The 223,297-nt window shown below is 66.8% G+C and carries 207 protein-coding genes, 6 tRNA genes and 1 pseudogene; 100 read left to right on the top strand and 114 right to left on the bottom strand.

What is annotated here, in order from left to right; all coding sequences use genetic code 11:
- Positions 1 to 53 precede the first annotated feature (53 nt).
- Positions 54 to 130 (top strand) — tRNA-Pro (locus tag AC5P67_RS04450).
- A gap of 64 nt (positions 131 to 194) precedes the next feature.
- Here AC5P67_RS04450 and AC5P67_RS04445 read toward each other — a convergent pair.
- The 3 genes from AC5P67_RS04445 to AC5P67_RS04435 form a co-directional block, all read right to left on the bottom strand.
- Positions 195 to 635, bottom strand: coding sequence for a GNAT family N-acetyltransferase (locus AC5P67_RS04445; protein ID WP_012480872.1), 441 nt, complete (start codon positions 633 to 635; stop codon positions 195 to 197).
- Positions 632 to 985: a DUF6713 family protein gene (locus AC5P67_RS04440; protein WP_043035591.1), complete on the bottom strand. Its 354-nt coding sequence runs from the start codon at positions 983 to 985 to the stop codon at positions 632 to 634. The genes AC5P67_RS04445 and AC5P67_RS04440 overlap by 4 nt, the downstream gene beginning before the upstream one ends.
- Before the next feature lie 86 nt (positions 986 to 1,071).
- Complete coding sequence (locus tag AC5P67_RS04435) at positions 1,072 to 1,581, bottom strand: DUF3011 domain-containing protein (RefSeq protein ID WP_065183991.1); 510 nt, start codon at positions 1,579 to 1,581, stop codon at positions 1,072 to 1,074.
- A 243-nt stretch (positions 1,582 to 1,824) separates the two neighbouring features.
- Between AC5P67_RS04435 and AC5P67_RS04430 the strand changes: the two genes are divergently transcribed.
- Positions 1,825 to 2,220, top strand: coding sequence for a hypothetical protein (locus AC5P67_RS04430; protein ID WP_033833235.1), 396 nt, complete (start codon positions 1,825 to 1,827; stop codon positions 2,218 to 2,220).
- Between the two features lie 24 nt (positions 2,221 to 2,244).
- Here the strand turns inward: AC5P67_RS04430 and AC5P67_RS04425 are convergent, their stop codons facing one another.
- The gene (locus AC5P67_RS04425) at positions 2,245 to 2,937 is read right to left on the bottom strand and encodes an aspartate/glutamate racemase family protein (protein WP_005410426.1); all 693 of its coding nucleotides are present in this window, start codon (positions 2,935 to 2,937) and stop codon (positions 2,245 to 2,247) included.
- 156 nt (positions 2,938 to 3,093) lie between these two features.
- Between AC5P67_RS04425 and AC5P67_RS04420 the strand changes: the two genes are divergently transcribed.
- Positions 3,094 to 3,735 carry a LysE family translocator gene (locus AC5P67_RS04420; protein ID WP_005410425.1) on the top strand — a complete coding sequence of 214 codons (642 nt, stop codon included), beginning with the start codon at positions 3,094 to 3,096 and terminating at the stop codon, positions 3,733 to 3,735.
- A gap of 94 nt (positions 3,736 to 3,829) precedes the next feature.
- Positions 3,830 to 4,003 (top strand): DUF1328 domain-containing protein, encoded by a 174-nt coding sequence (locus AC5P67_RS04415; RefSeq protein WP_005410424.1) that lies wholly within the window; start codon positions 3,830 to 3,832, stop codon positions 4,001 to 4,003.
- Between the two features lie 22 nt (positions 4,004 to 4,025).
- On the opposite strand, the gene AC5P67_RS04410 is transcribed toward AC5P67_RS04415, so the two are convergent.
- The 4 genes from AC5P67_RS04410 to AC5P67_RS04395 form a co-directional block, all read right to left on the bottom strand.
- Complete coding sequence (locus AC5P67_RS04410; RefSeq protein WP_111687514.1) at positions 4,026 to 4,358, bottom strand: SMR family transporter; 333 nt, start codon at positions 4,356 to 4,358, stop codon at positions 4,026 to 4,028.
- 13 nt (positions 4,359 to 4,371) lie between these two features.
- Positions 4,372 to 4,944 carry a TetR/AcrR family transcriptional regulator gene (locus AC5P67_RS04405; RefSeq protein WP_495214330.1) on the bottom strand — a complete coding sequence of 191 codons (573 nt, stop codon included), beginning with the start codon at positions 4,942 to 4,944 and terminating at the stop codon, positions 4,372 to 4,374.
- Positions 4,945 to 5,032: 88 nt separating this feature from the next.
- The gene (locus AC5P67_RS04400) at positions 5,033 to 5,266 is read right to left on the bottom strand and encodes a DUF1653 domain-containing protein (RefSeq protein WP_049397301.1); all 234 of its coding nucleotides are present in this window, start codon (positions 5,264 to 5,266) and stop codon (positions 5,033 to 5,035) included.
- A 12-nt stretch (positions 5,267 to 5,278) separates the two neighbouring features.
- On the bottom strand, positions 5,279 to 5,563 hold the full coding sequence (locus AC5P67_RS04395; protein ID WP_005410420.1) for a hypothetical protein: 285 nt from the start codon (positions 5,561 to 5,563) through the stop codon (positions 5,279 to 5,281).
- Positions 5,564 to 5,966: 403 nt separating this feature from the next.
- Between AC5P67_RS04395 and AC5P67_RS04390 the strand changes: the two genes are divergently transcribed.
- From AC5P67_RS04390 to AC5P67_RS04380, 3 genes are all read left to right on the top strand, one after another.
- Positions 5,967 to 6,173, top strand: coding sequence for a hypothetical protein (locus AC5P67_RS04390; RefSeq protein WP_005410418.1), 207 nt, complete (start codon positions 5,967 to 5,969; stop codon positions 6,171 to 6,173).
- A gap of 131 nt (positions 6,174 to 6,304) precedes the next feature.
- Positions 6,305 to 6,862, top strand: coding sequence for a DUF3011 domain-containing protein (locus AC5P67_RS04385; RefSeq protein ID WP_099562039.1), 558 nt, complete (start codon positions 6,305 to 6,307; stop codon positions 6,860 to 6,862).
- A gap of 168 nt (positions 6,863 to 7,030) precedes the next feature.
- A complete protein-coding gene (locus tag AC5P67_RS04380) occupies positions 7,031 to 7,234 on the top strand; it encodes a hypothetical protein (RefSeq protein WP_005410416.1) in 204 nt (67 codons plus the stop codon).
- A gap of 80 nt (positions 7,235 to 7,314) precedes the next feature.
- Here AC5P67_RS04380 and dxs read toward each other — a convergent pair whose 3' ends face one another.
- From dxs to AC5P67_RS04345, 7 genes are all read right to left on the bottom strand, one after another.
- Entirely contained in the window at positions 7,315 to 9,222 is a 1,908-nt protein-coding gene (gene dxs, locus AC5P67_RS04375; protein WP_062606519.1) for a 1-deoxy-D-xylulose-5-phosphate synthase, read from the bottom strand.
- A gap of 105 nt (positions 9,223 to 9,327) precedes the next feature.
- Entirely contained in the window at positions 9,328 to 9,993 is a 666-nt protein-coding gene (locus AC5P67_RS04370; protein WP_005410414.1) for an HNH endonuclease, read from the bottom strand.
- A gap of 490 nt (positions 9,994 to 10,483) precedes the next feature.
- Positions 10,484 to 12,274, bottom strand: coding sequence for an acyl-CoA dehydrogenase C-terminal domain-containing protein (locus AC5P67_RS04365; protein ID WP_111117834.1), 1,791 nt, complete (start codon positions 12,272 to 12,274; stop codon positions 10,484 to 10,486).
- A gap of 65 nt (positions 12,275 to 12,339) precedes the next feature.
- Positions 12,340 to 12,816 carry an LEA/WHy family protein gene (locus AC5P67_RS04360; RefSeq protein WP_049395301.1) on the bottom strand — a complete coding sequence of 159 codons (477 nt, stop codon included), beginning with the start codon at positions 12,814 to 12,816 and terminating at the stop codon, positions 12,340 to 12,342.
- 169 nt (positions 12,817 to 12,985) lie between these two features.
- A complete protein-coding gene (locus AC5P67_RS04355) occupies positions 12,986 to 13,537 on the bottom strand; it encodes a lipocalin family protein (RefSeq protein WP_033833224.1) in 552 nt (183 codons plus the stop codon).
- Between the two features lie 193 nt (positions 13,538 to 13,730).
- A tRNA-Phe gene (locus AC5P67_RS04350) sits at positions 13,731 to 13,806 on the bottom strand.
- Positions 13,807 to 13,879: 73 nt separating this feature from the next.
- Positions 13,880 to 13,955 (bottom strand) — tRNA-Phe (locus AC5P67_RS04345).
- Between the two features lie 337 nt (positions 13,956 to 14,292).
- Between AC5P67_RS04345 and curA the strand changes: the two genes are divergently transcribed.
- Positions 14,293 to 15,318, top strand: coding sequence for an NADPH-dependent curcumin/dihydrocurcumin reductase (gene curA / locus AC5P67_RS04340; RefSeq protein ID WP_111117833.1), 1,026 nt, complete (start codon positions 14,293 to 14,295; stop codon positions 15,316 to 15,318).
- A gap of 73 nt (positions 15,319 to 15,391) precedes the next feature.
- Here curA and AC5P67_RS04335 read toward each other — a convergent pair whose 3' ends face one another.
- Positions 15,392 to 16,234 (bottom strand): bifunctional transcriptional activator/DNA repair enzyme AdaA, encoded by an 843-nt coding sequence (locus tag AC5P67_RS04335; protein WP_049395564.1) that lies wholly within the window; start codon positions 16,232 to 16,234, stop codon positions 15,392 to 15,394.
- A 132-nt stretch (positions 16,235 to 16,366) separates the two neighbouring features.
- Between AC5P67_RS04335 and AC5P67_RS04330 the strand changes: the two genes are divergently transcribed.
- Positions 16,367 to 17,128 carry an SDR family oxidoreductase gene (locus AC5P67_RS04330; RefSeq protein WP_049395563.1) on the top strand — a complete coding sequence of 254 codons (762 nt, stop codon included), beginning with the start codon at positions 16,367 to 16,369 and terminating at the stop codon, positions 17,126 to 17,128.
- A gap of 104 nt (positions 17,129 to 17,232) precedes the next feature.
- Positions 17,233 to 17,406, top strand: coding sequence for a hypothetical protein (locus AC5P67_RS04325; protein ID WP_005414043.1), 174 nt, complete (start codon positions 17,233 to 17,235; stop codon positions 17,404 to 17,406).
- A gap of 61 nt (positions 17,407 to 17,467) precedes the next feature.
- Here AC5P67_RS04325 and AC5P67_RS04320 read toward each other — a convergent pair.
- The 4 genes and pseudogenes from AC5P67_RS04320 to AC5P67_RS04305 form a co-directional block, all read right to left on the bottom strand.
- Positions 17,468 to 17,543 (bottom strand) — tRNA-Ala (locus AC5P67_RS04320).
- Positions 17,544 to 17,637: 94 nt separating this feature from the next.
- Entirely contained in the window at positions 17,638 to 18,564 is a 927-nt protein-coding gene (locus AC5P67_RS04315) for an alpha/beta hydrolase (protein ID WP_049395562.1), read from the bottom strand.
- Complete coding sequence (locus tag AC5P67_RS04310; RefSeq protein WP_049395561.1) at positions 18,554 to 19,447, bottom strand: alpha/beta fold hydrolase; 894 nt, start codon at positions 19,445 to 19,447, stop codon at positions 18,554 to 18,556. Before AC5P67_RS04310 ends, AC5P67_RS04315 begins: the two co-directional genes overlap by 11 nt.
- A 21-nt stretch (positions 19,448 to 19,468) precedes the next feature.
- A pseudogene (locus AC5P67_RS04305) lies at positions 19,469 to 20,525 on the bottom strand (sugar phosphate isomerase/epimerase family protein).
- Between the two features lie 101 nt (positions 20,526 to 20,626).
- Here AC5P67_RS04305 and AC5P67_RS04300 point away from each other — a divergent pair.
- Entirely contained in the window at positions 20,627 to 21,208 is a 582-nt protein-coding gene (locus tag AC5P67_RS04300) for a TetR/AcrR family transcriptional regulator (protein ID WP_049437387.1), read from the top strand.
- Between the two features lie 208 nt (positions 21,209 to 21,416).
- A complete protein-coding gene (locus AC5P67_RS04295) occupies positions 21,417 to 23,747 on the top strand; it encodes a TonB-dependent receptor (protein ID WP_111117831.1) in 2,331 nt (776 codons plus the stop codon).
- 88 nt (positions 23,748 to 23,835) lie between these two features.
- Here AC5P67_RS04295 and AC5P67_RS04290 read toward each other — a convergent pair whose 3' ends face one another.
- From AC5P67_RS04290 to rnd, 3 genes are all read right to left on the bottom strand, one after another.
- Positions 23,836 to 25,908, bottom strand: coding sequence for a DUF4034 domain-containing protein (locus tag AC5P67_RS04290; protein WP_111117830.1), 2,073 nt, complete (start codon positions 25,906 to 25,908; stop codon positions 23,836 to 23,838).
- Between the two features lie 118 nt (positions 25,909 to 26,026).
- Positions 26,027 to 26,383, bottom strand: a complete 357-nt coding sequence (locus tag AC5P67_RS04285; protein ID WP_227843311.1) for a hypothetical protein — start codon at positions 26,381 to 26,383, stop codon at positions 26,027 to 26,029.
- Between the two features lie 68 nt (positions 26,384 to 26,451).
- Positions 26,452 to 27,531, bottom strand: a complete 1,080-nt coding sequence (rnd, locus tag AC5P67_RS04280; RefSeq protein ID WP_024958088.1) for a ribonuclease D — start codon at positions 27,529 to 27,531, stop codon at positions 26,452 to 26,454.
- 84 nt (positions 27,532 to 27,615) lie between these two features.
- Here rnd and AC5P67_RS04275 point away from each other — a divergent pair, with 84 nt between their 5' ends.
- Both AC5P67_RS04275 and AC5P67_RS04270 read left to right on the top strand, forming a co-directional pair.
- On the top strand, positions 27,616 to 29,508 hold the full coding sequence (locus tag AC5P67_RS04275) for a formylglycine-generating enzyme family protein (protein WP_099527712.1): 1,893 nt from the start codon (positions 27,616 to 27,618) through the stop codon (positions 29,506 to 29,508).
- An 88-nt stretch (positions 29,509 to 29,596) separates the two neighbouring features.
- Positions 29,597 to 30,493 (top strand): M48 family metallopeptidase, encoded by an 897-nt coding sequence (locus AC5P67_RS04270; protein ID WP_049448381.1) that lies wholly within the window; start codon positions 29,597 to 29,599, stop codon positions 30,491 to 30,493.
- A gap of 612 nt (positions 30,494 to 31,105) precedes the next feature.
- Here AC5P67_RS04270 and xseA read toward each other — a convergent pair.
- Both xseA and queG read right to left on the bottom strand, forming a co-directional pair.
- Positions 31,106 to 32,437: an exodeoxyribonuclease VII large subunit gene (gene xseA, locus AC5P67_RS04265; RefSeq protein WP_099530658.1), complete on the bottom strand. Its 1,332-nt coding sequence runs from the start codon at positions 32,435 to 32,437 to the stop codon at positions 31,106 to 31,108.
- Positions 32,438 to 32,481: 44 nt separating this feature from the next.
- Complete coding sequence (gene queG, locus AC5P67_RS04260) at positions 32,482 to 33,552, bottom strand: tRNA epoxyqueuosine(34) reductase QueG (protein WP_005410398.1); 1,071 nt, start codon at positions 33,550 to 33,552, stop codon at positions 32,482 to 32,484.
- A 23-nt stretch (positions 33,553 to 33,575) separates the two neighbouring features.
- Here queG and AC5P67_RS04255 point away from each other — a divergent pair, with 23 nt between their 5' ends.
- The 6 genes from AC5P67_RS04255 (at position 33,576) to AC5P67_RS04230 (ending at position 41,153) form a co-directional block, all read left to right on the top strand.
- Positions 33,576 to 35,060 carry an NAD(P)H-hydrate dehydratase gene (locus tag AC5P67_RS04255; protein WP_495214324.1) on the top strand — a complete coding sequence of 495 codons (1,485 nt, stop codon included), beginning with the start codon at positions 33,576 to 33,578 and terminating at the stop codon, positions 35,058 to 35,060.
- Positions 35,057 to 35,539, top strand: a complete 483-nt coding sequence (gene tsaE, locus AC5P67_RS04250) for a tRNA (adenosine(37)-N6)-threonylcarbamoyltransferase complex ATPase subunit type 1 TsaE (protein ID WP_005410396.1) — start codon at positions 35,057 to 35,059, stop codon at positions 35,537 to 35,539. The genes AC5P67_RS04255 and tsaE overlap by 4 nt, the downstream gene beginning before the upstream one ends.
- Positions 35,540 to 35,621: 82 nt before the next feature.
- A complete protein-coding gene (locus AC5P67_RS04245) occupies positions 35,622 to 37,184 on the top strand; it encodes an N-acetylmuramoyl-L-alanine amidase (protein ID WP_099606064.1) in 1,563 nt (520 codons plus the stop codon).
- Between the two features lie 165 nt (positions 37,185 to 37,349).
- Positions 37,350 to 39,254 (top strand): DNA mismatch repair endonuclease MutL, encoded by a 1,905-nt coding sequence (mutL, locus tag AC5P67_RS04240; RefSeq protein ID WP_062606511.1) that lies wholly within the window; start codon positions 37,350 to 37,352, stop codon positions 39,252 to 39,254.
- Positions 39,255 to 39,265: 11 nt separating this feature from the next.
- Entirely contained in the window at positions 39,266 to 40,195 is a 930-nt protein-coding gene (locus AC5P67_RS04235) for a DUF1684 domain-containing protein (protein ID WP_065183457.1), read from the top strand.
- Position 40,196: 1 nt separating this feature from the next.
- Positions 40,197 to 41,153 (top strand): TraB/GumN family protein, encoded by a 957-nt coding sequence (locus AC5P67_RS04230; protein WP_005410392.1) that lies wholly within the window; start codon positions 40,197 to 40,199, stop codon positions 41,151 to 41,153.
- 73 nt (positions 41,154 to 41,226) lie between these two features.
- On the opposite strand, the gene phaR is transcribed toward AC5P67_RS04230, so the two are convergent.
- The 3 genes from phaR to gluQRS form a co-directional block, all read right to left on the bottom strand.
- On the bottom strand, positions 41,227 to 41,754 hold the full coding sequence (phaR, locus tag AC5P67_RS04225; RefSeq protein WP_005410391.1) for a polyhydroxyalkanoate synthesis repressor PhaR: 528 nt from the start codon (positions 41,752 to 41,754) through the stop codon (positions 41,227 to 41,229).
- Between the two features lie 194 nt (positions 41,755 to 41,948).
- The gene (phbB, locus tag AC5P67_RS04220; RefSeq protein WP_005410389.1) at positions 41,949 to 42,689 is read right to left on the bottom strand and encodes an acetoacetyl-CoA reductase; all 741 of its coding nucleotides are present in this window, start codon (positions 42,687 to 42,689) and stop codon (positions 41,949 to 41,951) included.
- Positions 42,686 to 43,627 carry a tRNA glutamyl-Q(34) synthetase GluQRS gene (gene gluQRS / locus AC5P67_RS04215; protein WP_065183458.1) on the bottom strand — a complete coding sequence of 314 codons (942 nt, stop codon included), beginning with the start codon at positions 43,625 to 43,627 and terminating at the stop codon, positions 42,686 to 42,688. The genes phbB and gluQRS overlap by 4 nt, the downstream gene beginning before the upstream one ends.
- Positions 43,628 to 43,720: 93 nt before the next feature.
- On the opposite strand from gluQRS, the gene htpX reads away from it, so the two are divergent.
- The gene (gene htpX / locus AC5P67_RS04210; protein WP_005410387.1) at positions 43,721 to 44,587 is read left to right on the top strand and encodes a protease HtpX; all 867 of its coding nucleotides are present in this window, start codon (positions 43,721 to 43,723) and stop codon (positions 44,585 to 44,587) included.
- Between the two features lie 670 nt (positions 44,588 to 45,257).
- On the opposite strand, the gene AC5P67_RS04205 is transcribed toward htpX, so the two are convergent.
- On the bottom strand, positions 45,258 to 46,085 hold the full coding sequence (locus tag AC5P67_RS04205; protein WP_005410386.1) for an inositol monophosphatase family protein: 828 nt from the start codon (positions 46,083 to 46,085) through the stop codon (positions 45,258 to 45,260).
- Positions 46,086 to 46,205: 120 nt separating this feature from the next.
- Between AC5P67_RS04205 and AC5P67_RS04200 the strand changes: the two genes are divergently transcribed.
- From AC5P67_RS04200 to AC5P67_RS04190, 3 genes are read left to right on the top strand one after another with little or no spacing between them, the layout of a single operon-like run.
- A complete protein-coding gene (locus AC5P67_RS04200) occupies positions 46,206 to 46,976 on the top strand; it encodes an RNA methyltransferase (protein WP_005414025.1) in 771 nt (256 codons plus the stop codon).
- 46 nt (positions 46,977 to 47,022) lie between these two features.
- Positions 47,023 to 47,955, top strand: a complete 933-nt coding sequence (locus AC5P67_RS04195; RefSeq protein ID WP_049404638.1) for a phosphate/phosphite/phosphonate ABC transporter substrate-binding protein — start codon at positions 47,023 to 47,025, stop codon at positions 47,953 to 47,955.
- The gene (locus tag AC5P67_RS04190) at positions 47,952 to 50,078 is read left to right on the top strand and encodes a putative bifunctional diguanylate cyclase/phosphodiesterase (protein WP_005410383.1); all 2,127 of its coding nucleotides are present in this window, start codon (positions 47,952 to 47,954) and stop codon (positions 50,076 to 50,078) included. The genes AC5P67_RS04195 and AC5P67_RS04190 overlap by 4 nt, the downstream gene beginning before the upstream one ends.
- Positions 50,079 to 50,144: 66 nt before the next feature.
- Here AC5P67_RS04190 and epmB read toward each other — a convergent pair whose 3' ends face one another.
- Positions 50,145 to 51,185: an EF-P beta-lysylation protein EpmB gene (gene epmB, locus AC5P67_RS04185; protein WP_099470238.1), complete on the bottom strand. Its 1,041-nt coding sequence runs from the start codon at positions 51,183 to 51,185 to the stop codon at positions 50,145 to 50,147.
- A 96-nt stretch (positions 51,186 to 51,281) separates the two neighbouring features.
- Between epmB and efp the strand changes: the two genes are divergently transcribed.
- From efp to AC5P67_RS04160, 5 genes are all read left to right on the top strand, one after another.
- Complete coding sequence (gene efp / locus AC5P67_RS04180; RefSeq protein ID WP_005410381.1) at positions 51,282 to 51,848, top strand: elongation factor P; 567 nt, start codon at positions 51,282 to 51,284, stop codon at positions 51,846 to 51,848.
- A 200-nt stretch (positions 51,849 to 52,048) separates the two neighbouring features.
- Positions 52,049 to 53,392 carry a TRZ/ATZ family hydrolase gene (locus AC5P67_RS04175; protein WP_062607452.1) on the top strand — a complete coding sequence of 448 codons (1,344 nt, stop codon included), beginning with the start codon at positions 52,049 to 52,051 and terminating at the stop codon, positions 53,390 to 53,392.
- A 25-nt stretch (positions 53,393 to 53,417) separates the two neighbouring features.
- Positions 53,418 to 54,134, top strand: a complete 717-nt coding sequence (ubiG, locus tag AC5P67_RS04170; protein WP_005410379.1) for a bifunctional 2-polyprenyl-6-hydroxyphenol methylase/3-demethylubiquinol 3-O-methyltransferase UbiG — start codon at positions 53,418 to 53,420, stop codon at positions 54,132 to 54,134.
- The gene (locus tag AC5P67_RS04165) at positions 54,131 to 54,826 is read left to right on the top strand and encodes a phosphoglycolate phosphatase (RefSeq protein WP_005410378.1); all 696 of its coding nucleotides are present in this window, start codon (positions 54,131 to 54,133) and stop codon (positions 54,824 to 54,826) included. The genes ubiG and AC5P67_RS04165 overlap by 4 nt, the downstream gene beginning before the upstream one ends.
- Positions 54,827 to 54,837: 11 nt before the next feature.
- Positions 54,838 to 55,542: an isoprenoid biosynthesis enzyme family protein gene (locus AC5P67_RS04160; protein WP_088428717.1), complete on the top strand. Its 705-nt coding sequence runs from the start codon at positions 54,838 to 54,840 to the stop codon at positions 55,540 to 55,542.
- Between the two features lie 105 nt (positions 55,543 to 55,647).
- Here the strand turns inward: AC5P67_RS04160 and AC5P67_RS04155 are convergent, their stop codons facing one another.
- Genes AC5P67_RS04155 through yidD form a run of 3 tightly spaced genes read right to left on the bottom strand, consistent with a single transcriptional unit; the run spans position 55,648 to position 58,098 of the window.
- Positions 55,648 to 56,496, bottom strand: a complete 849-nt coding sequence (locus tag AC5P67_RS04155) for a M23 family metallopeptidase (RefSeq protein WP_495214320.1) — start codon at positions 56,494 to 56,496, stop codon at positions 55,648 to 55,650.
- Positions 56,496 to 57,842: a dihydroorotase gene (locus AC5P67_RS04150; RefSeq protein WP_012480835.1), complete on the bottom strand. Its 1,347-nt coding sequence runs from the start codon at positions 57,840 to 57,842 to the stop codon at positions 56,496 to 56,498. Before AC5P67_RS04150 ends, AC5P67_RS04155 begins: the two co-directional genes overlap by 1 nt.
- A gap of 1 nt (position 57,843) precedes the next feature.
- Positions 57,844 to 58,098 carry a membrane protein insertion efficiency factor YidD gene (gene yidD, locus AC5P67_RS04145; RefSeq protein ID WP_005414016.1) on the bottom strand — a complete coding sequence of 85 codons (255 nt, stop codon included), beginning with the start codon at positions 58,096 to 58,098 and terminating at the stop codon, positions 57,844 to 57,846.
- Between the two features lie 272 nt (positions 58,099 to 58,370).
- Here yidD and dksA point away from each other — a divergent pair, with 272 nt between their 5' ends.
- A complete protein-coding gene (dksA, locus tag AC5P67_RS04140) occupies positions 58,371 to 59,600 on the top strand; it encodes an RNA polymerase-binding protein DksA (protein WP_495214318.1) in 1,230 nt (409 codons plus the stop codon).
- 371 nt (positions 59,601 to 59,971) lie between these two features.
- Here the strand turns inward: dksA and AC5P67_RS04135 are convergent, their stop codons facing one another.
- The 3 genes from AC5P67_RS04135 to cysS are packed head-to-tail and all read right to left on the bottom strand — an operon-like array spanning position 59,972 to position 63,099.
- On the bottom strand, positions 59,972 to 61,219 hold the full coding sequence (locus AC5P67_RS04135; RefSeq protein WP_005414014.1) for an MFS transporter: 1,248 nt from the start codon (positions 61,217 to 61,219) through the stop codon (positions 59,972 to 59,974).
- Positions 61,216 to 61,668 (bottom strand): SufE family protein, encoded by a 453-nt coding sequence (locus AC5P67_RS04130; RefSeq protein WP_005410372.1) that lies wholly within the window; start codon positions 61,666 to 61,668, stop codon positions 61,216 to 61,218. The genes AC5P67_RS04135 and AC5P67_RS04130 overlap by 4 nt, the downstream gene beginning before the upstream one ends.
- Positions 61,669 to 61,722: 54 nt before the next feature.
- Positions 61,723 to 63,099 (bottom strand): cysteine--tRNA ligase, encoded by a 1,377-nt coding sequence (cysS, locus tag AC5P67_RS04125; RefSeq protein ID WP_005414013.1) that lies wholly within the window; start codon positions 63,097 to 63,099, stop codon positions 61,723 to 61,725.
- Positions 63,100 to 63,286: 187 nt separating this feature from the next.
- Here cysS and AC5P67_RS04120 point away from each other — a divergent pair, with 187 nt between their 5' ends.
- The 11 genes from AC5P67_RS04120 to AC5P67_RS04070 all read left to right on the top strand — a co-directional run bounded on the left by AC5P67_RS04120 (position 63,287) and on the right by AC5P67_RS04070 (position 74,677).
- Positions 63,287 to 63,850 (top strand): glycine zipper 2TM domain-containing protein, encoded by a 564-nt coding sequence (locus AC5P67_RS04120; protein WP_024958440.1) that lies wholly within the window; start codon positions 63,287 to 63,289, stop codon positions 63,848 to 63,850.
- 334 nt (positions 63,851 to 64,184) lie between these two features.
- Positions 64,185 to 65,195: an N-acetylornithine carbamoyltransferase gene (locus AC5P67_RS04115; RefSeq protein WP_005410369.1), complete on the top strand. Its 1,011-nt coding sequence runs from the start codon at positions 64,185 to 64,187 to the stop codon at positions 65,193 to 65,195.
- A 119-nt stretch (positions 65,196 to 65,314) separates the two neighbouring features.
- Positions 65,315 to 66,511: an argininosuccinate synthase gene (locus AC5P67_RS04110; protein WP_005410368.1), complete on the top strand. Its 1,197-nt coding sequence runs from the start codon at positions 65,315 to 65,317 to the stop codon at positions 66,509 to 66,511.
- A 151-nt stretch (positions 66,512 to 66,662) separates the two neighbouring features.
- Positions 66,663 to 67,751 carry an acetylornithine deacetylase gene (locus AC5P67_RS04105; RefSeq protein ID WP_076739307.1) on the top strand — a complete coding sequence of 363 codons (1,089 nt, stop codon included), beginning with the start codon at positions 66,663 to 66,665 and terminating at the stop codon, positions 67,749 to 67,751.
- A 25-nt stretch (positions 67,752 to 67,776) separates the two neighbouring features.
- On the top strand, positions 67,777 to 69,105 hold the full coding sequence (locus AC5P67_RS04100; RefSeq protein ID WP_005410366.1) for an acetylglutamate kinase: 1,329 nt from the start codon (positions 67,777 to 67,779) through the stop codon (positions 69,103 to 69,105).
- 3 nt (positions 69,106 to 69,108) lie between these two features.
- Positions 69,109 to 69,711, top strand: a complete 603-nt coding sequence (locus tag AC5P67_RS04095; protein WP_049418141.1) for a GNAT family N-acetyltransferase — start codon at positions 69,109 to 69,111, stop codon at positions 69,709 to 69,711.
- Complete coding sequence (gene argC, locus AC5P67_RS04090) at positions 69,708 to 70,661, top strand: N-acetyl-gamma-glutamyl-phosphate reductase (protein WP_088430021.1); 954 nt, start codon at positions 69,708 to 69,710, stop codon at positions 70,659 to 70,661. The genes AC5P67_RS04095 and argC overlap by 4 nt, the downstream gene beginning before the upstream one ends.
- 20 nt (positions 70,662 to 70,681) lie before the next feature.
- A complete protein-coding gene (gene argH / locus AC5P67_RS04085) occupies positions 70,682 to 71,977 on the top strand; it encodes an argininosuccinate lyase (RefSeq protein WP_005414004.1) in 1,296 nt (431 codons plus the stop codon).
- Positions 71,977 to 72,240: a YciI family protein gene (locus AC5P67_RS04080; protein ID WP_005414003.1), complete on the top strand. Its 264-nt coding sequence runs from the start codon at positions 71,977 to 71,979 to the stop codon at positions 72,238 to 72,240. The genes argH and AC5P67_RS04080 overlap by 1 nt, the downstream gene beginning before the upstream one ends.
- Positions 72,241 to 72,251: 11 nt before the next feature.
- Positions 72,252 to 73,409, top strand: coding sequence for a glutamate 5-kinase (gene proB, locus AC5P67_RS04075; RefSeq protein ID WP_282255541.1), 1,158 nt, complete (start codon positions 72,252 to 72,254; stop codon positions 73,407 to 73,409).
- Positions 73,406 to 74,677 (top strand): glutamate-5-semialdehyde dehydrogenase, encoded by a 1,272-nt coding sequence (locus AC5P67_RS04070; RefSeq protein WP_005410360.1) that lies wholly within the window; start codon positions 73,406 to 73,408, stop codon positions 74,675 to 74,677. Before proB ends, AC5P67_RS04070 begins: the two co-directional genes overlap by 4 nt.
- 135 nt (positions 74,678 to 74,812) lie before the next feature.
- Here the strand turns inward: AC5P67_RS04070 and pgaD are convergent, their stop codons facing one another.
- The 10 genes from pgaD to AC5P67_RS04020 form a co-directional block, all read right to left on the bottom strand.
- A complete protein-coding gene (gene pgaD, locus AC5P67_RS04065) occupies positions 74,813 to 75,283 on the bottom strand; it encodes a poly-beta-1,6-N-acetyl-D-glucosamine biosynthesis protein PgaD (RefSeq protein WP_005410359.1) in 471 nt (156 codons plus the stop codon).
- A complete protein-coding gene (gene pgaC / locus AC5P67_RS04060) occupies positions 75,280 to 76,536 on the bottom strand; it encodes a poly-beta-1,6-N-acetyl-D-glucosamine synthase (protein WP_005414000.1) in 1,257 nt (418 codons plus the stop codon). Before pgaC ends, pgaD begins: the two co-directional genes overlap by 4 nt.
- A gap of 1 nt (position 76,537) precedes the next feature.
- Complete coding sequence (pgaB, locus tag AC5P67_RS04055; RefSeq protein WP_495214314.1) at positions 76,538 to 78,424, bottom strand: poly-beta-1,6-N-acetyl-D-glucosamine N-deacetylase PgaB; 1,887 nt, start codon at positions 78,422 to 78,424, stop codon at positions 76,538 to 76,540.
- Position 78,425: 1 nt separating this feature from the next.
- Complete coding sequence (pgaA, locus tag AC5P67_RS04050) at positions 78,426 to 80,453, bottom strand: poly-beta-1,6 N-acetyl-D-glucosamine export porin PgaA (RefSeq protein WP_099484814.1); 2,028 nt, start codon at positions 80,451 to 80,453, stop codon at positions 78,426 to 78,428.
- A gap of 344 nt (positions 80,454 to 80,797) precedes the next feature.
- Complete coding sequence (locus AC5P67_RS04045; protein ID WP_005413997.1) at positions 80,798 to 82,003, bottom strand: CynX/NimT family MFS transporter; 1,206 nt, start codon at positions 82,001 to 82,003, stop codon at positions 80,798 to 80,800.
- A gap of 223 nt (positions 82,004 to 82,226) precedes the next feature.
- Positions 82,227 to 82,303 (bottom strand) — tRNA-Pro (locus AC5P67_RS04040).
- A gap of 140 nt (positions 82,304 to 82,443) precedes the next feature.
- Positions 82,444 to 82,520, bottom strand: a tRNA-Pro gene (locus AC5P67_RS04035).
- Between the two features lie 55 nt (positions 82,521 to 82,575).
- Entirely contained in the window at positions 82,576 to 82,692 is a 117-nt protein-coding gene (gene cydX / locus AC5P67_RS04030) for a cytochrome bd-I oxidase subunit CydX (protein WP_005410354.1), read from the bottom strand.
- A gap of 58 nt (positions 82,693 to 82,750) precedes the next feature.
- Positions 82,751 to 83,902 carry a cytochrome d ubiquinol oxidase subunit II gene (gene cydB / locus AC5P67_RS04025; RefSeq protein WP_099484813.1) on the bottom strand — a complete coding sequence of 384 codons (1,152 nt, stop codon included), beginning with the start codon at positions 83,900 to 83,902 and terminating at the stop codon, positions 82,751 to 82,753.
- A 15-nt stretch (positions 83,903 to 83,917) separates the two neighbouring features.
- Entirely contained in the window at positions 83,918 to 85,507 is a 1,590-nt protein-coding gene (locus tag AC5P67_RS04020) for a cytochrome ubiquinol oxidase subunit I (RefSeq protein ID WP_005410352.1), read from the bottom strand.
- A gap of 228 nt (positions 85,508 to 85,735) precedes the next feature.
- On the opposite strand from AC5P67_RS04020, the gene cydD reads away from it, so the two are divergent.
- Both cydD and cydC read left to right on the top strand, forming a co-directional pair.
- Positions 85,736 to 87,481 (top strand): thiol reductant ABC exporter subunit CydD, encoded by a 1,746-nt coding sequence (cydD, locus tag AC5P67_RS04015; protein WP_049397940.1) that lies wholly within the window; start codon positions 85,736 to 85,738, stop codon positions 87,479 to 87,481.
- On the top strand, positions 87,478 to 89,151 hold the full coding sequence (gene cydC / locus AC5P67_RS04010) for a thiol reductant ABC exporter subunit CydC (protein ID WP_043035341.1): 1,674 nt from the start codon (positions 87,478 to 87,480) through the stop codon (positions 89,149 to 89,151). The genes cydD and cydC overlap by 4 nt, the downstream gene beginning before the upstream one ends.
- 92 nt (positions 89,152 to 89,243) lie before the next feature.
- Here cydC and AC5P67_RS04005 read toward each other — a convergent pair whose 3' ends face one another.
- The 11 genes from AC5P67_RS04005 to ccmA form a co-directional block, all read right to left on the bottom strand.
- Positions 89,244 to 89,588, bottom strand: coding sequence for a DUF1294 domain-containing protein (locus AC5P67_RS04005; protein WP_043035340.1), 345 nt, complete (start codon positions 89,586 to 89,588; stop codon positions 89,244 to 89,246).
- Entirely contained in the window at positions 89,589 to 90,701 is a 1,113-nt protein-coding gene (gene metX, locus AC5P67_RS04000; RefSeq protein ID WP_043035339.1) for a homoserine O-acetyltransferase MetX, read from the bottom strand.
- Between the two features lie 148 nt (positions 90,702 to 90,849).
- On the bottom strand, positions 90,850 to 91,839 hold the full coding sequence (locus AC5P67_RS03995) for a tetratricopeptide repeat protein (protein WP_049459788.1): 990 nt from the start codon (positions 91,837 to 91,839) through the stop codon (positions 90,850 to 90,852).
- On the bottom strand, positions 91,833 to 92,282 hold the full coding sequence (locus AC5P67_RS03990; protein ID WP_005413991.1) for a cytochrome c-type biogenesis protein: 450 nt from the start codon (positions 92,280 to 92,282) through the stop codon (positions 91,833 to 91,835). The genes AC5P67_RS03995 and AC5P67_RS03990 overlap by 7 nt, the downstream gene beginning before the upstream one ends.
- Before the next feature lie 4 nt (positions 92,283 to 92,286).
- Positions 92,287 to 92,904, bottom strand: coding sequence for a DsbE family thiol:disulfide interchange protein (locus AC5P67_RS03985; protein WP_005410345.1), 618 nt, complete (start codon positions 92,902 to 92,904; stop codon positions 92,287 to 92,289).
- An 8-nt stretch (positions 92,905 to 92,912) separates the two neighbouring features.
- On the bottom strand, positions 92,913 to 94,832 hold the full coding sequence (locus tag AC5P67_RS03980) for a heme lyase CcmF/NrfE family subunit (protein ID WP_241880187.1): 1,920 nt from the start codon (positions 94,830 to 94,832) through the stop codon (positions 92,913 to 92,915).
- The gene (ccmE, locus tag AC5P67_RS03975) at positions 94,833 to 95,294 is read right to left on the bottom strand and encodes a cytochrome c maturation protein CcmE (protein ID WP_005410343.1); all 462 of its coding nucleotides are present in this window, start codon (positions 95,292 to 95,294) and stop codon (positions 94,833 to 94,835) included.
- The gene (gene ccmD / locus AC5P67_RS03970) at positions 95,291 to 95,479 is read right to left on the bottom strand and encodes a heme exporter protein CcmD (protein ID WP_005413988.1); all 189 of its coding nucleotides are present in this window, start codon (positions 95,477 to 95,479) and stop codon (positions 95,291 to 95,293) included. Before ccmD ends, ccmE begins: the two co-directional genes overlap by 4 nt.
- Positions 95,476 to 96,246, bottom strand: a complete 771-nt coding sequence (gene ccmC, locus AC5P67_RS03965; protein ID WP_005410341.1) for a heme ABC transporter permease CcmC — start codon at positions 96,244 to 96,246, stop codon at positions 95,476 to 95,478. The genes ccmD and ccmC overlap by 4 nt, the downstream gene beginning before the upstream one ends.
- 43 nt (positions 96,247 to 96,289) lie before the next feature.
- Entirely contained in the window at positions 96,290 to 96,985 is a 696-nt protein-coding gene (gene ccmB / locus AC5P67_RS03960; RefSeq protein WP_099561747.1) for a heme exporter protein CcmB, read from the bottom strand.
- Positions 96,982 to 97,551 carry a heme ABC exporter ATP-binding protein CcmA gene (gene ccmA, locus AC5P67_RS03955; RefSeq protein WP_407625789.1) on the bottom strand — a complete coding sequence of 190 codons (570 nt, stop codon included), beginning with the start codon at positions 97,549 to 97,551 and terminating at the stop codon, positions 96,982 to 96,984. The genes ccmB and ccmA overlap by 4 nt, the downstream gene beginning before the upstream one ends.
- A 247-nt stretch (positions 97,552 to 97,798) precedes the next feature.
- On the opposite strand from ccmA, the gene AC5P67_RS03950 reads away from it, so the two are divergent.
- From AC5P67_RS03950 to AC5P67_RS03940, 3 genes are all read left to right on the top strand, one after another.
- On the top strand, positions 97,799 to 98,947 hold the full coding sequence (locus AC5P67_RS03950; protein WP_005410338.1) for a pyridoxal phosphate-dependent aminotransferase: 1,149 nt from the start codon (positions 97,799 to 97,801) through the stop codon (positions 98,945 to 98,947).
- Between the two features lie 13 nt (positions 98,948 to 98,960).
- The gene (locus AC5P67_RS03945) at positions 98,961 to 99,767 is read left to right on the top strand and encodes an amidohydrolase (RefSeq protein ID WP_012480813.1); all 807 of its coding nucleotides are present in this window, start codon (positions 98,961 to 98,963) and stop codon (positions 99,765 to 99,767) included.
- A gap of 103 nt (positions 99,768 to 99,870) precedes the next feature.
- On the top strand, positions 99,871 to 100,305 hold the full coding sequence (locus AC5P67_RS03940; RefSeq protein ID WP_005410336.1) for a hypothetical protein: 435 nt from the start codon (positions 99,871 to 99,873) through the stop codon (positions 100,303 to 100,305).
- Here AC5P67_RS03940 and AC5P67_RS03935 read toward each other — a convergent pair.
- On the bottom strand, positions 100,292 to 100,585 hold the full coding sequence (locus tag AC5P67_RS03935; protein WP_495214308.1) for a hypothetical protein: 294 nt from the start codon (positions 100,583 to 100,585) through the stop codon (positions 100,292 to 100,294). The genes AC5P67_RS03940 and AC5P67_RS03935 overlap by 14 nt on opposite strands.
- 95 nt (positions 100,586 to 100,680) lie before the next feature.
- On the bottom strand, positions 100,681 to 101,808 hold the full coding sequence (locus AC5P67_RS03930) for an MFS transporter (protein ID WP_062607427.1): 1,128 nt from the start codon (positions 101,806 to 101,808) through the stop codon (positions 100,681 to 100,683).
- Positions 101,809 to 101,898: 90 nt separating this feature from the next.
- On the opposite strand from AC5P67_RS03930, the gene AC5P67_RS03925 reads away from it, so the two are divergent.
- Positions 101,899 to 102,687, top strand: coding sequence for an AraC family transcriptional regulator (locus AC5P67_RS03925; protein WP_012480810.1), 789 nt, complete (start codon positions 101,899 to 101,901; stop codon positions 102,685 to 102,687).
- A gap of 116 nt (positions 102,688 to 102,803) precedes the next feature.
- Here AC5P67_RS03925 and AC5P67_RS03920 read toward each other — a convergent pair whose 3' ends face one another.
- Genes AC5P67_RS03920 through AC5P67_RS03910 form a run of 3 tightly spaced genes read right to left on the bottom strand, consistent with a single transcriptional unit; the run spans position 102,804 to position 106,219 of the window.
- A complete protein-coding gene (locus AC5P67_RS03920) occupies positions 102,804 to 104,432 on the bottom strand; it encodes a pseudouridine synthase (RefSeq protein ID WP_005413982.1) in 1,629 nt (542 codons plus the stop codon).
- Entirely contained in the window at positions 104,425 to 105,300 is an 876-nt protein-coding gene (scpB, locus tag AC5P67_RS03915) for an SMC-Scp complex subunit ScpB (RefSeq protein WP_495214306.1), read from the bottom strand. The genes AC5P67_RS03920 and scpB overlap by 8 nt, the downstream gene beginning before the upstream one ends.
- Positions 105,301 to 105,313: 13 nt before the next feature.
- A complete protein-coding gene (locus AC5P67_RS03910) occupies positions 105,314 to 106,219 on the bottom strand; it encodes a segregation and condensation protein A (protein ID WP_495214304.1) in 906 nt (301 codons plus the stop codon).
- A 374-nt stretch (positions 106,220 to 106,593) separates the two neighbouring features.
- Here AC5P67_RS03910 and AC5P67_RS03905 point away from each other — a divergent pair, with 374 nt between their 5' ends.
- The 10 genes from AC5P67_RS03905 (at position 106,594) to AC5P67_RS03860 (ending at position 120,468) form a co-directional block, all read left to right on the top strand.
- Positions 106,594 to 106,893, top strand: a complete 300-nt coding sequence (locus AC5P67_RS03905; RefSeq protein WP_495214303.1) for a YciI family protein — start codon at positions 106,594 to 106,596, stop codon at positions 106,891 to 106,893.
- A gap of 20 nt (positions 106,894 to 106,913) precedes the next feature.
- Positions 106,914 to 107,165, top strand: coding sequence for a BolA family protein (locus AC5P67_RS03900; protein WP_032963317.1), 252 nt, complete (start codon positions 106,914 to 106,916; stop codon positions 107,163 to 107,165).
- 149 nt (positions 107,166 to 107,314) lie between these two features.
- On the top strand, positions 107,315 to 108,352 hold the full coding sequence (locus AC5P67_RS03895) for a LacI family DNA-binding transcriptional regulator (protein ID WP_012480808.1): 1,038 nt from the start codon (positions 107,315 to 107,317) through the stop codon (positions 108,350 to 108,352).
- Positions 108,353 to 108,428: 76 nt separating this feature from the next.
- The gene (locus tag AC5P67_RS03890) at positions 108,429 to 111,509 is read left to right on the top strand and encodes a TonB-dependent receptor (RefSeq protein ID WP_024956628.1); all 3,081 of its coding nucleotides are present in this window, start codon (positions 108,429 to 108,431) and stop codon (positions 111,507 to 111,509) included.
- A gap of 247 nt (positions 111,510 to 111,756) precedes the next feature.
- Positions 111,757 to 113,361 carry a glucoamylase family protein gene (locus AC5P67_RS03885; protein WP_495214302.1) on the top strand — a complete coding sequence of 535 codons (1,605 nt, stop codon included), beginning with the start codon at positions 111,757 to 111,759 and terminating at the stop codon, positions 113,359 to 113,361.
- 4 nt (positions 113,362 to 113,365) lie between these two features.
- Positions 113,366 to 114,706 carry a sugar ABC transporter substrate-binding protein gene (locus tag AC5P67_RS03880; RefSeq protein ID WP_164225381.1) on the top strand — a complete coding sequence of 447 codons (1,341 nt, stop codon included), beginning with the start codon at positions 113,366 to 113,368 and terminating at the stop codon, positions 114,704 to 114,706.
- Positions 114,703 to 115,584 (top strand): carbohydrate ABC transporter permease, encoded by an 882-nt coding sequence (locus AC5P67_RS03875; RefSeq protein WP_005410323.1) that lies wholly within the window; start codon positions 114,703 to 114,705, stop codon positions 115,582 to 115,584. The genes AC5P67_RS03880 and AC5P67_RS03875 overlap by 4 nt, the downstream gene beginning before the upstream one ends.
- Positions 115,581 to 116,417, top strand: a complete 837-nt coding sequence (locus AC5P67_RS03870; RefSeq protein WP_005410322.1) for a carbohydrate ABC transporter permease — start codon at positions 115,581 to 115,583, stop codon at positions 116,415 to 116,417. Before AC5P67_RS03875 ends, AC5P67_RS03870 begins: the two co-directional genes overlap by 4 nt.
- Positions 116,414 to 119,581 (top strand): discoidin domain-containing protein, encoded by a 3,168-nt coding sequence (locus AC5P67_RS03865; protein ID WP_495214301.1) that lies wholly within the window; start codon positions 116,414 to 116,416, stop codon positions 119,579 to 119,581. Before AC5P67_RS03870 ends, AC5P67_RS03865 begins: the two co-directional genes overlap by 4 nt.
- Positions 119,582 to 119,583: 2 nt before the next feature.
- Positions 119,584 to 120,468, top strand: a complete 885-nt coding sequence (locus AC5P67_RS03860; RefSeq protein ID WP_012480805.1) for an endonuclease/exonuclease/phosphatase family protein — start codon at positions 119,584 to 119,586, stop codon at positions 120,466 to 120,468.
- A gap of 224 nt (positions 120,469 to 120,692) precedes the next feature.
- On the opposite strand, the gene AC5P67_RS03855 is transcribed toward AC5P67_RS03860, so the two are convergent.
- The gene (locus AC5P67_RS03855; RefSeq protein ID WP_062607423.1) at positions 120,693 to 123,974 is read right to left on the bottom strand and encodes an Rne/Rng family ribonuclease; all 3,282 of its coding nucleotides are present in this window, start codon (positions 123,972 to 123,974) and stop codon (positions 120,693 to 120,695) included.
- Positions 123,975 to 124,381: 407 nt separating this feature from the next.
- On the opposite strand from AC5P67_RS03855, the gene AC5P67_RS03850 reads away from it, so the two are divergent.
- Complete coding sequence (locus tag AC5P67_RS03850) at positions 124,382 to 125,356, top strand: RluA family pseudouridine synthase (protein WP_012480803.1); 975 nt, start codon at positions 124,382 to 124,384, stop codon at positions 125,354 to 125,356.
- 411 nt (positions 125,357 to 125,767) lie between these two features.
- Here AC5P67_RS03850 and zupT read toward each other — a convergent pair whose 3' ends face one another.
- The 3 genes from zupT to AC5P67_RS03835 all read right to left on the bottom strand — a co-directional run bounded on the left by zupT (position 125,768) and on the right by AC5P67_RS03835 (position 127,439).
- Positions 125,768 to 126,577: a zinc transporter ZupT gene (gene zupT, locus AC5P67_RS03845; protein ID WP_033832930.1), complete on the bottom strand. Its 810-nt coding sequence runs from the start codon at positions 126,575 to 126,577 to the stop codon at positions 125,768 to 125,770.
- 98 nt (positions 126,578 to 126,675) lie between these two features.
- On the bottom strand, positions 126,676 to 127,092 hold the full coding sequence (locus AC5P67_RS03840) for an energy transducer TonB (RefSeq protein ID WP_005410316.1): 417 nt from the start codon (positions 127,090 to 127,092) through the stop codon (positions 126,676 to 126,678).
- Complete coding sequence (locus AC5P67_RS03835; protein ID WP_111687485.1) at positions 127,089 to 127,439, bottom strand: 4a-hydroxytetrahydrobiopterin dehydratase; 351 nt, start codon at positions 127,437 to 127,439, stop codon at positions 127,089 to 127,091. Before AC5P67_RS03835 ends, AC5P67_RS03840 begins: the two co-directional genes overlap by 4 nt.
- 90 nt (positions 127,440 to 127,529) lie before the next feature.
- On the opposite strand from AC5P67_RS03835, the gene AC5P67_RS03830 reads away from it, so the two are divergent.
- Together AC5P67_RS03830 and AC5P67_RS03825 are read left to right on the top strand one after the other, a co-directional pair.
- On the top strand, positions 127,530 to 128,129 hold the full coding sequence (locus AC5P67_RS03830) for an NfuA family Fe-S biogenesis protein (RefSeq protein ID WP_005410314.1): 600 nt from the start codon (positions 127,530 to 127,532) through the stop codon (positions 128,127 to 128,129).
- 10 nt (positions 128,130 to 128,139) lie between these two features.
- Positions 128,140 to 129,906, top strand: a complete 1,767-nt coding sequence (locus AC5P67_RS03825) for a hypothetical protein (RefSeq protein WP_076739319.1) — start codon at positions 128,140 to 128,142, stop codon at positions 129,904 to 129,906.
- A 104-nt stretch (positions 129,907 to 130,010) separates the two neighbouring features.
- On the opposite strand, the gene AC5P67_RS03820 is transcribed toward AC5P67_RS03825, so the two are convergent.
- Positions 130,011 to 130,424 carry a barstar family protein gene (locus AC5P67_RS03820; protein ID WP_005410312.1) on the bottom strand — a complete coding sequence of 138 codons (414 nt, stop codon included), beginning with the start codon at positions 130,422 to 130,424 and terminating at the stop codon, positions 130,011 to 130,013.
- Complete coding sequence (locus tag AC5P67_RS03815) at positions 130,424 to 130,876, bottom strand: guanyl-specific ribonuclease (RefSeq protein ID WP_005410311.1); 453 nt, start codon at positions 130,874 to 130,876, stop codon at positions 130,424 to 130,426. The genes AC5P67_RS03820 and AC5P67_RS03815 overlap by 1 nt, the downstream gene beginning before the upstream one ends.
- A 221-nt stretch (positions 130,877 to 131,097) precedes the next feature.
- On the opposite strand from AC5P67_RS03815, the gene AC5P67_RS03810 reads away from it, so the two are divergent.
- A complete protein-coding gene (locus AC5P67_RS03810; protein WP_005410310.1) occupies positions 131,098 to 131,709 on the top strand; it encodes a superoxide dismutase in 612 nt (203 codons plus the stop codon).
- 118 nt (positions 131,710 to 131,827) lie between these two features.
- Here the strand turns inward: AC5P67_RS03810 and AC5P67_RS03805 are convergent, their stop codons facing one another.
- Positions 131,828 to 132,676: an endonuclease/exonuclease/phosphatase family protein gene (locus AC5P67_RS03805; protein WP_043034725.1), complete on the bottom strand. Its 849-nt coding sequence runs from the start codon at positions 132,674 to 132,676 to the stop codon at positions 131,828 to 131,830.
- 163 nt (positions 132,677 to 132,839) lie between these two features.
- Between AC5P67_RS03805 and AC5P67_RS03800 the strand changes: the two genes are divergently transcribed.
- Both AC5P67_RS03800 and AC5P67_RS03795 read left to right on the top strand, forming a co-directional pair.
- Positions 132,840 to 134,405 carry a POT-type proton-dependent oligopeptide transporter gene (locus AC5P67_RS03800; protein WP_005413967.1) on the top strand — a complete coding sequence of 522 codons (1,566 nt, stop codon included), beginning with the start codon at positions 132,840 to 132,842 and terminating at the stop codon, positions 134,403 to 134,405.
- A 7-nt stretch (positions 134,406 to 134,412) separates the two neighbouring features.
- Complete coding sequence (locus AC5P67_RS03795) at positions 134,413 to 135,039, top strand: rhomboid family intramembrane serine protease (protein ID WP_005410307.1); 627 nt, start codon at positions 134,413 to 134,415, stop codon at positions 135,037 to 135,039.
- 55 nt (positions 135,040 to 135,094) lie between these two features.
- Here the strand turns inward: AC5P67_RS03795 and AC5P67_RS03790 are convergent, their stop codons facing one another.
- A complete protein-coding gene (locus AC5P67_RS03790; RefSeq protein ID WP_005413966.1) occupies positions 135,095 to 135,256 on the bottom strand; it encodes a hypothetical protein in 162 nt (53 codons plus the stop codon).
- A gap of 209 nt (positions 135,257 to 135,465) precedes the next feature.
- Between AC5P67_RS03790 and AC5P67_RS03785 the strand changes: the two genes are divergently transcribed.
- From AC5P67_RS03785 to AC5P67_RS03770, 4 genes are all read left to right on the top strand, one after another.
- A complete protein-coding gene (locus AC5P67_RS03785; RefSeq protein ID WP_005410305.1) occupies positions 135,466 to 135,768 on the top strand; it encodes a GNAT family N-acetyltransferase in 303 nt (100 codons plus the stop codon).
- A gap of 37 nt (positions 135,769 to 135,805) precedes the next feature.
- Positions 135,806 to 136,687 carry a DUF3298 and DUF4163 domain-containing protein gene (locus tag AC5P67_RS03780; RefSeq protein WP_005410304.1) on the top strand — a complete coding sequence of 294 codons (882 nt, stop codon included), beginning with the start codon at positions 135,806 to 135,808 and terminating at the stop codon, positions 136,685 to 136,687.
- Between the two features lie 19 nt (positions 136,688 to 136,706).
- Positions 136,707 to 137,822, top strand: coding sequence for a cyclopropane fatty acyl phospholipid synthase (gene cfa, locus AC5P67_RS03775; protein WP_012480799.1), 1,116 nt, complete (start codon positions 136,707 to 136,709; stop codon positions 137,820 to 137,822).
- A 142-nt stretch (positions 137,823 to 137,964) separates the two neighbouring features.
- Positions 137,965 to 138,726 carry a hypothetical protein gene (locus tag AC5P67_RS03770; protein WP_012480798.1) on the top strand — a complete coding sequence of 254 codons (762 nt, stop codon included), beginning with the start codon at positions 137,965 to 137,967 and terminating at the stop codon, positions 138,724 to 138,726.
- Positions 138,727 to 138,928: 202 nt separating this feature from the next.
- On the opposite strand, the gene AC5P67_RS03765 is transcribed toward AC5P67_RS03770, so the two are convergent.
- Positions 138,929 to 141,097, bottom strand: coding sequence for a M3 family metallopeptidase (locus AC5P67_RS03765; RefSeq protein ID WP_005410302.1), 2,169 nt, complete (start codon positions 141,095 to 141,097; stop codon positions 138,929 to 138,931).
- Positions 141,098 to 141,227: 130 nt separating this feature from the next.
- Here AC5P67_RS03765 and AC5P67_RS03760 point away from each other — a divergent pair, with 130 nt between their 5' ends.
- Positions 141,228 to 141,707: a glutathione peroxidase gene (locus AC5P67_RS03760; protein WP_065183474.1), complete on the top strand. Its 480-nt coding sequence runs from the start codon at positions 141,228 to 141,230 to the stop codon at positions 141,705 to 141,707.
- A gap of 76 nt (positions 141,708 to 141,783) precedes the next feature.
- On the opposite strand, the gene AC5P67_RS03755 is transcribed toward AC5P67_RS03760, so the two are convergent.
- The 4 genes from AC5P67_RS03755 to AC5P67_RS03740 form a co-directional block, all read right to left on the bottom strand.
- A complete protein-coding gene (locus tag AC5P67_RS03755) occupies positions 141,784 to 142,563 on the bottom strand; it encodes a ferredoxin--NADP reductase (protein ID WP_005410300.1) in 780 nt (259 codons plus the stop codon).
- A gap of 80 nt (positions 142,564 to 142,643) precedes the next feature.
- A complete protein-coding gene (locus tag AC5P67_RS03750; protein ID WP_024956642.1) occupies positions 142,644 to 144,515 on the bottom strand; it encodes an ABC transporter ATP-binding protein in 1,872 nt (623 codons plus the stop codon).
- 239 nt (positions 144,516 to 144,754) lie between these two features.
- On the bottom strand, positions 144,755 to 145,207 hold the full coding sequence (locus AC5P67_RS03745) for a carboxymuconolactone decarboxylase family protein (protein ID WP_005413960.1): 453 nt from the start codon (positions 145,205 to 145,207) through the stop codon (positions 144,755 to 144,757).
- Positions 145,208 to 145,243: 36 nt separating this feature from the next.
- Entirely contained in the window at positions 145,244 to 146,140 is an 897-nt protein-coding gene (locus tag AC5P67_RS03740) for an RNA polymerase sigma-70 factor (RefSeq protein WP_012480795.1), read from the bottom strand.
- A 145-nt stretch (positions 146,141 to 146,285) separates the two neighbouring features.
- On the opposite strand from AC5P67_RS03740, the gene AC5P67_RS03735 reads away from it, so the two are divergent.
- The 3 genes from AC5P67_RS03735 (at position 146,286) to AC5P67_RS03725 (ending at position 148,962) form a co-directional block, all read left to right on the top strand.
- Positions 146,286 to 147,803, top strand: coding sequence for a fumarate hydratase (locus AC5P67_RS03735; protein WP_005410296.1), 1,518 nt, complete (start codon positions 146,286 to 146,288; stop codon positions 147,801 to 147,803).
- 126 nt (positions 147,804 to 147,929) lie between these two features.
- Positions 147,930 to 148,268: a hypothetical protein gene (locus AC5P67_RS03730; RefSeq protein ID WP_005410295.1), complete on the top strand. Its 339-nt coding sequence runs from the start codon at positions 147,930 to 147,932 to the stop codon at positions 148,266 to 148,268.
- A 58-nt stretch (positions 148,269 to 148,326) separates the two neighbouring features.
- Positions 148,327 to 148,962: a glutathione S-transferase family protein gene (locus AC5P67_RS03725; RefSeq protein ID WP_012480793.1), complete on the top strand. Its 636-nt coding sequence runs from the start codon at positions 148,327 to 148,329 to the stop codon at positions 148,960 to 148,962.
- A gap of 172 nt (positions 148,963 to 149,134) precedes the next feature.
- Here the strand turns inward: AC5P67_RS03725 and arsC are convergent, their stop codons facing one another.
- The 3 genes from arsC to AC5P67_RS03710 all read right to left on the bottom strand — a co-directional run bounded on the left by arsC (position 149,135) and on the right by AC5P67_RS03710 (position 151,235).
- Positions 149,135 to 149,476 (bottom strand): arsenate reductase (glutaredoxin), encoded by a 342-nt coding sequence (gene arsC / locus AC5P67_RS03720; RefSeq protein ID WP_024956646.1) that lies wholly within the window; start codon positions 149,474 to 149,476, stop codon positions 149,135 to 149,137.
- Positions 149,476 to 150,630 carry a phospholipase A gene (locus AC5P67_RS03715; RefSeq protein ID WP_005413953.1) on the bottom strand — a complete coding sequence of 385 codons (1,155 nt, stop codon included), beginning with the start codon at positions 150,628 to 150,630 and terminating at the stop codon, positions 149,476 to 149,478. The genes arsC and AC5P67_RS03715 overlap by 1 nt, the downstream gene beginning before the upstream one ends.
- Before the next feature lie 119 nt (positions 150,631 to 150,749).
- Complete coding sequence (locus tag AC5P67_RS03710) at positions 150,750 to 151,235, bottom strand: DUF456 domain-containing protein (RefSeq protein ID WP_043034719.1); 486 nt, start codon at positions 151,233 to 151,235, stop codon at positions 150,750 to 150,752.
- A 236-nt stretch (positions 151,236 to 151,471) separates the two neighbouring features.
- On the opposite strand from AC5P67_RS03710, the gene AC5P67_RS03705 reads away from it, so the two are divergent.
- Entirely contained in the window at positions 151,472 to 151,681 is a 210-nt protein-coding gene (locus tag AC5P67_RS03705; protein ID WP_005410290.1) for a cold-shock protein, read from the top strand.
- 73 nt (positions 151,682 to 151,754) lie between these two features.
- Here AC5P67_RS03705 and AC5P67_RS03700 read toward each other — a convergent pair whose 3' ends face one another.
- Together AC5P67_RS03700 and AC5P67_RS03695 are read right to left on the bottom strand one after the other, a co-directional pair.
- Complete coding sequence (locus tag AC5P67_RS03700; RefSeq protein WP_005410289.1) at positions 151,755 to 152,249, bottom strand: glycine zipper 2TM domain-containing protein; 495 nt, start codon at positions 152,247 to 152,249, stop codon at positions 151,755 to 151,757.
- A 134-nt stretch (positions 152,250 to 152,383) separates the two neighbouring features.
- Positions 152,384 to 152,818, bottom strand: a complete 435-nt coding sequence (locus AC5P67_RS03695) for a hypothetical protein (protein ID WP_005410288.1) — start codon at positions 152,816 to 152,818, stop codon at positions 152,384 to 152,386.
- 80 nt (positions 152,819 to 152,898) lie between these two features.
- Between AC5P67_RS03695 and AC5P67_RS03690 the strand changes: the two genes are divergently transcribed.
- Positions 152,899 to 153,723 carry a tRNA threonylcarbamoyladenosine dehydratase gene (locus AC5P67_RS03690; protein ID WP_005410287.1) on the top strand — a complete coding sequence of 275 codons (825 nt, stop codon included), beginning with the start codon at positions 152,899 to 152,901 and terminating at the stop codon, positions 153,721 to 153,723.
- A 34-nt stretch (positions 153,724 to 153,757) separates the two neighbouring features.
- Here AC5P67_RS03690 and AC5P67_RS03685 read toward each other — a convergent pair whose 3' ends face one another.
- Positions 153,758 to 154,531 carry a TatD family hydrolase gene (locus AC5P67_RS03685; RefSeq protein WP_005410286.1) on the bottom strand — a complete coding sequence of 258 codons (774 nt, stop codon included), beginning with the start codon at positions 154,529 to 154,531 and terminating at the stop codon, positions 153,758 to 153,760.
- Positions 154,528 to 154,746, bottom strand: coding sequence for a DUF6116 family protein (locus tag AC5P67_RS03680; RefSeq protein ID WP_005410285.1), 219 nt, complete (start codon positions 154,744 to 154,746; stop codon positions 154,528 to 154,530). Before AC5P67_RS03680 ends, AC5P67_RS03685 begins: the two co-directional genes overlap by 4 nt.
- A 163-nt stretch (positions 154,747 to 154,909) precedes the next feature.
- On the opposite strand from AC5P67_RS03680, the gene AC5P67_RS03675 reads away from it, so the two are divergent.
- The 11 genes from AC5P67_RS03675 (at position 154,910) to AC5P67_RS03625 (ending at position 168,547) form a co-directional block, all read left to right on the top strand.
- Positions 154,910 to 155,752 carry a glycine zipper 2TM domain-containing protein gene (locus tag AC5P67_RS03675; protein ID WP_005410284.1) on the top strand — a complete coding sequence of 281 codons (843 nt, stop codon included), beginning with the start codon at positions 154,910 to 154,912 and terminating at the stop codon, positions 155,750 to 155,752.
- Between the two features lie 123 nt (positions 155,753 to 155,875).
- Positions 155,876 to 156,418, top strand: coding sequence for a GNAT family N-acetyltransferase (locus tag AC5P67_RS03670; RefSeq protein ID WP_005410283.1), 543 nt, complete (start codon positions 155,876 to 155,878; stop codon positions 156,416 to 156,418).
- 176 nt (positions 156,419 to 156,594) lie between these two features.
- Positions 156,595 to 157,251, top strand: a complete 657-nt coding sequence (locus AC5P67_RS03665) for a glutathione S-transferase family protein (RefSeq protein WP_005410282.1) — start codon at positions 156,595 to 156,597, stop codon at positions 157,249 to 157,251.
- A gap of 62 nt (positions 157,252 to 157,313) precedes the next feature.
- Positions 157,314 to 159,593, top strand: coding sequence for a transketolase C-terminal domain-containing protein (locus AC5P67_RS03660; protein ID WP_495214300.1), 2,280 nt, complete (start codon positions 157,314 to 157,316; stop codon positions 159,591 to 159,593).
- A gap of 3 nt (positions 159,594 to 159,596) precedes the next feature.
- The gene (gene asnB, locus AC5P67_RS03655; protein WP_049432775.1) at positions 159,597 to 161,540 is read left to right on the top strand and encodes an asparagine synthase (glutamine-hydrolyzing); all 1,944 of its coding nucleotides are present in this window, start codon (positions 159,597 to 159,599) and stop codon (positions 161,538 to 161,540) included.
- 66 nt (positions 161,541 to 161,606) lie between these two features.
- The gene (locus tag AC5P67_RS03650) at positions 161,607 to 162,167 is read left to right on the top strand and encodes an NADPH-dependent FMN reductase (protein ID WP_005410279.1); all 561 of its coding nucleotides are present in this window, start codon (positions 161,607 to 161,609) and stop codon (positions 162,165 to 162,167) included.
- 317 nt (positions 162,168 to 162,484) lie between these two features.
- Positions 162,485 to 163,915, top strand: a complete 1,431-nt coding sequence (locus AC5P67_RS03645) for a replicative DNA helicase (protein ID WP_005410278.1) — start codon at positions 162,485 to 162,487, stop codon at positions 163,913 to 163,915.
- 173 nt (positions 163,916 to 164,088) lie between these two features.
- A complete protein-coding gene (locus AC5P67_RS03640; RefSeq protein ID WP_033835432.1) occupies positions 164,089 to 166,332 on the top strand; it encodes a TonB-dependent receptor family protein in 2,244 nt (747 codons plus the stop codon).
- Entirely contained in the window at positions 166,332 to 167,921 is a 1,590-nt protein-coding gene (locus AC5P67_RS03635; protein ID WP_495214299.1) for an alkaline phosphatase D family protein, read from the top strand. Before AC5P67_RS03640 ends, AC5P67_RS03635 begins: the two co-directional genes overlap by 1 nt.
- Before the next feature lie 168 nt (positions 167,922 to 168,089).
- Positions 168,090 to 168,302, top strand: a complete 213-nt coding sequence (locus tag AC5P67_RS03630; RefSeq protein WP_495214298.1) for a hypothetical protein — start codon at positions 168,090 to 168,092, stop codon at positions 168,300 to 168,302.
- Positions 168,299 to 168,547, top strand: coding sequence for a hypothetical protein (locus AC5P67_RS03625; RefSeq protein ID WP_241889188.1), 249 nt, complete (start codon positions 168,299 to 168,301; stop codon positions 168,545 to 168,547). The genes AC5P67_RS03630 and AC5P67_RS03625 overlap by 4 nt, the downstream gene beginning before the upstream one ends.
- 113 nt (positions 168,548 to 168,660) lie before the next feature.
- Here AC5P67_RS03625 and lpdA read toward each other — a convergent pair whose 3' ends face one another.
- The 6 genes from lpdA to purB form a co-directional block, all read right to left on the bottom strand.
- On the bottom strand, positions 168,661 to 170,097 hold the full coding sequence (gene lpdA, locus AC5P67_RS03620; protein WP_005410273.1) for a dihydrolipoyl dehydrogenase: 1,437 nt from the start codon (positions 170,095 to 170,097) through the stop codon (positions 168,661 to 168,663).
- A 63-nt stretch (positions 170,098 to 170,160) separates the two neighbouring features.
- Entirely contained in the window at positions 170,161 to 171,363 is a 1,203-nt protein-coding gene (sucB, locus tag AC5P67_RS03615; RefSeq protein WP_005410272.1) for a dihydrolipoyllysine-residue succinyltransferase, read from the bottom strand.
- Between the two features lie 40 nt (positions 171,364 to 171,403).
- Positions 171,404 to 174,235 (bottom strand): 2-oxoglutarate dehydrogenase E1 component, encoded by a 2,832-nt coding sequence (locus AC5P67_RS03610; protein ID WP_005410271.1) that lies wholly within the window; start codon positions 174,233 to 174,235, stop codon positions 171,404 to 171,406.
- Positions 174,236 to 174,421: 186 nt separating this feature from the next.
- On the bottom strand, positions 174,422 to 175,318 hold the full coding sequence (locus AC5P67_RS03605) for a GNAT family N-acetyltransferase (RefSeq protein ID WP_024956655.1): 897 nt from the start codon (positions 175,316 to 175,318) through the stop codon (positions 174,422 to 174,424).
- Between the two features lie 8 nt (positions 175,319 to 175,326).
- Positions 175,327 to 176,742 (bottom strand): ribosomal protein uL16 3-hydroxylase, encoded by a 1,416-nt coding sequence (locus tag AC5P67_RS03600; RefSeq protein WP_088431271.1) that lies wholly within the window; start codon positions 176,740 to 176,742, stop codon positions 175,327 to 175,329.
- Between the two features lie 685 nt (positions 176,743 to 177,427).
- Positions 177,428 to 178,795 carry an adenylosuccinate lyase gene (gene purB / locus AC5P67_RS03595; RefSeq protein ID WP_024958488.1) on the bottom strand — a complete coding sequence of 456 codons (1,368 nt, stop codon included), beginning with the start codon at positions 178,793 to 178,795 and terminating at the stop codon, positions 177,428 to 177,430.
- A gap of 293 nt (positions 178,796 to 179,088) precedes the next feature.
- Between purB and AC5P67_RS03590 the strand changes: the two genes are divergently transcribed.
- Positions 179,089 to 180,516, top strand: a complete 1,428-nt coding sequence (locus tag AC5P67_RS03590; protein ID WP_012480781.1) for a class II fumarate hydratase — start codon at positions 179,089 to 179,091, stop codon at positions 180,514 to 180,516.
- 73 nt (positions 180,517 to 180,589) lie between these two features.
- Here AC5P67_RS03590 and AC5P67_RS03585 read toward each other — a convergent pair whose 3' ends face one another.
- The 7 genes from AC5P67_RS03585 to AC5P67_RS03555 form a co-directional block, all read right to left on the bottom strand.
- Positions 180,590 to 181,015, bottom strand: a complete 426-nt coding sequence (locus tag AC5P67_RS03585; RefSeq protein WP_005413932.1) for a hypothetical protein — start codon at positions 181,013 to 181,015, stop codon at positions 180,590 to 180,592.
- Positions 181,016 to 181,115: 100 nt separating this feature from the next.
- On the bottom strand, positions 181,116 to 181,727 hold the full coding sequence (locus AC5P67_RS03580; RefSeq protein WP_005413931.1) for a YggN family protein: 612 nt from the start codon (positions 181,725 to 181,727) through the stop codon (positions 181,116 to 181,118).
- A 30-nt stretch (positions 181,728 to 181,757) separates the two neighbouring features.
- Positions 181,758 to 182,645: a GIN domain-containing protein gene (locus AC5P67_RS03575; protein ID WP_241889347.1), complete on the bottom strand. Its 888-nt coding sequence runs from the start codon at positions 182,643 to 182,645 to the stop codon at positions 181,758 to 181,760.
- A 25-nt stretch (positions 182,646 to 182,670) separates the two neighbouring features.
- A complete protein-coding gene (locus AC5P67_RS03570; protein WP_005410263.1) occupies positions 182,671 to 183,699 on the bottom strand; it encodes an ABC-2 transporter permease in 1,029 nt (342 codons plus the stop codon).
- The gene (locus tag AC5P67_RS03565; protein ID WP_062607394.1) at positions 183,696 to 184,571 is read right to left on the bottom strand and encodes an ABC transporter ATP-binding protein; all 876 of its coding nucleotides are present in this window, start codon (positions 184,569 to 184,571) and stop codon (positions 183,696 to 183,698) included. The genes AC5P67_RS03570 and AC5P67_RS03565 overlap by 4 nt, the downstream gene beginning before the upstream one ends.
- Positions 184,571 to 184,930 (bottom strand): GntR family transcriptional regulator, encoded by a 360-nt coding sequence (locus AC5P67_RS03560; protein WP_005410261.1) that lies wholly within the window; start codon positions 184,928 to 184,930, stop codon positions 184,571 to 184,573. The genes AC5P67_RS03565 and AC5P67_RS03560 overlap by 1 nt, the downstream gene beginning before the upstream one ends.
- Before the next feature lie 2 nt (positions 184,931 to 184,932).
- A complete protein-coding gene (locus AC5P67_RS03555; RefSeq protein ID WP_005410260.1) occupies positions 184,933 to 185,169 on the bottom strand; it encodes a hypothetical protein in 237 nt (78 codons plus the stop codon).
- 365 nt (positions 185,170 to 185,534) lie between these two features.
- Between AC5P67_RS03555 and AC5P67_RS03550 the strand changes: the two genes are divergently transcribed.
- The 5 genes from AC5P67_RS03550 (at position 185,535) to AC5P67_RS03530 (ending at position 189,495) form a co-directional block, all read left to right on the top strand.
- Positions 185,535 to 186,122, top strand: coding sequence for a glutathione peroxidase (locus AC5P67_RS03550; protein WP_005410259.1), 588 nt, complete (start codon positions 185,535 to 185,537; stop codon positions 186,120 to 186,122).
- A 96-nt stretch (positions 186,123 to 186,218) separates the two neighbouring features.
- Positions 186,219 to 187,196: an FKBP-type peptidyl-prolyl cis-trans isomerase gene (locus tag AC5P67_RS03545; RefSeq protein ID WP_005413927.1), complete on the top strand. Its 978-nt coding sequence runs from the start codon at positions 186,219 to 186,221 to the stop codon at positions 187,194 to 187,196.
- 23 nt (positions 187,197 to 187,219) lie between these two features.
- On the top strand, positions 187,220 to 188,569 hold the full coding sequence (locus tag AC5P67_RS03540) for a UDP-glucose dehydrogenase family protein (RefSeq protein WP_241889346.1): 1,350 nt from the start codon (positions 187,220 to 187,222) through the stop codon (positions 188,567 to 188,569).
- On the top strand, positions 188,562 to 188,804 hold the full coding sequence (locus tag AC5P67_RS03535; protein WP_005410256.1) for a SlyX family protein: 243 nt from the start codon (positions 188,562 to 188,564) through the stop codon (positions 188,802 to 188,804). The genes AC5P67_RS03540 and AC5P67_RS03535 overlap by 8 nt, the downstream gene beginning before the upstream one ends.
- Before the next feature lie 10 nt (positions 188,805 to 188,814).
- Positions 188,815 to 189,495, top strand: a complete 681-nt coding sequence (locus tag AC5P67_RS03530; RefSeq protein ID WP_005410255.1) for a DUF2058 domain-containing protein — start codon at positions 188,815 to 188,817, stop codon at positions 189,493 to 189,495.
- A 48-nt stretch (positions 189,496 to 189,543) separates the two neighbouring features.
- Here the strand turns inward: AC5P67_RS03530 and AC5P67_RS03525 are convergent, their stop codons facing one another.
- From AC5P67_RS03525 to AC5P67_RS03510, 4 genes are all read right to left on the bottom strand, one after another.
- Positions 189,544 to 190,731, bottom strand: a complete 1,188-nt coding sequence (locus AC5P67_RS03525) for an MFS transporter (protein WP_062607387.1) — start codon at positions 190,729 to 190,731, stop codon at positions 189,544 to 189,546.
- Between the two features lie 86 nt (positions 190,732 to 190,817).
- The gene (gene metH / locus AC5P67_RS03520; protein WP_495214297.1) at positions 190,818 to 193,502 is read right to left on the bottom strand and encodes a methionine synthase; all 2,685 of its coding nucleotides are present in this window, start codon (positions 193,500 to 193,502) and stop codon (positions 190,818 to 190,820) included.
- A 57-nt stretch (positions 193,503 to 193,559) separates the two neighbouring features.
- The gene (locus AC5P67_RS03515) at positions 193,560 to 194,651 is read right to left on the bottom strand and encodes a homocysteine S-methyltransferase family protein (protein WP_220084294.1); all 1,092 of its coding nucleotides are present in this window, start codon (positions 194,649 to 194,651) and stop codon (positions 193,560 to 193,562) included.
- A 12-nt stretch (positions 194,652 to 194,663) separates the two neighbouring features.
- On the bottom strand, positions 194,664 to 195,593 hold the full coding sequence (locus AC5P67_RS03510; RefSeq protein ID WP_005410251.1) for an ArsR/SmtB family transcription factor: 930 nt from the start codon (positions 195,591 to 195,593) through the stop codon (positions 194,664 to 194,666).
- A gap of 153 nt (positions 195,594 to 195,746) precedes the next feature.
- Here AC5P67_RS03510 and AC5P67_RS03505 point away from each other — a divergent pair, with 153 nt between their 5' ends.
- Positions 195,747 to 196,895, top strand: a complete 1,149-nt coding sequence (locus AC5P67_RS03505; protein WP_043034707.1) for an acyl-CoA dehydrogenase family protein — start codon at positions 195,747 to 195,749, stop codon at positions 196,893 to 196,895.
- A gap of 45 nt (positions 196,896 to 196,940) precedes the next feature.
- Here the strand turns inward: AC5P67_RS03505 and AC5P67_RS03500 are convergent, their stop codons facing one another.
- Positions 196,941 to 197,858, bottom strand: coding sequence for a hypothetical protein (locus AC5P67_RS03500; protein ID WP_005413923.1), 918 nt, complete (start codon positions 197,856 to 197,858; stop codon positions 196,941 to 196,943).
- 208 nt (positions 197,859 to 198,066) lie between these two features.
- On the opposite strand from AC5P67_RS03500, the gene AC5P67_RS03495 reads away from it, so the two are divergent.
- A complete protein-coding gene (locus AC5P67_RS03495; protein WP_224119239.1) occupies positions 198,067 to 198,429 on the top strand; it encodes a hypothetical protein in 363 nt (120 codons plus the stop codon).
- 152 nt (positions 198,430 to 198,581) lie between these two features.
- Here AC5P67_RS03495 and AC5P67_RS03490 read toward each other — a convergent pair whose 3' ends face one another.
- Genes AC5P67_RS03490 through AC5P67_RS03480 form a run of 3 tightly spaced genes read right to left on the bottom strand, consistent with a single transcriptional unit; the run spans position 198,582 to position 203,695 of the window.
- Positions 198,582 to 201,755, bottom strand: coding sequence for a multidrug efflux RND transporter permease subunit (locus AC5P67_RS03490; protein ID WP_099481432.1), 3,174 nt, complete (start codon positions 201,753 to 201,755; stop codon positions 198,582 to 198,584).
- Between the two features lie 15 nt (positions 201,756 to 201,770).
- A complete protein-coding gene (locus AC5P67_RS03485; protein WP_088431487.1) occupies positions 201,771 to 203,039 on the bottom strand; it encodes an efflux RND transporter periplasmic adaptor subunit in 1,269 nt (422 codons plus the stop codon).
- Entirely contained in the window at positions 203,039 to 203,695 is a 657-nt protein-coding gene (locus AC5P67_RS03480) for a TetR/AcrR family transcriptional regulator (protein ID WP_005410245.1), read from the bottom strand. The genes AC5P67_RS03485 and AC5P67_RS03480 overlap by 1 nt, the downstream gene beginning before the upstream one ends.
- 250 nt (positions 203,696 to 203,945) lie before the next feature.
- Between AC5P67_RS03480 and AC5P67_RS03475 the strand changes: the two genes are divergently transcribed.
- The 3 genes from AC5P67_RS03475 (at position 203,946) to AC5P67_RS03465 (ending at position 210,979) form a co-directional block, all read left to right on the top strand.
- Positions 203,946 to 208,922: an NAD-glutamate dehydrogenase gene (locus tag AC5P67_RS03475; protein WP_044570577.1), complete on the top strand. Its 4,977-nt coding sequence runs from the start codon at positions 203,946 to 203,948 to the stop codon at positions 208,920 to 208,922.
- A 291-nt stretch (positions 208,923 to 209,213) separates the two neighbouring features.
- On the top strand, positions 209,214 to 209,987 hold the full coding sequence (locus AC5P67_RS03470) for an NAD kinase (RefSeq protein ID WP_005410243.1): 774 nt from the start codon (positions 209,214 to 209,216) through the stop codon (positions 209,985 to 209,987).
- Between the two features lie 47 nt (positions 209,988 to 210,034).
- Positions 210,035 to 210,979: a 5'-nucleotidase gene (locus AC5P67_RS03465; protein WP_005410242.1), complete on the top strand. Its 945-nt coding sequence runs from the start codon at positions 210,035 to 210,037 to the stop codon at positions 210,977 to 210,979.
- A gap of 180 nt (positions 210,980 to 211,159) precedes the next feature.
- On the opposite strand, the gene AC5P67_RS03460 is transcribed toward AC5P67_RS03465, so the two are convergent.
- The 11 genes from AC5P67_RS03460 to asnS form a co-directional block, all read right to left on the bottom strand.
- Positions 211,160 to 211,711 (bottom strand): DUF2939 domain-containing protein, encoded by a 552-nt coding sequence (locus AC5P67_RS03460; RefSeq protein ID WP_049397589.1) that lies wholly within the window; start codon positions 211,709 to 211,711, stop codon positions 211,160 to 211,162.
- A 55-nt stretch (positions 211,712 to 211,766) separates the two neighbouring features.
- The gene (locus AC5P67_RS03455; protein ID WP_114619072.1) at positions 211,767 to 212,453 is read right to left on the bottom strand and encodes a DUF2461 domain-containing protein; all 687 of its coding nucleotides are present in this window, start codon (positions 212,451 to 212,453) and stop codon (positions 211,767 to 211,769) included.
- Complete coding sequence (gene sbcB / locus AC5P67_RS03450; RefSeq protein ID WP_109337273.1) at positions 212,450 to 213,889, bottom strand: exodeoxyribonuclease I; 1,440 nt, start codon at positions 213,887 to 213,889, stop codon at positions 212,450 to 212,452. Before sbcB ends, AC5P67_RS03455 begins: the two co-directional genes overlap by 4 nt.
- Positions 213,889 to 215,256, bottom strand: coding sequence for an FAD-dependent oxidoreductase (locus AC5P67_RS03445; protein ID WP_012480765.1), 1,368 nt, complete (start codon positions 215,254 to 215,256; stop codon positions 213,889 to 213,891). Before AC5P67_RS03445 ends, sbcB begins: the two co-directional genes overlap by 1 nt.
- Before the next feature lie 31 nt (positions 215,257 to 215,287).
- Positions 215,288 to 216,562 carry a kynureninase gene (kynU, locus tag AC5P67_RS03440; protein WP_005410237.1) on the bottom strand — a complete coding sequence of 425 codons (1,275 nt, stop codon included), beginning with the start codon at positions 216,560 to 216,562 and terminating at the stop codon, positions 215,288 to 215,290.
- 162 nt (positions 216,563 to 216,724) lie between these two features.
- Entirely contained in the window at positions 216,725 to 217,246 is a 522-nt protein-coding gene (locus AC5P67_RS03435) for a 3-hydroxyanthranilate 3,4-dioxygenase (RefSeq protein WP_005413911.1), read from the bottom strand.
- A 20-nt stretch (positions 217,247 to 217,266) separates the two neighbouring features.
- Positions 217,267 to 217,929 (bottom strand): carbonate dehydratase, encoded by a 663-nt coding sequence (gene can / locus AC5P67_RS03430; RefSeq protein WP_005413910.1) that lies wholly within the window; start codon positions 217,927 to 217,929, stop codon positions 217,267 to 217,269.
- Between the two features lie 74 nt (positions 217,930 to 218,003).
- A complete protein-coding gene (locus AC5P67_RS03425) occupies positions 218,004 to 218,642 on the bottom strand; it encodes an FMN-binding negative transcriptional regulator (RefSeq protein ID WP_201862246.1) in 639 nt (212 codons plus the stop codon).
- 7 nt (positions 218,643 to 218,649) lie between these two features.
- The gene (locus AC5P67_RS03420) at positions 218,650 to 218,964 is read right to left on the bottom strand and encodes a hypothetical protein (protein ID WP_005410233.1); all 315 of its coding nucleotides are present in this window, start codon (positions 218,962 to 218,964) and stop codon (positions 218,650 to 218,652) included.
- A 7-nt stretch (positions 218,965 to 218,971) separates the two neighbouring features.
- The gene (locus tag AC5P67_RS03415) at positions 218,972 to 219,271 is read right to left on the bottom strand and encodes a hypothetical protein (protein WP_005410232.1); all 300 of its coding nucleotides are present in this window, start codon (positions 219,269 to 219,271) and stop codon (positions 218,972 to 218,974) included.
- Positions 219,272 to 219,301: 30 nt separating this feature from the next.
- Positions 219,302 to 220,696, bottom strand: coding sequence for an asparagine--tRNA ligase (asnS, locus tag AC5P67_RS03410; RefSeq protein ID WP_005410231.1), 1,395 nt, complete (start codon positions 220,694 to 220,696; stop codon positions 219,302 to 219,304).
- A gap of 128 nt (positions 220,697 to 220,824) precedes the next feature.
- Here asnS and AC5P67_RS03405 point away from each other — a divergent pair, with 128 nt between their 5' ends.
- The 5 genes from AC5P67_RS03405 to rplI all read left to right on the top strand — a co-directional run bounded on the left by AC5P67_RS03405 (position 220,825) and on the right by rplI (position 223,236).
- Entirely contained in the window at positions 220,825 to 221,163 is a 339-nt protein-coding gene (locus AC5P67_RS03405; protein ID WP_049428383.1) for a HesB/IscA family protein, read from the top strand.
- Between the two features lie 66 nt (positions 221,164 to 221,229).
- Entirely contained in the window at positions 221,230 to 221,772 is a 543-nt protein-coding gene (locus AC5P67_RS03400) for a CbrC family protein (RefSeq protein ID WP_062607372.1), read from the top strand.
- 230 nt (positions 221,773 to 222,002) lie between these two features.
- The gene (gene rpsF, locus AC5P67_RS03395; protein WP_005410228.1) at positions 222,003 to 222,440 is read left to right on the top strand and encodes a 30S ribosomal protein S6; all 438 of its coding nucleotides are present in this window, start codon (positions 222,003 to 222,005) and stop codon (positions 222,438 to 222,440) included.
- A gap of 11 nt (positions 222,441 to 222,451) precedes the next feature.
- Positions 222,452 to 222,682 (top strand): 30S ribosomal protein S18, encoded by a 231-nt coding sequence (rpsR, locus tag AC5P67_RS03390; protein ID WP_002804494.1) that lies wholly within the window; start codon positions 222,452 to 222,454, stop codon positions 222,680 to 222,682.
- Positions 222,683 to 222,786: 104 nt separating this feature from the next.
- The gene (rplI, locus tag AC5P67_RS03385; protein WP_005410227.1) at positions 222,787 to 223,236 is read left to right on the top strand and encodes a 50S ribosomal protein L9; all 450 of its coding nucleotides are present in this window, start codon (positions 222,787 to 222,789) and stop codon (positions 223,234 to 223,236) included.
- Positions 223,237 to 223,297 lie beyond the last annotated feature (61 nt).

Genomic DNA, 223,297 nt, shown 5'->3' with positions numbered 1-223,297 from the left:
AATCCGCTATACTTCACGGCCCGCCGCACTGGCGGGCACATCGCAGCATCAGTCGGGGCGTAGCGCAGCCTGGTAGCGCATCTGCCTGGGGGGCAGAGGGTCGTCGGTTCGAATCCGGCCGTCCCGACCACTGTGATGAATCAAGGAGCCTGCGCAGCAATGCGCGGGCTTTTTTGTGCGTTCTGCAGATCTGATCAGTTTTCCGCGAAGCGGTAGATGAGTTCCGGATCGCCTTCATCCAGGCCATGCACGATGCCGCTGCCCACGAAGCCGGCGGCAGCGAGCAGGCGTTGCATGCCCGTGTTGGAGGCATTGGTCGAAGTGAACAGCTTGCCGCCACCGCGCCACCTGATCGCGTGCCGCAGCAGGATGGCGCCGATGCCCTGGCTGCGCTGTTCGCGCGCCACCATCAACATTTCAATGAAGGCTTCGCCAAAGAAGTGGTGATGGATGACCAGGTAGCCGACGATCTTGCCGTCCTGCTCGGCGACCTGCACGACGCCGTGCGCCAGCCAGTCGGCAATCTGCATGATCCGCCGTGGATCAGTGGCTGCCACGCTGTCGAGCGCGATCAAGGCATCTGCGTCCTGCGGAATGCCGTCGCGCAGGTGCGGAGAAGAGGACGCCCGGTTCATCGCGGGCGCAGCTTCAGCAACAGGCCGCCACCCGACACAAAGCAGGCGAGCAGGACGGCAATCGACAGCGGCAGGTGGAATTCACTGCGACCGAACAGGGCAAAGGCCAGATGGATCAGTGCCGTGCCAATGCCGAGTCCCCCGCAAGCCAGTGCATAGCTGCGCGCCGTGGATGTGCCCAGCACGATCTGGCGATAACCCCAAAGCACGGCGCCGACTGCGAACAGGTTGAACAGCAGGAAGCCCTGGATGCCACCGGGGACATGGAACATGGCCCATTCCTGCCAGAACGCAGCGTCGATCTGATGCAGGATCAACGCCAGCAGCGTCGCCAGATACCATCGTTCCATGTCGTGCTCCCTGCCGTGCAGGCCATAGTCTATCGACTCCGCCTGGCACGCACGCCTGCTCGATGCAGCCAGCGCGCGGCCGGCAGTCAATACACACGAAACTCGGCACGGCAGCCGTCGCTGACCCACACCCCACGGCGGTCCCAGCCCCAGTTGCGGTCCTCGATGCAGGCTGTCACCGATTTCTGCCTGACCAGCCGTACCTCATGGCGCACGCGAATCCGGCACTCCTTGTCCTTGTTCTCGTAGGACTCGCAGACCAGGCGTTCGCCCTCGTTGTCGCGATCACGGCTGCGGCCACGTCCCGGCCAGCGGCCGTGTTCGTCGGCGACGAACTCGGCGCGGCAGCCGTCGGTCACCCACAGCATGCGCCGGCTCTGGCCCCAGTTCTGGTCTTCCACGCAACGGGTCACCGACAGCTGCCTGGCCAGGCGCATCGGTCCCTCGATGGGGCATTGCTCGGTCTTGTTGAACTGGGATTCGCAGCGCAGCGCTGGAATGTGATCAGTGTCGTAGTCCTGGGCGGCCACGGCGGTGGCGGTCAGCAGCAGGGCAAGGGCGGCGCCGGTGATCGGCAGCAGCGGGCGAAGGGTCATGGGGGAGCCTCGGGCGGGTATTCGGGCGGCAAGAATGACCCAGCACGGGGCCGTCGGAACGCATCGTTCCGGAAGCGGCTCAGGAGGGATTTAGTAGTGCGCACCAGCCCATGCAGAGGCTTACATCCCGTATCATCGCTGCACATCCGATCGCATCGGTTTACACCTTCTTACATGTCTTCCACGCCTGTCGGCGCAGCCTGTGGCTGCCGTCACTGGTGTGCGGGCGGCCTGCGGGGGAGGATGCGCGGACCACGACGACCACAGGGGGTTGCGTTGATCAGCAGTACCGTCATTCATCGCTCGGCCGACGCAGGTGGCGCCGAGGTGCGGGTCCTGGACACTACGTTCAAGGGCAAGCATGTGTTCGTTGCCTGGGGGCTGCGCGGGCCGGAACTGACCCGCAGCGCGGACCCGGCTGCCACTGTGGCTGCGCGCAAGGCATTGCATGCTGTTGCCGGGCATAGTGAAGGGCCGCGCAGCCCGGAAGTGTTCATCGCCAACCAGTCGGCGGTGGCGATCACGATCTATCGGCTGCTTACCGAAGCACGCTCCGGTGACGCCATCTTCTTCCTGTGCGATTCACCGGCGGTGGTCGAGTGGCTGATCACCGCGCTGGAGGTGCAGGGCGCGGACTGATTCCGCGCTCCTGCGCGCATTGATTCAAGCCAGGGCCGTGTCCACGGCGGCCCGCGCATGCAGGGCGGTGGTATCGAACAGCGGCACTGCACTGTCCTCCGGGCGTACCAGCAGCATGATCTCGGTGCAGCCAAGAATGATTGCTTCGGCACCGCGCGCCACCAGTCGCGCGATCACGCCGGCATAGACCTGCCGTGAGTGCTCGCTGACCACACCAGCGATCAACTCCTGGTAGATGATGTCGTGCACGCTGCGACGATCATCGGCTTCGGGTACCAGCACCTCCAGCCCGAAGCGATCCTGCAGCCGGCCGCGGTAGAAGTCCTGTTCCATGGTGAAGGCGGTGCCGAGCAGGCCCACCTTGCGTGCGCCTGCCTGCACGATGGCCTGGGCGGTGGGGTCGGCGATATGCAGCAGCGGTAGCGTGCAGGCCGCCTCGATGCGATCGGTCAGCTTGTGCATGGTATTGGTGCAGATCAGCAGCAGGTCGGCGCCGCCCGCCTGCAGGCGCCGCGCGCCATCGACCATGTGGTCACCCAGGGTGTCCCAGTCGCCCTCGTGCTGCAGCTGCTTGATGCCGGCGAAATCCACCGACCACAGCAGCAGCTGTGCCGAGTGCGCACCGCCGAGCCGCCGCCGTACCTCCTCGTTGATGAGCCGGTAGTACTGGGCCGAGCTTTCCCAGCTCATGCCACCGATCAGGCCAAGGGTCTTCATGCGCCGCTCCGTGCCAGGAGCCCTCATTGCAGCACAGATGGTGCCCGGTTGCCGATGGCGGCGATCTGTAACCACCACATCCGTGCTGCGCTGTGTGTGCCGCGCCAGGCCCGGCGCACTCTATGCTGGTTGGATCTTCTGAAGTGGATGTGCGCTATGGCCCTGCATACCTGGTGGTGGTTCCTCGCCACGGTGTTCGTTCTGTGTGGTACGCCGGGGCCGAACATGCTGCATATCCTCGGTCGCAGCGTCGGACTGGGGTTCCGTGGCAGTGTGCCGGCGATGGCCGGCTGCCTGCTGGCGATGCTGCTGGTGCTGGCGGCCTCCGCAGCAGGCCTGAGTGCGCTGCTGCATTCCTCGCCGATGCTGTTCGAGGTGCTGCGCTATCTGGGCGTGGCCTATCTGGCCTGGCTGGGCCTGAAGGCATGGCGAGACAGTTGCCGGCCGGCACCGCCGGTGACGGTCGATGCTACGCCGCCGGTTGCGGCCTCGCTGGGCGCGTGGAAGGTGTTCCGTGGTGGCCTTCTGGTGGGCCTGAGCAATCCCAAGCTGCTGCTGTTCGCGGCGGCGTTCCTGCCGCAGTTCGTCGACCCGTCACGCGGCCAGGCGCTGCAGTACAGCGTGCTGGTGGCCACCTTCGCCGCGTGCGAACTGTTCTGGTACGTGATGTATGCGGCCGGTGGCCATGGCCTTCGCCGCTGGTTGGCCAAGCCGTTTGCGCGACGCTGGTTCGAGCGCCTGGTGGGCAGCGTGTTCCTGGCGTTTGCCGTCGCGCTGCTGCGCTTCCGTCCGCGCTGATTCACGCCGCGCACGCGGCCTGTTCACGATTGCCGCATCGGCCACGGCCTAGCCTGATCATCCAGTACGCAGTCCCCGCAGGGAAAGGTTTGACATGATCAAGTGGGCCATCATCTTCGCCGTCATCGGTGTGATCGCAGGCGTGCTCGGCTTCGGTGGCATTGCCGGTGCCGCGGTCGGTATCGCCAAGTTCCTGTTCTGGGCCGGCATCATCATCGCCGTGGTGCTGTTCCTGCTCGGCATGACCGTAGCGAAGAAGGTCAGCTAGCGTTGATCGCGCAGCAGCGTGCTCAGTGCGCGCTGCTGCGCGAGAACAGGTTGATCACCAGTACGCCGGCGCAGATCAGGCCGATGCCGATCAACGCCGGTGCATCCAGGCGCTGCTTGAACACCACCAGCCCGATCAGTGAGATCAGCACGATGCCGACGCCGGACCAGATTGCGTAGGCGATGCCGGTCGGGATCGACTTCATGGTCATCGACAGCAGGTAGAAGCACAGCCCGTAGCCGACCAGTGCGCCCAGTGTCGGCGCCAGCCGGCTCATGCCGTCGGATGCCTTCAGCAGTGATGTGGCAATCACTTCCAGCACGATGGCAGCGGCAAGGTAGAAGTAGGGATTCATCGAGCGCTCCAGCTCACTGCGGGTCGCACAGTTTCAGGGCCTGTTCGGCCATGGCCAATGCATTGGCACGTTCTTCCTCGTCCAGCGGACGCCCATAGGCCGTGGCCCAGTAGCCATCGGCAGCGCAGCGCGCCGCGTACAGCCGTGGGTCGCCGGCTTCGCCAGGGAACTCGGCCAGCATCGCGCGCTTCCAGTTGCGCCAGTGCGCAAGCAGGCCCGGTTCCATCAGGTTGCCCAAGGTCAGGCCGATGTCGTTGTCCTGCTCCTGCTGCAGCAGATGCTCGAAGTTGGCCTGCACATAGGCGCGGCTGAAACGGCCATGGCCTTCGGGGTTTTCCTGCAGCAGGGCGCGCACGCGCGCTTCGAATTCTCCAATCAGCGCTCCGATGGCTTCATCCACCAGCCCCTGCTTGCTGCTGAAATGATGGAACAACGCACCCTTGCTGACACCGGCGGCCTGCGCGACGTCCTGCACGGTCAGCGCGGCCAGGCCGTTACGGCCGATCACTTCCATGGTGGCCTGCAGCAGTGACTGGCGCACGCTGTCGGGCGCCTTGCGGCGCGAACGGGAGGGGGATGCGGACATGGCGGGAAGAAACCGACTGGACGGTACGATTGTAACGCAGGCCCGCCGCGTTACCGCGCGCTGCCGGCCATGGCCGGCAGCGGAACCCTCATGCGTCGACGCGGGCGAAACGCGGTTGCGGTCCGTGCTCGCCGGGCACCTGCTCGACGAACATGGCGTACGGGCGTACCCACAGGCCACCTCCGCCATACAGCGCGCGGTACAGCACCATCGGCTGCAGGGTCTCGCTGCTGCGGACGATGTCGAGCACTTCGTACTCGCCGCCCTTGAAGTGGCGGTAGCGGCCTGGGGCCAGGGTGGGGAGCGGACTCAGCTCAGCCATGGGCGGCCCGACTCACTTGCGCGCCGGGCTGGCCGGCTTCGCGCAGTAGGCATCGATGGCTTCGGCGGTGTTGGCCAGGCCCTGTGCCTGCGCCAGTTCCCACGGACGTTCGCAACGCTGGCTGTGCTCGCACCACTGGTAGCCGGCCGAACCGATGCAACCGTGGGCATCGCGGTCGCCACCGACCTTCGGCGTGGCGGGTGAAGTGGCCGCCGTATCGGCACGCGCAGCGGCCTGATGCTGGTTGGCACAGGCGGAGAGCACCAGCAGGGCTGGAATCAGAAGAAGCGCTTTCATCGGGCGGGCTCCATGCCTAAAGCGACAGTGTCTGTCGCAAATAGCCCTGCAGCAAGCGCTCAATGCATGGCGGCGCGGATCAGTTCCTCGATCAGCACGAGGTAGCTGGCCACGAAATAGAACTTCAGCAGCGTCCAACGCTGCTGCGAGAAGAAGGTGCGCATGTGGAAGGGGCCCCTGTTGATGACGGTAGTGTGAAGCCCGGCTGACTCCGTGACAAGAATCACGGAATGAACAGGCTAAATGGACTCAGGGATGTGAGGGCAGGCAAGGGCTGACCGGAGGGCGCGGCATTTTCGTACAAATCTGATGGGCCACCCCTGAGGTGATCGCTAGCCTGAAGGTGTACCGGCACGTGGACCGTCCGCCTGCCGTCGCATCCTTCCATCCGCAGGAGCCCCTCATGGTCATTACCGTTCAACGCAACGCCCGGCACTGGTCCGTGCTGGATCCGCAGGTGCATGACGCAACCCGATATGCGCGGGGCGCCGAGGCTTTCGATGTCGCCGCGGCGCGGGCCCTCGAGCACCACCGTCGCACCGGCCAGCGCAGCACGGTGCGGGTCGAGGCGCTCGGCAGCGCGGTGGATGCCCTGCACGTAGGAGACTGACGCCGGTCGTTGCGGTGCAGTCAGCTACGGTTGCGTTGTTTGAATGGGGAAAAACCGGCGTCACGCGCCCCCCTGTGCGCCGTGCCGCGAATCCCGGATGCTTGCGCCATCGTATTCATCTGGAGATCTCGATGGGCAAGGCACTCACCTGGCGTACCCTGGCCTGCACCCTGCTGCCGATGCTGGCGGCGGGTGGCGCCCAGGCGCAGAGCTATGGCTACGGCTATGACGACGACCGCTACGGTGGCCGCGAAGGCAGCGGCATCGTGCGCTGCGAGTCGATCAAGAACCGTAGCAACGAGTGCCGTCTGGAGGGCCGCGCGCGGATGATCCGCCAGTTGTCCGGCTCGCCGTGCGTGGAAGGTGAGACCTGGGGCCAGTCGCGCTATGGCGTCTGGGTGACCCAGGGCTGCCGCGCCGAGTTCGTCGGCGAGTACCGTCGTGGCGGTGGCTGGGGCAATGGGGGGGGCTGGGGCAACGGCAACGGCAACGGTTGGGGCGGCGGTGAGGTGATCACCTGTCATTCCAATGGGCATCGCCAGGAGTACTGCGACGCCCGCATCCGCCGCGGCGTGCGCCTGGTTCGCCAGGATTCGCGCAGTGCCTGCATCGAGGGCCAGACCTGGGGCTGGGATCGTCGTGGCATCTGGGTCAGCGACGGCTGCCGGGCACAGTTCCAGGTGAACTGAGCGTGCCCCTCTAAAATCAGAAAAATCTGATACAGCTCACATTTTGAATTGCCGTATCTTCTGCGATCAGGGCATCTCTGTGTGTCCCTGATCTGTTGCGACGATGCCTGCCGTGATCGGCAGGAATGTTCCGCTACCGTCGATACGCTGCCTCAAGGAGTGAGCCGCATGTTGATCCGCCTGCAATGCGAACAGCGCCAATGGCGCGTGCTGCATCCGGACCGGCCGGAGCCGATCGATTTCCGCGACGGTGCCCGCGCGTTCGACTTCGCTGAAACCCTGGCGCGCCTGCACTTTGTCGATACCGGGCAGCGCGCTGCCGTGCGCGTGGAAGCCAGCGGCGCCTTCGTGGAAGCGGTCAGCTACGGCTGAGGGCGGGGGTTTCCGGCCAGGTCCTGTTTCCTGGCCCCGCTATCCACGCCATGCGCGGATCCACTGGGTGGCAATCGGTCTCAGCCCGCCGCGCTCAGCGGCGGGGTACCTGTGGCCAGCTGCGGCCAACGCTTGAGCACGGCCGCACGGATGCCCGCGGCGTCGATACCTGCTTCGGCCAGCAGGTCCTCGCGGCTGGCATGGTGCTGGTAGCTGTCGGGCAGGCCCAGGTGCAGGATCGGGCGCAGCACGCCTTCGGCATTGAGCAGCTCGCCGACGCCTGAACCGGCGCCACCGGCCACCACGTTGTCTTCGATCGTCACCAGGCCCTCGTGCTGGGCGGCGACAGCCAGCACCAGCTCGCGGTCCAGCGGCTTGATGAAACGCATGTTGACCACGCTCAGGCCGAGTTCGCGGCCGACCTGCTCGGCGGCGGCCACGGTGCTGCCGAAGGCGAGCAGGGCAATGCGGCTGCCCTGCAGGCGCAGTTCGCCCTTGCCGATCGGCAGGGTGGACAGGTCGGTGCCGGCTGCAACGCCGGTGCCGGTGCCGCGCGGGTAGCGCACGGCGGCCGGGCCCGGGTGCTGCAGGCCGGTGCTGAGCATCTGCCGGCACTCGGCTTCGTTGGACGGTGCCATCACCACCAGGTTGGGCACGCAGCGCAGGAAGCTCAGGTCGAGGTTGCCGGCATGGGTCGCACCGTCCGGGCCGACCACGCCGGCGCGATCGATCGCGAACAGCACGTCCAGGTCCTGGATCGCCACGTCATGTACCAGCTGGTCGTACGCGCGCTGCAGGAAGGTCGAGTAGATCGCCACCACCGGCTTGCCACCCTGGGTGGCCATGCCGGCGGCGAGGGTGACCGCATGCTGTTCGGCAATCGCCACGTCGAAATAGCGCTGCGGGTATTCCTTGCTGAAACGCACCAGGCCGGAGCCTTCGCGCATCGCCGGGGTGATGCCGTACAGGCGGGGCTCGGCGGCGGCGGCATCGCACAGCCAGTCGCTGAACACATCGGTATAGGTCGGCTTCTTGGCACCGGCCTTGGCCACCAGGCCCTTGTCCGGATCGAACGGGCCCACGGCGTGGTAACCGATCTGGTCGCCTTCGGCCGGCTCGTAGCCCTTGCCCTTGGTGGTCATCACGTGCAGCAGCTTCGGGCCCTTGGAGGCGCGCAGCGTCTTCAGCGTGGACAGCAGGGCGGGCATGTCGTGGCCGTCGATCGGGCCGGTGTAGTGGAAGCCCATCTCCTCGAACATCGTGGACGGCACGAACATGCCCTTCCAGTGTTCTTCCCAGCGCTTCACGAAACGCGCCGGGTTGTTCTTCTTGTCACCGAGGATCTTCTTGCCGCCTTCGCGCAGCGCATTGAGCGTGCGGCTGCCGGTGGCACGGCCGAGCATCTTGGTCAGGCCGCCGACCGCCTCGGAGATCGACATGTTGTTGTCGTTGAGGACCACCAGCAGGTTCGGTTCCGGGTCCATGCCGCCGGCGTGCATCAGCGCTTCGAAGGCCATGCCGGCGGTCATCGCACCGTCACCGATCACCGCCACGATCTTGCGGTCGTCGCCTTCGGACTGGCGGGCAATGGCCATGCCGAGTGCCGCCGAGATCGAGGTGGAGGAGTGGCCGACGCCAAAGGTGTCGTATTCGCTCTCCTCGCGCTTCGGGAATGGCGCGACGCCGTCCTTCTGCTTGACGGTGTGGATCTGGTCGCGGCGCCCGGTCAGGATCTTGTGCGGGTAGGTCTGGTGACCGACGTCCCAGACCAGCTGGTCGACCGGAGTCTGGTACAGGTAGTGCAGGGCCACGGTGAGTTCGATCACGCCCAGGCCGGCGGCGAAGTGGCCACCGCTCTTGCCCACCGATTCGATGAGGTAGGCGCGCAGTTCGTCGGCAACCGCCCTCAGTTCGGATTCGTCGAACGTGCGCAGGTCATCCGGCGTTTGGATGCGCGCGAGGCGGGGATAGCGGGCAGAGTCGATCATCATGTTCGCACTTTTTCTGAATGCCCATTTTCGCCCTCAAACGGGGGTGGGGCAAGCAAACGCCGCCGTCCGTGACAGGACGGTGAGGGTTGCATTTTCAGGCGTTCAGGTGCTCAGTTTCGATCGCTTGGGCAATTGCGCCTTCAGGAAGGCCATCTGGTCGGCCAGGATGTTGCGGTTGGACAGGATCAGGTGCTCGATCCAGCTGGGCCGGTAGGGCACGGCCAGCAGCGGCATTCCGGCCTGCTGCGGGGTGCGGTCGCTCTTGCGCGAGTTGCAGTGGAAACAGGCGGTGACCACGTTTTCCCAGCAGTCCAGGCCGCCCTTGGACAGTGGCACGACGTGGTCGCGGGTGAGCGTGGGGCGGTTGAACTGCTGGCCGCAGTACATGCACAGGTGGGCGTCGCGGGCGAACAGGGCCGGGTTGGTCAGGTTCGGCGTGGGGTCGATCGCGCGGGAGCGGGCATGGCCACGCGCGGCGATGATCGGGTGCAGGTCCATGCCGCTCTGCAGGCCGCTGAAGCGATTGGTGCCGCCGTGGATGTGCAGGCAGGGATCGCCCAGCGTCCAGGCCACCGCTTCGCGGGCGTAGAGGCACGCCGCATCCTGCCAGGTGATCCAGTCCAGTACGCGTCCGTGGGCATCAAGCGAGAGCAGCCGGACCGAACCGGGGCGATGCAGCGTCGTGGCGTTGGGCGATGCTTCGGCGCCCGGAGCAGAAAACGGAGCTCCGGCTTCGATCAGACCCAAGCGTGTAGTGTCTGTCTCCATCGGGAGAACAGCTTATACCTGAATGTTGACGATTTGTGTATCGCCTGTCGGCGATACGCAAATCGTCAACATTCAGGTCCGCGCATTCCACCTATCCCCCGCACCTGTCGGTGCGCCCCCCTTAACAAAGGGGGGCTCTTCTCCAGAGGGATTTCGGGGGTTTCCATCCACGCATGGCGTGGATCTACGGTGTCGACCAAGGTCGACACCTGCCAGCAGCAGAAATCTGTCGAGGGCGGGGTGGGCCCGGTTGCGGGGGCGTGAGCGCCATGGATGGCGCGACCGAGGCTACAGGGGTGAGGGCGCTTTGCTTGCGAAGCACTGCTTCGCAAGCGCCCGAACGCACAGCCGCCAGCGGCTGGGCCGGGCCCCGGAGGGGGACTTGCGCCGCCCCCCGCAATTGGACCCATCCCGCCATCCCGCAGGAAGCCAGCTGTTGCGGTTGCCGGCCAGCGGCCGGCAGTACCGCGGGTGCCGGGCGCAGCCCGGCTCAGGCGCCGAAGCGCTCGTCGTCCATCGCCATCAGTGGGGCGGCGCCGGCCTGGATGGCGGCGGCGTGGCTGAGGGTGCGCGGCAGCACGCGGGCGAAGTAGAACCGTGCGGTCTCGCGCTTGCCCTGGGCGAAAGCGGCGCCGTGCGCGCTGGCATCGGCGGCGGCCACGCTGCGGGCCCACCAGTAAGCCAGCACCACGTAGCCCGAATAGAACAGGTAGTCGTAGCTGGCTGCGCCCAGTTCGTCCGGGTTGGCGGCCGCGCGCTGCAGCACGTCCAGGGTCAGCTTGCCCCACTCGGCGGCCTTGGCGCGCAGCGGGCCGATGAACTCGGCCAGCGCTTCGTTGCCCTCGTTGGCCTTGGCGAACGCTTCGATCTCGGCCAGCATCAGCTTCAGGCCGGCGCCCTGGCTGGAGGCGGTCTTGCGGCCGATCAGGTCCAGCGCCTGGATGCCGGTGGTGCCTTCATACAGCGTGGTGATGCGCGCATCGCGGGCCAGCTGCTCCATGCCGTGTTCGCGGATATAGCCGTGGCCACCGAAGCACTGCAGGGCGTTGTAGGTGTTCTCGATGCCCCATTCGGTCTGGCAGGCCTTGGAGATCGGGGTCAGGAAGCTCACCAGGGTGTCGGCGCGCTCGCGCTCGGCGGCGTCCTCGGCGTGATGGGCAACGTCGATCAGGGTGGCGGCGTGCAGGGCCAGCAGGCGGCTGCCCTCGACCAGCGACTTCACCGTCAGCAGCATGCGGCGCACATCCGGGTGGACCAGGATCGGGTCGGCCGGCTTGTCCGGGAATTTCGCACCGCTCAGGGCGCGCGACTGCAGGCGTTCACGGCTGTACTTCAGTGCGTTCTGGTAAGCGCGCTCGGACAGGCCGATGCCCTGAAGGCCGACGCCCAGGCGCGCGGTGTTCATCATGGTGAACATGGCCTGCAGGCCCTTGTGCGGCTGGCCGACCAGGTAACCCTGCGCACCGTCGAAGTTCATCACGCAGGTGACCGACCCCTTGATGCCCATCTTGTGCTCGATCGAGCCGCAGCGCAGTGCGTTGCGCTCGCCGACATTGCCCTCGCGGTCGACCTTGAACTTGGGCGTGACGAACAGCGAGATGCCCTTGGCGCCCGGAGGGGCGTCGGGCAGCTTGGCCAGCACCAGGTGCACGATGTTTTCGGTCAGGTCGTGCTCGCCGGCGGTAATGAAGATCTTGGTGCCGGTGATCGAGTAGCTGCCATCGGCGTTCGGCTCGGCCTTGGTCTTCAGCAGGCCCAGGTCGGTACCGCAGTGCGGCTCAGTCAGGCACATGGTGCCGGTCCAGCGGCCCTCGATCAGCGGCTTGAGGAAGGCCTCGTGCTGCCAGGCCTCGCCGTGCTGCTTCAGCGCTTCGATGGCGCCGTGCGAAAGCAGCGGGAAGTTGCCCCACGCCAGATTGGCAGCATTGATCATTTCGTTGAGCGGCACGCCAAGGGTGTGCGGCAGGCCCTGGCCGCCCAGCTCCGGCGAGGCGGTCAGGCCGGTCCAGCCGCCATCGACGAACTGGTCGTAGGCCTGCTTGAAGCCGGGCGGGGTGGTCACTTCACCGGTGGCCTGGTCGAGCACGCAGCCGATCTCGTCGCCGACGCTGTTGAGCGGGGCCAGCACGGTGGCGCTGAAACGGCCGGCTTCTTCCAGCACGGCATCGACCACGTCGGCGGTGGCGTCGGTGAAGCCCAGGCGGGCGAACAGGGGTTCGACCTTGAGCACGTCGTGCAGGGCGAAACGGAGGTCGGAAAGCGGGGCGGTGTAGCTGCTCATCGGTACGTCTCGATTTGATCAGGGCAGGGGAGAGCGGCGCCAGGCGCCGCGACGGAAGGTGGAAATCAGCGCAGCACGCCCGGCAGGCCCGGGGCCTGGTTGAGGGTGCTGCGGCTGCTGATATCGAAGCTGCGCTGCTTCTTTTCCTGCGGCGTGGCCGCGACCGTTCCCTTCAGGCCATAGGCCAGGGTGCGGTTGCCGGCCAGTGCATCGGCCACCACCAGGCGTGCGGCCGAACTGGGCACCAGGTCGACATTGATGACATCCGCGGAGGTGCCGCCGATGGAGATACCGGGCTTGGCCTGCAGGGTGCCGGCGTCGCTGTCGCCGACGGTCAGTGCCAGCGAGACGTCATCGAAGGTCATCGGCATGGAGCTGTAGTTCTGCAGGCGCAGCGCCACGGTCCAGTTGCCGTCGGCGCGCACGGTCAGCTGCTGCAGGCTGGCCGCCGGTTCCGAAACACGCTTGACGATGCCGTTGCCACAGGCGGCAAGGGCGAGGGTGCTCAGGACGATCAAGGCGATACGGAAACGGTGGAGCATGGGCGCAGGTCCTCTGGAGGCGGTGCGTTGGAATAAGCATACTACGGCGTATGGTCGTTTGGATCGCCTGTGGCGAGCCGTCGCAGAGGGTAGCGCGTGAAAATGGCGGCGGGGCGTGCGCAGCGCTGGATCTTCGGGCGCACGGTGCGCGTACGGATTGAACTGCGGCTCAATCGGCGGGCGTATCGCGAAGCGGGGCCATCAGGCGCAGCGGGCGCAGGTCGTAGCCCATGGCTTCGGCTTTTTCCTTCAACTGCTCGAACCGGGCGCGATCCATTTCCGGCAGGCGCGAGAGGATCCACAGGTACTTACGGTCCGGTTCACCGACCAGGGCCCACTGGTAGTCCGGGTCCAGCGCCAACACCCAGTAGTCGGCCCAGACCAGTGGCACCCAGCTCAGCCAGTCCGGAACGAAGCGCACCTGCAGTTGGCCGGGATGGCCAGCCACCGGGCGTGCAACGCCTTCGGCGATTACGCGTTCTCCGTCGGCGTTGCGGCAGGCATTGGTGACACTGATGCGGCCATCGCGGCGCAGCCCGTAGTTGGCGGTGATCTCGCCGACGCACTGCTTCTGGAATGACACCGGCAGGTGAGCGATCTCGTGCCATTGGCCTGCATAGCGGTCGATGTCCAGCGTGTCGACTGCACGCACCGGTTCGGCGGCGATCACCGGGGCGGCGGCCAGCAGCAGGCAGGCGAGCAGGGTGGGGCGCAATTGCATCGGCAGGCTCCGGCAGGAATCTGCAGCGTAGGTGCCGCGGCGGGTACCGGTGTAAATGTTTCGTCAACCAGACGGCGGTGGCCCGGCATGGATCGAGGCCATGGAAGGGGCCAGCGCCAGGTAGACCCACGCCATGCGTGGATGGCAGGCCGCACGCAAAAAAAAGACCTGCATTTCTGCAGGTCTCTGAAGATGGTGGCCGAAGACGGAATCGAACCGCCGACACGGGGATTTTCAATCCCCTGCTCTACCAACTGAGCTACTCGGCCAAATTGTGTGGCAACCGTGATCAAACCCGGTTTCCGGAAAAAAAAGACCCGCATTTCTGCAGGCCTTCGAAAGTGGTGGCCGAAGACGGAATCGAACCGCCGACACGGGGATTTTCAATCCCCTGCTCTACCAACTGAGCTACTCGGCCACATGTTTCGTTGCAGCGAGGTCGCTGCCAAGGACGCGTATATTACGGAGGTCGGCTGCCTTCGGCAAGCGTTTTGCCAAGATTTCTTCACATTGCCGTCTGCGGGCTCGCAAGTGCTTGATCCTCCGTTGTGGGACGGGGGCGTGGTCAGTCGATCATCGTCTGCGGTGGAAATCAGCAGATCGCCGCGATCGCCAAAGCTGCAAGGCCAAGGGCTGCGCCCGGACCCGCGCCGCGCTGGTCCATGGAACGCTGTTTTCATGGCCGTTGCCGGCGATCGTTGCAGCGTAGTGTCGGCATTCCTTTCCTGATGCTGGCAACAGCAGAGCCGGTCACCATGCCCGATTCCCTCGCTACCTCCCGTATCGTGCTGGCCTCGCGTCCGCAGGGCGCACCAAGCGCGGCCAACTTCCGCCTGGAACAGGCTGCGCTGCCGGCATTGGGGGATGGCGAAGTGCTGCTGCGCAACCGCTACCTGTCGCTGGACCCGTACATGCGTGGACGCATGGACGAGGGCCCGTCGTACGCCGCGCCGGTGGCGGTGGGCGCGGTGATGGAAGGGCAGACCGTGGCCGAGGTGCTGCAGTCGAACGCCGAGGGCGTAACCACAGGTGAGTTGGTGCTGGCGCCGGGTGGCTGGCAGACCCATGCGGTGCTGCCGGCCAAGGCGCTGGGGCGTCGGCTGGATCCGGCCGGCCTGCCGTTGAGTACCGCGCTGGGGGTATATGGCATGCCCGGCTTCACCGCCTATTCCAGCCTGCACGAAATCGCCCGTTTGAAGCCGGGTGAGACGCTGGTGGTGGCTGCCGCGACCGGGCCGGTGGGCGCGACCGTCGCCCAGCTGGCCAAGCTGCAGGGCGCGCGCGTGGTCGCCATCGCCGGTGGCGAAGCCAAGCGTGCCTACCTGCAGACGCTGGGCGTGGACGTGGCGCTGGATCATCGTGCGGCCGACTTTGCCGAACAGCTGCGCGCGGCGGTGCCCGCGGGCATCGACGTGTATTTCGAGAACGTGGGCGGGCACGTGCTGGATGCGGTGCTGCCGCTGCTCAACGACTTCGCCCGCATTCCAGTGTGCGGCACCATCGCCACCTACAACGAGCGGGGCATCGAGCAGCCCGGCCCGGACCGGTTGCCCGCACTGTTCAGCCAGATCCTGCGCCAGCGCCTGACCGTGCGTGGTTTCATCGTGCACGACTTCAACCACCTGTGGCCGGACTTCGAACGCGAGATGCGGCAGTGGCTGCGCGAAGGTCGCATCCAGTACCGCGAAGATGTGGTGGAAGGGCTGGAGAATGCGCCGGAGGCGTTCTTTGGGCTGTTGCAGGGGCGCAACTTCGGCAAGCTGGTGGTGAAGCTGGATTGAGGGCTTGGCGGCGTGCCGACCAAGGTCGGCACCTACCGGAAGCTGAGCGTGCCGATCAAGGTCGGCACCTGCTTCAGGCAGTCGAGGCCTTTTCCCGGCGCAGCAGTTCGCGCTTGCGCGCTACGCCCCACGCATAGCCGGACAGGTCGCCGTCGCGGCGCACCACGCGGTGGCAGGGCACCGCCACCGCCAGCGGGTTGCTCGCGCATGCGCGGGCCACCGCACGGCTCGAGCGCGGGGCGCCGATGCGCGCGGCGACATCCGCATATGAGGCGGTCTGCCCGCGCGGAATCTGCTGCAGTGCCTGCCACACCCGTTGCTGGAACGCGGTGCCGCGGATATCCAGCGGCAGCGTGGCGCCGCGCGAAGGATCCTCGACCAGGCCTACCACCTGTGCCACCAGTTGCTCATAGCCCTGGTCGGCACCGACCAGTTCGGCCTGGCGGAAGCGTTGCTGCAATGACTGCAGCAGTGTCTCCGGATCGTCGCCGAGCAGGATTGCAACCACGCCGGTGGCACTGCTGGCCACCAGCACGCTGCCCAGTGAGCTTTCGGCAAGCGCGAAGTGGATGACTTCGCCGCGACCACCTGCGCGCCATTGCTTGGGCGTCATGCCCAGCAACTTCGGTGCGTTCTCGTAGAAGCGCCCACTGGAACCGAAGCCGGCATCGTGGAAGGCATCGGTGATGCGCTCCTGTTGTTCCAGTCCGGTGCGCAGGCGGTCGGCGCGCAGCGCGGCGGCGTATTGCTTGGGGGTCAGCCCGGTGGCCTGCTTGAACATACGATGCAGGCGCGTCGGGCTGCAGCCGGCGATGTCGGCCAGCTCCTGCAGCGAAGGTTCGTCGAGGCTCGCCTGAAGGTGGCGGCAGACCCGTTCGACGCGGGCATCGAAGGCGGTGGTGGCGGTACTGTCCATGGCCGGATTCTGGCACGTGCCGGTTCTGCGGAAACTCCGTTTCCTGCACCGACGGGCCAGGCCCGGAAACGGAGTGTCGGCAGGGGAGAGGCGCGGCATCGTGGCGGCCACTTCACAACCGGTACTGCCACCATGCGCCTGAACAACAAGATCGCCCTCATCACCGGAGCCAGCGCCGGCATCGGCCGCGCCAGCGCGCTGCGCTTCGCCGCCGAAGGGGCGAAGCTGGTGCTCAACGCACGGCGGCCGGAGCCGCTGCAGGCGCTGGCCGAGCAGATCCGTGCCGCCGGCGGCGAGGTGGTGGTGCATGCCGCCGACGTGGCGGATCCGGCCACGGCCCCGGCACTGGTCGATCTGGCCCGGCAGTCATTTGGTGGCCTGGACATCGCGCTCAACAATGCCGGCATGCTCGGGCCGGGCGTGCCGGCAGCGGAGTTCCCGGTGGACGCCTGGCGCGAGGTGATGGCGACCAATCTGGATGCCGCGTTCCATGCCGCACGTGCGCAGTTGCCGGCACTGCTGGCGCGCGGCGGCGGCTCGCTGGTGTTTGTTGGCACTTTTGTCGGCCACACCGTGGGCTTCCCCGGCATGGCGGCCTATGCGTCGAGCAAGGCCGGGTTGATCGGCCTGAGCCAGGTGATCGCCGCCGAATACGGTGCGCGCGGCGTGCGCAGCAACGTGCTGCTGCCCGGTGGCACCGATACCGAGATGGGCCGGCAGGCGGCACCGACCGGCGATGCGCGCGACTTCGTGCGCTCGCTGCACGCACTGAAGCGCATGGCCGAGCCGGAGGAGATCGCCAACGCGGCGCTGTTCCTGGCCAGCGACGAAAGCAGTTTCGTTACCGGCACCGCGATGCGCGTGGAGGGCGGGGTGTCGATCACGCGGACCTGAGTGCGCGGCTGCACGCGGCGTTGGCGGCAGGTTGACCTGCGGCTTACCCGGCAGTCTCTAGCGTGGAGGCCAGCGCGGGCTTTCCGCCGGCGAGGGAGTGTTCGATGAACGTGCGCAGCAACCGCCAGAACGATCCGAAGCAGGGCGTGCAGGAAAGCCGCCAGGACAGGAAGCAGGACGATGTGGCCAGGCAGCGGCCGGGGCAGCGCGATCAAGAGGTGCGCGATACGCATTCGCGCAGCCCGCAGCGCAAGGATGGCGGCCAGGAGCCTGCCTGAGCCAGCACCCGGAAAAGAAAAAACCCGCAGATCGCGAGGATCTGCGGGTTCTTCTGAAAAGTGGTGGAGCCAAGGAGGATCGAACTCCTGACCTCGTCATTGCGAACGACGCGCTCTCCCAGCTGAGCTATGGCCCCACGGCAGGGTTTCAGTGTAGCGCTGCCTGCCGGGCTTGCCAAGCGCCGGGCCGGGACGGTGGTCGCGCCGCGTCGGCTACCGCCCCTGACTGGTTCAGGACAGGGCCCGGCGCAGCAGCGCGCCGGCACAATGTGCCGCCACGTCGGTGCTGGCACTGACCGCGTGCAGGTGGATGCAGGCATGGATCATCCCCGGCAGCCGCTCGAGCGTGCAGTCGACACCTGCCGCCTGCAGCCGCCGTGCGTACTGTTCGGCCTCATCACGCAGCGGGTCGTGCTCGCAGCTGAGTACCGAGGCTGGTGCCAGTCCATGCAGATCCGTTGCATGGGCAGGCGAGGCCAGTGCCGGCGGTGTGGCAGGATCACCGAGATAGGCCTGCCAGCAACGCTGCATCAGTTCGGCGCTGAGGTAGTAGCCACTGGCGTACTCGCGATAGGAGTCGCTGCCCATGCCGGCATCCAGTGCCGGGTACATCAGCAACTGGTGGCGTGGCTGCGGCAGGCCGAGATCGCGCAGCCGCAGGCAGCAGGCGGCTGCCAGATTGCCGCCGGCACTGTCGCCACCGATCGCCAGCCGCTGTGGGTCCAGCCCGAGGCGCCTGGCGTTGTCCTGCAACCAGTGCCAGGCGTCGGCGACGTCATGCAGTGGAACCGGGAACGGATGTTCCGGCGCCAGCCGGTAGCCCACGGCGACAATCACGCAGCCGCCGGCATTGGCCAAAGCGCGACAGGGACCGTCGTAGACCGCCAGCGAACACTGGAACCAGCCGCCGCCATGCGCGAACAGCAGGGCCGGCGCCGGTCCATCGGGCAGCCCTTCCGGTGTGTAAAGGCGGACTTCCAATGCATGCCCGTCGCGTGCGATCACCGCATGTTCGATCACATGCGCAACCGGCTGCGGCGCGCCCTGCAGCTGGGGCAGCGCGCTCTCGCTGATCGCACGCAGTTCCCGCAGGTCGTCGGGCAATGGCTGCGACGCCACGGCGTCGACGAACTGCTGCAGCGCCGGTTCAAGCTGCATGGTGTGCCTCCTGCAGGAACGGCAGCAGCTGTGCAAGGAATGCCTGCGGCGCTTCTTCCATGATGAAATGGCCGCAGCCCGGCACGATGCTGCCGCGCACGTCATCGGCATGTGGCTGCAGGGTGAGCATCGGCGCATCGGCGGTGGCGTGCTCGGCGCCGATGGCCAGCACCGGCATCGCCAGCCGGCGCTGCGCACGTTCCTTGTTCTGGCGGATGGTTTCCGGAATCGCGCGGTACCAGGCGAAGCCGGCCCGCAGTGCGCCGGGGCGGCTGTAGGCGGCGATGTAGGTATCGGCAGCCACCGCGTCGCGGCGGTACGACCAGCGGTCGAACATGAATTCCAGGTAGGCGCGCTCGCGACCGCTGATGAGTGCCTCGGGCAGGTCGGCCACCTGGTTGAACATGAAATGCCAGAGGAAGATGTTGTCGGCCGGTGCGGCGAAGATGCCCGGTTCCGGCGCCAGGCCGGGAATCACCGCTTCGGTGACCGCCAGTTGGCGCACCGCCTGCGGCTGGTCGCTGGCCAGTGCATAGGCGATCCACATGCCGATGTCATGGCCGACCACCTGGTAGCGCTCGTGGCCCAGCGCCCGCATGGTCTGGTGCAGGACGGCGGCGGCACTGCCGGTGTCGTAGCCGTGGGCAGGGCGGTCAGATTCGCCGATGCCCGGCGGATCAACCGCGATGGCTTCGAAACCGGCCTGGGCCAGGGCGTGCAGCACATGGCGCCAGGCATACCAGGTCTGCGGCCAGCCGGGAATCAACAGCACCGGTTCGCCGTGGCCGGCGGAGACGCAATGCACGCGCTGGCCATCGATGCGCAGGTAGTGGTGGCGCAGGGCGTCGTCGCCGGCAGCGCCAGCGGGAAGGGAAGGGGTCATGGGGGAGTGCTCCGTGGGGGCTCAGGCGATGCCGAGCATGTGCTGCATCTGCGCGGTGCTGATCGGAGCACCGGCGAAGTCGTCGAAGATCTTGTCGGTGACCGGAATGATGTGGTCGCGGATGAATGCAGCGCCTTCGCGTGCACCGGCTTCCTGGTCCTTCAGGCAGCACTCCCACTCCAGCGTCGCCCACCCCTGGTAGTCGTACTGGGCCAGCTTGGAGAAGATCGACTGTGAAGTCGACCTGGCCATCGCCCAGCGAGCGGAAGCGACCTGCACGTTCGGTCCAGTCGGCATACCCGCCATAGATGCCTTGGCGGCCGCTGGGGCGGAACTCCGCATCCTTGACGTGGAACATGCGGATCAGCGGGTGGTAGATGTCCAGGTACTCCAGGTAGTCCAGCTGCTGCAGCACGAAGTGGCTGGGATCGAACAGGATGCGGCAGCGCTGGTGCTGACCGACGCGCTCGAAGAAGCGCTCGAAGCTGGTGCCGTCATGCAGGTCTTCGCTGGGATGGATCTCGTAGCAGAGGTTGATGCCGTTGTCCTCGCAGGTATCGAGGATCGGCCGCCAGCGTCGTGCCAGCTCATCGAAGGCCGCGTCGATCAGGCCCGGCGGGCGCTGCGGGAACGGGAACAGATACGGCCAGGCGAATGAGCCGGAGAAGGTGCCCATGTCCTGCAGGCCCAGCCGGCGGGAGGCACGGGCGGCCAGGTGCAGTTGCTGCTGCGCCCAATCGCTGCGCGCCTTCGGGTTGCCGCGCAGTGCTTCCGGCGCGAAGCCATCGCAGAGTTCATCGTAGGCCGGATGCACGGCCACCAGCTGGCCGAGGATGTGGGTGGTGAGCTCGCTGACCTGCAGGCCGTGCTCAGCCAGGGTGCCGCGGATGTCGTCGCAGTAGTCCTGGCTGTCGGCGGCGGTGGCCAGGTCGAACAGGCGTGCATCCCAGGCCGGGATCTGCAGTGCCTTGAAACCGTGGCCAGCGGCCCACTCGGCAATGCTGGCAAGTGAGTTGAACGGGGCCTGGTCGCCGGCGAACTGCGCCAGGTGCAGGCTGGGGCCCTTGAGGGTCTGCATGTGTTGCTCCAATTGTTTGTCGGTCGACAAAGAATAGGCGCGACCCTCGCGATGGTCAACACCCGCGTTACACTGCGCGCCTCACTGGAGCAGGCAGGCAGATGGCAGGGCGACCGCGCGAATTCGACAGGGACCAGGCGTTGCGCAAGGCGATGCTGCTGTTCTGGCAGCACGGCTACGAAGGCACGTCGATGTCGGCACTGGTCGAAACGCTGGGCATTGCCTCTGCACGCATCTACGCCGCGTTCGGCAGCAAGGAGCAGCTGTTCCGCGAAGCCGTTGCGCTGTACGAAGAGGGCGAGGGTGGTTTCGCGCCGCGCGCGCTGGAGCAGGCCACGCTGCGCGAGGCGATCGGGTCCATGCTGCGCGAGGCGGTGCTGACCTACACCCGCCGTGGGCGTCCGCATGGCTGCCTGGTGGTGTCCTCGGCCAGCAGCGTTTCGCCTGATGGCGAGGGCGTGCGGGACTGGCTGGCCAGCCATCGTCGCCAGCGCACGGCGGCGATCATCGCGCGGCTGCAGCAGGCGCAGGCCGAGGGTGAGCTGGCCGACGACGCGGCGGTGCAGGCGCTGGGTGACCACTTCGCCACGGTGCTGCATGGCATCTCGGTGCAGGCGCGTGACGGCATCAGCCGCGAGCGCCTGCTGGCGATGGTCGATGTCGCGTTGACCCCGTTGCCCTGAGATCCGGGGTCAGATCCGTTCTCCCTTGGGAAACGGATCTGACCCCAGGCGGTGCTGGCTGACTGTGCCGAAACCGCTTGTTTCGCCGGGTTTGGGGGTCGCGCAACGAAATCGTAACAATTTGGGGGATAATGGCCGCTTGCGCAGTTTTCCCCCTTTTTGCCGCCCGGCCCGCGCAGGCCGCACGGACGCCTCCTCAGAGCATTGCATGCCCTCCCATACCGATTCCCGCCGCCTGTCGGGTCTGTCGTCTTCCCTTGTTTCCTTCCGCCGCCACCCGCTGGCCTTGGCCTGTGCCGGCCTGGCCCTGGTCGGCAGCTTCGGTGCCGCCGCGCAGGACAGCGCGCCGACCCCGACCGGGCTGGACACGATCACCGTGACCGCCGAACACCGCGAGCAGAACCTGCAGGAAGTGCCGGTCTCGGTCGGTGTGGTGCAGGGCGAGCGCATGCGCGACTTCACCGCCGGCGGCGACGACACCCTGCTGGCGCTGTCCGGCCGCGTGCCGAGCCTGTATGCGGAAACCACCACCGGCCGCATCTTCCCGCGCTTCTACATCCGTGGCCTGGGCAACATCGACTTCTACCTGGGTGCCTCGCAGCCGGTGTCGATCATCCAGGACGACGTGGTGCTGGAGCACGTGGTGCTGAAGTCCAACCCGGTCTATGACGTCGACCAGGTGGAAGTGCTGCGCGGCCCGCAGGGTTCGCTGTTCGGCCGCAACACCACCGCCGGCATCGTCAAGTTCGACACCCTGAAGCCGACCCAGGATTACACCGGCCGCGTCAGTGCCAGCTATGCGACCTATAACAGCGTGTCGATCGACGGCGGCTTCGGCGGCCCGATCAACGACATCGCCTCGTTCCGCGTGTCGGCCCTGTACCAGCACCGCGACGACTACGTCGACAACACCTACCGCGGCCCGAGCGCCGACGGCACGGTCAGCCCAAAGAAGAACGCCATGGGCGGCTTCGATGACCGCAACGTACGCGCGCAGCTGCTGCTGACCCCGAGCGACCAGTTCTCGATCCTGGCCTCGGCCCACGCCCGTGATTACGAGGGCACCTCGACCCTGTTCCTGCGCGGTGCGCTGACCAAGGGCTCGAACAAGACCGACGTGCCGCGTGACAAGGTCGCCTACGACGAAGCCGACAACAACCCGCAGGCCTACAAGACCTACGGCGGTTCGGTGAAGGCGCGTTATGACTTCGGCGCGATCGACTTCACCTCGATCACCGCCTACGAAACCACCTCCGGCTACAGCCGCGGCGACACCGACGGCGGCGCCGCGGTGAACTTCCCGGTCAACGGCGTGCCGAACGGCTACGGCCAGTCGATGGGCCGCATCCGTGACCTGGACCAGTGGACCCAGGAATTCCGCCTGGCCAGCCATGATGACAGCGCCCTGCAGTGGCAGGCCGGTGCGTTCTACTTCAACGGCAGCGACACCACCGACTTCTACCAGCGCGCGTGGTTCCTGCAGGGCGCGGCCCGCAATCCGAACAACTGGGTGCGCCTGCGCAACAAGAACACCTCGTGGGCCGGTTTCGGCCAGCTGAGCTACGCCTTCACCGACAAGTTCACTGTCACCGCCGGCCTGCGCCAGACCAAGGACGAAAAGCACACCCGCCTGCTGAAGACCGCTGACACTGCCGCTGGCGTGGTCACCTACAAGGGCCGCACCGACGTCAGGATGTCCGACACCACCCCGAGCTGGGATCTGAGCGCGATGTATCAGATCACGCCGGACGTGAGCGTCTACGCCAAGGTCGCGCGTGGCTTCCGCGGCCCGACCATCCAGGGGCGTTCGGCGGTGTTCAACGCCGATTTCACCACCGCCGATTCCGAGACCATCCTGTCCTGGGAAGCGGGTGTGAAGAGCAGCCTGTGGGACAACCGCCTGCGCCTGAACGCTACCGCGTTCACCTACACCGTCAACGACATCCAGCTCAACGGCAACGATTCGGACGGCAATGGCGTGCTGTTCAATGCCGACAAGGCCAAGGCCTACGGTTTCGAAGCGGACATGGAGCTGCGCCCGATCCCGAACCTGACCCTGAGCGCCGGCCTGAGCCTGCTGCACAGCGAGATCAAGGACAAGCGCGTGTATGCGCAGGTCTGCGGCCTCAACGGCCAGGTGGTCTGCACCGTCGGTGACCCGACCATCAAGGTCGGTGCCAACACCTTCGCCCAGATCGACGGCAACCCGCTGCCGAACGCGCCGAAGTACAACGTCAACCTGGCCGCCCGCTACGACTTCCCGGTCAGCGACGCGGGCACCATGTTCGTGTCCACCGACTGGAACAAGCAGGGTTACACCAGCTTCGTGCTGTACGACAGCAAGGAGTTCAACTCCAAGGGTGACTTCGAGGGTGGCCTGAAGATCGGCTACTCGGGCAACTACGGTGCCTACGAAGTGGCGCTGTTCGCGCGCAACATCACCAACGAGAAGAACCTCAAGGGTGTGATCGAGAACTACATGGCCGCGGTCTACAACGAACCACGTACCGTCGGTGTCTCGCTGAACATGAACTGGTAATGCGCTGTCGCGACGGCGGAGCATCCCGCCATCGCACTGCTGGAATGCAAAGGGCGGCCCGGATTACCGGGCCGCCCTTTTCGTTGCTTCAGACCGCAGTGAGGTTGCTGTCCTGGCTGCGCTGGCCGAAGGTCAGGGCCCAGGTGGCGCTGTCCACCTGCTGCCGGTCCTGTTCCTGCTGCTTGCGTGCGCGGCTGGCACCGAACCAGCGGCCTTCGCCGTTGATCAGCGGTGCCATGCGTACCACGTCCACATACTCCGGATCGATCTCGCTGGCACGCTGCAGCCAGGTCAGGGCGAGGAATGCATTGGCCGGGACGCCGTTACCGAAGTGGTAGATGTCGGCCAGATAGCCGGCAGCCCACAGCTTGTCGTCGTCGTCGCCGCGCCACCACAGCGGAATCAAGGCGCGTTCGACCGCTTCGCGCTTGTGCGCGTCGTTCCGGCCATCGAATGCCAGGCAGGCCAGGTTGCGGCAGGTTGGGCCCCACACGCGCTCGCCGGCCTCGGCCTCATCCAGGCAGCGCAGGTACAGCTCGCGCGCACGCGCTTCATTCTCCGCGCCGCCTGCGGCGACGAGGCGTACGGCCAGGTTGTAGGTGGCGATCAGGTCGCCGCCTTCCACCGCACGCTCCTGCCAGTAGGCGGCCTTTTCCGCATCGGCGAACTGCGGTTGGTCGCGGCCACCGAGGCGGCCCTTGTACAGGTCGCACAGCGCCGACATCGCGCCGGCGTCGCCATCGTCCGCCATGCGCTGCAGCAGCGACAGGCCTGCGGCTTGCGAAACATCACAGAACAGATTGGCGGCGAACGTCACCGCCGAGGTGTCGTCCTGCTGCGCAAGCTTCAACGCGCGCTGCAGCAGGACACTGGCGCGTGTCGGGTCGCTGGCCTGGCCGAGCAGGCCATGCTCGATGGCGGTGGCGGCCCAGAGCAGGCCGATCGCCGAATCGCCTTCGCGCGCGGCATAGTCCACCACCTGTGCGAACAGTGCTTCGGCACCGTCGACATGGGCGAACCAGGTGCAGGCCTCGAGGTTGCTGAGCCCCTCATGCAGGACCACATCGCGGTCCAATGTCCATGCCTGCTGCAGATCTTCAAGCACCGCCTGCATGTGGTCCGGATCCCACTGCACGACGCCTTCGCTGTCTTCAACGCGGCCAAGACGGTAGCGCAGCCCGGCGCGCTGGGCCAGCACCTGCGCGCGCAGGTGGCGGTCCAGGTGCCAGTCGAGGATCTGCGTGTAGGCGCGCTCGTGCGCGGCCACGGCCTCGGCATCCTCACGGTGGGGCAGATCGCCCATCCAGTCCTGCTCCTTGTGCCACCGCAGCGCGTTGCTCTGCGCCAGTTCCAGGCCACGGCACCAGCTACCCTCGATGAAGTTCTCCATCGCCTCATGGCTGCCGCCCCAGCGCGGGTACAGGAAGTACAGGGTGTCCTCCAGCGTGGCCAGATCGTCCGGGCGCTGCTCCAGTACCAGGCGCATCCAGTACGCCAGTGGTGCGTCGAAATCGTCCTGGCTGCGCTCGCGCAGCAACGGGGGCAGCGTATCCGGCAGCGTCTGCAACGGCGTGCCGAAGCGCGACAGCAGCTGCAATGCCTTTGGCCAGGCTTGAGGGTAGTGCTCGGCCAGCGTGGCGTCATCGGATGCGGCGGGTTCCCCGGCCTGCAGCGCACGCAGCCAGTTCGGTTCGCGCAGGTAGCTGGTGATGCGCTTGATGCCATCCAGCGCCAACGCAGGTCGTGGCGACAGCGGCATCGCCTGCAGGTAGGCGTGCACGGCATGGTCGCGGGCCAGCTGCGCCGCCAGCCACTGGCTGTCTTCGACCAGTGCTGCAACATCGGCGCTGCGCAGTTCGCCGGCAGCGTCCTGCCAGCAGACGCCCAGGCAAAGCCAGGCGTAGTAGCTGCCGGGGGCGGCCGAGGCCCACTGCTGGGCCTGTTGCAGGCGGGCTTCCAGCGTCAGCGTGGCGTCGTGCAGGTTGCGCAGCCGCCAGCGGATGCCGGGCAGCGCATTCTCTCCCTGCAGCCAGGCCAGCTCATGTGGAGCAAGCAACGCATCCAGTTCGGCATAGCGCCGTTCCTGCAGCGCAGTGCGCGCCTGCACGCGCCAGGCAAGGTCTTCGGGGGAAAGCCCGTCTTTTGCAAATCCGTTTGTCATTGCTGCAATCCAGCGAGTACGAGGCTGGACATTAGAAGCGCGGTCGTTAGCGGCGGCAAGCAGGACATGCGGCTGCCATGTCGGTGGCATTCAGCAGGAGGCTTGAAGGTGAATCCCGTCACCCGGAACAGGCGTTCGCGTTGCGGATCGTCCATGTGCAGCGGAAAGGCAAGCAGCAGCTCGGGCCGGTAGGCGAGTGTGCCCTGGCCCTGTCTCTACGCCTCGATTCCGGGAAATAGCCGTGCATCAGGGCGTACGGATGAAGCCAGGGTTCGAGCTTGTCCTGCTCGCTGGCAGCGGGGGCCTGTTCGATCAGGCGTGCCGCAAGCGCGAGGTAGTGAACCGAACGGGCCAGATCCAGCCCGCCCGTCAGTGCCGCGTAGGCGTTGAGCTGGCTGCTGCGATCCATGCAGGGGTGCTGCTGGCCAGCAGCAGCGAGCGGATCATCCATCGTGACATGCAGGAAGAGGGCCATGCAGGCACGCAGCAATGTCCTTGTCGAGCATTGGCAGGGCCGCCCCGTGAGGCGGCCGATGCGGGTTGCTAGTTCGCCGGCAGCAGCGCCTGCAGGCGCGACTCCAGTTCCTGCTGGCGCCAGCCGGCCAGTGCGGCGGGCCATTGGCGACGTTCCAGATAGCTTTCCAGGTGCTTGCGCGAGGCAAGGATGCCATCTGGCAGTCCCAGTTCGCGGCTGCGTTCGGCCACGGCATCCTGCAGCTTCTTCAGCGCCTGCTTGTTGCTGTCGTTGGCCGGCAGCGCCAGCGGCGCGTCGGCTTCGTCGGCCAGCGGCGTGGACAGCGCCTGCCACACGGCGCCGGCCAGTTTGCGCGGTGCCTTTGGGAACTGCTCGAACAGCTTGCCCAGCGCTGCCTCGTCGGCCGGAGGCGTGCGCGCCAGAGTGGCGGCCAGTTCGTTGTCCAGGATCCAGCTTCGCGGGCGGTCGCTGCTGCGTGCCTGCACATCACGCCAGCGCAGCAGGCGCAACAGGCGGTGCTGCGCGGCGTCATCAAGGAACTGTGCCGAGCGCATCGCCAGGTGCGGCCAGCGATCTTCATCGTTGGCGACACTGGCCAGCAGGCGCTCGCCATCGTCGTGCAACCACTGCTGGCGGCCGAGCGCCTGCAGCCTGGCATCAATGGCGTCGTGCAGTGCGAACAGGTGCTCGACATCGTCGGCGGCGTACTGCAGCTGCGACTCGGACAGCGGGCGGCGCATCCAGTCCGAGCGGGTCTCGCCCTTGGCCAGCGCCACTCCGGTGATCTCCGCCACCAGCTTCTGGTAGCCCATACCGCCGCCGATGCCGGCCAGCGATGCCCCGATCTGGGTGTCGAACAGCGGTCGCGGCAGCACGCCGCAGGCCCACTTGAAGGCAACCAGGTCTTCGCTGGCGCTGTGCATGACCTTGGTGATGGATTCATCGGCCAGCCAATGCGCAAGCGCCTCGGTCATGCCGGGAATCAGCGGGTCGATGAGCAGGATGTCCTGCCCGACCGCCATCTGCACCAGGGCCAGCTGCGGCCAGTAGGTGCGTTCACGGATGAATTCGGTGTCCAGGCCGATGCGGGTCGGGCGCTGCTGGAAGTACGCTTCCAGCTCGGCGGGGGTGGTGATCCAGGTTGCCACGGGTCAGGGCCTACTACTCGGGTTTGCTCAGGCAGGGGAGAATAGCCTAACGTCGGTCCGCGTCTGTGCCGAAGGAGGCTCTGCTTGCGTTTTCCGTTGTCGCCCGTGTTGTGCACCGCCCTGGCCGTGGCCCTGGCCGGCTGCACGCCGTCGCCGTCCGCGCCGGCGGAACGGGCCGCCAGCGAAGAGGCGCGCGCGGCCGAGGGCGCCGACACCGGCGCCAATGCCAGTTCGCAGGCCGGGCAGGGCAGCGTGACCATCGCCGGTGAAGATGCCGCCGAGGACGTACAGCAGTGGACGCCGCCACGGGTGGACCGCCAGGGCCGCAGCCTTGCCCAGTTGCGGCGCGCCGCCGAGCAGGCGTTCGCTGAAGGCCGGCTCTATGAAGATGCGGATGCCGCCATTCCGCTGTGGCTGGCGGTGCAGGAAGAAGACCCGGATGACCGCCAGGCCCGGCTGGGCCTGCAGCGTGCCCGCCAGCGACTGCAGCAGCTGGCCGATGCCCTGCTGGTGCGGCCGCTGAAGCAGCGCGAGGCGCTGGCCGAGGCCAGCCGCCAGGCACTGGTGTTGCTGACCCTGTCGCCGAAGGACGAGCAGGTGCGTGCGCTGCAGGCGCGGGCGGAGCTGGCGCAACGGGTGGTGGCCTACAACCGTGCTGGCGAGGAGGACCTGCGCTCGGACCGTATCGGTGAGGATGGCGACGGTGCCATCGGCAACTTCCGTGAAGCGCTGGCGCTGGATGAAGACAACAGCCGCGCACGGCAGGGCCTGGCCGCAGCCGAGAGCGGGTTGATCCGCCGTGCCGAACAGGCTGCTCGGGCGCGCGATTTTGCCAGTGCGGGTACCTGGCTGGCCGAAGCCAGCAAAGTGCGCGATTCGTCACCGACGATCGCCGATGCCTTCGAACGCATCGAGCAGATCCGCGCCGCCACGCTGCTGCAGCTGCGTGATGACGGACTGCGTGACCTTGCCACGCCACAAGGCCTGAAGCCGGCGCGCGAGAAGCTGGCCGAGGCGCTTCGCATCGCTCTGCCGGGTGATGCAGTGGTGGGACAGCTTCGCGAGCGCATCGACCTGGCCACCCATTACGGGAGCTTCCGGCCGGGACAGGTGTTCAGTGATGCGATGCGCGATGGGGGGCGCGGACCGCAGATGGTGGTGGTGCCCCACGGTGGCTTCCAGATGGGTGCAGGCGATGCCGAGCCGGGCTCGAGTGATGCCGAGCGTCCGTCGCACTACGTGCGCTTCGATCGCGGCTTTGCCATGGCGATCACCGAGATCACCGTCAGCGATTTCGAGCGCTACGTGAAAGCCTCCAATGCGCGCCCGCGCGCGACCCGGCGTGGCCATTCGGTGGTCTACGACGAACGCAGCGGCAATTTCATCCGCCGCAGCGGCGTGGACTGGCGTTCCGACTACGACGGCGGTCGCGCGCTGGGCAACTCGCCGGTGATGCACGTCAGTGTGCGTGATGCCGAGAATTATGCAGCGTGGCTGTCCGAGCAGACTGGCCGCAGCTACCGGCTGCCCAGCGAAGCCGAGTTCGAGTACGCGCTGCGCGCTGGCAGCAGTGGCCGCTATCCGTGGGGCGATGCCGGCGTGCCGCCGCCAGGCAGCGGCAACTTCACCGGCAGCAAGGACGTTTCGCCTTCGGGACGGCACTGGCACAACGCGTTTATCGGGTACGGCGATGGCTGGTGGGGGCCGGCGCCGGTGGCCAGCTTCCAGGCCAATGCCTTCGGTCTGCACGACATGGGCGGCAACCTCAGCGAATGGGTGGCCGACTGCTGGCATGCCAGCTACCGCCGCGCACCGTCCGATGGCGTCGCCTGGTTCAACCCGGGCTGCCGGTCGCGGGTGATCCGCGGTGGCAACTGGGCCAATGCCCCCGAGCAGACCCGCGCGGCCTGGCGGCAATCCCAGGATTCGGATACCACCAACGCCCGCATCGGCTTCCGCCTGGTGCGCGGCATCTGAGCGGCACCCGGCTTCACCCGCTGCGGGCAGCGGCGCACTAAGATTGCGCCGTGCCCGCCAGCCGGCGGGGCCAGCAGGAAGTCCCCCGATGCGCAACGATCCCTTCTCCCGCTCGTCGCAAGGCCCACAGCGGCGTGGCCTGTTCGGCAACATCCGCTGGTGGGTGCTGCTGCTGGCCGCCGGCTATGCGCTGTTCTACTGGTTCTCCAACCGCACGGTCGATCCGTACACCGGCGAGAAGGTGATGATCGACAGCAGCCTGGACGCGCGCCAGGAAACCGCGCTGGGGCTGCAGGCCTACCAGCAGATCCTGTCGCAGGAACGGCCGATGGACCCCAATGCACCGATCGCGCGCGACGTGCGCGATATCGCCCAGCGCCTGATTGCCAAGGTCGATGTGGTGGAGACCGCGCTGGCCCAGGAGCACGGCGTGCAGCCGGCGCATTTCGCGCGGGATTTCCAGTGGGAAGTGAATGTGATTCCGTCCGACCAGGCCAATGCGTTCTGCCTGCCGGGCGGCAAGATGGCGGTCTACACCGGGTTGGTGCCGGTAGCACGCACCCGCGATGCGATGGCGGTGGTGATGGGGCATGAGATCGCCCATGCGCTGCTGCGCCATGGTGCACAGCGCATGGCCCAGCAGAAGCTGACCCAGATCGGGCAGGTGGCCGGCGCCGCCAGCGGCATGGATGCGCAGCAGCAACAGATGATGATGTCGGCGATGGGCTATGGGTATCTGCTGCCGTATGCGCGCAGCCACGAGACACAGGCGGATGAAGTGGGGCTGATGCTGGCCGCAGCGGCGTGCTTCGATCCCCGCGAGGCGGTGCCGCTGTGGCAGCGCATGGGCCAGGCCAGCGGCGGCCAGTCGCCACCGGAGTTCGCCTCGACCCATCCGAATCCGGGCACCCGCATCCAGAACCTGCAGGCGCTGATGCCGAAGGCGCTCGAGTACCGGCAGAAGTTCTGCGAGCAGGCAAAGTAGGGGGTTGGTCGGCAGGGCTTGCAGCCCTGCACCTGCCGAAGCAACAGCAACAGCAACAGCAGCAGCGTGCATTCCGTGGGATGGCGGGGTGGGTCCGGTTGAGGGGGGCGCTGCAAGTACGTCCATGTAAGCTCGGTCGCCGCATCCATGCGGCTCACGCCCCCTCAACCGGACCCACCCCGCCTTCGACAGATTCTCGCGATCTGTCGGAATGGCGTGGGGTCAGATCCGTTTTCCTACGGAAAACGGATCTGACCCCGAATTGATTCGATATCTGACAGGGATTCATCCACGCATGGCGTGGATCTACCGACCGTCATCGGGAAACTGTCGAGGGTGGGGCGGTGTGGCTGTGCAGGACCGTTGGCGCCATGGATGGCGCCATCGAGCCCCCAGGGGTGAGGGCGCTTCGTTTGCGAAGCACTGCTTCGCAAGCGCCCGAACGCACAGCCGCCAGCGGCTGGGCCGGACCGCGGAGCGGGGTTTACGGCGTGTCCTGCACAGCCACACCGCCCCGCCAAACCATCAGCAATCCAGAGCCGCTTTGGCTGTTGCTTCGGCCGTTGCTTGAAGCCTCTGCAGGTGCAGGGCGCAGCCCTGCCGACCACCCCTTTACTTGACCTGCACGTCGATCACGCCGTCGCCAACGCGGGCCTGCAGCGCGTCACCGGGCTGCACCTGGTCGACCTTCCGTACCAGCGTGCCATCGTCAGTGCGGGTCAGGATGCTGTAGCCGCGGGCCACGGTGGCCAGCGGGCTGACCGCTTCCAGCGAGCGGGCCAGCCCGCGCAGTCGCAGTGCATCGCGCTCCAGCAGGCGCTGCATCGCTGCCTGCGGCCGCCCGCGCAGGGCGGCGAGGCGGCGCTGCATCGCGTCGAGCTGGCGTTGCGGATGGTGCCCGCGCAGTACCGCGGCCGCATGGCGCAGGCGTGCGGCACGGCGCTCCTGCTGCTGGTTGAAGACCGCATGCAGGCGCCGGCCCAGATCGAGCTGACGGCGGCGCAACAGGTCCAGCCGCGCCTGCGGGCTCTGTGCGTTCAGGCGCAGCAGGGCGCGGTCGGCACGCTGCATCGCCTGCTGCATCGCATGCCGTTGCAGCTGCACCATGCGCGCGGCCGTGCGGCGCAGGCGCAGGGCCAGTTCGCGCTGGTCCGGTACCAGCAGCTCGGCTGCCACCGACGGCGTTGGTGCGCGCAGGTCGGCGGCAAAATCGCTGAGGCTGAAGTCGGTTTCATGGCCCACCGCCGACACTACCGGGGTGTGGCTGGCGGCGATCGCGCGGGCCAGTGCTTCATCGTTGAAGGCCCACAGGTCTTCCAGTGAACCGCCGCCACGGGTCAGCAGGATCACGTCGTAGCGGCCACTGGCATCGGCGGCCTGCAGCAGCCGGGTGATCTGCGCCGCGGCGCTGCTGCCCTGCACCAGGGTCGGCAGCAGGTCGACCTCCAACAGCGGGAAGCGGCGGCCGAGCACGCTCAGCACGTCGCGCACGGCGGCGCCGGTGGGCGAGGTGATCACCGCCAGGCGCTGCACGTGCGTCGGCAGCGGCCGTTTGCGTGCCGGGTCGAACAGGCCTTCGGCCTCCAGGCGTGCCTTCAGCTCCTCGAAGGCGCGGCGCAGTGCGCCTTCGCCGGCTTCCTCCATATGGTCCAGCACCATCTGGTACTCGCCACGGGCGTCGTACAGGGTCACCTTGCCGCGCACCAGCACGCGCATGCCTTCGCGCGGCACGAACTTCAGGTACTGCGCCTTCATCCGGAACATTGCCGCGCGCAGCTGCGCACGCGCATCCTTCAGGGTGAAATACAGATGCCCGGAGGCGGGACGCGCCACGCTGCCCAGTTCGGCCTCGACCCAGATCGCCGGGAAGCTGCCTTCCAGCAGGTCGCGGGCCAGGGTGTTGAGCTGGCTGGGGGTGAGGATGTCGTTGTTGCGTGGCTGCATGGGAACGGCGTGCTGCGGGCGGAACGGGGGCTCAGGATCGCACGTCAGCGCACCGTGTGCTGGCCCAGCGCCCACTGCACGTGTTCACGCACCAGCGGCGAGGGATCATCGACGCGGGTATGCAACGCGGCCAACGCTTCGGCCGAGGACGGTGCATTGCCCAGTGCCACGGCGATGTTGCGCAGCCAGCGTTCATGGCCGCTGCGCCGGATCGGGCTGCCTTCGGTACGGCGCAGGAATTCAGCTTCGTCCCAGGCAAACAGCTGGTCCAGACGGGCAGTGTCGAGGTTGTTGCGCGCGCGGAAATCGGCTTCGTCGGTACGCTTGGCGAACTTGTTCCAGGGGCAGACCAGCTGGCAGTCGTCACAGCCGTAGATGCGGTTGCCGATCAACGGCCGCATGTCTTCGGGGATGGCACCGTCGTGCTCGATGGTCAGGTAGGAAATACAGCGCCGCGCGTCCAGCCGCTGCGGGCCGGTGATGGCCTGGGTCGGGCAGACATCGATGCAGCGCGTGCAGGTGCCGCAGTGTGCCGTGGCCGGTGCATCGATCGGCAGCGGGATATCGATGTAGATCTCGCCGATGAAGAACCAGGAGCCGCCATGGCGGTCGATCAGGCAGGTGTGCTTGCCGATCCAGCCCAGGCCGGCATTGCGCGCCAGTGCGCGTTCCAGCACGGGCGCCGAATCGACGAACACGCGGTAGCCCAGCGGTGCCACTTCATCGTTGATCTGCGTGGCCAGCTTCTGCAGGCGGTTGCGCATCAGCTTGTGGTAGTCGCGGCCCAAGGCGTAACGGGCCACGTAGGCGCGGCCCGGGTCGGCCAGGGTTGCCCAGGCTTCGGTGTCGTCCTTGTGGCTGTAGTCCATGCCCACCGAGATCACCCGTACGGTGCCGGGCAGCAGCTCGGCCGGGCGCGCACGCAGGGTGCCGTGGCGCGCCATCCAGTCCATCGTGCCGTACAGGCCCTGGCCCAGCCAGTCGGCCAGGTGCGCCTCGTCCTCGCCCAGCTCGATGCCGGCGATACCGCAGCGCTGGAAGCCATGCGCACGCGCCAGTTCGCGGATGCGCTGCACGGCCTGGGCCGGATCGACGGGGATGGGGGCGGGGGACATGTGCACCAGTATAAAATCCCTGCATGGCCAACCTTGCCGATCTTTTCGATTCCGCTGCCGCGCGTGCGCTTGATGCGCAGGCCTCTGCGCTGGCCGCCGAGGGTGGTTGGGGCCTGATGGCGCAGGCCGGCCAGGCCGCCTGGCAGTGCCTGCTGCAGCATTGGCCGCAGGCGCAGCGGATCGGCGTGGTGGTCGGAGCAGGCAACAACGGTGGCGACGGCCAGGTGCTGGCCCGCCATGCACGGAAGGCCGGGCGCGCGGTGACGGTGATCGCCTTGCCGGGCAAGCCACCGGCGACGTCGCTGGCACAGCGTGCAGCATCGGAATTCACGTCCGACGGCGGCACCATCACCGATTTCGACGGCGCGCTGCCCGAGGCCGATATCTGGGTTGATGCCCTGTTCGGTCTGGGCTTCGACCGTGCGCCGGAAGGCGCGGCGCAGGCGCTGATCGCCGCCCTCAACGCGCAGACGGCACCGGTTCTGGCGCTGGACGTCCCCAGTGGCGTCGATGCCGACCGGGGCGCCGTACCGGGCGAGGCGGTGAAGGCTGCTTTGACCCTGCAGTTCATCGTGCCGCATCGCGGGCTGTATACCGGCGATGCGCTGGATCATTGCGGGCGGAAGGTGTTGGCGCCGCTGCAGCTACCCACGGCCGCATGGCAGGGCGTGTCACCCGCCGCAGAGCACTGGACCCAGGCTCGCTTGCCGGCACTGCTGCCGCCGCGTCGTGCCAATACCCACAAGGGCGAATCCGGGCACGTGCTGTGCGTCGGCGGCAACCATGGCAGCGGTGGGGCCATCGCGATGGCGGCCGAAGCGGCACTGCGTGCCGGCGCGGGACTGTTGAGCCTGGCCACCCGGCGCGATCACGTCGGCCCGTTGCTGGCCCGGCTTCCCGAGGCGATGACCCATGCGCTTGAAGATGGCGATGTGCTGCCGGCACTGCTGGACAAGGCCAGGGTGGTGGCGATCGGCCCCGGCCTGGGCCAGGACGAATGGGCACGCGCAATGTTTGCGCAGGTGTTGGACAGCGACAAACCGCTGGTGGTTGATGCCGATGCGCTGAATCTGCTGGCGCAGGATCCGCGCGCGCTGCCGGAGGCGATCCTTACGCCACATCCGGGCGAGGCCGCGCGCCTGCTCGAGTGCAGTACCGCTGACATCCAGGCCGATCGCTACCGCTGTGCGCAGGCGTTGGCCGAGCGATTCCACGCCGTGGTGGTGCTGAAGGGCGCGGGCAGCATCGTGACGGCGCCCGGGCAGGTGCCACGGCTGATTGCTGCAGGCAACCCCGGCATGGCCGTGGGGGGCATGGGCGACCTGCTCACCGGCATCATTGCCAGCCTGCGCGCGCAGGGCCTGGCCGCCTTCGACGCTGCCGCCGCTGGCGCACTGCTGCACGCGCTCGCCGGCGACGCTGCGGCCGCCGACGGCGCGCGCGGCATGCTTCCCACTGATCTGCTGGTGCCGCTGCGGCAACTGGCCAACCCGGAACGCTCTTCATGACTGAATTCTTCCTTGCCGACAGCGATGCCACCGAACTGCTCGGGCAGTGGCTGGCGGCGACCCGACCGCCGCAGGCGCTGATCGAACTGCGCGGTGACCTCGGCGCCGGCAAATCCACCACCGCACGCGCGCTGCTGCGCGCACTGGGCGTGCAGGGCGCCATCCGCAGCCCCACTTACACCCTGGTCGAGCGCTATCCGCTTGCCAGCGGTGGCGAGGCCTGGCACCTGGACCTGTACCGGATCGGCCAGGCCGGCGAACTCGATTTCCTGGGCCTGGACGAGGGCAGCGCGGTGTTGTGGCTGGTGGAATGGCCGGAACGCGGCGCTGGCGCGCTGCCGCCGACCGACCTGGTGGTGGCGTTGGAGATCGAGGGGCAGGGGCGTCGCGCCCGTCTCACCGGAGCCAGCGACGTCGGACATGAGTGGCTGAAGCGGCTTCCCCAAGGGGGCGACTTGCAGGCCATTTCTGTCGGCTGACGAGAACAAAGACCGGCAGGTTACGGATTATTAAGGAAAAAGGTGTTGCATTCCGTTCAGCGCGGTGATTGAATCCTGAGCCATGCGCCCGGGGAACCGTCTCATCGCTATCTGTGCCGCCGTCGGACTGGGTCTGGCGAGCGTCAGTGCGTGGGCCGGTGAAGTCCGCCAGGTCCTGCTGAATACCGGCGCCACCGGCACCCGTGCCGAGATCTCGCTGGTCGGCAGTGGCGGCTACAAGACGCTTTCTCTGGCCGGTCCGAACCGTCTGGTGGTCGACTTCCCTGACTCCAGCGCCATACGCAACCTGAAGATGCCGGCTGCGCAGGGCGTGGTTACGGCGGTGCGTACCGGACAGCCGGTGCCGGGGACCTTCCGTGTCGTTTTCGACCTCGCTGAATCGGTGGCGCCGTTCCGCCCGCAGATGCAGCGGGAGGGCAATGAATCCAAGCTGGTGATCGAATGGCCGGGCGATGGCCCGGCCGTGGCCGCCAGCCGTCCGGCAGCGACACCGGCGGTGCAGCCGCAGGCACCGGTGGCGACGCCCGGGCCGACCCCGGCTGAAAGCGCACAGTCGCGTTCCGATGCCGCACGTGCGACCGCACTGCTGACCGCGCAGGTGCGGCAGCAGGCCAGTGCCACTGCCGCCACACCGGCCACGCCGACCCCGGCGCCGTCCACCGCGCCGGCCCAGGTTGCGGCGGCCGGTACCGTGGCCAGCAGCTCACCTTCTTCCTCGCCGGCCGCGATCCTGGCCGGCCAGCGCACCGCCGCCGTGGTGACCACGCCGCCGGCTACCGTGCCTGCACCGGCGCCGACGCCGGTGGAACCGCCGCGCCCGGCCATGCCCAGCGATGCCTCGCGCATCCGCATGCAGGCCGGCATGCGTCATCTGGTGGTCGCCATCGATCCCGGCCATGGTGGCCAGGATCCCGGCGCGATCGGCCCGACCGGCAAGCGCGAAAAGGATGTCACCCTGGCGGTGGCGCGTGAGCTGGCCCGCCAGGTCAACGCGACGCCGGGCCTGAAGGCCTATCTGACCCGCGACAGCGACGTGTTCATCCCGCTGCCGATGCGTGCGCAGAAGGCACGTGCAAACAAGGCCGACATCTTCATTTCGATCCATGCCGACGCGGCCGAAAACCGTTCGGCCACTGGTTCGTCGGTATACGTGCTGTCGACCAAGGGCGCCTCTTCGCAGCGCGCCCGCTGGCTGGCGGACAAGGAAAACGCGGCCGACCTGGTGGGTGGCGTGCGCCTGCAGCAGACCGAAGGCACGCTTGCCAACGTGCTGCTGGACCTTGCCCAGAGCGGTTACATGAAGGCGTCTGAAGATGCCGCCGGCCACGTGCTGGGCGGCCTGAAGCGGATCGGCAACAACCACAAGCCGAACATCGAACGTGCGAACTTCGCCGTGCTGCGCACCTCGGACATGCCGGCGATGCTGGTGGAAACCGCGTTCATCTCCAACCCGGACGAAGAGCGCCGCCTGATCGACCCGGCCTACCAGCGCAAGATCGCCGGCGCCGTGCTCGATGGCGTGCACACCTTCTTCAGCCGCCAGCCACCGCCGGGCACGCTGTACGCAGCCCGTGCCCAGGCCGAGATCGACGCTGCCGGGACCATGGCCGGCGGCAGCAAGTAACCCGCCGAAGGCAGGTTGCTGCTTTCTGTAGCGTCGACTGTCAGTCGACTACGCGCGCAGCGCGGGGTTTTCGCCGCCCGGCGGAGGGCAGTCGACTGACAGTCGACTCTACATGCGCAGCCTCCGCTATCATCAACCCATGAAGTCTGCTGCCCATCCTCTCCCATGAGCGCGCCCGGACCGCGCCCGATCCGGCCGTTGCCGGAAATCCTGATCAACCAGATCGCCGCCGGCGAAGTGGTCGAACGTCCTGCGTCGGTGGTCAAGGAGCTGGTCGAGAACGCGATCGATGCCGGTGCCAGCCGCGTTGATATCGATCTTGAAGAGGGTGGTGTCCGCCTGATCCGCATCCGCGACAATGGCAGTGGCATCGCGCCGGAACAGCTGCCGCTGGCGGTCTCGCGCCACGCCACCAGCAAGATCGCCGATCTGGACGACCTCGAATCGGTGGCCACGCTCGGTTTCCGTGGCGAAGCGCTGCCGTCGATCGCCTCGGTCAGCCGCTTTACCCTGTCCTCGCGTCGCGCACATGACGAACACGGTTCGGCACTGCAGATCGAAGGCGGCAAGATCGGCGAAGTGACGCCCCGTGCGCATGCACCCGGCACCACCGTGGAAGTGCGCGAGCTGTTCTACAACGTACCGGCGCGGCGCAAGTTCCTGCGCGCCGAGCGTACCGAACTGGGGCACATCGAAGAGTGGTTGCGTTCGCTGGCGCTTGCGCGACCGGATGTCGAGCTGCGCGTGTCGCACAACGGCAAGGCCTCGCGCCGCTACAAGCCGGGCGATCTGTATTCCGATGCGCGCCTGGCCGAAACGCTGGGCGAGGATTTCGCCAACCAGGCCGTGCGCGTCGACCACAGTGGTGCCGGCCTGCGCCTGCACGGCTGGATCGCGCAGCCGCATTATTCGCGCGCCAGCGCCGACCAGCAGTACCTGTACGTCAACGGCCGTTCGGTGCGCGACCGCAGCGTCGCCCATGCGGTGAAGATGGCTTACGGCGATGTGCTGTACCACGGCCGCCAGCCAGCCTATGTGCTGTTCCTCGAGCTCGACCCGACCCGCGTTGACGTCAACGTGCACCCGGCCAAGCACGAGGTTCGCTTCCGTGATTCGCGGCTGGTGCACGATTTCGTCTACCGCACGCTGAAGGACGCGCTGGCTGATACCCGCGCCGGCATGTCGGCGCAGGAGATCGGTGCGGGTCCGGTGCATCCGGTGGACGCCGCTGCTGCACCGATGACATCGAGCGCGGGCGCATCGGGTTTCGGGCTGGCGCGTGGACCTGCGCCCGGTGCCGGCTCGGGTGGCGGTGGTGGTGGTTTTTCCGGCTGGCGCCCGCAGCAGCCCCTTGGACTGCAGGTGGCCGATGCACCGGCGGCCTATGCCGCGCTGTATGCCGCGCCGGCCGGTGCCGAACGCGGTGCTGCGCTGCCGCCGATGCCGGCCGAGAACGGACTGCCGGTGACCAGTGCCGACGCCGGCGTACCGCCGCTGGGCTACGCGATCGCGCAGCTGCACGGCATCTACATCCTGGCCGAGAACGCAGAAGGCCTGATCGTGGTCGACATGCATGCCGCGCACGAGCGCATCGGCTACGAGCGCCTGAAGAACGCGCACGACGGTATCGGCCTGCAGTCGCAGCCGCTGCTGGTGCCGATCACACTCGCCGTGGGCGAGCGCGAAGCCGACACCGCCGAAAGTGAAGCCGAAACGTTGGCGGCGCTCGGCTTCGAGGTGACCCGTGCCGGTCCCGGATCGCTGCACGTGCGCAGTATTCCAGCGCTGTTGGCGCATGCCGAACCGGAGGGGCTGCTGCGCGATGTGCTGACCGACCTGCGCGAGCACGGCCAGAGCCGCCGCGTGGCCAGCGCACGTGACGAACTGCTGTCGACCATGGCCTGTCACGGTGCGGTGCGTGCCAACCGGCGCCTGACCGTGCCGGAAATGAACGCGCTGCTGCGCGACATGGAAATCACCGAACGGTCTGGCCAGTGCAACCACGGCCGGCCGACCTGGGCCCGTTTTTCGCTGGCGGAGATCGACCGCTGGTTCCTGCGCGGACGTTGAGGGGAGCATCGATGCGTTATCGGGGAATGGGCGGCCTGCTGGCCGCCTTGCTGTTGGCCGCGTGCAGTCCGGCAACACCGCCGGCGCCGAAGGTTACCGAAGATCCGGCCTATGCGGCCGCGCAGCAGCAATGGCGGGTGGCCCGCTACCAGGACCTGACCCGGCCCGATGGCTGGACGGCCCTGGTCGGCCTGCACTGGCTGCAGAACAAATCACACTTCGTCGGCAGTGGTGCCACCAACGGCATCCGCCTGACGGTTGGCCCGGACAAGCTGGGCCTGCTGCGTCGCGAGGGCAGCCAGTGGTGGTTCACGCCCGAAGCCGGTGTGGATGTCAGCCATGATGGCCAGCCGGTGCGCGGCCGCATCCGCATCGACACCGACAAGGATCCGCAGCCAACCCTGTTGGCCTTCGACGGTGGCAGGGGCCAGCTCAGCATCATCCGGCGCGGGCCGCGCGATGCGCTGCGGGTCAAGCATGCCGATGCGCCGGCGCGCCGTGATTTCGCCGGGCTGGAGTACTGGCCGGGTGGCCCGGACTGGCAGGTGCAGGCACGCTTCATCCCGCATCCGGTGGGCAAGACCCTGCCCATTGTCGACATCACCGGCCTGACCACCGAGATGCCCAATGCGGGCGCGGTCGAATTCGAACGCGACGGCCGCACATGGCGGCTGGAGGCGATCGGAGCCACCGGGCAGCCGCTGTTCCTGATCTTTGCCGACCGCACCAGTGGCCGCGGCAGTTATCCGGCCGGGCGCTACCTGGATACCGATGCGCCGGCAGCCGACGGCACGCTACGCATCGATTTCAATCATGCCTACAACCCGCCGTGTGCATTCACCGCCTATGCCACGTGCCCGCTGGCGCCGCCGGAAAACCGGCTGGACCTGCGCATGGAAGCGGGCGAGAAGGCCTACCACCTGTCTGAAGGAGAGGGCTGAGATGCCGTTGAAGGGACTGTTCCGTGCAACGCTGCTGATGGCAGCGTTTGCAATCGCACCGCTGGCACCGGCGCGCAATGCACCGGCCACCGACGCCGCGGCCACGGCGGCGGCCAAGCCGCCGGTGCCGCTGCTGTGGAAGGTGACCGGCCCGGGTGATTCACGCGTATACCTGCTTGGATCCTTCCACCTGTTGAAACCGCAGGACTACCCGCTGTCGCCCGATGTCGAGCAGGCCTTCGAGGCCTCGCAGCGGGTCGTGTTCGAACTGTCGCCGGAGGACATGCAGTCGCCGCAGCTGGCCAGCCGCATGGTGCAGGCTGCCGTGCGCACCGATGGCAGCGAGCTCAAGCGCGATCTCGACGCGGCCACCTGGCAGAAGCTGCAGGCGTTCGCATCCGAGAACAAGCTTCCGTTGGCACAGATGCAGGGCATGAAGCCCTGGTTCGTCGGCCTGAGCATTTCGGTCGGGCAGATGCAGAAGATGGGCCTGGACCCGGCGCTGGGCCTGGACCGTCATTTCATGGAGCGCGCGCAGAAGACCGGCCGCAGGACCGCTGGGTTGGAAGACATCGATACCCAGATCGGCATGCTCGACGGCATGACCGTGCAGGAGCAGCGACAGATGCTGTCCGAGGCGCTGGATCAGGCGGGCAAGGGCGATGAGCAGGCGCGCCAGCTGCATGATGCCTGGCGGCGAGGCGATGAGCGCGTGTTGTGGACGAAGATGGCCGCGGAAATGCGCCAGCAGTACCCGCAGCTTTACCAGCGCATCAACACCGGGCGCAACGATGCGTGGGTACCGAAGCTGCTGCCGTACCTGCAGGCCGGGCAGGGTGGCACGCTGGTGGTGGTCGGTACGCTGCACCTTCTGGGCGGTGACGGCGTGGTCGAGAAGCTGAAGGCGAAGGGCTACAAGGCCGAACGCGTATGCACGGGGTGCAAAGCGAAACGTTGATGCTCCGCCGGGGGCACAAAACAAAGCGGCGCGCCATTGGGCGCGCCGTTTTCGTATCCGCCGGTACATCGGCTCAGCGGCGGGTCTTGCCGCCGGTGCCGGTACCGGGTTCGTTGGGCTTGTTGCCGGTGCCGGTACCGGTGCCACCCGGTCGCGGACCACCGAAACCGGTGCCCATGCTGCGCTGGAATTCCTGCCACAGCTCCAGGTTGCGCTCGGTCAACTGGTTCATCATCGCCCACGGGGTCTGGCCCAGCAGGTTGCCCATCTGCTGGCGGAACTGCTGCTGCTGGTCGAGGAAGACCTGCATGCTGCGCTCCAGGTAGTTGCCCATGAAGCCCTGCAGGGAATCGCCGTAGAAGCGGATCAGCTGGCTCAGCAGCTGGGTGGACAGCATCGGTTCGCCGTCCTGTTCCTGGTCGGCGATGATCTGCAGCAGGACCGAACGGGTGAGGTCGTCGCCGCTCTTGGCGTCACGGACTTCGAAGTCTTCACCGTCCAGGATCAGCTGGCGCACGTCCTCGATGGTGATGTAGCTGGAGATCTCGGTGTCGTAGAGACGGCGGTTCGGATACTTCTTGATGATGCGGGTCGCAGCCATTGAAGCGGTCACTCGTCACAGTAGATGCGAAGCATGGCGCAGTGCAGCAGCCGTTGCAACCGCCTCAGCCCCCGCCAGGCTTGGCTTTCACAGGGGATCATGTTGCGCAACAAGGGTTTGCGTGCTGCGCAGCATGACCATCGGCAGGGGCGGCGGGCGTGCGCCGCCGAGGCCGCCACGGCCGCCGGCGCGGCTTACCAACCCATATGGTGGCCGCCATTGATGTCCAGGTTGCTGCCGGTGATCCACGAGGCTTCCTCCGCCACCAGGAAGGACACCCCGTAAGCGATTTCCTCCGGCTTGCCGAGGCGCCCGGTGGGAATGTCGGCGACGATCTTGGCGCGCACTTCTTCCGGCACCGCCATCACCATGTCGGTCGCGACGTAGCCGGGCGAAATGGTGTTGACGGTAATGCCGAAGCCGGCGTTCTCGCGTGCCAGCGAGATGGTGAAGCCGTGCATGCCGGCCTTGGCCGCCGCGTAGTTGGCCTGGCCGTACTGGCCCTTCAGGCCGTTGATCGAACTGATCTGGATGACCCGGCCCCAGCCGCGGCGGCGCATGCCCTCGATGACCGGGCGGGTGACGTTGAACACCGAATTGAGGTTGGTGTTGATCACATCGTGCCACTGGTCCGCGCGCATGCGATGGAACGTGGTGTCGCGGGTGATGCCCGCGTTGTTGACCAGGATCTCGACCGGGCCCAGCTCGGCCTCGACGGCGCGCACCAGCGCTTCGGCGCTGCCTGGATCGGAGACATCGCCCGGGAAGATCGACACGCTGTAGCCGCGTTCGGTCATTGCCTGCTGCCAGGCGCGGGCCTTGGCCTCGTCGCGGTAGTTGGTGGCGACCCGGTGGCCCTGGTCGGCCAGGCGTTGGCAGATGGCGGTGCCGATGCCGCCGGTTCCGCCGGTGACCAGTGCGACGCGAGATGTCATGGAGTGTTGTCCGGGTGTCGGGTGGGGGAAGGGGGATTCTGCAACATCGGCGCGGAAAGTGCGCCGGCTGGCAACAGGATGTCGGTCCGCGGCAGTCGTGCCGGGTCGAAGGCCTGCCGAGCGGTGGCCAGCAGCGTATCCAGGTCGTGCGCAGGTTCCAGCGCCCCAGGTGCCTGGCCGAGCAGCTTCCAGAGCTGGCGCAGCACGGGCAGCGGGTGCGAACTGTCCACCGGCAGCGCCGCCAGCGACTTGGACAGTTTGTGGCCCGGCGCATCCAGCAGCAGCGGCAGGTGCCAGTAGCGCGGCACCGCCAGCCCCAATGCCTGCTGCAGCAGGATCTGCCGCGCCGTGGAGTCGAGCAGGTCGGCGCCGCGCACCACTTCGGTCACTCCTTGCGCGGCGTCATCGACCACCACCGCCAACTGGTAGGCCCAGCAGCCATCGGCGCGGCGCAGCACGAAGTCGCCGACTTCGGCGTGCACGTCCTGCTGCTGCGGGCCGCGCAGGCCATCGTCGAAGTGCACGATGCTGCCCGGTGGCACGCGGAAGCGGACGGCAGGGTCCGGTCGAAGTTGCCGGGCGACGCAACGATGGTGGATGCCGCCGTTGGCGGCCAGGTCGCTGCGGCTGCAGTGGCAGACAAAGGCCTGGTCGCTGGCCAGCAGCACGTCCAGCGCGGCCTGGTAGGCCTCGCCGCGGGTGCTCTGCCAGAGGATCGGGCCATCGTGGACCAGGCCGAACGCTGCCAGCGCCCGCAGCTGTGACTCGGCGGCGCCGGGCACGGTGCGTGGTGGATCGACGTCTTCGATGCGCAGCCGCCACAGGCCGCCGTTATGTCGCGCGAGCAGCCAGCTGCCGAAGGCGGCGAGCAGGGATCCGGGATGGAGCAGGCCGGTCGGCGAGGGCGCGAAACGACCGCAGGGAATAGGGGAGGTCATGCTGGCTGAATCGTCGGTCAGGTTGGCGCTTGAATTCAAGCTGACCACACCGCAAATTGACCGGTATCGACCCCTTCCGAGCCGGATTTTCCCATGTTTACCCGCATTGCCCTGTTCCTGGCGACCAACTTCGCGGTCCTGATTCTCGCCAGCATCGTGATGTCGTTGCTCGGGGTCAATCCAAGCCAGATGAGCGGCCTGCTGGTCATGGCCGCGATCTTCGGCTTCGGTGGCTCCTTCATCTCGCTGCTGCTCTCCAAGTGGATGGCCAAGCGCTCCACCGGTGCGGTGGTGATCACCGAGCCGCGCAACCAGACCGAGCGCTGGCTGCTGGCCACCGTCGAGCGCCAGGCCAAGGCGGCCGGTATCGGCATGCCCGAAGTAGCGGTGTACGAAGGCCCGGAGATCAACGCCTTCGCCACTGGCGCCAACCGCAACAACGCGCTGGTGGCGGTGTCCACCGGCCTGCTGCACAACATGAGCGAAGACGAGGCCGAAGCGGTGCTGGGCCACGAGATCGCCCACGTCGCCAACGGTGACATGATCACCATGGCGCTGCTGCAGGGCGTGCTGAACACCTTCGTGATCGTGCTGGCCCGCGTGGTCGGCGGCATCATCGACAGCGCGCTGTCGGGTAACCGCGAAGGCGGCGGCCGTGGCTTCGCCTATTACATCATCGTGTTCGTGCTGGAGATGGTGTTCGGCCTGTTCGCCACCATGATCTCGATGTGGTTCTCGCGCCACCGCGAGTTCCGCGCCGACGCCGGCGGTGCCTCGCTGGCCGGCCGCCAGAAGATGATCGCCGCGTTGGAGCGGCTGCAGCTGAACCACGGCCAGAGCACGCTGCCGACCCAGATTGCCGCTTTCGGTATTGCTGGTTCGACGGCGAAGAAGCTGTTCATGAGCCATCCGCCGCTGGAAGAGCGCATCGCCGCGCTGCGGGCGTCGACGGTGGCGTAAGTCTCCGTACTTCTACGGTAGTGCAGGAACGCCTGGCCCCGCGCCGGGCGTTTTTGTTTGCGCGGTGCATTGCTGATGCCGGATCGTGCCCGGCGGATCGTTTCCGCGCCTGCGGGGAGGTGTCACTTTCTTTGCTCGTGCAAAGAAAGTAACCAAAGAAACACGCCGCCAGGGCGCGAGCCGACGTGCTGCGCACGCCGGTACCCTACGCTCCTCGGCCCGTCGAGGGACGGTGCGGGAACTCGCTGCGCTCAGACACCCGCACCTCTTCGCCCTCGCCGGACCTGCGGTGCTCGGCTCGCTTGAAGGCGGACTGGAAAATCAAGATCAAGGGCAACAGCATCCACGCATGGCGTGGATCTACTGGGTGCAGCTGTGGCATTTGACCTTGGGTCCGCCTTGAGCGAGCCGAGCATCGCAGGGGAATCAGGGGCGAAGAGGCGCCGGTGTCTGAGCGCAGCGAGTTCGGCGCCGTCCCCTGATTCACCGAGAAGCGCAGGGTACCGGCGCGTAGCGACGGCTCGCGGCTGGCGGAGCGTTTCTTTGGTTACTTTCTTTGCGCGCAAAGAAAGTGACACCCCTCCGCGGTCGCGGAAATGACTCTCCGTGCGCACAAACGAAAACGGCACCCTCGCAGGTGCCGTCTCCATGAACCGCATTACGCGAAACCTCAGAACTTCGCGTCGAACTCCGCCGCGTAGCCAGTGTTCACCAGCACCTTCTGCAGCGACTCGGCCACCTTCAGGTTGCCGGCAACGATCTGGTGGGTCTCCGGGCCACGGTTGTCCATCCGGCCCAGGGTCGCGCCCTTGAAGTCGCAGACCTTGCCACCCGCCTCGCGGACCAGCAGCAGGCCGGCAGCGATGTCCCACGCCTTCACGCCGGCTTCGAAATAGGCGTCGGCGCGGCCGCAGGCCACGTAGGCCAGGTCCAGCGCGGCCGAACCGGTGCGGCGGATGTCCTCAGCCTGGACCAGCAGGGTGTCGACCGACTTCAGCTGCGCGCTGGCGCGGCTGCGTTCGCGCGGGGCGAAGCCGGTGTGGATCATCGTGCCTTCCAGATCCTTGCGGTCGGCCACGCGGATGCGGCGGTCGTTCAGCACGGCGCCGGCGCCACGGCTGGCGGTGAACAGTTCATTGCGCAGCGGATCGAAGATGACGGCATCGGTCGGCTCGCCGTTCTCGACCAGGGCGATCGACACGCAGTAGTGCGGCACGCCGCGCAGGTAGTTGCTGGTGCCATCCAGCGGGTCGATGACCCACATCTGGCGGCGCTCGCCCTGCACGCCACCTTCTTCACCGAAGATGCCGTAATCCGGGTAGGCGCGCTTGAGTTCCTTGACGATGACCTTTTCCGCGTCCGCATCCACTTCGCTGGCGTAGTCCATCCGGCCCTTCTGCACCACGTTCAGTGCCTCGAGCTTGTTGATGTTGCGCAACAGGACGTTGCCGGCGAGGCGGGCGGCCTTGACCATGACGGTGACGGCGGGTTTCTGCATGGCGTGGGCTCCCGGAAAGGCAGAAGAGATGGACTGGCGGGGGAAAAGAGCGGGTCCGGCGCAGTGGCCGGCCGCACAGTTTACCATTGGTCATCGTCCAGCTCGACCTTTTCCCTGTTCATGTCCCAGTTTCCCGCCGCCACCCGCCTCCGATTCGTCCTGGTCGGTACCCAGCACCCCGGCAACATGGGGGCTGCCGCCCGCGCCCTGAAGACCATGGGCCTGGCCCGCCTGGTGCTGGTCGCCCCCGAAAAGCCGCTGGACGAGGAGGCCTTCCGCCGCTCGGCCGGTGCCGAAGACGTGCTGGGGGACGCTCCGGTGGTGGCTACCCTGGCCGAGGCCGTGGCGGATTGCCGCCTGGTACTGGGTTGCACGGCCCGTGCCCGCCGCGTCCAGCTGGAGGAGTACCTGCCGGCCGATGCCGCTGCCCGTGCGGTGGCCAAGGCGGGCGAAGGTGCCGAGGTCGCACTGGTATTCGGCCGCGAGCGCACCGGCCTGACCAACGAGGAGCTGCAGCTCTGCCACGCCGCAGTGCACATCCCGTCAGACCCGGAGTTCAGCTCGCTCAACCTGGCCGCCGCCGTGCAGGTGCTGGCGTACGAAACGCGCATGCAGCTGCTGGGCGCGCAGCCGGCCGCCGACGCCGAGCCGGGCTTCCGCGAACAGGCCGCCAGCCATGAGCAGATGGAGAGCTTCTTCGCCCAGCTCGGCGACACCCTGGACGAGATCGATTTCCACAAGGGCCGCGCGCCGGAATCGGCGATGCGCAAGCTGCGCCGCCTGTTCCTGCGCAGCGAGCCGAGCGAGCAGGAAGTGCGCCTGTTGCGCGGCATCCTCGCCGATACCCAGCGCATGGCGCGTCTGGCCCAGGCCGGCAGCAAGGACAGCTGACGACGTTCTCATTTTTTCGGGTAGTCTGTCTGGATACCCAGGGGGGATGACGTCTGTGTCGGGTCTGCGAAAGGCAATGCAGGGGGGACTGCTGAGCCTGGCCATGGTCCTGCTGGCCGGAGCCGTGCATGCGGCACCGGATCCGGTGCTGGTGCTGGGCCGGATCAGCGATGACCCCCAGGCTCACTACGAGCAGCTGCAACCCCTGCTGGACTACGTGGTGGCGCGCATGCATGACGTCGGCATCCAGGAGGGGCGGGTACTGATGGCCCGCGACCCGCAGCAGATGGCCAGCTATCTGCGGCGGGGACGGGTCGACTGGGTCACGGAAACCTCCGGTACGGCGGTGGCACTGGGCCAGCGCAGTGGTGCGCGGCCGCTGCTGTTGACCGAGCGCAACGGGGTGCGCGAATACCAGACGGTGTTCTTCGTGCGCAGCGACAGTCCCATCCAGCGGGTGCAGGATCTGCGCGGCCATCGCCTGGCCCTGCAGAACACGGCATCCACCAGCGCCTACCTGGTACCGGTGATGACTCTGCTGAACCATGGCCTGTCGCCGCAGATCCTGGCCGGGGTCTGGGACGTGCCAGGGCGTGACAGCGTGGGGTATGTGTTCGCGCGCAGCGAGTTGAACATCGCGACGTACGTGCACAAGGGGATGGCGGATGTGGGGGCGGTGAGCAGCGTGGACTGGAACGACGAGCGGCGGGTGCCGGCTGCATTCCGGCGCGATTTCCGCGAACTGCTGCGCACCGAACCCTATCCGCGTGCGGTGGAGATGGTCCGCGCCGACCTCGATGCCCGGGTGCGCGACCGCCTGCAGGAAGTCCTGCTGCAGGCCGCCAGCGACCCGCAGGCACAGGGCGCGTTGCATCGGTTTTTTGGCACTTCCGGTTTCCACCGTGTCGATGCGCATGCGCAGCAGCGGTTGGATGAATTGAAACAAGGATTGACGCGCGTGCGGATGGAAGTGGAATGAAGTGGCTCGGCTCGGGGATGCAGGCCCGGTTCCTGCTGGCGATGGGCGGAGCGATGGTCGTGGTGGTCGCCATCCTGGCGGTGCTGCTGGGGCGCCAGACGGCGATGCAGAGCGAGGTGCGCACCCTCAGCGGTGGCGTCATCCATGAATTGTTCGACCGCAGCGTGCGCAGCCGCGGCGAGGCGATGGCACGCGAGTTGTCCGATGCGCTGGCCAACCCGCTGTATTACCGCGACCTGGACCAGGTCGGCGTGCTGGTGCGCAGCACGGCGCGACAGCCGGTGGTGCGCTATGTACTGGTGTTCGACGAGCGTGGCCGGCTGGTGCACGACGGCTCGGTCGAGGTCCCGGGATTCGGCCAGCCGATGGCCGATCCCCTGGCGCCCAAGGCTGCGGCGGCGCAGGCCTTGCTGGTGCAGGAATCGCCGAAGGTGCTGGACAACACGATGCCGATCATGGTCGGCAACCAGCGCATCGGCGGCGTCCGCGTCGGCATGGCGCTGGACGAAGTACAGCAACGCGAGCAGGCGGCCAACGCCACCCTTGGCGAGCGCCTGCAACTGGTCGGCAGCCGCCACCTGGGTTGGTTGCTGCTGATGCTGGGGTTGCTGGTGGTGATCGGCGTGGTGGTGATCCTGTACGTGCAGCGCACGCTGGTCGCGCCGATCCGCGATCTGGCCGCGGCCGCGCGCCGCATCGAGGCCGGTGACTACCAGACGCCCCTGGCCGAGAACACCCGTGACGACGAAGTGGGTGAGCTGGTGCGCGGCTTCGCCCGCATGCGCGATGCGATCGCCCGCCATGACCGTGAAGTGCGGCGCATGGCCTATACCGACGCGCTGACCGGGCTGACCAACCGGCTGGCATTCCGCGAAGCGCTGGACCATCGGCTGATGGCCGCGCGTGCCGCCAATCACCGGTTGGGCCTGCTGTTCGCCGACATCGACGATTTCAAGCGGGTCAACGACACGCTTGGCCATGAGGCCGGTGACGAGGCGTTGCTGCAGTTCGCACAGCGCATCGGCCGCGCCGTTGCGGAGGCAGGCGGCGACGAGGCCCTGCTGGCCCGCTTCGGCGGTGACGAGTTCGTGATCCTGGTGGGCGACGGTGATGTGGCCGCCAACGCGCGGCTGCTGGCCGAAGTGCTGGTGCGCGAGCTGGGCAGGCCGCTGGTGGTGCAGGGCAGGGAGCTGTTCCTGGGCACCTCGATCGGCGTGACCCTGTTCCCCGACGATGCGGCCGATGCGACCACCCTGTTGAAAAACGGCGACATCGCCATGTACCAGGCGAAGATGGCCGGCAAGAACTGCTATCGCTACTACAGCCGGGCGATGGACCACGCGGTCGAACGTCGCGTGCATATGGAACAGGAGCTGCGCGGCGCCTGGGAGCGAGGCGAACTGCGCCTGGCCTACCAGCCGATCTTCCGCATGCGCGACCGCCGCATGGTCGGCGTCGAAGTGCTGCTGCGCTGGCAGCATCCGACCCTGGGCACGATACCGCCATCGGTGTTCATCGAGGTGGCCGAGCAGAGTGGTCTGATCGAGATCATCGGCCCGAAAGTACTGCGTGCGGCCTGCATGGAGGCCTCGCAGTGGCCGCGCGGGGCGGCCGGGGACGACCTGTTCGTGTCGGTGAACGTGTCACCGCGGCAGCTGCGCGGCGGCGAACTGCCGGCGCTGGTCGCGCAATGCCTGCATGAGTCCGGGCTGCCAGCGTCGCGCCTGCATCTGGAGCTGACCGAGACCGCGGTGATCGGTGACGAGATGGTCGCCGCGCAGCTGCTGGACAAGCTGCACCGCACCGGCGTGAAGGTATGGCTGGACGACTTCGGCACCGGCTTCTCCGGGCTCAGTCATCTGCGCCAGGTGCCGGTGGACGGCGTGAAGATCGACAAGAGCTTCGTGGCCGACATGCAGCGTGATCCCGACGACCTCGCATTGACCACGGCGATCATCGCCATGGCCCACGCGCTGGGCATCACGGTGGTGGCCGAGGGCATCGAGCAGCAGGCGCAGTTCGAACTGCTGGCGCAGCGCGGCTGCGATCTGGGGCAGGGCTACTGGCTGAGCCACCCGGTCACCGCCACCGAAGTGGTGCGGATGATCGAATCGGGCGTTTGACCGATTGACGTTGTGCCGGGGGTCATCCCTTTTCCGCAGGAAAAGGGATCTGACCCCGCTACGGAATTACACCGGGCGCTTGCTCGGGTCGCCGGGCAGTTCGCGCACCAGCTTCGGGACCAGATAGCCGGACAGGCGCGCGGTCAACCCGGCAATCAATGCCTTGGCCCGGGTGTCGTCCACTTCGAAGTGGGCCACGCCCTCGACCCGGTCCAGCTGGTGCAGGTAGTAGGGCAGCACGCCGGCGGCGAAGCTGCGCTCGCTCAGGTCCTGCAGGGCCTGCACGCTGTCGTTGACCCCGCGCAGCAGCACCGCCTGGTTCAGCAGCTGGGCGCCGATGCCGCGCAGGCGGGCCATCGCCGCGTCCACGCTGGCGTCGAATTCGTTGGCGTGGTTGGCGTGGACCACGATGGCCAGCGGCCACGGCAGGCCACCCAGCCAGGCCAGCAGTTCCTCGTCCACGCGCTCGGGCAGCACGATCGGCAGCCGGGTATGGATGCGCAGGCGGCGGATATGCGGGATCGCGCGCAGGGCGTCGGTCAGCTCGACCAGCTTGTGCGTGGCCAGCGACAGCGGGTCACCGCCGGACAGGATCACCTCGTCGATGTCCGGGTCGGCGGCGATGGCGGCTACGGCCTCCTGCCAGCCGCCCTTGGCAGCGTTTTCCGCGCCATAGTCGAAGTGGCGGCGGAAGCAGTAGCGGCAGTTGATCGCACAGCTGCCCGTCGCCACCAGCAGGGCGCGGCCACGGTACTTCTGGATGACGCCGGTGGCCTTCTTGGCCGCACCATCACCCACCGCATCGAAGCTGAACCCGGGCGCCGGGCGCATTTCCTCGTCGATCGGCAGCACCTGCCGCAGCAGCGGATCGGCCGGATCGCCCTTGCGCATGCGGGCCACGAACCCCTCCGGCACGCGCAGCGCGAACTGGGCCATGGCCGCTTCGGAGACGCCCAGTGCCGCCGGGTCCAGCTGCAGCCGGGCCAGCAGCGCCTGCGGGTCGCGCAGTGCCTGGCGCCAGAGCTGCTGCCAGCGCGCGGGCGCGCCTGGCGACTGGGGCCGGGGGAAGGCGGAAAGCTGCATGGAGAGGGGGCCTGCGGTTATCATGGGGGCAGAAAAACAGTCGCCCACCGGCATCCGGTGGGCTTTCCATTCTAACGGCTCGCCGCACCCGCGGCGTTTTTGCCACTCAGGAGTTTACGCATGGCCAGCTACGGCATGAACGACGTCAAGAACGGGATGAAGATCCTGGTCAACAACCAACCGGCCGTCATCATCGACACCGAATACGTCAAGCCGGGCAAGGGCCAGGCCTTCACCCGCGTGAAGTACCGCCTGATCAAGGACGGCCGTACCCAGGAAGTGACCATGAAGTCGACCGACTCGCTGGATGCAGCCGACGTCGTCGATACCGACATGAACTTCATGTACAGCGACGGCGAGTACTGGCACTTCATGGACCCGGAATCCTTCGAGCAGGTCCAGGCCACCAAGGCCGGCATGGGCGGCGCCGAGAAGTGGCTGAAGGGAGAGGAGTCCTGCGTGGTCACCCTGTGGAACGGTGAGCCGATCTTCGTGCAGCCGCCGAACTTCGTCGAGCTGAAGATCACCGAAACCGATCCGGGCGTCCGTGGCGACACCTCGGGCGGCGGCGGCAAGCCGGCCACGCTGGAAACCGGCGCCGTGGTCCGCGTGCCGCTGTTCGTGAACCAGGACGAAGTGATCCGCGTCGACACCCGTTCGGGCGAATACTCCGCACGCGTCAAGTAATCCGGCGCAGCCGGATTACGATAGTGCCGGCCGCTGGCCGGATACGCGCCATCGCGTTCGCGCTGGCGCTCCCATGATCTGCTTCGGCAGATCATGGGCCCCGCTTCACGGGTCTCCAGACCCCGCCGCTTCGCGGCAGCCCCTGACTCAGGGGCGTGTCCCCCAGAAGTATCTCGCCGCCCCCCAGCCAGTGAGCCCGCATGAGCGATAGCCCGCACCTCCCCGAAGCCTGCGACCTGCTCATCGAAGCCGGTTACGTCGTTCCGATCGAGCCGCATGCGGTGGTGCTGGAAGACCATGCCGTTGCCGTGCGTGGCAGCGAGATCGTGGCCATCCTGTCGCGTGCCGAGGCGCGCGCACGGTTCCGCGCCACCCAGGTGGTCAGCCGCCCCGAGGCGGCGCTGATGCCGGGCCTGGTCAATGCGCACACGCACAACCCGATGACCCTGCTGCGCGGCGTCGCCGACGACCTGCCGCTGATGACCTGGCTGCAGCAGCACATCTGGCCGGTGGAAGCGGCGGTGATCGGCCCCGAATTCGTCGCCGACGGCACCACCCTGGCCATCGCCGAGATGCTGCGCGGCGGCACCACCTGCGCCAACGAGAACTACTTCTTCGGCGATGTGCAGGCCGCCGTCTACAAGAAGCATGGTTTCCGCGCGCTGGTCGGCGCGGTCATCATCGATTTCCCCACCGCCTGGGCCAAGACCGACGACGAGTACTTCGCCAAGGCCGGTGAACTGCATGACCAGTGGCGCACCGATCCACTGATCGGCACCGCGTTCGCGCCGCATGCGCCGTATACGGTCAACGATGCCAACTTCGAGCGGGTGCGGATGCTGTCCGACCAGCTCGACATGCAGGTGCACCTGCACACCCACGAGACCGCGCAGGAGATCAACGATTCGATCAAGCTGCATGGCCAGCGCCCGCTGGCGCGGCTGGATCGCCTCGGCCTGGTCAATGACCGCCTGATCGCGGTGCACATGACCCAGCTGACCGATGCGGAAATCCACCTGTGCGCCGAGCGTGGCGTCAGCGTGGTGCACTGTCCGGAATCGAACCTGAAGCTCGCCTCCGGTTTCTGCCCGGCCTGCGCCCTGCAGCGTGCTGGCGTGAATCTGGCGATCGGCACCGACGGCTGCGCCAGCAACAACGACCTGGACATGTTCAGCGAGAACCGCACCGCGGCGATCCTGGCCAAGGCCGTGGCCGATGACGCCACCGCGCTGGACGCTGCGACCACGCTGCGCGCGTCCACCCTGGGCGGTGCCCGCGCGCTGGGCTTCGGCGAGCGCATCGGTTCGATCGAAGTCGGCAAGCAGGCCGACCTGGTCTGCGTCGACCTGTCCGCACTGGAAACCCAGCCGCTGCACAACGTGCTGTCGCAGCTGGTGTACGCCACCGGCCGCCAGCAGGTCAGCGACGTCTGGATCGCCGGCAAGCCGAAGCTGGTGCAGCGCGAGCTGGTCGGCATGGACCTGCCGGGCATCATCGCCAACGCGCGCCAGTGGCGCGAGCGCATCCGTCATATCCGCGCCTGAACCCCGGCGCCGCAAGGACTCCCTCATGACTGCCCCCCACGCTTCCTCCAATTTCGATCAGGCCGAGCTGGACAAGTTCGCCGCGCTGGCCAACCGCTGGTGGGACGCTGACGGCCCGCAGAAGCCGCTGCATGCGCTGAACCCGGTGCGCCTGAAATACGTGGCCGACCGCGTTCCGCTGCGCGGCGCACGCGTACTCGACATCGGTTGCGGTGGCGGCCTGTTGAGCGAAGCGCTGGCCCAGGCCGGCGCCGACGTCACCGCCATCGACCTGGCCCCGGAGCTGGTCAAGGTCGCGCGCCTGCATGCGCTGGAAAGCGGCGCCAAGGTCGATTACCGGGTGCAGGCCGCCGAGGACCTGGCCGCCGAGCAGCCGGGCAGCTTCGATGTGGTGACCTGCATGGAAATGCTGGAGCACGTGCCAGACCCGGGCGCGATCATCGAGGCCTGCAAGCGCCTGCTGAAGCCGGGCGGCCACCTGTTCCTGTCGACCATCAACCGCACCGCTGCCGCCTTCGCAGTGGCGATTGTCGGTGCCGAGTACGTGGCGCGGCTGCTGCCCAAGGGCACGCACCACTACCAGGAATTCATCAAGCCGGCCGAGCTGGCGCGCTGGCTGCGCGAGGCCGACATGCAGCTGGTGGACGTCAGCGGCATGGCCTACGAGCCGTGGCGCAACCACGCCCGCCTGAGCAGCCGCACCGACATCAACTACCTGGCCTACGCGGTCAAGCCGGCATGACCTCCGCCCGCTTCCCACGTGCGGTGCTGTTCGACCTGGATGGCACGTTGCTGGACAGCGCGCCGGACTTCGTCGCCACCTGCAACGCGATGCTGGCCGAACGTGGTCGTGCACCCATCGATCCGGCCGCACTGCGCCCGGTGGTGTCGAAGGGCTCGCGGGCGATGGTCTCGGCCGCGTTCCCGGACCTGGATGCCGCTGCGCGCGATGCACTGATCCCGGAATTCCTGCAGCGCTATGAAGCGTTGATCGGCCAGCACGCAGTGCTGTTCGACGGCGTGGCCGGCATGCTTGCCGCGCTGGATGAGGCCGGTACGGTGTGGGGCATTGTTACCAACAAGCCTGAATACCTGGCGCGCTTGATCCTGCCGCAGCACGGCTGGCAGCAGCGCTGTGCAGTACTGGTCGGTGGTGACAGCCTGGCCGAACGCAAGCCGCACCCGCTGCCGCTGCTGCACGCTGCGCAGGCCATTGGCATTGCCGCCGAAGACTGCGTGTACGTGGGTGACGACGAGCGCGACATCATCGCCGCACGCGCTGCCGCCATGCCGTCGGTGGCGGCGCTGTGGGGCTACCGCCTGCACAGCGACGACCCGCTGGCCTGGCAGGCCGACGTGCTGGTCGAGAACGCCGAACTTCTGCAACTGGCCAGTCTCTGGCCGACCCGGCCGGCAGCCCCGGCCCAGCCGTAAGGAATCACGTAGTGAGCAGTACCGCGCTGGACAGTTTCCTCGACAAGTGGCGCAGCCGTTGGCCGGAATGGTCGGTGGCCGCCCCGTTCGTGGCCGAATCGCAACGCGAGCTTGCCGTGGCGTGGTTCGCGCTGCTGCAGGAGTTCGACGACATGCTCAATACCGGCGGCGATCCGCTGCCGGCCGATGCCAAGCTGGCATGGTGGGGCGAGGAGCTGCGCAGCTGGGCCGGGCATCGTTCGCGCCATCCACTGGGCCGTCTGCTGGAGCCGGTGCGTGCGCCGTGGGCGCAGTTGGCCGAGGCGCTGCCGGATCTGGTTGAAGCACGCACCGTCGCGCTGGACGCCGCCAGTGCCGAGCGTGCGCTGGCCAACTACGCTGAAGCCGTGGCTGCGGTCGAGGCGGCCTTGTTCGCGGACAAGCCGCGCACCGGTGCCGGTCGCGCGGTGCAGTTGCAGACCCTGGCCCAGCGCCTGCAGGATGCCGGCGTGGCCGCTGTACCGCGCAGCCTGCTGGATGGTGATGCCAGCACGGCTGCACAGCGCTGGGCGCAGCATCTGTTGAAGGGCTGGGACACGCGCGTGCCCGGCCCGCGCCCGCGCCGTGTGTGGTCCAGCCTGGCGCGCGCCCGCGTTGCCGCGCAGGCCGCAGGCAAGCCGATTGAAGCGACCCCGGTGCGCACCTTGTTGCGCGTGTGGTGGGCCGCGCGCGGTTGATCGATCGGCGCTGTTGACTGCTTCTGGTGGCTGCGGACCTTGGTCCGCACGCTCTGTGAGGTTGTGCCGACCAAGGTTGGCACCCACCAAAGCGCATTGCGCGCGTTACTTGCGTTCCAGCACCAGCAGCGGATCGATACGGGTATCGAACCAGTTCATGCCCCAATGCAGGTGCTGGCCGGTGGCGCGGCCGGTGGCACCGACCGCGGCGATCACCTGGCCCTGCTCGACGCGGTCACCGACCTTCACGTCGATGCGCGACAGGTGCAGGAAGTTGGAGCTGACCCCGAAACCGTGGTCGAGCAGCAGCGTACCGCCGGTCAGGTACAGGTCCGGCCCGGCGAAGGTGACGATGCCGGCGGCCGGTGCCTTCACCGGGGTGCCGGTCGGTACCGCGATGTCCATGCCGGAATGACCGGCACCGGGCTGCCCGTTGTACACGCGCGCATTGCCGAAGCGACCGCTGATGCGGCCCTGCACCGGCCAGATGAAGGTCTGGGTGAAGTCGGTGCGGTCGTCATCGCGGGCACGCGCGGCGGTCACCTGCGCCTGTTCGCGCTTGATCCGCTCGGCAATCGCCGGCGGCGGATTGACCGTCTTCGGCGGCACGCCGTTGACCCGCTCGGTGGGCCAGTCGCGCGGCGTCACCGCAATGGTCGCGGTCTCGCTGCCACCATCGGGGCGCTGCACCTGCACGCGCAATGGTCCCTTCTCGTCGCGGCCGATGCCGAACACCACGCTGCCGTAGCCGCTCACCCGCAGCTGGCGACCGGCGTACTGCACGCGGCTGCCGGCGGGAACCTTGCCGATCACCAGTGCGCCCTGCGACGCACTGGCCGGGAACACCACGCGGCTGTCGATCAGGCTGCCGATGGCATCCTGCGCGTGAGCCGACGGTACGCTGAGCAGGGGTGCCGCCAGCAGCAGCGCCCCGGTAAATAGAGCCGCGCGCATCAGCGGTCGTAGGTCATGCGCTGGCCGGCGGGCTCGCCCACCAGTTTGCTGCCGTCCCACACCAGCTGGCCGTTCACCCAGGTGGAGGCCACGCGCGAACGGAAGGTCGTGCCTTCGAACGGCGACCAGCCGCACTTGGACAGCACGTCCTCGCGCTTGACGGTGAACGGCACGTCTTCCACAAGCACCAGGTCGGCGAAGTAGCCTTCGCGCAGGAAGCCGCGTTCTTCCACGTCGAACAACTGTGCCGGCGCGTGGGCGAATTTCTGCACCACCTGTTCGCGGGTCAGCTTGCCTTCGTGCACGCGCTCCAGCGCGGCCACCAGCGCGTACTGCACCAGCGGCAGGCCCGACGGTGCCTGCGCGTACGGCTTCTGCTTCTCTTCCCAGGTGTGCGGCGCGTGGTCGGTGGCCAGCACGTCCAGCACGTCGTCGGCCAGCGCAGCGGTGATCGCCTCGCGGTCGGACACTTCCTTGATGGCCGGGTTGCACTTGATCAGGTTGCCCTTGGTCGCATAGTCCGGGCGCGCAAAGTGCAGGAAGTGCACGCAGGTCTCGGCGGTGATCTGCTTGCGGCTGCCGTCGGCGCGGATCAGCGGGCCCTTCTCGAACAGCGCCAGCTCGTCGGCGGTGGAGATGTGCAGCACATGCAGGCGAGTGCCGTGCTTGCGCGCCAGCGACATCGCCAGCCGGGTCGACTTGATGCAGGCCTCGCGCGAACGGATGTCCGGATGCATGTCAGGGGTCAGCGCATCGCCGTACTTTTCCTGGAAGGCCTTCAGGTTGGCATCGATCATCGGCGTGTCTTCGCAGTGCGTGATGATCGGGGTCGGGCATTCGCGGAAGATCGCATCCAGCGTTTCCGGGTTGTCCACCAGCATGTTGCCGGTCGAAGCACCCATGAACACCTTCACGCCCGGGGCCTTCTTCGGATCCAGGGCACGGATCGCGTCGAGGTTGTCATTGCTGGCGCCGTGGTAGAAGCCATAGTTGGCCCAGGCGCGGCCGCGCGCGAGCTCGTACTTGGCTTCCAGGATGGTCGAATCCAGCGTCGGCGGGTTGGTGTTGGGCATGTCCATGAAGCTGGTCAGGCCACCGGCCACGGCCGCGGCCGATTCGCTGGCGATGTCGCCCTTGTGGGTCAGGCCCGGTTCGCGGAAGTGCACCTGGTCATCGATCATGCCGGGCAGCAGCCAGCGTCCGGCCGCATCCACCACCTGCTCGCCGTCGCGCGGCGCCAGCCCGCTGCCGATCTGCGCGATGCGGCCGTTCTCGATGCGCAGGTCGCCGTCGAAGGTGCGGCCTTCGTTGACCATCCGGGCGTTGGTGATGAGGGTGGAGGACATGTCAGTGTTTTCCTGTGCAACGGCAAGAGGGGGCGTTGGGAGACTCGGGCACGGGGTCGAAGCCGCCGGGATGGAACGGGTGGCAGCGACCGAGCCGGCGTGCAGCCAGCCAGCTGCCGCGCAGCGGGCCGTGCCGCGAGATGGCTTCCATCGCGTATTCAGAACAGCTCGGCACGAAACGGCAGCGTGGCCCCAGCAAGGGGCTGATGAAGCGCTTGTAGAAGCGCAGCAAGGCAATGAGCAGGCGCGAGATCACCCAGTCATCTTATGCCAGTTGGCATGAAGGCCGCATTTGTGCAGGATGGGCCGTTGGTCGCATGTCGCCGATGGCCTGCGACCGGTACCAGCACCTGCGGGTGCTGGCCAGGTTCCGTACCGCGCAAGGCGGTCCGTGTTCGTCGGACTGCCTCCAAGGGCGCCTTGACTCCAGGACTGAATGGAGCAGGGTGCCGAGGTTGCTGCTGCGGGTCGGGTAGGCTATAAAGGCCCGCTTTCCCGGGCCCCGGGGAATCCAAGGAAGAGCGTTTCGTGGCTGCTAAAAAAACTGCAAAGAAGGCCGCAACGGCCGCCAAGAAAACCGCCAAGCCTGTTGTGAAGAAGTTGGCGGCAAAGCCCGTTGCCAGGAAATCGGCCAGCAAGCCGGCGACCAAGGCAGCGTCCTCGCAACCGGCGGCCAGGAAGGCCACCGCAAAGAAAACGCCGGTCAAGGCAACCAAGCCGGTGGCCAAGAAGGCTGCTGCGCCCGCCAAGGCCAAGCCTGCCGCTGCCAGCAAGAAGGCGCCGGTGGTGAAGAAGGCCGCCAGCAAGGCCGCGCCGGTGAAGAAGGCTGCCGCCAAGCCAGTGGCGAAGAAGGCAGCAACCAAGCCGGCGCCGAAGGCGGTGGTGAAGAAGGCTGCAGCCAAGCCGGTCGCCAAGCCCGCAGCAAAGAAGGTCGCTGCGGCCAAGCCGGTCGCCACGCCTGCCGCTGTAAAGAAGGTTGCCAAGAATGTTGCCGCGCCGGCCGTAAAGCCGACCCCGGCCCCAGTAGTGAAGTCCGCACCGAAGCCTGCTGCCAAGCCGGCTCCGGCCAAGCCTGTCCCGGCCAAGACCGTGGCAGTGGCAGCAGCCCAACCGGCCTCCAAGCCGGCCCCGGCCGCCGCTCCTGCCGCCTCGAAGGCCCCGCAATCCAAGAATCCCGTGCCCGTTTCGAAATCGCCTGCCAAAACCGCCGTGAAATCCGATTCCGCCCCGAAGACCGTGTCGCGCCCTGTCGGCAAGGTTGCCGTGGCCGTCGCCGCCCGCTCGGCGGCACCGGCCCCGCGCAGCAAGTACAAGGTGGTCGAGTACAAGACCGACGAGGCCACTGGCCGCCCGATCCTGCCGGTTGGCTACAAGCCGTCCTCGGAAGAGGAATACATGAGCCCGCTGCAGCAGGAGTACTTCCGCCAGCGCCTGCAGAACTGGCGCGCGGACCTGGTGGAAGAGTCCAAGCAGACCATCGAGAACCTGCGCGAGGAAGTGCGTGATATCGGCGACGAAGCCGAGCGTGCGACCCGCGAGACCGAGAACTCGCTGGAACTGCGTACCCGCGACCGCTATCGCAAGCTGATCGGCAAGATCGACAGCACCCTGAAGCGCCTGGAAGCGGGCGACTACGGTTACTGCGTCGACACCGGCGAGGAAATCGGCCTGGAGCGCCTGGAAGCGCGCCTCACTGCCGAACGCACCATCGACGCCCAGGAGCGTTGGGAGCACCTGCAGAAGCAGCAGGGCGACTGATTCCAGATCGTTGTCTGGTCATGCGAAAAACCCGGCCTTGGCCGGGTTTTTTGTTGGGGGATCGTTGGTAAGCGACCGTGGCTGGCACGGGCAGTTGTGGCCGTTGACTTGGGTCCGCCTTGTAGCGAGCCGAGCACCGCAGGGGAATCGGGGGCGAAGAGGCGCCGCTGTTTGAGCGCAGCGAGTTCGGCGCCGTCCCCTGATTCACCGAGGAGCGCAGGGCACCGGTGCGCAGCACCGGCTCGCGGATGGCGGCGCGTTTCTTTGGTTACTTTCTTTGCGCGCGCAAAGAAAGTGACAAACCCATTCATCGAGGGAAAGTGACGTGGCCAGTCAAACGCCCGGCGCCGCCGAACGCGCTCTCCGCAGGGTCACTGCAGATCACGCAAATTCAGTTTCCGCAGCGTCGGGTTCTTCCACGCGGTGATCCCGGCCACGCTCAGCACCGCAAACCCACCCAGCACCACTGCAGGCACCAGCCCCAGCAGACGCGCCATCGTGCCGGCATAGAACGCGCCCAGCTCGTTGGACGAACTGATGAAGATGCCGTTGATCGACGACACCCGTCCGCGCATTTCTTCCGGCGTGGCCAACTGCAGGATGGTCGAGCGGATCACCACCGAAACGCCATCGAAGGCCCCATAGAACAGCAGGATCAGCGCCGACAGCCAGAAGTGCTGCGACAGGCCGAAGCCGATCACGCACAGGCCGAACCCCGCCACCGCGAACAGCAACACGCGGCCGGCATTGCGGTGCAGCGGGTGGCGGGCCAGCCACAGGCCCACGCACACCGAACCGAGCGCCGGCATCGCGCGCAGGATGCCCAGGCCTTCGGGGCCGTGGTGCAGGATTTCGTGCAGGAAGGCCGGCAGCATCGCCACCACGCCGCCCAGCAGCACCGAGAACATGTCCAGCGCCATCGCGCCGACCATGATCCGGTTGCCGACCACGAATCGCGCGCCTTCGGCGATGCTCTTGAAGATCGGCGCGGCCGGACCGGTGTGCACCGGCTCCTCCACTTTCAGCGTGGCCAGGCAGGCCATCGCCACCAGCGCAAAGGCCGTAGCCACCGCGTAGGACAGGCCCTTGCCGCCGAAGCCGACCAGCACGCCGCCCAGCGCCGGGCCGGCCACCATGCCGGCCTGGAACACCACGGCACCCAGTCCGGCGCCACGCGCGAACTGGTCGCGGGCCAGCACGCGGGCGAACAGCGCGTTGTAGATGGGCGAAAGAAACGCACGGACCATGCCGGTGAGGGCGATGGCCGCATAGATGGGCCACACGCCCTCAAACGGCAGCCAACCCGTCGCAACGCCGGTCAGCACCAGCGCCGTGGCGATCAGCCCGGAACAGGCGACCATGCCCAGCCGACGGCGCGGCAGGTGGTCGACCAGATAGCCGGCGAACGGCGCCACGCAGAAGAACGGCAGCACCTCGGCCAGGCCGACCAGGCCCAGCGAGAACGGATTGCGGGTGACTTCGTAGATGTGCCAGCCGACGGTGACCGCCACCACCTGGTAGGACAGCATCGCGAAGATGCGGTAGGCCAGCAGCTTGGCGAAACCGGGCCGGGACAGCAGGCCCAGCGCGGTGTCTTCGGCTGTGGCAGGCTCGCTCACGACGGGTCGCGCTGCAGCTGGGCCTGCGCGGTCTCGCGGATGAAGGCCAGCATCGCCGCCACGCCGTTGCTGCGGGTGGGGGAGAGGTGACGGGCCAGGCCGATGTCCTGGATGTAGCTGGGCTCGGTGTCCAGGATTTCCTGTGCCGAGCGCCCGGAGTACACGCGCAGGGCCAGGAAGATCAGTCCGGAAACGATGGCCGAATCACTGATGGCATGGAAGCGCAGCGACTGCGCGTTGCCTTCCGGCACGATCCAGACCATCGACTGGCAGCCGAGCAGGCGGTGCTCTTCGGTCTTCCATTCGTCCGGGAAGGCGGGCAGCTTGCGGCCGAGGTCGATCAGGTACTGGTAGCGCTCGGACCAGTCGCCGAAGAAGCCGAATTCCTCGGCGATGGCGGTCTGGGCCTCGGCGGCGGTAGGTTCAAGCGGGAACGGGGAGTCGGTCACAACAGTCTCTGCAGTGGGGGCGTGGCCGGCGGGCCGGCCACGGGGCAGGGCAGGTCAGCCGCGCTTGCGCGACCAGCGCACGCCCTGCGGGGTGTCTTCCAGCACGATGCCTTCGGCGGCCAGCTGGTCGCGGATGGCATCGGAACGGGCGAAATCACGCGCTTTCTTGGCCGCAGCACGCTCGTCGATCAGGCCCTGGATGCGGGCATCGTCGCCGCCGTCGCCCGCAGCGGTACCGAACCACTGCGCCGGATCGGCCTGCAGCAGGCCCAGCGCCAGGCCGGCGCCGAGCAGCTCGCCCTTCAGCCGTGCCTGTTCGGCCGGGTCGGTGGCGCGGCGTGCATCGGCGGCGATGCGGGCCACTTCGGCCAGCGCCTGCGGGGTGTTCAGGTCGTCATCCAGGGTCGCCTCGACGCTGGCCGGGATCACCGCGCTGGCTTCGATCGACGCCAGCTCGCGCAGCGTGCCGTACAGGCGGTCCAGGGTGCGCACCGACTGCTCGATCAGGCCATCGGACCAGTCCAGCGGCTGCCGGTAATGGGCCGACAGCAGGGCCAGACGCAGCGCTTCCGGCGGATGCTGGCGCACCAGGTCGTGTACGCGCTCGATGTTGCCCAGCGACTTGCTCATCTTGGCGCCGCCGAAGTTGAGCATGCCGTTGTGCAGCCAGTAGCGGGCAAAGATCCTGCCGCCATGCGCGCATTCGCTCTGCGCGATCTCGTTCTCGTGGTGCGGGAACTGCAGGTCGACACCGCCGGCATGGATGTCGATGGTCTCGCCCAGATGGGCGGCCGCCATCGCCGAGCATTCGATGTGCCAGCCCGGGCGGCCGCGGCCCCAGGGCGATTCCCAGCCGGGCAGGTCGTCGCTGGACGGCTTCCACAGCACGAAATCGCCCGGATCACGCTTGTAGGGGGCGACATCGACGCGGGCGCCGGCCAGCATCTCTTCCGGATCGCGTCGCGAGAGCTTGCCGTAGCCGTCGAAGCTGGCCACCGCGAACAGCACATGGCCTTCGGCGGCATAGGCATGACCATTGGCGATCAGCTGCTCGATCATGGTGATGATCTGCGGCATGTGCGCAGTCACTTCCGGCTCGATGTCCGGCGGCACCACGCCCAGCGCGGCCATGTCTTCACGGTAGGCGGCGGCGAACCTGTCGGTGATGGTGCTGATCGGCACCCCCTGCTCGCGTGCAGCGGTGTTGATCTTGTCGTCCACGTCGGTGATGTTGCGCGCGTAGCGCAGGCCACCGAAACGCCGCCGCAGCAGATCGGCCAGCACCCCGAACACCACCGGGCCACGGGCGTTGCCGATGTGCACGTAGTTGTAGACCGTGGGGCCGCACACATACAGGGTCGGACAGGCCGGATCGAGCGGGGTGAACGGTTCGAGCTGGCGAGTCAGGTTGTTGTGCAGGCGCAGGGTCATGGGGCTGTGGCTGGGGGACAAGCCTGTGATTTTAGAACGTGTCGGCCCGCTTTGGGGCGCCGATTGCCACCGGTGGACGCCGGCTCCACCCAAGGTGGGGTGGGCAGGAGCGGCGTGGACGGGTAATGTTCAGCCCCTTGCGCTCGTCACTGCCTACACTATTGCCGTGTCCTTGCTCCCGTCGCCACTGAAATCCACCGCGTTGCTGACCCTGGCCTGCCTGTCGGCGACGGCCGCCGTGGCCCAGGCGCAGGAGGCCGAGCCGCGCAACCGGGTGGTGATCGTCGAGAACGTGAAGTTCGACTATGCGCAGGTGCTGAACGTCGAGCCGGTGTTCCAGACCCTGCGCGCGACCCGCACCGAGGAGCATTGCGAGCCGATCTCGACCCGCACCCTGGCCCCGGTCAACGTCACCGGTGAAGAGCCGGTCGAGGACAAGGGCCGGATCAGCCGCTTCTGGGACTCGGTGCGCTCGATGTTCAAGCGCAGCGATGAAGAGGTCTCCGAGGAGACCGCCGCCGAGACGCCTGCCCCGGCACCGGCCAACAACGGCCCGATGCTGACCCGCGACTGCCGCATCGTGCCGGTCGGGCGTGAATTCCGCCGGCCGATCGCCTATGACGTGGATTACGTCTACAAGGGCACCAAGTACCGGTCGCGCCTGCCGGAAGACCCCGGCAACCGGCTGAAGATCCGGGTTTCGATCACCCCCTGGGTCGGCCCCGAGCAGGGCGCCGCCGGTAATCCCTGATTCTGCGACCCCGGCCCCTTGCGTCGGCCCCGGCCGCATGCAAAGATTGGCGGCCATGAAGCTCACCGACTTCCAGCACGACAGCAGCGCAGCCCGACAGGCGTCGGGCATGACCTCGCGTGCGCGTCGACCGGAACCCCACATCCTCGCTGGGTAACCGGAGCTTTCTGCTGTTCGTCCGAAAAAAACCCAGCCCGCCGGCTGGGTTTTTTCGTTTCCGCGCTTCAAAAATGCATGTGCTGAAAGCTGCAACTGCAACCTTTTCGATCCACCTTTGCTTCCTGCTTTTCCCTTCCACCGCGTCGAACCCGGCGCCGCCACGCAAGGAAAGATGATGTCCCCCAAGCACTTCCTGAACACCCAGGACTGGAGCCGCAGCGATCTTGACGCGCTGCTGACCCAGGCCGCGCTGTTCAAGCGCAACAAGCTCGGCGACCAGCTCAAGGGCAAGTCGATCGCGCTGGTGTTCTTCAACCCCTCCATGCGCACCCGCACCAGCTTCGAACTGGGCGCGTTCCAGCTCGGCGCCCACGCGGTGGTGCTGCAGCCGGGCAAGGATGCGTGGCCGATCGAGTTCAACCTCGGCACGGTGATGGACGGCGATACCGAGGAGCACATTGCGGAAGTGGCCAAGGTGCTGGGGCGTTACTGCGACATCATCGCCGTGCGTGCGTTCCCCAAGTTCATCGACTGGGCCTACGACCGCCAGGACATCGTCCTCAACAGCTTCGCCAAGTATTCGCCGGTGCCGGTCATCAACATGGAGACCATCACCCACCCGTGCCAGGAGCTGGCCCACGTCATGGCCCTGCAGGAGCACTTCGGCACCCAGGACCTGCGTGGCAAGAAGTACGTGCTGACCTGGACCTACCACCCCAAGCCGCTGAACACCGCCGTGGCCAACTCGGCACTGACCATCGCCACCCGCATGGGCATGGACGTGACCCTGCTGTGCCCGACCGCCGACTACATCCTCGACGATCGCTACATGGGCTGGGCCGAGCAGAACGTGGCCGAGAGCGGCGGTTCGCTGAAGATCAGCCATGACATCGACAGCGCCTACGCCGGCGCCGACGTGGTCTACGCCAAGAGCTGGGGCGCGCTGCCGTTCTTCGGCAACTGGGAGCCGGAGAAGCCGATCCGCGACCAGTTCAAGCACTTCATCGTGGACGAGCGGAAGATGGCACTGACCAACAACGGTGTGTTCAGCCACTGCCTGCCGCTGCGCCGGAACGTGAAGGCCACCGACGCGGTGATGGATTCGCCGCAGTGCATCGCCATCAACGAAGCCGAGAACCGCCTGCACGTACAGAAGGCGATCATGGCGGCGGTTGCCGGGCGCTAGATCGAGCAAGGGGTAGCGCCGACCGTTGGTCGGCTGCTCCCGCAGCGGCGCATCCAACATTCCAGCCGACCAACGGTCGGCTCTACCGAATTCCCATCCCCCAAGTGGACCTGACTCCCATGAGCAACAAAGACGTCGTTCTCGCCTTCTCCGGCGGCCTGGATACCAGCTTCTGCGTGCCGTACCTGCAGGAGCGCGGCTACAACGTGCACACCGTGTTCGCCGACACCGGCGGCGTGGATGATGAAGAGCGCGATTTCATCGAGAAGCGCGCCGCCGAACTGGGCGTGACCAGCCACGTCACCGTCAACGGTGGCCCGGCCATCTGGGAAGGCTTCGTCAAGCCGTTCGTGTGGGCCGGCGAAGGCTACCAGGGCCAGTACCCGCTGCTGGTCTCGGACCGCTACCTGATCGTCGATGCCGCGCTGAAGCGTGCCGCCGAACTGGGCACCAACATCATCGCCCACGGCTGCACCGGCATGGGCAACGACCAGGTCCGCTTCGACCTGGCCGTGAAGGCGCTGGGTGACTACCAGATCATCGCGCCGATCCGCGAGATCCAGAAGGAACACACCCAGACCCGCGCCTACGAGCAGAAGTACCTGGAAGAGCGCGGCTTCGGCGTGCGCGCCAAGCAGCAGGCCTACACCATCAACGAGAACCTGCTGGGCCTGACCATGTCCGGCGGCGAGATCGACCGTTGGGAAGCCCCGGGCGAGGGCGCTCGTGGCTGGTGCGCACCGCGCAGCGAGTGGCCGGAGCAGGCGCTGACCGTCACCCTGAAGTTCGTTGAAGGCGAAGCCGTTGAACTGAACGGCAAGGCGCTGCCGGGCGACCAGATCCTGGCCCAGCTCAACAAGCTGTTCGCCCCGTATGGTGTCGGTCGCGGCGTGTACACCGGCGACACCGTGATCGGCCTGAAGGGCCGCATCGTGTTCGAGGCCCCGGGCCTGGTCTCGCTGCTGGCCGCACACCGCGCGCTGGAAGATGCGGTGCTGACCAAGCAGCAGAACCGCTTCAAGCCGGACGTGGCGCGCAAGTGGGTGGAGCTGGTGTACGAAGGCTTCTACCACGACCCGCTGAAGACCGACATCGAAGCCTTCCTGAAGTCCTCGCAGGCCAAGGTCAACGGCGAAGTGGTGCTGGAAACCCGCGGTGGCCGCGTCGATGCAGTGGCGGTGAAGTCGCCGCACCTGCTCAACACCAAGGGCGCCACCTACGCGCAGTCGGCCGACTGGGGCGTGGAAGAGGCCGAAGGCTTCATCAAGCTGTTCGGGATGAGCTCCACTGTCTATGCGCAGGTCAATCGTGGTTGACCTGTGACGGGGTGCCGGCCGCTGGCCGGCGCCTCGCAACGTCGATGGAGGGTAGTGCCGGCCGCTGGCCGGCTCGTGGCACGGCTGGATCATTGCGGAGCCGGCCAGCGGCCGGCACTACCGATTTCGAACCCTACGGATATTCAGACACATGCTTGAACAGACGCTCGATCACCTGCAGGCCCTGGTGTCTTTCGACACCCGCAACCCGCCGCGTGCGATCACCACCGGTGGCATCTTCGATTACCTGCGCGCGAACCTGCCCGGCTTCAACGTCGAGGTGATCGACCATGGCGCGGGCGCGGTCAGCCTATACGCCGTGCGTGGTACGCCGAAGTACCTGTTCAACGTGCACCTGGATACGGTGCCGGACTCGCCGCACTGGAGTGCCGACCCGCATGTGATGCGGCGCCTGGACGACCGCGTGGTCGGCCTGGGCGTGTGTGACATCAAGGGCGCGGCCGCTGCACTGGTGGCTGCGGCCAATGCCAGCGATGGTGATGCCGCGTTCCTGTTCTCCAGCGATGAAGAAGCCAACGATCCGCGCTGCATCGCCGCGTTCCTGGCCCGTGGCCTGCCGTACGAAGCGGTGCTGGTGGCCGAGCCGACCATGAGCGAAGCGGTGCTGGCGCATCGCGGCATCAGCTCGGTGCTGATGCAGTTCACCGGTCGTGCAGGGCACGCCTCGGGCAAGCAGGATGCGGCTGCCAGCGCGCTGCACCAGGCGATGCGCTGGGGCAACCGCGCGCTGGACCATGTGGAATCGCTGGCATCGGCGCGCTTCGGTGGGCTGACGGGCCTGCGCTTCAACATCGGCCGCGTCGAAGGCGGGATCAAGGCCAACATGATCGCGCCCGCTGCCGAAGTGCGCTTCGGCTTCCGTCCGCTGCCGTCGATGAACATCGACGCGTTGCTGGCCACCTTCGCCGGTTTCGCCGAGCCGGAAGCGGCGGTATTCACCGAAACCTTCCGTGGCCCCAGCCTGCCGGCCGGCGACATCGCCGAAGCCGAGAACCGCCGCCTGCTGGCACGTGACGTGGCCGATGCGCTGGAACTGCCGATCGGCAACGCGGTGGACTTCTGGACCGAGGCCTCGCTGTTCTCGGCCGGTGGTTACACCACGCTGGTGTTCGGCCCGGGTGACATCGCCCAGGCCCACACCGCCGATGAGTTCGTGACGCTGGAGCAGTTGCAGCGCTACACCGACGCCGTGCACCGCATCATCGCCGCCGGCGCCTGATTCTTCCCTTTCCGACGAAACCGAAATGTCTCCTGCCCTCCAGCCCCATCGCCAGACCCGCCAGACCATCGTGCGCCTGCTTTCCAGCATGGCCAGCGCGAAGGAGATCAGCCAGTACCTCAAGCGCTTCTCGCAGCTGGATGCCAAGCGCTTCGCCGTGGTCAAGGTCGGCGGCGCGGTGCTGCGCGACGACCTCGACGCGCTGACCTCTTCGCTGTCGTTCCTGCAGGAAGTCGGGCTGACCCCGATCGTGCTGCACGGCGCCGGCCCGCAGCTGGATGCCGAACTGTCGGCCGCCGGCATCGAGAAGCAGACCGTGAACGGCCTGCGCGTGACCTCGCCGGAAGCGCTGGCGATCGTGCGCCGGGTGTTCCAGCAGTCCAACCTGCGGCTGGTCGAGGCGCTGCAGCAGAACGGCGCGCGCGCCACCTCGATCACCGGCGGCGTGTTCGAAGCCGAGTACCTGGATGTGGATACCTACGGCCTGGTCGGCGAGGTGAAGAAGGTCAACCTGGCACCGATCGAGGCCAGCCTGCGCGCCGGCTCGATCCCGGTCATCACCAGCCTGGGCGAGACCGCCGGCGGCCAGATCCTCAACGTCAACGCCGACTTCGCCGCCAACGAGCTGGTACAGGAACTGCAGCCGTACAAGATCATCTTCCTGACCGGCACGGGCGGCCTGCTGGACGAGGCGGGCAACGTGATCGATTCGATCAACCTGTCCACCGAGTACGACCACCTGATCGCGCAGCCGTGGATCCACGGCGGCATGAAGGTGAAGATCGAACAGATCAAGGATCTGCTCGACCGCCTGCCGCTGGAATCGTCGGTGTCGATCACGCGCCCGGCCGACCTGGCCAAGGAACTGTTCACCCACAAGGGTTCGGGCACGCTGGTGCGCAAGGGTGAAAAGGTGCTGCGCGCCACCGCCTGGAACGAACTGGACCTGCCGCGCCTGAAGGGCCTGATCGAATCCAGCTTCGGCCGCGCGCTGGTGCCGGACTATTTCGAGAAGACCAAGCTGTTGCGTGCCTACGTCAGCGAGAACTACCGCACCGCGGTCATCCTCACCGACGAGGCAGAGGGCGTGTACCTGGACAAGTTCGCCGTGCTCGACGACGCGCAGGGCGAGGGCCTGGGCCGTGCGGTCTGGAACGTGATGCTGGAGGAGACGCCGCAGCTGTTCTGGCGCTCGCGCCATGGCAACCCGATCAATCACTTCTACTACGCCGAATCCGACGGCTGCTACAAGCAGGACCACTGGAAGGTATTCTGGTTCGGTGCCGATGGCATCGACCGGATCAAGACCTATGTCGATCATTGCGCGCAGCGCACCCCGAGCCTGCAGGGCTGAGCAATGAGCAACCTCGATGCCTGGAACACGGTTCCCACCCTGCGCGGCCAGCACGTAACCCTGCAGCCGCTGCAGATGGAACACGTGCCCGGCCTGCGCGATGCGCTTGAAGGCAGCGGCCTGGACCAGCTCTGGTACACCCAGGTGCCGTCGCCGGAACAGGCCGAGACCTATGTGCGGGCCGCGCTGCAGGCGCAGAGCGAAGGCAAGGTGCTGCCGTTCGTGATCCGTGATGCGGCTGGCGGAATCGTTGGCAGTACCCGTTTCTATGACATGGATGCCGGTGTGCCGAAACTCAGCCTCGGCTACACCTGGTATGCGCCGCGCGTGCAGCGCACCGGTGCCAACACCGAAGCCAAGCTGTTGCTGCTGCAGCACGCCTTCGAAACGCTGGGCTGCATCAGCGTGGTGCTGGAAACCAGCTGGTTCAACGCCACCTCGCGCACTGCCATCGCCCGCCTCGGCGCCAAGCAGGATGGCGTGCTGCGCAACCACAAGCGGCATGCCGACGGCACGCCGCGCGACACCGTCATCTTCTCCATCATCGACGCGGAATGGCAGGGCGTGAAGCGCCACCTGCAGTACCGCCTGGACAGCCACGCATGAACGATTCGACCTTTACCCTTGGCATCGTCGGTGCCCGCGGCCATACCGGCGCCGAGCTGATCAAGCTGGTGGCCGCCCATCCGCGGCTGGAACTGGCTTTCGTCTCCTCGCGCGAGCGCGCCGGGCAGCGCCTGTCCGACCATCACCCGGAATTCCAGGGCGATCTGCAGTACGAGAACCTGGACGCCGACGCGGTGGCGGCCAAGGGTGTGGACGCAGTGATCCTGGCCCTGCCCAATGGCCTGGCCGCACCGTTCGTGGCTGCGCTGGAAGCGGCGAAGCCGGACACCGTCATCGTCGATCTCTCGGCCGACCATCGCTTCGACAACAGCTGGTACTACGGCCTGCCGGAGCTGACCCGCGGCCGCTACAACGGCCAGAAGCACATCAGCAACCCGGGCTGCTATGCCACGGCGATGCAGCTGGCGGTGCATCCGCTGCTGGACCTGCTGGCCGGTCCGCCGCAGTGCTTCGGTGTCTCCGGCTACTCCGGCGCCGGTACCACGCCGTCGGACAAGAACAACGTCGAACTGCTGGCCGACAACCTGATGCCCTACGCGCTGACCAACCACGTGCACGAGCGGGAGGTGTCGGTGCAGCTGGGCGTGGCTGTTGAATTCATGCCACATGTCGCGCCGCATTTCCGGGGCATCACGCTTACCGCCAACCTGTGGCTGAACCGCGTGCAGACCCGCGAACAGATCGTCGAGCGCTTCCAGCAGGCCTATGCCGGCGAACCCCTGATCGACGTGGTGGATGAAGCGCCGTGGGTCAGTCGCATCGCCGGCCGCCACGGTGCCCAGGTCGGTGGCTTCACCCTGGCCCCGGGCGGCAAGCGGGTCGTCGTGGTGGCGACCCTGGACAACCTGCTCAAGGGCGCGGCCACCCAGGCCATGCAGAACCTCAACCTCGCGCTGGGCATCGACGAACTGATGTCCATCCCGCACTGAACACGCCTTCCGGAGCCCCCATGGCAGACCTTCTTTGGCAGAAGCCCGGCGTCGCTGTCGACGCCCAGATCCAGACCTTCCTCGCCGGCGACGACGTGATCCTCGACCGCGAGTTCTTCCTGCATGACATCGCCGCCAGCGCCGCACATGCACAAGGCCTGCAGCACATCGGCATCCTCAGTGCCGACGAGCTGGACGGCCTGCTGCGCGAACTGGAGGTGCTGGCGCAGGACTTCCGCGAAGGCCGCTTCGTGCTCGATACCCAGTATGAGGATGGCCACTCGGCGATCGAAGCCCGCCTGACCGAACGCCTCGGCGATGCCGGCCGCAAGATCCACACCGGCCGCAGCCGCAACGACCAGATCCTGGTCGCCACCCGCCTGTGGCTGAAGGAGAAGCTGCAGCGCGTGGCACAGCTCAGCGCCGAAGTGGCCAAGGTCGCGCTGGACCGCGCACAGGCCGAGAAGGACCTGCCGATTCCCGGCTACACCCACATCCAGCGCGCCGTAGTGTCCTCGGCCGGCATGTGGTGGGCGGGCTGGGCCGAGGCCTTCATCGACAATGCCATCCGCGCGCGTGACACCCATGCGCTGGTCGATGCCAATCCGCTCGGCACGGCTGCCGGCTACGGCGTGAACCTGCCGCTGGACCGCGAACACACCACGGCCGCGCTCGGTTTCGCGCGCATGCAGATCTCGCCGATCTACGCACAGCTGTCGCGCGGCAAGTTCGAGCTGGCCGCGCTGGAAGCGCTCGGTGGTGCCACGCTGGACCTGCGCCGCATCGCCTGGGACCTGTCGCTGTTCACCAGCGCCGAGTTCGGCTTCGTCGCGCTGCCGGCGCAGTACACCACCGGCAGTTCGATCATGCCCAACAAGCGCAACCCGGACGTGATCGAGCTGATGCGTGCGACCCACGCCAGCGTCGCCGCAGCGCGCACCGAGATCGAGCAGCTGCTGTCGCTGCCGTCGGGCTACCACCGCGACCTGCAGTCGTCCAAGGGTGCCATCTTCCACGGCTTCGGCCGTGGCCTGGCCGCGCTGGAGCTGCTGCCGGCGCTGCTGGCCAACCTGGAATGGCGTGACGACAAGCTGCGTGCGGCCATCGATTCGGGCATGTATGCCACCGACGTGGCGGTGGAAGCGGCCGTGGCCGGCGTGCCGTTCCGTGAGGCCTACAAGGCCGCTGCGGCCGGTGCCGACAGTGCAGGGCAGGGGCGTACCCCGGAAGGCAGCCTCGCCGCGCGCGTGTCGCCGGGTTCGGCCGCCGACCTGCGCCTGGACGAACTGCGCGCGCGCTGGCAGGCGCTGTCCTGATGGCGGGCACTGTCTACCTGGTGATGGCGATGCGCCGGCCGGACTTCAACGATGCAGCGGTGCAGCCGCACCGCGATTTCCTCGATGCGTTGCAGGCGCAGGGCAAGCTGCAGCTGACCGGTGGTTTCGCCGACGGCAGTGGTGGCGCCTATGTGCTGTGCAACGTGGACAGCCTGGCGCAGGCGCAGGCCATCGTCGCCACCGATCCGCTGGTGACGATGCAGGCCTCCGAGCTGACCGTGCACGAATGGAACACCCGCTGAGACACTGACCGATGATCCCGCACGCTGCCAACGTCGCCTCGCCGTTCCCCGAACAAGCGCTGCCGCCATGGCGGCGTGCGGTGCTGAAGGTCGGCAGCAGCCTGCTGGCAGCCGATGGCGGCGGCCTGTCACCACGCCACGCGCTGGGCCTGGCGCAGTTCGTCTCGGCCAATGTCCTGGCCGGGCGCGAGGTGGTGATCGTGTCTTCCGGCGCGGTCGCTGCCGGGCGCGCGATCCTGCCGCGGGCCGATGAGCCTGGCGCGGCGATGGCGGCGCGGCAGGCGCTGGCTGCGCTCGGCCAGGCCCAGCTGATCGGGCTCTGGCAGCGCTTCTTCGAGCGCCCGGTGGCGCAGGTGCTGCTGACCCATGACGACCTGCGCAACCGCCGCCGCTACCTCAACGCCCGCGCCACGCTCAACGAACTGCTGCGGCTGGGAGCATTGCCGGTGGTCAACGAGAACGACACCGTGTCGGTGGACGAGCTCAAGCTTGGCGACAACGACAACCTGGCGGCGACGGTGGCGGCGCTGGTCGATGCCGATGCGCTGTTCATCGCCACCGATATCGATGGCCTGTACAGCGCCGACCCGCGCACCGTGGCCGACGCGCGGCCGCTGCACGACGTGCCGGAACTGAGTGACGAGGTGCTGGCGATGGCCGGCGGCGCCGGCTCGCGCGCCGGTACCGGCGGCATGCGGACCAAGCTGGAAGCGGCAGCGAAGGCGGGTCGTCTCGGCATCGAAACCTATCTGTTCAATGGCCGCAGCGGTGACGTGGTACGCGCGCTGGCCCAGGACCGCCTGTTCGGTACCCGTATCCACGCCGCGCGCAGCCGTGAGGCGGCCCGCAAGCATTGGCTGCGTCACGCGCCGCTGGTCGAGGGTGCGATCGTGGTCGATGCCGGCGCGGCGCAGGCGATGCGCGAGAAGGGCGCCTCGCTGCTGCCCGGCGGCATCACCGGCGCGGAGGGCATGTTCCGCCGTGGCGACATGGTGCAGGTGTGCTGGAACGCGCCACAGGGCCGCGTCTGCGTGGCGCGCGGCGTCAGCCAGTACGCGGCCGATGATGTGCGCCGGATCGCCGGCCGCCATTCGCGCGACATCGAGGCCGTGCTGGGCTACAACTACGGTGGCAGTGTCGTCCATCGCGACGATCTGGTGCTGCCATGACCGGTTTGAAGGACTCCCCGATGAGCGAAATCGAAGCGCAGGCGCGTGCCTGCCGTGACGCGGCCCAGATCGTTGCCGGCCTCGACAGTGCGGCGCGCCGCACGCTGCTGCTGGCAATGGCCCAGGCACTGGAAGTGAATGCCGGGCTGATCCTGGCCGGTAATGCGCGCGACCTTGCCGCTGCGCGCGAGAAAGGCATTGGCAGTGCCATGCTCGACCGCCTGGCGCTGGACCCGGCACGCCTGTTCGCGATGGCCGAAGCCGTGCGTGAGGTCGCCGCGCTGCCCGATCCCGTCGGCCAGATCACCCGCGACGATGTGCGTCCAAACGGCATCCGCGTGCAGAAGGTGCGCGTGCCGCTGGGCGTGATCGCGATGATCTACGAGGCGCGCCCGAACGTGACCGCCGAAGCGGCTGCGCTGTGCCTGAAGGCCGGCAATGGCGTGATCCTGCGCGGTGGTTCCGAAGCGGTCCACTCCAACACCGCCATCGCCCAGGCGCTGGCCGTCGCCCTGCAGGCCAATGGCGTACCGGCGGCGGCAGTGACCGTGCTGACCGACCTGCGCCGCGAAGCAATGCTGGAGCTGCTGCAGCTGCATGAACTGATCGATCTGGCGATTCCGCGCGGCGGCGAAGGCCTGATCCGCTTCGTTTCCGAGCATGCGCGGGTGCCGGTGATCAAGCACTACAAGGGTGTCTGCCACCTGTTCGTGGATGCCAGCGCCGACCTCGGCAAAGCCATCGACCTTCTGGTGGACGGCAAGTGCAGCCGTCCGTCGGCCTGCAACTCGCTGGAAACCCTGCTGGTGCATCGTGATGTGGCCGAAGCCTTCCTGCCGCGCGTGGCGCAGGCGCTCGGTGAGCGTGGCGTGGAGCTGCGCGCCGACACGAACGCGCAGCCGCTGCTGCCGGGCAGCACCGCCGCCAGCGAAGACGACTACGCTGCCGAGTTCCTCGACCTGGTGCTGGCCGTGCGGGTGGTCGACGACCTCGATGCGGCCATCGCGCATATCCGTGCCTATACCTCCGACCATACCGAAGTGATCGTCACCGAAGACGCCGGCCATGCCGAGCGCTTCGTCAACGCACTGCGCTCGGCGGTGGTGATGGTCAATGCCTCGTCGCGCTTCTCCGACGGTGGACAGCTGGGCCTGGGCAGCGAGATCGGCATTTCCACCACGCGCCTGCATGCGTACGGCCCAATGGGCCTGGAAGCACTCACCGTCGAACGATTCGTCGTGCGCGGTGAAGGGCAGACGCGCAAGTAGATCCACGCGATGCGCGGATGCCCTTCGCGGTAGACCCCGGTGCCGACCAAGGTCGGCGCCCACCAGGCCCAAGCGCCGACCAGGGTCGGCAGCTACCCAAGCAAGCGCCGACCCGGGTCGGCGACTACCGGGGCGTCACACCACCTCGCGGCGGATACCGATCGGCCGCGCGTGATCGTCCATGTGCAGCGTGGCGGCCTTGCAGCCCAGCAGGCGCTCGGCAAGGCCGGTGCTGGCACCCAGATCGGCCGCGACTTCATTGAGGCTGGCCAGCGGTCGCGGCAGGCGTCGCTCGTGGCCACGGAAGCGCGCGCGGTTGTACTCGGCCCAGCCGATCAGCAGCACGCTGGCACACAGCAGCATCAGCGGCAGTGCCACCAGCACATAGGGGTCGAACTGGCTTTGCCGTTCGTACAGCTGCTGCCAGGCCAGCTGGCCGCCGATCAGCCACGAGAACAGGGTCACCAACGGTGCCCACAGGTAGAAGTAGAACCCCCAGAACGCGAGGGTGACGAAGCCCCAGGCGGTGCGCTGGAAGCGTGGTTGGCGATGCGGCTTGCGGATCATCCGCGAGTCGAAGCGGTTGGACGGGCGTTGTGCGTTCATCGGATCCCCCGATCGGGACTGGTCCAGGTGGCGCGCTTGCTGCGACGGCGCAGCAGGGTCTTCGGCAACGCCACCAGGGTGGTGGAAAGACTGATCAGCCAGTACGCCATCGGGTACCAGATGACCCAGAAGTAGTTGCGTCCAATCTGTGTTTCGTAACGACGGTCGATGATCAGGCTGCTGGCGAACTGCATCAGGCAGACCAGGGCCAGGATCACGCCATGCCATTGCGGCAGCAGGCTGGCGATGTACAGCTGCGGCGGCATGTCGATGAGCTTGCCCAGCACCCACAGCACCACGATGAACAACATGGTGTAGGCCCAGATCACGCTCAGCACGTACTCCAGCAGTACGCCCCACATGCGCCGTTCCTTCCAGTGCAGCAGTGAACGCGCATGCCGCAGCATCACTTCCACGCCACCCTGCGCCCAGCGCAGCCGTTGCCGCCACAGACCCTTCAGCGTTTCCGGCATCAGGATGAAGCACAGCGCGTTGGGTTCGTAGCGGATGTCCCAATGCGCACGCTGCAGGCGCCAGCTGATGTCGATGTCTTCGGTCACCATGTCGTCCGACCACCAGCCGACCTGGTGCAGGGCGGTGCGGCGAAAGCCGGCGATCACTCCGGAGATGGTGAAGATGCGCCCGTACACGCGCTGCGCGCGCTTGATCATGCCGATGATCGAGGAGAATTCGGCCACCTGCAGGCGTCCAAGCAGGGTGGAACGGTTGCGGATGCGCGGGTTGCCGGTGACCGCACCGACGCGGTTGCCGCTGACCAGGTGCCAGACCATCCAGTGCAGGGCGTGTTCCTCCAGCATGGCATCGCCATCGATGCACACCAGGTACTCCGAGCGGGCCGCCAGCGCACCCATGCGCAGCGCGTTGGCCTTGCCGAGGTTGCGGTCCAGGTGCAGCACGCGCAGCCGCGGATGCTTCGCCGCCAGCACGTCGAGCCGGGCGCCGGTGTCATCACTGCTGCCATCGTCGATGGCGATCACCTCGTAGTCGGCCGGATAGCGCTGTGCCAGCGCCGCGCCGAGTGTGTCGTCGAGGTTCGCGGACTCGTTGTGGCAGGGAATCAACAGGCTCGCGAACGGTGGATCGACCATCAGCGGCGGGTCGTTGCGTGGGCGCGAATGGCGTTCGCGCCGGAAGTAGTAATACAGGCCGCCCGACATCCAGAAGAACGCCATCACCATCGGGTAGTAGAAGGCGAACTGGAACAGGACCTGCAGCAGCGGGTGCATGTCCATGTCACTTCTCCGGGTACGGGAAGTTGCCGGCGGACATCGCCGCGCGGGCATCATGGGTGGAAGGCTGGCTGGCGATGAAGTCGTCCGGGTACCAGGCGAAGTGGTGCACGCCCTGCGCCTGCAGCTGGCGGATCTGCGCGCGCAGCCGCTCGGCGGGAATCGGTTGCCCGCTGCGCCAATCGACGGTCTGCAGTTCGAACAGGGTGTGCTGCAACTGGGGATCGTGCGCACGCACCGCGGCCAGCAGCTGGTCGAGCCAGCGTTCCGGATGCCTGCTGCCTTCCATCCACGGCATCGCCATCAGTGCGGTCTGGTCGTAGGCCTTGTTGAACAGGTCCAGGCGCTGCGCGAACCAGGCTTCGCTCTGCGGACGCAGTACCGGCTCCGCGTACAGGTTGCGCACCGTGGCCAGCTTCGGCCGCCAACGCTGCGCACTGTCGCGCAGGGCCAGGGTGAAGTCGATCAGCGCCCGGGTGCGAGCGCTGCCATCGTCGCCGGCCGCCAGCGTCGGCAGTTCTGTGTCGCGCATGTAGCCATCATCATGGAAGAGCAGGCCTTCGAAGTACGAGTTGACGGCCAGATCCTCGTAGATGTCGAGCATGATCTGGCGTGCCTTCGGATTGGTGAAGTCCAGCCGGTACATGCCGTCGGCATCGCCGTTGTGGATCGCCAGTGCCTTGCGCTGCACGGGGTCGGGCAGCTCGAAGCCGAGCACCGGCAGCCATGCGTAGACCTTCACCCCCGCGCGCGACTTCAGCTGCCAGGCGACCCGGCTGAACAGGTCCGCGCGCATCGGCATGTGCCGGTTGGGGAAGTACAGTGCATCGGCGGTGTTGTTGCCGTCCGGATCGGCGAACGCCTGCAGGTAGACGTGGGTGGGCGAGATGCGTTTGACCCGCTCGATCAGCGCATCGAGGTTGCGCCCCTGCTGCGCCGGGTCCGGGTCGTACACATCATCCAGGTCGACCTGCAACGCGCGGATGCCGTCGAGCGCAACGTCGCGCCGCAGCTCGTAGGCCAGGCCCTCCACGGTCGGGTTGTCGCTGACCAGGAAGCGCGCCAGCCCATGCAGGTCGCTGGCCACTGGCGTGCTGCGGCCTTCCAGATCGAAGGACACCGGCATGCCCAGCTGTTCGGCGATGTCGTTGCTCAACTGGTTGTAGGCCGCGTACGGCCAGACGATGGCGCGCGGGCGCACGCCCAGATGCTGCTGGATGCGCTGCACGCTGCGGCCGAGATCGGCGCGCAGGCGCTGCTCGTACTGCGCCTCGCTCTCGTAGCTGCGCGTGGCCGGCCGGTAGATGCGGGTGACCACCGCTGGCGTCGAATTGCCCTGCGGATTGGCAAGCACTCCGTGGTGCAGGTCGTCTGTATGGCTGGCCACTTCGATCAGGCCGCTGTCGTGCATCTGCTTCAGCTGCGCCCAGGTAACGAAGTCATCGTGGCCGAACGGCCGGTAGCCATAGTCGATCGTGCGCCCGGGCGCCATGTCCACGTAATCGGTGATCACTGCCACCAGCGCCGGGTAGCGGTACGCCTGCAGCAGCGGGAACGCCTTGTCGTAGACGCTGCGCAGGCCATCATCGAAGGTCAGCAGTACCGGTTTCGGTGGCAGCGTGGCGCGTCCCTGGGAGGCGTCGATCACCTGCGACAGCGACACCGGGTGGTAGCCGTGTGCCCCCAGCCAATCCAGGTGCGCGGCGAAGTTCTGCGTGCTCACCGCGTAGGTGTCGGCGTCTCCCTTGGCCGCGACCCGGTCGCGGATGTCGTGGTAGCTGAGGATCAGCAGGCCGTTGTCAGTGGCATCGAGATGCAGGGCCTGCTGCGCGAATGCCGGCGGCGTGGCGGCCAGCAGCAGGAGCACGATCAGTCGCAGGATGCGGGCCATGTCACTCTCCCCAGCGCAGTGCGGCTTCGAAGCCGATATGACGCTCGCGGTGGCCGTCGTAGACCGGCCGCGACCAGCGCACGCCGTACTCGAACACGCGGCCCTGGCCCAGCTGCCATTCGTGCATGTAGGACACCGAAGGGACCAGAGCGCTGCCGAAGCCATCCTGCCAGTAGTCACCCAGCGAGACCGTCAGGCGGTGCCGGAAGTGGCGCTCGTAGTGCCGCCACAGCTGCTGGTCGATGCGCAGCCCGATCTCGACCATGCGGTCGCGCTTCGGGTTGAAGTAGGGCGCGTCGTCGCGGCTGCCCCGGCTGGTGTAGGCACTGGCCAGGCCGTCGATCAACCAGCGCGGGCGGGTCAGCAGGCGCTGTTCGATGCTGGTGCTGAACAGCTCGCGGTGGTTGCCGTCGTCGTAGCGGAAGCGGCTGGCGCCGAACATCCAGTGGGTCAGCTCGCTGCGCCGGTAGTCGACCTGCGCGCTCACGCTGTCAGCGGTGATGCCCGCCACGCGCGCCTGCATCGAGGCTTCCGGGTCATTGCGTGCGGCCACCAGCCCGGCATGCCAGTAATCGTTGAACTGCCAACCCACGCCGATGCGCAGGCCGGTATCGCCAATGTGGTCGTTGGCGCGCAGTACCGCCGCTTCCGCATCCAGCTGGCCAAAGCGGTAGCGTACGCCCGCGCCCAGCCACAGCGGGTCGATGCGCTGGTCCTGGAAGTCGACCGAGCGCCTGTCGGCGAAGGCGAACAACCGCCAGCGGTCGTCGAGCACCGGTGTCTGCACTTCCATGCCGTAGTGACGGTCGTTGTTGCCCAGCGGCGAGGTGCCGCCACCGCCGGAGCTGCGACCAATGTCGGTCCATGCCTTCAGCTGCCAACCGCGATGCGCGCGCCAGGCCTGGTCCATGCGTTCGACGGCGGGTTGGGTCGGGTAGCGTGCGACAAGATCGTCGTGCAGTGGCCTTGCCAGGTCATCGCGCTGCAGGGCGACGTAGGCCTCCTCCATGCCCAGCCGCGGCTCGATGTCGCGAGGGTCCAGCGCATGTGCCATCTGCTGGCGCTGCAGTGCCATGCGTGGCCATCCGCGCATCATGTACACGCTGCCCAGCGCGCTCTGCAGGCCGCCGTTGCCCGGTGCGATGTCGACCATCGATTCCAGGTCGTGCTGTGCGGTGCGCAGGTCGCCGCTGTAGGCGCGTACCATCGCCAGATTCAGGTCGGCCTCGTAACGTGACCAGTTCGCGTACGGTGACTTGCCGTTGCTCCAGCGCCACGCCGGCTCCTTGTCACGCCAGGCCTGCAGCAGGTCGATCGCCTTTTCCTGCTGCTCGCTCTCCAGGTAGGCATAGGCCAGTTCCGAATGCGAGGCATCGCGTGCCGGGTCGCCGGCCACTGCCGCCTGCAGCACCGGTATGGCTTCTTCCGGATGCAGGGTGCCCATCAGCGAATCGCCGACCGCAGGCAGCACATAGTCGGGCAGGGCATGGCCTTCGGCCTGCAGTGCGCGGGCTTCCTCGCGCACCTGCGCATGGCGGCCCAGCCGGTTGAGCAGGATCAGCCGGTCCATGCGGACGCGAAGCGGCGCCTGCGCGGGCGGGGTGCCTTCGCTGCCCAGGTAGCGCTGCATGCGCGCCAGGGTCGATTCGGCTTCTTCCAGGCGGCTGTCTTCGCTGCTGCTGTAGGCCAGGCTCCAGACCACCAGCTTGGCCAGGTAGTCGCCTTCGATGCGTTGCTTCTGTGCAGCGTCGAACAGCTGCGGGCGCTGCTGGTACAGCTCCCAAGCGCGCCAGGCGTTGCCGATGTCGCCCAGGGTCAGTACGCGCAGCTTGAACAGCAGGTCGTCGTTGGGTTGCTCTTGGCTGGCGCGCTCGATCGCGCCGAGGGCATCCAGCCAGCGGGCCTGGTCGCGGTAGCGGCCGATCTCGGCCAGGGCCGCCTCGCGGTCAGGCGGGGCAGCGCTGCTGGCCCAGGCCAGGGCGGTACAGGCAAGGCCGACGCAGAGCGCCAGCCGGCGGTGGACAACCATTGGGGACCCCCTTGGCTTCCGAACCAGACAACCTGAGAAATGTGACGCACATCACATGCCAGCTTTTGGCGTGGCCGTGGCCCGCGTCACTCCCTTCGTGCATTCCCGTCCAGCAAGGACGGATACAAACCCGGACAGCGACCTGCAATGTCTTGTCTGAAACGAGAGTCCCCCGCACACCGAATGGCGGCCTGGGCGGCGCTGCCGCCCCCATGCCCGATGCCGGCACGCGGCAAGGATGGGCATTCGTGGGCACTATCCGCCCGGAATTGTCAGCCCGGTGTCAAAATGCGCAGACGGGCTGACGAGCGGTAGGTAGGGCCGGTTGCGAGGCCCTGCGCGGCTTACCAGAGGTCTTCCAGCTTGCGCGGCTTGCAGGCCACCCAGGAGGCGCACAGCATCAGGGTGGCGCAGCCGAACAGGAAGCTGAACGGGAGCGTCCAGCCGTTGCTGACCGTATGCAGCCAGCCGACCAGGAACGGCCCCAGACAGCTGAAGCTGTAACCCACGCCCTGCATGAAGCCGGACAGTGCCGCCGAGCCGGTGGGGGTGCGCGTGCGCAGGTTGATCAGGGTCAGCGCCAGCGGGAAGGTGGATGGACCGACGCCGAGCAGGCACGCCCACAGCAGGGGGGCCTTCATCGGTGCCAGCAGCAGGCCGGTGAAGGCGATCACGAACGAGAAGAAGCCGATCAGCACCAGCGGGAACGGGTTCTGCATGCGAACTGCCATGGATGGAATGACCAGCGACGGCAGCAGCCCGAGCGCCGAGAACACCGCCACCATCACGCCACCAAAGGCCGGTGTGCCGCCGGCCTCGACCACGATGCGTGGCAGCCAGGTGAACATCGAATAGGTCATCAGCGAAGTCATGCCGAACATCAGCGTCATGCTCCAGCCCAGTGAGGTGCGCCAGACTTTCCCATGCGGCTGTGCGGCCGGGTCGGTGGCATCTGCCTGCGGCTTCGGTGCGCGCCTGGCCAGAACCAGCCACGGCAATGCTGCGGCCAGTGCCAGCAGTGCCCACATGCCCAGCGACACGCGCCAGCCAGCGGCGTTGGCCATCGGCACCGCGAGCAATGCGGGCAGCATGGTGCCCAGCTGCAGCACGCTGATGTAGAGCGTGCTCATGGTGCCGACCTTGTTGGCGAAATAGCGCTTCACCAGCGGCGGCACCACCACGTTGCCGATGCCCATGCCGGCCAGTGCCAGCACCGAACCCAACAGCAGCGTACCGACGTTGCCGGCGCTGGAACGCAGCAGCAGGCCGGCCATCGCCATCACCATCGCCAGCAGCGTGGTGCGCTCCAGGCCCAGGCGCCGCGCCAGCGCCGGCGTGGCCACGCCGAACAGCGCGAACGATGCGGTCGGCAGCATGCCCAGCACGCCGGTCATGGTGGTGCCGAAGCCGAACTGCTGGCCGAGCACGTCCAGCAGCGGGGTGATCGAGGTGACCGCAGTGCGCAGGTTGACCGCTGCCAGCAGGATCGCGGCAAACGCGAGGACACGACCGTGCAGCAGCGACGGCGAATCGGAAGTGGAGGAACTCATCGGTGGTCCTTGCAGGTGTCGCACGCCGGTGCAATGGCATGCAGCGCCGGCATCGGTCTACGCCGAAGCGGCAGGTGGGGGTGGGGGCTGCTGGCGGGCCGGCAGCGCGGCCATTGTACGTGCGGGCTCCGGCAAGGTCCCGTCATGCGGGCGGCCAGGTGCCCTGATACAAAAAAACCCGGAGGACAGTGATGTCTTCCAGGCTTCTTGGTGACCACCGAAGTGGTCGGGGAGACAGGATTCGAACCTGCGGCCTCTACGTCCCGAACGTAGCGCTCTACCAGACTGAGCTACACCCCGAAGGGAGCCGCCTATTCTAGCGATTCACCCCGATGGCGGCAAGGGGTGAATGCTGTTTTCTTCACACTGCCGAAGCAGTGCCACTTCAGGGAACAAAAAAGCCTGGACGACTTCACCAGGCTTCAATGCGACCACGTGAGTGGTCGGGGAGACAGGATTCGAACCTGCGACCTCTACGTCCCGAACGTAGCGCTCTACCAGACTGAGCTACACCCCGAAGGAGCCGCCTAAGATACCGTGTGAAGGCCAAGGCGGCAAGGCTTTTTTACAGCTCAGCGACGATTTTCCTTCTCGATGCGGTTCTGCTCGCGGGCTTCGAACCACATGCCGTTGAGGATGGCCACCGTCGAGGCGAGGCCGGCACCGAGAATCCAGGCGAAATACCACATGATCAGTCTCCTTCATTCCGGGTAGGTGCCGACCGTTGGTCGGCACACGTGCAAGCAATCAATACGCGTTCGGGTTGTTGCCCATCTCTTCGGTGGTGGTCTTGCCCTTCAGCACGCGGTACACCCAGGTGGTGTAGGCGAGGATGATCGGCAGGAACACCGCCGTGGCCAGCAGCATGATCCACAGGGTCAGGTGGCTGGACGAGGCGTCCCACACGGTCAGGCTGGAGGTGGGCTGGCTCGAGGACGGCAGCAGGAACGGGAAGATCGCAAAGCCGACGGTCAGGATGATGCCGGCGATGGCTGCCCCGGAGGCGATGAAGGCCAGGCCGCCGCGACGGGCCCGCAGCAGTACCGCACTGGCCAGCAGGCCGGCCAGGCCCAGCAGCGGCGCCAGGATCGTGGCCGGCATGGCGCTGTAGTTGCGCATCCAGCCACCGGCGGCGCCGAGTTCGGCGGTCTTCAGCAGCGGATTGGTGGCGCCGTCGGTGACCACCTGCGAGGTGACCTGGTAACCCGGCAGGCCGAAGGCCACCCAGGCACCGCCCACCGCGAACAGCACGAAGGCGATGATCGCGGCGATGCTGCCGAAACGGGCCGCACGTTCGGCCACCGGGCCGTCGGTCTTCAGCACCAGCATGGCGGCACCGTGGGCGACCAGCATCGACACGCTGAGCAGGCCGGCCAGCAGCGCGAAGGGCATCAGCAGGCCGAAGAACGAGCCGGTGTAGAAGATGCGCATGCTGTCATCGAAGTGGAACGGCACGCCCAGCACCACGTTGCCCACCGCCACGCCCATGATCAGCGCCGGGATGAAGCCACCGATGAACAGCGCCCAGTCCCAGGTGTTGCGCCAGCGCTCGCTGGGCATCTTGCTGCGGAACTTGAAGCCGACCGGTCGCAGGATCAGCGCGAACAGGATCACGAACATCGCCAGGTAGAACCCGGAGAAGCTGACCGCGTAGAGCGGCGGCCATGCGGCGAAGATCGCGCCGCCGCCCAGGATCAGCCACACCTGGTTGCCTTCCCATACCGGACCGATGGTATTGATCACCAGCCGGCGCTCAGCGTCGTTGCGGGCGACGAAGGGCAGCAGGGTGCCCACGCCCAGGTCGAAACCATCCATCACGGCGAAACCGATCAGCAGGATGCCGAGCAGCAGCCACCAGATCACGCGCAGCGTGGTGTAGTCCAGAAGAATGAAATCCATCTTGGTTCTCCTGCCTCAGGCCTGGCCGGCGGCCGGCGCCGAGGCATTGTGGGAAGCATGCGGCTGGGGCGACTGCAGTGACGGCAGCACCTCGTCCGGACCCTTGCGGATCGCCTTGAGCATCAGCTTGATCTCGACCACGATCAGCGCGGTGTAGATGGCAGTGAAGCCGGCCAGGGTCAGCACGATTTCATGCAGGGCCAGCCCCGATGCTGCATAGAAGGTCGGCAGCACGCCATCGACCGCCCACGGCTGGCGACCATACTCGGCCACGAACCAGCCGCACTCGATCGCGATCCACGGTGCCGGCAGCGTCCACAGGGCCAGCTTGAGGAACCAGCGCTTGTCCTGGAAATTGTTGCGGCAGGAGTAGTAGAAGGCCAGGGCGAAGAAAGCGATGAGGTAGAAGCCGAGGCCGGCCATCACGCGGAAGGTCCAGAACAACGGCATCACGCGCGGCACCGTGTCCATCGCCGCCTGCGAGATTTCCTGCGGGGTGGCGTTGAGGATGTCATCACGATAGCGCTTGAGCAGCAGGCCGTGGCCCAGGTCCTGCCAGTGACGGTCGAACATCTCGCGCGCTTCAACGTCGTTCTTGTTGGCGCGCAGGCGTTCCAATGCACCGTAGGCCAGCTGGCCGCCACGCACGCGGTGTTCGGCGCGCTCGACCAGTTCCAGGATGCCGGGAATCGGCTGGTTCAACGAGCGGGTGGCGATCAGGCCCATCAGGTAGGGGATCTTCACCGCGTAGTCGTTCTGGTGGGTCTCCTGGTTCGGGATGCCGAAGGCGGTGAAGTCGGCCGGCGCACGCTCGGTCTCCCACATCGCTTCGATCGCGGCCAGCTTCATCTTCTGGTGTTCGCTGGCGGCGTAACCGCTCTCGTCACCCAGCACGACCACCGACAGCGATGACAGCAGGCCGAACGCCGCGGCCACCGCAAACGAACGACGGGCCAGGTCCTTGTGCTTGTTGCGCAGCAGGAACAGCGCGCTGATCGCCATCACGAACACCGCACCGGTCACGTAGCCGGCGCTGACGGTGTGCACGAACTTGGCCTGCGCCACCGGGTTGAACACCACCGCCATGAAGTCGACCACTTCCATGCGCATGGTTTCCGGGTTGAACACCGCACCGGTCGGGTTCTGCATCCAGCCATTGGCCACCAGGATCCAGATCGCCGACAGGTTGGTCCCCAGCGCCATCAGCCAGGTCACCATCAGGTGCTTGACCTTGCTCAGGCGGTTCCAGCCGAAGAAGAACAGGCCGACGAAGGTCGCTTCCAGGAAGAACGCCATCAGGCCTTCGATGGCCAGTGGCGCACCGAAGATGTCACCCACGTAGTGGCTGTAGTAGGACCAGTTCATGCCGAACTGGAATTCCATGACGATGCCGGTGGCAACGCCCATGGCGAAGTTGATGCCGAACAGGACGCCCCAGAACAGGGTCATCCTGCGCCAGATCTCCTTGCCGGTCATCACATACACGCTCTCCATGATGGCCACCATGAAGGACAGGCCGAGGGTGAGCGGTACGAATAGGAAGTGGTACATCGCGGTCAGCGCGAATTGCAGCCGCGACAGTTCTACGACTGTCTGATCAATCATGGCCTGGCTACCTCGTTGGATAGTGCCGTTGCAGGTGGCGGGAAGGGTGGTCTACGACGTGAATGATGTGACCGACTACTTCAAACAGCCTTGATCCAGATCAATGTATGAACAGGTGCCCCGGTTGATCGTATGCCAACCTGATGAAGACTGCGACCGCCGGCCGCAGGGGCGGGCTATTGCCTGCGCCTACAATGCCGTGTCTCCCCCGTTGCCCGTGAAGACCTCTTGAGCGCTGCCGAAACGACCCCTGATGGCCTGTCCCCGGAAGCTGAAACCGCCCGCCAGCGGCGTGTGCGCACGGCCTGGCTGGCCGACCTGGCACGCTCCGCCCGGGGCCGCCAGCGCCTGGCCGCGCTGTGCATCAGCCTGTCCGGCGCACTGTTGATCGGCCAGGCTGCCGCCATCGCCTGGCTGGTGCAGCAGGTGCTGGTGGAGCGCGTGCCGCTGGCCTCTGGCCTGCCGGTGCTGGCGGGATTGGCGGTGATCCTGGTGCTGCGCACCCTGCTGGGCAGCGCCACCCAGGCCGCCGCCGGTGACGTGGCCGACGCCGCACGCCTGGCATTGCGCGAACGCGTGTTCGCACGCCTGCTGGGCCACGGCCCACTGTGGCTGCGGCAGCGCCGCACCGGCGAACTGGGCGAACTGATGCTGCATCACGGTGATGCGATCGAGAGCTATTACAGCGGCTTCCTGCCGGTGCGCACTGAAGTGGTGGTGGTGCCGCTGCTGATCCTGGCCGCGGTGGCCTGGGTGGACTGGGTGGTGGCGCTGATCCTGCTGTTCACCGCGCCACTGGTGCCGTTCTTCATGATGCTGGTGGGCTGGGGCGCCGAAGCGGCCGGCCGTGCGCAGCTGGGTGAGCTGGCACGCATGAGCGGCCATTTCGCCGACCGGATCAAGGGCCTGGGCCTGCTACGCCTGTATGGCCGCGGTGACGCCGAGCTGGAGGGTATCGAGGCCGCCGCTGAAGGCGTGCGCGTGCGCACGCTGAAGGTGCTGCGGATTGCCTTCCTGTCGTCCACGGTGCTGGAATTCTTCGCCTCGGTGAGCGTGGCGATGGTGGCGCTGTACCTGGGCCTGAGCTATCTGGGCATGATGTCGCTGCATGCAGCGGTGCCGACGCTGGGTGCGGGGCTGTTCTGCCTGCTGCTGGCACCGGAATTCTATGCGCCGCTGCGACGGCTGGCCGCGCACTACCATGATCGCGCCAATGCACTGGCCGCCGCCGCCGAAGTGGAGCGCCTGCTGCAGTCGCTGCCCGATGAGCAGGGCCTGGTCGAGAACGAGGTTGCACCGCTGGCGGTGGAGCCGGCCGAGGCCGCGTTGCCGCCGCTGCAGGCACAAGGGCTGGTGCTGCGCCCGCTGGGCGCGCCGCAGGATGTGCTGCAGGATCTGGACCTGCGGCTGGAGCCGGGCCAGCGCCTGGCCCTGGTTGGTCCCAGCGGCTCCGGTAAAAGCACCCTGCTGGAAGCGCTGGCCGGCTGGCTGCCGCCGCGCGCCGGCAAGCTGCAGCTGCGGCCTGGCGTGCAGGTGGCTTATGCCAGCCAGCGCCCCTACCTGTTCCACGGCAGCATCGCCGACAACCTGCGGCTGGCTGATCCCGGTGCCAGCGATGCGCGGCTGCGCGCGGTGGCCGAGGCCGCGCAGGTGCTGCAGTTCGCACAGCGCCTGCCACAGGGCCTGGACACGGTGATCGGCGAACGTGGCTTCGGCCTGTCCGGCGGCGAAGCCCGTCGTATCGGCCTGGCCCGGTTGTTGCTGCGCGACCCGCAGGTCCTGTTGCTGGACGAACCCACCGCGTTTCTCGACGCCGATACCGAGGCCGCACTGCTGCGCAGCCTGGCTGCCTATGCGCGGGGTCGCAGTGTGGTGGTCGCCACCCACAGCCCGGCGGTGATCGCCTGGGCCGACCGCTGCCTGCTGCTGCCGGAAGGGCGCCTGGTCGAACCGGCACAGGCGGTGCGCGCATGAGCCGTTCGCCTGATTCGCTGCGCGCGGTGTTTCTGCGCCATCGGCCGCGCCTGCTGCTGACCGTGCTGCTGCTGTGGACCACCATGCTGGCCGGCACCGCATTGCTCGGCCTGTCCGGTGGCTTTCTCACCGCCGCCGCGTTGGCTGGTGCGGCCGGCCTCGGCCAAGGCTTCAACTTCTTCTCACCGTCCGCGGGCATACGCGGGCTGACGATGGCGCGCATCGTGTCGCGCTATTTCGAGAAGCTGGTCGGCCACGACGCCACGCTGCGCATCGCCCGCGACCTGCGCGTGTGGTTCTTCCGCCGCGCGTTGCCGCTGGCACCCGCACGGTTGGGGGCTACGCGCACCGGCGACCTTCTGGCGCGCCTGCTCGGCGACATCGGTGAAGTGGACGGCCTGCTGGTGCGTGCGATCGGGCCGCTGCTGGCGTTGGGCGGATTGTCGCTGGTCGCGATCGTTTCGGCAGCACTGATCCTGCCGTCGGCTGCGGTGCTGCTGGCGGTGCTGGCGCTGCTGATCGCCTTCGGCGTGCCGTGGCTGGGCGTGCGTGGCCATGACGACGAAGAGGCCGACCGTGCCGCGCACCGTGCCGCATTGCGCACCGCGGCCTTTGAAGGGTTGGAAGGTGCGGGTGACCTGGCCGCGCTGCATGCCGATGCAGCGTGGCAGCTGAAGGTGCGCGTGGCAGCCAAGCAGCTGGCCTCGCGTGACCGCCGCCGCCGCTGGCGCCTGATCGCGGCCTCGACCCTGCACGGCCTGGTGGCGGGGCTGGGCCTGGTGGCGATGCTGGCGTTGGCCCTGCACGCGGCCGAGCAGCAGCGCATCGCACCGGAAATGGCCGCAGGTTTGGTGTTCCTCACCGTGGCGTTGGTCGAGCTGTGGGCCGGCATGGGCCTGGCCTGGCAGTCGCTGCAGTCCGGGCGCATTGCCGCCGATCGCCTGCAGGCGATCGTCGAGCAACCGCCGACGGTGGACGATCCGCAGGCGCCACAGGTGGTGCCGCCGGCTGCGCGCGTGCATTGGGATGACGTGCATTTCCAGTGGCCAGGCGGCGCGCGGCCGGTGTTGTCCGGCCTGCAGCTGACCCTGGCGCCAGGCGAACGCATCGCGATTCGCGGCGACAGCGGCAGTGGCAAGACCACGCTGTCGAGCCTGCTGCTGCGGCTGTGGGATCCGCAGCAGGGACGGCTGACCTACGGTGGCCGCGACCTGCGTGATTTCGCCCAGGCCGAATGGCACCGGCAACTGGCGTGGCTGCCGCAGAACGCGCCGGTGTTTGCCGGCAGCGTGGCCGAGAACCTGCGGTTGGGTGATCCCGATGCCAGCGACGCCGCCTTGTGGGCGGTGCTGCGCCGCGTGCGCCTGGGCGAATGGGCCGAGCGCAACGGCGGCCTGCAGGCCTGGGTGGGCGAGAACGGCGCGACGATGTCGGCCGGGCAGGCGCGGCGGTTGGCGTTGGCCCGTGCACTGCTGCGCAATGCGCCGATCCTGCTGCTGGACGAACCGACCGAAGGCCTCGACGTGGATACCGCACGCGCGCTGTTGCAGGACCTTTCCGGTTTGCTGGACGGGCGCAGCCTGTTGATGATCACCCACGACGACCTGCCCGAAGGCGTGGTCGATGCGCAGTACCGGTTGCGCGACGGGGCTCTGGTCCGCGAAGCGTGAACCGGTAGTGCCGGCCGCTGGCCGGCAACCTCATGGCGCCTGATACGGACACGGAATTGCCGGCCAGCGGCCGGCATTACCCATTCGAACGGTTACCGCGAGAACTCGCGCAGCATCACCGCGATCGAGGCCACGTTGGCCAGCACGCACAACCAGAACACCCACTGGAATGCGGCCTTGCGGTGCTTGTGTCGGAACAGCGCCTGGCCCAGCAGCGCGCCCGGCCAGCCACCGGCAAAGGCCAGCAGTTGCAGGGTGCGTTCGGGAATGCGCCATTGCTTTCGCTGCGCCGCGCGCTTGTCCTGGCCGTACAGCGCGAACGACACCGCGCTGGTCAGCATGCACCAGCCGCCCAGCCACAGCGGCAGCACACCGCTGACCATCAGCGCGATCAACGCGCCGAACGCGGCCAACGCGAGGTTACGCCGCCACGCCACTTACAGCGCGTCGAGGAAGCCGCGCACGGCGGGGCCGAAACGCTCGAAATCGACCAGGAAGGCGTCGTGACCCTGCGGTGACTCCAATCCGATGAAATGGGCGTCAGCGCCTCCGGCACGCAGGCCATCGGCGACCTGTTGCTGCTGCTGCACCGGGAACAGGATGTCGGTGTTGGCGCCGATGGCCAGCGCCTTCTCCACCCGGATCTTCGCCAGCCCGGCCAGCACATCGCCATCGGCATACTCGGCCAGGTCGAACCAGTCCATCGAGCGGCTCAGGTACAGATAGCAGTTGGGGTCGAAGAAACGCACGAAGCGCCGTGCGTGGCCTTCCAGGTAGCTTTCCACCTGGAATTCCAGACCGAACGGATCGTCGTCGGTCTGGTCCGAATCCAGCCGCACGCGGCCGAAGCGGCCATCCCATTCCAGTGCCGAGCGGTAGGTGATCACGCCCAGCTTGCGCGCCATGCGCATGCCGGACTCGGGATACGCGTCGTCGTCGTAGTGGCCACCATTCCAGCGTGGATCAAGGCGGATCGCTTCGCGCTGCAGCGAGCGGATCGCGATGGAGAACGGCAGCGCCTGCGCACTGCCGGAAATGTTGACGTGGCTGCGCGCGATGCCCGGGTGAAGCATCAGCACGGCCAGCGCGGTCATGCCGCCCATCGAATTGCCGACCACGCAGGCCAGCTGTTCGATGCCCAGGGCGCGCACGACTTCGATCGCGGCGCGCGCGCCGTCTTCGATCGACAGCTCGGGGAAGTCGAGACGATACGGTTGGCCGGTGGCCGGGTTGAGCGAGGCCGGACCGGTCGAGCCCTTGCAGCTGCCCAGCGAGTTCACGCAGACCACGAACCAGCGGTCGGTATCGATCGCCTTGCCGGGTCCGACCATGCCTTCCCACCAGCCCGCTGCCGGGTTGGCGTCGTTGGCTGCCGCATGTGCATCCGGCGAGAGGCCGGTCACGATCAGGATCGCGTTGCTGGCGTCGGCCGCCAGTGTTCCCCAGGTCTCATAGGCGACGCGCGCGCCGTGCAGGGCGCCGCCGCGCTTGAACGGGAAGGGCGAGGGCAGGGCGTGGAAGCGGGTGCCGGGCGGGATGAATTCGGTCATGCAGGCATTCTAGCGGGGCCGCATGTGGAGCTGGCGACACGCTGGTTTCCATCGGCGATGCAGGTAGTGCCGGCCGCTGGCCGGCAACCTCGCAGGCGCATCACGATTCATGAGGTTGCCGGCCAGCGGCCGGCACTACCGCGGCGCGTTACGGGAAGCGCAGCTCCACAACACCGTCGTGGGGCAGGCTCACCTTCACCGGCACGCTCTGCAGGTCATCTTCGCTGCGGTTGGCGCTGCCGGTGCGCGAGATGCGTGCCAGCACTTCCACTTCGCGATGGGCCGACAGCGGTGCGGTTGGCATCGGGCTGTCAGCGTCACCCAGCCCGACCGTGGCCGGGAATCCGGCCAAGGGCAGCTTGCGTGCGGCCACCGGCATCGGCGGTCCACCCACGGCGCGGGCCAGCACGAATACCTGGGTGCTGGCCGGCCACTCGGTGCCCTTCAACGCAGGCAACTGCACGCGCACCTGCAACAGCGCCGGTGGCGCCGCAACGGCTGCATCGGACGGCTGACCGGCGGCTTCACGGGCGATGGCGATCTGCGCCTGCAGCGCCTGCGCGGCGCCGGGCTCAAGCCGTGGCAGCAGGCCGCTCCACACATCTGCGGCCTCGGCATTCTTTCCGCGCTGGCGCAGGGCGATACCCAGCAGCCAGCTGGCACGCTCGGCATCGGGCGCCAGCGCACGCGCCTGCTGCAGCCAGGCCATCGCCGTGTCATCGAACTGCTTGCCGGCATCGGCCTGCGCACGTGCCTGCGCCGCCTCCACCAGCACGCCGGGGTCTTCCGGGGCGAGAGTGGCGGCCCGCGCGAACGCGTCCGCCGCGGCTGCGGCATTGCCCAGTTCGGCTTGCGACCGGCCCAGCAGCGCCCAGCCATCGGCCCGCTGTGGGTCACGCTTCAGTGCATCCTGCAGGGCCTGCACGCCATCGCGCAGGGTGGCTACCGAAGGCGTCGGTTGCACCTGTGCTGCACGCGGATCACCGACCAGCAGATACAGGCAGGCACCGGCCACGCCCAGTGCGAACACGCCGACCACGAAACCGCGGCGGCCAGAGTGGCGCAGCGGCCACAGCACCAGCGCTGCCATCAACGCAGCAACCAGACCGGCCAGCATCGGCAGCCAATGGCTCACCATCCGTCTCCTTCATCGGCCTTGCCGGCCGCTGCGGCGCCAACCGTACGGCCACGGCGGCGGACGATGCCCAGCACCACCAGAGCACCCGCACCGAGCATCAGCAGGGGACCGCCCCACAGCAGCCAGGTGCCCGGCTGCAACGGTGGCTGATAGAGCACGAACTCACCGTAGCGCGCGACCAGGAACTGCTTGATCTGCGCGTCGTCGTGGCCCTGCTGCATCAGCTGCAGCACCTCGCGGCGCAGGTCCTGCGCGATCTGCGCGTTGGAATCGGCCAGCGACTGGTTCTGGCACTGCACGCAGCGCAGCTGCGCGGCCAGGTCGTGGAAGCGGCGTTCTTCGGCGCCATCGCGGAACTGCAGCGGCTGCGGATCATGCAGCGGCTGCTGTGCCAGCGCGGCCAGCGGCAGCATCAGGAGCAGCAGCGCCAGCAGCCAGCGCATGGGCTCAGGGCGCCGTGTGCAACGTGCTGCCGGCATTGCCCTGGGCCTTCTCGATCTTCTCCAGCGCCGGGATCAGCTTCTCGTCGACCACGCGCTGGGTCATCGCACCGCTGTACTTCCAGCGCACGATGCCGCTGCCGTCGACAAGGAAGGTTTCCGGTGCGGCGGTCACGCCCCAGTCGATCGCGGTGCGGCCTTCCACGTCGCTGAGCACGACCATGAACGGGTTGCCCAGCTGTTCCAGCCAATGCAGGGCATCGGTCGGTTCATCCTTCCAGTTGTAGCCGATCACGCGCACGCGCTTGCTCTCGGCGAAACGGGTCAGCACCGGGTGTTCCTCGCGGCAGGCCGCGCACCAGCTGCCCCACACGTTCAACAGGTACGGCGCGCCACGCAGTTCGTCGCTGTGCACGATCATTTCCGGGTCGTGCAGCACCGGCAGCGCGAACGCTGGCGCCGGCTTGTCGATCAGCGCCGATGGCAGCACGTCGCGCTGCGGATCACCCGATTTCATAACCCCGTAGATCATCAGCCCGAGCAGGCCGAAGAAAAACAGCACGCCGATCACGATGGCTACCGGCGGCAGCGGGCGGGAGGGGCGCGGGGCGGGGGACTCGGACATGGAAACTCCTACGGACGACGGAAACGGCGGTCGGCGGCGGCGATGAATCCGCCCAGGGCCATCAGCAGCGCGCCCAGCCAGATCCAGCGCACGAACGGCTTGATGTGCACCCGTACCGCCCATGCATTGTTGCCCAGCGGCTCGCCCAATGCCACGTAGACATCGCCGTCGAAGCGTGCATCGATGCCGGCCTCGGTCATCACTTGGCCGCCGCTGGCGTACTGGCGCTTCTCCGGGTGCAGCAGGGCCAGTTCGCGGCCGTCGCGGAACACCCGCAGGTGACCGCGGTCGGCGATGAAATTGGGGCCTTCGCGATGGTCCACGCCCTCGAAGCGCACTTCGTAGCGACCGACCACCAGCTGCTGACCCGGGGCCAGCGCCACTTCGCGCTGCACGTTCAAGGCTTCCACCAGCAGCGCGCCGGCCAGGAACACGGCGATGCCGGCGTGGGCAACGATCATGCCGAGCATTTCGGCGGTGAAGCGGCCGTTGCCGCGCAGTCGCTGCCAGACGAAGCGTGCGGTACCGAGTGCGACCCAGGCCGCAGCGGCCACGCCGATGCCGGCCTTCCAGCCGTTCTGCGGCGCCTGCCACCAGGCCATCGCGCCCAGCAGCAGCGCCAGGCCCAGCCACGGTGCCAGCAGCGCGAAGGCGCGCGAGGGCTGGTCATGCTGCCATTTCACCAGTGGGCCGAACGGCAGCAGCAGGATCATTGGCGCCATCAGCAGCAGGAACAGGCTGCCGAAGTAGGGCGGGCCGACCGAGATCTTGCCCAGCGACAGCGCATCGGCCAGCAACGGATACAGCGTGCCGAGCAGCACCATCGCGCAGGCCGTGGCCAGCAGCAGGTTGTTGGCCAGCAGCAGGGTCTCGCGCGAGGTGGCGGTGAAACCACGGCGCGGGTCGTCGGCATCCACGCTCAGCTGGCTGGCGCGCAGCGCGTACAGCAGCAGGCTGCCGCCGACCAGCACCGACAGGAACACCAGGATGAACAGGCCGCGCGAGGGATCGGCAGCGAACGAATGCACGCTGGTCAGCACACCGGAGCGCACCAGGAAGGTGCCCAGCAGCGACAGCGCGAAGGCGGCGATCGCCAGCAGCAGGGTCCAGCTGCCGAAGGTGCCGCGCTTCTCAGTGACCGCCTGCGAATGGATCAGTGCCGCGCCGACCAGCCAGGGCATGAAGCTGGCATTTTCCACCGGGTCCCAGAACCACCAGCCACCCCAGCCCAGCTCGTAGTAGGCCCACCAGCTGCCCAGCGCGATGCCCAGGGTCAGGAAGCCCCACGCGACGTTCGTCCACGGCCGCGTCCAGCGCAGCCAGCGCGCATCCACGCGACCTTCCAGCAGCGCCGCCACCGCGAATGCGAACGGAACGGCGAAACCCACGTAACCGATGTACAGCATCGGTGGATGGATGATCAGCCCCGGGTCCTGCAGCAGTGGGTTGAGATCGCGTCCTTCCAGCGGCGCCGGGTTCAGGCGCAGGAACGGGTTGGAAGTGAAGATCAGGAAGGCGAGGAAGCCGACGCTGACGATGCCCATCACCGCCAGTACACGCGCCTGCACCGGTGCCGGCAGGTGCCGGGAGAACAGCGCCACCGCGCCGGTCCACAATGCCAGCACCAGCGCCCACATCAGCAGTGAGCCTTCATGCGCGCCCCAGACCGCCGAATAGCGGTAGATCATCGGCAGCAGCGAATTGGAGTTCTCGGCCACGTAGCGCACTGAGAAATCCTGCTGCACGAACGCGGCGGTCAGCACCGCGAACGCGCCGGCGAGCAGCAGCAGCTGCGCGAACGCGGCTGGCCGTGCGACCGCCATCCATGCCGTGTTGTTGCGATGTGCGCCGACCAGCGGCAGGCCGGCCTGCAGCAGCGAGGCCAGCAATGCGCACATCAGCAGGATCTGACCCAGTTCGGGCAGCACTCAGCGCACCTCGGGGGCCGTCACCGGCACATCGTGCTTGCGGTGGGCATCGCCCATCTTGTCGGCCACTTCCTTCGGCACGTACTTCTCATCGTGCTTGGCCAGCACTTCGTCGGCGACGAAGGTGCCGTCCTGCAGGCGGCCGCTAGCGACCACCGCCGTGCCTTCGGCGAACATGTCCGGCAGGATCCGCGAGGTGGTCACTGCCAGCTGCGCGTCGCCGTCGGTCACTTCGAAACGTGCTTCCAGCGAGCCGACCGGCCGATTGAAAGAGCCCTTCACCACCATGCCGCCCAAGCGGAAGCGCGACTGCGCATCGACATCACCGCGCAGCACTTCCGAAGGCGTGTACAGGTAGGCAATGTTGCGCTCCAGTGCCATCGCCACCAGCGCAGTGGCCAGGCCGGAGGCGAGCAGGGCCAGCAGCACCCATGCCAAGCGGCGACGCTGTACCGGGGTCATCGTTCCAGCTCCGTCGACAGCGGCACAGCTGCGTCCTGCCTGCCGGCGCGGGTCTGCTGACGCTGCTGGCGGGCCAGTGCCAGCCGGCGTGCCACGCGCAGGCGCAGCCACGAACCGATGGCGTCGGCGCCGAGCACCAGCACGAACACGGCGTAGGCGCCGATCACATAGGGAAGGTGGGTCATGGCTGGGCCTCCCGGACCGGGCGTTCGGCACCGACGCGTCCACCGACCCAGGCCTTGCCGGCCTCGCGGTCGAGATTGTCGGCGCGGGCCTTGGCCAGCACCGAACCGGCGAACCAGAACTTGGTGCCGATCACCATCCACCACAGCGGCGCGATCATCGCGCTGCTGATCGCCGATTCACCGAACACGTTGATCGACTGGCGCTGATGCAGGCCGCCCCACCAGTCCACCGAATAGCGGATCACCGGCAGCAGGCTGACGCCGACGATGGCCAGCAGTCCCGCCGCACGTGCGGCGCTGCGGCGGTCCTCGATGGCGTGGTAGAGGCCGATCACGCCCAGGTACAGGAACAGCAGCACCAGCTCGCTGGTCATGCGCGGGTCCCAGTCCCACCAGGTGCCCCAGGTGCCCTTGCCCCAGATGCTGCCGGTCAGCAGGGTGATCAGGGTGAAACCGGCGCCCATCGGCGCGCAGGCCATGGCCAGGATCTCGCAGACCTTGATCCGCCAGATCAGCGCGATGGCGGCATACAGCGCCATCAGCGCGAATACGAACAGGCTCATCCAGGCACTGGGCACGTGGATGTAAAGGATGCGGAAGCTGTCCAGCTGCTTGGCTTCCGGCGGCACCACCAGCAGCGCCTGCCACATGCCGACCAGCAGCACCGGCACCGCCGCGAGGTAGAACACCCGCGACCAGCGGGCAGCGAAACGGTCGAACGTGGGAGGCGAACCGAGTTGGTGGAACCAGCGGACAATCGGATTCATGCGTGGCGGCTATCCAGCAGGGGTGGATTGGCTCTCAGCTCGGTCAACTCAGAGAAATACGTATTGCAGCGGCAGTGGCCAGCGGAGCCAGCACCAGCGCGAGCAGCAGGCCGGCGCCCAGCATCAGCAGCGCACCGACCGGATCCTGCCCGCGTCCGGCTGCCGCCAGACTGCCGGCGCCGAACACAAGCACCGGCACGTACAGCGGCAGCGACAGCAGCGCCACGAGAATACCAGAGCGTCGGATGCCAACGGTCAGTGCGGCGACCACGCCACCGATCAGGCTCAGCAACGGCGTTCCCAGCAGCAACGATGCCAGCAACATCGGCAGCTGGTCATGCGGCAGATGCAGCATTTCGGCCAACAGCGGGCTGACAAAGATCAGCGGCAGCGCAGTGGTCGCCCAGTGCAGGAGCACGCGCACCAGCACCAGCCAGGCCAGCGGCACCGGCGCCAGTAGCCACTGTTCCAGCGAGCCATCTTCGGCGTCGGAACGGAACAGTGAATCCAGCGACAGCTGTCCCGCCAGCAGCACGGCCAGCCACAGCACCGCGCCGGCGGTGGCGGCCAGCAGCTGTGGTTCGCGGCCTTGGGCCAGCGCGAACAGCACCACTACCAGCACCGCGAACAGCAGTGGTTGCAGCGCATCGCCGCGGCGGCGCCAGAGCAGGCGCAGGTCGCGCTTGAGCAGGGCGCCTGCGGTCTGCCACAGGCCTGGTTCGGTACCCGGCGCGATCATGCGGCACCGCCGAGGTCGAGCTGGCGGGTACGCACCGGCGGTGCGGCGTAGGCGCCATGGGTGGTGACCAGCGCAGCGCCGCCGGCACGCAGGTGCGCCGAGATCATGCGGTTGACCAGGGTGATGCCCTCCAGGTCGAGGTTGGCATAGGGCTCGTCCAGCAGCCACAGCGGCGCCGGCGACAGCCAGATGCGTGCCAGTGCCAGCCGCCGCTTCTGCCCGGCGGACAGATGCCGAACGAGGGTGTCTTCATAACCGGCCAGGCCCACGATGGCCAGCGCGTTGCCGGGCATCTGCCGCGCACGCCGTCCATGCAGGCCGCACAGGAAGTGCAGGTTCTCCAGCGTGTCCAGGTCTGGCTTCAGGGCCGGCAGATGGCTGAGGTAGGCCACGTAGCGTGCACGTTCGGCATTGTTCGCCGGCTTGCCGTCGATCCGCACCTGGCCGGCGCCGGGCCGGGCCAGGCCGGCCAGCACGCGCAGCAGGGTGGTCTTGCCGGCGCCATTGCCGCCCTGCACCAGCAGGGCTTCGCCGGCGTCCACATGGAAGTCCAGCGGGCCGAACACCGGCTCGTCATTGCGGGAGAAGCTCAGGCCGCTGGCGGCCAGCAATGCAGGGGTGTTCAAGGGGCAGGGGTCTTCATGCCGGAGTGCGATGGCAATTGTAGCGGTGAATGCCGATGGTAGTGCCGGCCGCTGGCCGGCAGATGCGACCCGGCGCCGCAGATCGTCCCAGGGGTGCCGGCCAGCGGCCGGCACTACCGACGCGCGGATTGCGTAAACTCGCAGGCCTGTTCCCCCACAGCCCAGGCCGATGCAACCGAACACCAAGCTGCCCAAGGTCGGTACCACGATCTTCACCGTGATGTCCCAGCTCGCCGCCGAACACGGCGCAGTCAACCTGGGCCAGGGTTTTCCGGACTTTTCGGCGCCGCAGCGCCTGATCGACGAGACCGCCAGGGCGATGGCCGCCGGGCTGAACCAGTACCCGCCGATGACCGGCGTGGCGCCGCTGCGCCAGGCCATCGCGCAGAAGGCGCTGGACTGCTACGGCGCGCAGGTCGATGCGGACAGCGAGATCACCGTCACCAGTGGCGGTACCGAGGCCATCTTCAACGCCATCCACGCCGTGGTGCGTGCCGGCGAGGAAGTGATCGTGCTCGACCCGGCGTATGACTGCTATGAACCGGCGATCGACCTGGCCGGTGCCAAGGCCGTGCATGTGTCGCTGGATCCGCAGACCTTCGCGGTCGACTGGGACCGCGTGCGTGCGGCGATCACCCCGCGCACCCGCATGCTGATCGTCAACACCCCGCACAACCCGTCCGGCGCGATGCTGTCGGCGCAGGACATGCAGGCACTGGCCGAGCTGCTGCGTGGCACGCAGATCTACCTGATCTCCGATGAGGTGTACGAACACATCATCTACGACGGCCGCCGCCATGAATCGGCGCTGCGCTACCCGGAACTGCGCGAGCGCGCGTTCGTCATCTCCAGCTTCGGCAAGACCTATCACTGCACCGGCTGGAAGATCGGCTATGCGATCGCACCGCCGGCACTGACCGCCGAGTTCCGCAAGGTGCACCAGTACAACACCTTCACCAGCTTCGGCCCGGCGCAGTACGGCTTCGCCGCGATGATCCGCGACGAACCCGAACACCACCTGGAGCTGGGCGCGTTCTACCAGGCCAAGCGCGACCGTTTCCGCGAGCAGCTGGCCGGCACCCGCCTGAAGGCGCTGCCGGTCCCCGGCGGCTACTTCCAGCTGGTCGACTACTCGGCCATCAGCGACCTGCCGGACCATGAGTTCGTGAAGTGGCTGACCATCGAGAAGGGCGTGACCGCGATCCCGCTGTCGCCGTTCTACGAAAACCCGCCGGCCGGCCAGCGCCTGGTGCGCCTGTGCTTTGCCAAGAATGAAGCAACGATGGACGCGGCGATCGAACGCCTGCGCCTGCTCTGAGCGAGGCTTGAACATGCAGGACCTGCGCATTTCCCTCGTCCAGGGCGACACCCGCTGGCACGATCCGGCCGGCAACCGCGCCTACTACGGCGCGCTGCTCGCACCGCTGGCCGGCACCACTGACCTGGTGATCCTGCCGGAGACCTTCACCAGTGGTTTCTCCAACGACGCCATTGCCCAGGCCGAAGGCATGGACGGCCCGACCGTGGCCTGGGTGCGCGAACAGGCCAGGACCTTGAACGCGGCGGTGATCGGCAGCGTGCAGCTGCGCGACGGCGAGGGCGTCTACAACCGCCTGCTGTTCGCCACGCCCGATGGCGACCTGCAGTACTACGACAAGCGCCACCTGTTCCGTTACGGCGGCGAGCACGAGCGCTATGCCGCCGGTCGCGACCGCCTGAGCGTGGAATGGAAGGGCTGGCGGATCAATCCGCAGGTCTGCTACGACCTGCGTTTCCCGGTGTTCTGCCGCAACCGCTACAACGTGGAGCGTCCGCAGCAGCTGGATTTCGACCTGCAGATCTTCGTCGCCAACTGGCCGTCGGCACGCGCCTATGCGTGGAAGACGCTGCTGCGTGCGCGGGCGATCGAGAACCTGTGCTTCGTGGCAGCGGTGAACCGCGTCGGTGTCGATGGCAACGGGCTGCACTACGCAGGCGACAGCGCGGTGCTGGATTTCCTCGGCCAGCCGCAGGTGGAGATCCGCGAGCGCGAACAGGTGGTCACCACCACCATCTCGGCCGAGGCGCTGGCCGCACACCGCGCGCGTTTCCCGGCGATGCTCGATGCCGATGCCTTCCACCTGGACGAACAGGCCTGAGCACCGGCCTGAACACTGCTGCACCAGCGCGTGCGCCTGCATCCAGCGTGCACGCGCGCGCTGCTAGATTCGCCGGCAGTCCGACCGAACTGGAAGTCCTGCCATGAACAAGCCCTTCGCCCTGCTGCTTGCCCTGTCTGCCGCATCGCTGGCCCCGGCCGCGCACGCCGCTGGCAACCTCGACTGTGAGCTGCGCTACAACCTCTCTGGCTGGTCGCTGATCTACAAGACTGCATCCGGCAATGGCACGGTCACCTGCAGCAATGGCGCCAGCATGCCGGTGCGCATCCAGATGAAGGGCGGCGGCCTGACCGTGGGCAAGTCGAAGATCACCAACGGACGTGGCAGCTTCACCGGCGCAGTCAGCGTCAACGAGCTGCTGGGTACTTACGCCTCGGTGGGCGCGCATGCCGGTGCGGTGAAGTCCAGCAACGCGCAGGTGATGACCAAGGGCGACATCTCGCTGGCCCTGTCCGGTACCGGCAAGGGCTGGGATCTGGGCGTGGACGGCACCGCGTTCACCCTCAGCCGGCGCTGAGGCGCGACGGCGCGGCAGTTCCCCAGCTGATGCGGATGTAGTGCTGTTCGGAATCGCTCAACAACCGTTCGACACCGAAACCATTCTTCAGCAGCTGTGCGACCACGTCTTCGAAGAGCTGCTCGCTGGCCATCACCTGGCTGAAGCCGAACACGATGTAGCGGCGGCCATTTTCCGAGCCGATCTGGATGGCGTTGTCGAGATCGCGGTAGAACAGTTCGATCGGGCGCTTGGCGGCATCGACGTTGGCGCGGGCCTGTTCGGCGGTGATGGTGATCATGGGCATCTGCCTTGTGTGGGAGCGCGCGCACGATAGCCGGGGAATCAAAGCCGTTCCCGGAAGGCCAGCACAGTGCGCTGCTTTTGCAGCAATTCCTAGGCTGCAGCGGGACGCCGCCGTTGCAGCCACAAGGCCAGCAGGCCACACGCGATAACGGTCGGTGCCAGCATCTGCACTGCACCGACCAGCGCCATTGCCGCACCGATCAACAGGTAGTAGAGCAGGCCGAACAGCGCGCCTGCGCTGCCGAGACAGTGTGGATAGCCGCGCAGGGCCTGGCCGAGCACATTGGGAATGGCAAGGCCGAAGCCCGTCACCACCGGCACCATCGCCGCGATCAGGGCAGGGTGATCATGCAGCAGCGCGGCCAGCAGGCCTCCCGTCAGAACCAGTACTGCGGCGATGCGGATACGCGTGGTTGCGGCAACGCCTGCACGCAGCAGGCGGCCATTGCCCCACGCGCCCAGTGCCGAGCCCAGTGCCAGCACCGCGCCGCTGGCGCCGAACCAGGTGGCTGGCCAGTGCAGGCGCGCAAACACGAAGGGGCCGAGCACATACCAGCTGTACATCGCCACGTTGAAGGCCATCACCAGCAACGCGTGTGACCAGATCCAGCGATCGCGCAGCAGTTCCCGCAGCAGTGGCAGCATGGGCGCGTGCGGGATCTGTGCAGGGCGGCTTTCGCGCAGGCCCGCCAGGCATGCGACTGCCAGCAGGGCAGCGATCAGCAGCAGGCCGGACTGTACGCCGACATAGCCATGGGCGGCGACCAGCAGCGTGCCCAGTGCAAGGCCGATGGCCGGGCTCAGGGCCAGGGCCATGCCGATCCAGGAGAATGCCTGCGCCAACGCGGGTCCCTGCAGGTGGTCGCGTAGTACGGTCTGGGTTACCACCGAGGCCGCCGCCGCACCCAGCGCGGCCAGTGCCTGTGCCAGCAGGACCTGGCCGAAGGTGCTGGCCAGCAGGCCGCCGCAGGCGGCCAGTGCGAACACGGCCAGGCCGCATAGCAGGGCAGGGCGACGACCGATACGATCGGCCAGGCGCCCCCACAGCAGCACGCCTGCAGCGAAGCCGAACAGGTACAGGCTCATGGCCTGGCTGGCGGCACTCGGCGGCAGGGCGAAGCGTTCGGCCAGATCGGCCAGGGCCGGGCTGTACAGGGTCTGTGCCAACTGCGGGAACATCAGCAGTGCAATGGTGAGCAACAACAGGCGGCGCGACATGCGGGCGCTCCAGGAACAGGGCCCCGCATTGTGGTCGCGTCCGCAATGGCGCACTCTGTCTATCTTGTCATCGAATGTATGAAATCAGACATGGCCTGGTTGCAGCCGCACGCGCACTTCGACGCCGATGCCTGGAGCGCTCCGGTGCTGGGGATTGCAGCCTCACTGGCGGATCACGACTCGGGTTGGCACCAGCATGCACGCGCGCAGCTGCTGTACACCCGGCAGGGCTGCACGCGCCTGACCTACGGTGATCGCATCAGCCTGCTGCCGCCCGCGCGCGCCGCGTGGATTCCGGGTGGGCTGCGCCATCGCGCGCAGATGCGCCAGGCGGTCGACTACCGTTCGTTGTACTTCGACGCCACGCTGTCGGCCCAACTGCCCCGGCAGCCGGCGATCATCGGCGTGGGGCCGCTGCTGCAGGCCTTGCTGGAGCCGATCGCGCAGGCGCCGTTCGACCATGACTGGCAGTCGCCGCGCGCACGCCATCAACTGGCGTTGTGCGTGCTGGAGATCGCTGCTGCACCGGTGGCACCGATGGACCTGCCTCTGCCTCGTGATCCGCGGATCGCACGGTGCCTCCCGGTGGCCGAGCAGCTGCCGCCCGAACTGGGGGAGCTGGCCGCGCGCACGGGCCTGAGCGCGCGTACCGTCGGCCGGTTGATGCAGCGTGATACCGGCATGAGCTACCAGGCCTGGCGCCAGCAATGGCGACTGATGCGGGCCATGGAGTTGCTGCTGCTGGGCCAACGCGTGGCGCACGTGGCGCAGGACACCGGCTTCTCCGCCGAGAGCCCGTTCATCGCCTTCTTCCGCGGCATGACCGGCACCACACCCGCCGCGTTCCAGCGCCACGCAAAAGGGGACGGAGGGGATTAAGTCGCTTTCGCCCCTTTGATACAGGCCGTGGCAAAAACGACTTAATCCCCTCCGTCCCCTTTTCAACGAAAAACCCCGGCCTGCGCCGGGGTTTTTCATTTCAGGCGTGCCGGTGATCAGCCGCCGCGCGGGCCGCTGCGGCGCGGGCCGCCCGGACCGCGGTTGCCGCCGGGGCCACCCGGGCCACGGTTGCCACCCGGACCGCCGGGGCCGCGATTGCCGCCCGGACCACGGTTGCCACCACCCGGCCCGCGACCGCCCGGACGGGCGCCCTGCGCCGGCTTGGGGCTGCCATACGGGTTGAAGCCCGGCGTGGCGTGGTCGGACGGGAAGCTCGGGGCATTGCCCGGATGACCATACGGGTGCTTGTTGCCCTGGCCCTGCGAGCGGTTGCCGGCACCGGCCGGACGACCCTGGCCGCCTGCGCCGCCACGGCCTTCACCGCCGAAACCGCCACGGCCCTGTCCGCCACCGGCGCCCGGACCCTTCGGCTTGCCGTACGGACGGCCCTGGCCGCCTGCGCCCGGACCACGGGCACCCGGGCCGCGCGCGCCCGGACCGGCATTGCGATGGCCGCTCGGGCCCGTGCTCACGCCATCCGGCACGTACCAGGTGCGGAACGCGGCCGGGTTGCCTTCCGGCAGCGAACGGTCATTCTTCTGGGTGCGCTGCTTGAACGGCTTCTGCGACTGCTTGGCTGCTGCTTCACCGCTGACCGTCAGGCCACCCTTGAAACCGCCGCCCTTGCCGCCGCGGCCACGGCCGCGGTCTTCGCGGACGTTGTCGAAGCGACGCAGCTCGCGGCCTTCGTCTGCGGTGTTATGGCCGTTGACGTAGGCATTGCCACGGCCACCTTCGCGCACGCGCACGGTGGTCTTGGCGGCGCGGCGCTGGCCGATCACCGGCTGCAGGGTCAGAGCCGACGGCGCGCCTTCTTCCAGCTTCAGCTGCGCACGCAGGGCTTCAACCTGGGCGGTGCCCAGTTCCACCGAATGGCCACGGGCCAGTTCGCGCGGCAGGCTCACCTTGCCGTAGCGGGTGCGCTTCAGGCGGCTGACCTGGCAGCCCTGCGACTCCCACAGGCGGCGCACTTCGCGGTTGCGGCCTTCCTTCACCACGACGCGGAACCAGTCGTGCGAGTCGGTGCCGCCGATGCGTTCGATCTCGTCGAACTTGGCAGGGCCGTCCTCCAGTGCCACGCCGCGTGCGAGGCGGTCGACGATGGCGTCGGAGACCTTCTCCTCGCCTTCCGGGGCGCGCACGCGCACCACGTACTCGCGCTCGACCTCGAACGACGGGTGCATCATGGCGTTGGCCAGTTCACCGTCGGTGGTGGCCAGCAGCAGGCCGGTGGTGTTGATGTCCAGGCGGCCGATGGCGATCCAGCGCGCGCCCTTCAGCGGCGGCAGCGATTCGAACACGGTCGGGCGGCCTTCGGGGTCTTCGCGGGTGGTCACTTCGCCTTCCGGCTTGTTGTAGACCAGCACGCGCGACGGTTCGGCCAGGGCGGTGGCGACGAAGCCGCGGCCATCCAGCTCGATCTTGTCGCCGCTCTTGACCGACATGCCGGTCTGCGCGACTTCACCGTTGACCTTGACCAGGCCTTCGGCGATGCGCTGTTCCAGCGCGCGGCGCGAACCCAGGCCGGCCTGGGCCAGCACCTTGTGCAGGCGCTCTTCCAGCTTGAACTGTTCGGAGGTGGCTTCGCGCTTGAGCGAGAGCTTGTTACGGGGGGTGTCACTCATCAGTTTTGCTCCGGCCGACGGTTTCGGGGTCGGCCTCTGGTTCGGAATCGGCTTGGTCAACAGCCACGGTCGTCATCGCGACGGCGTTGTCTTCGCGTTCGTTCAGGGGCACCGCGCGCTCGCCCGGCGCGGAATCGGGGTGCCCATCATCAAGGGGCGAAGGTGCTTGCTCATCGGAAGCCGACGCAGACGCTGCGTCGGCGGAATCGGGGGGGGCGCTGCCGGCCAGGCCGGCGTTATCGTTGGCAGCAGCGCCATCGGCGCCAGCTGAAATGTCCGGACCCTCGGCACTGGCGGCGGCCGGTGCGTCGCGGTCCAGGGCCAGCTGGGGTTCCAGCTCGCCCAGGTCCTTCAGTTCCGACAGCGGCGGCAACTCGTCCAGGCGCTTCAGGCCGAAGTAGTCCAGGAAGCCCTTGGTGGTGCCGAACAGGGCAGGCTTGCCGGGCACGTCGCGGTGGCCGACCACGCGGATCCACTCGCGTTCCTCCAGCGCCTGGATGATGTTGCTGCTGACCGCCACGCCGCGCACCTGCTCGATCTCGCCACGGGTGATCGGCTGCCGGTAGGCGATCAGCGCCAGGGTTTCCAGGGTGGCACGGGTATAGCGGGTCTTGCGTTCGGTCCACAGCCGGCTGATCCAGCCATGCACTTCGCCGGTCACCTGGTAGCGGAAGCCGGAGGCGACCTCGACCAGTTCCACGCCACGGCCTTCGCAGGCTTCGCGCAGGCGCTCAAGCGCACGTTCGATGCTGCCCGGCGGTGCCGGCTCCTCTTCCGGGAACAGGTCTTTCAGCTGGGCCAGAGTGAGCGGCTGGCTGGAGGCCAGCAGGGCACCCTCGACAATGCGGTTGATCAGCGTTTGGTCCATCGGCAGTCAGCGCTCACTCGTTCTCGTTGGCGGCGTCGTTGTCGTCGAACTCGCTGCTGAACTGCAGCGGGGCATTGGTGTTGCCGGCGGCCAGGGACTTCACGTAGATCGGCGCCAGCGGCTCTTCCTGGACGATGTCCAGCAGCTGTTCCTTGGCCAGTTCCAGCACCGCCAGGAACGTGACCAGCACGCCCAGCTTGCCTTCTTCTGCGGTGAACAGCCCTTCAAAACGGTAGAACTTGCCATCTTCAAGCCGGCCCAGCACTTCGCCCATGCGTTGCCGCACGCTCAGCGCCTCGCGCTTGATGGCGTGGCCACTGAACAGCTCGGCGCGCTTGAGCACGTCGTGCAGGGCCAGCAGCATTTCCTTCAGGTCCACCGGCGGCGGCAGCTTCACCGCAGCACGTTCGGGCATGAAGGCGTGTACCACCGTGGTGTCGCGGTCCTGGCGGGGCAGGGCGTCGATGTCCTCGGCGGCCTGCTTGAAGCGTTCGTACTCCTGCAGGCGGCGCACCAGTTCGGCGCGCGGGTCGGCCTCATCGCCTTCCTCGCTGACCGGGCGCGGCAGCAGCATGCGCGACTTCACCTCGGCCAGGATCGCGGCCATGACCAGGTACTCGGCGGCCAGCTCGAAGCGCAGCTCGCGCATCACGGTGATGTATTCCACGTACTGCCGGGTGATCTCGGCCACGGGAATGTCCAGTACGTCCAGGTTCTGGCGGCGGATCAGGTACAACAGCAGGTCCAGCGGGCCTTCGAAGGCATCCAGGATGACTTCCAGCGCGTCCGGCGGGATGTACAGGTCCTGCGGAATCTGCAGGACCGGTTGCCCATGCACCACGGCCAGCGGCATTTCCTGCTGCTGGGGGGCGGGCGGCCGGGTTGGCGGGTTCGCGTCGAGCGCGAGTTCGGAAGTCATCTAATGGACATCAGGATTGCATCGGACCAGTCGCGGCAGCGGGTTCACCGGGCCAACGCCACGGCGCCCCACGGCACCAGACACGCCGGGATCGGCGCGATTCCACACATATCAAACAGCAGGACGCGCCGCAGGAAACGGCAGCGACGGAACTACGGGGAGGTCGTCTACGTGGCCCGGCCAGGTGGTCCGGTTCGAAGCAGCGGGACGGTCGTCGGGGGCTGCGTTGGCCACAGAAACCGACGGGCTGCTGCATCCAGCCACGTGCAATGGTGTCTAGGGTAAGCCTTTGTCGCGCCAGTGTCCAGCCGGGCTGGGGCGAGGGCGGCATTGGCTAGAATCTGCGCACCCGACAACGCAAGCGAGGAAATGCCGTGTGGTATGTGATGGAAGGCTATGACGGCCAGGACGTGCTGGCACAGCGACTGCAGGCACGTCCGGAACACCTGGCGCGCCTGTACGCGCTGCGCGACGAAGGCCGCCTGCTGCTGGCCGGACCGTGCCCGGCAGTAGACAGCGAGGACCCGGGCCCGGCCGGCTTCAGTGGTTCGGTGGTGATCGCGCAGTTCGAGTCGCTCGTGCAGGCCCAGGCCTGGGCTGATGCCGACCCTTACGTAGCCGCGGGCGTCTACACCCATGTACAGGTGCGTCCGTTCCGCAAGGTCCTGCCGTGAACGCGGAGCGGATCGAGCGGATGCGTGACGCACTGCAGCAGGCGCTGGCCCCGAGCGTGCTGGAAATCGAAGACGACAGTCATCGTCATGCAGGCCACGCCGGTGCGCGCGATGGCCGCGGTCATTTCAACGTGCATGTGGTCAGTGAACGCTTCGCCGGACTGGGTCCACTGGCCCGGCATCGCGCGGTCTATGCCGCGCTGGGCGCGATGATGGAGACCGACATCCACGCGCTGTCCATTCGTGCATTGACCCCGTCAGAACAGGGCTGAGCCCTTGTCCCACACTGTCCTGGCGGGTCCGTCAGCGGGCCCGCCACAGACAGATTTCCATGTCCATTTCAGGACATTCGCCTAACGGACTGTTTACAAGCCCAGATGGAAACGCTTACATTCCGCGCCAATGCTGGTAGGTCCAAGCCGTGGAGGGCGGCTTCGTGAACAAGGCAGCTATCACAATCAAAGACGTCGCTCGCGAAGCCCGGGTCTCCGTGGCCACGGTTTCCCGCGCGCTCAACGGGCATGAAAATGTCGCCGAACCGGTCCGCCAGCTTGTGCTGGAGGTGGCTGCACGGCTGCGTTACACCCCGCACGCCGCCGCCCGCAGCCTCAGCAGCCGTCGCACCAATACGGTGGGCGTGGTACTGCCTGACCTGTACGGCGAATTCTTCTCCGAGCTGATGCGCGGCATCGACAACGTCGCCCGCAACCGCCGCCAGCACCTGCTGGTGTCCAGTTACCACGGTGACCAGGAGCAGCAGGGCGCGGCCCTGCGCGCCATGCGCGGCCGCGTCGACGGCCTGCTGGTGCTCTCGCCCTACGCGGAGAGCCCGGGATTCCTGACCGACAACCTGCCGCAGTCGTTGCCAACGGTGTTGATCAACACCTATCTGCCCGGGCAGGACCACCCGGTGCTGAGCATCGATGACCATGCCGGTGCGATGGCGATGACCCGCCATCTGCTTGACGCGGGTCACCGCCGTATCGCTTTCATTTCTGGCCCGGACCTCAACTTCGACGCGCGCGAGCGCCTGCGTGGCTTCCGTGACGCGTTGGCGGCTTTCGGCAGTGACGCCGAAGGCATCGAGCTGCCCGGTGATTTCGACGAAGCTTCCGGCCATCGCGCCGGTCAGGAGTTGTTGGCAGCCGGAGCGCTGCCTGATGCCGTGTTCGCCGCCAACGACATGATGGCGCTGGGTTGCCTGTATGCGTTCACGCAGGCAGGTGTCCACGTTCCGTCCGACGTCGCCCTGGCCGGTTTCGATGACATTCCACTGGCGCGTTTCGTCCACCCGTCGCTGACCACCATGCAGGTCAGCATCGCCGAACTCGGCGATCGGGCCATGACGCGCCTGATGCAGTTGATGGACGGCACCTCCACGGATGGGACAGGGGACAAGCAGACCCTGGTTCCCCGCTTGATAGTTCGCGATTCCACCACTCCGCCATCCGGCCGTTGAAGCCGGAGGCGTTCCTTCTTTTTTGATTGATCGCAGGGACCGCGCAAGCGGTTACCGCCACCCGGAGATTGAGTTGATGATGCACACCACCTTCCGCACGCCGGCACGCCGGCTGCTGAGCACCGCACTGGTCAGCTGCCTGATGCTGGCTGCTGCTCCGAACGTCATGGCGCAGTCGGCCAATGCCAGCCTGCGCGGCCAGGTTTCCGGCGCGCAGGCCGGCGCCGAGGTGACCGCCACCAACGTGGCCACCGGCACCGTCCGTCGCGGTACCGTCCGTGCCGATGGAAGCTACTCGCTGATGGGCCTGGACCCGGGCACCTATGATGTGGTCGCCAACGGCCAGTCGCAGAAGGTCACCGTCACCGTGGCCTCGACCGCTACCCTGAACTTTGCCGGCGCTGCCAGCAGCACCCCGGGTACGACCGCAGCCACCAACCTGGACACTGTCAACGTCGTCGCGCCGACCCTGCTGCAGGAAGTGCGCACGTCCGAAGTCGGCAAGACCGTCAGCCTGCAGCAGATCCAGACCACCCCGCAGGTCTCGCGCAACTTCCTGGAGTTCGCCGACGCGGTGCCGGGCATGATCTTCACCCGCGACGCCAAGGGCAACACCTCGCTGCGCGGCGGCGCGACCAACGCTGACGGCACCAACGTCTACATCGACGGCGTGGGCCAGAAGAGCTACGTCAAGGGCGGCGGCGTGGCCGGCCAGTCCGGCAGTGCCGGTAACCCGTTCCCGCAGCTGGCCATCGGCGAGTACAAGGTCATCACCGGCAACTACAAGGCCGAGTACGGCCAGGTGTCCAGCGCCGCGATCACCGCCGCGACCAAGTCGGGTACAAACGAGTTCAAGGGCGAGACCTTCTATCGTTACACCAACGACAATATGCGTGCGATGACCCCGGCCGAACGCCAGCCGGGAAAGAGCAAGGAAGAATCGGCGGAGAAGGAATACGGCTTCGCGCTGGGCGGCCCGATCATCAAGGACAAGGCCCACTTCTTCGTGACCTACGAAGCCAAGCGTTTCGATCTGCCAGTGACCATTGCCCCGAATGGCGCGGTCACCAGCGCTGCCTCGCAGCTGCCGGCGGCGGCCGCCGCCGGCCTGGGCCCGGCCAGCCAGCCGTTCAAGCAGGACCTGATCTTCGCCAAGATCGACGTCGAGCCGACCGACAACGACCGCATCGAGTTCACAGTCCAGGATCGTGACGAGAACCAGCAGCAGTTCAGTGACCAGACCTCCAAGGAACATGGCAAGGTCACTGACAACACAGACCGTCGTTTCGCGCTGCGCTGGAATCACAGCGGTGAGCGCTTCTACAACGAGCTGATGGTCACCCACGAGAAGTCGTTCAACAACCCGCTGCCGCTGACTCTGGGCAACGGCTACGTGTACACCGCGCCGGACGGCCGTGACATCGACGGCAACACTCCGCAGGAACGCACCATTGTGGAAATCGGTGGTGCCAGCGCCTTCGCCTCGCAGGTGAAGGGCCAGAAGGGCTGGTCGATCGAAGACAACCTGACCCTGGACGGCTTGGAGTGGGCTGGCGACCACACCATCAAGATGGGCGCCAAGTACAAGAAGATCAATCTGTACGCCTCCGACGCGCAGCAGATCAACCCGCAGTTCTACTACACCGTGGGCAACCCGGAATTCGGCATTGATACGCCGTACAAGGCGCAATTCACCAAGCCGATTACTGGGGTCAGTGGCGTGTTGCCGGAAGTACGCTCGAAGACCACGCAGATCGGCTTGTTCATTCAGGACGACTGGCAGGTCAACGACCACCTGCAGTTGAACCTGGGCCTGCGTTGGGACTACGAGAAGAACCCGACCTACCTGGACTTCGTGACTCCGCCGGAAGTGGTCAGCGCGCTCAATGCGCAGGATCCGCATGGCCCGGCCGGGCAGAGCTACGCGCAGACGCTCGCGTTGAGCGGCCTGAACATCAACGACTACATCAGTAACGGCCACAACCGCAAGGCATTCAAGGATGCCTGGCAGCCGCGGCTGGGCTTCTCGTATGACATCAATGCCGACGAGCAGCATGTGATCCATGGTGGCGCCGGTCGTTCCTACGACCGTGATCTTTTCGATTACCTGGCGTTGGAAACCACCAAGCTGGCCCTGCCGCAGCCGACCGTGTACTTCCGCGACCCGCGCAGCGGAGCCTGCCTGTACGGGCAGAACCCGTGCTTCGACTGGAACCCGAACCTGCTTAATGGCATTGGCAACGTGCAGGCCCTGCTGGGCAGTACCAGCAACGAAGGCCTGGAAGTGGACCTGCTCAACAACAACTTGAAGGTGCCCTACGCGGACCAGTTCAGTCTGGGCATGAGCAACCAGATCGGGGAGTGGCTGACCGACGCCACCATCTCGCGCACGCTGACCTATGATGGCTTCGCCTACACTTTGGGCAATCGCTTCCGCAACGGCAACTTCTTCGACAACCAGATGCTGTGTGGTGCCGAAAAGCCAACCTACGGCCAACCGTGGGGTTGCAACATCCCCGGCTTCGGCAGCCTGATCATTGGCCAGCAGGGCATCAAGACCCGCGCTACCCAGATCCTGCTGTCGGCGCAGAAGCCGTACACCAAGGAAAGCGGCTGGGGTACCTCAATTGCCTATACCTGGACCACTGCGCGCCACAACCGCAACATTGACGAGCACTACTCGTTCGATCGCGGCACCATCGGCGAATACCCATACATCAAGTCCAACGGCGCGCCGCGCCACCGTCTGGTGGTCACGGGCTCCTACGATGGCTTTTGGGGCATCACCTTCGGTGGCAAGCTGACCTTGGCCACCCCGGTGGCGGGCAACGACTGGTCCTGCGTGGCACAGGCCGGCAACCCGAACTGCCTGCCGACCCCGGCCGCCGGCTACCCGGGGGGCAATGGCCGCTTCCTGCTCGGCGGCAAGATCTTCGGCTACCGGTCGCTTGACCTGCAGGCGACCAAGACCTTCAAGCTGGCCGGCGATACCGAGTTGTATGCGCGTATCGACATCATCAACGTGCTCAACTTTGACAACTTCTCCAACCTGAACTACGTGAAGAGCGACGGCAAGCTGCTGGTGAGCTACAACGAGACCGGCGACATCGTCGGTACGCCGCGCCAGGTCAAGGCCGAAGTGGGCTTCCGCTTCTAAGCCCGGATGGATGCATGGCCCCGATGCCGCCGCTCCGCCGGCGGCATCGGTCGCGTGAAAACGGCAATGGCCGGCCCTGTGCCGGTCCATTGCCCATGCCGCTGCCGGTCAGGGGGCATCGGCATGGGCAATGATCGCGGTGTCAAACCACGTTTTTCGTGGTTTTTTAAGAACGCACCTTGTAAACGATTTCAGATCATTGGACGGTATGCTTTCCCATCGATCAGACCACCGGAGAAATCGCGCCATGCAGGCACGTTATCTGTTGTCCGCCGCAGCGTTGAGCCTGGCCGTGGCCGCCTGCCAGCCGGCCCAGCAGGAGCCTGCCAAGCCGCGGCCGCCGGTGATCCTGATCGAGGCCGATGCACCGCCGCGGCCGATGAAACCTGAGCTGCCGCCGCTGTTCGATGACATCGAGCGCCGCACCTTCCAGTTCTTCTGGGATACCACCAACGAGATCAATGGCCTGACCCCGGACCGCTATCCGTCGCGGCCGTTCGCCAGCATCGCCTCGGTCGGCTTCGCACTGACCGCGTATCCGATCGGCATAGAGAACGGCTGGGTCAGCCGCAACCAGGCGATCGACCGCACCCTGACTACCCTGAAATTCTTCCGCGACGTGCCGATGGGCCCGCAGCGTACCGGCAAGGCGGGTTACAAGGGCTTCTATTACCACTTCCTGGACATGCAGGAAGGTCGTCGCTACGACAGCTGGGTCGAACTGTCCTCGGTGGATACCGCGCTGCTGATGATGGGGGTGCTGTTCGCGCAGTCGTACTACGACGGTGACGATCCGCGCGAGAAGGAAATCCGCCAGATCGCCGACACGTTGTACAAGAAGGTCGACTGGCCCTGGCTGCAGCAGCGTGCGCCGCTGATCTCGATGGGCTGGTTCCCCGAGAGCGGTTTCATCGACCACGACTGGATGGGCTACAACGAGGCCATGATGGTCTACATCCTTGCCCTGGGTTCGCCGACGCACCCGGTCAGCCCGGATGCGTGGACGGTGTGGACGCGCACCTATGACAACGACTGGGGGGTCTACCAGGGCCAGGAATACCTGTCCTTCGGCCCGCTGTTCGGCCACCAGTACAGCCACGTCTGGATCGACTTCCGCGACATCCAGGACGCCTACATGCGCGAGCGCGGCAGTACCTACTTCCTCAACAGCCGCTCGGCCGCACTGGCCCAGCGTGAGTACGCCATCGCCAACCCGATGCAGTGGAAGGATTACGGCGAGAACGTCTGGGGCCTGACCGCCAGCGATGGCCCGCAGAACACCACGCAGGAATACCGTGGCGAGCAGCGCCAGTTCCGCCATTACTCTTCGCGCGGCGCTGGCCTGCGCGAGAACTTCGATGACGGCACCATCGCTCCGACCGCCGCGATCGCGTCGGTGGTGTTCGCGCCGGAACAGGTGATCCCGGCCACGCTGGAGATGCACAAGCGCTACGGCGATTACATCTATTCCAGCTACGGCTTCCTGGATTCGTTCAATCCCAGCTTCAACTACGACATCCCGATCAAGACCGGCCGCGTGGTGCCGGATCGTGGCTGGGTCGCCAGCGACTACATCGCCATCGACCAGGGGCCGATCCTGACCATGATCGCCAACTATCGCAATGATTTCGTCTGGGAAGTGATGAAGAAGAACCCGTACATCCGCAAGGGCCTGGAGCGGGCGGGGTTCAGTGGTGGCTGGCTGGCGCCGGAAGGTTCGTTCCAGCCGCTGGAACTGCAGAAAGACGAAAAGGCCGCGGCGGCACGCGCGGTGGGTATCGCCGAATCACGCGCGGCTGCCGCGCAGGAACAGAAGAACAATGCCAACCGCAACACAGGCCAGGGCAAGTAACCCGATGCCGAACTGGATCGACCGTCTGCGCCGCTGGACACTGCCAGCCCTGGCCGCACTGGCCGTGGCCGGCTGCGCCCGCACCGAACCGGGCACCACCACTGTGCGCTTCTGGGCAATGGGCCGGGAAGCCGAGGTGGTCAGCGAACTGATCCATGAGTTCGAAGCCGAGAACCCGGGCATCAAGGTGGACGTGCAGAACATCCCGTGGACCGCTGCGCACGAAAAGCTGCTGACCGCGTTCGCCGCCGACGGCCTGCCGGACGTGTGCCAGCTCGGCAACACCTGGGTGCCGGAGTTCGCCGAGCTCGATGCGCTGACCCCGTTGCAGCCGTTCGTCGATCGCTCTGCCGTGGTCGATGAGAAGGATTATTTCCAGGGCATCTGGGACACCAACGTGATCCACGGCGAGCTGGTGGGCGTGCCGTGGTATGTCGATACGCGCCTGATCTACTACCGCAAGGACCTGCTGGCCAAGGCCGGCTACGACCACCCGCCGCGCACGTGGCAGGAGTGGGATGAGCAGATGGCAGCGATCAAGCGCATGCAGGGCCCGAACCGCTATGCGGTGCTGATGCCGATCAACGAGTTCGAGCAGCAGCTGTCGCTGGCACTGCAGCAGCCCGATCCGCTGCTGCGCGATGATGACACCCGCGGCAACTTCAGCAGCCCCGGCTTCCGCCGCACGCTGGCGTTCTACGCCAACATGTTCGAGCAGGGCTGGGCGCCGAAGATGTCCGAGACGCAGATCTCAAACGTCTGGGATGAGTTCTTCCGTGGCTTCAACGTCTTCTACATTTCCGGCCCATGGAACATCCGCGAGTTCAAGAAGCTGCAGCCGAAGGAACTGGAAGGGCAGTGGGGCACCGCAGCGCTGCCGGGGCCGGAGGGTCCGGGCGCGGGCATCGCCGGTGGCACCAGCCTGGTGATCTTCCGCAAGTCGCAACAGAAGGAGGCGTCATGGAAGCTGATCGAGTTCCTGTCGCGCCCGCAGATCCAGGCACGTTTCCATTCGATCATCGGCGACCTGCCGCCACGCCGCAGCACGTGGAGTGCGCCGTCGCTGGCCAACGATCCGCTGGCCGCAGCGTTCCGTGACCAGCTGGAGCGGGTCAAGCCGACGCCGAAGGTGCTCGAATGGGAGCGCATCGTGCAGGAAATGCGCATCGTCACCGAGAAGGTGGTGCGCGGTGGCCTGCCGCAGGGCAAGGCCGTCGAAGAACTCGACCAGCGCGTGGACAAGGTGCTGGCAAAGCGCCGCTGGATGCATGAACAACAACGCCTGCAGCAGCGCGTTCCGTCGCCGCAATCGAGCAGTGCCGTGGCCGCCGGGAGCGCGCAATGAAACGTACTTCGCTTGCCGGCTGGATTTTCGCCGGACCCTCGCTGATCGTGCTGGGCGTGTTCTTCGGCCTGCCGGTGGCTTCGGCGCTGGCGCTGAGCGTGACCGACTTCGACCTGTATGCCCTGGCTGACAGCAGCAACCTGCGCTTTGTCGGCCTCGGCAACTATATCGATCTGCTGCAGACACCGATGTTCTGGAAGTCGCTGTGGAATACCACTTACTTCGTGTTGATCGGCGTGCCCTTGTCGATCGGCGTGTCGCTGGGCGCGGCAATGTTGCTGAATGCGCCGGCCGCGCGCTTCAAGGCGCTGTTCCGCACCGCGCTGTTCGCGCCGGTGGTGACCACGCTGGTGGCGGTGGCGGTGATCTGGCGCTATCTGTTCCATACCAGCTACGGCCTGGTGAACTACGGCCTGGGCCATCTGGGCATCAGCCCGATCGACTGGCTGGGCGATCCCAACTGGGCGATGCCGACCATCATGCTGTTCGCGGTGTGGAAGAACTTCGGCTACAACATGGTGATCTTCCTGGCCGGCCTGCAGGCGATCCCGCATGACCTGTACGAGGCCGCGCGCATCGACGGTGCCTCGCGCTGGAAGCAGTTCCTGCACATCACCCTGCCGATGCTCGGCCCGGTGCTGCTGGTGGTCGGCGTGATTACCGTGTCCGGCTACTTCCAGCTGTTCGCCGAACCCTACGTGATGACCCGCGGCGACCCACTGCAGAGCACCGTCAGCGTGCTGTATTTCATGTTCGAGGAAGGCTTCAAGTGGTGGAACCTGGGACGCGCCTCCGCCGTGGCGTTCCTGCTGTTCCTGATCATCCTGGCGGTGACCACCGTGATGCTGCGTTTCGGCCGCAAGAGGCAGTTGGTATGAGTCGTGAAATCGGCCAGTCGCGCTGGTACCCGTGGTTGATCAATGGTGCGTTGCTGGTGCTGGCCCTGGTCAGCCTGGCACCGCTGTTGTGGATGCTCTCGGTCTCGTTCATGCCGCAGGGCGAGGCCAGCCATTTCCCGCCGCCGCTGCTGCCTTCCAGCATCACCACGCACAACTACCATGAGCTGTTCGCGCGCACTGGCATGGGTGGCAACTTCGCCAACAGCCTGCTGGTGTCGCTCGGCATCACGGTCGGTTCGCTGCTGCTCAACACCATGGCCGGCTACGCCTTCGCCAAGCTCAACTTCGTCGGCCGCGAGCGCCTGTTCCAGGTACTGATGGCGGCGCTGGTGATTCCGGCGCAGGTGGCGATGCTGCCGCTGTTCCTGCTGATGAAGCAGCTGGGCCTGGTCAACAGCTTCGGTGGCGTGATCGTGCCAGCGCTGGCCAGCGTGTTCGGCATCTTCCTGGTACGCCAGTACGCGCGTTCCATCCCGGACGAACTGCTGGAAGCGGCGCGCATCGACGGGGCAGGGGAGCTGCGCATCTTCTTCCAGATCGTGCTGCCGATGCTCAAGCCGGTGCTGGTGACCCTGGCGATCTTCACCTTCATGGGCGCATGGAACGATTTCATGTGGCCATTGATCGTGCTGACCGACCAGGAGCACTACACTTTGCCGGTGGCACTGGCCACCCTCTCGCGCGAGCACATCATGGACGTGGAAATGATGATGGCTGGCGCGGTGGTCACCGTGGTCCCGGTGCTGGCGCTGTTCCTGGTGCTGCAGCGGTACTACATCCAAGGTCTGTTGCTGGGGAGCGTCAAGGGATGAAGCGAGCGATCGCCGTTGGACTGGGCCTGTTGTGGACTTCCCTGGCGATCGCCGCACCACCGGCGCTGCCGGCACCGAAGGTGCTGGACGACTTCGACGACATCGCGGCCTGGACGCTGGTGCTGTCCGACCAGGTCAGCGGTTCGCTGCGTCCGGTCAGTGGTGCCGGTGGTGGCCGCGCGCTGTGCCTGGACTATGACTTCCACGATGTCTCCGGCTACGTCGGCATCCGCCGCGCGCTGAACATCGAATACCCGGTCAATTACCGCTTCGGATTCCAGCTGCGTGGCGAATCGCCGGGCAACGACCTGCAGTTCAAGTTGATCGATGCCAGCGGCGACAACGTCTGGTGGGTCAACCGGCCCGGCTACAGCTTCCCCAAGGCGTGGACGCCGGTCGAGTACCGCCGCCGCCAGATCGACAAGGCGTGGGGTCCGTCGCCCGAGAAGGAGATGGCACGAAGCGCCGCCGTCGAGTTCACGATCTACAGCAAGGTCGGTGGCCGCGGCGCGGTGTGCTTCGACAAGCTGACCCTGCAGGGCCTGCCGCCGCAGGATGATTCGGCGTTGGTGCCATCAGTGATTGCCGATACGGCCACCGCGCTGCAGGACCGCATGATCGACGGCAAGAGCGACACGTTCTGGATCAGCGGTGGCGTCAAGCAGCAGACCATCAGCCTGGACCTGCACAAGAGCCGCGAGATCGGCGGTGTAGTGATCGATTGGCTGCCGAACCTGGAAGCCAATCGCTACACCGTGCGGACGTCCGAGGATGGCCGGGACTGGCGCACTGTGCGCGAGGTGACCGGCGGTGCGGGGGGGCGCGATTGGCTGGCGCTGCCGGATACCGACGCGCGCTACGTGCGTTTCGATCTGCGCGATGGCCCGAACTGGCGCTATGGCATCCGTGACATCGCACTCAAGCCGCTGGCCTTCGCCGCCACGCCCAATGCCTTCTTGTCCTCGGTGGCCGCCGATCTGCCGCGCGGCTCGTTGCCGCGTGCCTATGTGGGCGAACAGCCGTACTGGACCCTGCTCGGCCTCGATGGTGGCCAGGAGCAGGCGCTGATCAGCGAGGATGGCGCGCTGGAGCCGGCCAAGGGCAGCTTCAGCATCGAGCCGTTCATCCGCCTGGATGGCAAGCTGCTGGACTGGTCGAAGGTCGCCATCACCCAGTCGCTGCAGGATCACTACCTGCCGATCGCCACCGTCGACTGGGTGCATGAGAAGGCCGGGCTTTCGGTGACCAGTTTCGTGCAGGGCACGCCCGAGCGCGCGCAGCTGATCGGCCGCTACCGGCTGAGCAATCCGGACAAGGTCGCCCACGAGTACACCCTGGCGTTGGCAATCCGTCCGTGGCAGGTCAACCCGCCCACCCAGTTCCTCAACACCGTCGGTGGCTTCAGCCGCATCGATGCACTGGATGTGGGCGAACAGCTGGTTCGGGTCAACGGTGAGCCGCGCATCTATCCGCTGCAGGTGCCGGATGCGCGCTTTGCCAGTACGTTCGATGGCAAGCTCGATGCGATGCATCTGGAAAGCGGCAAGTACCCGGCCACGACCGCAGTGAAGGACAGCACCGGCATGGCGTCGGGTGCGCTGATGTACACGATCAAGCTCGAGCCCGGGCAGAGCCGCGAAGTGGCGGTGGTGCTGCCGCAGACCGGTGGCTGGGCGCCGCAGGCGCTGGACGTGGCCAAGGCGCAGGCGCAGGTGGCCGATCAATGGCGGCAGAAGCTGGGCGTGGTCTCGCTGCAGGTGCCGGCTGCGGGCCAGGCACTGGTCGATACCCTGCGCACGGCCGTCGCGCACATGCTGATCTCGCGGGTTGGCCCACGCCTGCAGCCGGGCACGCGCTCGTACGCGCGCAGCTGGATCCGCGATGGCGCGATGATTTCCGAGGGCCTGCTGCGCATGGGGCGCAGCGATGCCGTGCGTGACTACATCAACTGGTATGCGCCGTACCAGTTCGAGAACGGCAAGGTGCCGTGCTGCGTCGACGCGCGCGGCAGCGACCCGGTACCGGAGAACGACAGCCATGGCGAACTGATCTACAGCATTGCCGAGTATGGACGCTACACCGGCGACAGCACGTTCACCGAGCTGATGTGGCCGCACGTGCAGGGCGCCTACAACTACATGGAGCAGCTGCGCGCCAGCGAGCGCACCGAGGAAAACCGCGCACGCAATCCTGCCTTCTACGGGATGATGCCGGCCTCGATCAGCCACGAAGGCTATTCGGCCAAGCCGATGCATTCGTACTGGGATAATTTCTGGGCGTTGCGCGGCTACAAGGACGCGGCATCGCTGGCGGCCCAGCTGGGCAAGGTCGAGGCGATGCAGATCGCCGGATCGCGTGACCAGTTCCGTGATGACCTGCAGGCCTCGCTGCTGTCGGCGATGCAGCAGCACGACATCGACTACCTGCCGGGCTCGGCCGAGCTGGGCGATTTCGATGCGACCTCGACCACCATCGCGCTGGCGCCGGGCGGCGAGCAGGGCCGACTGCCGCAGCAGGCACTGGAGGCGACCTTCGAGCGCTACTGGAAGGAGTTCGTGGCCCGCCGTGACGGCAAGCGTGAGTGGAAGGACTACACCCCGTACGAGTGGCGCAACGTGGCGGCGTTCGTACGCCTGGGCTGGCGTGACCGCGCCTGGCAGGCCACCGAGTTCTTCTTCAGGGACCGTGCGCCGCAGGCCTGGAACCAGTGGGCCGAGGTGGTCTCGCGCACGCCGCGCAAGCCGTTCTTCGTCGGTGACCTGCCGCACGCCTGGGTAGCCTCGGACTTCGTGCGCTCGGCCTTGGACATGTTCGCGTACAGCCGTGACATGGACGATGCGCTGGTGCTGGCCGCCGGCATTCCGAGCGCCTGGCTTCAGGGCGAGGGCATCGCCGTGCAGGGCCTGCGCACGCCGCAGGGCCAGCTCAACTACCGCCTGCAGCGCAGCGACAAGCAGCTGGTGCTGGAGGTGCAGCCGGGCCTGGTGCCACCGGTCGGTGGCGTGGTGTTGCCATGGCCGTACGCCGGTGATCCGGGCGAGGCGACCATCAACGGCGAAGCGGCCGAATGGGTCAACAAGGAACTGCACGTGCACCAGCTGCCGGCGCGGGTCGAGATCGATGTACCGAGCGCGGTGCGCCGCGCCGAGCGCAAGGGGCAGTAACGATGAAGCAGCAGGGGGCAAGAGTGCGCACGACCGTGCGTGCCTTGGGGCTGGCCATTGCATTGGCACTGCCGGGCGCCGTGATGGCGGCCGATCCAGCCGCCGGGGCAGCGGCTGATGTCGCCACCGCGCCAGGCATGAGCATGGTCACCTTCAATCTGCATCATGACCGCGAGGACTGGCCACGCCGGCGCCGCACCATCCTGGCCGAACTCAAGCGCCTGCAGCCGGATGCGGTTGCCCTGCAGGAGGTGATCCAACGCCGCAACGTGCGAAACCAGGCGCAATGGCTGGCCAGCCAACTTGGCTACAAGTACGTGTTCGTGTCCACCGATGCGGTCGGCGCGCCCAAGCGCTACGGCAATGCGCTTCTGACCCGGCGGCCGATCCTTGCCCAGGGGGATCATCTGCTGCAGCCCTTGGACGACTACCGCACCGTGGCCCACCTGCGCATCGACGTCGATGGTACGCCGGTAAACGTCTACGCCACGCATCTGAACGAGCGCAGTGATGAGAGCGGACAACGCATCCGTCGCAGCCAGGTCGAGGACCTGCTGCGCTTCATCAGCGCGACGTCGGCGGGCGCGCCGGTGGTGATCGCAGGTGACTTCAATGCACTGGTGGATGCCGGCGATCTGAGCGAGCTGCGCAGCCACTACGGCGACAGTTACGGCAGCGTGCACGTCAACACCGATCTGTCCGGGGTCAGTACGCTCAACCGCCACTATTACCAGGCGCCGTCGCGGATCGACCACATCTTCTTCCAGCAGGACGAGATGGTCGCGCGCGAGGCGAAGATCCTGTTCGACCAGCCCGACGACAGCGGTCGCTGGGCCTCGGACCACTACGGCGTGTGGACCCGCCTGCAGTTCGCGCCGAAACCCTGACGGGACACGCCTGGGTAGGTGCCAACCTTGGTTGGCACGGGCGTGTCCGCGTGCACTCGATCAACGGCGCCAACCAAGGTTGGCCTCTACCAAAGCGGTGACCGTGCGCGGGTTGTGCCCTGGTGGGTGCCAACCTTGGTTGGCACGGTTCGGCCCGAAGCACAAACAAAAACGGCGGGGATCATTGATCCCCGCCGGTTCGTTTTCACGCTATCAAGGAGCGATCAGTTCGCCGGCGGCGTGCGCTTGGCGGCCTCTTCGTCTTCTTCATCAGCCTTGGCTTCTGCAGCCTGGGCTGCAGCGTCGGCATGGCCATCGGCGACCGGATCGATCGACGGCGTCACCACCGCATCAGCGCTCGGGGCGGCGGCTTCGATCGGTGCGGCTTCGACCGCTACCGGAGCGACCGGCTGTTCCACGATCGGCGCAGTCTCGACGACCGGCGTGGCTTCAACGGCCGGGGCGGCCTCCACCACCGGGGCACTCTCACTGGCTACCGGCTTGGTTTCAACCACCGGGGTTGCTTCAACCACCTGCGGCTTCGATTCCACGACCGGCGCGGCCTCGACTGCGACCGGCTTCGCTTCGATCACCGGAGCGGCTTCAACCACCGCGGCCGCTTCAGCCACAACCGGCTTTGCTTCGATGGCCGACGCAGCAGCGTCCACCACCGGAGTGGCGTTGGCGACCGGTGCGGCAGCGGCGACCGGCTGGACCGGGGTCGCGGCGTCGATGGCATCGAGCATGCTGGTCTGCACCGGCGAGGACACCGCTTCGGTCTTCGCAGCTTCGACCGGTGCCTGCACTTCAGCCACGACCGGGGCGGCGGCTTCGACCACAGCGCTGCTCACCACGGCAACCGGCGCGGCGACAACAGCGGCGGCAGCACGGGCTGGCTTCTCGGCTTCGACAGCGACCGGCTCGGCTTCGTCATCGAAGTCGAACTCCGGCTGCGAACGCGTGGGCTGCACAGCCGCGACCGGCGCAGTGCCGGCAGTGCTGTCGATGTTCGGCTCGGCGCCGTCGGCGTCATCACCGTCATCACCCTCGTCCTGGTCATCACCCAGGGCGTCGCTGCCGGCGGCGTTTTCGGCGCCACCGCGGCGACGACGACGGCCACCACGACGGCCACGGCGACGGCGGGTTGCGCCTTCGCCAGCCTGCTCGCCATTGGCGTCGGTTGCAGCCTCTTCACCGGCAACTGCAACCACGTCGGTCGCACTGGCCGCATTGGCAGCGGTGTCGACCGGTGCGGCCGCTTCCACCGGGGCGACCGGGGCGACAGGCGCGGTGGCTTCCTGCGCGTTCACCCCATTGGCGGCGACGGCCGTAGCGGCTACGGCTGCAGTCACGGCTTCGGCAGGTGCTTCGGCGGCATTGCGCTGCGGCTTCTCGGCCGGCTTGTCACCGTCCTGCTGCTGCGGGCGCGGCTGCTTGGGCTGCTTCAGCTTCGGTTGCTGGTTCTGGTTCTGGCCCTGCTGCTCGTTGCGCGGCTTGTTCTGCTGCTGCGGCGGCTGCTGGCCATCCTTGTGCTGCGGCTCCTTCTGCTTGCCCTGCTGCGGCTGCTGCTGCGCATTGCCATTGTTGCCGTTGCGGCCGTCCTTGCGCTGCTCGCCGCGGTCCTTGCGGTTGCCGCCGTCCTTCTGCTGCTGCGCGTTGCCATTGCCACGATTGTCGTCGCGACGGTCCTTGCGGTCCTTGTTGCGATCCTTGTTGCGGTCCTTGCGACCGCCGTCCTGCTGCTGGCGTGCAGCCGGGGCGGCCGGTGCCGGCGCGGGCGCCGGTTCGCCACCGAACACGCGCTTGAGCCAACCGATCACGCCGCCCGCCGGGGCCGGCGCAACCGGCGCTGCAGCGACCGGGGCCGGAGCGGCCGCGGCCGGCTCCACTTCCTCGCGCACCGGGGCCGGGGAGGTGTGCTTGACCTGGGTCACCGCCGGCGGCGGGATGTTCAGCTGGCCCTTGGTCAGCGCGTGCACCGGCAGCTTGCGCGGGGTGCCGCGCTGGTAGCTGGGCTTGCTGCTTTCTTCACCCAGCTCGTTCTCGCGCAGGCGGGTCACGGTGTAGTGCGGGGTGTGCAGCTGCTCGTCGGCGACGATCACGATCGGCGCCTCGTGGCGCTGTTCGATCTCGCGCAGGGCGCTGCGCTTCTCGTTCAGCAGGTAATTGGCGATCTCCACCGGGGCCTGCACCAGCACCTGCCCGGTGTTCTCCTTCATCGCATGCTCTTCAGCCACGCGGATGATCGACAGCGACAGCGACTCGACGCTGCGCATGCGGCCGTGGCCGTCACAACGCGGGCAGACGATCTGGCTGGACTCGCCCAGGCTCGGGCGCAGGCGCTGGCGGCTCATTTCCAGCAGGCCGAAGCGCGAGATGCGGCCGACCTGCACGCGCGCGCGGTCGTACTTCAGCGCGTTGGCGAGGCGGTTCTCGACTTCGCGCTGGTGCTTGTTGGACGCCATGTCGATGAAGTCGATCACCACCAGGCCGCCCAGGTCACGCAGGCGCAGCTGGCGGGCCACTTCCTCGGCCGCTTCCAGGTTGGTCTGGAACGCGGTGTCCTCGATGTCGCTGCCCTTGGTGGCGCGCGAGGAGTTGACGTCGACGGCGGTCAGCGCTTCAGTCTGGTCGACCACGATCGAGCCGCCCGACGGCAGGCGCACGTTGCGCTCGTAGGCGCCTTCGATCTGCGATTCGATCTGGAAGCGGTTGAACAGCGGAATGTCGTCCTTGTAGTGCTTGAGCTTGCGCAGGGTCTGCGGCATCACCTGCTGCATGAATTCGCGGGCGTGCTCGTACATCTCCTCGGTGTCCACCAGGATCTCGCCGATGTCGGCGCGCAGGTAGTCACGCAGGGCGCGCACGATCAGGCGCGATTCCTGGTAGATCAGGAACGGGGCGGGCTTGCTCAGTGCCGCTTCGGCAATGGCGCGCCAGACATTGAGCAGGTAGTCCAGGTCCCACTGCAGCTCTTCCGCATCGCGGCCGACGCCGGCGGTACGGATGATCACGCCCATGTCGTCGGGGATGTTCAGCTTGTCCAGGGCGTCCTTCAGCGCGGCCCGGTCTTCGCCCTCGATGCGGCGCGACACGCCGCCGGCGCTGGGCGAGTTCGGCATCAGCACCATGTAGCGGCCGGCCAGCGAAATGAACGTGGTCAGGGCGGCGCCCTTGTTGCCACGCTCTTCCTTGTCGACCTGGACGACGATCTCCTGGCCTTCCTTCAGCAGCTCGCGGATGCCGGCCTTGTTGTGGTCGACACCGGCCTGGAAGTAGTCGCGGGAGATTTCCTTCAGCGGCAGGAAGCCATGGCGGCCACCGCCGTACTCGACGAAGGCCGCTTCCAGCGAGGGCTCGATGCGGAAGATCCGGCCCTTGTAGATGTTGGACTTCTTCTGTTCCTTCGACGGCTGTTCGATGTCGATGTCATACAACGACTGGCCATCCACGATGGCAACACGCAGCTCTTCAGCCTGCGTGGCGTTGATCAGCATTCGCTTCATTGTTGCGTTCCTCGCAAGCGGCTACCGCGCGGAACGCCATGGGGTTTCGCCTCTGGACACGGCTCGCCGCCCATTCGCGCAAGCGCGGGGAGGGCGGCTTGGGTTTCCAGCGCTACGACACCACGGCAGGCCGCGGGAGCGCTTCACTCTTATGGTTTTTGGGTGTTGCAGGGCCGCAGGCAGCTGTCAGCCAGGCTGGAGCGCCACGCGGGACATGTTCAGCACGGTTGCGTGTCAGGCATCCGGCGATGGCCGGGAAGGCCGGTGAGCCGCTAACATGGCCGCCCCGCGGGCGGTGGTCGCGCACTGTGCCGGATTCGTCGGAAGCTGGGCTTCTGGCCCTGAGTAACTTCCAACGAAATCAATCCCTTATCTCGCCCCCCGAGTGTAACAGAATAAACAGCCTGATGACCGCCCAAGACCCCACCAAGCCCGCTGGCGACAAGCCTTCCGTGCGCATGATCACCGTTCCCGCCGACCGCGCCGGCCAGCGCCTGGACAACTTCCTGCTCGGCCAGCTGAAGGGCGCCCCGCGCAGCCTGGTCTACAAGCTGGTGCGCAGTGGCCAGGTACGGGTGAACGGCGGCCGCGCCAAGGCCGAGCGCAAGCTGGAGGCGGGCGACGAAGTGCGCGTGCCGCCGGTTCGTCTCACCGAAGAGGGAGACAAGGTGGGTCCCCCGGAGGCATTCATGCGTCGGCTGGAGCAGGCCATCGTGTTCGAGGACGCGCGCCTGCTGGCCCTGAACAAGCCCACCGGCGTGGCCAGCCACGGCGGCAGCGGCATCAGCTTCGGCGCCATCGAGACCCTGCGCGCGCTGCGCCCGGGGCAGACCCTGGAGCTGGTCCACCGGCTGGATCGCGACACCTCGGGCCTGCTGATCGTGGCCAAGAAGCGCTCGGCGCTGAGCGAACTGCAGGCGCTGCTGCGTGAAGACCACGGTGCCGGCATCCGCAAGCGCTACCTGACCCTGCTGGCCGGACGCATGCCCGACGGGGTGATGACGGTCGATGCGCCGCTGCATGTCGGCCTGCGCCAGGGCGGCGAGCGCCATGTGCAGGTCAACGCGATCGGCAAGGAATCGATCAGCCACTTCCGGGTGCTGGAGCGCCGCGGCGGCCATTCCTATTGCGAGGTGCGCATCGAGACCGGCCGTACCCACCAGATCCGCGTGCATGCCCAGCACCTGGGGCATCCGGTGGCCGGCGACGACAAGTACGGCGATCCGGCGGTCAACAAGCGGCTTCGTGAGCAGATCGGGCTGAAGCGTCTGTTCCTGCACGCGGCCTCGCTTGAGTTCGCGCTGGACGATGGCAAGAGCCCGTATGTGCTGAACGCGCCGCTGGCCGATGAGCTGGTCGAGGCGCTGGATCGGCTGCGCTGACGGCAGTTCGGCGGCGCCGGGCGCTTGGTCGGCGCCATTCGCAGCGCTCAGACACCCGCGCCTCTTCGCCCTCGCCGGACCTGCGGTGCTCGGCTCGCTACAAGGCGGACCCGGACATCCGCAGCGTAGGCCCATACCCGCACGCAGCCTTTGTAGACTCGAGTCGTACTCGACTCACGCGCGCAGCGCGTGCTTCGCTCTTCAATCTTTTCATCGCGCGGCTGGCGTGCACGGAAGAATGACGGGGCACGGGCGGGGCCGGCTTGCAGGGGTGTCTGCGGCATGGATGCCGCGGACAAGCCCCCATGGGCGGGTTCACGGCGTCCCCTGCAAGCCGGCCCCGCCCGTGACCTCTCGATACTGCGGAACGTGCCAGCCGCGAGGGGGCTCAGCCCGTTGGCCGGGAACCCCTCACCACTTGAACAGCACCAGGCTGATCGCCAGGGTGCCCATGCCGGCCACCAGGCCATATACCGTCTCGTGGCCCTTGGCATAGCGCTTGGCCGCCGGCAGCAGCTCATCCAGCGCCAGGAACACCATCACGCCGGCGATCAGTCCGAACACCCAGCCAAACGTGGCGTGCGACAGCGATCCGGACAGCAGCCAGTAGCCCAGCGCCGCGCCCACCGGCTCAGCCAGGCCGGACAGCAGGCTGGCACTGAACGCGTAGAGCTTGTTCTGGGTGGCGAAGTACACCGGCACCGCGATCGCGATGCCCTCGGGAATGTTGTGGATGGCGATGGCGAAGGCCAGCGGCATGCCCACCGACGGGCTTTCCAGCGTAGCGAAGAAGGTCGCCAGGCCTTCCGGGAAATTGTGCGCGGTGATCGCCACCGAGGTCAGCAGCGCGACCCGCTTCAGGTACTCGCGGCTGTTCTCGCGGAACGCAGGGTCCTGTTTGTCCAGGCTGTCATGCGGATTGGGAATGAAGTGATCGATCAGCACGATCACGATCACGCCGGCCAGGAAGGCCAGCGTGCCGTAGGTGAAGCCGGTGCGCTCGCCATAGGCCAGGGCGAACGATGCGATGGATTTGTTGAGGATTTCCGATAGCGACACGTAGACCATCGCGCCGCCGGCGAAGGCCAGGCCGAACGCCAGCAGGCGCGGATTGGGGCGGCGCGAGAACAGCACCAGCAGGCTGCCGATGGCAGTGGCCAGGCCGGCCGCGAGGGTGACCGCCAGTGCGATCCAGACATTTTCGGGGGGAATCTGCAGCATGTACCGACGCGGTCCTGGTCAACAGACAGCCGCCCCGGATGAGCCCGGGGCGGGGAGGGCGAGGCGGGCGTCGGCTGGCCTCGTCGGGGCGCGCGCGATCAGCCGCCGCGGCGCAGGCGTTCTTCGATGGCGAAGCACTGATCGGGCTTCGGCTGCGGCGGGTTGAAGCTGACCGGTACCTGGATGGTGGCCGGCACGGCAGCGCCATTGCGGGTGGCGGCCTTGAACTGCCAGCCCTGAACGGCCGTTTTGGCCAGTTCGTCCAGTTGCGGGTTGCCGGCGCCGGTCAGCAGGGCGACCTCGCTTGGCTTGCCGTCGGTGCCGATGGTCACCTTGAAGGTGCTGGTGCCGCCTACGCCCATGCAGGCCAGTTCAAGCGGGTACTGCGGTGGCGGCGTCTTCACCGCGGCCACTTCGGTCGGCGGCGGCGGCGGTGGTGCCGGCGGTTCCGACGGGCCACAGCCGGCCAGGCCGGTCGCAGCAATCAGGGACAGGCTCAGCAAGCGTACGTTCATGGCAGTTGCTCCGTCAGGGCCGAAGTCTTCGCAGCGCAGATGAAGTCGTTCTCGCTCAGGCCGCCCACGTCGTGGGTGGAAAAGCGCACCACGACGCGGTCGTAGTGCACGCCCAGGTCCGGATGGTGGTCCTCGCGGTGGGCAATCCAGGCCAGCGCGTTCACGAAGGCCATGGTGGCGTAGTAATCCTTGAAGCGGAAGGTGCGCGTCAGGGCCTGTCCGCCCTCGCTCAGCTCCCAGCCGGGAATCTGCGGCAGCAGTTCGGCCAGGCGGGCTTCGCCGAGCTTGTGGTCGCTGCCTTTGCGCGGCACGCAACGGGCCTGGGCCAGTGGAATCAGGTCGGCCATGGGAATCTCCACCTCGTGTTGACTGAACAATGCGCCGGACGGTGTATAAATCGAATGAGCGGCTGACGCTTACTTGGCTAGAATAGCCTGATGATCCAGATCTCCGACACTGCCCAGACCCATTTCCGCAAGCTGATCGAACGCGAGGGCGTGCCCGGCATGGGTGTGCGCTTGAGCGCGGTCGATCCCGGCACCCCGCGCGCCGACGCCCGGCTGGAGTTCGCCGAACCGACCGACCTGCTCGGCGACGAGTGGGCGGTGGACTGCGATGGTTTCACGCTTTACGTTGATGCCGGCAGCGTCGGTTGGCTCGATGGCGCCGAGATCGACATCGTCGCCGGCAGTGCCGGTACCCAGCAGCTGACCATCAAGGCGCCGCGCATCAAGGGCGAAGCGCCCGGCGATGCCGCTTCGCTGGTCGAGCGCGTGCACTGGGTGGTGGAAAACGAAATCAATCCGCAGCTGGCCTCGCATGGCGGCAAGGTGGCCGTGCAGGAAGTTTCGGCCGAAGGCGTGGTGCTGCTGCGCTTCGGTGGCGGTTGCCAGGGCTGCGGCATGGCCGACGTGACCCTCAAGCAGGGCATTGAAAAGACCCTGATGGGCCGCGTGCCGGGCGTGACCGCCGTGCGCGACGCGACCGACCACGACAGTGGCCACGCGCCGTATATCCCTCGCGGCAACGCCGCCTGATCGCTGACGCGTGCCTCTGACCCGGGCCGAGCAGTTCATCGACCTGCTGCTGGCCCGCCAGCAGCCCAGGGCCGTCCTCGAGAAAACCACGCGCCTGCCGTATGGCTGGGCGCTGTGGCTGCGCTCGCTCGGTCCGTTGCCGCGGCCGCTGCACGCCAGCGAGTTGATCTCGGTGCTGCTGCCGCGTCCGCTGCCAGGGCCACCCGGGCAGTTGCCCCGGTTGTCACCCTGGCAAGCGATGCGCCGTCTGTTCTGGCAGGACTGGGATGCTGCGCCGCGCGACCAGCGCTGGATGCGTTGGGTCTCGGCCTTGGCCAGTGCGCTGCTGCATCTGCTGTTCTTCATGCTGCTGCTATGGGTGGCAGTGATCCGCACCTCGGCACCGGAAGAACAAGGCGCCGAGGGCGAGCGCGTGCAGGTGGAGTTCGTCGGTCGCGCTACCCGGGAGGGCGGCGGCGATCAGCCAGGTGCGGAAGCGGCGGCCGCTGCACCGCCGGGCCAGGTTGCAGCTGGCCAGAACGCAGGGGCCGCAACGGCACCTGAGCCGCGTCCGGCGTCCGCGTCGGCAGCTGCGTCCGCACCCGCTCCGGCTGCAGTGGCCAGCGTGCCGCCGCCGCCCGCCGAATCCGAGCCGGCGCCGGTCGCGGCACCGCCGCCGTCTCCGGTGCAGGCCACCGAAGTAGCCGAGGCCAGTACGGATTTCGTGGTGCCACCTGTCAGCGTGCCGCGCACGGAGATCAGCATCGTGCCGCGCGACACGGTACCGACGGTGCGCGAGCGCAGCGTGCAGCCGGTGCAGGCGCCGCCGGCCCCGGCCGCACTGCGTGCGCCGGAGATCGCGGTGCGGACGCCGCAGCTGCGTGACATCCCGGTGCAGGAGCGTGAAATCAGTACGGTCGATGCACCGGCGATATCGCAGCCGCTGCGCACGGCCGATGTACAGGTCCGTGTGCCGCAGCGCGATGTGCAGGTGCGCGAGCGCGAAGTGCAGGCCGTGGTCGATCCGCAGGTACGGATGGCTGCTGTGGCCGGGCGCGAGCCGACCGTGCGTGCGCCGGCAGGCCGTGACCTGCAGGTGCGCGAGCGCGAAGTTGCGTCGGCACCCGCGGCGGCGCCTTCAACGTCCAGTGGCAGCGCGCCAGCGGCAACGCCCGCGCCTGCGGCCAGGAGCACTGCAACCCAGGCCAACAGCAGCACGCCACGGCCATCCGCCTCCAGCACGACACCGGCCCAGGCCGGCGCGCGTCCGGCTCCCAACCCGGGCAACTGGGCTACGCCTGCCAAGGGCGACGACTGGGGCGCGTCGAGCCGCAACCACGACGGCGCCAGCAGGGGCGCAAGCCAGGCCAGTGCCGCCGGCAAGGGCAATGGCCTGTTCAATGCCGACGGCAGCGTGCGCGTGCCGGGGCAGGAAGGCGGCGGTCACGCCGAACGTGGTGCCCCAGGTGGCGCCAACGATGGCTGGAGCAAGGAGCGCATCGCGCAGTCTGGCACCTGGTTGAAGCGACCGCCGTACGATTACACGCCGACTTCGTTCGACAAGTATTGGGTGCCGCAGGAATCACTGCTGGCCGAATGGGTGCGCAAGGGCATCAAGTCGATGGAGATTCCGTTGCCGGGCACCGGTACGAAGATCTCCTGCGTGATCTCGATCCTGCAGGCGGGTGGCGGCTGCGGCCTCACCAATCCGAACATGCAGGACCAGCCGGCGGTGGCACGGCCGCCGCCGGACATTCCGTTCAAGAAAGAGCTGCAGGAAGATAACGGGAGCCGCTAGGCAAGGCGCGCGCGCCACACGCTGGCCGGCTCGCGCTTGGGTAGGTGCCAACCTTGGTTGGCACAGGAACGCCGACCAAGGTCGGCCTCTACCAGGGCATTGCCCTACGCGCTCTGCGACAGGAACACCCAGAACGGCACGTCGCGGCCGACCCAGTCGCGGCTGGCTTCGTCCATCACGTCCAGCAACGTGTCGAAATCCTTCTGTGTGGAGGCGCGCAACGTATCCACGTCGGCCAGGAACAGCGCGTAACCGTCGGCCGGCAGCCATTGCAGATCACGAAGGTTGTCCGACAGTGCATCCCAGTTGCCGCCGAAGCCAGCCGGGAAATCCAGCTGCGCCGCCAGCCGGGCGAGCAGGGTGCGTTTGTCGGCGACGCCTTCCAGGTCGATGCGGATCACCTTCAGGCCGGCATCGCGCATCGCTGCGGCCAGTGCGCCGATGTCGTCGCTGTCGATGGCGTAGACGCCGGCATTGTTGATGTCATGCAGGCCGAGGCCGAAATCATCGTGGCTCATCACTGCGCTCCCTGGGCCGGTACGGTGAAGCTGCGGAACGATTCGTAGTGGTCGTCGGTGTAGTACCACGCCTCCGGCGGATCGCCGCCGGTGACGATGCGGCGCGTGCCACGGGTGCGCGCGCCGGGGGTGTCCACGGTGTATTCGCGGTAGTAACCGCGCGGACGCTGCGGCAGCTGCTGTTCGCGGTTACCGAAGGTGCTGCCATCCTGGCGGTGCGGGAACGGCCCGCCGCGCTGGATCAGCGCGATCGTCTGCAGGGCTTCGGCGGGCAGGAAGGCGGGCAGACCGTTGCCCTTGCCGGGCGTGGCCGTGGCCGGTGCGCGCGCGGCAGTCGCACCCTGCAGGTCCGGCGCGAACTGCGGCGCCGGCGGGCGCTGCATGAAATGGTTGACGACCAGGCCGAGCAGCAGCAGGGCGATGGCGGTGATCAGCAGCCGGGGGTTGCGCATGGGCAAGGAAGCGGGCGAGGGTGGTGCTCGCACTGTAGCGCCTGCGCGCTGCACGGTGCATGAGGACGGCGCCGCGTCACCGCTGCGTAACAATTGCCGTCGTGCTCACCGGCAGGACGCAATTTCCTTTACATCCCCCTTGGTAATCTGGCGGTCTGTCCCCATCATTCACCGCGCAACGCCCGACACCGTCGGGTGCCCTCGCAATCAGGAGATGCATCATGGCCTATACCCTGCCCAAGCTGTCCTACGCCTACGACGCGCTGGAACCGCATATCGATGCGGCGACGATGGAAATCCATCACACCAAGCATCACCAGACCTACATCAACAACGTCAACGCGGCGCTGGAAGGCACCGAGTACGCTGACCTGCCGGTCGAAGAACTGGTGAAGAAGCTCAAGTCGCTGCCGGAGAACCTGCAGGGTCCGGTGCGCAACAACGGTGGCGGCCATGCCAACCACTCGCTGTTCTGGACCGTGATGGCACCGAACGCGGGCGGTAACCCGGTGGGCGACGTGGCCAAGGCCATCGACAAGGACCTGGGCGGCTTCGACAAGTTCAAGGACGCCTTCACCAAGGCAGCGCTGACCCGTTTCGGCAGCGGCTGGGCCTGGCTGAGCGTGACTCCGGACAAGAAGGTGGTGGTCGAGAGCACCGGCAACCAGGACAGCCCGCTGATGGAAGGCAACACCCCCATCCTCGGCCTGGACGTGTGGGAACACGCGTACTACCTGAAGTACCAGAACCGCCGCCCGGAATACATCGGCGCGTTCTTCAACGTCATCGACTGGAACGAAGTCGAGCGCCGTTACCAGGAAGCGATTGCCTGATCGTGGTAACAGGATGAACAGAAAAGGCCGGGGGAAACCCCGGCCTTTTTGTTTTCCGCATTGGTAGTGCCGGCCGCTGGCCGGCAGCCCTGGAATGCCGGCCAGCGGCCGGCACTACCTATTCGGCCGTGGCCGCATCGCCCTGCAGGCGCAGGGTGGCCATTACGCCCAGACGCAGGCCCGGCAGGTCGCCGTCGGCCGGCAGCAGGATCGGCTGCTGGCGGATGCCGCCGAAGTGCTTGACCTGGAACAGCACGTCCAGGCCATGACCACTGGCGCCACCGCCGCTGGCCGCCGGCGGCTCGGGGCGGCCACCCGGATTGCGCCGGGCCGGCTGGAACCCCGGGGTACTGCGCACGAGCTCGACGGTGGTTGCCGAGAAATCACCGGCGATCAGGCTGGGCATGCCCTCGGCGGTGGCGCCGATCCAGGTCATCAGGTCGCTGGTCTGGTGCTGGCGGGCAGTGGCCTCGTCCGGGTCCGGGCGCAGCCGTGCCACATAGATGTTTACCAGCGCCTGGCCCAGCTTCAGCCGCATCATGCCGGCGGCGCTGAAGGTGCCGGGTGGGTGCAGCAGGGTCACGCCATCCTCGCTGACCGGCAGCCGGGTCAGCATCGCGTTGCCGTGCCGCAACGGCTGGCTGGGCGGATCGGCGGTAACGAAGTCGCAGCTGTAGCGCAGCCGGCTGGCCAGCCAGCAGGCCGGATTGCGGCCCTGCTGCTGCAGCACCTGCTGTACGGAGATCACGTCCGGCTGCAGCTCGGTGAGCAGGTGCGCCACCTGTTCGCGGCGCTGCTTCCACTGCGCATCATCGCGGCTGGGCAATTCCAGCGCGGCCACGGTCAGCTGCCGGGGCTCGGCCTCACCGCTGGCGGCGGCCGGTGCCTGCGGCCGCGCCTGTGCCTGCAACGCCAGCAGCAGCACGAGACAGCTGAGCAGGAGACGGGCGTGGGCGAGGGGGCGCATAACGATAAGTTTACGCTTTTGTCGTGCAGGTGCCGTGACTTCCGGCATGTAGTGACGTTGCCTGCCACGGATTGGCACCGTTGTCATGCAGCCCTGCAGCGTGCTTCGCAAGCCCCGCTTCCGGTAACCTTGCGCCTTTCGCTTTGCAGGATTGCCTTACAGGATGAGCCACGACGCAGTTGCCCCCATCGCCGGCCAGGGAAAGATGCCGCGCCAGATCCCGTACATCATCGGCAATGAGGCCTGCGAGCGGTTCAGTTTCTACGGGATGCGCAACATCCTGGTGCAGTTCCTGATCACCTCGCTGCTGCTGCAGGAAATCACTGCGGAAGGCCGTGCCGGTGAAGCCAAGGACATCATGCACAGCTTCATGATCGGCGTGTATTTCTTCCCGCTGCTCGGAGGCTGGCTGGCCGACAGGTTCTTCGGCAAGTACCACACCATTCTCTGGTTCAGCCTGGTCTACTGTGCCGGCCATCTGTGCCTGGCGCTGTTCGAGAACAGCCGCGAGGGCTTCTTCCTCGGCCTGGGCCTGATCGCGCTGGGTGCCGGTGGCATCAAGCCGCTGGTGGCCTCGTTCATGGGCGACCAGTTCGACCAGAGCAACAAGCACCTGGCCAAGATCGTTTTCGACGCCTTCTACTGGATCATCAACTTCGGCTCGCTGTTCGCCTCGCTGCTGATCCCGCTGGTGCTGAAGAACTGGGGCCCGCAGTGGGCGTTCGGCATCCCGGGCATCCTGATGTTCATCGCCACTTTCGTGTTCTGGCTGGGTCGCAAGCGCTACGTGCTGGTACCGCTGCCGCCGAAGGACCCGCATTCGTTCGCCAACGTGGTGCGTACCGCACTGACCACGCGCGTGGCCGGCCAGGGCCGTCCGGGCCTGGTGATCGCCGTGCTCGGCCTGGTGCTGGCAGCGGCCTCGTTCGGCCTGGTCGGCTCGCTGGGCATCGTCATCTGCCTGTGCCTGGCGCTGGTGTCGATCCTGGCGGGCATCGGCGGTGGCACCTGGCTGCAGCTCGATCGCGCCCGTGGCCAGCATCCGGCCGAAGCGGTTGAAGGCGTGCGCTCGGTGCTGCGCGTGCTGGTGATCTTCGCGCTGACCACGCCGTTCTTCTCGCTGTTCGACCAGAAGGCCTCGACCTGGGTCCTGCAGGGCCAGCAGATGCAGATGCCGAGCTGGTTCACCGCCTCGCAGATGCAGGCGCTGAACCCGCTGCTGGTGATGATCCTGATTCCGTTCAACAACCTGGTGCTGTACCCGGCCCTGCGCCGCTTCGGCTTCGAGCCGACCGCGCTGCGCCGCATGACCGCCGGCATCGCCTTCAGCGGCCTGGCCTGGATCGTGGTCGGCGGCATCCAGGTGGTGATGGACGGTGGCAATGCCATGTCGATCTTCTGGCAGATGCTGCCGTATGCGCTGCTGACCTTCGGTGAGGTGCTGGTCTCGGCCACCGGCCTGGAGTTCGCCTACAGCCAGGCGCCGCAGGCGATGAAGGGCGTGGTGATGAGCTTCTGGAACCTGACCACCACCATCGGCAACCTGTGGGTGCTGCTGTCCAACGCTGCTGTGCGCAACGATGCGGTGACCCACAAGATCGCCAGTACGGGCCTGAGCGAGGCGGCATTCCTGATGTTCTTCTTCGCCGGTTTCGCCTTCGTCGCGGCGTTGGCCTTCGGTTGGTACGCGAAACGCTATCGTATGGTCGACAACTACCGTAGCGCCTGAGCCTGACATGACCCCCGTCAATCTGCTGTTGATCGCCATCACCGCCCTCCTGTCGTGGATGGCGTTCAACAACCGCAAGCTGGCCGACCGCCTGATCCTGTGGCCGCCGGCCATCGACCGTCACCGCCAGTACGACCGGCTGGTGACCTATGGCTTCATCCACGCCGACTGGTCGCACCTGATCTTCAACATGATCACCCTGTTCTTCTTCGGGGGATTCATCGAGAGCGTGATGGTGCAGCTGACCGGCAGCTACCTGACCTACCCGGCGTTCTACATCGGTGCGCTGCTGGTCTCGATCCTGCCCAGCTACCTGAAGAACCAGAAGAACCCGAACTACCTCAGCCTGGGCGCGTCCGGAGCGGTGTCGGCGGTGTTGTTCGCCTTCATCCTGATCAAGCCGTGGTCGATCATCCTGGTGTTCTTCATCCCGGCACCGGCCATTGTCTATGCCGCGTTCTACGTGGGCTACAGCATCTGGATGGACAAGCGCGGTGGTGATCGCATCAACCACAGCGCCCACCTGGCGGGCGCGGCGTTCGGTGTGATCTTCATGCTGGCCATGCAGCCGAGCATCTTCACCCACTTCCTGCGCGAGCTTTCCAACCCGACCTTCCGTCTCGGCGGCGGTTGAGGGGCTGGGGTCGGATCCACTGGATCCGACCCCGGGGGCAGGGACCCGCTCCTGGTCAGGCGCGGGTCTGCTGGCCGTAGGTGTCCAGCAGGCGGGCGAATACCTCTTCGCCGATGCGCTGGAAATCCTGATCTTCGGTCTGCCCTTCCACCGCCAGCTGCAGCAGGCCCTCCAGCAGGGCGCGGTCGGTGTCGGAATGGGAATCGCTGGGGTGCATCGGAGCCTCCGCGGTGGTGCGCATGATCAACGGTCGCAAGGGCCGTGCCAGCATGGCCGTACCCCTCCACAGGCGATAGCGGCCGTCCTCGCTCCAGCTTGAGGGTCGAAAACTGACGTGAATGGATTGGACTTGCCCCTGTTCAGGCTTCACGCGATCATGGCGCCCGGCTGCGCACCATCCACGCAGTCGCCGCAGGAGACAGTTCCATGGCTTCGGTCACGCCCCCCGGTCTGGCCTACGAGGTCGAACACGACCTGGCCAACCATCGCTTCACCGCCCGTGTGCGCGGACAGCTGGCGGTGCTCGATTACCAGATCAAACGCAGGCGCATGGTCATCACCCACACCGAGGTACCCGAGCCGATTGCCGGCCGTGGCATCGCAGGTGAGCTGACCCGCGTGGCACTGCGCTTTGCCCGCGAGCAGAAGTACAAGGTGGTGCCGGCATGTTCCTACGCCGAAGCCTTCCTGCAGCGGCACGAGGAGTACCACGACCTGCTCGCTGGCTGAATGCCAGCGGGCCACGCTTCAGCCATGGCAGGCGATGATGTACAAACATGAACAGGGGATCCCGATGAAGATTGGAAACAACCGGCCATTGCACGGCAGCGTGCTGGCCGGCGTGGTGGGCGTGCTGTTGCTGGCCGGTTGCCAGCGTGAAAGCGAGCCGGCACCGGCGACCGACGCGGCCCCCGCCGCCGAGGCCACTGCCGCAGGTGAAACGCCGGCCACGGAAGCGCCGCTGGACCTGCGCGACGTGATCGAGAACAACGAGCGCGAAGTGGTGGGCATCAGCTACCCGGCCGGCATCGATCGCTACCCGGGCCTGGCGCGCGCGCTGCAGAACTACGCAACCAGCGCACGCAGCGACCTGCAGCAGGCACTGGACGGGCTCGGCAATGACAAGCCGACCATGCCCTACGAACTGTCGCTGAGCTTCGAGAAGCTGCTGGAAACGCCGCAGCTGGTGGTGGTCAGTGCCGATGGCAGCCGCTATACCGGTGGCGCCCACGGCGAGCCGCTGGTGGCGCGTTTCGTGTGGCTGCCGGCGCAGCAGCAGATGCTCAGTGCCGACAAGCTGGTGGCCGATGCCAAGGGCTGGAAGGCGATCAGTGATTTCGTCGCCGACCAGCTGCGCGAACGCGTGGCCACCCGCCTCAGTGGCGAGGACATGGACCCGGCCCAGCTGCAGGAATCGCTGCGTAACGCATCGCGCATGATCGCCGACGGTACCGGCCCCCAGGCCGACAATTTCAGCCAGTTCCAGCCGCTGACCAACGACAAGGGGCAGATCACCGCGCTGCGCTTTGTTTTCCCGCCGTACCAGGTGGGTCCATACTCGGACGGCACCCAGACCGCCGACGTACCGGCGGCGGTGCTGTTGCCGCACGTGGCCAAGGACTACGTGGAGCTGTTCGCACGCGGTTGACCGCAGTCGAGGAGGTGGCGTGGATACAGGGTTGCAGGAGCGGGTCGCCGGCCTGCTGCAGGAAGCCGGGGTCCGCATCGGCGGCACCCAGCCACAGGACATCCAGGTGCATGACCCGCGCTTTTTCGCGCGGGTCATGGCGCACGGCTCGCTTGGCCTCGGCGAGAGCTACATGGACGGTTGGTGGGATGCCAACGTCCTCGATGAATTCCTCGTCCACCTGATGCAGGCACACCTGGATGAACGGGTGCACGGTTGGCGCGAAGTGGCCGATGCGCTGAAGGCGCGCCTGTTCAACCTGCAGGTCGGGCAGGGCAGCTACGAAGTGGGCCGCCGCCACTACGATCTTGGCAACGACCTCTACCAGGCCATGCTCGGCCAACGCCTGGTGTACAGCTGCGGCTACTGGCGCAATGCCGGTGATCTCGATGCCGCGCAGGAGGCCAAGCTGGACCTGGTCTGCCGCAAGCTGGGGCTGCGCCCCGGGCAGCGTGTGCTGGACATCGGCTGTGGCTGGGGTGAAGCCCTGAAGTTCGCAGCAGAGCGCTACGGCGTCACCGGCGTCGGCGTGACCATTTCGCAGGAACAGGCCGGGTTCGCACGCGAACTGTGCGCCGGCCTGCCGATCGAGATCCGCCTGCAGGACTATCGCGAACTGGATGAGCCGTTCGATGCGATCTTCTCGATCGGCATGTTCGAGCATGTCGGCGACAAGAACTACGCCAGTTTCTTCGAGGTGGCCAGGCGCTGCCTGTCTTCGCGCGGGTTGCTGCTGCTGCACACCATCGGCACCAACATCTCGCGGCATCGCACCGATCCGTGGATCGCGCGCTACATCTTCCCCAATTCAATGCTGCCGTCGGCGGTGCAGATCAGCAAGGCGTTCGAAGGGCGCTTCGTGCTGGAGGACTGGCACAACTTCGGCACCGACTACGACCTCACCCTGCAGGCTTGGCGACGCAACGTGGAAGCGGCGTGGCCGCAGCTGGACGCGCGCTACGACGAGCATTTCCGCCGCATGTGGCGGTTCTACCTGGCCGGATCGATGGCCACCTTCCGCTGCCGGCACGCGCAGCTGTGGCAGCTGGTGCTGTCGCCGGAAGGCGTACCGGGTGGGTACGTGGCGCCACGCTGAGGGTGCGCAGGGGTAGATCAGGCCGGATGCGATACTTACTGACGCCAAATCCGTGTGTTGCACGGTCAGCGCCGCGCGTGGGCGTCGTCGACGCTACGCTGTTGGGTCGGCGGGGTTACCGCATTCCTGAAGGCGTTGCAGCATGGGTTGGGACATCACCTACCATCCAGTCGCGGATTCGGAGATCCGTGACATCTATTTCCGTGCTCTGGAGGACGTGACGCTGGTCGAGGCGCTGCAACAGCGGTTCCGGATCGAGCCGTTCTACATGGAGCAGTTGCAGGAACGCATCGACGAGGCTCGCTCGATCAGCGCCGACGTGCCTTTCGAGAAGGGGCACGCTTTGTACCTGGCGATCGTGGCCGGCCACCTTCGGCGGTATCACTATCTCCGCGGGAGCGCCCTTTCGTTTTTCATCGACGATCCGGTGGTCGCCCGGTATTTCGCGGACTGGCGGCAACTGGTGCCGTTGCAGTGGGCGGATGCTGCCGCCGGCAACCATCTACGTGAAAACTATGGTGGTGGCGTGTTCATCACGCATGCCCGGCTGAAGCAATTACGCGCTGATTATGCAGTGGACAGCGCACTTGCTGCGCGCCTGGAGGAGCTGTTCTCCGATGGACGCCTGGTCGTTTTCTGGCGTGTTGTCGATGAAGCGATCGCCAGCGGATGCGGATTGCTGGAGGCCAGCGAGGTGGTCGAGCCGAACCCGATGGATCTCAATGCATCGACCAGCTTGAGCAATCTGCTGAACTGCGCGCCGGATGGCGCGATCCTTTATGCGGAAGCCGCGGCGGCCCAGCTGGCGGAGTTCGTGGCAGCGCACCCGGATATCGCATCGACTGCCGCTGCCGCGCCCGGTGCGCCGAAACGACGGTGGTGGGAGCGACTGTTTCGGCGCTGATCTGGAAGCGCATCCACGCATGGCGCGGATCTACTGGAGTGCGTCATGTGTGGATCGATGATGCCGGGGTTCGTGGCGCGAATGGATCGTGCCGACCAACGGTCGGCACCCACCAGTAGATCCACGCCATGCGTGGATGTCCCAACAAAAAAACCGCCCGGTTTCCCGGGCGGTTTTTCGTTTCAGGCTACTGCGCGGGCGATCAGTTGCCGGCGCCGGTCAGGCCACGCTTTTCCAGCAGCGGTTCGATCTGCGGCTCGTGGCCGGCGAAATCGCGGAACAGCTGCATCGCGTCGACGCTGCCGCCCTTGGACAGCAGGGTGGCGCGGAAGTGGTCGCCGTTCTTGCGGCTCAGGCCGCCGTTGTCCTTGAACCACTTCTGGGTGTTGGCGTCGAGCACTTCCGACCAGATGTAGGCGTAGTAACCGGCCGAATAGCCGCCCATGATGTGGCTGAAGTACGGGGTCTTGTAGCGCGGCGGCACCGGCGCGTAGTAGATGCCGTCCTTCTCCAGCGCGGCGCGCTCGAAGGCCATCACGTCCTTGGCGGCCGGCACCTGGTCGGCGCCGATCTGGTGCCAGCGCTGGTCCAGCATGGCCGCACCCAGGTACTCGGTGGTAGCGAAGCCCTGGTTGAACTTGGCTGCCGCCAGCACCTTGTCCAGCAGTGCCTGCGGCATCGCCGAACCATTCTGGTAGTGCTTGGCGTAGTTCTTCAGGATGACCGGGTTGTCGGCCCACATCTCGTTGACCTGCGAGGGGAACTCGACGAAGTCACGCGGCACCGAGGTGCCCGAGAAGTACGGGTACTTCACGTTGGAGAACATGCCGTGCAGGGCGTGGCCGAACTCGTGGAACGTGGTGTTCACCTCGTCCCAGGTCAGCAGGGTCGGCTGGCCGGCCGGCGGCTTCGGAATGTTCAGGTGATTGGCGACCACCGGCTTGAAGCCGGTCAGCTTGGACTGCGAGACGTAGGAGTTCATCCACGCGCCACCGCGCTTGGAGGCGCGTGCATACGGGTCGAAGATGAAGATCGCCAGCTGGCTGCCGTCGGCGTCGAACACGTCGTAGACGGTGACGTCATCGTGGTAGACCGGCAGGTCGGTGCGCTGCTTGAAGGTCAGGCCGAATTCCTGGCCCGCGGCGTAGAACACGCCGTTCTCCAGCACGTTCTTCATTTCGAAGTACGGCTTCAGCTGCGACTCGTCGAAGTTGTACTTGGCCTGGCGCACCTTCTCGCTGTAGAAGGCCCAGTCCCACGGTTCCAGCTTGAACGTCGGCTTGCCAGCGGCCTTCTGTTCCTGGTCGATCATCGCCTGCAGGTCGGCGGCTTCACGCTTGGCGTTGGCCACCGCGGCCGGGGCCAGCTTGCCCAGCATCGCGTTGACCGCTTCGGGGGTCTTGGCGGTCTGGTTGGTCAGGTTGTAGGCGGCGAAGTTCGGGAAGCCCATCAGCTTGGCCTTGTCGGCGCGCAGCTGCATGATGCGCGAGACCAGCGCGGTGTTGTCGAACTCACCGCCGCGGCTGCCGCGGCTCACCGATGCTTCGTAGATCTTCTGGCGCAGGGCGCGGTTGGCCAGGTTGGTCAGCGGCGGCTGGCCGGTGGTGTTGAGCAGGGTGATCACGTACTTGCCGTCCTGGCCGCGGGCCTTGGCGGCTTCGGCGGCGGCGGCGATCTGCTCCTTGGACAGGCCGTCCAGTTGCTTGACGTCGTCGACGGTGATCGCCGAAGCGTTCACCTCCGACTGCACGTTCTGGCTGAACTTGGTACCCAGGTTGGCCAGCTCGGCGTTCATCTCCTTCAGCTTGGCCTTGTCGGCGTCGGACAGCTTGGCGCCTGCGCGCACGTAGTTGTCGTAGTACTTCTCGACCAGGCGCACGCCTTCGGCGTCCAGGCCCAGCTGGCTGCGGGTGTCGTACAGCGCCTGGATGCGGGCGAACAGCTTGCCGTTCAGCGCGATCGCATCGCTGTGCGCGGCGAACTTCGCCGAGTAGTCGGCCTGCAGCTTCTTGCGGGTGTCGTTGGTGTCGGCACCGACCAGGCTGAAGAACACGGTGGTCGCGCGGTCGAGGATGTCACCGCTCTTTTCCAGGGCGATGATGGTGTTGTCGAAGGTCGGCTTGGCCTTGTTGTTGGCGATGGCCTCCACTTCCTTCAGCTGCTGCGCCATGCCGGCGTCGAAGGCCGGGGCGAAGTCGCTGTCCTTGATCTTGTCGAACTGCGGGAAGTGCAGCGGCAGCGGGCTTTCGGCGAAGAACGGATTGGCCTGCTGGGCGGTGCTGCTGGCGGCCGGGGTGGCGGCGCCGGCCGAGAAGGCGGGCAGGGCAAGGCCGAGGGACATGGCCACGGCAAGGGCAAGGCGGGTGGTCAAGGCAGGAACTCCGGTAAGGCAAACAAGGGCCCGAGGGTAACCCGGCCGGCGGCGCCCGCACTTGTGTCAAAAGGCATGTTGCCGCGGCCGGGCGCGGGTACCATGCATTCACCGCCCACGGTTCACCGCCATGACCACTGCCTACGATTTCAGCTTCCGCGACCTCGACGGCCAGCCACAGGCCCTCGCCGGGTACCGGGGTCACCCGCTGTTGCTGGTCAATGTCGCCAGCCGCTGTGGCTTCACCCCGCAGTACACCGGGCTGGAACAGCTGTGGCAGGAGTATCGCGAGCGTGGCCTGGTGGTGATCGGCTTCCCATGCAACCAGTTCGGCGCGCAGGAGCCGGGGGACGCCGCGCAGATCCGCCAGTTCTGTTCGCTGGATTATCCGGTCAGCTTCCCGCTTTCGGAGAAGATCGAGGTCAACGGCGAGGGGGCTGATCCGTTGTGGGTATGGCTGTCACGCGAGAAGCGCGGCCTGCTGGGTAGCGCCCGCATCAAGTGGAATTTCAGCAAGTTCCTGGTCGATCGCCAAGGGCGGGTGGCTGCGCGCTTTGCGCCAACCACCAGGCCGGAACAGCTGCGCAGCGCGATCGAAGCGCTGCTGTGAGGTAGTGCCGGTCGCTGGCCGGAAACCCCGTGGTGCCAGGAAGAGCCGGCCAGCGGCCGGCACTACCGTTACAGCATCATTTCTCGACGAACGCGCGCTCGAACACGTAGTGACCCGGCTGGCCGATGCGCGGCGAGACCTGGAAGCCGCGGGCATCGAGCACGCTGCGCAGATCAGCCAGCATCTGCGGGCTGCCGCAGATCATCGCGCGGTCGTTTTCCGGGCTCAGCTCCGGCAGGCCGAGGGTGCGCTGCATCTGGCCGCTTTCCATCAGCTGGGTCAGGCGGCCCTGGTTGGCGAACGGCTCGCGGGTGACGGCCGGGTAGTACAGCAGCTTGTCGCCGATCATCTCGCCCAGGAACTCGTGCTCACGCAGTTCCTTCTCGAAGTAATCGCGGTAGGCCAGATCCTTCTCGTAGCGCACGCCGTGGCAGAGGATCACCTTCTCGAAGCGCTCGTAGGTCTCCGGGTCCTTGATGACCGACAGCCACGGCGCCATGCCGGTGCCCGTGCCCAGCAGGTACAGGTTCCTGCCCGGGTGCAGGTCGCTGATCAGCAGGGTGCCGGTGGGCTTCTTGCCGACCAGCACCTTGTCGCCCGGCTTGATGTGCTGCAGGCGCGAGGTCAGCGGGCCGTCCTGCACCTTGATGCTGAAGAACTCCAGGTGCTCTTCCCAGTTGGCGCTGGCGATGGAATAGGCGCGCAGCAGCGGCCGTGCCTCGGTTTCCAGGCCGATCATCACGAACTGGCCGTTCTCGAAGCGGAAGCCGCTGTCGCGGGTAGTGGTGAAACTGAAGTAGGCATCGGTCCAGTGACGGACCTCAAGCACCGTTTCGGCGCCGAAAGCGGAGGACATGGGCGTATCTATCGAAAGTCGTCGGGGTTGATTCTATCTCAAATGAGATGGGTTCTCATTGGGCGGAACGAGAGGCGTTCTCAGCGGTAACCCGCCGCCTGCAGCTCGAACAGCTCGGCGTACCGTCCTCCCTGGGCCATCAGCTGCGCATGGGTGCCGCTGGCCTCGATGCGGCCATCGGCCAGCACCAGGATGCGATCGGCCATGCGTACCGAAGAGAAACGGTGGGAAATCAGCACTGCCGTACGATTATCCGCCAGCTCCCTGAACCGCTGGAACACTTCGAACTCACTGCGCGCGTCCAGCGCTGCCGTTGGCTCATCCAGGATCATCACCTGCGCATTGCGCATCCACGCGCGGGCAATGGCGATCTTCTGCCACTGGCCACCGGACAGGTCCACGCCCTGCTTGAAGCGGCGCCCGATCAGCTGGTCGTAGCCGCCGGGCAGGTCGTCGATCACTTCCTCGGCCATGCCTCGTCGCGCGGCATCGGCGATTCTTGCCTGGTCGTCCATCGCCTCGACCTGGCCGACGCCGATGTTCTCGCCGGCGCTGAGGTTGTAGCGCACGAAGTCCTGGAAGATCACCCCGAGGTTGGCGCGCAGGTCGTCCAGGTCGTAGTCGCGCAGGTCGCGGCCGTCGAGCAGGATGCGGCCTTCGTCCGGCTCGTACAGCCGTGCCAGCAGTTTCACCAGCGTGGTCTTGCCCGCGCCGTTCTCGCCGACCAGGGCCAGCACTTCGCCGGCCTGCAGCTGGAAATCGAGGTGGCGCACCGCCCACTGTTCGGCATCGGGATAGCGGAAGCCGACGTTCTCGAACACGAAGCCCTGGCGGATCGGCTGCGGCACGCGTATGGCGCCTTCACGCGAGTGGATTTCCGGCTCGATCTGGAAGAACGAGAACAGGTCGTCCAGGTACAGCGCCTGGCTGGCCACCTGCGAGAAGCCGATCAGCAGGCCTTCCAGCAGCTGGCGCAGGCGCAGGAAGCTGCCGGCAAGGAAGGTCAGGTCGCCGATCGAAAAGTCGCCGCGCACCGTGCGCCAGGCAATGTAGGCGTAGGCGGTGTAATACCCCAGCGTGCCCAGCGCAGCCAGCAGCGTGCCCCAGAACGCGCGGCGCCGGGCCAGTGCACGGTTGGCCTGGAACAGCGCCACCGACAGCCGCCGGTAGCGTTCCACCAGGAAGCGGTGCAGGTTGTAGATCTTCACTTCCTTGGCCGTTTCCACGCTGGCACCGAGCTGGCGCAGGTAGTCGAGCTGGCGGCGCTCGGGCGTCCACTGGAAGTTGAGGCTGTAACCGGCCGCATTGAAGTGCGATTCACCGATGAAGGCCGGCACCAGTGCCAGCACCAGCAGCAGGATCAGCCACGGTGCGTAGACCAGCAGGCCAACGGCGAGGCTGGCCACGGTGATCGCGTCCTGGACCTGGCCGAACAGCTGGCTCATCAGGTTCATCCGGCCCATGGTCTGGCGCCGCGCACGGTCCAGCTTGTCCTGCAGGTCCGGGTCCTCGAAGTCCTCCAGATCCAGCGTCGCCGCGTGTTCCATCAGCCGGATGCTGGTGACGTTGGCGAACAGCTCGGAGAGCAGGGCATCGGCGTAGCTGACCAGCCGGCCGAGCAGGTCCGAGGCGATGGCCAGGCCGAATTCCAGCGCCAGCAGGCCCAGCAGCGGATTCAGCACGCCGCTGGACAGCGCTTCGCCCAGCGGCGGGAAGCCCGCGTCGTGCTGGCTCAGGTGCAGGGCGCTGTCGATGATCAGCTTGCCGACGTACAGCATCGCCACCGGCAGCAGCGCGCGGATCAGGCGCAGCCCGAGGCTGGCCAGGGTGAGCGCGGGACTGGTCTTCCAGACCATGCGCAGGAACGGCGGCAGGTTGCGCATCGCCCTGAAGCGCTGGCGCAGGCTGGGTTTCTTCGCGGCGGCAGCGCCAGCGGTGGGGGTAGCAGGCATGCGCGTATTGTGCGCGCCTGATACGTGCAGAGGGGGTCAGTGCAGGCGTGTGGCCGGCACCGGGGTCAGATCCCTTTGCGCGGCAAAGGGCTCTGACCCCAGCGACCCACAGCGGGTCAGGGCCCTTCGCGAAGCGAAGGGATCCGACTCTCCCGCATCCACGCATGGCGTGGATCTACCGTGTCGACCAAGGTCGACACCTACCAGCAGCACCGATGAACTGTCGAAGGCGGGGTGGGTCAGGCCGGCAGCGGCGGCAGCAACCCCGCACCGAGGCGGTTCCAGGCATTGATCACGGCGATGCCCATGCTCAGGTCGCTGATGCCCTTCTCATCGAAGTGCGGCGCCAGTGCATCGAACGCCGCCTGCGACGGCGCGCCGTCGGTCAGCCGGGTCAGTGCCTCGGCCCAGCCCAGCGCCGCGCGCTCGCGTTCGTCGAAGAAGCGGCTCTCGTGCCATGCCGGCAGTGTGTCCAGCTTGCGCGGCTCGATGCCGCCCTTGCGCAGCGCCGTGCCGTGCATGTCCATGCAGTAGCCGCAGCCGTTGAGCTGCGACACGCGCAGGAACACCAGTTCCATCAGGGTCGGATCGATCGAGCTGTCATGCACCGCCTGGCTGGTGGCCAGCAGGCCCTTGAAGGCCTCGGCGGCCAGGCGGGTGTAGGGGACGCGGGGAGAAGTGTGATTGGACATCGGGGGCTCCACGGCGGCCACGATGGCCGCCTTTCACTACCAGGACGCCGCAGCGTCGCCGCGCGTGACAACCTTCGGCAACTTTTCCGGATTCAACACGCTGTACACGTTGGCGATGCGGCCATCGACCACCTCGATGGTGGTGACCGAGTGCAAGCGATCACCCACAAAGCGCAGGATCGCCGGCTCGCCGTTGACGTAGCCCAACTGCGCCGGATGCACCGCGCCGCGGCGGGCAATGGCCCAGAACAGGCGACCGATGCGCTCGGCGCCCAGCAGCGGGCGCACCGCTGCGGTGACCACGCCGCCGCCGTCGGACACCAGCAACGCGTTGGTGTGCAGCAGGGCCTGGATCGCCTCGCTGTCGCCGCGCTGCGAGGCATCCATGAAGCGCGCCAGCAGCTGCCGGTGCTGGCTGGCATCGGCGTTGAAGCGCGGCCGTCCGGCCTGCAGGCGCTGCCGGGCACGGTGCACCAGCTGCCGGCAGTTGGCCTCGCTGTGGCCGATCAGCTCGGCGATCTCGCGGTAGTCGTGGTCGAAGGCCTCCTTCAGCAGGAAAGCGGCGCGTTCCTCGGGGCCGAGCTGTTCAAGCAGGGTCAGGAAGGCGACCGAAACGTCGTCGGCCAGGGCATGCAGCTGGGCCGGGCCGGGCGCCGGGTCGGGCTCCAGGGTGACCGCCAGCGGCTCGGCCAGCCATGGGCCGACGTAGTGCACGCGCTCGCGCTTGGCCGCGCGCAGCCGGTCCAGGCCGAGCCGGGTGGTGGTGGTGACCAGCCAGGCTTCGGGGTCGCGGATGGCCGCCGGGTCGGCGCCGGACCAGCGCAGCCAGGCATCCTGGACCACGTCTTCGGCGTCGGCGCGGCTGCCAAGCAGGCGGTAGGCCAGGGCCATCAGGCGCGGGCGGTGGGTCTGGAAAGCGTTTTCGGCGTTCATGTGGGCAAGGACGCCGCAGTGGCGCGTGGCGTGACAGAGCGTCGGGGGAATCTTGCCGGCCAGCGGCCGGCACTACCACCCCGGGGCCGGGGGAGGGGGTAAAATGGGCGGATTACCCCGCCAGCCTCGAGCAAGCGAGCAAGACGTGACATCGATCAAGCAGGAAGACCTCATCCAGTCCATCGCCGACGCGCTGCAGTACATCTCGTACTACCACCCGGTCGACTACATCAAGAACCTCGCCGCCGCTTACGAGCGCGAGGAGTCGCCGGCCGCGAAGGAAGCGATGGCCCAGATCCTGATCAATTCGCGGATGTGCGCCGAAGGCCACCGTCCGATCTGCCAGGACACCGGCATCGTCACCGTGTTCCTGGAAATCGGCATGGACGTGCGCTGGGACGACGCCACCATGGGCGTGGAAGACATGGCCAATGAAGGCGTGCGCCGTGCCTACATGCACCCGGACAACAAGCTGCGCGCTTCGGTGCTGGCTGATCCGGCCGGCAAGCGCATCAACACCAAGGACAACACCCCGGGCGTGGTCAACGTCAAGGTGGTGCCGGGCAACAAGGTCGACGTGATCGTCGCCGCCAAGGGCGGTGGTTCGGAAGCGAAGACCAAGTTCGCCATGCTCAACCCGTCCGACTCGATCGTCGACTGGGTGCTGAAGACCGTGCCGACCATGGGCGCCGGCTGGTGCCCGCCGGGCATGCTCGGCATCGGCATCGGTGGCACCGCCGAGAAGGCGATGCTGCTGGCCAAGGAAGCGCTGATGGAGCCGATCGACATCACCGAGCTGCAGGCCCGTGGTGCGTCCAACCGCATCGAAGAGCTGCGCCTGGAGCTGTACGAGAAGGTCAACGCGCTGGGCATCGGTGCGCAGGGCCTGGGTGGCCTGACCACCGTGCTCGACATCAAGATCAACGACTACCCGACCCACGCGGCCAACCTGCCGGTGGCGATGATCCCGAACTGCGCGGCCACCCGCCATGCGCACTTCACCCTCGATGGCAGCGGCCCGGTGATGCTGGACCCGCCGTCGCTGGAAGACTGGCCGAAGCTGACCTACGACGCGTCCAAGGGCACCCGCGTGGACCTGGACACGATCACGCCGGAAGACGTGGCCAGCTGGAAGCCGGGCCAGACCCTGCTGCTCAACGGCAAGTTGCTGACCGGCCGCGATGCCGCGCACAAGCGCATGGTCGACATGCTCAACAAGGGCGAGCAACTGCCGGTCGATCTGAAGGGCCGCTTCATCTACTACGTCGGCCCGGTCGATCCGGTGCGCGACGAAGTGGTGGGCCCGGCCGGCCCGACCACCGCCACCCGCATGGACAAGTTCACCGAGCAGGTGCTGGCACAGACCGGCCTGCTGGGCATGGTCGGCAAGGCCGAGCGCGGCCCGGCCGCGATCGAGGCGATCAAGAAGCACAAGTCGGCCTACCTGATGGCCGTCGGTGGCTCGGCCTACCTGGTGTCCAAGGCGATCAAGGCCGCCAAGGTGGTTGGTTTCGCTGACCTGGGCATGGAGGCGATCTACGAGTTCACCGTGCAGGACATGCCGGTGACCGTGGCAGTCGACTCCACCGGTGAATCGGTGCACAAGACCGGCCCGCGCGAATGGCAGGCCCGCATCGGCAAGATTCCGGTGGTGGTGGAGTAACTCCCCGCACGCTTCGGTCCAGACAACGGCGCCCGTGTGGCGCCGTTGTTGTATCCGGGGGGGGGATTAACGCGCCTGTAGCCCTTGCTCTGCTACGGTCGGCACACCCTCGCACAGGACGTGTCCATGGCCCTGCATCGATTCATCGTGGTAGGCATGCTGCTGGCGCTGGCCGGCTGCAACACCCCAGCGTCGTACGAAGGCGCGGATTTCCCTGCATCGGCGCAGTGCCGCGTGCAGTGCCAGGCCGGCTATCGCAGCTGCATGGCGCAGAATGACTCTCTCGGCAGCCGCCAGAGCAATTGCGAGCAGCGGATGGTGCCGGCGCCGGACAAGCGCTGCAAGGACGTGGACAACCCGGACCTGCGCCATGCCTGCGAACTGAAGACGCATGACTGTACGATGCGCGCGCCGATGATGTCCTGTGGCGAACGCCGGGATTCCTGCATGAGCAGCTGCGGCTGAGCAACGATCGTGCGCGCGGGCGCATAATCGGCTGATCCACCTGTACAGGATCTTCTGCATGAGCACCACGCTGTATGGTTCGACCAGTACCGCCGCGCTGGTGGTGCACTGGCTGCTGATCGAGCTGGGCATCGAGCATGAACTGGTGCTGCTGGATTTCGACGCGCGCGAGCACAAGTCGGCGCAGTACCTGGCGCTGAATCCGGCCGGTGTGGTGCCGACACTGCTGATCGATGGCCTGGTACTGACCGAAGCGGCGGCCATTGCGTTGTACCTGGCTGATCGCCATCCGGACGCCAACCTGCTGCCCGCGCTGGGCACGCCGCAGCGCGCCGATGCCTACCGCTGGATGTTCTGGTGTGCCAATACGCTGCAGCCGGCCTATCGAGCCTGGTTCTATCCACACGAAATGGCGGGCGAGGCGAATATCGAGGCCAGCCGCGGCATGGCACGGCAGCGCCTGGAAGCGGCCTGGCAGCATGTGGCCGCGCACCTGCATGCACATGGCCCCTACCTGCTGGGCGCCACGCCCTGCGTGGTCGACTACATGCTGGTGATGCTGATGCGCTGGTCGCGCAACATGCCCAGGCCCACCGACACCTGGCCGGTACTGAAGGCGCACGCCACGTCGATGAAGGCGCGCCCGGCGTTCGCCGAGGTGTACCGCCGCGAAGGCATCACCGACTGGCTGTAAGCCAGCCGGGGGGGAGGGCATCCGGGTAGAAGAGGGCGCTGGGGTAGAGTCGACTGTCAGTCGACTATCGCACGCAGTGCGGGCTTTTCCGCGGATGCATATGAAGGGTGGGGAGGGAGTCGACTGACAGTCGACTCTACCAACACGCTCCGCTACGCGGCGGCGAGGCGGGTTACAGGATTTCCAGCACTGTTTCCGGTGGACGGCACAGGCGTGTGCCCTTGTCCGTGCGCACCACGGGGCGGTTGATCAGTCGCGGGTGTTCGGCCATCGCGGCCAGCAGCGTGGCCTCGTCCGCACCTTCCAGGCCCAGTTCGGCGAACTGCGCTTCCTTGCTGCGCACCAGATCACGTGCACTCAATCCTGATTCGGCCAGCACCTGGCGCAGTGTAGCCACATCGGGTGGATTGCCGAGATACTCGATCACCACTGGCTCGAAGCCGGCATCACGTATCAGCTTCAATGCGCCGCGCGAGTTGCTGCAGGCCGGGTTGTGCCAGATCGTCACGGGCATCAGAACCACTCCAGCAGCGACACGCCCACGCCCACGTAGGTGGCCTTGTGGTTGTAGTCGATCAGGCTTTCGCCATAACCGTCGAACACCTGCACATGCCCGCGCAGCAGGTTGCTGATCGGGAAACCGTAATCCAGCTGCAGGGCACCGTGCGAGCGGCTGCCGGTGCGCAGCGAATGGCGCGCCATCAGCGAGACTTCGTGGCCGTTGCGGTTCCAGGTCAGGGTCGCATCACCGCGGCCCATGTAATCCTCGATGTCCGGGTTGTTGTCGTCGCTGCGGGTCTCGGGAATGCGGTACCAGGGGCGCAGTACCAGCGCCCAGTTCTCGCGGTCCAGGCCGATGTTGAGCATCACCCGGTTCCAGCTGCGCGAAAGCGGGTCGGCGCGGCCGTTGGATTGGTGGTTCAGCGCGATGCCGGTCATGCGCCCGCGCCAGCCACCGATCGAGTAGCCGTTGCGGAACACCATCATCACTTCCGGCTCGTAATTGGTTTCGCGGAACGGGCGTGAATCCTCGCCGTTGTAGGCCTGCCAGCGCGAGCTCTGGGTGTAGCCGGCCCAGATGTCGCCGTTGTCGCCGAACAGGTTCTCGGCGATCTTGGTCTTGAAACTGATCTGGAACTTCAGCTCGGCACTGTCCAGCACCTGCGGCGTGGTGACCGTGTTGGCCGGGTTCGGCGAATGCGGCGTGGTGTTGCGATCGCTGGTCCAGAACGCCGGCAGCAGGTACACCGGCTTGTAGGCGCGCAGCTGGAACGGGCCCAGCTTGGAGTCCTCGGCCAGTTCCCAGCGGCTGTCCAGCAGCGAACCGCGGCCAGCATTGGCCAGTGCGCTGTCAGGGGCTGCTGGACGGAACAGATCGCTGACCCGCTCGCGCAGCTTCTCTTCGCCCTGGCTCACGCGTGCAGTCTGACGTTCTTCGCGACGGGCCTGCGCGGCCGCCTCGGCCGCAGCGTCGGCCTCGGCAGTGGCCTGCGGGGTACGGCCGAACTGGCGGTCATAACAGGCCAGGCGGGCAGCATCGGTGGTAATCGCCGCGCACGCGGCCGGCGAGGCTTCGGCGCTGGGCGCGAACTCCTGCGCGGCCAGCGGCGCACTGGCCAGGGCCAGCGCCAGCGGCGCGAGACGGGGAAGCAGCGGAGACAGGGTCATTGCAGCAGGCCCTTAGGTGAATACGGGAATCGCACAGTGTGGCGGCTGCACCGGTTCACGGCCAGCCCCCACGGTTTATGCACGGGCACCGCGTGCGCGCGGCGTGAAGGCAGCGCGGGTTACAGGAACCAGGCGAAGGCGAACAGGCCGAGCATCGCGATCACCACGGCCAGTTTCAGCGCCAGGCCGAGCAGGATACCGAGCCAGGTGGCCAGGCCTACCCTGGTCGAGCGCCCCAGTTCGCGGGTGTGCCAGTACTCGCCGGCCAGGGCGCCGATCAGGGGGCCTGCAAAGAGGCCGATCGGCATGAAGAACAGGCCGACGATGCTGCCGACGAACGTACCCCACAGTGCCTTGCGGCTGGCACCGACCCGCTGCGCACCCACCACCGTGGCCAGCACGTCCACCAGCAGCGAGAGGACGGTCAGTACGCCCAGCGCCACCAGGGTCGGCCAGCCGACGTGGGTGAAGCCGTCCGCCCAAGCCGCCAGCAGCAGTCCGATGAACACCAGCGGGATGCCGGGCAGGGCCGGCAGGATGATTCCGGCGATGCCGACAAGGACAAAAATGACCGCTAGCAGATATAAGATGAATGAGAGTCCCATGCTGTCCCGTATGGTCGCCGTTTTGGGGTTGACAGTGAAAGATTTTGCCAGTTGCTTTTTCGTTTTGGGCGGGTTAAGTTGCAGTCGCTGAGCTTGGCAAGGTCACCGTGGATCGTGGCCTGATGAAGCAAGATCTTCCCGATCCGCTGCATCGATGCACCTCGCTTCCCCCTTGCTTGTCAGCCGCCCACCAGGCGTTTCCAACAACAAGAGAGAGTCACCAGGGAGTTAGTGAGATGTCTGATCGCGAGACCGGTACCGTCAAGTGGTTCAACGATGCAAAGGGCTTCGGCTTCATCAGCCGTGAAAACGGCGAAGACGTGTTCGTGCACTTCCGTGCCATCCAGACCCAGGGCTTCAAGAGCCTGAAGGAAGGCCAGAAGGTCACCTTCACCGTCGTGCAGGGCCAGAAGGGCCTGCAGGCCGACGCCGTGCAGCCGACCTGATCGCGCTGCAAGCCGTCACATGAAAAAGGCCCGCGCAAGCGGGCCTTTTTCTTTGCCGCCGGCCCGGCGCAGGTCAGCGCAGGATGACCTTGCCGTTGACCACGCGCACGTAGGTGTTTTCGCGGATGCCGCCGAGGTCGCGCTGGTTGACCACGATGGTGCGGCCATCGTCCATGCGTACGCTGATGTCGTAGGTATCACTGGTCACGTTCTTCTGGATCTGGTTGCCGGCCAGCGCGCCACCGACCGCGCCTGCGGCCGCAGCGATGTTCTTGTTGCCACGGCTGCCACCGGTGTGATCGGAGATCTCATGGCCGGCCACGGCACCGACGATGCCGCCGAGGATGGCGCCGGTCGCGCTGGGCGCGGTGCGGCCCGACGGCACGGTGTTGATGCGGGTGACGATGCCACAGTCAGCGCAACGGCCCTGGTTGTAACCGCCGTTGTTGCCGTAGCCACCATTGTTGTAGCCGTTGTTGTAACCACCGCCACCGTAGCCGGGCGAGGTGGCACAGCCAGCCAGGGCGAGGGTAGCGATGGCGCTGGCGGCAATGAGCTGGATCTTCATGGAGCGTCTCCTGGCCGTGAAGGCGGGTGTTGGGTGGTACTGCGTCATGCAGCAGGGTGGACGAATCCTCTCCTTTCGAACGTGAACAAGGTGCCAACCAGGCGTGCCTTGCCCGGCTACAGGATGAATGCGCGTCAGCGGAAGTCCTGGTGGCAGGCGCGGCAGTCGGCCTGCACGGTTTCCACGACCTTGGCCAGGGCGGTGCAGTCACTGGGCGGAGCCGCCAATGCGGCGTTGAGGTTGCCGCGCAGCTGGCTGGCGTGCTGCTGGAACCGGCCGTTGTCCTTCAGCCCGGGAAAGGCCAGGTCGAGGTCGTTGGACAGAAGGCGCAGGGCCTGCAGCCGCGGCACGCTGTCGGCCAGGCTGCAGCGGTTCTGCTGCTGGGCCTGCTGCAGCAGCTGCGCTTGCCGCTGCATCACCTGCATCAGGCTGTCCGGGAACGGGTCGCGGCGGGCCTGCAGGGCGCGGCCGACCACGACCGTGGCGACCAGGCCGATCAGCAGGCCCAGGCACAGCACGAACAGGTACCGCTGGGCAGTGGACGGGCGGCGGGGCGGGCTGGCGTTCATGGCGGGCTCTCCTGGCGTGCAACGGTGGGTTCGATGCCGGCGCGCTGTAGGCGCTGGCGCCTGCACGTTAAAATAGCCGCATGAACGAACAGGTCAAACAACGCTTCGCCGGCATCGAACGGCTGTATGGCGTAGGTGCGCTCGAGCGCCTGCAGGGCAGCCGCGTGGCGGTGGTGGGCATGGGCGGGGTCGGCTCGTGGGTGGTGGAAGCGCTGGCGCGTTCGGCGGTCGGCCACCTGACCCTGATCGACGCCGATGACATCTGCGTGTCCAACACCAACCGGCAGCTGCCGGCGATGGAAGGCAACTACGGCCGCAACAAGGCCGAGGCGATGGCCGAGCGCTGCCGTGCGATCAACCCTGACATCGAGGTGGATGCCGTGCAGGCATTCCTGACCGTGTCGAACATGGCCGAGTTGCTGGACCGTGGCTTCGACCTGGTGATCGATGCCTGCGACAGCTTCCGGGTGAAGGTCGAGACGATCGCCTGGTGCCGTCGCCGCAAGCTGCCGCTGCTGACCGTGGGGGCTGCCGGTGGTCGCACCGATCCGACCCTGGTGCGCATCCGCGATGTCTCGCGCACCGAGCATGACGCCATGCTGGCGCTGATCCGCAAGAAGCTGCGCAGCGAGTTCAATTTCCCGAAGAATGCCAAGCGCTATTTTGGCGTACCGGCGGTGTACTCGTTGGAAAACGTGAAGTATCCGCAGGCCGATGGCAGCGTCTGCGGCATCCGCCCGAACCTCGGTGCGGATGCTGCATTGAAACTGGACTGTGGCGCAGGCCTCGGTGCGGCAACCCACATCACCGGTGCCTTCGCCTTTGCGGCGGTCGGCAAGGCGCTTGAAATGCTGCTGGAGCCGAAGAAGGTGAAGGCCGAAGTGGTCGAGTCCAGCGAGGTGTGATGGATCGTGCCGGCCAGCGGCCGGCACCTGCCCGTTACATTGCCGGCAGCGCGAACAGGCGCCGCGCATTCTCCGTCGTGGCCCGGGCCACCGCGTCCAGCTCCATCCCGCGCAGTGCAGCCACGTGGCGGGCGATGACTGCCAGTCGCGCTGGTTCGTTGCGCTGGCCGCGGATGCCGGCGTCAGGCTGGTCGGGCGCGTCGGTCTCCAGCAGCAGCTGTTCCAGCGGCATCCCGCGCACCAGGCGCTGCAGCCGTTGCGCGCGACCGTAGGTCAGCGGACCACCGAGACCGAGCAGGAAGCCTTGCCGGTGCAGTTGCGCGGCCTGTTCCGGGCTGCCGGAAAAGCTGTGCACCACGCCGCGCAGGCCGCCGACGCGACGGATCGCGGCAATGACCGCATCCACCGCGCGTCGCGCATGCACGATCACCGGCAGCTCGAACTCGCGGGCCAGTTGCAGCTGGCCGATGAAGTACGCCTGTTGCGCCTCTGCATCCAGTCCCTCGACGAAGAAGTCCAGCCCGCATTCGCCGATCGCGCACGGGCGTTCGCGAACGATCCATTCGCGCAGCAGCGGCAGATGGTCGGGCCGGTGCTCGGCCAGGAACATCGGATGCAGGCCGTAGGCCGGGTACAGCCCCGGTGCCTGCCGGCAGACCTCGCGCAGCTTCGGCCAGCTGGCGGCCGTGACGGCCGGTACCACCTGCTCGCGCACGCCCGCAGCGCCCGCGCGCTCGATCACCGCCGTGCGGTCAGCATCGAATTCACTGGCATCCAGATGGCAGTGGCTGTCGACCAGCGGGATCAACGCTGTTCCAGCGGCGGCGGGGCCGGGACCGTATTGCGGCTCTTCCAGTTGGCCAGCAGCAGGGTGCCGAAGCCCAGTACCAGCTCGTCGACGAACGGAATTGGGTCGGGAATGAACAGGGTCAGCACGAACAGGCCGGCGGTCAGCTTGAACAGGGTGGGGTAGCGCAGCCGGCGGGCCCATTGCAGTACCGGCAGCAGCATCGGGTTGGCCATGGCGTGGATCCTCGTGGGGAATATGCAAACGCTACCACGGGCCCAGCATTTCCCGATGCTGAATGGGTTACAGGAATGAGCAGGAAATGTGGAGATTCCGTTCAGGCAGTGCATGCTGCAATCTGGGCCGAGAACGTTGCGGATGGTCCGCAAGGAGCAGGTCATGAAAAGCACAACTACAACTGTCCTGGTCGCAGCGGGCGCGCTGCTGGTCGGTGGCATCGCCACCGCCGCCTTCATGAAGAGTGGCGACAAGTCGCCTGATTCCATCAGCGCCGGAACCCCCAACGGTGAATCGCGGCTGGTTGACGGCAATGCCGTTGACGATGGCGCGCGTGGTGACAAGCTCGACCCGTCTGCACCGCGCGGGCTGGAATACGCCGACGTGCTGAAGGTCGACCCGATCACCGAGAAGCAGAAGGCCTACGCCACCGTGATCGGCACCGATCCCGTGCGCGAGACCTCCACCACCCAGACCCCGCACGAGGTCTGCCAGGACGTAACCGTGCAGGAGCGACTGCCGGAGCGTGACGGCAACGTCGGCGGCACCGTGGTCGGCGCGGTGGTCGGCGGCCTGCTCGGCAACCAGGTCGGCGGTGGCAACGGCAAGAAGGCCGCGACCGCAGCCGGTGCCGTGGCCGGTGGCTTCATCGGCAACCAGATCGACAAGCGCCATGTGGGTGGCCGCGTGGTCAACCGCACCGAGCGCCAGTGCCACACCGAGACCGCCACCTCCGAGTCGAGCCGTGTTACCGGCTACAACGTGACCTACCGCAACGAGGACGGCACCACCGGCACCATGCGCATGGCCAGCAAGCCGGGCAACCGCATCGCCATGGGCACCAATGACGTGGTGAAGGGCTACAACGTGACCTACCGCTACGACGGCGCCGAGAAGACCGTGCGCATGGACAACAAGCCGGCCAGCGATCGCCTGCCGGTGGTCGATGGCCAGCTGGTCACGCAGACCGCTGCTGCCGGCGCCACTGCGGCCACGCGCCAGTAATCCAGAATACGTGCTGTACCCGACGGGCCGGCGCATGCCGGCCCGTTTCGTTGTGAGCGCGGGCATTCATCCGTGTGGAGGCGGAATCCACCATCATGGTGGCCCCTTCGACATGGAGTCGGCATGAGCATCTTCGACCTGCGCCTGGAAACCGAGCGCCTGATCCTGCGTCCGCTGCTGCGCGAGGACTACGAACCCTATCTGGCGTTCTGCGCCGACGAGGAAACGATGCGCACCCTCGGTGGCGTGCAGCCGCCTTCGGTAGCCTGGCGCGGCTTCTGCAGCCTGGCTGGCGCCTGGCAGCTGTTCGGCTTTTCGATGTTCAGCGTGATCGAAAAATCCAGCGGGGACTGGATCGGGCGGATGGGCCCCTGGCAACCGCAGGACTGGCCGGGTACCGAGGTCGGCTGGGGCATCCGCCGCGCCAGCTGGGGCCGGGGCTATGCGCCGGAAGCGGCGGTCGCGGCGATCGACTGGGCCTTCGACACGCTGGGTTGGCACGAGGTGATCCATACCATCGCCGAGAACAACGACAACTCGCGGGCGGTCGCGCGCAAGCTGGGCAGCACGTTGCTGCGGATGGGCGAACTGCCGCCGCCGTACAACGACAAACCGATGCAGATCTGGGGCCAGTCGCGCGAACAGTGGCGGCAGCGTGCACGCTGAACGTGGCCCGGTAGTGCCGGCCGCTGGCCGGCAATCGCTTGGTTCCAGCTGCATGGAGGATGCCGGCCAGCGGCCGGCACTACCGGGGTGCCATGCTGCATCCGCGCTTGGCATTCCCTGGCGCACTTGCCAGACTGCACGCAGCCGGCCGCCGGCCGGATCCGATGGAGCAGGCAATGGTGGAAGAGCGCGTCCCGCTGACGGTGCATGGCATGTCGGTCTCGGGCAATTGCCACAAGGTCCGGCTGCTGCTTGAGCAGCTCGGCAGCCGTTACCGCTGGGTGGAAGTGGACAGTGCCCATGGCCAGACCCACACGCCCGAATTCCTGGCGCTCAACCCGAATGCCAAGGTGCCGCTGATCGTCCGCGACGACGGCCGCGTGCTGACCGAGTCCAACGCGATCCTGTTCTGGCTGGCCGAAGGCACGCCCTACCTGCCCAGCGATGGATGGGAGCGTGCGCAGGCGTTGAGCTGGATGTTCTTCGAGCAGTACACGCACGAGCCGTGCGTGGCGGTAGCGCGCTTCATCCGGGGCTGGACGGCGCCCGACTCGCCACGCCGTGCCGAACTGCCACGCCTGCACGAGCGTGCCGCCACCGCGTTGGCGGTGATGGAGCAGCACCTGCGCGAAGCGCAGTGGTTCACCGGCAGCGGATACGGCATTGCCGATATCGCCCTGTTTGCCTATACCGATGTGGCGGGCGAGGGCGGCATCAGCCTGGAGCCGTTCCCGGAAGTTCGCGCCTGGCTGCAGCGCGTGCGTGCGCAGCCGCGCTTCCTGCCGATGCCGGCGGTGACCGCCGAGGTGCGCTCGCGTTTCGAGGCGGCCTGATGCCCACAGGGTAGCGCCCGGTATTGCCGGGCGGAACGCAACAACGACACGGAGGGTGTTCGATGTTCGCTGTGGTTCCGGATCCGATTCCCGCGCGCATGCGGGGGCTCAACCGCGCCGAGGTGTGCGACGTCAATTTCCTTGAGGCGGTGCGCGGGTGGCGCGGGACGCCGCGCCCGCGACCCGCGGCAGATGCTCCGATCCTGCCGGGCAGTACGCTCACCGCTGCCGCCTTCGATGAACTGTTCGACTCGCAGCTGGCCAGTCGCCAGCTGGACCTGATGGCGCGCGTGCTGCGCGTGCAGAACAAGGTCTTCTACACCATCGGTTCGTCCGGCCATGAAGGCAACGCGCTGCTGGCGCGGGCCTGCCGGCACACCGATCCTGCCTTCCTGCACTATCGTTCCGGCGCCTTCATGGCCGAGCGTTCGCGGCAGGTGCCGGGCATCGACCCGCTGCGCGATGCGGCACTGTCCTTCGCCGCCAGCGCGGATGATCCGGCCAGCGGTGGCCGCCACAAGGTGTGGGGCAGCAAGCCATTGTGGGTGCTGCCACAGACCTCGACGATTGCGTCGCACCTGCCCAAGGCGCTGGGTACCGCGCTGGCCATCGAGAGTGGCAAGCGGCTGGGGCAGGCGCTGCCCATTCCCACCGACAGCATCGTGCTGTGCTCGTTCGGCGATGCGTCAGCCAACCACGCCACCGCGCAGACCGCCTTCAATACCGCGATGTGGTCGGCCTACCAGAAACTGCCGGCGCCGATCCTGTTCGTCTGCGAGGACAACGGTCTGGGCATCTCGGTGAAGACCCCCGATGGCTGGATCGCCGAGCGCTTCAGCCACCAGCCGGGGCTGGACTATTTCTTTGCCGATGGCCTCGACCTGGCCACCGGGCACGCCCAAGTGCAGGCGGCGGTGGAACACTGCCGGCGCACGCGGCGGCCGACCTTCCTGCACCTGCGCACCACGCGCCTGATGGGCCATGCCGGCACCGACTTTGAAGTGGAATGGCGCGCGCTGCCGGAGCTGTGCGCGGCCGAGGCGCAGGATCCGCTGCTGCGCTCGGCGCAGATCGCGCTGGAATCAGGCTGGATGGATGCGGCCGCCATCGAAGTGGCCTACGAAACGATGCGCGCGCGCTGCATGGCCGCTGCCGCCGATGCCGAAGGCAGTGCGAAGCTGCAGTCGCTGCGGGAGGTGATGGCGCCGCTGGCACCGTACACCCCTGCAGCGGTGCAGGCCGAAGCGCAGCGCGAGGTCGCTGCCGAAGCACGCGAGGCACTCTATGGCGGTGCCGAGGTATTGCCGGAACGACAGGCGCCGCGGCATCTCGCAATCCAGATCAACCATGGTCTGCAGGAGCTGCTGGCCAAGTATCCGCAGAGCCTGCTGTTCGGCGAGGACGTGGCGCAGAAGGGCGGTGTCTACACTGTCACCAAGGATCTGCTGCGCCGCTTCGGGCCGCGCCGGGTGTTCAACACCCTGCTGGACGAGACCATGATCCTGGGCATGGCGCAGGGCCTGGCCAACATGGGCATGCTGCCGATCCCGGAGATCCAGTACCTGGCCTACCTGCACAACGCCATCGACCAGCTGCGTGGCGAAGCCTGTTCGCTGCAGTTCTTCTCCAACGACCAGTACCGCAACCCGATGCTGGTGCGGGTGGCCGGGCTGGGCTACCAGAAGGGTTTCGGCGGCCATTTCCACAACGACAACTCGGTCACCGCCCTGCGCGACATCCCCGGGCTGGTGGTCGGCTGCCCATCGCGCGGCGACGATGCGGTGATGATGCTGCGCACGCTGGCGGCGCTGGCCCGGGTGGATGGGCGCGTGGCCGTGTTCCTGGAGCCGATCGCGCTGTACATGAGCAAGGACCTGCATGAGCCGGGCGATGGCCAGTGGCTGTTCGACTACCCGGCCCAGGGCCGGGCACTGGTGCCGGGCGAAGGCCGTGTTTACGGGCCGGAGGCTGGCGACCTGGTGGTCTACACCTACGGCAATGGCGTGCCGATGGCGCTGCGCGCAGCGCGAGCCATCGAACAGCAGCTGGGCTGGCAGGTACGGGTGGTCGACCTGCGCTGGCTGGTGCCGCTGGATGCCGGCTTCATCGCCAGCCAGGCCGCCAGCGCACGGCGCGTGCTGGTGCTGGACGAGGACCGCCACAGTGGAGGGGTGGGCGAGGGTGTGGTCACCGCACTGGTCGAGGCCGGTTTCGGCCACCTGCCGCTGCGCCGGGTCTGCGGCGCCGATACCTATACCCCGCTGGCAGGGGCAGCAATGTTCGGGCTTCCAAGCGACAATGCGGTGATTGGCGCCGCCCTTGAACTGGCGCAGGAACCTTGATGCATGTGTGGATTGGCGGGAATGTTGTTGCCGGCGCCGGTGGCGTCGGCCGAGGTGCTGCAGGCGCAGGTCCTGGCCATGGGCGAGGCGCTGCACCACCGCGGGCCGGATGATGGCGGCAGCTGGGTCGATGCCGGGGCAGGCATCGCGCTGGCGCACCGTCGGCTGAGCATTCTCGATCTGTCGCCGCTGGGCCACCAGCCGATGGCCTCGTCCGATGGCCGCTACGTGATGGCCTACAACGGCGAGGTCTACAACTTCGCCGCCCTGCGTGCCGAACTGGAGCCGCTGGGGCATGCTTTCCGTGGCCATTCCGACACCGAAGTGCTGCTCGCGGCGATCCTGCAGTGGGGCATGGAAGAAACCCTGCAGCGTTGCAACGGCATGTTCGCCATCGCGCTGTGGGACCGCCAGGCGCAGTGCCTGTGGCTGGCACGCGACCGCGTTGGCAAGAAGCCGCTGTACTACGGCTGGGCCGGTGACACCCTGGTGTTCGGTTCCGAACTGAAAGCGCTGTGGCAGCACCCGGCGTTCGACAACGACATCGACCGCGACGCGCTGACCCTGTTGCTGCGGTTGGATTACATTCCGGCCCCGCACAGCATCCACCAGCGCTGCTACAAGCTGATGCCCGGCCGCATGCTGCGCCTGGACGCGGAAGCCGTAGCGGCGGGTGCATCGGCGCATCGCCCGGAGCAGGCGCAGCGCCCGTACTGGGATGCGCGTGCACGCATGCAGGCGGCACTGGCTGCGCCGTTCCAGGGCCGCATCGAGGAAGCAGAGGAGCAGCTGGACGGGCTGCTGCGCGACGCGGTGGCGCTGCGCATGGTGGCCGACGTGCCGGTGGGCGTGTTCCTGTCCGGCGGTACCGATTCGTCGCTGGTGGCGGCGCTGATGCAGGCGCAGAGCGGGCAGCCGGTGCACAGCTTCAGCATCGGCTTCACCGATTCGGGCCACGACGAGGCACCGCTGGCCAGGGAACTGGCCACGCATCTGGGCTGCGACCACACCGAGCTCTACGTCAGCGGCGCGGATGCACTGGCGGTCGTGCCGCAGCTGCCGGCAATGTTCGACGAACCCTTTGCCGATGCCTCGCAGGTGCCGACCGCGCTGGTCGCCCGGCTGGCGCGGCAGGGCGTGACCGTGGCGTTGTCTGGCGACGGCGGTGATGAGCTGTTCTTCGGCTATACCCGCTACGTGCGCGCGCTGCGCAACTGGCAGATGCTGGGCCGCGTGCCGGGCCCGCTGCGACGCTGGATGGGCGCGCGCGCGCAGCACCAGGGCGAGGCCTCGCGGACCGGCGGACTGGCCGCGCTGTTGGCCGAGTCCGGCGCGCGAGGCATTGGCGACGTGTACCGCAACCGCATCTCGCGCTGGCGCGACCCCGCCGCGGCAGTGCCCGGCGCACAGGCCGCCGGCAGCTTCTACGACCTGGCCGATCCGCTGCACGGTGCCGGCACGCCGGCCGACGCGATGATGCTGGCCGATTACGTGACCTACCTGCCGGATGACCTGCTCTGCAAGGTCGACCGCACCTCGATGGCGGTCAGCCTGGAGGCACGCGCGCCGCTGCTGGACTGGCGCGTGGCCGAGTTCGCCTGGTCGCTGCCGCTGGGCTTCAAGCGCAGCGAAACCACCAGCAAGGTGCTGCTCAAGCGCGTGCTTGGCCGCTACGTGCCGCAGTCGATGGTGCACCGGCCCAAGCGCGGGTTCGGCGCGCCGGTCAGCGACTGGCTGAAGGGCGACCTGCGGCCGTGGGCCGAAGATCTGTTGCAGCCGGCGCGCCTGGAGCGCGAAGGCGTGCTGTCGGCGGCGGCGGTGCAGCCGCTGTGGCAGCAGTTCCTGGGCGGCCAGCGCAAGTGGCATACCCACCTGTGGAACGTGCTGATGTTCCAGGCTTGGCAGGCGCATTGGCGCCAGGTGCGTACCCGCGTGACCGGGGGCTGATCTTCACCGGACGGCACGGGCCCGGCGTCTAGGCTGGGCCTCCCGCACCGTGAGGAGTATGTCCCTATGTCCGTCCCCACCATCGCCGTGTTCGTCGGCAGCCTGCGCAAGGATTCCTGCAACCGCAAGCTGGCCCATGCGCTGGAGAAGATCGCTGGCGACCGCGCGCGCTTCCAGTACGTGCAGATTGGTGATCTACCGCTGTACGACCAGGATTTCGATGGTCAGTACCCGCCTCAGGGCACCCGGCTGAAGGATCAGGTGCGCGCCGCCGACGCGGTGCTGTTCGTGACCCCCGAATACAACCGGTCGGTGCCGGGCGTGCTGAAGAACGCCATCGACATCGGCTCGCGCCCCTACGGTGACAGTGCGTTTGCCGGCAAGCCGGCGGCGGTGATCGGCGCCTCCATCGGCCAGATCGGCACCGCCGTGGCCCAGCAGCACCTGCGCAACAGCCTGGCCTTCCTGGACATGCACGTGCTCGGCCAGCCCGAGGCGTTCATCCATTTCAAGGACGGCCTGATCGACGCCGACGGCACGATCCACAACGAGGGCACGCAGAAATTCCTGCAGGGGTACGTGGACCGGTTCTTGGCACTGATCGCGGTGCACGTGAAGGGCGACTGAGACCGATGGGGTAGCAGCAGCCAGGCCGCGGGTCGGATCCCGGCGCGCAGCGGCGGGCCCTGGCCCTACGTTCCGCTGAGCACCGGAGTCCGTGCGCTGCACGGAATCCGACCCTGGCCGCCTGATCTGCGATAATGACCCACCCGGGCGCCGCAACGGCGCCCGTCGCAGGCACTGCGACGCCCCCGCGCCAGAGTGGCCAGGCACTGGCGGATATCCCCCGTTTCTCCACGGCTTATCCACAGGCTTGTCCATGGCTGCCGGGGTCGGCGCATGCCTACACTCGTCCGGCCCACTTTTGCAGGAAACACCGCAGCATGTCCGCTCGTTCCGGCTTCCGTTCCAACCGCAGAGAGCGCGGTGATGGCTTTGATCGTGATCGCGACGAATCGCGTATCGACCAGTTGCGCGTTCCGCCGCATTCGGTGGAAGCCGAGCAGGCGGTGCTGGGTGGCCTGATGCTGGCGCCGGAGGCCTACGACCGGGTCAACGACCAGCTGACCGAGGGCGATTTCTACCGCCGCGATCACCAGATGATCTACCGCGCGATCCGTGAGCTGTCCGAGCGCGAGCGGCCGTTCGACGCGGTGACCCTGGGCGAGTGGTTCGAATCACAGGGCAAGCTGGAGCTGGTGGGCGATGGTGCCTACCTGATCGAGCTGGCGAGCACCACGCCGTCGGCGGCCAACATCGTGGCCTATGCCGAGATCGTGCGTGACAAGGCCGTGCTGCGGCAGCTGATCCAGGTCGGCACCGACATCGTCAACGATGGCTTCCAGCCTGAGGGCCGTGACAGCAGTGAGCTGCTGGCCTCTGCGGAGAAGAGCGTGTTCGCCATCGCTGAACAGGGTGCACGCGGCCGTACCGACTTCGTGGCGATGCCTGGCGCGCTGAAGGATGCCTTCGAGGAACTGCGCAACCGCTTCGAGAACGGCGGCAACATCACCGGCCTGCCGACCGGCTACAACGACTTCGATGCGATGACTGCCGGCCTGCAGCCGACCGACCTGATCATCCTCGCCGCGCGCCCGGCCATGGGCAAGACGACTTTTGCACTGAACATCGCCGAGTACGCGGCGATCAAGTCGAAGAAGGGCGTGGCGGTGTTCTCGATGGAAATGTCGGCCTCGCAGCTGGCGATGCGCCTGATCTCCTCCAACGGCCGCATCAACGCGCAGCGCCTGCGTACCGGCCAGCTGGAAGATGAAGACTGGAGCCGTGTCACCAGCGCGATCAAGATGCTGAAGGAAACCAAGATCTTCATCGACGATACGCCGGGCGTGTCGCCGGAAGTGCTGCGTTCCAAGTGCCGCCGCCTCAAGCGCGAGCACGACCTGGGCCTGGTGGTGATCGACTACCTGCAGCTGATGAGCGTGCCGGGCAACAGCGAAAACCGCGCCACCGAAATCTCGGAGATCTCGCGTTCGCTGAAGGGCCTGGCCAAGGAACTGCACGTGCCGGTGATCGCGCTGTCGCAGCTCAACCGCTCGCTGGAAACACGTACCGACAAGCGCCCGGTGATGGCCGACCTTCGCGAATCGGGTGCAATCGAGCAGGACGCGGACATGATCGTGTTCATCTACCGCGACGATTACTACAACAAGGAAAATTCGCCGGACAAGGGCCTGGCCGAGATCATCATCGGCAAGCACCGTGGTGGCCCGACCGGATCGTGCAAGCTGAAGTTCTTCGGTGAGTACACCCGCTTCGACAACCTGGCCCACGACTCGGTCGGCTCATTCGAATAACCGTAGTGCCGGCCGCTGGCCGGCAACCACCCCACGGCTTGCAAACCATTCAGAACGCCAATCTTCCGTACGTGGCGTGTAAATGACATGTAACGCGAGGCTTCTACGATTCCGCCGCTGCTGCTCTTCGACGCCGCCCTTCGGCGTCCAGCGTGCCCAAGGAATCCGCCTCCATGCCGTCCCACGCTCCGCTTCGCCGCAATCTGCTGGCCCTGCTGGTCTGTGCTTCGCTGCCGTCGCTGGCTGTCGCTGAAACCGCCCCCGCGACCGACGCGCAGTCGGCCACGACCCTCGATTCGATCTCGGTGATCGGCCGCGGCGAAGCCCGCCAGGTGCAGCGCGTGACCGCCGAGGACATGAAGGTCCTGCCGCCCGGTGCCAACCCGCTGAAGCTGCTGGCGGCCAAGCCGGGCGTGCATTTCGAATCGGCCGATGCCACCGGCGCCTACGAATGGTCCACCAGCATCAGCCTGCGTGGCTTCAACCAGAATCGCCTGGGCTACACCCTCGATGGCATCCCGCTGGGCAACATGGCCTACGGCAACAGCAACGGCCTGCACATCAGCCGCGCGGTGATCAGCGAGAACCTGGGCGGTGCGGAGGTCTCCACCGGCATTGGTGCGCTGGGTACGCCGTCCACCAGCAACCTCGGCGGCGTGTTCCAGTTCTACTCGATCGATCCGTCCACCGAATATGGGGTCGTGCTGGCACAGAGCTTCGGCAGCGACAATGCGCGCCGCAGCTATGCGCGCCTCGATACCGGCGACCACCAGGGCTTTGCCGCTTACCTGTCCGGCGTGTATTCCGAAGGCGACAAGTGGAAGGGCAAGGGCTCGCAGGAACTGAAGCAGTTCAACGGCAAGGCCACCTACAACTTCGGCACGGACAGCCGGATCACCGCGCTGTTCAACGCTTCGCGCCGCGTCGAGGCCGACTACCAGGACCTGTCGCTGGAGATGATCGATCGCCTCGGCTGGGACTGGGACAACTACGCGCCGGACTGGGATCGCGCGGTGGCTGCTGCACGCGGAAAGTACAGTGGTGGCGTCAACAGCCCGTGGGACGCCTATTACTCCGGTCACGGCCTGCGCAATGACGATGTGTCCAGCATTGCCGGTGATTTCGGCCTGAACGAGTCGATGCGCCTGAAGGTCAACGTCTACAACCACAGCAACCGTGGCCAGGGCCATTGGTTCAGCCCGTCCAATCCGTCCAACCCGGGCACCAGCCGCGAGATTCCGATCTCGATCCGCACCACCGAGTATGCGATCGACCGCACCGGCGTGACCTCGGCGTTCACCTGGAACGTGGCGGGCCACGAACTGGAGGCGGGCCTGTGGTACGAAGACAACGGCCACAGCGTGCAGCGCAACTTCTACTACATCGACGGTCCGATCACCGACGACTTCTTCCTGCGCAATCCGGACCAGCGCGTGTGGCACCAGCGCTACACCACCATCACCCGCCAGTTCTACGTGCAGGACCGCTTCCGCCTGTTCGATGACCGCCTGACCATCGACATCGGCGCGAAGTCGCCGCACACCCGCACCCGCGTGCGCACGCCGCTGGGCAGCTATGCCAACAACAGCAGCCTGACCTCGAAGAAGGGCCTGCTCCCGCAGGCGGGCTTCAACTTCAAGCTCAACGAGGGCAACGAGATCTTCGGCTCGTTCGCCAAGAACGTGGCCGCCTACGCGCTGGGCGTGGGCAGCCCGTTCAACGTGCCGCAGGCCGCCTTCGATGCCAGCGCGAAGAACCTGAAACCGGAACAGTCGCGCACCATCGAGCTGGGCTGGCGCGGCTACGGCCAGGGCTATGAAGCCTCGGTAGCGGTGTACGACGTCAAGTTCGACAACCGTCTGCTGGCCATCGCGCAGTGCGTGGGCATCCTCGGTTGCCCGGCGCTGTTCTCCAACGTCGGTTCGGTAACCAGCCGCGGCGCCGAGGCGACCCTGCAGCTGAAGCCGATGCAGGACCTGACCTGGTCCAACGCGCTGTCGTGGAATGACAGCACCTACGACAACGACTACGTCAACAACGGCGTGGTGCCGACCCGCGGCAAGAAGACCGTCGACACCCCGGAATGGATGTTCGCCAGCACCCTGGCCTGGACCCCGGGCCCGTGGGACCTGCGCCTGGCCGCCAACCATGTCGGCAAGCGTTACGTGACCTATACCAACGACGTGTCGGTGCCCAGCTACTGGCTGGTCAACGCTTCGGTGGCCTATGACTTCGGCAAGCTCGGCCCGGCGCAGAACCTGACCGTGGCGCTGAACCTGACCAACCTGACCGACAAGCGCTACCTGTCCTCGATCAACACCAACGGCACCTACGCCGCCGACCCGACCCGCAGCCTGGCGACCATGCAGGTTGGCGCGCCGCGGCAGGTGATGGCCACCGCCACCGTGCACTTCTGATGCGCGGCCCCGTCGATCCGGAAAGCCGTCGTCGCCTGTTGCGCATGGCGTGGCAGGGCACGGGGGCGGCGATCGCACTGGCGGCGATGCCGGGGCTGGCCACGGCCGGCCCACGCCCGCGGTTGGGGCGTGATCCGTTCACCCTGGGCGTCGCCGCCGGCGATCCGGATCCGCAGGGAGCCGTACTGTGGACGCGTCTGGCGCCGGACCCGCTCAACGGCGGCGGCATGCCATCGCGGGCGGTGCCGGTGCGCTGGTTCGTGGCCGAAGACCCGGGCATGCGCCGGCTGGTGCAGCGTGGCGTCGCCGCGGCGGTGCCCGAGCTGGCCCATTCGGTGCACGTGGAGGTCAATGGCCTGCGCCCAGGCCGCGACTACTACTACCGTTTTGCCTGCGACGGTGACGAGGAAAGCGCGGTCGGCCACTTCCGCACCGCGCCGCTGCCCGACACGCAGCTGCAGCAGCTGCGGCTGGCCCTGTGCACCTGCCAGGCCTGGAACAGTGGCTACTACCCGGTGCTGCGCGATATCGCGAAGAGTGATGTCGACCTGGTGCTGCATGCCGGTGACTACCTGTACGAGTACAGCCCACTGCAGAACGCGCGTGGTCTCACGCTGGATGCGGAACGCTTCAGTGGCGAGACCGTCGGCCTGGAGCGCTACCGCGACCAGTACGCGCTGTACAAGCTCGATCCCGATCTGCAGGCCGCGCACGCCGCCCACGCGTTCGCGGTGATCTGGGACGACCACGAAGTGCAGAACGATTACTCGGGCATCCATCCGGAGAAGCCCGGCGTCTCGACGGAGGACTTCATCGTTCGCCGCGCGGCGGCCTACCGCGCGTTCTACGAACACCTGCCGATGCGTGGTACGCCTGCGGGCAATGGTGGCCTGCGCGTGCATCGGCGCCTGCGTTACGGCGATCTGGCACAGCTTGCGCTGCTCGACTGCCGCCAGTTCCGTCCGGCCAATCCCTGCGGGGTGGGCGAGTCGCCGCGCTGCGACGCTGCGTTGGATCCACGCATTAGCATGCTGGGCGTGGGCCAGGAAGCCTGGTTCGCGCAGTCGATGGCGGCCGCACGCGGCACGCGCTGGAACGTGGTGGTGCAACAGTTGCTGATGGCGCAGCTGCGGCTGGACGGTGGCACGCCGCGCGAGCGTTTCTGGAACGATGCCTGGGACGGCTATCCCGCCGCACGCAAGCGGTTGCTGCAGGCGATGCAGGCGGGCGGGCAGGGCAATGCCATCGTGCTCGGTGGTGACTGGCATTCCACTTTCGTCAATGACCTGAAGCTGGATTTCGACGCGGCCGATGCCCCGGTGGTGGCCACCGAGTTCATCGCGCCGGCAATCAGCAGTGGCGGCGACGATACGCCTTATGGCCCGTACTACGGTTCGTCGATTCCGCAGAACCCGCACATCCGCTATTTCGACGGTGACCGCCGCGGCTGGTGGAAGCTGCAGCTGAACCGGCAGACCGTGGATGCGGAACTGCGCTTCGCCGACAGCGTGCTGCGCGCGGATGCGCCGGTGCGCACTGCGGCGCGCTTCCAGGTCACCCACGGCCGCCCGGGCGCAGTGCCGGTGTGAATCCGTTCGGTCGTGCCGGCCGCTGGCCGGTAACCTGATCAATCTTCGGTTTCCCCACCACCGGTTTCATCGCCCCGAGCCCGGTTTCGTCGCAAACCGTTTGCGGGTGGCCAGAGCGGGGCGCCAAGGTGTCCGCAGGCGGCAAGGTGCCGCCACAAGGAGACCATGATGAAGACCCTGTTCGCGCTCGGCGTGTGGTGCCTGCTGTTCGTGCTGTGCTGGCCGCTGGCGATCCTCGCCCCGATCGCCTGGCCGTTCGTCTGGCTGCTGAGCCTGCCGTTCCGCCTGGTCGGCATCACCTTCTCGGCGCTGTTTGCGTTCCTGCGCGCGCTGTTCATGCTGCCCGCGCGCCTGCTCGGCGGCGGCCCGGTGGCGGCATGAGGGCTGTGTTGCCGGTCGGACTGGTCCTGTTGGCGGGCCCGGTACTGGCTGCACCTCCAGCACCGCCTTCGGTGTGGCTGGAACGCCAGCAGACCGCTGCGGCTGACGAGGCCAATGCTGCGGCGGTCTCTGCGCCGAAAGCCAAGGAGCGCTGCAGGGTCGCGAAGGAATGGAAGGTCGGCGATACGGTTGTGCAGCACAGGGTCTGCGAGGATCCACCGGAGAAGCCGGCTGGAAAGGTGTAGCGCCGAGCCCATGCTCGGCGCTACAGGGAAACGGGCAACAAAAAAACCCCGCCGAAGCGAGGTTTTTCGTATCCGGGTGATGCCGGCCAGCGGCCGGCACTACCAGCGAACGATCAGTTCGCCTTGTGGATGGCGCGCTTGCTGACCGCCATCGCCGCGTCGTGGATCACTTCCGACAGCGACGGGTGGGCGTGGCAGATGCGGGCCAGGTCATCGGCCGAGCCACTGAACTCCATGGTCAGCACGCCTTCGTGCACCAGCTCGGAGACGTTGGCGCCGACCAGGTGCATGCCGAGGATGCGATCGGTTTCGGCATGGGCCAGGATCTTCACGAAGCCCGCCGGCTCGATCATCGCCACGGCACGGCCGTTGGCGGCGAACGGGAAGCTGCCGGCCTTGTACGGGATGCCTTCGGCCTTCAGCTGGGCTTCGGTCTTGCCGACCCACGCCAGTTCCGGCTCGGTGTAGATGACCCACGGGATGGTGTCGAAGTTGACGTGACCCGGCAGGCCGGCGATCAGCTCAGCCACCGCGATGCCTTCCTCGAAGCCCTTGTGCGCCAGCATCGGGCCGCGCACGCAGTCGCCGACCGCCCACACGCCGTTGACGCCGGTGTGGCAGTGCGCGTCGACTTCGATCTGGCCGCGCTCGTTGATCTTGACGCCGGTGCCTTCGGCCAGCAGGCCCTTGGTGGCCGCGCGACGGCCAACGGCCACCAGCAGCTTGTCCACGGTCAGGGTCTTTTCGCCTTCAGCGTCGGTGTAGGTGACGATGACTTCCTTCTTCTTGCCCTTGCCGGTGATCTCGGTCTTGGAAACCTTGGCATTGAGCTTGATGTCCAGGCCCTGCTTCTTGAACTCCTTGGCAGCGGTCTTGGCCACTTCGGCGTCGGCAGCCGCCAGGAACTCCGGCATGGCTTCGAGGATGGTGACTTCCGCGCCCAGGCGCTTCCACACGCTGCCCAGTTCCAGGCCGATGACGCCGGCGCCGATCACCGCCAGGCGGTTCGGCACTTCGGTGAAGTCCAGGCCGCCGACGTTGTCGACGATGGTCTCGCCGTCGAACTTGGCGAACGGCAGTTCGATCGAATCCGAACCGGCCGCGATGATGACGTTGGTGCCCTTCAGCTCGACGATGGAACCGTCATGCTGGGTGACCTTGACCACGTTGCCTGGCTGCAGTTCGCCAAAACCATAATAGGCAGCGACCTTGTTGGCCTTGAACAGCATGCCGATGCCGCCGGTGAACTGCTTGACGATCTTGTCCTTGCGGCCAACCATCGCCTCGACGTCGATCTTGGCATCCTTGAAGCTGATGCCGTGGTCGCCAAAGATGTGGCCCATGTTCCAGAACTGGCGCGAGGAATCCAGCAGCGCCTTGGACGGGATGCAGCCCACGCGCAGGCAGGTGCCGCCGAGGGCCGGCTTGCCGTCCTTGCCCAGCGCCGCGTCGATGCAGGCGGTCTTCAGGCCCAGCTGGGCCGCGCGGATGGCAGCGTGGTAACCGGCCGGGCCGGCACCGATGACGACGACGTCGAATTGTTCAGCCATTGAATTATTCCTTGATGCATTACCAGAACCCCTCCGCGCAGGCGCGGAGGGGCGGGAGGTCTCTTACAGGCCGAACAGCATGCGGCCCGGGTTTTCCAGCTGGTTCTTGATGTCCACCAGGAACTGCACCGAATCCTTGCCGTCGATGATGCGGTGGTCGTACGACAGCGCCAGGTACATCATCGGCGCGATCACGACCTGGCCGTTCTGGGCGATCGGACGCTCCTTGATGGCGTGCATGCCCAGGATGGCGCTCTGCGGCGGGTTGATGATCGGGGTCGACAGCAGCGAACCGAAGGTGCCGCCGTTGGTCACGGTGAAGGTGCCGCCCTGCAGTTCATCCAGGCCCAGCTTGCCGTCACGCGCCTTCTTGGCGTAGTCGGCGATGGTCTTCTCGATGTCGGCGAACGACATGCGCTCGACATTGCGCAGGACCGGGGTGACCAGGCCCTTTTCGGTCGAGACGGCGATCGAGATGTCCGAGTAGCCGTGGTAGATGATGTCGTCGCCGTCGATCGAGGCGTTGACCAGCGGGAAGCGCTGCAGCGCGTTGGCGGCGGCCTTCACGAAGAAGCTCATGAAGCCCAGCTTGATGCCGTGGGCCTTGACGAACTCGTCCTGCAGTTCCTTGCGCGCCGCCGATACCTTGGACAGGTCGACTTCGTTGAAGGTGGTCAGCATGGCGGTGGAGTTCTTCGACTCCATCAGGCGCTCGGCAATGCGCTTGCGGATGCGGGTCATCGGCACGCGCTCTTCCGGACGTGCACCACCGGCCTTGCCGGCGCCGCCGTTGCGGGCGAAGTTGACGATGTCTTCCTTGGTCACCGCGCCGCGACGGCCGGTGCCGTCGACGTCGGCCGGGTTCACGCCTTCGGTGATGGCGGTGAAGCGGGCGCCCGGCGGCAGCGCATCGGCGGCCGACTTGGCGGCCGGGGCCGGAGCGGCGGCAGCGGCCGGAGCAGCAGCGGCCGGGGCAGCGGCTGCAGCCGGAGCGGCTTCGGCAGCCGGAGCCGGGGCAGCAGCCACGGCGCCTTCTTCGATGATCGCCACGACCTGGCTGGAGGTCACGGTCGAGCCTTCGGCGAACTTGATTTCCTTCAGCACGCCGTCGACCGGCGACGGCACTTCCAGGACGACCTTGTCGGTTTCCAGGTCAAGCAGGTTTTCGTCGCGCTTGACGGCGTCGCCCACCTTCTTGTGCCAGGTGGCGATGGTGCCGTCGGCGACGGATTCGGGCAGTACCGGGGCTTTGACTTCGGTGGCCATTGCGGGAGCTTCCTGGTTTGTCTTCTAAATAGGGGGAGGATTATTCAGCGAACGTGTCGTTGAACGGGTTGACCAGCGCGTCGGCGATCAGCTGCTGCTGTTCGCGGACGTGGTCAGCCATGTGACCGGCAGCCGGCGACGCCGAACGTGCGCGACCGGCGTAGTGCAGGTTCTGGCCATCGGCCAGGCAGAACTGCAGGTGGTGGCGGATCTGGTACCACGCACCCTGGTTCTGCGGTTCTTCCTGCGTCCACACCACGTCGGTGGCCTTGCCGTACTTCTTCAGCTCGGCAGCCAGCAGCGCACGCGGGAACGGATACAGCTGCTCCACGCGGATGATCGCCACGTCGTCCTGGCCACGCTTGGTCTGGTCTTCCAGCAGGTCGTAGTAGACCTTGCCCGAGCACAGCACCACGCGCTTGACCTTCTTGGCGTCCGCACTGGCGTCGCCGATCAGGTGCTGGAACTCGCCGTTGGCCAGTTCGTCCAGGGTCGACACGGCCAGCTTGTGGCGCAGCAGCGACTTCGGCGACATCACCACCAGCGGCTTGCGGGTGGTCAGGTGCAGCTGGCGGCGCAGCATGTGGAAGGCCTGTGCCGGGGTGGACGGAACCACCACCAGCATGTTCTCCAGTGCACACAGCTGCAGGAAGCGCTCCAGGCGCGCCGAGCTGTGCTCCGGACCTTGCCCTTCATAGCCATGCGGCAGCAGCAGGGTCAGGCCGGAAATGCGGCCCCACTTGGCTTCACCGGCGGCGATGAACTGGTCGATCACCACCTGGGCGCCGTTGGCGAAGTCGCCGAACTGGCCCTCCCAGATGCACAGCGTGTTCGGATCGGTGGTGGAGAAGCCGTACTCGTAGGCCATCACCGCTTCTTCGCTCAGCAGCGAATCGATGACGGTGGCCTTCTCCGGCGAATCCACCAGCTGCCGCAGCGGCATGTAGTAGTTGTCGGTCTTCTGGTCGTGCAGGATCGCGTGGCGGTGGGTGAACGTACCGCGACCGACGTCCTGGCCGACCAGGCGCAGTGCGTGGCCTTCGTCGAGCAGGGTGGCGTAGGCCAGGTTCTCGGCAAAGCCCCAGTCGCCCGGGATCTCGCCGGCGGCCATCTTGCGGCGGTCGTCATAGACCTTGGCCACGCGCGAGTGCAGCTGCACGTCTTCGGGAATGGTGTTGATCAGCTTGGCCAGTTCGACCAGCTTGTTCTTCTCGACCTTGGTCGAGACCGGGTCGGACAGCTTGCCTTCCAGCAGCTTCGGCCAATCGACGAACAGCGGGCTGGTCGGCGGGGTCTTCTCGACCTTGGCCAGCTCGGTGGTCACTTCACCGGCATCGAGCTTCTCGCGGTAGGCATCGACCATCGCCTTGCCGGCACCGGCAGCGATCACGCCTGCCTTTTCCAGCTGCTCGGCGTACATCTCGCGGGTGGTCGGGTGCTTGCGGATCACCTGGTACATCAGCGGCTGGGTGATCGCCGGCTCGTCGGCCTCGTTGTGGCCCCAACGGCGGTAGCACATCAGGTCGATGACCACGTCCTTGGCGAACTTCTGGCGGAACTCGAAGGCCAGCTGCGCGGCGAACACCACCGCTTCCGGATCATCGCCGTTCACGTGCAGCACCGGGGCGGCGATCATCTTCGCCACGTCGGTGGCGTAGCGCGTGGAGCGCGTGTCCAGCGGGTTGGAGGTGGTGAAGCCGACCTGGTTGTTGACCACGATGTGCACGGTGCCGCCGACGGCGAAGCCGCGGGCCTGCGACATCTGGAACAGCTCCATGACCACGCCCTGGCCCGAGAAGGCCGCATCGCCGTGGATCAGGATCGGCATGACCTGCTTGCGTGCGGTGTCCTTGCGGCGCTCCTGGCGCGAACGCACGGAACCGGCCACGACCGGGTCGGCGATTTCCAGGTGCGACGGGTTGAACGCCAGCGCCAGGTGCACCGGGCCGCCGTCGGTAGCCACGTCGGCCGAGAAGCCCATGTGGTACTTCACGTCGCCGGCAGAAGCGTGCTCGTCATGCTCGAACTTGCCTTCGAACTCGTCGAACAGCTTGCGCGGGTTCTTGCCGAGGGTGTTGACCAGCACGTTCAGGCGGCCGCGGTGGGCCATGCCGATCACCACGTCCTTGACGCCATCCTTGCCGGCGCTGCGGATGATGGTGTCCATCATCGGGATCAGCGAGTCGCCGCCTTCCAGCGAGAAGCGCTTCTGGCCGACGTACTTGGTGTGCAGGTAGCGCTCCAGGCCTTCGGCCGCGGTCAGGCGCTCCAGGGTGCGGCGCTGGGTGTCAGCGTCCAGCTGGTAGTTGCCACCGGCTGCTTCCAGCTTCTTGTAGATCCACTGGCGCTGCTCGACCTCGGAGATGTGCATGAACTCCGCACCGATCGAGCCGGTGTAGGTCGCCTTCAGGCGTGCCAGCAGGTCGCGCAGCTTCATGCGCGGCTGGCCACCGACGCCGCCGGTGCTGAACTCGCTGTTGAGGTCGGCATCGGACAGGCTGTGGAACGGCAGGCCCAGGTCCGGGGTGTTGACCGGCGCGGCCAGGCCCAGCGGATCGAGGCGGGCGTCCAGGTGGCCGCGCGAGCGGTAGGCGGTGATCAGACGACCGACATTGCGTTCACGCTCGTCGCCCGCACCGTTGCCGGTGCCGGCCTTCAGCGCTTCCTTGGCCGCGTCCGCAATGTGGGAGATGACGGCCGAGTGCGGAATGTCGCCTGCTTCGCGGCCCTTGAAGCCGTCGAAGTAGGTCTTCCATTTGGGATCGACACTGTCCGGGGAGACCAGGTACTGCTCGTACAGGTCCTCGACATAGGAGGCGTTGCCGCCGGCGAGCTGCGAAGATTGCGCAAACTGCTTCAGTTGATTGTCCACGATGGAGGGTGTTGATTCGCTTTGTGGGGTATGGCTTCAGAAGGACCCGGCAGGAAGATGAATAGCCCTGCGCGGGCGCGTTCAAACAGCCAAATTGTACCCCCATCCGGACAGGAAGGGGCACCAGAACGGGCATCCCGGGTCCCCCGGTGCCGCTTCCAGACAGGTTGAGTGGGCGGTACCCACTCAGATGCCGAGCGCACGCAGTTCGCTGCAATCGCGCGAACGGTCCCAGACCCGCTGCAATTGCTGCTCGAACGGCTGCGAACGTGCAGGCAGCGCGACGCCTGCCTCGCCGTCGAGGCGATGACCGATCAGACGAAAGTAGAAGTCGCCGGCGTCGTTGAGCAGGCAGGCCGAAGCCAACGCACGGTCGATCGGGTCGGTGACCTCGCGGAACTGGATCACGCTGGGCAGGCGCTGGGCCAAGGCCAGCAGCGGTGCCCCGGCAGACGCGATGGCGGCGGCGTCGTGCACGATCACCCGCAGCTGCTTGTCGTGGCGGGCGGTGACGAAGCGGCGCAGGGCGGCCTGTACCGGCGGCGCGTCGAGCAGTCCCGGGTCCAGCTGACGGCTGTGCAGCCACACTTGGCGGCGGGCGCGGTGGACGATGGCCGTGGTGATGGCCACCGCCTGCTCGCGGCTGTCGATGGCACTGGCCGCGCCCAACCGGCGGCGCATCTGCTGGTGGCCGATGCCGGCCTCCTCGAATACCTCGCCTTCCGGCAGGAAGCCCTGGCGGGCATAGAAATCGCGGGCGGGCAGCTGGGCGTGCAGGTGCAGCTCGGCCAGGCCGAGCCTGCGCCCGGCCTCGACCAGTGCCTCCAGCAGGGCCTCACCGACCCCGTGGCTGCGATGGCTGGCCAACACCGCCATGCGGCCGATGCGGCCGTCCGGGGCCAGCCGACCGGTGCCGACCGGCTGGTTGTCACTGTCCAGCGCCAGCACATGGGCGCTGAGCGGGTCCAGCGCATCGCGTTCCAGTTCGGCGGCGATGCCCTGTTCCTGCACGAACACGCGTTGGCGCACGTCGTGGATGGCAACGTGGGCGTCGGCGTGGCTGACCTGCTGGACCCGGACCATGGCAGGGCTCAGGCGCGACCGTCGTCGCTGTCGTCTTCGTCGTGATCCTCGAAGTTGACGATGACCTCGATGCCGTCGTCGTGCACGGTCACGGTGTGGACATCGTCGGACACCGCGTCGGCGTCGATCGCGTCGACACGGTCACGGCCTTCGACCACTTCGCCGAGCACCACGGCGTCTTCGCCGTCATCCTCATCTTCAGCGTCATACACCTCGTTCGGATCGATCAGCTGGAACACGCCACCGACCAACAGCTGCTGGACCACCGCGCGGCCCTTGTCGGACAGGCCGCGATAGGCGGCGGCATCGAGCTGCTCGGCGCCGGCCAGGCGCTGCGCGTCCTTCACCGGCAGCGCGAAGTCCTGGCCACTGACGTACAGGCTGGCGCCGCGCTTGGCCCGGCGCCAGGCCAGGCGTGCCCACGGATGACGCTGCAGCAGCAGGCCCGAGGCCAGGGCCTGGACCACTTCCTCCTGTGCCGGTGCGGCCTGGTGGGCCATCACTTCGCCGGCCGCGCGGTAGGTGGTGATGAAACGGCCGAACCAGTCACCCAGCTTGTCCGGATCGTTCATGCGGATGGCATTGAGCGCGGTGATCACCCGCGCCATCGCCACCGTGTCGATCTCGTTCGGGTCGGCCGGCACCTTCAGGTCGGCATCCTGGTAGCGGATGTTCTCGTCGGCATCGGCGATCAGGGTGTCCAGGTAGTCGCTGATCAGTTCGGCCGACGATGGCGCGCGCATGCCGAAGGAGAAGGTCAGGCAGGGGTCTTCAGCGACGCCGTGGTGCGGCACGTTCGGCGGCAGGTACAGCATGTCGCCCGGCGCCAGCACCCAGTCGTGGGTCGGCTTGAACACCTTCAGCAGCTTCAGTTCCACGTCCGGGCGGAAGCCCAGCGGCGGCTGCCTGCCCTTGATCGATTCGCTGGCATCGATCTGCCAGCGGCGGTGGCCGTGGGCCTGCAGCAGGAATACGTCGTACTGGTCGACGTGGGCGCCGACCGAGCCGCCGGTGGCGGCGAAGCTGATCATTACGTCATCCATGCGCCAGCGCGGCAGGAAGCTGAAGTGCTCGATCAGGGCGCGCACGTCCGGGTCCCACTTGTCCACGTCCTGCACCAGCAGGGTCCAGTCGTGGTCGGGCAGGGCGGGGAAAACGTCTTCCTGGAACGGGCCGGTACGCACGCGCCAGCCGTCCTGGGTCTTGTCGTGCTCGATCAGGCGCGCCAGCACGCCTTCTTCGCAGGCCAGCCCGGCCAGGTCTTCCGGCTGCACCGGGGTCTGGAAGTCGGGGAAGGCGTTGCGGATCAGCAGCGGGCGCTTCTGCCAGAAGTCGCGCAGGAAGGTGGCCGGCGCCATGCCCAGCGGTTGGCCGGGGCGGGCGGTGACTTCGATGAGGGGGGCGGAGGACTTGCGGGCGGCCATGGGGGAATCCTTGCAGCGGAAAGCGGGAGGGGCGGCGCAGCGGGCCGCCTGAGATCTCCATTGTCCGCCGTTCGCCGGGATTGCGCACGTGCGCGGGTTTGTCGCGGGCTGTCCGGCCAACGGCGGAGCCCCTCGTGGCGGGGTGGTTGGTCGCGCAAAGCGCTGGCTTCATGGGCTGGGCCGGGCGGGGTGGGTTCGCGGGACACGCCGTGAACCCGTCCCTGGGGGCTCGATGGCGCCATCCATGGCGCCAACGGTCCCGCGAACCCACCCCGCCCGGCCCCTGACAGTTTCCTGCGCGGCCCGCCACGGAATGGAAAGAAGAAGATCAAAGGCAACAGCGGGTCGCGCGCTGCGCTTGCTCATCCCAAAACAAAAGAGGGACGCGGCGAAGCCGCGTCCCTCTTTCAAATTCCGTTTCGACAACCTCCACGCTCTTCGATCCGTCACCGGAAATCTGTCAGAGGTGGGGCGGGAGGGGCCAGCGGGACCGTTGGCGCCATGGATGGCGCCATCGAGCCCCCATGGATGGGTTCACGGCGTGTCCCGCTGGCCCCTCCCGCCCCGCCCAGCTAGCAGCAATCCAGAGCCGCTCTGGACGTTGATGTTGCTGTCGCCGTTGCCGTTGCCGTTGCCGTTGCCTGTCGCAGGCAGCGCCCGCGGCCGCCGCCGCAAAGGAAACCCCTTAGATCTTCTTCGCCAGGGCCTCGGCCAGACCCGTGTAGCTGCCGGGGGTCATCTCCAGCAGGCGCTGCTTCGCATCCGCCGGCAGCTCCAGCCCCTGCACGAACGCACGCATCGACTCGGCGGTGATGCCCTGGCCACGGGTCAGCGCCTTCAGCTGCTCGTACGGGTTCGGCAGGCCATGGCGGCGCATCACCGTCTGCACGGCCTCGGCCAGCACTTCCCAGGCCGCGTCCAGATCGGCATCCAGGCGCTGCGGGTTCACTTCCAGCTTGCCCAGGCCCTTGGCCAGCGAATCCAGCGCCACCTGGCTGTGGCCGAACGCGGTGCCCAGTGCGCGCAGAACGGTGGAATCGGTCAGGTCACGCTGCCAGCGGCTGATCGGCAGCTTCGCGCTGAAGTGCTCGAACAGCGCGTTGGCGATACCGAAGTTGCCTTCCGCATTCTCGAAATCGATCGGATTGACCTTGTGCGGCATCGTCGACGAGCCGACTTCGCCTTCCTTCAGGCGCTGCTTGAAGTAGCCCAGCGAGATGTAGCCCCAGATGTCGCGGGCCAGGTCGATCAGGATGATGTTGGCACGGCGTGCGGCATCGCCGATCTCGGCAACATTGTCGTGCGGTTCGATCTGCGTGGTGTACGGGTTGAACACCAGGCCCAGGCCGGTCACGAAGCGCTCGGCGAAGGCCGGCCAGTCCACGTCCGGGTAGCTGGCCACGTGGGCGTTGTAGTTGCCGACCGCGCCGTTGATCTTGCCGGTCAGCTCGACCGCGGCGATCTGCCTGCGCTGGCGCTCCAGGCGCGCGACCACGTTGGCCAGCTCCTTGCCCAGCGTGGTCGGCGAGGCAGTCTGGCCATGGGTGCGCGACAGCATCGGCTGGCCGGCCTGGGCGTGGGCGAGGTTGCGCAGCGTGGTGGCGATGCCGTCCAGGGTCGGCAGCAGCACCTCGCGGCGGGCCTGTTCCAGCATCAGGCCGTAGCTGAGGTTGTTGATGTCTTCGCTGGTGCAGGCGAAATGCACGAATTCCAGCGCCGGAGCCAGCTCGGCGTCGTCCTTCAGCTGTTCCTTGATGAAGTACTCCACCGCCTTGACGTCATGGTTGGTGGTGCGCTCGATCTCCTTCACGCGCGCGGCCTGGGCCGGGCTGAAGCGGGCGGCCAACCCGCGCAGGCGGGCGACGGCGGCGTCGGAGAACGGCGCCAGTTCGACGATGCCCGGTTCGGCGGCCAGCGCCAGCAGCCATTCCACCTCGACCACGATGCGCGCCTTGATCAGGCCGTATTCGGAGAAGATCGGGCGCAGGGCGTCGACCTTGCCGGCGTAGCGGCCATCGAGCGGGGACAGGGCGAGCAGGGCGGAATCGGACATGTCGGCAGGGCTGGGACGAGCGGCGGGGGCCATATTCTACGACGTGCCGGTCAGCTAGTGCCGGCCGCGGGCCGGCAACCACGCCCGGCCCGCGATTCTATGGATTGCCGGCCAGCGGCCGGCACTACCCTTGCGCGCGCAGAACGGCCGTGCAGGTGGAACGATCTGGCCCGCCCTCGTCATCCCATGCGGCGGGCAAGGGAGTATTGTGGCCGCAGCCGCCAGCCCGGGAAGCGACACCCTGCCAGCCGCCGCTTCCCTTTCCCCAACTGAAGTAGTGCGGAGTTGATGCAATGAGCAAAGCTGCAAGCAAGGGTTTCAGAATCGAACACGACAGCATGGGCGAGCTGCAGGTGCCTGCCGATGCCCTGTGGGGCGCGCAGACCCAGCGCGCCGTGCAGAATTTCCCGGTGTCGGGCCAGCGCATGCCGCGCGGTTTCATCCGCGCCCTGGGCCTGGTCAAGGGCGCAGCCGCCGGCGTCAACGCCGAGCTGGGCCACCTGCCGAAGAATGTGGCCAAGGCCATCCAGACCGCTGCTGCCGAAGTGGCCGCCGGCAACTGGGACGCGCAGTTCCCGATCGACGTCTACCAGACGGGTTCGGGCACGTCGTCGAACATGAATGCCAATGAGGTCATCGCCACCCTGGCCAACCGTGCCGGCAAGGCGGGCAAGACCACCGTGCATCCCAATGACCACGTCAACCAGGGGCAGAGCTCCAATGACGTGATTCCGACTGCGCTGCGGGTGTCGGCGGTGCTGGCGACGCACGAGCAGCTGCTGCCGGCGCTGGTGCACCTGCGCAAGACCCTGGACAAGAAGGGCCGCAGCCTGCGCAAGGTGGTCAAGACCGGCCGTACCCACCTGATGGACGCGATGCCGCTCACCTTCGAGCAGGAATTCGGTGCGTGGTCGGCGCAGCTGGCCTCGGCGCAGGAGCGCATCGAAGACAGCCTCAAGCGCGTGCGCCGGTTGCCGCTGGGCGGCACCGCCATCGGTACCGGCATCAACGCCGACCCGCGCTTCGGCGCGCAGGTGGCCAAGGCGCTGAAGCAGCAGACCGGTTTCAAGTTCGACAGCGCCGAGAACAAGTTCGAAGGCCTGGCCGCGCAGGACGATGCGGTGGAACTGTCCGGCCAGCTCAATGCGCTGGCCGTGGCACTGATCAAGATCGCCAATGACCTGCGCTGGATGAACGCCGGTCCGCTGGCCGGGCTGGGCGAGATCGAACTGCCGGCACTGCAGCCGGGCAGCTCGATCATGCCGGGCAAGGTCAACCCGGTCATTCCGGAAGCCACGGTGATGGCCTGCGCGCAGGTGATCGGCCACCACACCGCGATCACCGTGGCCGGGCAGACCGGCAACTTCCAGCTCAACGTCACCCTGCCGTTGATCGCGGTGAACCTGCTCGATGGCATCGGCCTGCTGGCCAATGTGTCCAGGCTGCTGGCCGACAGCGCGATCGCCGGGCTGAAGGTGCGCGAGGACCGCGTGGCCGAGGCGCTGGCGCGCAACCCGATCCTGGTCACCGCGCTGAACCCGATCATCGGCTACGAGAAGGCAGCGGCGATTGCCAAGCGTGCCTACAAGGAACAGCGCCCGGTGCTGGACGTGGCGCTGGAAGACAGCGGGCTTGATGAGGCCGAGCTGCGTCGCCTGCTGGACCCGACTGCGCTGACTGCTGGTGGCATCCAGGCTGGCGGTGGTGGCGCCGGCGGTTGATCGGCCGGTTGTAGAGTCGAGCCACGCTCGACTCTACGGAAACGAGAACGCCGCCCTCGGGCGGCGTTTTTCTTCAGCGACGGTCGGCGACGATGTTGCCGAAGGTGTCGGTGTAATCCTTGAACTCGGGGATGCGCTGGATCAGGTCGGCCGGGATCACCTCCATGCCCTCCGGCGGCTGGATCTTCACCGGCTGCATGTTCGGATCGGCCGGTGCGGCCACCAGCGTGTTCTGGCGCAGCACCTGCAGCTTGCCGAACATCGTCTGCAGCATCTGCTTCTGCCCGTCGTCCAGTGGAATCTGGATCTCGTCCACCTTCATCGTGCCGTCGCCGAGGATGATGATGTTCGGTGCCGGCGGGCGGCGCACGGTCACCATGCCTTCGCTGACGGAAATCTTGGGCTTGCCGCGCTCGGCGCGGTGATTGCGGTAATCCTTGTCGCAGCCGACCAGGCCCAGGCAGAGCAGGGTGGCCAGCAGCAGGAACAACTTCTTCATGGCGTTCGGTTCGGGGGCATCCGGGGGGCCCATTGTAAGCCCGCCGACAGTGCCCGACCGGCAACGGAAGGCCGCAGCCGGTCGGGTGCGTCGATTTGTCTCAGTTGGAGAACGTGACCGAGTTGTCCTTGCCGCAGTCGTCCACGTCGCTCTGGTCCATCGTCGCGTAGGGCTTGAATGCCGGCAGCTCGCGCGCCAGTGCCTGCTGGCTGGCCAGCATCGCCGGCAGGCGATCGCAGATGCGCTTGGCCTGGGCCTCGATCTTGGCGGCTTCGGCGTTGATGCGCTTCTCCACCCCTTCGCTGTCGCCGCTGAAGATGCCCTTCAGCGCTTCACCGGCGGCGTTGGCGCCGAGTTTGGCGCCGGCCAGCCCGACATCCATGCCCGCCATCGCAACGGCGACCACGTGACCGCGGTACTCCTGCAGGTGGCGGCGCTGGACGTCGTTGGCGGCGACCTCCTTGCCGGCGATCAGCAGGCGGCCATCCGGCGTGATCTCCGCACGCGGCTGCTTGTCGGCCGAGATCTTGATGTTGCCCTGGGCGATGTCCTTGCGGGCATCGTCCATGGCTTCCTTGACGGTCTGGCCAACGCCGCTGGTGGCTTCGGCGACGCTCTTGCCGACGCTCTTGTCGGGGGCGGAGGACGTGCCACCACAGGCGATCAGCGGCAGGCACAGCAGGGTAGCGGGCAGCAGGCGCAACAGGTTCATGATGTTCCCCTGGACGTGTGTGGAAGAGGATTACTTGCTGCGCGGCAGGGTGACCCGGCCGCTGACGTTGCGGTGTTCGATATCGCCGCTGCCGCTGTGATCGACGGTCAGGCTGCCGCGTACGCCGTCCACCTGGATGTCGCCCGAGCCGTGGCTGCGCACATGCACGTTGCCGCCGATATCGGCCAGATCGATGCCACCGGAGCCGACCACGCCGACTTCGACGCTGCCCTGCACGCGCTTGAACTCGATGTCGCCGGAGCCGACCGTATCCAGGCGTGTGTTGCCACGCACATCGGTGATCTTCAGGTCACCCGAACCGACAGTGCCGGTGATGGCATCGCCGCCGATGTTGCGGGCATTGACGTCGCCCGAACCCAGCGACAGCAGATTCAGCGAACTGCCGCCATCGATGTTGAGGTCGCCGGAACCCACTGCAGCGTGGATGCTGCCACGGGTACCGCGGGCCACCGCGTCACCGGAGCCGACGTCCACGCTGAGCGACTGTGCGTTTTCCACGCTGGCGTCACCCGAGCCGACCTTGAACTGCAGCGGCAGGTTGTCCGGCACGCTGCCACGGATATCCAGCCAGGCGTAGCTGTTGCCCAGGCTGATGCCGCTTTGGCGGCCTTCGCGGCGCAGGCTCACCACCAGCTTGTCGCCCACCTTGCGCTGGTCCAGTACCAGTTGGTCCAGCCATTCCTGGCTGGACGCGCAGGCGCGGCCGTCCAGCTGGCCGCCGCCAGCGCTGGCGACCACCTTCAGGTCATGCTGGTTGACCTCGAACACCACCGTCTTGGCACCGGCCACGTCCAGCTTCAGCGCGCGGGCGGCAGTGAACTTGCAGTTCGGAGCATCGGCGGCCAGCGCCGACAACGGCAACAGCAACAACGCAGAACAGGCGAGCAAAGAACGCATGGGTGGTGCCTCCGGGTGGATGGAATCAGATCTCGCCGGCGCGCTTGCGCAGGCGGATGGCGAGGAAGATGAACAGTGCCCCGACGGCCGCACCGATCCACAGCTCCGGCATCGCCAGCGACTTCAGCTGAGAGGCGGGGGACATCAGGCTGACCACCGAATCCAGGTCGCGGCGCGAACCTTCACCTGCGCCGAGGCGGTACAGCAGGTCCATGCCGGGCACGCCGCCCAGCAGCAGGCGGCCGACGATGTTCTGCCAGAACCAGCCGGTGGTCAGGCCGAACAGCGGCATGATCTTGGTGGTGCTGACGATGACGCCGGCAAACAGTGGCAGCATCACCGCCCACAGGAACGGCTTGCTCTTGGCCCAGGCCGAGCACAGCAGCAGCCACCCTGCAGTGGGCAGGGCCCAAAGCGCGTAGACCGGAATCCAGCTCAGGTGGCCAGCGGCCAGGGTCAACGGGCTGGCGGGCCCCCAGATCAGCGCCATCGGGCTGCCACCGTGCATCAGCGCGACGATGCTGATGATCAGCATGAAGCCGAACATGGTGATGATGCCGGCAATCACCGCGATCAGCGGTGCCACGACCAGTGCGCTGATGACCTTGGACAGCACGGTCTGGGTATCCGACAGCGGCAACGACTTCCAGAACAGGATGCTGCGGTCGCGGCGGTCGTCGTACAGGGCGCCGAGGCAATAGAAGAACACCACGAAGGCCAGCACCAGGAACGGCCATGCCGAGCTGAGCACCAGGGTCAGGTCAAGGCCGTTACCGAGGTCGGCAAGGTCCTTGCCGTCGATGTTGCGGGTGAGCAGCGCCAGGTCCAGGCCATTGACGTTCACGCTCTCGCCATCGACATGCAGCGCACCGTTGCGCGCCGCGCGGTTCAGCGCGAACAGGCCGAAGGCGATGCCGACGGTGCTCATCACCAGCGAGATCAGGCCGGCGATCAGCGGGGCATACAGGAAACCGCCGCGGTTTTCCCAGTACTCGCGCTTGAGCAGCCAGCGCAGCGTGCCGAGGGGGCTGACGGGATGGTTGACGGCATTCATGCGTAGGTCCCCTTCATGACGGCGACGAACAGGTCGGCCAGGCCCGGGCTGCGGGTCTCGCCAAGGGTGGAAAGCTGGGCGCGCGGTACGCCGTCGAACAGCATCACGGTCTTGCCGAACGCCAGGCTGCGTTCGTCGATCGGCTTCAGGGCGCGTGCGGTCTCCAGCTGGTCGGCGTTGACCAGCAGTTCGGTGTAACGCTGGCCGACCTCGTCCATTTCCGCATCGAGCACGATGCGGCCATCACGGATGAACATGACGTCGCTGAGGATGTGCTCGATCTCTTCCACCTGGTGGGTGGTGACGATGATGGTCTTCTGCTCGTCGAAGTAGTCTTCCAGCAGGCGCTGGTAGAACTCCTTGCGGTACAGGATGTCCAGGCCCAGGGTGGGCTCGTCCAGTACCAGGATGCGGGCATCGATGGCCATCACCAGTGCCAGGTGCAGCTGCACGATCATGCCCTTGGACAGCTCGCGCACGCGCTGCTTCGGCTGCAGCTTGGTGTTGGCCAGGAAGCGCTCGCAGCGGGCGCGGTCGAAGCGCGGATGCACGCCGGCGACGAAATCGATGGCTTCGCGCACCTTCAGCCAGCGCGGCAGCACGGCGACGTCGGCGATGAAGCAGATGTCGTTCATCAGTTCGTCGCGGTGCAGCCGCGGGTCGCGCCCGAGCACACTCAACTCACCTTCCACCGAGGTGAGGCCAAGAATGGCCTTCAGCGCGGTGGTCTTGCCGGCGCCATTGGGACCGATCAGGCCGACGATGCGCCCGCCCGGAATGCTGAAGCTGGCACTGTCGAGGGCAACGGTGGACTTGTAGGCCTTGCGCAGGCCGCGGGCGGTGATGACCGGTTCGCTTGCGGTGCTATTCATCAGACTTTCCCCTGGGGCAGCAATTCGTCGAGGCTCAGGCCCAGGCGCTGGATGCGCTCCAGCACGGCCGGCCATTCTTCATTGAGGAAGCGCTCGCGCTCGCTGCTGCGCAGCTGCGTGGCGGCCTGCTCGGTCATGAACATGCCCAGCCCGCGGCGCTTTTCGACCAGGCCTTCGTCGGCCAGTTCCTGGTAAGCGCGCGAAACGGTGATGGGGTTCAGTTGGTAATCGGCGGCCACCTGGCGCACCGAAGGCAGGGCATCGCCCGGCTTGAGGATTCCGTCGAGCATCATGGCGATCACGCGCTCCTTCAACTGACGGTAGATGGGAGCGCCGTCGCTCCACTGGATGTCGCTCATATTCAGCTCCGTGGGGTCAGCGGCTGGGCGAACGAGAAATACGGCATGGACAGGGAGCTGTGCAGCCGACGCGGGGGAGGGGGGGAGGAATCGGCGTTCCCGGCCGGTGTAGCGATTGCATCCTGCGCACTGTCGGGCGAGGCGGGGGCGGTGGGCGTGGCCAGCCAGGCCAGCACGATCAGGGTCGAAACAGCAGCGGCCGCGGGTGCGGTGAGGTTGCGACGGATCCGGGCGTTCATGGCTTCCCCCTGTCTCAGGTGACTGGTGTTGTATGCAACTATAACACCGGCACGCCTACGTGCAACCCCTTGCCGTCCCCAACTGATGGCAGGGGTGGTCAAATCGCTGAAATATCCGTTTATCCGATTGATTCGGAAGGGAAATCAGGTTCTGGCGCGGGCCGACCCAGGCCCGCCTTCCATTCAGTGTTGTCCATGCTATGTCATTACTGCGCCGTTGCTGGCGGGTCGTGCAGGAAAGCGCCACGCCGCGCAAAGCCACAGGCGCCCCTTGCAACAAGGGGGAAGGGGGCCCGGTGCTATAGTTCGGCCGACTCCGGCCGCTACCGGCCGGCCCTGTGAATGGCCACCGCGGACTGCTCTCGATGCCCTTGCCGACCGTTATGCCGCGCCGCCTGCGCGGCCTGTCCCTGCTGACCCTGCTGGTAGCCGGCCTGGCCGGTTCCACCCAGGTGCTGGCGGCCGATCTTCTCGACCTCGACTACCGCCCGCTGGCCAGCAAGCAGCAGGTCAACCTGCAGCAGCGCTACCACGGACAGGTGCTGCTGGTGGTCAATACCGCAAGCAAGTGCGGCTATACCCCTCAGTACGAAGGCCTGGAGGCGCTGCAGAAGCGCTATGCCGGCCGAGGTTTTGCCGTGCTCGGCTTCCCGTCCAACGATTTCAAGGGCCAGGAGCCCGGTGACGAGAAGCAGATCCAGGATTTCTGCACGCTCACCTACGGGGTCAAGTTCCCGATGTTCGAGAAGGTGCACGTGGTCGGTGCGGAGGCGACGCCGCTCTATCAACGGTTGACCGCGGCCACCGGCGTGGCCCCGGGCTGGAATTTCCACAAGTACCTGGTCGGCCGCGATGGCAAGGTCATCGCCCAGTTCGCCAGCAAGGTGACGCCGGATGATCCGCAGCTGACTGCGGCCATCGACAAGGCGCTGGCCGCAGCGGCCGCACATTGATATCCGGCACGGATGCCTCGACATCGACGGCATGCGTGCGACAATGCTTCTTTTCGCGCCGACGTCGGCGCCCAGACACTTCCAGGAATGCAGCGAATGAAGATGGGAATGCGCGGCGCCGCGGCGTCGGTTCTGATTCTGGCGATGGGCACTTCAGGTGTCGCTCTGTCGCAACAATCGGCTGCCCCCGCAGCCGCCAAGGAGACCGCAACCTTGAATTCCCCCAAGCAGAAGCTCGGCTACGCCATCGGCCTGGACGTGGCCAAGTCGTTCACCCCGATCGCCGATGAGATCGACGTGGCCGCGCTGCGCACCGCCGTGGAGCGTTCGTTCGAAGGCCTGCAGCCGCAGATCACCCAGGAACAGGCCAAGGCCACCGACGCGGCCCTGCGCCAGGTCGTGATGGCCCGCAGCGGCCAGCAGGTGCCGGGCATGGCGCCGGGTTCGCAGCCGCCGAAGGTCGACCGCGTCAAGGTGTCGCAGATGATCGGTTCCTACTCTGTGGGCCCGTCGCTGGCGCAGCTGAAGGACGACATCGATGTTGCCTCGCTGTTTGACGCGATCAGCACCGGCCTGACCAAGGGCCAGCCGAAGATGACGGAAGCTGACGCGACCGCCACCATCCAGGCCTTCATGGGCAGCAAGCAGGCTGAAATGCAGGCCAAGGCTGCCGCTGCTGCGCAGACCAACCGCGAAGAAGGCAATGCCTTCCTGGCCAAGAACAAGACCCAGCCGGGCGTCGTGACGACGGCCTCGGGCCTGCAGTACCAGGTCATCCGCCCGGGTAGCGGCGAGCGCCCGCTGCCGAGCAGCAAGGTGCGCGTGAACTATGAAGGCAAGCTGCTCAACGGCACCGTGTTCGACAGCTCCTATGGTCGTCAGCCGGCCGAGTTCGGCCTGGACCAGGTGATCAAGGGCTGGACCGAGGGCGTTGCGCTGATGCCGGTCGGTTCGAAGTACCGCTTCTGGATCCCGGGCAATCTGGCTTATGGCGAGAACGGTACGCCGGGTGGCCCGATCGGCCCGAACGCGACTCTGACGTTCGACGTCGAGCTGCTGGGCGTCCTGCCGTAAGCCACCACGGAGCCTGCACGGACATGCGCGTTGCGATTTTCGGTACCGGTTATGTAGGTCTGGTGACCGGTACCTGCCTGGCCGATGTCGGTCATCAGGTGGTCTGCGTCGATATCGACCAGGCCAAGGTGGATGGCCTCAACCAGGGCATCATCCCGATCTATGAGCCCGGCCTGGAGCCGATGGTGAAGGCCAACCACGCCGCGTCGCGGCTGGCATTCACCACCGATGCCGCGTCCGCGATCGCGCATGGCCAGGTGGTGTTCATCGCCGTCGGCACGCCGCCGGACGAGGACGGCAGCGCTGACCTGCAGTACGTACTGGCCGTGGCCCGTACCATTGGCCGGCACATGAGCGTGCCGACCGTGGTGGTCAACAAGTCGACGGTGCCGGTCGGCACCGCCGACAAGGTGCGTGCGGCCATTGCTGAAGAACTTGCCGCGCGTGGCGCGGACATCACCTTTGACGTGGTGTCCAACCCGGAATTCCTGAAGGAAGGCGACGCGGTCGCCGACTGCATGCGCCCGGACCGCATCATCATTGGTGCGACCAGCGAGGAGTCGGTCGCGGTGATGCGTCGTCTGTATGCGCCGTTCAACCGCAACCACGACCGCGTGGTGGAAATGGACGTGCGCTCGGCCGAGCTGACCAAGTACGCGGCGAACGCGATGCTGGCGACCAAGATTTCGTTCATGAACGAAATCGCAAACATCGCCGAGCGCGTCGGTGCCGACGTCGAGCAGGTCCGCCAGGGTATCGGCTCGGACCCGCGCATCGGCTGGCACTTCATCTACCCGGGCGCCGGCTACGGTGGCTCCTGCTTCCCCAAGGACGTGCAGGCGCTGGCCCGCACCGCCCAGCAGCATGGTCTTGAGCCGAAGCTGCTGAACGCGGTGGAAGCGGTCAACGATGCGCAGAAGGGCCACCTGTTCGCCCTCATCCAGCGTCATTACGACAAGGGCGAGGACGAAGGCGTGCGTGGCAGGACCTTTGCCGTGTGGGGCCTGGCCTTCAAGCCGAATACCGACGACATGCGTGAAGCCTCCAGCCGTCGCCTGCTGGCGCAGCTGTGGGAAGGCGGTGCCACGGTGCGTGCCTATGATCCGGAAGCGATGCATGAATCGCAGCGCATCTTCGGCGAGCGCGATGACCTGGTGTTCTGCAGCAGTGCTGATGAGGCCCTCGAAGAGGCCGACGCGCTGGTGGTGGTCACCGAGTGGAAGCAGTTCCGCAGCCCCGACTTCCAGAAGCTGCGCGAGCAGCTGAAGGACGCGGCGGTGTTCGATGGGCGCAATCTGTACGATCCTGCCGAAGTGGAAGCTGCTGGCCTGGCGTACTACGGCATTGGCCGGGGGCGTTCGCTGCATGTCTGACCTGCTGCCGACCGAACGGGAGCAGGCGCTGGAAGCGCGCCTGGTCGAACTGGAAATGCGCGTGTCCTTCCAGGAACAGGCGCTTGCCGAATTGAGCGATGCGCTGGCCGATGCCCGCATGCAGGGCATGCGCAATGCCGACGTGTTGCGTGTGCTGCTGGAGGACCTGGGCAAGGTCCGCAACGCACTGAATTCTTCCGATCCGGCGAGCGAACCGCCGCCGCCGCACTACTGATCCGAATCCTATGAGCGATACCCTCCGCGACCAGCTGATGGGCCTGGGCTTCAAGCCCGCGCCCAAGCCCGAGCGCAAGAATGATGGCCCCCGCCGTGATGGCCGCCCGCAGGGCAAGGGTGGCAACGGCAATGGAAAGCCGCAGGGCGCTGGCAAGGGCGAGCACAAGCCCGGTGAGCGTCGCGGGCATGGCCACGGTGGCCCGGGCAGGCCCGGCCAGTCGCGTGGCCCGGGCCAGCAGGGCCCGCGCAAGCCGCGCAGCGCCGAAGAGATGGATCTAGCCAAGGCCTATGCCATCCGTGCGCAGCGTGAGAAGGAAGAGCGCATCGAGACCGAGCGCCTGAAGCAGGAAGAAGCACGCGTGCGCCGCGAGGCGAAGGCCAAGCTGGAAGAACTGCTGAAGGACAAGGGCCTGAACTCCGAGGCGGCTGATATCGCTCGCCACTTCCCGTATGGCGGCAAGATCAAGCGCATCTACGTGACCGCCGAACAGCTGACCGCGCTCAATGCCGGTGAGCTGGGCGTGGTCCAGCTCAATGGCCGTTACCTGCTGGTGACCGCCGAAGTGCTGGCACAGTCCGAAGCGGTGTTTGCCGCATCGGTGGCACTGAAGGTCGACCCGAACGCGCCGGCCGAGGAAGATCCCTACGCGGACCCGCAGTACCAGGTACCGGACGACCTGGTCTGGTAACTGCACCTGCTGCACGATGAAAACGCCGGGCATTGCCCGGCGTTTTCGTTACCGGACGCGCGCAGTGCTGTGGCGTGCACGGATCAACGGCAGGCTCAGCGCGAAGAAGCACAGCAGTGCGCCGACCAGAGCGAATCCGCTACCTGCGAGGAAGGCCGTGCGTCCCTCGTCGATCTTCCACAATTGGCCGGCGATGAGCGCGCCCAGCACGCCGCCGACACCGGACGAGAAACCGTACAGCAGGCCCTGGCCATGGCCATTGAGGCGTCCGGGGAAGTAGATCGCCAGCATCTGCATCGCCGCGGCGAAGAACGCGGCAAAGCCCAGCGCGTGCGCGGTCTGCGCCAGCAGCATCACCGGCAGGTTTTCCGGGAACAGCGCGGTCACCGCCCAGCGCAGGCAGGAGCTGACCAGGGCGATCAGCAGCATCCAGCTGGCGTCATAGCGGCGGAAGAAACGGCCGATGGTGAAGAACACGCCCACTTCGAACACCACGCCGATGGTCCAGAGCAGGCCGAGCGTGGATGTGCGATAGCCGTGGTGGTCCATGTAGACCGAGAAGAAGGTGTAGTACGGGCCGAACGAGAGCTGCTCCATGAAAGCGGCCAGGAAGAACGCCAGCACCGGCGGGCGGCGCACGATCTGCCAGAAGCCGCTGGCATCGCCGCCGGTCCTGCCGATGTCGCGTGCGTAGTGGTTGCTGAAGGCCGAGGCGACCAGCAGGACGAACAGCGGCAGCATCATCCAGGGCAGCAGCCCGGCGCGGCCGGCGGTGCCGTCACCTTCGATCAGCCAGCCGAACAGGGTGACGATGGCGATGAACCCAAGCGAACCCCAGACCCGGATCAGGCCGTAGCGGTGGCTGTCGCTGCCGAGATGGGTGAGGGTGATCGACTCGAACTGCGGCATCACCGCGTTGTAGAAGAAGCAGAACACGATCATCGCCGGATACATCCATGGCTGCGGCAGAGGCAGCAGGAATGCGGCGAAGCTGATCAGGGTCAGTACGCAGCCGATGCGCAACAGTCGGATCGGCCGCGGTGAGGTGGCTGCCAGCGAGGTCCAGGCACTGGGTGCAACCACGCGTGTGGCATACCACAGCCCCATCATCACGCTGATGGCGGTCACGCTCATCCCGCGTGCAGTGAGGAACAGGCTCCAGTACGGAGTGAACGCGCCCAGCGCCGCGTAATAGAACAGGTAGAAGCTGGAAAGACGGGCAACGGGAACGGTCATCGCGGAATGATGAAGCAAAAAGGGGACGGAGGGGATTAAGTCGTTTGAGGCACAAACGACTTAATCCCCTCCGTCCCCTTTTCGGGTCATTCGGGATCGTAGTCGAGGTTGGAGGCCAGCCAGCGCTCGGCCTGGGCGCGCTCCACGCCCTTGCGCCGGGCGTAGTCGGTGACCTGCTCGCGGCTGAGGCGCCCGACCACGAAGTACTGGCTTTGCGGATGACTGAAGTAGTAGCCCGACACTGCGGCGGTCGGAAGCATCGCAAAGCTCTCGGTCAGTTCCATGCCGGCGTTGGCCTCGGCCCGCAGCAGATCGAACAGGCGCCGCTTCTCGCTGTGCTCGGGGCACGCCGGATAGCCGGGGGCGGGGCGGATGCCACGGTACTGCTCATCGATCAGGGCGTCGTTGTCCAGCGTCTCGGCCTGGTCATAACCCCAGAATTCCGTGCGTACGCGCTGATGCAGGCGCTCGGCCAGGGCTTCGGCGAAGCGGTCGGCCAGCGCCTTCAGCAGGATCGCGTTGTAGTCGTCATGCTCGGCTTCGAAGCGCGCCACGTGGGCATCGATGCCGATGCCGGCGGTGACCGCGAACGCGCCGATCCAGTCCTGCCTGCCGCTGTCGGTCGGGGCGATGAAATCGGCCAGGCAGAAATCCGGGCGCTCGGCCGGCTTGTCCACCTGCTGGCGCAGGAAGTGCAGGGTGGTCTCGCCCTGTGGGTGCTGCACGCGCACGTCGTCGCCGACGCTGTTGGCCGGCCACAGGCCGAACACGGCCTTGGCGGTCAGCCACTTCTCGCCGACGATGCGGTCGAGCATCGCGCGGGCATCGCGGTAAAGCTCGCTGGCCTGGCTGCCGACGATCTCGTCGGTGAGGATCGCCGGGAACTTGCCGGCAAGCTCCCAGGCCTGGAAGAACGGCGTCCAGTCGATGTACTCGACCAGCTCGGCCAGCGGATAGTCATCGAAGACGTGCAGGCCCGGCTGCTTCGGTGCGGGCGGCGTGTAGTTCCCCCAGTCGCCCTGGAACTTCTGCCCGCGTGCATGTTCCAGCGACACCAGGCGCTTGGCATCGCCACGATTGCGGTGCCGTGCCCGGATCTCGGCATAGTCGGCCTCGTTGGCGGCAACGAAGGCTTCGCGCAGGTCGCGCGAGATCAGCGACTGGGCCACGCCGACCGCGCGCGAGGCGTCCTTCACCCACACCGTAGGCGCTTTGTAGTGCGGGTCGATCTTCAACGCGGTGTGCGCGCGCGAGGTGGTGGCGCCGCCGATCAGCAGCGGCAGATTGAAACCCTGGCGCTCCATCTCGCGGGCGACGTGGCTCATCTCCTCCAGCGAGGGAGTGATCAGACCGGACAGGCCGATCAGGTCGGCGTTGTGCTCGCGCGCGGCATCGAGGATCTTCTGCGCCGGCACCATCACGCCAAGGTCGACCACCTCGAAGTTGTTGCAGGCCAGGACCACGCCGACGATGTTCTTGCCGATGTCATGCACATCGCCCTTCACCGTGGCCATGATGATCTTGCCGTTGCTCTTGGCAGTGTCGCCGCTGCGCGCCTTCTCCGCCTCGATGTACGGCAGCAGGTAGGCCACGGCCTTCTTCATCACACGCGCGGATTTCACCACCTGCGGCAGGAACATCTTGCCGGCGCCGAACAGGTCACCGACGATGTTCATGCCGTCCATCAGCGGGCCTTCGATCACGTCCAGCGGGCGGCTGGAGGCCTGCCGGGCCAGCTCGGTGTCTTCCTCGACAAAGGCATCCAGGCCGTGCACCAGTGCATGCGCCAGGCGCTGCGCCACCGGCTTGTCGCGCCAGGCCAGGTCTTCGGTCTTCGCCGCACCCTTCCTGCCCTTGTAGCGCTCGGCGATCTCCAGCAGGCGTTCGGTGGCATCGCTGCGGCGGTTGAGGATCACATCCTCCACGCGCTCACGCAGCTCCGGCTCCAGCTCATCGTAGATCGGCATGGCACCGGCATTGACGATGCCCATGTCCATGCCGGCGGCGATGGCGTAGTACAGGAACACCGAATGGATGGCCTGGCGCACCGTTTCGTTGCCGCGGAACGAGAACGAGACGTTGGAGACGCCACCGGAGACGTGGCAGTGCGGCAGCGTCTGCTTGATGATGCGGGTGGCTTCGATGAAGTCCACCGCATAGTTGTCATGTTCTTCGATGCCGGTGGCGACGGCGAAGATGTTCGGATCGAAGATGATGTCCTGCGGCGGGAAGCCGATCTCGTCGACCAGGATGCGGTAGGCGCGGGTGCAGATCTCGACCTTGCGCGCGCAGGTATCGGCCTGCCCGCTTTCATCGAAGGCCATCACCACCGCGGCAGCACCGTAGCGCAGGACCTTGCGCGCGTGCTCGCGGAACAGTGCCTCGCCTTCCTTCAGCGAGATCGAGTTGACCACGCTCTTGCCCTGCAGGCACTTCAGGCCGGCCTCGATCACGCTCCACTTGGAGGAGTCGACCATCACCGGGATGCGGGCGATGTCCGGCTCGGACATGATCAGGTTGAGGTAGCGGGTCATCGCCGCTTCCGAATCGATCAGGCCCTCGTCCATGTTGACGTCGAGGATCTGCGCGCCGCTTGCCACCTGCTGGCGGGCCACGTCCACCGCTTCTTCGTAGCGGCCTTCCTTGATCAGCTTGCGGAACTGCGCGCTGCCGGTCACGTTGGTGCGTTCGCCGACGTTGATGAACAGCAGGTCCGGGGTGATGACCAGGGGTTCCAGGCCGGACAGGCGGGTAGGGCGGACAGGCGTCATGGCAGGCGTCGGCTCAGCAGCAATAGGGCGGGAAGTGCGGAACGGTGGCGGCGACATTCATGCGGCCTGCTCCCGGGTGCCGGGCAGTGCGCGCGGCGGCAGCCCGGTCACAGCCGCGGCAATGGCGCGGATATGGTCGGGCGTGGAGCCGCAGCAGCCGCCGACCAGGTTCAGCAGGCCATCTTCGGCGAAGCCTCGCAGGGTGCTGGCCATGTCCTCCGGCGTCTCGTCATACTCGCCGAAGGCATTGGGCAGACCGGCATTGGGGTGTGCGCTGACGTAGCAGTCGGCGACCTGCGCAAGGGTTTCCACGTGCGGTCGCATCGCATCGGCGCCCAGCGCGCAGTTCAGCCCGATCGACAGCGGCCGAGCATGCGCCAGCGAGGCATGGAAGGCTTCCGCAGTCTGCCCGGACAGGGTGCGTCCGGACGCGTCGGTGATGGTGCCGGAGATCATCACCGGCAAGCGCGCGCCACGCGCATCAAAAGCCTCTTCCAGCGCATACAGCGCCGCCTTGGCGTTGAGCGTGTCGAAGATGGTCTCGACCATGAGGGTGTCGGCACCGCCGTCGATCAGGCCCTCGATCGCTTCGCGGTAGGTGTCGCGCAGCTCGTCGAAGCTGGTGTTGCGGAAGCCCGGATCATTGACGTCGGGACTGATCGAGGCGGTGCGGCTGGTGGGGCCGATCACCCCGATCACGAAGCGGGGCTTGCCCGGCGTGGTCGCAGCCACTGCATCACAGCAGGTTCGCGCAACTGCGGCACCGGCCTTGTTCAATTCGTACACCAGGTGTTCGAGGTGGTAGTCGGCCTGGCTGACCGACGTGGCGTTGAAGGTGTTGGTCTCGACCAGATCCGCGCCCGCTTCCAGGTAGGCGGTGTGGATGTCGGCGATGATCTGCGGCCGGGTCAGCAGCAGCAGGTCGTTGTTGCCCTTCAGGTCATGGCCTTCCGGTGTTGCGTGATCGCAGCCGGGGCCATGCAGATGGTCGTAGCCATCGGCGAAGCGCTCGCCACGGTAATCGTCTTCCTGCAGGCCATGGCGCTGGATCATCGTACCCATCGCGCCGTCGATGATCAGGATCCGCTCGCGCAGGGCGTCGAGCAGGGCGTTGGCACGATCAGGATGCAACCAGGGCAGGGCAGGCATGGCGGTCTCGGCTCAGGGCTTGTGGGCGATCAGTGAAATCACTTCAAAGTGCGGCGGACGCTTTTCGCGGGTAACCGTCTCCAGGCTGGACACCTGCAGGCCGGCCTTGTCGACGAACCTGCGCAGTTCCTTGTCACTGAAACCGAGGTTGACGTGGCCGTAAGCCTCCACTGCTGCCTTGTGCTCGTGGCGGGCGAGGCTGCACAGCAGCAGGCGGCCACCGGGGCGCAGCACGCGCGCGCCTTCGGTCACCGCCTGCGCCGGCTTGCTGGCGTAGGTCAGCGCGTGCATCAGCACTACCAGATCGAAACTGTTGTCCTTGAAGGGCAGCGCATGCATGTCGCCCTCGCGCACTTCCACGTTGGGCAGACGGCGTAGGCGCTCGCTGGCGGCGGCGACCACGCGCGCGCTGGTGTCGATGCAGATGTAGCGCTTGGCATGCGGGGCCACCAGTTCGGCCAGCACGCCGTCACCAGAGGCGATGTCCAGCACGTCGCCGGTCTCCAGCAGCGGCAGCGCGGTGCGGGCGAGGGCTTCCCAGGTGCGCCCCGGGGAGTAGTGGCGTTCCATGTCGCCGGCCACGCTGTCGGCCCAGTTCTGGTCGGAGGCGCGATGGGCCAGCACGGCAGCGACGCGTTCAGCGTCCTGGCGCAGCAGCGGGTCATCGCTTCCGTTGCTCAAGGCATGCCACAATGCACGCTGCGCCGGGTCCAGCTGGGCCTCGTCGAAGCGGTAATAGGCCGATACGCCCGCACGGCGGTCGCGGACCAGGCCGGCTTCCTTCAGGCGCGCCAGGTGGGTGGACACGCGTGGCTGTGCCAGCCGGGTGATCGCCGACAGTTCGGCCACGGTCAGTTCCTCCTGCTCCAGCAGCGCCAGCAGGCGCACGCGGGTCGCATCGGCGAACACCTTCAGGCGGGTCGACCAGTCTTCAAGATCCATAAATATCTACCTATCGCGATATAGAGATATATTCGCTGAAAGGGCCCGTCGCGGTCAAGTCGCCAGCGTACGGAAACAGCCGGGCCCCGGTACAATCGGGGCACCTGGGCGCGCCGTATGTAGCCCATAACTTCATGTACCCGGGAGGGTGTTGTGGATTTCAGCTTTACCGAAGAGCAGTTGATGCTGCAGGACGTTGCGCGGCGCATCGCGCAGGAGAAGATCGCCCCGAGCGCGGAGCACCATGACCGTACCGGCGAGTTCCCGCTCGACAACATCCGCCTGCTGGGCGAGAACGGCCTGATGGGCATCGAAGTGCCGACCGAATACGGTGGCGCGGGCATGGACCCGGTTGCGTACGTGCTGGCGATGGTGGAGGTCGCCGCCGCCGACGCAGCCCATTCGACCATCATGTCGGTCAACAACTCGCTGTTCTGCAACGGCATCCTCACCCACGGTACCGAGCAGCAGAAGCAGACCTACGTGCGTGCCATCGCCGAGGGCGAGGCCATTGGCGCGTTCGCGCTGACCGAGCCGCAGTCCGGCTCCGATGCCACCGCCATGCGCTGCCGCGCGGTGAAGCAGGCCGACGGCACCTTCGTCATCAACGGCAAGAAGAGCTGGATCACCTCCGGCCCGGTGGCCAGGTACATCGTGCTGTTCGCGATGAGCGAGCCGGACAAGGGCGCGCGCGGCATCACCGCCTTCCTCATCGATACCGACAAGGCGGGCTTCGGTCGCGGCAAGACCGAGCCGAAGCTGGGCATCCGCGCTTCGGCCACCTGCGAGATCGAGTTCAGCGATTACGTGGCGCAGGCCGAAGACGTGCTGGGCCAGGAAGGCGAGGGCTTCAAGATCGCCATGAGCGTGCTCGATGCTGGCCGCATCGGCATCGCCTCGCAGGCCATCGGCATCGCCCGCGCCGCCTATGAGGCGACCCTGGAATACGTGAAGGAGCGCAAGGCCTTCGGCGCGGCCATCGGCACCTTCCAGATGACCCAGGCCAAGATCGCCGACATGAAGTGCAAGCTGGACGCAGCGCTGCTGCTGACCCTGCGTGCCGCGTGGGTGAAGGGTCAGGGCAAGCGTTTCAGCACCGAAGCAGCGGTGGCCAAACTGACCGCTTCGGAAGCAGCGATGTGGATCACGCACCAGGCGGTGCAGATCCACGGCGGCATGGGGTACTCGAAGGAGATGCCGCTGGAGCGTTACTTCCGTGATGCCAAGATCACCGAGATCTACGAGGGCACCTCGGAGATCCAGCGCCTGGTGATCGCGCGCAACGAGACCGGGTTGCGCTGATGGACGCGACGGGGCGGCGATTGCCGCCCCGTTTCCTTTGTGCGATCAACGTGGCAATCGGCAAACGATATCCGTTCCGTTCCATTCACAGACGATCTGCAGCGACTCAGGTGGAGCACCGGGGAACATGTTCACCCCATAGAGGCGACCGGAGTCGATCCATCGATCCAGATCGTCCCGGCTGTTGAAGTTGTAGGTGCCGGCGAAGTGTTGGGCCAGGCCGGGGCTGGTTGCCGCGCCGTCGGGAATCATGTTGCCATTGGCGTCCTTGCTCTGGCCTTGCACGTATCTGGCGGTGTCCACTGACGAAGAGACGATGGCCAGCGTAGTCTTCGAGCCATCGCGCCAGGTGATCCTGTAGATTGCACCGTCGATTCCGAGGGCCTTGCTGACGAAGCTCAGGCCGATCGAGGACAGGAATGTCGCCATGCTGTTCCAAGCCCTCGACGATGTCGTGGCGCCTGTGAATGCCTTGCCCATGGCGCTCTCCAGCCTGAATCGCTCGGTTGCCATCTGCACGACATCGTAGGCGTTGAGGTTCTTGTGCTCTTCCGGGAAGCCTATGCCGTTGGCGTATTGCGGGTCATCAGGATGAACCTCGTACTGGACTCCTCTTCCGGCCCACTGCCGCGGCGCGAACTGTACGGTTGGCACGTTGTTGTCGAGCATCCCCATGATCCGATTGAAGGATGCGTTGATTGGCTCGGGAATCTGCGCCCTGGTGGCGCGATACCGACGCAGCTCGCGATCGTATTCCACATCGAAGCCATGGAGCCGGCGCTGCTGGAAGTCGACGACGATGGTGGGCCCCGTGCCCGAGTAAAGCGCCAGTGCGCGTGGATCGCGACAGTTGTCGCAGACGAGGACGCCTGCCGCATGTGCGTCCTGGACGCTGCTGGCCGCGAAGAGCGCGCCAAGCAGAAGGGCGGGGCGGCTGAAGCGTCGTAGTGGTGCTCTTTCCATGAACTGTCTCCTGGGCGGCATCGGATCGATTGCCGTGGAGGCATCTGGATAGCAACGATCCGGGCGTGCCGCACTTCTGCGCGCCCAGGAATCCAAAGCGGGGGCCTTATGCGAAACCGGTAGACGCCTTGAGCGCCTCGTTGTCGGCGCAGCAGTGGAAGGGACTTTTCAGTACAGGCCGTATGCGACCGGTCTCCGGGCAGGCGACATGCCAACGATCCATTGGCATTCCCGCTCCTTGGTCGCAGAATGCTCCACCGTTCATGGACGCCACCACATGCTCATCTATCGAGGCGCAGGGCTGCTGACCCTGCTCACACCGATCGCTGCCGTGCTGCTCATCCTCATCCTGTTCCCGGATCCAGCGGTGGGTCGCGGCAATACTTCACTCAGCCAGGTCCTGCTGGCGTTCGGCCTTGGCTCGGCAATCAACACGGTGCTGGGTTTCGTGCTCAATCGAAAGCCGCGTGCACCTGGGCAGCATGCTCCGCATCACTTCTTCTTCCTGCCGATGCAATGGCCTGCGCTGGCGATTGTGGCGGCATGCGTGGTGATTGCAGTGTTGCGCTGAGACGCTGCCCGGACAGCGCCCACCAAGGTTGGCGACTACCGGGTATGCGTCGCTCCGGTAGATGCCGACCTGGGGCGGCATGGGTCCAGAAGCGGCAACAAAAAAGGCCCCGGATCGCACCGGGGCCTTTCTCGTTTCAGTTCACCGCTGGATCAACGATCCGGACGGTGTGCTGCATCCGCGTCGCGCTGGCGTTCCATGAACTCCTTGGACGGTTCATCCAGCTTGTCGCCCAGCATGCGGCGCACGACCACGAAGAACACCGGGATCATCAACAGGCCGAGCAGGGTGGCGAACAGCATGCCGCCGATCACGCCGGTACCGATGGCGTGGCGGGAATTGGCGCCCGCGCCGGTGGAGATCGCCATCGGGATCACGCCCATGATGAACGCGAACGAGGTCATCAGGATCGGGCGGAAACGCAGGCGGGCCGCTTCGATGGTGGCATCGCGCAGGTTCTTGCCGGCGGCGCGCTGCTCCACCGCGAACTCCACGATCAGGATCGCGTTCTTCGCCGCCAGGCCGATCACGGTGATCAGGCCGATCTTGAAGAACAGATCGTTGGGCAGGCCGCGCAGCATCGACAGGCCGAGGGCACCGAGCACACCCAGCGGCACCACCAGCAGCACCGCCACCGGGATCGACCAGCTCTCATACAGCGCGGCCAGGCACAGGAACACCACTACGATCGACAGCACCAGCAGCAGCGTCGCCGCGTTGCCAGCCAGGATTTCCTGGTAGGACATGCCCGACCAGTCGTAGCCGAAGCCGGCCGGCAGGTCGTCGTTGACGATGCTCTCCATGGTCTGCATCGCCTCGCCCGAGCTGGTACCCGGGGCCTGCGAGCCGACGATGTTGATCGCCGAGTAGCCGTTGTAGCGGCTCAGCGACGGCGGTGCCGACACCCACTCGGACTTGACCACCGTGTTCAGCGGGATCATCGAATTGGTGCCATCGGCGTTCTTGGTCAGGCTGGACGGGCTGTAGAAGCTCTTCAGCGACTCCTGGCCGGTGCGGTACGGACCATCGGCCTGCATGGTCACGCGCTTGATGCGGCCTTCGTAGAAGAAGTCGTTGACGTACACCGGGGCCAGCATCAGCTGGATGGTGCTGTACACGTCCGACACCGACATGCCCATCGACTGCGCCTGCACGCGGTCTACATGCAGCTGCAGCTGCGGCGCGTTTTCCAGGCCGTTCGGGCGCACGCCGACCAGGTGGTCCGGCTTCTGCGCGGCCTGGCCGAGCAGGATGTTGCGGGCCTGCGTCAGCTGCTCGTAACCGGCACCGCTGCGGTCCTGCAGCCACATGTCGAAGCCGCCGAACTGGCCAAGGCCCTGCACGGTGGGTAGGTTGACCACGAAGATCTGCGCTTCCTTGATGCCGTAGAACGCGCCGTTCATGTTCTGGATGAACTCGGGCGCGGTGAACTTGCGTTCCTCCCACGGCTTCAGGCGGATGAAGCCCATGCCGACGTTCTCGCCGGAACCGACGAAGCTGAAGCCGGCCACCTGCAGCATGCCTTCATAGCCATCCTGCTTTTCCAGGATGCCACGCATCTGCGCGAACACTTCGTTGGTCTGGCCCTTGGTCGAGCCCGGCGGCAGCTGCACGATCGCCAGCGCATAGCCCTGGTCTTCTTCCGGCAGGAAGCTGCCCGGCATGCGGGTGAACAGGAAGCCGCACAGTGCGGTGAGCACCACGAACAGGATCATCCAGCGCGGCGCATGGCGCACCGCCGAGGTGATGTGGCCGACATAGGTGTGGCTGATCTTGTCGTAGTACTTGTTGAAGGTGCGGTAGACGATGTTCGGATTGTCGTTGTGCGTCGGCTTCAGGAAGGTCGCGCACAGCGCCGGGGTGAAGCCCAGCGCCAGGAACGCCGAGAACGCCATCGAAATGGCGATGGTCAGGGCGAACTGCTTGTAGATCTCACCGGCGGCGCCGCCCTGCAGGGCGGACGGGATGAACACCGCAGCCAGCACGACGGTGATCGCCACCACCGCGCCGGTGATCTGGGTCATCGCCTTCTGCGTGGCCGGCTTCGGCGCCAGGCCTTCCTCGGTCATGATGCGTTCGACGTTCTCGATCACCACGATCGCGTCATCGACCACGATGCCGATTGCCAGCACCATCGCGAACAGGGTCAGCTGGTTGATCGTGAAGCCGATCATCCACATGCCCAGGAAGGTACCGAGCAGCGCCACCGGGATGACCAGGGTCGGGATCAGCGTGGCGCGGAAGTTCTGCAGGAAGATCAGCATCACCAGGAACACCAGGAACACTGCTTCAAACAGCGTCTTGACCACTTCCTGGATCGAGATCTTGACGAAGGTGGTGCTGTCGTACGGCGAGAACCAGGTCACCCCGGACGGGAAGCTGGGCTGCAGCTCGTCCATCTTGGCGCGCACCGCCTCGGCCACGTTCAGGGCGTTGGCGCCCGGCAGCAGCTGGATGGCGAAGGCACCGGTCGGCTTGCCGTTGTACTGGGTGTCGAAACCGTAGTTGTTGGCACCGAAGGCAACGCGGGCGATGTCCTTCAACAGCACCCGCGAGCCGTCAGCGTTGGCGCGCAGGATGATGTTCTCGAACTCCTGCGGCGAACTGAAGCGGCCTTCGGCCGAGACCGTGGCGGTGAAGTGCTGGCCTTCCGGCGACGGATCCGAGCCAAGCGCACCGGCGGCGAACTGCACGTTCTGCGCGCGCACCGCAGCCAGCACCTGGCTGGCCGACAGGCCATAACCCTGCATCTTTTCCGGGTTCAGCCAGATGTTCATCGCGTACTCGGAACCGAACTGCTGGGTGCTGCCGACGCCGGGGATACGCGAGACCTGGTCGAGCACGCGCGAACCAACGATGTCGTTCAGCGCATCACGGTTGATGGTCGGGGTATCGGACTGCAGCGCCACCACCATCAGGAAGCCGGCGTTGGCCTTGGCCACCACCACGCCCTGCTGGGTCACTTCCGAAGGCAGTCGTGGCGTGGCCAGCGAGACCTTGTTCTGCACCTGCACCTGGGCGATGTCCGGATCGGTACCCGTCTCGAAGGTCAGGGTGATCTGCGCACGGCCGTTGGACGACGAGGAAGAGCTGAAGTACAGCAGGTGATCGATACCGGTCAGCTGCTGCTCGATCACCTGGGTGACCGATTTTTCCGTGGTGTCGGCACTGGCGCCCGGGTAGGTGGCCGAGACGGTGACCTGCGGTGGGGCGATGTTGGGATAGGACTCCACGCCCAGGTTGAGGATCGCGATCACGCCGCTGAGCGAGATCAGGATCGCCACCACCCAGGCGAAGACTGGATGTTCGATGAAAAATTTAGGCATGACGGAAGGTTCCCGTTACTGCTTGTTCGAATCGGTGGCGGCCGGCTTGGCCGCATCGGCCTGCTCGGGCTTGGCCGCGTCGGCCGGTGCCTTGCCAGCAGCCGGTGCGGTGCCCGCCGGAGCGGCGCCGCCTGCGGCCGGCTTGCCGTTGGCGTCCTGCCCCGGGGTCCACGGCTTGGCCACCGCCGGTGCACCTTCCTTGACCTTCTGCACGCCGGCCACGATCACCTTGTCGCCGGCGGCCAGGCCGTCGCTGACCAGCCAGTTGCCGTTCTGCGCGCCATCGGTCTTCACGTTCTTGCGCGCGACCTTGCCGTCGGCGCCGACCACCATCACGTAGCCGCCCGTGGTGTCGCGCAGCAGGGCCTGCTGCGGTACCAGGAAGGCATTGTTGCGTTCGCCCAGGTTGGCCTGGAAGCTGACGAAGGCGCCCGGCAGCAGGATCTGCTGCGGGTTCGGCAGCAACGCACGCAACGACACCGCACCGGTGGCCGGGTCGACCGTGGTCGAGGAGAAGTCCAGGGTGCCCGGCTCGCTGTAGGTGCTGCCATCGGCCAGCTTGACGTTCACCGTGGCCTTGCCGTCGCCCGACAGCGCCAGCGCGCCCTTGGCCTGTTGCGCGCGCAGCTGGGTCAGCTCGTCCACGCTCAGCGAGAAGTTCACGTACAGCGGGTCGAGCTGGTCGACGGTGGTCAGCAGGGTCACATCGCCCTGGCCGACCAGCGCGCCTTCGGTGACCTGCTGCTTGTTGGCCACGCCGCTGATCGGTGCGGTTACTTCGGTGTAGCCCAGGCTGATGCGCGAGGAAGTCACCGCTGCTTCGGCCTGCTTGACCGCCGCCAGCGCGGTACGCTCGGCCGATTCAGCGTTGTCCAGGTCGGACTTGGAGACGAACTGCTGCGGCGCCAGCGAACGTGCACGGTCGGCGGCCACCTTGGCGTTGGCGTAGGTCGCGCGGGCCGAGGCCAGCTGTGCTTCGGAGGCGTTGAGCGAGGCACGCAGCGGCGCCGGGTCGATCAGGAACAGGGTCTGGCCCTGCTTGACCTGCGAGCCTTCCTGGTAGACGCGCTTGAGCAGCACGCCCGGCACGCGCGCACGCACGTCGGCGCTGCGGAACGGCGACAGGCGACCGACCAGCTCGCGCTGCAGCGGCAGGGTCTGCGGCTTGGCGTCGATCACGCCCACCTCCGGCGGCGGGGGCGTCTGCTGTTCCGGCTTCTTGCAGGCAGCCAGCGCGACAGCAACGGCGCACGTCAAGGCAAGGGTGCGGAGTGGGGCGGTCATCAGGAGGAACTCCGGGGTTGGTTTGAAGACGGGGCCGGCGACGGCTGAGGCGCGAAGGCGCGCAGGAAGCTGTCGACGGAGAACTCTGCCCAGCGCCGACGCAGCCGCGCGTCATCACGATGGGGGGTATGGAAACGCTGTTTGTCGAAATCCTGACCGGCAATCATGCTCAGCAGCAGTTCGGCCATGAAGTGCGGGTCGTCATGCCGGAGCTGGCCACGCATGCAAACGGTTTCAATCCATTCAGCAAGATGAAGCGTCAGTGCGCCGGCTCCGTGCCGGTACAGCGTACGCGCCTCTTCGGGAAACTGGGCCGCGTCGGCGGCGATCAGCCGGCAAGCCTGGCCCACGTGCGGTTGGTTGAAGTGCTCCAGGAAGTCGGTGGCGAACTGGAGCAGGCTGGCACGCAGGTCGTCAGTGCGGAGTGCACGAACCATGGCGCCGGTAGCGTGGCCGACGTGGCGCTGCATCACCCGGCGCAGCAGTTCCTGCTTGCTGCCGTAGCGCGAGTACAGGGTCTGCTTGGAGCAGCCGGCGTGCTGGGCCACCGCCTCCATGCTCATCTGCATGCCCTGCTGGGCCAGCAGTTCGCGTACGGCGTCGAACACACGCTCATCGCGTGCATCGAGGGCAACGGGGAGGTAGGCCGGGTTCACGCGGTGGACTATACCGTCCAGTTCAGGATTGTGGAATCGCATCGGCGTCGCCGCGTGTGTCTTCCCGTAACACGTTTTGCCGATCCTGTCGGCAGTGCTGAAACAGGCGCCAGCACCATACCGGTGCGAACTGAATAGGCGTTTGAACCGCAGCAAACCCGAATCTGCTTATTCCGTCCTGCAGCAAGGCCTTTTCGCGCGGTAGGGCTACAATTTCATTTTCCCAACTGAGCAAGCGCATCGCTCTGCCATGAAACCGCAAAAAACCGCAGCCAAGACCGTGAAGAACAAGACGAAACCAGCAGAGTCGGAGGTCGCAGTGACCGCTGGTTTCTCCCTGGAGCCGGTGTACACGGCCTTGCGCAAGCGCTACCCCGCGGCCGCACAGGCCGAAGCAGTGGCCTTTGCCACTGACTTCTACAAGCGCATGGAATCGGACGAGTTCCCGCACCACAGCGCTGAAGAGTGGGCCGCTCTCGCGGCTGAGACGCTGGAATTCGCGCGTGCCCGCAAGGCCGGCAAGGCCAACGTCCGCGTGTTCAATCCGACCGCGAAGGCCAACGGTTGGGAATCGCCGCACACCGTGCTGCAGATCGTCAACGATGACATGCCGTTCCTCGTCGATACGGTCACCATGTCGCTGGCCGAGCAGGGCGTGGGCGTCCACGTGCTGGGCCACCCGGTGCTGCGCTTCACCCGCGACAAGGCCGGCAAGCTGGTCAAGGTCGGCGAGGGTGATGCCGAGTCGGTGATGCTGCTGGAGATCGACCGCCAGCCGGCCGAAGCCATGGCCGCCATCGAACAGGCCATCAACAAGGCGCTGGACGAAGTACGCGCGATCGTGCGCGACTGGCAGCCGATGAAGGACAAGGCACTGGCACTGGCCGACGACCTGGGCAAGCGCCAGCTGCCGGTCGACGATGCATCGCGCAAGGAAGCACAGGAGTTCCTGCGCTGGGCCGCCGACAACCACTTCACCTTCTTCGGCTACCGCGAGTACCGCGTCGAGAAGCAGGGCAAGGAAGACGTACTGGCGCCGCTGAACGACACCGGCCTGGGCCTGATGCGCGGCAAGGACAAGTCCGCGGCCCGCCCGGTCAAGACCCTGGCCGCGCAGGGCCTGAACGCCACGTCCGGCCTGAAGGACGCGCTGATCCTGACCAAGACCAATGCCCGTTCGCGCGTGCACCGCGCCGGCTACATGGACTACATCGGCGTGCTGGAATTCGACGCCAAGGGCAAGATCATCGGCGAGCAGCGCTTCCTCGGCCTGTTCACCTCCAGCGCCTACAACCGCCGCCCATGGGAGATCCCGCTGGTGCGCCAGCGCCACGAGCACGTGATGAAGCAGTCCGGCCTGGCCCCGGCCAGCCACAGTGGCAAGGCCCTGCGCCACATCTTGGAAACCCTGCCGCGCGAAGAACTGTTCCAGTCCAGCGAGGACGAACTGTTCCGCACCGCGATGGGCGTGCTGGGCCTGCAGGAACGCGTGCGCAGCCGCCTGTTCCTGCGCCGCGACAAGTACAGCCGTTTCATTTCCGCGCTGGTCTACCTGCCGCGCGAGCGCTTCAACACCGACGTGCGCCTGCGCATCGAGGCGATGCTGAAGGACGCGCTGCACGGTGAGTACGTCGACAGCTCGGTGGTGCTGGGCGAATCGCCGCTGGCCCAGGTGCACCTGATCGTGCGCCCGAAGCCGGGTGAAATGCTCGACGTTGATACCGCCGAACTGGAGCAGAAGCTGGCCCAGGTGCTGCGCAACTGGCAGGACGACCTGCGCGAAGCGCTGGTGGCCCGCCACGGCGAGACCGAAGGCCTGCGCATCGCCGCGCGTATCGGCAAGGCGCTGCCGGCCGGCTACATCGAAGACAACAGCACCGCGGTTGCAGCCAACGATGTCAGCCAGCTTGATGCCCTGACCGGCCCGGACGACCTGCGCCTGAGCCTGCAGGCCGTGCCGCGCGAAAGCGGTGATGGCCTGCGCCTGAAGCTGTATCGCCAGCTGGACGACATCCCGCTGTCGGACGCGCTGCCGATGATGGAAAACATGGGCCTGCGCGTGATCGCCGAGCGTCCGTACCGCCTGTCGGTCGACAACGCCCCGGTGTACGTGCAGGACTTCGAGGTCGAATCGACCGCCGGCGCGATCGATGCCGCCAGCGTCGATGAAGCCTTCGGCGAGACCTTTGCCCGCGTCTGGCACGGCGATGCCGAGAACGACGGCTTCAACCGCCTGGTGCTGGCTGCCGGCCTGCACTGGCGCCAGGTCGCCATGCTGCGTGGCTACTGCAAGTACCTGCTGCAAACCGGCGTGCCGTTCTCGCAGGCCTACGTGGAAGGCACCTTCGCGCGCTACCCGCTGCTGGCCCGACTGCTGGTCGAGCTGTTCGAAGCGCGCTTCGATCCGGCTACCGGCCACGAGAGCAAGGATGACATCGCCGCCGGCCAGGCCCAGCTGAAGGCCCACTTCGATGTGCTGGCTGCTGGCGACGACGCCACCCTGAAGGTGCTCAAGACCGTGGTCGACGCCCGCAAGGGTGACCGCGACGCGCAGATGCAGGCCGCGCGCGATGCGCTGCTGAAGCTGATGGACCGTGTGTCCAGCCTGGACGAGGACCGCATCCTGCGCTCGTTCATGGGCGTGATCGACGCGACCCTGCGCACCAGCTACTACCAGACCGATGCCAACGGCCAGCACGGCCATGTCATCAGCTTCAAGTTTGATTCGGCGCTGGTGCCGGACCTGCCGAAGCCGCGCCCGTACCGCGAGATCTTCGTCTACGGCCCGCGCGTGGAAGGTACCCACCTGCGCTTCGGCGCGGTCGCCCGTGGTGGCCTGCGCTGGTCGGACCGTCGCGAAGACTTCCGTACCGAAGTGCTGGGCCTGGTCAAGGCACAGATGGTCAAGAACACCGTGATCGTGCCGGTCGGCGCGAAGGGCGGCTTCTTCGCCAAGACCCCGCCGGTGAACGGCGACCGCGACGCGATCTTCGCCAACGGCGTGGCCTGCTACAAGCTGTTCATCCAGGGCCTGCTGGACATCACCGACAACATCGTCAACAACAAGATCGTGCCGCCGGTGGATGTCGTGCGCCACGACATGGACGATCCGTACCTGGTGGTGGCCGCCGACAAGGGCACCGCGACCTTCTCCGACATCGCCAACGGCCTGGCCATCGCGCACGGCTTCTGGATGGGCGATGCGTTCGCCTCCGGTGGTTCGGTTGGCTATGACCACAAGGGCATGGGCATCACCGCACGCGGTGCGTGGGAATCGGTCAAGCGCCACTTCCGCGCGCTGGGCCGTGACAGCCAGACCCAGGACTTCACTGCGGTCGGCGTCGGCGACATGTCCGGCGACGTGTTCGGCAACGGCATGCTGCTGTCGCGCCACATCCGCCTGGTCGCTGCCTTCGACCACCGCCACATCTTCCTGGACCCGAACCCGGATGCGGCCACCACGTTCGTCGAACGTGAGCGCCTGTTCACCGTGCCACGTTCGAGCTGGGCGGACTACGACGCCAAGCTGATCAGCAAGGGCGGCGGCGTGTACCCGCGCAGCCTGAAGTCGATCGAGATCACCCCGCAGGTGCGTGAAGCGCTGGGCCTGGATGACAACGTCAAGGCGCTGTCGCCGAACGATCTGATGAGCGCGATCCTGAAGGCACCGGTCGACCTGCTGTGGAACGGCGGCATCGGTACCTACGTGAAGGCTGCCAGCGAGCAGCACAGCGATGTCGGCGACCGCGCCAACAACGCCCTGCGCGTGAACGGTGGCGAGCTGCGCTGCAAGGTGGTGGGCGAGGGCGGCAACCTGGGCATGACCCAGCTGGGCCGCATCGAAGCCGCCCAGGCCGGCGTGCTGCTCAACACCGACTTCATCGACAACTCGGCCGGTGTGGACACCTCCGACCACGAAGTCAACATCAAGATCCTGCTCAACGATGTAGTGCGGGCCAAGAAGCTGACCGTCGAGCAGCGCAACAAGCTGCTGGCCTCGATGACCGATGAAGTCGCCGAGCTGGTGCTCAACGACAACTACCGCCAGAACCAGGCGCTGAGCCTGATGGAGCGGATGGCGGTCAAGCGCCTGGGTTCCAAGCAGCACTTCATCCGTACCCTGGAACAGCAGGGCCTGCTGGATCGCCAGATCGAGTTCCTGCCGTCCGACGCCGAGCTGTCCCAGCGCAAGGCACGCGGCCAGGGCCTGACCCGCCCGGAACTGTCGGTGCTGCTGTCCTACTCGAAGCTGGTGGCGTTCGCCCAGCTGCTGGAATCGGACATCCCGGAAGATCCGTACCTGTCCAAGGAACTGCAGCGTTACTTCCCGACCCCGCTGCAGAAGAAGTACGCCGACGCGATGGAGCGTCACCGCCTGAAGCGCGAAATCATCGCCACGGCCGTGACCAACCAGACCATCAACCGCATGGGCGCCACCTTCCTGATGCGCATGCAGGAAGACACCGGCCGTTCCATCGCCGAGGTCGCCAAGGCCTACACCATCAGCCGCGAAACGCTGGATGCGCGCGCGCTGTGGGCGCAGATCGATGCACTCGACGGCAAGGTGCCGGAGTCGGTGCAGATCGACGCACTAGAAGTGATCTGGAAGCTGCAGCGTTCGTTCGTGCGTTGGCTGCTGTCGCGCCCGGGCGCGATGCCGGGCATCACTGAAGCGGTCAACCGCTACCAGGGTCCGTTCAACGACATCCGCGTTGCCTCGGGTGTGCTGCCGGATTCGCAGCGTCCGACCTACGAAGCCCTGGTGGCCGAGTGGAAGGAAAAGGGCCTGCCGTCCGCGCTGGCGCAGCAGCTGGCCGAACTGCACTTCCTGGAGCCGGCGTTCGACATCATCGAACTGGCCCGCACCCGCAAGCTGAAGCCGGTGGACGTGTCCAAGGTCCACTTCCGCCTGGGCGATGCCCTGCAGCTGCCGTGGCTGTTCGAGCAGGTCGATGCGCTGGAGGTCAACGGTCGTTGGCACGCCGTGGCACGTGGCGTGCTGCGTGACGAGCTGGCCGCCAACCACCGCAACCTGGCCGGCCAGGTGCTGGGCACCAAGGGCAGCAGCGCGGAGGCCAAGGTCGCAGCCTGGATGGGCCGCGACGACAACAGCCTGCGCTTCACCCTGGCGATGCTGGCCGAACTGGCCGAGCAGAAGACCCTGGACTACCCGACCGTTTCGGTCGCGGTGCAGCGCCTGGGCCAGCTGGCGGCACACGGCGCGTAAGTGAAGTAGTGCCAGGCCATGCCTGGCATGCGTGAACCGGAACGGCCCCGCGAAAGCGGGGCCGTTCTGTTTTTGCTTTCTCTTCTACGATCACTGACCCGACGCCGGCCGTGAACCTGCCAGGTGGATGACCGGCATATCCGCCGGGACCGTGAGCGCCATGGACGGCGCGATCGAGCCCCCAGGGATGGGTTTACGGCGTGTCCCGGCGGATATGCCGGTCATCCGCCCCACGGGGTCCAGCCCCCGGCGCTCGGTTATGCTCTCCATCAAACCCACCCGGATCCACCGATGAGCGACACCCCCCGCATCGCTTTCCTGGCCAGCACCGCCGAGCCCGCGCAGATGGCCCGCGCGGCGATGATCTCGCGTTATGGCGATCACGCGCCGGAGCAGGCCGACGTGCTGTGCCCGCTGGGGGGCGACGGCTTCATGCTGCAGACCCTGCATCGGCATGGGCACCTGGGCAAGCCGGTGTTCGGCATGAAGCTGGGCACGGTCGGCTTCCTGATGAACCAGTACCGTGGAGACGACGATGTGCAGGCCCGCATCGCACGCGCAGAACCGGCCAACCTGCGCCCGCTGGAAATGGTGGCGCTGACCGAGTCCGGCACCAGTACCGGTTCGCTGGCCTACAACGATGTTTCGCTGCTGCGCCAGACCCGGCAGGCCGCGCATATCGGTATCGATCTGAACGGCCAGGAGCGCGTGGCCGAACTGATCGGCGACGGCGTGCTGGTGGCCACCCCGGCCGGCAGCACCGCCTACAACTATTCCGCGCATGGTCCGGTGCTGCCGCTGGGCTCGCACACCATCGCGCTGACGCCGTTGGCCCCGTACCGGCCGCGGCGCTGGCGCGGCGCGATCCTGAAGGCCGATACCGAAGTGCGCTTCCGCGTGCTCGATCCGTACAAGCGCCCGGTCAGCGTGACTGCCGATTCGCACGAGACCCGCGACGTGGTCGAGGTGACCATCCGTGAGTCGAAGGACCGCCGCGTGACCCTGCTGTTCGACCCGGAGCACAACCTGGAAGACCGGATCCTGAGCGAACAGTTCGTTTTTTGAGGACAATGGGCAGCCGGCCGTGCCGACCGCTTGAAGGACCCCCACCGATGGGCGACAACTCCCCCCGTTTGCTGACCGTCGCGGTGACCTCGCGCGCGCTGTTCGACCTCGAGGAAAGCCACGCGCTGTTCGAGAGCGACGGCGTGGCGGCCTATGCCGAATTCCAGCGCCAGCACGAGGACGATATCCTCGGCCCCGGCGTGGCCTTCCCGGTGGTGCGCAAGCTGCTGGCTTTGAACCAGGGGGCCAGCCCGGAGAATCCTCGCGTCGAGGTGATCCTGCTGTCGCGCAACTCGGCCGATACCGGCCTGCGCATCTTCAATTCGATCCAGCACTACGGCCTGGGCATCATCCGCGCGACGTTCACCGCCGGCGAGCCGACCTGGCCGTACGTGAAGCCGTTCGGCACCGACCTGTTCCTGTCGGCCAACCCGGAATCGGTGCGCAGCGCGCTGCGCCATGGCATCGCCGCGGCAACCATCCTGCCCAAGCCGCCCGGCGAGACCGCCGCCGCGGCGGCCGACCAGATCGATACCGGTCGCCCGGCCGGCCAGTTGCGCATCGCCTTCGACGGTGACGCAGTGATCTTCGGTGACGAGAGCGAGCGCATCTCACGCGAGCAGGGCGTGGAGGCGTTTGGCCGGCACGAGCGTGAACGGGCCCGCGAACCCCTCAGCGGCGGCCCGTTCCGCGGTTTCCTGTCGGCCCTGCATACGCTGCAGGAAGTGTTCCCGGCCGGCGAGAGCGCGCCGATCCGCACTGCGCTGGTGACCGCACGCTCGGCACCGGCGCATGAGCGCGTAATCCGCACCCTGCGCGAGTGGGGAGTGCGCCTCGACGAAGCGCTGTTCCTCGGCGGCCGCCACAAGGGGCCCTTCCTGCAGGCGTTCGGTGCCGACATCTTCTTCGATGATTCGCAGCACAACATCGACAGTGCGCGCGAACACGTGGCCGCCGGCCACGTACCGCACGGTGTCGCCAACGAGGGGTGAGACCATGCCGGGTGGGTGCCAACCGTTGGTTGGCACAGCCATGCATCGGCGCCCACCAAGCTGGGCATCTACCAGAGCGCTGTACCGCGGTAGTCGCCAACCTTGGTTGGCGCCATCCTGGGTCCATGCCCACCAAGGTGGGCACCTACCGAAAGCAGCACCGTCGAAGGGCATGACCCGTCACGGGGTGGCCGACATCTCCAACCGCAGATCCACCACCTTCCAGCGCAGGCCCTGCGGTTCCAGCACCACCTTCATCGGCGGCTGGTCGGGGCCGCGATCGACGTCGATCACGAAGCGGTCCAGCGCTTCGAAGTGATGCTCGGCGTTCTTCAATGGCCGTGCCGGCTCGGTCGCGCCGAAGGCATCACCGCCCTGCAGTTCATTGCGGCCGCGCTTCCACAGCACGTGGCCCTGCAGCATTGCGCCGATCCCGGTCGGGGTCACCATGGTTTCCACCGCTGCACCGCCGAGCTGGTCGCCGAGGCCGTAGAGCAGGGCGCCGAACGGGCTGGCCGCTACATCCGGGCCGGCCTGGCGTACCAGATAGTCGTTGAGCTGGGCGCGCAGGCTGCTGCGCACGCGAGGGAAATCGACATAGCGTTCCAGTCGCGCCGTGTCGCGTTCTTCGATGGCCTTGGACAGGCCATGCACGGCCATGTACGGGCCGCCGAACCACCACGCAGCCAAGGCCAGGACCAGCAGCACAGCCAGTGCAGTGAGCTTCTTCATGCTGTCCAGACTGCCGCAAGTGAGGCAGCCAGTGGTGAACGGCAGGTGATGCGGCTCAGAACTCCAGGTCCAGCGCCGCGCAGAGGTAGTCAACGAACGGGCCGAGCCCAGCCAGGTCCTTGCCCAGCGTGGACAGCAGGCGCGGGCCGGTCATGGTGGCATCGTCCAGCGAGCGCCACATCACCCAGTTGCGGTGCTTGAGGTCGTCGATGAACTCGAAGTCGGCCGGGAAGCCACGCGGGGGCCGCACCAGCTTTTCGCTCTCCTCGAAATCGAAGCGTTTGCGCAGGGTCGGTGCATACGCGGCGGCCTTCCAGCTGCCCGGATTGTCGAGGATGAAGTGGCGTACGCGGCGCTGGGTTTCCGGTTCCGGATGCCACAGGCCGGCGCCGACGAAGCTCTCGCCCGGCTGCAGGTGCACGTAGAACGAGGGCGCGGCCACTTCGCGGCGGCGCTCATGGAACAGGCGTGCACCCTGCCAGGTCTTGTAGGGCGACTTGTCGTTGGAAAAACGCGCGTCACGATGGATGCGGAACAGCGAGCCACCGACGCCACGGGTATCGGCGCGGAAGTGCTCGCTGACCTCGGCCAGCGCCGGCTGCAGGTCGCCCAGCAGGCGCAGGAACGGCTGCCGCACGTGGTCTTCGTACTGCTGGCGGTGATCGTTGAACCAGGCCTTGTCGTTGTGCCGCGCAAGGCTGCGCAGGAACTTGAAGCTGGCGTCCGAGAAATAAGTGCTCACAGCGTCTCCTGCAGGTGCTGGCCCCAGTCGCGCAGCGATTGCAGCAGGGCCTGGCGCCGGGTGTCATCGGGCGCTTCGGCGGCCAGTGCATCCAGCTGCTGCTGGTACTGGGGCAGGTTGAGTTCGCCCAGGCCGCCGTCTCCGAGCAGGCGCTGGCGGCGGTAATCCTGCCAGCGCTGGCGTTCAGGCGGTGCGAGGCTGTCGGGATGATTGCGCGCGCGGTAGCGGAACAGCAGTTCCGGCAGGCGCGGGTCGCGGAAGCGACCTTCCAGCGCGCCCAGCTGCTCGGGCGCGGTGGTGCGTGCGAGCGCAAGCAGCGGCTTGTCACCGTTGCCGAGGAAGCCGTCGTACAGCGAGGCATCGACGTCGGCCACGGTGGCGGCGCGGGGCTGGTTGTAGACCTGCCGGGCCTTCTCGGCCAGCTGCGGGGCGAACGCGCGCAGGCGCTTCACCTTGGCTTCGATCGCAGCCACATCCAGGCCGAGGCGCGCGTGATCATCGGCACGCAGGTGGTTCCAGGCGATCAGCGCCGGCACCTTGTTCAGATGCACTTCCTTCAGCGGTACCCGTGCCGCGCCTTCGGGCAGCTCGCTGGCGCGCATGTACAGGCGCTGTGCGATCACCTCGGCCGGCAGTTCCAGCAGGTCGTCGATCTCGCCTTCCAGGTCGAACACGATCACCCGGTTGTTGATGGTCGGGTGCACGGCCAACGGCAGCACCGGTGCCGCGCACAGGCGGCTGGCCGGGTAGCGCATGGAAATGTGCAGCACCGGCTTCATCGCGGCCACGTCCAGCAGGCCGCCGACGAAGCGCTTGTCGCGCAGCTTCAGGGCGTAGTCCCACAGGCGTGGTTGCGACTGCTTGAACAGCCGCGCCATGCCGATGGTGGCGCGCACGTCGGACAGTGCTTCGTGTGCATCGCCTTCGCGCACGTGGTTGGCTTCGGCCAGATGTTCGAGCTTGAACGAGGTGGCGCCATCCTCGCGCAGCGGCCACTGTATGCCGTCCGGGCGCATCGCGCGCATCAGCCGCAGCATGTCCAGCAGGTCCCAGCGCGAATTACCGTTGCGCCACTCGCGTTCGTACGGATCGTGGAAGTTGCGGAACAGCCCGTAGCGGACGAACTCATCGTCGAAGCGCAGCGTGTTGTAGCCCAGCGCGCAGGTGCCGGGGCGCGACAGCTGCTCGTTGATGCGGTCGAAGGCCTCGGCCTCGCTGATGCCCTCGGCCAGTGCCTGCTGAGGGGTGATGCCGGTAACCAGGGTGGCCATCGGCGAGGGCAGCAGGTCATCGGCCGGGCGCACGAAGAAGCTGACCGGGGTGTCGATTTCGTTGAGATCGGCGTCGGTGCGGATGGCGGCGAACTGCGAGATGCGCGTGCGCCGCGGGTCCTGGCCGAAGGTTTCCAGATCGTAGAACAGGAAGCTGTCAGCCATCAGTGCGCGCCCTCCAGGACCGGCAGCTGCGCATGGATCTGCGCTTCCAGCGCGGCCCAGTCGATGTTGTCCAGTGAATCATGGCCGGTGGTGGCGGCCACCAGCATGTCGCGTTGCAGTTCGGTGCGGCGTAGCGCCTCGGCGTACGGCGTGTGCAGGAAGGTGACCATGGTGTAGTGCGGCACGAAGCGGGTCGGCCAGCGCCGCTGCAGTTCCTGTTCCAGTTCGCGCTGCAGCAGGAATGCAGGGTCGGCGACGCGATCGCGCATTTCCAGGTAGTTCTCCAGCGCCATCTGCTGGATGGCACGTGCATTCGGCTTGCGCTCGGCTTCGAACGCGGCGAACGCACCTTCCAGATCATCGGCCTCCATCAGGTGGCGGGCCAGCGCAACGCAGTCCTCGAACGCGCAGTTCATGCCCTGGCCGTGGAACGGCACCATCGCATGCGCGGCGTCGCCGATCAGCACGGCACGGCCCTGCTGGTGCCAGCGATCGAGCGTCAGCGTGCCAAGCAGGCCCGGCGGGTGCTGTTCCCAATCTGCGCGCAGGTTCGGGATCAGCGGCAGGGTGTCGGCGAACTCGCGCGCGAACAGCGCCTCGGCCTGCGCGCCGGTATTGATCGTGGCGAAGCTGGGATCGCCCTGGTTGGGCAGGAACAAAGTGACGGTGAAGGTGCCTTCGTGATTGGGCAGGGCGATGCACATGTAATGGCCGCGCGGCCAGATATGCAGCGCGTTGCGCTCGATGCGGAAGCTGCCATCGTCGGCCGGCGGAATTTCCAGCTCCTTGTAGGAGTGATCGAGGAACGCGATGTCCTCGCCCAGCGGCGCCCGCCGGTTCATCGCCGCGCGCAGGGCCGAGCCTGCACCATCGGCACCGATCAGGGTGTCGAAGCGGATGTCATGCGGGCTGTCGTCGCGGTCGTCGATGAAGCGTGCGTAGCCGGCGTCGAAATCGACGGTATGCAGGCGGCGATGGAAGTGCACGGTGGCGCCGGCCTGTTCGGCCAGTTCCAGCAGCGTGGTGTTGAGGTCGCTGCGATGGATCGACCAGATCACTTCGCTGTCGTCGCGGCCATAGCGCTGCAGCTGCGGTTCGCCTTCGCGCGGATGCACCATGCGTCCGCGCATCATCACCGCGCGCGCCATGACCTCGTCTTCCACACCGGCCTGGCGCAGCGCATTGCGCCCACGCTCGGCCAGCGCCAGGTTGATCGAGCGGCCGCTCTCATAGTCGGCCACGCGTGGATCGCCACGGCGTTCGTACAGGGTGATGCGCCAGCCCTGGCGTGACAGCAGGATGGCCAGCAGCGACCCGGCGAGGCCGGCACCGATAATGCTCAACGAGCGGGAAGCATGTGCGATCAACGAACTGTCCAGCAGTAGGGGAGGGACCGGCTCAGAGGCCGGCCCAGGCTTCCACTTCCTCGACGAAGTGGTGCACGTCCAGGTAGCGGTTGTAGAGCGGGGTGGGCGAGATGCGGATCACGTCCGGCTCGCGCCAGTCGCCGAGCACGCCGATGCCGCGCAGGTGCTCGAACAGCGCACGGCCGCGCTCGCGCCCACCGATCACGCGCAATGACAGCTGGCAGCCACGGCGCTGTGGCTCGGCCGGGGTGATGATGTCGAGCACGCCGGAAAGGCGTGCACGTACAAGCGCTTCGAGCATGCCGGTCAACGCCAGTGACTTGTTGCGCAGTGCCTCCATGCCGGCGCGCTCGAACAGGTCCAGCGACGCGCGCAGCGGCGCCAGGCCGAGGATCGGCGGATTGCTGAGCTGCCAGCCTTCGGCACCGATGGCGGGGGTGAACTGCGGTGCCATCTGGAAGCGGGTGGCTTCCTCATGGCCCCACCAGCCGGCAAAGCGCGGCAGCGTGGTGTCGCGGTGATGGCGCTCGTGCACGAACGCGCCGGCCACCGCGCCGGGGCCGCTGTTGAGGTATTTGTAGTGGCACCACACGGCGAAATCGGGTGCGACGTCATGCAGGCGCAGCGGCAGGTTGCCGACCGAGTGCGCCAGGTCGAAGCCGATGCGCGCGCCCTGCAGGCGGGCAGCACGGGTGATTGCATCAAGGTCGAAGGCCTGGCCGGTGCGGTACTGCACGCCAGGCCACAGCACCAGGGCCAGGCGCGGGCCGTGTTCGGCGATGGCGCGCTCGATCGCGGTGAGCGAGATCGTTCCGTTGGCTTCGTCCGGTTGCACTTCCACCAGGCACTCGGCCGGGTCGAACCCGTGGAAACGGATCTGCGCTTCGACCGCGTGTCGGTCGGTCGGGAACGCACCGGCTTCCATCAGGATCACCGGGCGCTGCGCGGTCGGTCGGTAGAAGCTGACCATCATCAGGTGCAGGTTCACGCTCAGCGTGTTCATCGCCACCACTTCGCTGGGCAGTGCACCGACCACGCGGGCCAGCTGCGCGCTCACCAGGCGGTGGTAGGACAGCCACTGCGTCGGGCCGGTGAAGTGGCCTTCCACCGCCAGCTCGCCCCATTGCTTCATCACTTCCTGCACCGCGGCCTGGGCGCCACGCGGCTGCAGGCCCAGCGAGTTGCCGACGAAGTAGGTCTGCTCGCCACCGCCATGGCGCGGAATCAGGAATTCGTTACGCAGCGGGCGCAGCGGATCGGCGGCGTCCAGGGCAATGGCGTGGGTGCGGCTGAGCAGGTCGGACATGGTCGGGCAACAGGCTGCAACGGGACCGCCAGTGTAGCGCCTGGGGCATGGCCCGGTAGACGCGGCCACGCTTCGAGCGCCGCGTTTTCTGGTAGTGGCCAACCTTGGCTGGCGCGCGTGGATCCATGCGCCCACCAGGGTGGGCGCCTACCGGTGTGGGCGTCAGCCCGCCGCCGGCACCGGCAGCGGATCCACGTGCCCGCACTGGCTGCAGGTACGCAGCTCCAGGCTGGCGTGATAGCGCGCAAACACCTTGGGCAGGTCGGTCTCGATGTTCTGCAGCGGGAAGAACTCTTCGTGCAGCTTGTGGTTGCAGCGTTCGCAGTGCCAGATCACGCCGTCCTTCTCGTGCGGCAGGCGCTTGCGCTCGACCACCAGGCCGATGCCGCCGGGCGGGCGCCGCGGCGAGTGCGGCACCCTGGCCGGCAGCAGGAAGATCTCGCCGGCGCGGATCGGGATGTCGCGCACCGCGCCGTCCTCCTGCACCTTCAGCACCATCTCGCCCTCGAGCTGGTAGAACCACTCCGGGCCTTCGTCGTAGTGATAGTCGGTGCGCGAATTCGGCCCGCCCACGACCATCACGATGAAGTCGCCGTTGTCGATCATCTTGTTGCCCACCGGCGGCTTCAGCAGGTGGCGGTTTTCTTCGATCCAGGCGTGCAGGTTGATCGGCGAGGCGAGCATGGTCGTGGTCCGTAGTGAGGTCAGTCGCGCCGGCCCTGGCGGGGCACGTAGGACAGTGCCTTTTCATAGGCTGGCTTCAGCTCTTCCGGTCCACCGACATCGATGCCCATTTCGCTGACCCGGCCGTTCTTCAGACTGTAGACCCAGCCGTGCACCATCAGCTTCTGCCCGCGCGCCCAGGCGTCCTCGACGATGGTCGAACGGCACAGGTTGGCGACCTGCTCGATCACGTTCAGTTCGCACAGGCGCGCGTGCTTCAGCTCGTCATCCTCGATCGCATCGAGGATGCCCTGGTGCTTCTGCACCACGTCGCCGACATGGCGCAGCCAGTTGTCGGCCAGGCCGACGCGGGTATTGTGCAGGCAGGCGTGCACGCCGCCGCAGCCGTAGTGGCCGACAATCAGGATGTGCTTCACCTTCAACTGGTCCACCGCGTACTGCACCACGCTCAGGCAGTTCAGGTCGGTGTGCGCGACCACGTTGGCGACGTTGCGGTGCACGAACACTTCACCCGGGGCCATGCCGATGATCTGGTTGGCCGGCACCCGCGAGTCGGAGCAGCCGATCCACAGGTATTCCGGATGCTGCTGCTTGGACAGCTGCTGGAAGAACTCAGGGTCTTCCTTGGCGATGCGGTCGGCCCAGTCGCGGTTGTTCTGCAGCAGGCGGTGGATGTCTTTCATGTGCGGTATCCCTGGCGTCGGGTGGGGGCAAGGCGCGGCCGTTCTGGTCGCGCCGTCGCGGGAAGCTGGGGCGATCAGCCGCTGGAGGCGGACTGTTCACGGTGCCAGCGCATCCACTGCGCCAGCTCATGGGAGGACGGGGAGGCGAGCGCTTCCAGTGCGGCGATCACGGCCTGCTGGTTGGCGTCGGGATGGTTCTGGCTGAGTTTCAGCTTCAGCTGCACGTGTTCCACCAGGAAGCGGAAGCCGACGATGGCGCGCAGCTCCGGGCCGTGTTCGGCGCGCGCGGCATCGAACTGCCAGGCCTGGCCGACACTGGCTTCGAAGCGGTCGCTGATCGCGCCGACCAGTTCGGCCAGGGCATCAGCCTCGTCGAAGGTCTGCAGCTGGCCACGCAGCTCGGCAGCGGCGTAGTTCCAAGTGGGTACCCGCGCGGCGGGCTCCTTGTCCGGATACCAGCTGGCCGAGACGTAGCCGTGTGGGCCATCGACCAGTACCTTGGCCGCGCCGCTGTGGCGCGACTGCGGGTTGGCGCGGGCCCAGTGGCCGCGCAGTTCGATCTGGTCGCCGTCACGCCGGTACAGCACCGGCATCCGGGTCAGCTCCGGCAGGCCATCGCTGCCGGGGGTGAGCACGGTGACGAACGGGTCGCGCGCCAGCAGGCGGTCCAGCCAGAGCAGGTCGGTCTCGGCGAAGGCGCGCGGGGTGAACATGCAGGGGTCAGGCGCGCCCGCCCAGCGACTGGACCATGCGGCCACGCAGACCCTCGTCGCTGTCGGCCTGCGGCGGCTGCACTTCGTGCAGGCTGAAGCCGCGCACCAGTGCGTCCTCCTCGTCCAGGCCGTCGTACTCGACGAACTCGGCGTCGAACAACTGCGAACGGGCGGTGTCTTCGCTGTCGTAGCTCAGCGTGTTGCCATCGCTGTCGAGCACTTCGGCGGTGCCGGCCGGGCGAACGCGCAGGCGCGCCCAGATCAGGGTGTTGCCGAGGCTGGCCAGCCACCAGCTGTCGCGCGAGGCGGTGATGTCATTCATGGGTGTGTTACCAGAGCGAGGCCAGCCAGAGCAGGGCGGCCATGCCCAGTCCGGCCAGCAGGGTCAGCAGCGATACCCAGGCCGGTGTCGCCAGCCCGGACAGCGAGCGGTCCGGTTGCTGCCGATAGTCGCGGCGCAGCAGCCAGGCCAGGGCATCGGGCTTGAGGAAGGCGCCGCTGCCGAAGCGCGCGGCGAGCGCCGGATGGCGGTCGCGCACGTGCACCAGGGTCAGCGGCCAGAAGATCACGAAGGCACTGAACCCGGCCACTGCAACGCCGACGAAACAGAGGGCGAAGAACAGGGTCATGGGGGCAGTACCTCCGTGGTCGTATGGGGCTTAGAAGTCCGCGCTGCCCGGGGCGCGCGGGTAGGGGATCGCATCGCGGATGTTGGACAGCCCGCAGACGTAAACCACCAGGCGCTCGAAGCCCAGGCCGAAGCCGGCGTGCGGCACCGAGCCATAGCGGCGGAAATCGCGGTACCAGCTGTAGTGTTCGCGATCCAGGCCGAACTGGGCCATGCGCGCGTCCAGCACGTCCAGGCGCTCTTCGCGCTGGCTGCCGCCGATGATCTCGCCGATGCCCGGGGCCAGCACGTCCATCGCGGCAACGGTCTTGCCGTCGTCGTTCAGGCGCATGTAGAAGGCCTTGATGTGCTCCGGATAGTTGGTCACCACCACCGGGCGGCCGACGTGTTCCTCGGTCAGCCAGCGCTCGTGCTCGGTCTGCAGGTCCAGGCCCCATTCGACCGGGAAGTCGAACTTCCTGCCGGACTTCTGCAGCAGGCTGACCGCGTCGGTGTAGTCGATGCGCTCGAACGGTGCGTTGATGAAGTCTTCCAGCTTGGTGATCGCGTTCTTGTCCACGCGCTCGGCGATGAAGGCCAGGTCGTCGCTGCGCTCGTTCAGCACCGCACGGAACAGGTACTTCAGGAACTCTTCGGCCAGGCGTGCGTCTTCGGCCAGGTCGGCGAAGGCGATTTCCGGCTCGATCATCCAGAACTCCGCCAGGTGGCGGGTGGTGTGGCTATTCTCGGCGCGGAAGGTCGGGCCGAAGGTGTAGACCTTGCTCAGCGCCAGGCAGTAGGCCTCGACGTTCAGCTGGCCGGACACGGTCAGGAAGGTTTCCTTGCCGAAGAAGTCGCGGCTGAAATCGATCGCGCCCTTCTCATCGCGCGGCAGGTTCACCATGTCCAGGGTGGACACGCGGAACATCTGGCCGGCGCCTTCGGCGTCGGAGGTGGTGATGATCGGGGTGCTGATCCAGTTGAAGCCGTTCTCGTGGAAGAAACGGTGCACGGCCTGGGCCAGGCAGTTGCGGATGCGGGTGACCGCGCCGAACAGGTTGGTGCGCGGGCGCAGGTGCGCCACTTCGCGCAGGAACTCCGGCGACATCGGCTTGGGCTGGATCGGGTAGGTGAGCGGGTCTTCGACCCAGCCGACCACTTCCACTGCACTGGCCTGGATCTCGAACGACTGGCCCTTGCCCTGCGACTTCACCAGGGTGCCGGTGGCGATGACCGAGCAGCCGCTGGTCAGGCGCTTGATCTCGTCGAAGTTGGCCAGGCTGTCGCCGGCCACGACCTGGATCGGGGCGAAGCAGGAGCCGTCGCTCACATTCACGAAGGCCAGATTCGCTGAACCGCGCACCGTGCGCACCCATCCGCGTACCGTGACTTCGCCGCCTTCCGGGATCTTCCCGGCAAGCGCATGTTCAACGCTGACCACCGTCATGACTTGAATCCTCTGCTGATCGACTCGATCTGTGAACACGGGAGTTTACCGGTTGCAGCGTTCTGCTTGCGAGGCATTTTTCGCGGCAACGGCTCCTTATAATGTCCCCGTACCTCTGGAGTAGCCCCATGGCCGTCAGCCTGACCCCCATTGCCTTCGAGCGCGTGCAGCGCTTTGTCGCCCAGACCCCCGGTGCGCTGGGCCTGCGTTTCGGCGTGACCAAGACCGGTTGCTCCGGCTGGGGCCACGTTACCGACCTGGCACGCGACGAGCGCGAGGGCGATACCGTGTTCGAGCAGGACGGCGTGAAGATCTATGTCGACGCCAAGAGCCTGGCGCTGGTGGACGGCACCGTGATCGACTTCGGCAAGCACGGCCTGAGCGAGACCTTCACGTTCAGCAACCCCAATGCCACCGCCGAGTGTGGCTGCGGCGAGAGCTTCACCACCGACGCCGACAAGGCCTGACGGCCCGGCGCGTCCCGGTAGCTGCCGACCTTGGTCGGCACGCGGGGCTCGGCAGGGACCCCACGGATGGAACGACCGGCTTTTACCTATCACCCCAACGCCTACGCCCTCTCCTTCGAAGAGGTCGACGGAATCTGTGACTGCTGCGGCCAGCCGCGCACACTGCGCTACCGCGGGCCGTTCTACACCCGTCTGCGTCCGGATTACCTTTGCCCCTGGTGTATCGCCGACGGCAGGGCGGCGGCCAGCTACGAGGGTGAATTCACCGGCTGGAGTGATATCGAAGGGGGCTCGCCAGACCCGGCCGACCCGCCACCGAGCATCGCCCGTGAGCTGCTGCTGGAGATCTGCGAGCGCACCCCGGGCTACCCGTCCTGGCAGCAATCGGTCTGGCTGAGCCATTGTGAACGGCCCTGCGCCTTCCTCGGTTTCGCCGGCAGCGACGATCTGCTGCCCATCCTCGACCAGGTCCGGCCCGATGTGGCGGAGGTCAATCCGCGCGACGCCGACTGGGTGCTGGCGCACCTGAGCCGGGACGGGATGATGGTCGGCTGCCTGTTCCAGTGCCTGGAATGCGGCCAGCATCGCCTTCACGTCGACCTGGGGTGAATCCAGGCGGATTCTTGGGCTGTGCGGGGCTCCGGTAGCGGCCAGCCTGGGTCGGCATGGGGGCTGCGCCCCCGGTTCAGGTTGCCCTGTGACCCGCCGGTTGCCCGGCACCCCCATCTGCGCCATAATGCGCGGCTTCCTGCCTCCCGGCGGGAAGCCTTGCCCCACCGCGGTCTCAACGGCGGGGGGCTGTCCGGCCGCAAGGCCACATCCGAAAGGTAGAAAAAAACATGAGTCGTCATTACGAAATCGTGTTCATGGTCCACCCGGACCAGAGCGAGCAGGTCCCGGCCATGATCGAGCGCTACAAGTCGCTGGTCGAGAACGGCAACGGCACCATCCACCGTCTGGAAGACTGGGGCCGCCGCCAGCTGGCGTACCCGATCCAGAACCTGGTGAAGGCCCACTACGTGCTGATGAACATCGAAGCCGACCAGGCCGTTCTGAACGAACTGACCGAGAGCTTCCGCTTCAACGACGCCGTGCTGCGCAACCTGGTCATCAAGCGTGACGAGGCTGACACCGAGCAGTCGCTGATCATGAAGAGCAAGGACGAGAAGGGTGACAAGCCGGAGCGCGGTGAGCGCCGTCGTCGTGACGACGAAGAAGGCGAGTCCAACAACACCGCTGACAACGAAGCCGGCGACGACGCCGCTTCCGCCGCCTAAGGAGCCTTCCCATGTCCAAGTTCTTCCGTCGCCGCAAGTTCTGCAAGTTCACTGCTGAAGGTGTGAAGGAGATCGACTACAAGGATCTCAACACCCTGCGCCAGTACCTGACCGAGAACGGCAAGATCGTGCCGAGCCGCGTCACCGGTACCAAGTCGAAGTACCAGCGCCAGCTGGCGACCGCCGTCAAGCGCGCTCGCTTCCTGGCCCTGATCCCGTACACCGACAACCACGACGTCTGATGCCAGCGGGGCGGCCCGGCGCCGCCCCCGCTGTGCCAGCTATTCGGACAGCCTTTGTTGCGGGGCATCGCCTCGCTAACGAATAACTTATCTGGAGCAATACCATGCAGCTGATCCTCCTGCAGAAAGTCACCAACCTCGGCAACCTGGGCGACCTGGTCGACGTGAAGCCGGGCTACGGCCGTAACTTCCTCGTGCCGCAGGGCAAGGCCGTGCCGGCCACCGAGAGCAACAAGGCCGAGTTCGAAGCCAAGCGCGCCGAATACGAAGCCAAGGCCCAGGCCATCCACGCTGACGCCGAAGGCCGCAAGGCCAAGCTGGAAGGCGCGAGCGTGACCATCGCCGCCAACGCTTCGACCGAAGGCAAGCTGTACGGCTCGGTTGGCCCGCGCGACATCGCCGAGGCCTTCACCGCCGCCGGCCTGCCGCTGGAAAAGAGCGAAGTCATCCTGGGCGAAGGCGCCTTCCGCAACATCGGCGAATACGACGTGCTGGTCCACCTGCACGCCGACGTCGAGACCACCGTCAAGGTCGTCGTCGTCGCCGAAGCCTGATCCCACGCCGCAAGGCCTGGCATCACCGCAGAACGGGCGCCCGCAAGGGTGCCCGTTTTGT

Source organism: Stenotrophomonas sp. YJH_SMC_21 (assembly GCF_059369555.1).
The sequence above is the reverse complement of the archived record's forward strand: the minus strand, read 5'-3'. Positions and strand labels throughout refer to the sequence as shown.

Bases quoted from the DNA above. Each gene is read 5' to 3' on its own strand.
- AC5P67_RS04445 (WP_012480872.1), bottom strand. From the start codon at position 635: ATGAACCGGGCGTCCTCTTCTCCGCACCTGCGCGACGGCATTCCGCAG.
- AC5P67_RS04440 (WP_043035591.1), bottom strand. From the start codon at position 985: ATGGAACGATGGTATCTGGCGACGCTGCTGGCGTTGATCCTGCATCAG.
- AC5P67_RS04435 (WP_065183991.1), bottom strand. From the start codon at position 1,581: ATGACCCTTCGCCCGCTGCTGCCGATCACCGGCGCCGCCCTTGCCCTG.
- AC5P67_RS04430 (WP_033833235.1), top strand. From the start codon at position 1,825: ATGCGCGGACCACGACGACCACAGGGGGTTGCGTTGATCAGCAGTACC.
- AC5P67_RS04425 (WP_005410426.1), bottom strand. From the start codon at position 2,937: ATGAAGACCCTTGGCCTGATCGGTGGCATGAGCTGGGAAAGCTCGGCC.
- AC5P67_RS04420 (WP_005410425.1), top strand. From the start codon at position 3,094: ATGGCCCTGCATACCTGGTGGTGGTTCCTCGCCACGGTGTTCGTTCTG.
- AC5P67_RS04415 (WP_005410424.1), top strand. From the start codon at position 3,830: ATGATCAAGTGGGCCATCATCTTCGCCGTCATCGGTGTGATCGCAGGC.
- AC5P67_RS04410 (WP_111687514.1), bottom strand. From the start codon at position 4,358: ATGAATCCCTACTTCTACCTTGCCGCTGCCATCGTGCTGGAAGTGATT.
- AC5P67_RS04405 (WP_495214330.1), bottom strand. From the start codon at position 4,944: ATGTCCGCATCCCCCTCCCGTTCGCGCCGCAAGGCGCCCGACAGCGTG.
- AC5P67_RS04400 (WP_049397301.1), bottom strand. From the start codon at position 5,266: ATGGCTGAGCTGAGTCCGCTCCCCACCCTGGCCCCAGGCCGCTACCGC.
- AC5P67_RS04395 (WP_005410420.1), bottom strand. From the start codon at position 5,563: ATGAAAGCGCTTCTTCTGATTCCAGCCCTGCTGGTGCTCTCCGCCTGT.
- AC5P67_RS04390 (WP_005410418.1), top strand. From the start codon at position 5,967: ATGGTCATTACCGTTCAACGCAACGCCCGGCACTGGTCCGTGCTGGAT.
- AC5P67_RS04385 (WP_099562039.1), top strand. From the start codon at position 6,305: ATGGGCAAGGCACTCACCTGGCGTACCCTGGCCTGCACCCTGCTGCCG.
- AC5P67_RS04380 (WP_005410416.1), top strand. From the start codon at position 7,031: ATGTTGATCCGCCTGCAATGCGAACAGCGCCAATGGCGCGTGCTGCAT.
- dxs (WP_062606519.1), bottom strand. From the start codon at position 9,222: ATGATCGACTCTGCCCGCTATCCCCGCCTCGCGCGCATCCAAACGCCG.
- AC5P67_RS04370 (WP_005410414.1), bottom strand. From the start codon at position 9,993: ATGGAGACAGACACTACACGCTTGGGTCTGATCGAAGCCGGAGCTCCG.
- AC5P67_RS04365 (WP_111117834.1), bottom strand. From the start codon at position 12,274: ATGAGCAGCTACACCGCCCCGCTTTCCGACCTCCGTTTCGCCCTGCAC.
- AC5P67_RS04360 (WP_049395301.1), bottom strand. From the start codon at position 12,816: ATGCTCCACCGTTTCCGTATCGCCTTGATCGTCCTGAGCACCCTCGCC.
- AC5P67_RS04355 (WP_033833224.1), bottom strand. From the start codon at position 13,537: ATGCAATTGCGCCCCACCCTGCTCGCCTGCCTGCTGCTGGCCGCCGCC.
- curA (WP_111117833.1), top strand. From the start codon at position 14,293: ATGCCCGATTCCCTCGCTACCTCCCGTATCGTGCTGGCCTCGCGTCCG.
- AC5P67_RS04335 (WP_049395564.1), bottom strand. From the start codon at position 16,234: ATGGACAGTACCGCCACCACCGCCTTCGATGCCCGCGTCGAACGGGTC.
- AC5P67_RS04330 (WP_049395563.1), top strand. From the start codon at position 16,367: ATGCGCCTGAACAACAAGATCGCCCTCATCACCGGAGCCAGCGCCGGC.
- AC5P67_RS04325 (WP_005414043.1), top strand. From the start codon at position 17,233: ATGAACGTGCGCAGCAACCGCCAGAACGATCCGAAGCAGGGCGTGCAG.
- AC5P67_RS04315 (WP_049395562.1), bottom strand. From the start codon at position 18,564: ATGCAGCTTGAACCGGCGCTGCAGCAGTTCGTCGACGCCGTGGCGTCG.
- AC5P67_RS04310 (WP_049395561.1), bottom strand. From the start codon at position 19,447: ATGACCCCTTCCCTTCCCGCTGGCGCTGCCGGCGACGACGCCCTGCGC.
- AC5P67_RS04300 (WP_049437387.1), top strand. From the start codon at position 20,627: ATGGCAGGGCGACCGCGCGAATTCGACAGGGACCAGGCGTTGCGCAAG.
- AC5P67_RS04295 (WP_111117831.1), top strand. From the start codon at position 21,417: ATGCCCTCCCATACCGATTCCCGCCGCCTGTCGGGTCTGTCGTCTTCC.
- AC5P67_RS04290 (WP_111117830.1), bottom strand. From the start codon at position 25,908: ATGACAAACGGATTTGCAAAAGACGGGCTTTCCCCCGAAGACCTTGCC.
- AC5P67_RS04285 (WP_227843311.1), bottom strand. From the start codon at position 26,383: ATGGCCCTCTTCCTGCATGTCACGATGGATGATCCGCTCGCTGCTGCT.
- AC5P67_RS04270 (WP_049448381.1), top strand. From the start codon at position 29,597: ATGCGCAACGATCCCTTCTCCCGCTCGTCGCAAGGCCCACAGCGGCGT.
- xseA (WP_099530658.1), bottom strand. From the start codon at position 32,437: ATGCAGCCACGCAACAACGACATCCTCACCCCCAGCCAGCTCAACACC.
- queG (WP_005410398.1), bottom strand. From the start codon at position 33,552: ATGTCCCCCGCCCCCATCCCCGTCGATCCGGCCCAGGCCGTGCAGCGC.
- AC5P67_RS04255 (WP_495214324.1), top strand. From the start codon at position 33,576: ATGGCCAACCTTGCCGATCTTTTCGATTCCGCTGCCGCGCGTGCGCTT.
- tsaE (WP_005410396.1), top strand. From the start codon at position 35,057: ATGACTGAATTCTTCCTTGCCGACAGCGATGCCACCGAACTGCTCGGG.
- AC5P67_RS04245 (WP_099606064.1), top strand. From the start codon at position 35,622: ATGCGCCCGGGGAACCGTCTCATCGCTATCTGTGCCGCCGTCGGACTG.
- mutL (WP_062606511.1), top strand. From the start codon at position 37,350: ATGAGCGCGCCCGGACCGCGCCCGATCCGGCCGTTGCCGGAAATCCTG.
- AC5P67_RS04235 (WP_065183457.1), top strand. From the start codon at position 39,266: ATGCGTTATCGGGGAATGGGCGGCCTGCTGGCCGCCTTGCTGTTGGCC.
- AC5P67_RS04230 (WP_005410392.1), top strand. From the start codon at position 40,197: ATGCCGTTGAAGGGACTGTTCCGTGCAACGCTGCTGATGGCAGCGTTT.
- phaR (WP_005410391.1), bottom strand. From the start codon at position 41,754: ATGGCTGCGACCCGCATCATCAAGAAGTATCCGAACCGCCGTCTCTAC.
- phbB (WP_005410389.1), bottom strand. From the start codon at position 42,689: ATGACATCTCGCGTCGCACTGGTCACCGGCGGAACCGGCGGCATCGGC.
- gluQRS (WP_065183458.1), bottom strand. From the start codon at position 43,627: ATGACCTCCCCTATTCCCTGCGGTCGTTTCGCGCCCTCGCCGACCGGC.
- htpX (WP_005410387.1), top strand. From the start codon at position 43,721: ATGTTTACCCGCATTGCCCTGTTCCTGGCGACCAACTTCGCGGTCCTG.
- AC5P67_RS04205 (WP_005410386.1), bottom strand. From the start codon at position 46,085: ATGCAGAAACCCGCCGTCACCGTCATGGTCAAGGCCGCCCGCCTCGCC.
- AC5P67_RS04200 (WP_005414025.1), top strand. From the start codon at position 46,206: ATGTCCCAGTTTCCCGCCGCCACCCGCCTCCGATTCGTCCTGGTCGGT.
- AC5P67_RS04195 (WP_049404638.1), top strand. From the start codon at position 47,023: ATGACGTCTGTGTCGGGTCTGCGAAAGGCAATGCAGGGGGGACTGCTG.
- AC5P67_RS04190 (WP_005410383.1), top strand. From the start codon at position 47,952: ATGAAGTGGCTCGGCTCGGGGATGCAGGCCCGGTTCCTGCTGGCGATG.
- epmB (WP_099470238.1), bottom strand. From the start codon at position 51,185: ATGATAACCGCAGGCCCCCTCTCCATGCAGCTTTCCGCCTTCCCCCGG.
- efp (WP_005410381.1), top strand. From the start codon at position 51,282: ATGGCCAGCTACGGCATGAACGACGTCAAGAACGGGATGAAGATCCTG.
- AC5P67_RS04175 (WP_062607452.1), top strand. From the start codon at position 52,049: ATGAGCGATAGCCCGCACCTCCCCGAAGCCTGCGACCTGCTCATCGAA.
- ubiG (WP_005410379.1), top strand. From the start codon at position 53,418: ATGACTGCCCCCCACGCTTCCTCCAATTTCGATCAGGCCGAGCTGGAC.
- AC5P67_RS04165 (WP_005410378.1), top strand. From the start codon at position 54,131: ATGACCTCCGCCCGCTTCCCACGTGCGGTGCTGTTCGACCTGGATGGC.
- AC5P67_RS04155 (WP_495214320.1), bottom strand. From the start codon at position 56,496: ATGCGCGCGGCTCTATTTACCGGGGCGCTGCTGCTGGCGGCACCCCTG.
- AC5P67_RS04150 (WP_012480835.1), bottom strand. From the start codon at position 57,842: ATGTCCTCCACCCTCATCACCAACGCCCGGATGGTCAACGAAGGCCGC.
- cysS (WP_005414013.1), bottom strand. From the start codon at position 63,099: ATGACCCTGCGCCTGCACAACAACCTGACTCGCCAGCTCGAACCGTTC.
- AC5P67_RS04115 (WP_005410369.1), top strand. From the start codon at position 64,185: ATGTCCCCCAAGCACTTCCTGAACACCCAGGACTGGAGCCGCAGCGAT.
- AC5P67_RS04110 (WP_005410368.1), top strand. From the start codon at position 65,315: ATGAGCAACAAAGACGTCGTTCTCGCCTTCTCCGGCGGCCTGGATACC.
- AC5P67_RS04105 (WP_076739307.1), top strand. From the start codon at position 66,663: ATGCTTGAACAGACGCTCGATCACCTGCAGGCCCTGGTGTCTTTCGAC.
- AC5P67_RS04100 (WP_005410366.1), top strand. From the start codon at position 67,777: ATGTCTCCTGCCCTCCAGCCCCATCGCCAGACCCGCCAGACCATCGTG.
- AC5P67_RS04095 (WP_049418141.1), top strand. From the start codon at position 69,109: ATGAGCAACCTCGATGCCTGGAACACGGTTCCCACCCTGCGCGGCCAG.
- argC (WP_088430021.1), top strand. From the start codon at position 69,708: ATGAACGATTCGACCTTTACCCTTGGCATCGTCGGTGCCCGCGGCCAT.
- argH (WP_005414004.1), top strand. From the start codon at position 70,682: ATGGCAGACCTTCTTTGGCAGAAGCCCGGCGTCGCTGTCGACGCCCAG.
- AC5P67_RS04080 (WP_005414003.1), top strand. From the start codon at position 71,977: ATGGCGGGCACTGTCTACCTGGTGATGGCGATGCGCCGGCCGGACTTC.
- proB (WP_282255541.1), top strand. From the start codon at position 72,252: ATGATCCCGCACGCTGCCAACGTCGCCTCGCCGTTCCCCGAACAAGCG.
- AC5P67_RS04070 (WP_005410360.1), top strand. From the start codon at position 73,406: ATGACCGGTTTGAAGGACTCCCCGATGAGCGAAATCGAAGCGCAGGCG.
- pgaD (WP_005410359.1), bottom strand. From the start codon at position 75,283: ATGAACGCACAACGCCCGTCCAACCGCTTCGACTCGCGGATGATCCGC.
- pgaC (WP_005414000.1), bottom strand. From the start codon at position 76,536: ATGGACATGCACCCGCTGCTGCAGGTCCTGTTCCAGTTCGCCTTCTAC.
- pgaB (WP_495214314.1), bottom strand. From the start codon at position 78,424: ATGGCCCGCATCCTGCGACTGATCGTGCTCCTGCTGCTGGCCGCCACG.
- pgaA (WP_099484814.1), bottom strand. From the start codon at position 80,453: ATGGTTGTCCACCGCCGGCTGGCGCTCTGCGTCGGCCTTGCCTGTACC.
- AC5P67_RS04045 (WP_005413997.1), bottom strand. From the start codon at position 82,003: ATGAGTTCCTCCACTTCCGATTCGCCGTCGCTGCTGCACGGTCGTGTC.
- cydX (WP_005410354.1), bottom strand. From the start codon at position 82,692: ATGTGGTATTTCGCCTGGATTCTCGGTGCCGGCCTCGCCTCGACGGTG.
- cydB (WP_099484813.1), bottom strand. From the start codon at position 83,902: ATGGATTTCATTCTTCTGGACTACACCACGCTGCGCGTGATCTGGTGG.
- AC5P67_RS04020 (WP_005410352.1), bottom strand. From the start codon at position 85,507: ATGATTGATCAGACAGTCGTAGAACTGTCGCGGCTGCAATTCGCGCTG.
- cydC (WP_043035341.1), top strand. From the start codon at position 87,478: ATGAGCCGTTCGCCTGATTCGCTGCGCGCGGTGTTTCTGCGCCATCGG.
- metX (WP_043035339.1), bottom strand. From the start codon at position 90,701: ATGACCGAATTCATCCCGCCCGGCACCCGCTTCCACGCCCTGCCCTCG.
- AC5P67_RS03995 (WP_049459788.1), bottom strand. From the start codon at position 91,839: ATGGTGAGCCATTGGCTGCCGATGCTGGCCGGTCTGGTTGCTGCGTTG.
- AC5P67_RS03990 (WP_005413991.1), bottom strand. From the start codon at position 92,282: ATGCGCTGGCTGCTGGCGCTGCTGCTCCTGATGCTGCCGCTGGCCGCG.
- AC5P67_RS03985 (WP_005410345.1), bottom strand. From the start codon at position 92,904: ATGTCCGAGTCCCCCGCCCCGCGCCCCTCCCGCCCGCTGCCGCCGGTA.
- ccmE (WP_005410343.1), bottom strand. From the start codon at position 95,294: ATGACCCCGGTACAGCGTCGCCGCTTGGCATGGGTGCTGCTGGCCCTG.
- ccmD (WP_005413988.1), bottom strand. From the start codon at position 95,479: ATGACCCACCTTCCCTATGTGATCGGCGCCTACGCCGTGTTCGTGCTG.
- ccmC (WP_005410341.1), bottom strand. From the start codon at position 96,246: ATGAATCCGATTGTCCGCTGGTTCCACCAACTCGGTTCGCCTCCCACG.
- ccmB (WP_099561747.1), bottom strand. From the start codon at position 96,985: ATGATCGCGCCGGGTACCGAACCAGGCCTGTGGCAGACCGCAGGCGCC.
- AC5P67_RS03950 (WP_005410338.1), top strand. From the start codon at position 97,799: ATGCAACCGAACACCAAGCTGCCCAAGGTCGGTACCACGATCTTCACC.
- AC5P67_RS03945 (WP_012480813.1), top strand. From the start codon at position 98,961: ATGCAGGACCTGCGCATTTCCCTCGTCCAGGGCGACACCCGCTGGCAC.
- AC5P67_RS03940 (WP_005410336.1), top strand. From the start codon at position 99,871: ATGAACAAGCCCTTCGCCCTGCTGCTTGCCCTGTCTGCCGCATCGCTG.
- AC5P67_RS03935 (WP_495214308.1), bottom strand. From the start codon at position 100,585: ATGATCACCATCACCGCCGAACAGGCCCGCGCCAACGTCGATGCCGCC.
- AC5P67_RS03930 (WP_062607427.1), bottom strand. From the start codon at position 101,808: ATGTCGCGCCGCCTGTTGTTGCTCACCATTGCACTGCTGATGTTCCCG.
- AC5P67_RS03925 (WP_012480810.1), top strand. From the start codon at position 101,899: ATGGCCTGGTTGCAGCCGCACGCGCACTTCGACGCCGATGCCTGGAGC.
- AC5P67_RS03920 (WP_005413982.1), bottom strand. From the start codon at position 104,432: ATGAGTGACACCCCCCGTAACAAGCTCTCGCTCAAGCGCGAAGCCACC.
- scpB (WP_495214306.1), bottom strand. From the start codon at position 105,300: ATGGACCAAACGCTGATCAACCGCATTGTCGAGGGTGCCCTGCTGGCC.
- AC5P67_RS03910 (WP_495214304.1), bottom strand. From the start codon at position 106,219: ATGACTTCCGAACTCGCGCTCGACGCGAACCCGCCAACCCGGCCGCCC.
- AC5P67_RS03900 (WP_032963317.1), top strand. From the start codon at position 106,914: ATGCGTGACGCACTGCAGCAGGCGCTGGCCCCGAGCGTGCTGGAAATC.
- AC5P67_RS03890 (WP_024956628.1), top strand. From the start codon at position 108,429: ATGATGCACACCACCTTCCGCACGCCGGCACGCCGGCTGCTGAGCACC.
- AC5P67_RS03885 (WP_495214302.1), top strand. From the start codon at position 111,757: ATGCAGGCACGTTATCTGTTGTCCGCCGCAGCGTTGAGCCTGGCCGTG.
- AC5P67_RS03880 (WP_164225381.1), top strand. From the start codon at position 113,366: ATGCCGAACTGGATCGACCGTCTGCGCCGCTGGACACTGCCAGCCCTG.
- AC5P67_RS03875 (WP_005410323.1), top strand. From the start codon at position 114,703: ATGAAACGTACTTCGCTTGCCGGCTGGATTTTCGCCGGACCCTCGCTG.
- AC5P67_RS03870 (WP_005410322.1), top strand. From the start codon at position 115,581: ATGAGTCGTGAAATCGGCCAGTCGCGCTGGTACCCGTGGTTGATCAAT.
- AC5P67_RS03865 (WP_495214301.1), top strand. From the start codon at position 116,414: ATGAAGCGAGCGATCGCCGTTGGACTGGGCCTGTTGTGGACTTCCCTG.
- AC5P67_RS03860 (WP_012480805.1), top strand. From the start codon at position 119,584: ATGAAGCAGCAGGGGGCAAGAGTGCGCACGACCGTGCGTGCCTTGGGG.
- AC5P67_RS03855 (WP_062607423.1), bottom strand. From the start codon at position 123,974: ATGAAGCGAATGCTGATCAACGCCACGCAGGCTGAAGAGCTGCGTGTT.
- AC5P67_RS03850 (WP_012480803.1), top strand. From the start codon at position 124,382: ATGACCGCCCAAGACCCCACCAAGCCCGCTGGCGACAAGCCTTCCGTG.
- zupT (WP_033832930.1), bottom strand. From the start codon at position 126,577: ATGCTGCAGATTCCCCCCGAAAATGTCTGGATCGCACTGGCGGTCACC.
- AC5P67_RS03840 (WP_005410316.1), bottom strand. From the start codon at position 127,092: ATGAACGTACGCTTGCTGAGCCTGTCCCTGATTGCTGCGACCGGCCTG.
- AC5P67_RS03835 (WP_111687485.1), bottom strand. From the start codon at position 127,439: ATGGCCGACCTGATTCCACTGGCCCAGGCCCGTTGCGTGCCGCGCAAA.
- AC5P67_RS03830 (WP_005410314.1), top strand. From the start codon at position 127,530: ATGATCCAGATCTCCGACACTGCCCAGACCCATTTCCGCAAGCTGATC.
- AC5P67_RS03820 (WP_005410312.1), bottom strand. From the start codon at position 130,424: ATGAGCCACGATGATTTCGGCCTCGGCCTGCATGACATCAACAATGCC.
- AC5P67_RS03815 (WP_005410311.1), bottom strand. From the start codon at position 130,876: ATGCGCAACCCCCGGCTGCTGATCACCGCCATCGCCCTGCTGCTGCTC.
- AC5P67_RS03810 (WP_005410310.1), top strand. From the start codon at position 131,098: ATGGCCTATACCCTGCCCAAGCTGTCCTACGCCTACGACGCGCTGGAA.
- AC5P67_RS03805 (WP_043034725.1), bottom strand. From the start codon at position 132,676: ATGCGCCCCCTCGCCCACGCCCGTCTCCTGCTCAGCTGTCTCGTGCTG.
- AC5P67_RS03800 (WP_005413967.1), top strand. From the start codon at position 132,840: ATGAGCCACGACGCAGTTGCCCCCATCGCCGGCCAGGGAAAGATGCCG.
- AC5P67_RS03795 (WP_005410307.1), top strand. From the start codon at position 134,413: ATGACCCCCGTCAATCTGCTGTTGATCGCCATCACCGCCCTCCTGTCG.
- AC5P67_RS03790 (WP_005413966.1), bottom strand. From the start codon at position 135,256: ATGCACCCCAGCGATTCCCATTCCGACACCGACCGCGCCCTGCTGGAG.
- AC5P67_RS03785 (WP_005410305.1), top strand. From the start codon at position 135,466: ATGGCTTCGGTCACGCCCCCCGGTCTGGCCTACGAGGTCGAACACGAC.
- AC5P67_RS03780 (WP_005410304.1), top strand. From the start codon at position 135,806: ATGTACAAACATGAACAGGGGATCCCGATGAAGATTGGAAACAACCGG.
- AC5P67_RS03770 (WP_012480798.1), top strand. From the start codon at position 137,965: ATGGGTTGGGACATCACCTACCATCCAGTCGCGGATTCGGAGATCCGT.
- AC5P67_RS03760 (WP_065183474.1), top strand. From the start codon at position 141,228: ATGACCACTGCCTACGATTTCAGCTTCCGCGACCTCGACGGCCAGCCA.
- AC5P67_RS03755 (WP_005410300.1), bottom strand. From the start codon at position 142,563: ATGTCCTCCGCTTTCGGCGCCGAAACGGTGCTTGAGGTCCGTCACTGG.
- AC5P67_RS03750 (WP_024956642.1), bottom strand. From the start codon at position 144,515: ATGCCTGCTACCCCCACCGCTGGCGCTGCCGCCGCGAAGAAACCCAGC.
- AC5P67_RS03745 (WP_005413960.1), bottom strand. From the start codon at position 145,207: ATGTCCAATCACACTTCTCCCCGCGTCCCCTACACCCGCCTGGCCGCC.
- AC5P67_RS03740 (WP_012480795.1), bottom strand. From the start codon at position 146,140: ATGAACGCCGAAAACGCTTTCCAGACCCACCGCCCGCGCCTGATGGCC.
- AC5P67_RS03730 (WP_005410295.1), top strand. From the start codon at position 147,930: ATGGCCCTGCATCGATTCATCGTGGTAGGCATGCTGCTGGCGCTGGCC.
- AC5P67_RS03725 (WP_012480793.1), top strand. From the start codon at position 148,327: ATGAGCACCACGCTGTATGGTTCGACCAGTACCGCCGCGCTGGTGGTG.
- arsC (WP_024956646.1), bottom strand. From the start codon at position 149,476: ATGCCCGTGACGATCTGGCACAACCCGGCCTGCAGCAACTCGCGCGGC.
- AC5P67_RS03715 (WP_005413953.1), bottom strand. From the start codon at position 150,630: ATGACCCTGTCTCCGCTGCTTCCCCGTCTCGCGCCGCTGGCGCTGGCC.
- AC5P67_RS03710 (WP_043034719.1), bottom strand. From the start codon at position 151,235: ATGGGACTCTCATTCATCTTATATCTGCTAGCGGTCATTTTTGTCCTT.
- AC5P67_RS03705 (WP_005410290.1), top strand. From the start codon at position 151,472: ATGTCTGATCGCGAGACCGGTACCGTCAAGTGGTTCAACGATGCAAAG.
- AC5P67_RS03700 (WP_005410289.1), bottom strand. From the start codon at position 152,249: ATGAAGATCCAGCTCATTGCCGCCAGCGCCATCGCTACCCTCGCCCTG.
- AC5P67_RS03695 (WP_005410288.1), bottom strand. From the start codon at position 152,818: ATGAACGCCAGCCCGCCCCGCCGCCCGTCCACTGCCCAGCGGTACCTG.
- AC5P67_RS03690 (WP_005410287.1), top strand. From the start codon at position 152,899: ATGAACGAACAGGTCAAACAACGCTTCGCCGGCATCGAACGGCTGTAT.
- AC5P67_RS03680 (WP_005410285.1), bottom strand. From the start codon at position 154,746: ATGGCCAACCCGATGCTGCTGCCGGTACTGCAATGGGCCCGCCGGCTG.
- AC5P67_RS03675 (WP_005410284.1), top strand. From the start codon at position 154,910: ATGAAAAGCACAACTACAACTGTCCTGGTCGCAGCGGGCGCGCTGCTG.
- AC5P67_RS03670 (WP_005410283.1), top strand. From the start codon at position 155,876: ATGAGCATCTTCGACCTGCGCCTGGAAACCGAGCGCCTGATCCTGCGT.
- AC5P67_RS03665 (WP_005410282.1), top strand. From the start codon at position 156,595: ATGGTGGAAGAGCGCGTCCCGCTGACGGTGCATGGCATGTCGGTCTCG.
- AC5P67_RS03660 (WP_495214300.1), top strand. From the start codon at position 157,314: ATGTTCGCTGTGGTTCCGGATCCGATTCCCGCGCGCATGCGGGGGCTC.
- asnB (WP_049432775.1), top strand. From the start codon at position 159,597: ATGTGTGGATTGGCGGGAATGTTGTTGCCGGCGCCGGTGGCGTCGGCC.
- AC5P67_RS03650 (WP_005410279.1), top strand. From the start codon at position 161,607: ATGTCCGTCCCCACCATCGCCGTGTTCGTCGGCAGCCTGCGCAAGGAT.
- AC5P67_RS03645 (WP_005410278.1), top strand. From the start codon at position 162,485: ATGTCCGCTCGTTCCGGCTTCCGTTCCAACCGCAGAGAGCGCGGTGAT.
- AC5P67_RS03640 (WP_033835432.1), top strand. From the start codon at position 164,089: ATGCCGTCCCACGCTCCGCTTCGCCGCAATCTGCTGGCCCTGCTGGTC.
- AC5P67_RS03635 (WP_495214299.1), top strand. From the start codon at position 166,332: ATGCGCGGCCCCGTCGATCCGGAAAGCCGTCGTCGCCTGTTGCGCATG.
- AC5P67_RS03630 (WP_495214298.1), top strand. From the start codon at position 168,090: ATGAAGACCCTGTTCGCGCTCGGCGTGTGGTGCCTGCTGTTCGTGCTG.
- AC5P67_RS03625 (WP_241889188.1), top strand. From the start codon at position 168,299: ATGAGGGCTGTGTTGCCGGTCGGACTGGTCCTGTTGGCGGGCCCGGTA.
- lpdA (WP_005410273.1), bottom strand. From the start codon at position 170,097: ATGGCTGAACAATTCGACGTCGTCGTCATCGGTGCCGGCCCGGCCGGT.
- sucB (WP_005410272.1), bottom strand. From the start codon at position 171,363: ATGGCCACCGAAGTCAAAGCCCCGGTACTGCCCGAATCCGTCGCCGAC.
- AC5P67_RS03605 (WP_024956655.1), bottom strand. From the start codon at position 175,318: ATGGTCCGGGTCCAGCAGGTCAGCCACGCCGACGCCCACGTTGCCATC.
- AC5P67_RS03600 (WP_088431271.1), bottom strand. From the start codon at position 176,742: ATGGCCGCCCGCAAGTCCTCCGCCCCCCTCATCGAAGTCACCGCCCGC.
- purB (WP_024958488.1), bottom strand. From the start codon at position 178,795: ATGTCCGATTCCGCCCTGCTCGCCCTGTCCCCGCTCGATGGCCGCTAC.
- AC5P67_RS03590 (WP_012480781.1), top strand. From the start codon at position 179,089: ATGAGCAAAGCTGCAAGCAAGGGTTTCAGAATCGAACACGACAGCATG.
- AC5P67_RS03585 (WP_005413932.1), bottom strand. From the start codon at position 181,015: ATGAAGAAGTTGTTCCTGCTGCTGGCCACCCTGCTCTGCCTGGGCCTG.
- AC5P67_RS03580 (WP_005413931.1), bottom strand. From the start codon at position 181,727: ATGAACCTGTTGCGCCTGCTGCCCGCTACCCTGCTGTGCCTGCCGCTG.
- AC5P67_RS03575 (WP_241889347.1), bottom strand. From the start codon at position 182,645: ATGCGTTCTTTGCTCGCCTGTTCTGCGTTGTTGCTGTTGCCGTTGTCG.
- AC5P67_RS03570 (WP_005410263.1), bottom strand. From the start codon at position 183,699: ATGAATGCCGTCAACCATCCCGTCAGCCCCCTCGGCACGCTGCGCTGG.
- AC5P67_RS03565 (WP_062607394.1), bottom strand. From the start codon at position 184,571: ATGAATAGCACCGCAAGCGAACCGGTCATCACCGCCCGCGGCCTGCGC.
- AC5P67_RS03560 (WP_005410261.1), bottom strand. From the start codon at position 184,930: ATGAGCGACATCCAGTGGAGCGACGGCGCTCCCATCTACCGTCAGTTG.
- AC5P67_RS03555 (WP_005410260.1), bottom strand. From the start codon at position 185,169: ATGAACGCCCGGATCCGTCGCAACCTCACCGCACCCGCGGCCGCTGCT.
- AC5P67_RS03550 (WP_005410259.1), top strand. From the start codon at position 185,535: ATGCCCTTGCCGACCGTTATGCCGCGCCGCCTGCGCGGCCTGTCCCTG.
- AC5P67_RS03545 (WP_005413927.1), top strand. From the start codon at position 186,219: ATGAAGATGGGAATGCGCGGCGCCGCGGCGTCGGTTCTGATTCTGGCG.
- AC5P67_RS03540 (WP_241889346.1), top strand. From the start codon at position 187,220: ATGCGCGTTGCGATTTTCGGTACCGGTTATGTAGGTCTGGTGACCGGT.
- AC5P67_RS03535 (WP_005410256.1), top strand. From the start codon at position 188,562: ATGTCTGACCTGCTGCCGACCGAACGGGAGCAGGCGCTGGAAGCGCGC.
- AC5P67_RS03530 (WP_005410255.1), top strand. From the start codon at position 188,815: ATGAGCGATACCCTCCGCGACCAGCTGATGGGCCTGGGCTTCAAGCCC.
- AC5P67_RS03525 (WP_062607387.1), bottom strand. From the start codon at position 190,731: ATGACCGTTCCCGTTGCCCGTCTTTCCAGCTTCTACCTGTTCTATTAC.
- metH (WP_495214297.1), bottom strand. From the start codon at position 193,502: ATGACGCCTGTCCGCCCTACCCGCCTGTCCGGCCTGGAACCCCTGGTC.
- AC5P67_RS03515 (WP_220084294.1), bottom strand. From the start codon at position 194,651: ATGCCTGCCCTGCCCTGGTTGCATCCTGATCGTGCCAACGCCCTGCTC.
- AC5P67_RS03510 (WP_005410251.1), bottom strand. From the start codon at position 195,593: ATGGATCTTGAAGACTGGTCGACCCGCCTGAAGGTGTTCGCCGATGCG.
- AC5P67_RS03500 (WP_005413923.1), bottom strand. From the start codon at position 197,858: ATGGAAAGAGCACCACTACGACGCTTCAGCCGCCCCGCCCTTCTGCTT.
- AC5P67_RS03495 (WP_224119239.1), top strand. From the start codon at position 198,067: ATGCCAACGATCCATTGGCATTCCCGCTCCTTGGTCGCAGAATGCTCC.
- AC5P67_RS03490 (WP_099481432.1), bottom strand. From the start codon at position 201,755: ATGCCTAAATTTTTCATCGAACATCCAGTCTTCGCCTGGGTGGTGGCG.
- AC5P67_RS03485 (WP_088431487.1), bottom strand. From the start codon at position 203,039: ATGACCGCCCCACTCCGCACCCTTGCCTTGACGTGCGCCGTTGCTGTC.
- AC5P67_RS03475 (WP_044570577.1), top strand. From the start codon at position 203,946: ATGAAACCGCAAAAAACCGCAGCCAAGACCGTGAAGAACAAGACGAAA.
- AC5P67_RS03470 (WP_005410243.1), top strand. From the start codon at position 209,214: ATGAGCGACACCCCCCGCATCGCTTTCCTGGCCAGCACCGCCGAGCCC.
- AC5P67_RS03465 (WP_005410242.1), top strand. From the start codon at position 210,035: ATGGGCGACAACTCCCCCCGTTTGCTGACCGTCGCGGTGACCTCGCGC.
- AC5P67_RS03460 (WP_049397589.1), bottom strand. From the start codon at position 211,711: ATGAAGAAGCTCACTGCACTGGCTGTGCTGCTGGTCCTGGCCTTGGCT.
- sbcB (WP_109337273.1), bottom strand. From the start codon at position 213,889: ATGGCTGACAGCTTCCTGTTCTACGATCTGGAAACCTTCGGCCAGGAC.
- kynU (WP_005410237.1), bottom strand. From the start codon at position 216,562: ATGTCCGACCTGCTCAGCCGCACCCACGCCATTGCCCTGGACGCCGCC.
- AC5P67_RS03435 (WP_005413911.1), bottom strand. From the start codon at position 217,246: ATGCTCGCCTCGCCGATCAACCTGCACGCCTGGATCGAAGAAAACCGC.
- can (WP_005413910.1), bottom strand. From the start codon at position 217,929: ATGAAAGACATCCACCGCCTGCTGCAGAACAACCGCGACTGGGCCGAC.
- AC5P67_RS03425 (WP_201862246.1), bottom strand. From the start codon at position 218,642: ATGTTCACCCCGCGCGCCTTCGCCGAGACCGACCTGCTCTGGCTGGAC.
- AC5P67_RS03420 (WP_005410233.1), bottom strand. From the start codon at position 218,964: ATGAATGACATCACCGCCTCGCGCGACAGCTGGTGGCTGGCCAGCCTC.
- AC5P67_RS03415 (WP_005410232.1), bottom strand. From the start codon at position 219,271: ATGACCCTGTTCTTCGCCCTCTGTTTCGTCGGCGTTGCAGTGGCCGGG.
- asnS (WP_005410231.1), bottom strand. From the start codon at position 220,696: ATGACGGTGGTCAGCGTTGAACATGCGCTTGCCGGGAAGATCCCGGAA.
- AC5P67_RS03405 (WP_049428383.1), top strand. From the start codon at position 220,825: ATGGCCGTCAGCCTGACCCCCATTGCCTTCGAGCGCGTGCAGCGCTTT.
- AC5P67_RS03400 (WP_062607372.1), top strand. From the start codon at position 221,230: ATGGAACGACCGGCTTTTACCTATCACCCCAACGCCTACGCCCTCTCC.
- rpsF (WP_005410228.1), top strand. From the start codon at position 222,003: ATGAGTCGTCATTACGAAATCGTGTTCATGGTCCACCCGGACCAGAGC.
- rpsR (WP_002804494.1), top strand. From the start codon at position 222,452: ATGTCCAAGTTCTTCCGTCGCCGCAAGTTCTGCAAGTTCACTGCTGAA.
- rplI (WP_005410227.1), top strand. From the start codon at position 222,787: ATGCAGCTGATCCTCCTGCAGAAAGTCACCAACCTCGGCAACCTGGGC.